This is a genomic window from Flavobacterium sp. TSSA_36 (genome assembly GCF_051547165.1).
In the GTDB taxonomy this organism is placed as follows: domain Bacteria; phylum Bacteroidota; class Bacteroidia; order Flavobacteriales; family Flavobacteriaceae; genus Flavobacterium.
Genome location: NZ_JBPTTP010000003.1, coordinates 346,027 through 576,712 on the forward strand (window position 1 = coordinate 346,027; position 230,686 = coordinate 576,712).

At 35.8% G+C, this 230,686-nt stretch carries 195 protein-coding genes (2 of these 195 running past the window's edge); 107 read left to right on the forward strand and 88 right to left on the reverse strand.

What is annotated here, in order from left to right; all coding sequences use genetic code 11:
- Positions 1–356, reverse strand: partial view of a proline--tRNA ligase gene (gene proS, locus ACSVH7_RS08155; protein ID WP_438066221.1) — the beginning only. It extends 1,123 nt beyond the left edge of the window; 356 of the gene's 1,479 nt are visible here — the first part of the coding sequence; it begins with the start codon at positions 354–356; its stop codon lies off the left edge, out of view.
- Between the two features lie 102 nt (positions 357–458).
- Between proS and ACSVH7_RS08160 the strand changes: the two genes are divergently transcribed.
- The 5 genes from ACSVH7_RS08160 to ACSVH7_RS08180 all read left to right on the forward strand — a co-directional run bounded on the left by ACSVH7_RS08160 (position 459) and on the right by ACSVH7_RS08180 (position 6,070).
- On the forward strand, positions 459–1,445 hold the full coding sequence (locus ACSVH7_RS08160; RefSeq protein ID WP_438066222.1) for a hypothetical protein: 987 nt from the start codon (positions 459–461) through the stop codon (positions 1,443–1,445).
- 45 nt (positions 1,446–1,490) lie between these two features.
- On the forward strand, positions 1,491–2,993 hold the full coding sequence (locus ACSVH7_RS08165; protein ID WP_438066223.1) for an OmpP1/FadL family transporter: 1,503 nt from the start codon (positions 1,491–1,493) through the stop codon (positions 2,991–2,993).
- Positions 2,994–3,342: 349 nt separating this feature from the next.
- Positions 3,343–4,656, forward strand: coding sequence for a 30S ribosomal protein S12 methylthiotransferase RimO (gene rimO, locus ACSVH7_RS08170; RefSeq protein WP_438066224.1), 1,314 nt, complete (start codon positions 3,343–3,345; stop codon positions 4,654–4,656).
- Between the two features lie 26 nt (positions 4,657–4,682).
- Positions 4,683–5,138: a hypothetical protein gene (locus ACSVH7_RS08175; protein WP_438066225.1), complete on the forward strand. Its 456-nt coding sequence runs from the start codon at positions 4,683–4,685 to the stop codon at positions 5,136–5,138.
- Between the two features lie 29 nt (positions 5,139–5,167).
- Positions 5,168–6,070, forward strand: a complete 903-nt coding sequence (locus ACSVH7_RS08180; RefSeq protein WP_438066226.1) for an N-acetylmuramoyl-L-alanine amidase — start codon at positions 5,168–5,170, stop codon at positions 6,068–6,070.
- Positions 6,071–6,132: 62 nt separating this feature from the next.
- Here the strand turns inward: ACSVH7_RS08180 and ACSVH7_RS08185 are convergent, their stop codons facing one another.
- Entirely contained in the window at positions 6,133–8,637 is a 2,505-nt protein-coding gene (locus ACSVH7_RS08185) for a mechanosensitive ion channel family protein (protein WP_438066227.1), read from the reverse strand.
- A gap of 314 nt (positions 8,638–8,951) precedes the next feature.
- On the opposite strand from ACSVH7_RS08185, the gene ACSVH7_RS08190 reads away from it, so the two are divergent.
- The 5 genes from ACSVH7_RS08190 (at position 8,952) to ACSVH7_RS08210 (ending at position 14,245) form a co-directional block, all read left to right on the forward strand.
- A complete protein-coding gene (locus tag ACSVH7_RS08190; protein ID WP_438066228.1) occupies positions 8,952–10,517 on the forward strand; it encodes a protein adenylyltransferase SelO in 1,566 nt (521 codons plus the stop codon).
- A 155-nt stretch (positions 10,518–10,672) separates the two neighbouring features.
- Positions 10,673–11,239, forward strand: coding sequence for an L-threonylcarbamoyladenylate synthase (locus tag ACSVH7_RS08195; protein WP_438066229.1), 567 nt, complete (start codon positions 10,673–10,675; stop codon positions 11,237–11,239).
- A 45-nt stretch (positions 11,240–11,284) separates the two neighbouring features.
- Complete coding sequence (locus ACSVH7_RS08200) at positions 11,285–11,659, forward strand: GxxExxY protein (RefSeq protein WP_438066409.1); 375 nt, start codon at positions 11,285–11,287, stop codon at positions 11,657–11,659.
- A 77-nt stretch (positions 11,660–11,736) separates the two neighbouring features.
- A complete protein-coding gene (locus tag ACSVH7_RS08205; RefSeq protein WP_438066230.1) occupies positions 11,737–13,158 on the forward strand; it encodes a CCA tRNA nucleotidyltransferase in 1,422 nt (473 codons plus the stop codon).
- A gap of 64 nt (positions 13,159–13,222) precedes the next feature.
- Entirely contained in the window at positions 13,223–14,245 is a 1,023-nt protein-coding gene (locus tag ACSVH7_RS08210; protein ID WP_438066231.1) for a COX15/CtaA family protein, read from the forward strand.
- 12 nt (positions 14,246–14,257) lie between these two features.
- Here the strand turns inward: ACSVH7_RS08210 and ACSVH7_RS08215 are convergent, their stop codons facing one another.
- Complete coding sequence (locus ACSVH7_RS08215; protein WP_438066232.1) at positions 14,258–14,716, reverse strand: hypothetical protein; 459 nt, start codon at positions 14,714–14,716, stop codon at positions 14,258–14,260.
- A gap of 325 nt (positions 14,717–15,041) precedes the next feature.
- On the opposite strand from ACSVH7_RS08215, the gene ACSVH7_RS08220 reads away from it, so the two are divergent.
- From ACSVH7_RS08220 to ACSVH7_RS08230, 3 genes are all read left to right on the forward strand, one after another.
- On the forward strand, positions 15,042–15,545 hold the full coding sequence (locus tag ACSVH7_RS08220) for a hypothetical protein (protein WP_438066233.1): 504 nt from the start codon (positions 15,042–15,044) through the stop codon (positions 15,543–15,545).
- A 130-nt stretch (positions 15,546–15,675) separates the two neighbouring features.
- A complete protein-coding gene (locus ACSVH7_RS08225; RefSeq protein WP_438066234.1) occupies positions 15,676–15,936 on the forward strand; it encodes a hypothetical protein in 261 nt (86 codons plus the stop codon).
- Positions 15,937–16,188: 252 nt separating this feature from the next.
- Positions 16,189–16,962, forward strand: coding sequence for a CDP-alcohol phosphatidyltransferase family protein (locus ACSVH7_RS08230; protein ID WP_438066235.1), 774 nt, complete (start codon positions 16,189–16,191; stop codon positions 16,960–16,962).
- Between the two features lie 94 nt (positions 16,963–17,056).
- On the opposite strand, the gene ACSVH7_RS08235 is transcribed toward ACSVH7_RS08230, so the two are convergent.
- The 8 genes from ACSVH7_RS08235 to ACSVH7_RS08270 form a co-directional block, all read right to left on the reverse strand.
- Positions 17,057–17,824, reverse strand: coding sequence for a LytR/AlgR family response regulator transcription factor (locus ACSVH7_RS08235; protein ID WP_438066236.1), 768 nt, complete (start codon positions 17,822–17,824; stop codon positions 17,057–17,059).
- 177 nt (positions 17,825–18,001) lie between these two features.
- Positions 18,002–18,352, reverse strand: a complete 351-nt coding sequence (locus ACSVH7_RS08240; RefSeq protein WP_315156026.1) for a 2TM domain-containing protein — start codon at positions 18,350–18,352, stop codon at positions 18,002–18,004.
- A gap of 172 nt (positions 18,353–18,524) precedes the next feature.
- A complete protein-coding gene (locus tag ACSVH7_RS08245) occupies positions 18,525–18,830 on the reverse strand; it encodes a 2TM domain-containing protein (RefSeq protein ID WP_438066237.1) in 306 nt (101 codons plus the stop codon).
- A gap of 2 nt (positions 18,831–18,832) precedes the next feature.
- On the reverse strand, positions 18,833–19,159 hold the full coding sequence (locus ACSVH7_RS08250) for a 2TM domain-containing protein (protein ID WP_315156030.1): 327 nt from the start codon (positions 19,157–19,159) through the stop codon (positions 18,833–18,835).
- 2 nt (positions 19,160–19,161) lie between these two features.
- Positions 19,162–20,517, reverse strand: a complete 1,356-nt coding sequence (locus ACSVH7_RS08255) for a histidine kinase (protein ID WP_438066238.1) — start codon at positions 20,515–20,517, stop codon at positions 19,162–19,164.
- A gap of 72 nt (positions 20,518–20,589) precedes the next feature.
- Positions 20,590–21,213 (reverse strand): hypothetical protein, encoded by a 624-nt coding sequence (locus tag ACSVH7_RS08260; RefSeq protein ID WP_438066239.1) that lies wholly within the window; start codon positions 21,211–21,213, stop codon positions 20,590–20,592.
- Positions 21,214–21,350: 137 nt separating this feature from the next.
- Entirely contained in the window at positions 21,351–21,755 is a 405-nt protein-coding gene (locus ACSVH7_RS08265; protein WP_024981122.1) for a DUF2141 domain-containing protein, read from the reverse strand.
- 484 nt (positions 21,756–22,239) lie between these two features.
- On the reverse strand, positions 22,240–24,426 hold the full coding sequence (locus tag ACSVH7_RS08270; protein WP_438066240.1) for a TonB-dependent receptor: 2,187 nt from the start codon (positions 24,424–24,426) through the stop codon (positions 22,240–22,242).
- A gap of 881 nt (positions 24,427–25,307) precedes the next feature.
- Between ACSVH7_RS08270 and ACSVH7_RS08275 the strand changes: the two genes are divergently transcribed.
- The 17 genes from ACSVH7_RS08275 to ACSVH7_RS08355 all read left to right on the forward strand — a co-directional run bounded on the left by ACSVH7_RS08275 (position 25,308) and on the right by ACSVH7_RS08355 (position 44,308).
- Positions 25,308–27,797, forward strand: coding sequence for a YbcC family protein (locus tag ACSVH7_RS08275; RefSeq protein WP_438066241.1), 2,490 nt, complete (start codon positions 25,308–25,310; stop codon positions 27,795–27,797).
- Between the two features lie 9 nt (positions 27,798–27,806).
- Positions 27,807–29,675 carry a proton-conducting transporter transmembrane domain-containing protein gene (locus ACSVH7_RS08280; protein ID WP_438066242.1) on the forward strand — a complete coding sequence of 623 codons (1,869 nt, stop codon included), beginning with the start codon at positions 27,807–27,809 and terminating at the stop codon, positions 29,673–29,675.
- A 27-nt stretch (positions 29,676–29,702) separates the two neighbouring features.
- The gene (locus ACSVH7_RS08285) at positions 29,703–31,304 is read left to right on the forward strand and encodes a SulP family inorganic anion transporter (protein WP_438066243.1); all 1,602 of its coding nucleotides are present in this window, start codon (positions 29,703–29,705) and stop codon (positions 31,302–31,304) included.
- Between the two features lie 116 nt (positions 31,305–31,420).
- Positions 31,421–32,185, forward strand: a complete 765-nt coding sequence (locus ACSVH7_RS08290) for a DUF2490 domain-containing protein (protein WP_438066244.1) — start codon at positions 31,421–31,423, stop codon at positions 32,183–32,185.
- An 81-nt stretch (positions 32,186–32,266) separates the two neighbouring features.
- Positions 32,267–32,662, forward strand: a complete 396-nt coding sequence (locus ACSVH7_RS08295) for a hypothetical protein (RefSeq protein ID WP_438066245.1) — start codon at positions 32,267–32,269, stop codon at positions 32,660–32,662.
- A gap of 156 nt (positions 32,663–32,818) precedes the next feature.
- Positions 32,819–33,997 (forward strand): hypothetical protein, encoded by a 1,179-nt coding sequence (locus ACSVH7_RS08300; protein WP_438066246.1) that lies wholly within the window; start codon positions 32,819–32,821, stop codon positions 33,995–33,997.
- Positions 33,998–34,190: 193 nt separating this feature from the next.
- Positions 34,191–34,730, forward strand: a complete 540-nt coding sequence (locus ACSVH7_RS08305) for an IS1096 element passenger TnpR family protein (protein WP_159686032.1) — start codon at positions 34,191–34,193, stop codon at positions 34,728–34,730.
- Positions 34,731–34,807: 77 nt separating this feature from the next.
- On the forward strand, positions 34,808–35,167 hold the full coding sequence (locus ACSVH7_RS08310; protein WP_438066247.1) for a four helix bundle protein: 360 nt from the start codon (positions 34,808–34,810) through the stop codon (positions 35,165–35,167).
- A gap of 46 nt (positions 35,168–35,213) precedes the next feature.
- The gene (locus ACSVH7_RS08315) at positions 35,214–36,272 is read left to right on the forward strand and encodes a nucleoid-associated protein (protein ID WP_438066248.1); all 1,059 of its coding nucleotides are present in this window, start codon (positions 35,214–35,216) and stop codon (positions 36,270–36,272) included.
- A gap of 292 nt (positions 36,273–36,564) precedes the next feature.
- A complete protein-coding gene (locus ACSVH7_RS08320) occupies positions 36,565–38,937 on the forward strand; it encodes a GAF domain-containing protein (RefSeq protein ID WP_438066249.1) in 2,373 nt (790 codons plus the stop codon).
- Positions 38,938–39,559: 622 nt separating this feature from the next.
- The gene (locus tag ACSVH7_RS08325; protein WP_438066250.1) at positions 39,560–40,027 is read left to right on the forward strand and encodes a hypothetical protein; all 468 of its coding nucleotides are present in this window, start codon (positions 39,560–39,562) and stop codon (positions 40,025–40,027) included.
- Positions 40,028–40,184: 157 nt separating this feature from the next.
- Positions 40,185–40,976, forward strand: coding sequence for an FRG domain-containing protein (locus ACSVH7_RS08330; protein ID WP_438066251.1), 792 nt, complete (start codon positions 40,185–40,187; stop codon positions 40,974–40,976).
- A 414-nt stretch (positions 40,977–41,390) separates the two neighbouring features.
- Positions 41,391–41,699, forward strand: coding sequence for a DUF3784 domain-containing protein (locus ACSVH7_RS08335; RefSeq protein WP_438066252.1), 309 nt, complete (start codon positions 41,391–41,393; stop codon positions 41,697–41,699).
- Between the two features lie 183 nt (positions 41,700–41,882).
- Entirely contained in the window at positions 41,883–42,176 is a 294-nt protein-coding gene (locus tag ACSVH7_RS08340; RefSeq protein WP_159686010.1) for a type II toxin-antitoxin system HigB family toxin, read from the forward strand.
- 5 nt (positions 42,177–42,181) lie between these two features.
- Positions 42,182–42,541, forward strand: a complete 360-nt coding sequence (locus ACSVH7_RS08345) for a helix-turn-helix domain-containing protein (RefSeq protein WP_438066253.1) — start codon at positions 42,182–42,184, stop codon at positions 42,539–42,541.
- A 265-nt stretch (positions 42,542–42,806) separates the two neighbouring features.
- On the forward strand, positions 42,807–43,502 hold the full coding sequence (locus tag ACSVH7_RS08350; protein ID WP_438066254.1) for a carboxypeptidase-like regulatory domain-containing protein: 696 nt from the start codon (positions 42,807–42,809) through the stop codon (positions 43,500–43,502).
- Positions 43,503–43,555: 53 nt separating this feature from the next.
- On the forward strand, positions 43,556–44,308 hold the full coding sequence (locus ACSVH7_RS08355; RefSeq protein ID WP_438066255.1) for a DUF1835 domain-containing protein: 753 nt from the start codon (positions 43,556–43,558) through the stop codon (positions 44,306–44,308).
- A gap of 53 nt (positions 44,309–44,361) precedes the next feature.
- On the opposite strand, the gene ACSVH7_RS08360 is transcribed toward ACSVH7_RS08355, so the two are convergent.
- Entirely contained in the window at positions 44,362–45,552 is a 1,191-nt protein-coding gene (locus ACSVH7_RS08360) for a Pycsar system effector family protein (protein ID WP_438066256.1), read from the reverse strand.
- A gap of 25 nt (positions 45,553–45,577) precedes the next feature.
- Between ACSVH7_RS08360 and ACSVH7_RS08365 the strand changes: the two genes are divergently transcribed.
- Positions 45,578–49,306 carry a metallophosphoesterase gene (locus ACSVH7_RS08365; protein ID WP_438066257.1) on the forward strand — a complete coding sequence of 1,243 codons (3,729 nt, stop codon included), beginning with the start codon at positions 45,578–45,580 and terminating at the stop codon, positions 49,304–49,306.
- On the opposite strand, the gene ACSVH7_RS08370 is transcribed toward ACSVH7_RS08365, so the two are convergent.
- Positions 49,289–50,167, reverse strand: a complete 879-nt coding sequence (locus tag ACSVH7_RS08370) for a hypothetical protein (RefSeq protein WP_438066258.1) — start codon at positions 50,165–50,167, stop codon at positions 49,289–49,291. The genes ACSVH7_RS08365 and ACSVH7_RS08370 overlap by 18 nt on opposite strands.
- Positions 50,168–50,528: 361 nt before the next feature.
- On the opposite strand from ACSVH7_RS08370, the gene ACSVH7_RS08375 reads away from it, so the two are divergent.
- The 6 genes from ACSVH7_RS08375 to ACSVH7_RS08400 all read left to right on the forward strand — a co-directional run bounded on the left by ACSVH7_RS08375 (position 50,529) and on the right by ACSVH7_RS08400 (position 56,371).
- Positions 50,529–50,915 (forward strand): RidA family protein, encoded by a 387-nt coding sequence (locus ACSVH7_RS08375; RefSeq protein WP_438066259.1) that lies wholly within the window; start codon positions 50,529–50,531, stop codon positions 50,913–50,915.
- Positions 50,916–50,975: 60 nt separating this feature from the next.
- Positions 50,976–52,241, forward strand: coding sequence for a chloride channel protein (locus tag ACSVH7_RS08380; protein WP_438066260.1), 1,266 nt, complete (start codon positions 50,976–50,978; stop codon positions 52,239–52,241).
- A 46-nt stretch (positions 52,242–52,287) separates the two neighbouring features.
- Positions 52,288–53,292 (forward strand): DHH family phosphoesterase, encoded by a 1,005-nt coding sequence (locus tag ACSVH7_RS08385; protein WP_438066261.1) that lies wholly within the window; start codon positions 52,288–52,290, stop codon positions 53,290–53,292.
- 4 nt (positions 53,293–53,296) lie between these two features.
- Positions 53,297–53,926 (forward strand): gliding motility-associated peptidyl-prolyl isomerase GldI, encoded by a 630-nt coding sequence (gene gldI / locus ACSVH7_RS08390; protein ID WP_438066262.1) that lies wholly within the window; start codon positions 53,297–53,299, stop codon positions 53,924–53,926.
- 24 nt (positions 53,927–53,950) lie between these two features.
- Entirely contained in the window at positions 53,951–55,057 is a 1,107-nt protein-coding gene (locus ACSVH7_RS08395; protein ID WP_438066263.1) for a peptidylprolyl isomerase, read from the forward strand.
- 99 nt (positions 55,058–55,156) lie between these two features.
- Positions 55,157–56,371: a peptidylprolyl isomerase gene (locus tag ACSVH7_RS08400; RefSeq protein ID WP_438066264.1), complete on the forward strand. Its 1,215-nt coding sequence runs from the start codon at positions 55,157–55,159 to the stop codon at positions 56,369–56,371.
- 71 nt (positions 56,372–56,442) lie between these two features.
- Here ACSVH7_RS08400 and ACSVH7_RS08405 read toward each other — a convergent pair whose 3' ends face one another.
- The 11 genes from ACSVH7_RS08405 to ACSVH7_RS08455 form a co-directional block, all read right to left on the reverse strand.
- Positions 56,443–56,883 (reverse strand): hypothetical protein, encoded by a 441-nt coding sequence (locus ACSVH7_RS08405; protein WP_438066265.1) that lies wholly within the window; start codon positions 56,881–56,883, stop codon positions 56,443–56,445.
- 389 nt (positions 56,884–57,272) lie between these two features.
- Positions 57,273–57,869 (reverse strand): GNAT family N-acetyltransferase, encoded by a 597-nt coding sequence (locus tag ACSVH7_RS08410; RefSeq protein ID WP_438066266.1) that lies wholly within the window; start codon positions 57,867–57,869, stop codon positions 57,273–57,275.
- Between the two features lie 402 nt (positions 57,870–58,271).
- The gene (locus ACSVH7_RS08415; protein ID WP_438066267.1) at positions 58,272–58,628 is read right to left on the reverse strand and encodes a hypothetical protein; all 357 of its coding nucleotides are present in this window, start codon (positions 58,626–58,628) and stop codon (positions 58,272–58,274) included.
- A gap of 296 nt (positions 58,629–58,924) precedes the next feature.
- A complete protein-coding gene (locus tag ACSVH7_RS08420; RefSeq protein WP_438066268.1) occupies positions 58,925–60,103 on the reverse strand; it encodes an AIR synthase related protein in 1,179 nt (392 codons plus the stop codon).
- 141 nt (positions 60,104–60,244) lie between these two features.
- Complete coding sequence (locus ACSVH7_RS08425) at positions 60,245–61,726, reverse strand: carboxypeptidase regulatory-like domain-containing protein (RefSeq protein ID WP_438066269.1); 1,482 nt, start codon at positions 61,724–61,726, stop codon at positions 60,245–60,247.
- Positions 61,727–61,773: 47 nt separating this feature from the next.
- Positions 61,774–63,138: a CsgG/HfaB family protein gene (locus ACSVH7_RS08430; protein WP_438066270.1), complete on the reverse strand. Its 1,365-nt coding sequence runs from the start codon at positions 63,136–63,138 to the stop codon at positions 61,774–61,776.
- Between the two features lie 3 nt (positions 63,139–63,141).
- A complete protein-coding gene (locus tag ACSVH7_RS08435) occupies positions 63,142–63,543 on the reverse strand; it encodes a curli production assembly/transport component CsgF (RefSeq protein WP_438066271.1) in 402 nt (133 codons plus the stop codon).
- Positions 63,544–63,555: 12 nt separating this feature from the next.
- Positions 63,556–64,287 carry a CsgE family curli-type amyloid fiber assembly protein gene (locus tag ACSVH7_RS08440; protein WP_438066272.1) on the reverse strand — a complete coding sequence of 244 codons (732 nt, stop codon included), beginning with the start codon at positions 64,285–64,287 and terminating at the stop codon, positions 63,556–63,558.
- 49 nt (positions 64,288–64,336) lie between these two features.
- Positions 64,337–64,852: a hypothetical protein gene (locus ACSVH7_RS08445; RefSeq protein WP_438066273.1), complete on the reverse strand. Its 516-nt coding sequence runs from the start codon at positions 64,850–64,852 to the stop codon at positions 64,337–64,339.
- 60 nt (positions 64,853–64,912) lie between these two features.
- On the reverse strand, positions 64,913–66,094 hold the full coding sequence (locus ACSVH7_RS08450) for a hypothetical protein (protein ID WP_438066274.1): 1,182 nt from the start codon (positions 66,092–66,094) through the stop codon (positions 64,913–64,915).
- A 342-nt stretch (positions 66,095–66,436) separates the two neighbouring features.
- The gene (locus ACSVH7_RS08455) at positions 66,437–68,626 is read right to left on the reverse strand and encodes a glutamine synthetase III family protein (protein WP_438066275.1); all 2,190 of its coding nucleotides are present in this window, start codon (positions 68,624–68,626) and stop codon (positions 66,437–66,439) included.
- A 299-nt stretch (positions 68,627–68,925) separates the two neighbouring features.
- On the opposite strand from ACSVH7_RS08455, the gene ACSVH7_RS08460 reads away from it, so the two are divergent.
- Positions 68,926–69,879: a TerC family protein gene (locus ACSVH7_RS08460; RefSeq protein ID WP_438066276.1), complete on the forward strand. Its 954-nt coding sequence runs from the start codon at positions 68,926–68,928 to the stop codon at positions 69,877–69,879.
- 56 nt (positions 69,880–69,935) lie between these two features.
- Here the strand turns inward: ACSVH7_RS08460 and ACSVH7_RS08465 are convergent, their stop codons facing one another.
- The 3 genes from ACSVH7_RS08465 to ACSVH7_RS08475 form a co-directional block, all read right to left on the reverse strand.
- Positions 69,936–70,433 carry a hypothetical protein gene (locus ACSVH7_RS08465; RefSeq protein ID WP_438066277.1) on the reverse strand — a complete coding sequence of 166 codons (498 nt, stop codon included), beginning with the start codon at positions 70,431–70,433 and terminating at the stop codon, positions 69,936–69,938.
- 75 nt (positions 70,434–70,508) lie between these two features.
- Entirely contained in the window at positions 70,509–71,357 is an 849-nt protein-coding gene (locus ACSVH7_RS08470; protein ID WP_438066278.1) for an alpha/beta hydrolase, read from the reverse strand.
- Positions 71,358–71,417: 60 nt separating this feature from the next.
- The gene (locus ACSVH7_RS08475) at positions 71,418–72,290 is read right to left on the reverse strand and encodes an AraC family transcriptional regulator (RefSeq protein ID WP_438066279.1); all 873 of its coding nucleotides are present in this window, start codon (positions 72,288–72,290) and stop codon (positions 71,418–71,420) included.
- A 188-nt stretch (positions 72,291–72,478) separates the two neighbouring features.
- Between ACSVH7_RS08475 and ACSVH7_RS08480 the strand changes: the two genes are divergently transcribed.
- Positions 72,479–72,874, forward strand: coding sequence for a FimB/Mfa2 family fimbrial subunit (locus ACSVH7_RS08480; RefSeq protein ID WP_438066280.1), 396 nt, complete (start codon positions 72,479–72,481; stop codon positions 72,872–72,874).
- A 288-nt stretch (positions 72,875–73,162) separates the two neighbouring features.
- Here ACSVH7_RS08480 and ACSVH7_RS08485 read toward each other — a convergent pair whose 3' ends face one another.
- From ACSVH7_RS08485 to ACSVH7_RS08585, 21 genes are all read right to left on the reverse strand, one after another.
- Positions 73,163–73,780, reverse strand: coding sequence for an acyloxyacyl hydrolase (locus ACSVH7_RS08485; RefSeq protein WP_438066281.1), 618 nt, complete (start codon positions 73,778–73,780; stop codon positions 73,163–73,165).
- 78 nt (positions 73,781–73,858) lie between these two features.
- Complete coding sequence (locus tag ACSVH7_RS08490; protein ID WP_438066282.1) at positions 73,859–75,964, reverse strand: prolyl oligopeptidase family serine peptidase; 2,106 nt, start codon at positions 75,962–75,964, stop codon at positions 73,859–73,861.
- A 95-nt stretch (positions 75,965–76,059) separates the two neighbouring features.
- A complete protein-coding gene (locus ACSVH7_RS08495) occupies positions 76,060–77,658 on the reverse strand; it encodes an OmpA family protein (protein WP_438066283.1) in 1,599 nt (532 codons plus the stop codon).
- Between the two features lie 113 nt (positions 77,659–77,771).
- Entirely contained in the window at positions 77,772–78,674 is a 903-nt protein-coding gene (locus ACSVH7_RS08500; RefSeq protein ID WP_438066284.1) for a PorP/SprF family type IX secretion system membrane protein, read from the reverse strand.
- Between the two features lie 66 nt (positions 78,675–78,740).
- On the reverse strand, positions 78,741–93,029 hold the full coding sequence (locus ACSVH7_RS08505) for a PKD domain-containing protein (protein WP_438066285.1): 14,289 nt from the start codon (positions 93,027–93,029) through the stop codon (positions 78,741–78,743).
- Positions 93,030–93,891: 862 nt separating this feature from the next.
- Positions 93,892–96,867, reverse strand: a complete 2,976-nt coding sequence (gene secDF, locus ACSVH7_RS08510; RefSeq protein ID WP_438066286.1) for a protein translocase subunit SecDF — start codon at positions 96,865–96,867, stop codon at positions 93,892–93,894.
- 229 nt (positions 96,868–97,096) lie between these two features.
- Positions 97,097–98,032, reverse strand: coding sequence for a malate dehydrogenase (gene mdh, locus ACSVH7_RS08515; RefSeq protein ID WP_438066287.1), 936 nt, complete (start codon positions 98,030–98,032; stop codon positions 97,097–97,099).
- Between the two features lie 55 nt (positions 98,033–98,087).
- Positions 98,088–100,031 (reverse strand): DNA topoisomerase (ATP-hydrolyzing) subunit B, encoded by a 1,944-nt coding sequence (gene gyrB / locus ACSVH7_RS08520; protein ID WP_438066288.1) that lies wholly within the window; start codon positions 100,029–100,031, stop codon positions 98,088–98,090.
- Between the two features lie 193 nt (positions 100,032–100,224).
- The gene (asnB, locus tag ACSVH7_RS08525; RefSeq protein WP_298294982.1) at positions 100,225–101,901 is read right to left on the reverse strand and encodes an asparagine synthase B; all 1,677 of its coding nucleotides are present in this window, start codon (positions 101,899–101,901) and stop codon (positions 100,225–100,227) included.
- A 421-nt stretch (positions 101,902–102,322) separates the two neighbouring features.
- Positions 102,323–103,948 (reverse strand): amidohydrolase, encoded by a 1,626-nt coding sequence (locus ACSVH7_RS08530; RefSeq protein ID WP_438066289.1) that lies wholly within the window; start codon positions 103,946–103,948, stop codon positions 102,323–102,325.
- A 515-nt stretch (positions 103,949–104,463) separates the two neighbouring features.
- A complete protein-coding gene (locus ACSVH7_RS08535) occupies positions 104,464–104,913 on the reverse strand; it encodes a hypothetical protein (RefSeq protein ID WP_438066290.1) in 450 nt (149 codons plus the stop codon).
- Between the two features lie 321 nt (positions 104,914–105,234).
- Positions 105,235–106,989 (reverse strand): TonB-dependent receptor, encoded by a 1,755-nt coding sequence (locus ACSVH7_RS08540; RefSeq protein ID WP_438066291.1) that lies wholly within the window; start codon positions 106,987–106,989, stop codon positions 105,235–105,237.
- Positions 106,990–107,034: 45 nt separating this feature from the next.
- Positions 107,035–107,898 carry a PhzF family phenazine biosynthesis protein gene (locus ACSVH7_RS08545; RefSeq protein WP_438066292.1) on the reverse strand — a complete coding sequence of 288 codons (864 nt, stop codon included), beginning with the start codon at positions 107,896–107,898 and terminating at the stop codon, positions 107,035–107,037.
- 64 nt (positions 107,899–107,962) lie between these two features.
- Positions 107,963–110,977, reverse strand: coding sequence for a tetratricopeptide repeat protein (locus ACSVH7_RS08550; RefSeq protein WP_438066293.1), 3,015 nt, complete (start codon positions 110,975–110,977; stop codon positions 107,963–107,965).
- Between the two features lie 453 nt (positions 110,978–111,430).
- A complete protein-coding gene (gene nudK, locus ACSVH7_RS08555) occupies positions 111,431–112,048 on the reverse strand; it encodes a GDP-mannose pyrophosphatase NudK (protein ID WP_438066294.1) in 618 nt (205 codons plus the stop codon).
- 6 nt (positions 112,049–112,054) lie between these two features.
- Positions 112,055–113,065: a cellulase family glycosylhydrolase gene (locus ACSVH7_RS08560; protein ID WP_438066295.1), complete on the reverse strand. Its 1,011-nt coding sequence runs from the start codon at positions 113,063–113,065 to the stop codon at positions 112,055–112,057.
- Positions 113,066–113,119: 54 nt separating this feature from the next.
- Entirely contained in the window at positions 113,120–114,391 is a 1,272-nt protein-coding gene (locus ACSVH7_RS08565; RefSeq protein WP_438066296.1) for an adenylosuccinate synthase, read from the reverse strand.
- 74 nt (positions 114,392–114,465) lie between these two features.
- Positions 114,466–114,924 carry a transcriptional repressor gene (locus ACSVH7_RS08570; RefSeq protein ID WP_315156212.1) on the reverse strand — a complete coding sequence of 153 codons (459 nt, stop codon included), beginning with the start codon at positions 114,922–114,924 and terminating at the stop codon, positions 114,466–114,468.
- 82 nt (positions 114,925–115,006) lie between these two features.
- Positions 115,007–117,229, reverse strand: a complete 2,223-nt coding sequence (locus ACSVH7_RS08575) for a RelA/SpoT family protein (RefSeq protein WP_438066297.1) — start codon at positions 117,227–117,229, stop codon at positions 115,007–115,009.
- 156 nt (positions 117,230–117,385) lie between these two features.
- Complete coding sequence (locus ACSVH7_RS08580; protein ID WP_438066298.1) at positions 117,386–118,936, reverse strand: serine hydrolase; 1,551 nt, start codon at positions 118,934–118,936, stop codon at positions 117,386–117,388.
- A 46-nt stretch (positions 118,937–118,982) separates the two neighbouring features.
- Positions 118,983–119,768 carry a TrmH family RNA methyltransferase gene (locus ACSVH7_RS08585; RefSeq protein WP_438066299.1) on the reverse strand — a complete coding sequence of 262 codons (786 nt, stop codon included), beginning with the start codon at positions 119,766–119,768 and terminating at the stop codon, positions 118,983–118,985.
- Positions 119,769–119,932: 164 nt separating this feature from the next.
- On the opposite strand from ACSVH7_RS08585, the gene ACSVH7_RS08590 reads away from it, so the two are divergent.
- From ACSVH7_RS08590 to ACSVH7_RS08605, 4 genes are read left to right on the forward strand one after another with little or no spacing between them, the layout of a single operon-like run.
- Positions 119,933–120,550: a trimeric intracellular cation channel family protein gene (locus ACSVH7_RS08590; RefSeq protein WP_438066300.1), complete on the forward strand. Its 618-nt coding sequence runs from the start codon at positions 119,933–119,935 to the stop codon at positions 120,548–120,550.
- Positions 120,551–120,565: 15 nt separating this feature from the next.
- Positions 120,566–121,513, forward strand: a complete 948-nt coding sequence (locus ACSVH7_RS08595) for a FemAB family protein (RefSeq protein WP_438066301.1) — start codon at positions 120,566–120,568, stop codon at positions 121,511–121,513.
- Positions 121,513–122,622, forward strand: coding sequence for a DegT/DnrJ/EryC1/StrS family aminotransferase (locus tag ACSVH7_RS08600; protein WP_438066302.1), 1,110 nt, complete (start codon positions 121,513–121,515; stop codon positions 122,620–122,622). The genes ACSVH7_RS08595 and ACSVH7_RS08600 overlap by 1 nt, the downstream gene beginning before the upstream one ends.
- 32 nt (positions 122,623–122,654) lie before the next feature.
- A complete protein-coding gene (locus ACSVH7_RS08605; RefSeq protein WP_438066303.1) occupies positions 122,655–123,926 on the forward strand; it encodes an O-antigen translocase in 1,272 nt (423 codons plus the stop codon).
- Here the strand turns inward: ACSVH7_RS08605 and ACSVH7_RS08610 are convergent.
- Positions 123,923–125,062 (reverse strand): glycosyltransferase family protein, encoded by a 1,140-nt coding sequence (locus tag ACSVH7_RS08610; RefSeq protein ID WP_438066304.1) that lies wholly within the window; start codon positions 125,060–125,062, stop codon positions 123,923–123,925. The two genes, ACSVH7_RS08605 and ACSVH7_RS08610, sit on opposite strands and share 4 nt — an antisense overlap.
- Before the next feature lie 44 nt (positions 125,063–125,106).
- Between ACSVH7_RS08610 and ACSVH7_RS08615 the strand changes: the two genes are divergently transcribed.
- From ACSVH7_RS08615 to ACSVH7_RS08625, 3 genes are read left to right on the forward strand one after another with little or no spacing between them, the layout of a single operon-like run.
- Positions 125,107–125,931 carry a glycosyltransferase family 2 protein gene (locus ACSVH7_RS08615; RefSeq protein ID WP_438066305.1) on the forward strand — a complete coding sequence of 275 codons (825 nt, stop codon included), beginning with the start codon at positions 125,107–125,109 and terminating at the stop codon, positions 125,929–125,931.
- Positions 125,928–126,335 carry a sugar 3,4-ketoisomerase gene (locus tag ACSVH7_RS08620; RefSeq protein ID WP_438066306.1) on the forward strand — a complete coding sequence of 136 codons (408 nt, stop codon included), beginning with the start codon at positions 125,928–125,930 and terminating at the stop codon, positions 126,333–126,335. The genes ACSVH7_RS08615 and ACSVH7_RS08620 overlap by 4 nt, the downstream gene beginning before the upstream one ends.
- Positions 126,332–127,426, forward strand: coding sequence for a glycosyltransferase family 4 protein (locus ACSVH7_RS08625; RefSeq protein WP_438066307.1), 1,095 nt, complete (start codon positions 126,332–126,334; stop codon positions 127,424–127,426). Before ACSVH7_RS08620 ends, ACSVH7_RS08625 begins: the two co-directional genes overlap by 4 nt.
- Here ACSVH7_RS08625 and ACSVH7_RS08630 read toward each other — a convergent pair.
- Positions 127,406–128,299, reverse strand: coding sequence for a glycosyltransferase family 2 protein (locus ACSVH7_RS08630; protein WP_438066308.1), 894 nt, complete (start codon positions 128,297–128,299; stop codon positions 127,406–127,408). The two genes, ACSVH7_RS08625 and ACSVH7_RS08630, sit on opposite strands and share 21 nt — an antisense overlap.
- Entirely contained in the window at positions 128,299–128,982 is a 684-nt protein-coding gene (locus ACSVH7_RS08635) for a cell division ATP-binding protein FtsE (protein WP_438066309.1), read from the reverse strand. The genes ACSVH7_RS08630 and ACSVH7_RS08635 overlap by 1 nt, the downstream gene beginning before the upstream one ends.
- Positions 128,983–129,340: 358 nt before the next feature.
- Here ACSVH7_RS08635 and ACSVH7_RS08640 point away from each other — a divergent pair, with 358 nt between their 5' ends.
- The 8 genes from ACSVH7_RS08640 to mtaB all read left to right on the forward strand — a co-directional run bounded on the left by ACSVH7_RS08640 (position 129,341) and on the right by mtaB (position 137,548).
- Positions 129,341–130,261, forward strand: a complete 921-nt coding sequence (locus ACSVH7_RS08640; protein ID WP_438066310.1) for an ABC transporter ATP-binding protein — start codon at positions 129,341–129,343, stop codon at positions 130,259–130,261.
- Between the two features lie 14 nt (positions 130,262–130,275).
- A complete protein-coding gene (locus ACSVH7_RS08645; RefSeq protein WP_438066311.1) occupies positions 130,276–131,592 on the forward strand; it encodes an ABC transporter permease in 1,317 nt (438 codons plus the stop codon).
- Between the two features lie 95 nt (positions 131,593–131,687).
- Complete coding sequence (locus tag ACSVH7_RS08650) at positions 131,688–132,851, forward strand: sigma-54 dependent transcriptional regulator (protein ID WP_315171681.1); 1,164 nt, start codon at positions 131,688–131,690, stop codon at positions 132,849–132,851.
- 83 nt (positions 132,852–132,934) lie between these two features.
- Entirely contained in the window at positions 132,935–133,582 is a 648-nt protein-coding gene (locus ACSVH7_RS08655) for a DEAD/DEAH box helicase (protein ID WP_438066312.1), read from the forward strand.
- Between the two features lie 116 nt (positions 133,583–133,698).
- Entirely contained in the window at positions 133,699–133,917 is a 219-nt protein-coding gene (locus tag ACSVH7_RS08660; protein ID WP_159682878.1) for a putative signal transducing protein, read from the forward strand.
- A 16-nt stretch (positions 133,918–133,933) separates the two neighbouring features.
- A complete protein-coding gene (locus tag ACSVH7_RS08665) occupies positions 133,934–134,725 on the forward strand; it encodes a Cof-type HAD-IIB family hydrolase (RefSeq protein WP_438066313.1) in 792 nt (263 codons plus the stop codon).
- A 170-nt stretch (positions 134,726–134,895) separates the two neighbouring features.
- A complete protein-coding gene (locus tag ACSVH7_RS08670) occupies positions 134,896–136,098 on the forward strand; it encodes an ATP-binding protein (protein WP_438066314.1) in 1,203 nt (400 codons plus the stop codon).
- A gap of 115 nt (positions 136,099–136,213) precedes the next feature.
- Positions 136,214–137,548: a tRNA (N(6)-L-threonylcarbamoyladenosine(37)-C(2))-methylthiotransferase MtaB gene (gene mtaB, locus ACSVH7_RS08675; protein ID WP_438066315.1), complete on the forward strand. Its 1,335-nt coding sequence runs from the start codon at positions 136,214–136,216 to the stop codon at positions 137,546–137,548.
- Positions 137,549–137,967: 419 nt separating this feature from the next.
- Here the strand turns inward: mtaB and ACSVH7_RS08680 are convergent, their stop codons facing one another.
- From ACSVH7_RS08680 to ACSVH7_RS08690, 3 genes are all read right to left on the reverse strand, one after another.
- Positions 137,968–138,477, reverse strand: a complete 510-nt coding sequence (locus ACSVH7_RS08680) for a hypothetical protein (RefSeq protein WP_438066316.1) — start codon at positions 138,475–138,477, stop codon at positions 137,968–137,970.
- An 11-nt stretch (positions 138,478–138,488) separates the two neighbouring features.
- Positions 138,489–139,205 (reverse strand): 3-ketoacyl-ACP reductase, encoded by a 717-nt coding sequence (locus ACSVH7_RS08685; RefSeq protein ID WP_438066317.1) that lies wholly within the window; start codon positions 139,203–139,205, stop codon positions 138,489–138,491.
- Between the two features lie 319 nt (positions 139,206–139,524).
- Positions 139,525–140,358: a DUF6929 family protein gene (locus ACSVH7_RS08690; protein ID WP_438066318.1), complete on the reverse strand. Its 834-nt coding sequence runs from the start codon at positions 140,356–140,358 to the stop codon at positions 139,525–139,527.
- A 307-nt stretch (positions 140,359–140,665) separates the two neighbouring features.
- Between ACSVH7_RS08690 and ACSVH7_RS08695 the strand changes: the two genes are divergently transcribed.
- From ACSVH7_RS08695 to ACSVH7_RS08715, 5 genes are all read left to right on the forward strand, one after another.
- Complete coding sequence (locus ACSVH7_RS08695) at positions 140,666–142,114, forward strand: hypothetical protein (protein ID WP_438066319.1); 1,449 nt, start codon at positions 140,666–140,668, stop codon at positions 142,112–142,114.
- Positions 142,115–142,374: 260 nt separating this feature from the next.
- Positions 142,375–144,144 carry a cytochrome-c peroxidase gene (locus ACSVH7_RS08700; RefSeq protein ID WP_438066320.1) on the forward strand — a complete coding sequence of 590 codons (1,770 nt, stop codon included), beginning with the start codon at positions 142,375–142,377 and terminating at the stop codon, positions 144,142–144,144.
- A gap of 113 nt (positions 144,145–144,257) precedes the next feature.
- Entirely contained in the window at positions 144,258–145,640 is a 1,383-nt protein-coding gene (locus ACSVH7_RS08705; protein WP_438066321.1) for an MATE family efflux transporter, read from the forward strand.
- Positions 145,641–145,711: 71 nt separating this feature from the next.
- A complete protein-coding gene (locus tag ACSVH7_RS08710) occupies positions 145,712–146,617 on the forward strand; it encodes a prohibitin family protein (protein ID WP_438066322.1) in 906 nt (301 codons plus the stop codon).
- A 144-nt stretch (positions 146,618–146,761) separates the two neighbouring features.
- Positions 146,762–146,992: a hypothetical protein gene (locus ACSVH7_RS08715; RefSeq protein WP_438066323.1), complete on the forward strand. Its 231-nt coding sequence runs from the start codon at positions 146,762–146,764 to the stop codon at positions 146,990–146,992.
- A 74-nt stretch (positions 146,993–147,066) separates the two neighbouring features.
- Here ACSVH7_RS08715 and ACSVH7_RS08720 read toward each other — a convergent pair whose 3' ends face one another.
- Together ACSVH7_RS08720 and meaB are read right to left on the reverse strand one after the other, a co-directional pair.
- The gene (locus ACSVH7_RS08720; RefSeq protein WP_438066324.1) at positions 147,067–148,995 is read right to left on the reverse strand and encodes an LTA synthase family protein; all 1,929 of its coding nucleotides are present in this window, start codon (positions 148,993–148,995) and stop codon (positions 147,067–147,069) included.
- Between the two features lie 61 nt (positions 148,996–149,056).
- On the reverse strand, positions 149,057–150,145 hold the full coding sequence (meaB, locus tag ACSVH7_RS08725; protein ID WP_438066325.1) for a methylmalonyl Co-A mutase-associated GTPase MeaB: 1,089 nt from the start codon (positions 150,143–150,145) through the stop codon (positions 149,057–149,059).
- 47 nt (positions 150,146–150,192) lie between these two features.
- On the opposite strand from meaB, the gene ACSVH7_RS08730 reads away from it, so the two are divergent.
- Both ACSVH7_RS08730 and ACSVH7_RS08735 read left to right on the forward strand, forming a co-directional pair.
- The gene (locus tag ACSVH7_RS08730; RefSeq protein ID WP_438066326.1) at positions 150,193–151,170 is read left to right on the forward strand and encodes an AEC family transporter; all 978 of its coding nucleotides are present in this window, start codon (positions 150,193–150,195) and stop codon (positions 151,168–151,170) included.
- 350 nt (positions 151,171–151,520) lie between these two features.
- Positions 151,521–151,946 carry a hypothetical protein gene (locus ACSVH7_RS08735; RefSeq protein ID WP_438066327.1) on the forward strand — a complete coding sequence of 142 codons (426 nt, stop codon included), beginning with the start codon at positions 151,521–151,523 and terminating at the stop codon, positions 151,944–151,946.
- Between the two features lie 137 nt (positions 151,947–152,083).
- On the opposite strand, the gene dnaJ is transcribed toward ACSVH7_RS08735, so the two are convergent.
- The 7 genes from dnaJ to ACSVH7_RS08770 all read right to left on the reverse strand — a co-directional run bounded on the left by dnaJ (position 152,084) and on the right by ACSVH7_RS08770 (position 158,226).
- Complete coding sequence (gene dnaJ / locus ACSVH7_RS08740) at positions 152,084–153,193, reverse strand: molecular chaperone DnaJ (protein ID WP_438066328.1); 1,110 nt, start codon at positions 153,191–153,193, stop codon at positions 152,084–152,086.
- A gap of 53 nt (positions 153,194–153,246) precedes the next feature.
- Positions 153,247–153,822 (reverse strand): nucleotide exchange factor GrpE, encoded by a 576-nt coding sequence (locus ACSVH7_RS08745; RefSeq protein ID WP_024981195.1) that lies wholly within the window; start codon positions 153,820–153,822, stop codon positions 153,247–153,249.
- A gap of 314 nt (positions 153,823–154,136) precedes the next feature.
- Positions 154,137–155,507, reverse strand: a complete 1,371-nt coding sequence (hisS, locus tag ACSVH7_RS08750) for a histidine--tRNA ligase (RefSeq protein WP_438066329.1) — start codon at positions 155,505–155,507, stop codon at positions 154,137–154,139.
- A 133-nt stretch (positions 155,508–155,640) separates the two neighbouring features.
- A complete protein-coding gene (gene hemG / locus ACSVH7_RS08755) occupies positions 155,641–156,186 on the reverse strand; it encodes a menaquinone-dependent protoporphyrinogen IX dehydrogenase (protein WP_438066330.1) in 546 nt (181 codons plus the stop codon).
- A gap of 62 nt (positions 156,187–156,248) precedes the next feature.
- Positions 156,249–157,136, reverse strand: coding sequence for a CorA family divalent cation transporter (locus ACSVH7_RS08760; RefSeq protein ID WP_438066331.1), 888 nt, complete (start codon positions 157,134–157,136; stop codon positions 156,249–156,251).
- A 119-nt stretch (positions 157,137–157,255) separates the two neighbouring features.
- Complete coding sequence (locus ACSVH7_RS08765) at positions 157,256–157,759, reverse strand: hypothetical protein (RefSeq protein WP_438066332.1); 504 nt, start codon at positions 157,757–157,759, stop codon at positions 157,256–157,258.
- A gap of 161 nt (positions 157,760–157,920) precedes the next feature.
- The gene (locus ACSVH7_RS08770) at positions 157,921–158,226 is read right to left on the reverse strand and encodes a helix-turn-helix domain-containing protein (RefSeq protein ID WP_438066333.1); all 306 of its coding nucleotides are present in this window, start codon (positions 158,224–158,226) and stop codon (positions 157,921–157,923) included.
- A gap of 394 nt (positions 158,227–158,620) precedes the next feature.
- On the opposite strand from ACSVH7_RS08770, the gene ACSVH7_RS08775 reads away from it, so the two are divergent.
- Entirely contained in the window at positions 158,621–159,865 is a 1,245-nt protein-coding gene (locus tag ACSVH7_RS08775; RefSeq protein ID WP_438066334.1) for an ABC transporter permease, read from the forward strand.
- 269 nt (positions 159,866–160,134) lie between these two features.
- On the opposite strand, the gene prmC is transcribed toward ACSVH7_RS08775, so the two are convergent.
- Both prmC and ACSVH7_RS08785 read right to left on the reverse strand, forming a co-directional pair.
- A complete protein-coding gene (gene prmC, locus ACSVH7_RS08780; RefSeq protein ID WP_438066335.1) occupies positions 160,135–160,989 on the reverse strand; it encodes a peptide chain release factor N(5)-glutamine methyltransferase in 855 nt (284 codons plus the stop codon).
- A 39-nt stretch (positions 160,990–161,028) separates the two neighbouring features.
- Positions 161,029–161,514: a GNAT family N-acetyltransferase gene (locus tag ACSVH7_RS08785; protein WP_438066336.1), complete on the reverse strand. Its 486-nt coding sequence runs from the start codon at positions 161,512–161,514 to the stop codon at positions 161,029–161,031.
- 309 nt (positions 161,515–161,823) lie between these two features.
- On the opposite strand from ACSVH7_RS08785, the gene ribD reads away from it, so the two are divergent.
- From ribD to ACSVH7_RS08800, 3 genes are read left to right on the forward strand one after another with little or no spacing between them, the layout of a single operon-like run.
- Complete coding sequence (gene ribD, locus ACSVH7_RS08790; protein WP_438066337.1) at positions 161,824–162,873, forward strand: bifunctional diaminohydroxyphosphoribosylaminopyrimidine deaminase/5-amino-6-(5-phosphoribosylamino)uracil reductase RibD; 1,050 nt, start codon at positions 161,824–161,826, stop codon at positions 162,871–162,873.
- The gene (locus tag ACSVH7_RS08795; RefSeq protein WP_438066338.1) at positions 162,866–163,477 is read left to right on the forward strand and encodes an HAD family hydrolase; all 612 of its coding nucleotides are present in this window, start codon (positions 162,866–162,868) and stop codon (positions 163,475–163,477) included. The genes ribD and ACSVH7_RS08795 overlap by 8 nt, the downstream gene beginning before the upstream one ends.
- A gap of 41 nt (positions 163,478–163,518) precedes the next feature.
- Positions 163,519–164,145: an IMPACT family protein gene (locus ACSVH7_RS08800; protein WP_438066339.1), complete on the forward strand. Its 627-nt coding sequence runs from the start codon at positions 163,519–163,521 to the stop codon at positions 164,143–164,145.
- A 30-nt stretch (positions 164,146–164,175) separates the two neighbouring features.
- On the opposite strand, the gene ACSVH7_RS08805 is transcribed toward ACSVH7_RS08800, so the two are convergent.
- Entirely contained in the window at positions 164,176–164,580 is a 405-nt protein-coding gene (locus ACSVH7_RS08805; protein ID WP_438066340.1) for an acyl-CoA thioesterase, read from the reverse strand.
- Between the two features lie 185 nt (positions 164,581–164,765).
- On the opposite strand from ACSVH7_RS08805, the gene dnaA reads away from it, so the two are divergent.
- The 8 genes from dnaA (at position 164,766) to scpA (ending at position 172,954) form a co-directional block, all read left to right on the forward strand.
- A complete protein-coding gene (gene dnaA, locus ACSVH7_RS08810) occupies positions 164,766–166,193 on the forward strand; it encodes a chromosomal replication initiator protein DnaA (protein ID WP_438066341.1) in 1,428 nt (475 codons plus the stop codon).
- A gap of 9 nt (positions 166,194–166,202) precedes the next feature.
- Entirely contained in the window at positions 166,203–166,670 is a 468-nt protein-coding gene (locus ACSVH7_RS08815; protein WP_438066342.1) for a low molecular weight protein-tyrosine-phosphatase, read from the forward strand.
- 150 nt (positions 166,671–166,820) lie between these two features.
- On the forward strand, positions 166,821–167,423 hold the full coding sequence (locus tag ACSVH7_RS08820) for a Uma2 family endonuclease (protein WP_438066343.1): 603 nt from the start codon (positions 166,821–166,823) through the stop codon (positions 167,421–167,423).
- Positions 167,424–168,146 (forward strand): SAM-dependent methyltransferase, encoded by a 723-nt coding sequence (locus ACSVH7_RS08825; protein WP_438066344.1) that lies wholly within the window; start codon positions 167,424–167,426, stop codon positions 168,144–168,146.
- Between the two features lie 301 nt (positions 168,147–168,447).
- Entirely contained in the window at positions 168,448–169,056 is a 609-nt protein-coding gene (gene udk / locus ACSVH7_RS08830; RefSeq protein WP_438066345.1) for a uridine kinase, read from the forward strand.
- A gap of 19 nt (positions 169,057–169,075) precedes the next feature.
- Complete coding sequence (locus ACSVH7_RS08835; RefSeq protein WP_438066346.1) at positions 169,076–169,393, forward strand: FtsB family cell division protein; 318 nt, start codon at positions 169,076–169,078, stop codon at positions 169,391–169,393.
- A 28-nt stretch (positions 169,394–169,421) separates the two neighbouring features.
- Positions 169,422–170,786, forward strand: a complete 1,365-nt coding sequence (locus tag ACSVH7_RS08840) for a methylmalonyl-CoA mutase subunit beta (RefSeq protein ID WP_438066347.1) — start codon at positions 169,422–169,424, stop codon at positions 170,784–170,786.
- Positions 170,787–170,827: 41 nt separating this feature from the next.
- Positions 170,828–172,954, forward strand: coding sequence for a methylmalonyl-CoA mutase (gene scpA, locus ACSVH7_RS08845; RefSeq protein WP_438066348.1), 2,127 nt, complete (start codon positions 170,828–170,830; stop codon positions 172,952–172,954).
- 484 nt (positions 172,955–173,438) lie between these two features.
- Here scpA and ACSVH7_RS08850 read toward each other — a convergent pair whose 3' ends face one another.
- The 5 genes from ACSVH7_RS08850 to dapF form a co-directional block, all read right to left on the reverse strand.
- Entirely contained in the window at positions 173,439–174,071 is a 633-nt protein-coding gene (locus ACSVH7_RS08850; RefSeq protein WP_438066349.1) for a peptidoglycan-binding protein LysM, read from the reverse strand.
- A gap of 97 nt (positions 174,072–174,168) precedes the next feature.
- Positions 174,169–175,047 (reverse strand): DUF2279 domain-containing protein, encoded by an 879-nt coding sequence (locus ACSVH7_RS08855; RefSeq protein WP_438066410.1) that lies wholly within the window; start codon positions 175,045–175,047, stop codon positions 174,169–174,171.
- Between the two features lie 20 nt (positions 175,048–175,067).
- A complete protein-coding gene (mltG, locus tag ACSVH7_RS08860) occupies positions 175,068–176,108 on the reverse strand; it encodes an endolytic transglycosylase MltG (protein WP_438066350.1) in 1,041 nt (346 codons plus the stop codon).
- A 10-nt stretch (positions 176,109–176,118) separates the two neighbouring features.
- The gene (locus ACSVH7_RS08865; RefSeq protein ID WP_438066351.1) at positions 176,119–176,655 is read right to left on the reverse strand and encodes a GNAT family N-acetyltransferase; all 537 of its coding nucleotides are present in this window, start codon (positions 176,653–176,655) and stop codon (positions 176,119–176,121) included.
- Positions 176,655–177,437: a diaminopimelate epimerase gene (gene dapF / locus ACSVH7_RS08870; RefSeq protein WP_438066352.1), complete on the reverse strand. Its 783-nt coding sequence runs from the start codon at positions 177,435–177,437 to the stop codon at positions 176,655–176,657. Before dapF ends, ACSVH7_RS08865 begins: the two co-directional genes overlap by 1 nt.
- A 134-nt stretch (positions 177,438–177,571) precedes the next feature.
- Here dapF and ACSVH7_RS08875 point away from each other — a divergent pair, with 134 nt between their 5' ends.
- Both ACSVH7_RS08875 and ACSVH7_RS08880 read left to right on the forward strand, forming a co-directional pair.
- A complete protein-coding gene (locus tag ACSVH7_RS08875) occupies positions 177,572–178,972 on the forward strand; it encodes a Do family serine endopeptidase (RefSeq protein ID WP_438066353.1) in 1,401 nt (466 codons plus the stop codon).
- Between the two features lie 155 nt (positions 178,973–179,127).
- Positions 179,128–180,576: a glyceraldehyde-3-phosphate dehydrogenase gene (locus tag ACSVH7_RS08880; protein ID WP_438066354.1), complete on the forward strand. Its 1,449-nt coding sequence runs from the start codon at positions 179,128–179,130 to the stop codon at positions 180,574–180,576.
- Between the two features lie 263 nt (positions 180,577–180,839).
- Here ACSVH7_RS08880 and ACSVH7_RS08885 read toward each other — a convergent pair whose 3' ends face one another.
- The gene (locus tag ACSVH7_RS08885) at positions 180,840–181,298 is read right to left on the reverse strand and encodes an Lrp/AsnC family transcriptional regulator (protein ID WP_438066355.1); all 459 of its coding nucleotides are present in this window, start codon (positions 181,296–181,298) and stop codon (positions 180,840–180,842) included.
- A gap of 199 nt (positions 181,299–181,497) precedes the next feature.
- On the opposite strand from ACSVH7_RS08885, the gene ald reads away from it, so the two are divergent.
- Positions 181,498–182,628, forward strand: coding sequence for an alanine dehydrogenase (ald, locus tag ACSVH7_RS08890; protein WP_438066356.1), 1,131 nt, complete (start codon positions 181,498–181,500; stop codon positions 182,626–182,628).
- Between the two features lie 755 nt (positions 182,629–183,383).
- On the opposite strand, the gene ACSVH7_RS08895 is transcribed toward ald, so the two are convergent.
- The 4 genes from ACSVH7_RS08895 to ACSVH7_RS08910 all read right to left on the reverse strand — a co-directional run bounded on the left by ACSVH7_RS08895 (position 183,384) and on the right by ACSVH7_RS08910 (position 186,921).
- The gene (locus tag ACSVH7_RS08895; protein WP_438066357.1) at positions 183,384–184,391 is read right to left on the reverse strand and encodes a 3-oxoacyl-ACP synthase III family protein; all 1,008 of its coding nucleotides are present in this window, start codon (positions 184,389–184,391) and stop codon (positions 183,384–183,386) included.
- 253 nt (positions 184,392–184,644) lie between these two features.
- A complete protein-coding gene (locus tag ACSVH7_RS08900; protein WP_438066358.1) occupies positions 184,645–185,589 on the reverse strand; it encodes an ABC transporter ATP-binding protein in 945 nt (314 codons plus the stop codon).
- A 131-nt stretch (positions 185,590–185,720) separates the two neighbouring features.
- A complete protein-coding gene (locus ACSVH7_RS08905; RefSeq protein ID WP_438066359.1) occupies positions 185,721–186,410 on the reverse strand; it encodes an OmpA family protein in 690 nt (229 codons plus the stop codon).
- 10 nt (positions 186,411–186,420) lie between these two features.
- Positions 186,421–186,921 carry a hypothetical protein gene (locus tag ACSVH7_RS08910; RefSeq protein ID WP_438066360.1) on the reverse strand — a complete coding sequence of 167 codons (501 nt, stop codon included), beginning with the start codon at positions 186,919–186,921 and terminating at the stop codon, positions 186,421–186,423.
- A gap of 184 nt (positions 186,922–187,105) precedes the next feature.
- Here ACSVH7_RS08910 and htpG point away from each other — a divergent pair, with 184 nt between their 5' ends.
- The 3 genes from htpG to ACSVH7_RS08925 all read left to right on the forward strand — a co-directional run bounded on the left by htpG (position 187,106) and on the right by ACSVH7_RS08925 (position 190,477).
- Positions 187,106–188,992 (forward strand): molecular chaperone HtpG, encoded by a 1,887-nt coding sequence (gene htpG, locus ACSVH7_RS08915; RefSeq protein WP_438066361.1) that lies wholly within the window; start codon positions 187,106–187,108, stop codon positions 188,990–188,992.
- A 112-nt stretch (positions 188,993–189,104) separates the two neighbouring features.
- Positions 189,105–189,938: a hypothetical protein gene (locus ACSVH7_RS08920; protein ID WP_438066362.1), complete on the forward strand. Its 834-nt coding sequence runs from the start codon at positions 189,105–189,107 to the stop codon at positions 189,936–189,938.
- A 107-nt stretch (positions 189,939–190,045) separates the two neighbouring features.
- Complete coding sequence (locus ACSVH7_RS08925; RefSeq protein ID WP_438066363.1) at positions 190,046–190,477, forward strand: DUF2721 domain-containing protein; 432 nt, start codon at positions 190,046–190,048, stop codon at positions 190,475–190,477.
- Here the strand turns inward: ACSVH7_RS08925 and ACSVH7_RS08930 are convergent.
- Genes ACSVH7_RS08930 through ACSVH7_RS08945 form a run of 4 tightly spaced genes read right to left on the reverse strand, consistent with a single transcriptional unit; the run spans position 190,450 to position 193,509 of the window.
- On the reverse strand, positions 190,450–191,412 hold the full coding sequence (locus ACSVH7_RS08930; protein ID WP_438066364.1) for a sodium-dependent bicarbonate transport family permease: 963 nt from the start codon (positions 191,410–191,412) through the stop codon (positions 190,450–190,452). The genes ACSVH7_RS08925 and ACSVH7_RS08930 overlap by 28 nt on opposite strands.
- A gap of 17 nt (positions 191,413–191,429) precedes the next feature.
- Positions 191,430–192,386: an L-threonylcarbamoyladenylate synthase gene (locus tag ACSVH7_RS08935; protein ID WP_438066365.1), complete on the reverse strand. Its 957-nt coding sequence runs from the start codon at positions 192,384–192,386 to the stop codon at positions 191,430–191,432.
- Positions 192,387–192,389: 3 nt separating this feature from the next.
- A complete protein-coding gene (locus ACSVH7_RS08940) occupies positions 192,390–193,247 on the reverse strand; it encodes a DUF6671 family protein (RefSeq protein ID WP_438066366.1) in 858 nt (285 codons plus the stop codon).
- Positions 193,225–193,509, reverse strand: a complete 285-nt coding sequence (locus ACSVH7_RS08945; RefSeq protein WP_438066367.1) for a hypothetical protein — start codon at positions 193,507–193,509, stop codon at positions 193,225–193,227. The genes ACSVH7_RS08940 and ACSVH7_RS08945 overlap by 23 nt, the downstream gene beginning before the upstream one ends.
- A 113-nt stretch (positions 193,510–193,622) precedes the next feature.
- Here ACSVH7_RS08945 and ACSVH7_RS08950 point away from each other — a divergent pair, with 113 nt between their 5' ends.
- The 9 genes from ACSVH7_RS08950 to ACSVH7_RS08990 all read left to right on the forward strand — a co-directional run bounded on the left by ACSVH7_RS08950 (position 193,623) and on the right by ACSVH7_RS08990 (position 201,522).
- Complete coding sequence (locus ACSVH7_RS08950; protein ID WP_438066368.1) at positions 193,623–194,546, forward strand: LysR family transcriptional regulator; 924 nt, start codon at positions 193,623–193,625, stop codon at positions 194,544–194,546.
- A gap of 182 nt (positions 194,547–194,728) precedes the next feature.
- Positions 194,729–195,622, forward strand: a complete 894-nt coding sequence (locus ACSVH7_RS08955) for an EamA family transporter (protein WP_438066369.1) — start codon at positions 194,729–194,731, stop codon at positions 195,620–195,622.
- A gap of 72 nt (positions 195,623–195,694) precedes the next feature.
- Positions 195,695–196,048, forward strand: a complete 354-nt coding sequence (locus tag ACSVH7_RS08960) for a DoxX family protein (protein ID WP_438066370.1) — start codon at positions 195,695–195,697, stop codon at positions 196,046–196,048.
- 53 nt (positions 196,049–196,101) lie between these two features.
- Positions 196,102–196,809, forward strand: a complete 708-nt coding sequence (aqpZ, locus tag ACSVH7_RS08965) for an aquaporin Z (protein WP_438066371.1) — start codon at positions 196,102–196,104, stop codon at positions 196,807–196,809.
- Between the two features lie 64 nt (positions 196,810–196,873).
- Complete coding sequence (locus ACSVH7_RS08970) at positions 196,874–197,476, forward strand: alpha-ketoglutarate-dependent dioxygenase AlkB family protein (RefSeq protein WP_438066372.1); 603 nt, start codon at positions 196,874–196,876, stop codon at positions 197,474–197,476.
- 13 nt (positions 197,477–197,489) lie between these two features.
- A complete protein-coding gene (locus tag ACSVH7_RS08975) occupies positions 197,490–198,317 on the forward strand; it encodes a sterol desaturase family protein (protein ID WP_438066373.1) in 828 nt (275 codons plus the stop codon).
- Between the two features lie 117 nt (positions 198,318–198,434).
- Complete coding sequence (locus ACSVH7_RS08980) at positions 198,435–198,713, forward strand: DUF2805 domain-containing protein (protein WP_438066374.1); 279 nt, start codon at positions 198,435–198,437, stop codon at positions 198,711–198,713.
- 105 nt (positions 198,714–198,818) lie between these two features.
- Positions 198,819–200,678 (forward strand): peptidase M61, encoded by a 1,860-nt coding sequence (locus ACSVH7_RS08985; RefSeq protein ID WP_438066375.1) that lies wholly within the window; start codon positions 198,819–198,821, stop codon positions 200,676–200,678.
- A gap of 121 nt (positions 200,679–200,799) precedes the next feature.
- Positions 200,800–201,522, forward strand: coding sequence for a DUF4369 domain-containing protein (locus ACSVH7_RS08990; protein ID WP_438066376.1), 723 nt, complete (start codon positions 200,800–200,802; stop codon positions 201,520–201,522).
- Positions 201,523–201,653: 131 nt separating this feature from the next.
- Here ACSVH7_RS08990 and carB read toward each other — a convergent pair whose 3' ends face one another.
- Positions 201,654–204,506: a carbamoyl-phosphate synthase large subunit gene (gene carB, locus ACSVH7_RS08995; RefSeq protein WP_438066377.1), complete on the reverse strand. Its 2,853-nt coding sequence runs from the start codon at positions 204,504–204,506 to the stop codon at positions 201,654–201,656.
- 123 nt (positions 204,507–204,629) lie between these two features.
- On the reverse strand, positions 204,630–204,791 hold the full coding sequence (gene rpmH / locus ACSVH7_RS09000; protein WP_008464848.1) for a 50S ribosomal protein L34: 162 nt from the start codon (positions 204,789–204,791) through the stop codon (positions 204,630–204,632).
- Between the two features lie 167 nt (positions 204,792–204,958).
- Here rpmH and ACSVH7_RS09005 point away from each other — a divergent pair, with 167 nt between their 5' ends.
- Complete coding sequence (locus ACSVH7_RS09005) at positions 204,959–205,474, forward strand: DUF2892 domain-containing protein (RefSeq protein ID WP_438066378.1); 516 nt, start codon at positions 204,959–204,961, stop codon at positions 205,472–205,474.
- Positions 205,475–205,529: 55 nt separating this feature from the next.
- On the opposite strand, the gene ACSVH7_RS09010 is transcribed toward ACSVH7_RS09005, so the two are convergent.
- The 4 genes from ACSVH7_RS09010 to ACSVH7_RS09025 all read right to left on the reverse strand — a co-directional run bounded on the left by ACSVH7_RS09010 (position 205,530) and on the right by ACSVH7_RS09025 (position 211,194).
- Complete coding sequence (locus ACSVH7_RS09010; RefSeq protein WP_438066379.1) at positions 205,530–206,195, reverse strand: alpha/beta fold hydrolase; 666 nt, start codon at positions 206,193–206,195, stop codon at positions 205,530–205,532.
- 245 nt (positions 206,196–206,440) lie between these two features.
- Positions 206,441–206,950 (reverse strand): hypothetical protein, encoded by a 510-nt coding sequence (locus ACSVH7_RS09015; RefSeq protein ID WP_438066380.1) that lies wholly within the window; start codon positions 206,948–206,950, stop codon positions 206,441–206,443.
- A gap of 261 nt (positions 206,951–207,211) precedes the next feature.
- Complete coding sequence (locus ACSVH7_RS09020) at positions 207,212–208,537, reverse strand: amidohydrolase family protein (RefSeq protein WP_438066381.1); 1,326 nt, start codon at positions 208,535–208,537, stop codon at positions 207,212–207,214.
- 533 nt (positions 208,538–209,070) lie between these two features.
- The gene (locus tag ACSVH7_RS09025) at positions 209,071–211,194 is read right to left on the reverse strand and encodes a M3 family metallopeptidase (protein WP_438066382.1); all 2,124 of its coding nucleotides are present in this window, start codon (positions 211,192–211,194) and stop codon (positions 209,071–209,073) included.
- 162 nt (positions 211,195–211,356) lie between these two features.
- On the opposite strand from ACSVH7_RS09025, the gene ACSVH7_RS09030 reads away from it, so the two are divergent.
- The 12 genes from ACSVH7_RS09030 (at position 211,357) to ACSVH7_RS09085 (ending at position 223,038) form a co-directional block, all read left to right on the forward strand.
- A complete protein-coding gene (locus tag ACSVH7_RS09030) occupies positions 211,357–211,827 on the forward strand; it encodes a DUF1569 domain-containing protein (RefSeq protein ID WP_438066383.1) in 471 nt (156 codons plus the stop codon).
- Between the two features lie 31 nt (positions 211,828–211,858).
- Complete coding sequence (locus ACSVH7_RS09035) at positions 211,859–212,506, forward strand: DNA/RNA non-specific endonuclease (protein ID WP_438066384.1); 648 nt, start codon at positions 211,859–211,861, stop codon at positions 212,504–212,506.
- Between the two features lie 31 nt (positions 212,507–212,537).
- A complete protein-coding gene (gene trmD, locus ACSVH7_RS09040; protein WP_064714047.1) occupies positions 212,538–213,215 on the forward strand; it encodes a tRNA (guanosine(37)-N1)-methyltransferase TrmD in 678 nt (225 codons plus the stop codon).
- Between the two features lie 186 nt (positions 213,216–213,401).
- Positions 213,402–213,752, forward strand: coding sequence for a 50S ribosomal protein L19 (gene rplS, locus ACSVH7_RS09045; RefSeq protein WP_064714046.1), 351 nt, complete (start codon positions 213,402–213,404; stop codon positions 213,750–213,752).
- Between the two features lie 264 nt (positions 213,753–214,016).
- Complete coding sequence (locus tag ACSVH7_RS09050) at positions 214,017–216,239, forward strand: NADP-dependent isocitrate dehydrogenase (protein ID WP_438066385.1); 2,223 nt, start codon at positions 214,017–214,019, stop codon at positions 216,237–216,239.
- A gap of 135 nt (positions 216,240–216,374) precedes the next feature.
- The gene (locus ACSVH7_RS09055) at positions 216,375–218,786 is read left to right on the forward strand and encodes a TonB-dependent receptor (protein WP_438066386.1); all 2,412 of its coding nucleotides are present in this window, start codon (positions 216,375–216,377) and stop codon (positions 218,784–218,786) included.
- A 5-nt stretch (positions 218,787–218,791) separates the two neighbouring features.
- On the forward strand, positions 218,792–219,613 hold the full coding sequence (locus tag ACSVH7_RS09060) for a DUF4249 domain-containing protein (protein WP_438066387.1): 822 nt from the start codon (positions 218,792–218,794) through the stop codon (positions 219,611–219,613).
- Between the two features lie 22 nt (positions 219,614–219,635).
- Complete coding sequence (locus tag ACSVH7_RS09065; RefSeq protein WP_438066388.1) at positions 219,636–220,082, forward strand: DinB family protein; 447 nt, start codon at positions 219,636–219,638, stop codon at positions 220,080–220,082.
- Between the two features lie 255 nt (positions 220,083–220,337).
- Positions 220,338–221,000, forward strand: a complete 663-nt coding sequence (locus tag ACSVH7_RS09070) for a thiamine diphosphokinase (RefSeq protein WP_438066389.1) — start codon at positions 220,338–220,340, stop codon at positions 220,998–221,000.
- A gap of 43 nt (positions 221,001–221,043) precedes the next feature.
- On the forward strand, positions 221,044–221,991 hold the full coding sequence (gene rlmF, locus ACSVH7_RS09075; RefSeq protein WP_438066390.1) for a 23S rRNA (adenine(1618)-N(6))-methyltransferase RlmF: 948 nt from the start codon (positions 221,044–221,046) through the stop codon (positions 221,989–221,991).
- A 29-nt stretch (positions 221,992–222,020) separates the two neighbouring features.
- Entirely contained in the window at positions 222,021–222,308 is a 288-nt protein-coding gene (locus ACSVH7_RS09080; protein WP_438066391.1) for a hypothetical protein, read from the forward strand.
- Positions 222,292–223,038: a zeta toxin family protein gene (locus tag ACSVH7_RS09085; protein ID WP_438066392.1), complete on the forward strand. Its 747-nt coding sequence runs from the start codon at positions 222,292–222,294 to the stop codon at positions 223,036–223,038. Before ACSVH7_RS09080 ends, ACSVH7_RS09085 begins: the two co-directional genes overlap by 17 nt.
- 137 nt (positions 223,039–223,175) lie before the next feature.
- Here ACSVH7_RS09085 and ACSVH7_RS09090 read toward each other — a convergent pair whose 3' ends face one another.
- Positions 223,176–223,952 (reverse strand): class I SAM-dependent methyltransferase, encoded by a 777-nt coding sequence (locus tag ACSVH7_RS09090; protein ID WP_438066393.1) that lies wholly within the window; start codon positions 223,950–223,952, stop codon positions 223,176–223,178.
- Positions 223,953–224,306: 354 nt separating this feature from the next.
- Between ACSVH7_RS09090 and uvrB the strand changes: the two genes are divergently transcribed.
- Positions 224,307–226,298, forward strand: a complete 1,992-nt coding sequence (gene uvrB / locus ACSVH7_RS09095) for an excinuclease ABC subunit UvrB (protein WP_438066394.1) — start codon at positions 224,307–224,309, stop codon at positions 226,296–226,298.
- Here uvrB and ACSVH7_RS09100 read toward each other — a convergent pair.
- Entirely contained in the window at positions 226,295–226,696 is a 402-nt protein-coding gene (locus ACSVH7_RS09100) for an excinuclease ABC subunit B (RefSeq protein ID WP_438066395.1), read from the reverse strand. The genes uvrB and ACSVH7_RS09100 overlap by 4 nt on opposite strands.
- A 56-nt stretch (positions 226,697–226,752) precedes the next feature.
- On the opposite strand from ACSVH7_RS09100, the gene ACSVH7_RS09105 reads away from it, so the two are divergent.
- The 5 genes from ACSVH7_RS09105 to ACSVH7_RS09125 form a co-directional block, all read left to right on the forward strand.
- On the forward strand, positions 226,753–227,565 hold the full coding sequence (locus ACSVH7_RS09105) for an alpha/beta hydrolase (RefSeq protein ID WP_438066396.1): 813 nt from the start codon (positions 226,753–226,755) through the stop codon (positions 227,563–227,565).
- A 30-nt stretch (positions 227,566–227,595) separates the two neighbouring features.
- A complete protein-coding gene (locus ACSVH7_RS09110; protein ID WP_438066397.1) occupies positions 227,596–228,606 on the forward strand; it encodes a dipeptide epimerase in 1,011 nt (336 codons plus the stop codon).
- Positions 228,607–228,611: 5 nt separating this feature from the next.
- The gene (locus ACSVH7_RS09115; RefSeq protein ID WP_438066398.1) at positions 228,612–229,640 is read left to right on the forward strand and encodes an aminotransferase class I/II-fold pyridoxal phosphate-dependent enzyme; all 1,029 of its coding nucleotides are present in this window, start codon (positions 228,612–228,614) and stop codon (positions 229,638–229,640) included.
- A 207-nt stretch (positions 229,641–229,847) separates the two neighbouring features.
- Positions 229,848–230,315, forward strand: coding sequence for a DUF1456 family protein (locus ACSVH7_RS09120; protein ID WP_438066399.1), 468 nt, complete (start codon positions 229,848–229,850; stop codon positions 230,313–230,315).
- A protein-coding gene (locus tag ACSVH7_RS09125; protein WP_438066400.1) for an oxidoreductase crosses the window boundary here: on the forward strand, positions 230,315–230,686 show its 5' portion. Its footprint extends 285 nt past the window's final position; 372 of the gene's 657 nt are visible here — the first part of the coding sequence; the start codon lies at positions 230,315–230,317; the stop codon falls past the right edge of the window. The genes ACSVH7_RS09120 and ACSVH7_RS09125 overlap by 1 nt, the downstream gene beginning before the upstream one ends.

A 230,686-nucleotide genomic window follows, 5' to 3' on the forward strand; every position in this document is an offset into this window, starting at 1 on the left:
AACTCCTCTTCTAATTTTGCATTTGGATCAACCATTAACTTTCCTGGTTTGTCTGGATCATTTTTTAATCGATAATGCGTAACAATAGCACATTCTTTTGCAAAACCTTCAGCATTTTTTTCTTCGGCCTCAAACATGCTTTTGGGCACAAACAAAGGAAAATAAGCATTTTGATGACCTGTTTCTTTAAACATGCGATCTAGCTCTGATTGCATTTTTTCCCAGATTGCATACCCATATGGCTTGATTACCATACAGCCTCTAACTCCTGAATTCTCTGCTAAATCCGCTTTTACAACCAGCTCATTATACCATTTTGAATAATCTTCTTCTCTTGTAGTAAGGTTCTTGCTCATATTTAATAGTTTGGCACAAATTTTGTTTTTAATATTTTTAACTTTTACGTTAGGCAAAACTAACTATTTTTGTATTGTTCAACAATAAAAAATCCCATAGATATGAAAACTACTCTTTTTTCACCAAGAAATACGTACCAATTACACTTTGTTGGATTTTTAATGTTACTTTTCACTTCCTGCGGATCTTATCAAAACAGTTCATATTATGAAAGTGATGGTGTTTACACCACAAATACCTCTCGTAATTACAATGCTACTCAAAATAATTCAGGAACTCAGTACCAAGAATATTTTAACTCCTTACAAAGTACCGATGGATCTTCGGAAATTTTTACTGATGTAGAGAGTTATAATAATGCTATTGCATTTAATGACAGTATTCAGGCACCAAATACAGGGTATGCCGGTTGGGGTAGCAATCCTCAATCTACCACTATTTATATTAACGATAACGGATGGAACAATTGGTATGGTCCTGGTTGGGGATGGGGCATGAATGGTTGGTATGGTGGTTGGGGATGGAATAACTGGTACGGCCCGAACTGGGGATGGAATATGGGCTGGGGCTGGAACAATTGGTACGGACCCAACTGGGGCTGGAACACAGGGTGGGGATATCCTGGAGGCAATTGGGCGTATCATAATAGATACACCGACTACAACTATAATTCGAGTAGAAGAAGCTCAGGCTATACTAACCGATCTTATTCTACTAATGGTAGTAACAATAGAATGAGTTCCAATTCTTTCAACAGAAATTATACTTCTAACGGAATTAGCAACCGAAGAGGTAGTACTGATTTTACCCGAAACAATACCTCAAACACTAATTATAGCAATTATTCTAACCGAAGAAATAGCACCTCAACTGCTAATCCTGGATACAACAATAATTCAAATTCCACTTACAACAGAAACAGTACCCGAAGTGAAAGCCGTAATTACAACAATTCTTCATCTAGCAGCAGAAGTAGTAATTATAGCCCGTCTCGAACTTATTCTCCAAGTTCCTCTAGCGGAACTATGCGCTCATCAGGTGGTGGTGGTAGAACTTCCAGCGGAGGTGGCAGAGGTGGCAGAGGATAACAGCTACAATAACAGTTCAATGTATTTTTTAAACAATTAAATAAAATGAAAAATAATCTTATTGTATTTGCTTTAGCTTTACTTACAGTTTCCAGTAATGCACAAGAAATCAGAGACGCTTTACGCTATTCCGTAGACAATCTTAATGGTACCGCAAGATATAGAGCCATGGGAGGCGCTTTTGGAGCCTTAGGAGCTGATCTTTCTGCCATTAATTCTAATCCTGCTGGTAGTTCTGTTTTCAACAATAATCAAGTTGGAGTAACGTTGACAAATTATGATACTAAAAATAATTCCAACTATTTTGGCACCAAAACAAGTGATTCTGAAAATAGTTTTGATATCAATCAAGCAGGTGCTGTTTTCGTATTCAAAAACCAGAATAGCAATTCAAACTGGACCAAAATTACTTTTGGAGTAAACTATGAAAACATTAACAATTTTGACAATTCACAATTTTCTGCAGGGGTAAATAGACAAAATTCAATTGGTAGTTATTTTGTAAATTATGCCAATGGCGTTCCATTGAGCACCCTTGAAAACGGAAATTATGGACAACTAAGCAATAAAGAACAACAAGCTTTTTTAGGCTACCAAGGCTACTTAATCAATCCTGTTTCAAATTCTACTACTAATACTGCTTACACTTCCAATGTGCGAGAAGGTGGCAATTATTATCAAGAAAATGCCATCTATTCTAATGGATACAACGGAAAACTATCCTTTAATTTTTCTACAGCTTACAAAGACAAACTTTATATCGGGGTGAATTTGAATTCTCATTTTTCAAATTATACACAATCTCAACGCTTCTATGAGGATAACGACAATAGCTTGACTACTGATGATCGTATTAATAGAATGCGTTTTAGTAACGATTTACACACTAATGCCACAGGTTTTTCATTTCAACTAGGCGCTATCGCAAAAATTACTGACGGTTTAAGAATGGGATTAACGTATGAATCACCTACTTGGCTTAGCTTAAGCGATGAATTTACTCAAAGACTAAGCTCGGTACGAAGTAATGTAACAGGTGAATTACCTGCCGATGTGATTGACCCAAGAATCACCAATTATTATGACCCTTACCGATTACAAACACCCGGCAAAATTACCGGAAGCGCAGCTTATGTATTTGGTAAAAAAGGGTTAATCAGTTTTGATTATGCGCTTAAAGACTATAGTGCTACCAAATTCAGACCATCAAATGACCCTTATTTTATGGACTTGAACCGTGAGATGAATACAACTTTAACAAGTACTTCTGAAATACGCATTGGTGCTGAATACCGAATTAAAGCATTAAGCATAAGAGCAGGATATCGTAGCGAAGAAAGTCCTTATAAAAACAAAACTACGATTGGCGATCTAACAAGTTATTCAGGTGGTTTTGGTTATAATTTTGGAGCAACAAAAGTGGATTTGAGTTATTCTTATAGCAAAAGAAATTACCAACAAGGCTTTTTCAATACTGGCCTAACAGACGCCGCTAGCATTGATACCCTAAATAACAACATTTCACTGACCTTGTTATTTGAATTGTAAATCGACCTCAATGGTATACGCGAAGCCTATTCTTTCAAGTTTAGGCTTCGTTTTTTTTATAAAATCATTCGTTATTCATAAGGCATTGTAAATTATTATTGTCCAACACAAAAGCTAAAATTCACATTTTTTAACCAAAAAACCTCAGAAATACATTTAAAAGCGATGACCTATTTCAATTTTAATAGATTTCTTTTACGGAATAAGGGTTTACTGAGACTTCATAATATTCAAAGGTTTTCATGAGTTCATAAAATAATACGAAAATTACCTTTTTTGTATTTCATAGAAATTGAACTAGAAAAAAAGCGTAATTTTGCCGATTCAAAGAAGAAAGGGGATAGAAATTATGAGAACAAAGTCGTCAAAAAAGAACAAGATCAATGTAATTACTTTAGGTTGTTCAAAAAATGTATATGATAGTGAAGTGTTAATGGGGCAACTTCGAGCAAGCGGAAAAGAGGTTACACATGAAGCAAAGGCAGCTGATGAAGGTAACATTATTGTAATAAATACTTGTGGATTTATTGATAACGCGAAAGCCGAATCAGTAAATATGATTTTGGAATATGCCGATAAAAAGGAAAAAGGATTAGTCGACAAAGTTTTTGTTACTGGGTGTCTTTCTGAAAGATATCGCCCCGATTTAGAAAAAGAAATTCCAAATGTAGATCAATATTTTGGCACCACAGAATTACCCGGTTTATTGAAGGCTTTGGGAGCAGATTACAAGCATGAATTATTAGGCGAACGCTTGACTACAACACCTAAAAATTATGCCTACTTAAAAATTTCGGAAGGTTGTGACAGACCTTGTAGTTTTTGTGCGATTCCGTTAATGAGAGGAAAAAATGTGTCTCAAACCATTGAAAAATTGGTTAAAGAAGCAGAAGGATTAGCCAAAGATGGCGTAAAAGAATTGATTTTGATTGCGCAAGACTTGACGTATTATGGTCTTGATTTATATAAAAAACGTGCCCTTGGCGATTTGCTAGAAGCGCTAGTAAAAGTGGAAGGTATTGAATGGATTCGTTTGCATTATGCATTTCCTACCGGATTCCCGATGGATGTATTGGAAATCATGAAAAGAGAGCCAAAAATTTGTAATTATATCGACATCCCGTTGCAGCATGTTTCAGACAAGTTGCTGAAATCAATGCGTCGCGGAACTACTCAAGCAAAAACCACACAATTATTAAAAGATTTTAGAGCAACGGTTCCCGGAATTGCTATTAGAACCACCCTAATTGTGGGATATCCAGGAGAAACTCAAGAAGATTTTGAAATATTGAAAAATTTTGTTCAAGAAATGAAATTTGACAGAATGGGTTGTTTTGCTTATTCTCATGAAGAAAATACGCATGCTTTTCTACTAGAAGATGATGTGCCTCAGGAAGTAAAACAAGATCGAGTGAATGAAATTATGGAATTACAATCCCAAATTTCATGGGACTTGAATCAAGAAAAAGTTGGCAAAACCTTTCAATGTATTATTGATCGCAAAGAAGGAGCACACTTTATTGGCAGAACAGAATTTGATAGCCCTGATGTAGATAATGAAGTTTTGATAGATGCAGCAAAACATTATTTGAAAACAGGTGAATTTGTAAGCATAAAAATTACCGAAGCTACAGAGTTCGACTTATATGGTGAACCGGTTTAATTATTATATTTGAAATAAAAAACAACATGAGAAAAGCAATATCTATACTTATTCTAACGCTAGGATTTTTATTCACTCAAAATAGCTCGGCACAATATTACAACAACGGTTACGGAAATAATGGCTATGGTAATGGTGGTAGAATGGGACAAATGAATCAAATGAGTCAGCTTCCAACACAACAAAGTGCTCCAAAACCGCCTTCAAACGAAGAAACTGCCAGTAAGGTAATTGACAATTTAAAAGCTGAATTAACCTTGGATGCACTTCAAGAAATTGCTGTAAAAAATATTTTAATAGAAAGTTTAAACGCACAGGGAATAATTATCAAAAAAGAAACTTCAAACGAAAGCAAAGGAGAAGATCTTAAAGTGATTTCCGAAAACACAGATCGTAAAATATTAGAACTATTAAACCCTGACCAAAAAGAACTTTATAAAAAAATCGTGAAAGACGGTTTCAAAAAAAAGAAAAAAAAATAAATTCAAATTAATTAACCAAAACCACAACCATGACTATTAAAAACTATTTGATTTTATTTTCTGCTGGAATATTCATATCTTCTTGTGGAACTAACCCTTATAAAGAAAGCAACAAAAAATACGAAGAGCAACTTAAAACACTTCAAAAAAAGTTAGCTGACAAAGAAAGTGTTGAATTAAAAACAATTAATACCAGCACTACACTTGACACTCTTTTTACTAAACAAATCAGTAAGTTAACAGATTCAATTTACAAAAAAGGACCTACTACCCTTGAAAATATCAAAACAGAATGGATAGGCACAGTCAACTTTAATTTACGTAAACCAAATTTTGTAATCATACATCATACTGCACAAGATTCATTACCACAAACAATCAAAACCTTTACTTTAGAGCGTACTCAAGTTAGCTCTCACTATGTAATAGGTGATGATGGAAAGGTAGTTCAAATGTTAAATGATTATTTAAGAGGTTGGCATGCCGGAAATGCAACTTGGGGAAGAAATAGTGATATCAATTCTGCTTCTATCGGCATAGAATTAGATAATAATGGCAAGGAACCATTTTCCGAAGCTCAAATTAATAGTTTGATTGCCTTATTAACAAAATTAAAGAAGGATTATAATATCCCAACTCAAAATTTTATAGGCCATTCTGATATTGCTCCTTCTAGAAAAGTAGATCCTAGTGCTTTATTTCCTTGGCAATTATTGTCAGAAAAAGGATTTGGCTATTGGCCAGAGGAAACACTTGAAAAAGCACCAACTGATTTTAATATTGAAATGGCTTTAAGAATTATTGGTTATGATACTAAAAATTTAAATGCTGCCATTAGTGCTTTCAAATTACATTACATCAAAACCGATCTCACTCCAATAATCGATCAAAAAACACTTGACGTAATCTATTCTATATATAAAAAACAATAAAAAAAAGGCTTTTTGAATTTGATCAAAAAGCCTTTTTTTCATGAGTTAAATTACTCTTTTTCTTATACAGCATCGCTATTTCCGGTTTGATTACTTCTAATGTGCAAATCTTGTTGTGGAAAAGGGATCTCAATTCCATTCGCTTTGAAAGCAACATCAATAGCAATAATGATATCATTTTTAACATCATTGCCAAAATTAAAATGAGGCACCCAAAATTTTATAGCAAAATCGATGGAGCTATCATTAAATTTTGTGAGCCAAACCATGGGTTCGGGATTTTTTAATACTAAATCATGAGCATTCAAAACCTTCTTTATAATAACTGTTACTTGTTCCAAATCAGAACCGTAAGCCACCCCTAAGTCCAGCTCAAATCGCCTGCGATTACTCCCCATAGTCCAGTTTACCAACTGATTACTTAACAAATCTCCATTAGGAATGATAACATCCGCCCCATCCCAAGTGGTGATAACACTACTGCGAATTCCAATGGATTTCATTTTCCCGGTTTGCCCACCTACCTCAACGATATCATTAAGGTTGATAGGTTTTTCAAAAGCGATGATCAACCCGCTAATTAAGTTATTAGTCAAATTTTGTAAACCAAAACCAATCCCCACACTCAGCGCACTAACCATTAAAGCAATCTTGTCCATGGGAATACCCGCCGATACAAATGCTATAATGACTCCAATTGTGATTAACGAAATACGAATTAATAGCAACCAACTCCCCAATCCATTACCGGTTGCTTCTTGTCCTTTGGGCTTGGTATCTGTAGCTAAAAGCGTTACGATTCTAGCGCTTAATCCTGAAAGAAAAATGATAAAAAAGAATGAAAAAACCGAATGAAAGGAAAATTTAAACTCACCAAATTGCTTTTCCTCAAAATAAGCGGCAGCTATTGGATCTATAAAATTTTGAAAATTATAGGTATTTCGACTTACTAAAATATACCAACCTACAAAAAACAAAAAGTAGACAAAAAGAGGCATTTTAAAGTCCGCTTGTTCATTTTGCTTTCGTTCAAAATCTTCTTGATGATATAATGACAAATGCTTCGAAAAATTAAAAGTATCGATACTTAAACCAAAAGACCAAATTAATTGGAATACAATCATGAGCGTAAAAAAACCATTTGTCATTAAAATTTTAGCTAAATTATAGCAATCATGTACCATATAATAGATGGCTAAGACTTGGAATATTAAAAAAATAACAAATGCAACTGTAAAACTTTTCTCTTTAAATTCCTTGTCACTTTTTCTACTATTAACCAAAACATAAAATCCAAATAGTATTCCAATGATACTCATTAATAGCACCAAATTTCCTTCTAAAGGAGTATACAATAGAATTAAATTATCCAAAATGGCTATAATATTTAATGCAAAAATTACCAACCATACTTTGAACCAATACCTACTCGTCGAACGAAAAGAAATAAGTGTAATTGCAATTCCGGAAATCAGCCACAACAAACCCGAAAATACAAAAGGAGGAGATGGCAAAAAGAATTGAAAAATAGAGATCATGATCAAAACCGAAGCGGCTAAAGGATAATTTAAAACATATCCAGGAAATTTTAAATTTTTATAGAGATTGGCCTGCTTGAATTTTTTCCGAATAAGTCGCAAATAAATAGTCAAAAAAGCTGTAAAGAAGAAAAATACAATCAAATTATCTACTTGGTTGGCTCCGTAAAAAACAAAAGACAAATACCCTTTATAGAGTGACTGAATAAGAGTCTGCTTAAAAGTAAAATCCTTGGATTCTGAATAAACAATATCAGGAAGCGCATTATTTATATTTTCACTGACTGCCTTTCTAACGTTGTTAACAAGTGCCAAATCTGTTTCTAAACTGTACTTAAAAACTTTGCCTTTAACTTCGAGTTTTTGAATACTATCAATGGCATTTTTCAAACTAGAATTAACCAATTTTAAATCATTGGCTATAAAAACCATACGTTGCACATAATTTTTCTTAGCAGCTTCTTTCACTGGAATTTCATATAAGATTTTATCCGCGGCTAAAGAATCCATTCTTCGTTGAATCTTACTCAAAGATTCATTGTTTAGTGAAATTTTCTCTAATTGAGAATTTGTTCTTTTTAGAATTTCTTTCAAAAGTAAGGAGGTAGCCGATAAATCTCTGGCAGATTGCATTTTACTCTCGTTAGTTACGATTCCCCTTGTGGTATTTTTTTTCAGTTTGACCAATAAGTCCAACTCTTTTGTAAAGCCTTTGTAATCAATACCTTCTTTCAATACCGCATTAGCTTTTTGAATCTGTTCGTTTAATAAATTAAAAGAATGGTTTTGTTTGTTCAGCAAGACATTAAACTCATAATTTTCTTTACTTTGCGTAAAGCTCTCCTTATTGAGTTGCTTCATTTGCTTATCGGTTTTTTTGATGTTTTGCAACAAAGTATCCAAAGTTTGGGGATCCGTGTTTTGAGCCAATAAATCAGATGTTAATCCCGAAAAAAACAGAATCAAGAAAAGGAAAATCAAAGTAAATCGCTTCCTTCTTTCAAATAAGAATAAATAGAATGTCAACATAGTTATTAAAGAATTAAGTGAAGTATAAGAAATTTATAAACATTGTGTAAAAACTAAACAATTCATGTAAAGAGAAAAACCTCCCGTTTTGGTTACTAAAATTATTAAAAAATAAGATTATAATTACCACAAAACAAACAATATCAATACTTTAGTTTAAATATCATAAAATAAATCTTCCTTTTCAAAAGTATTCCAAAAAAAAACCTCAGTTATCGTTAATTAGACCTCAAAAAGAAAGATATAAAAAATAGGTATTCTTACTTTTACGGTTTCATCCAATGAATAACTGTTAACTACTCGCAAACGCTGTAATGAACTTAAAACTAAATCCGCTATTTACAAAGGCACTTCCTTTTGATTCAAATCAAAATAATACACCAAGGCAAGTTTACAATGCTTGCTTTTCATCCGTATCTCCCAAAGTACCATCAAATCCATCACTAATTCACGTAGGTATAGATGTTGCGAAGCAAATTGGATTACAAGAAGAAGAGTTGAAAAGTGATGATTTCTTGGCCGTTTTCTCAGGAACAAAAATGTATCCCAACACACAACCTTTTGCCATGTGTTATGCGGGTCATCAATTTGGAAATTGGGCAGGACAATTAGGCGATGGAAGAGCTATTAATGTAATGGAAGTGACACACGAAGGAAAAAACTTTACACTACAATTAAAAGGTGCAGGACCAACCCCATATTCACGAACCGCAGACGGATTAGCTGTTTTACGTTCTTCCATTAGAGAATATTTGTGTGCCGAAGCCATGCAACATTTAGGAGTACCCACTACCCGTTCCCTTTCACTAGTTGTAACAGGAGACGAAGTTCTGAGAGACATTATGTACAACGGGAATCCAGCTTACGAAAAAGGAGCTATAGTTTGTAGAGTGGCTTCGAGTTTTATTCGATTTGGAAATTTTGAAATTTTTGCCGCCAGACAAGATCACACGAATCTGAAATTACTCGCTGATTTTACCATTCAACATCACTTCCCATCTATAAAAGAAACAGGAAAAGAAAAATACATCCATTTTTTTGAAGCAGTTTCTAAAAGTACTCTCGAAATGATTCTCAACTGGCAAAGAGTAGGTTTTGTTCATGGTGTAATGAATACTGATAATATGTCCATTCACGGCATTACTATTGACTATGGGCCTTATGGATGGCTAGAGGACTACAACCCAACCTGGACTCCAAATACAACAGACAATCAACACAAAAGATATCGATTTGAAAATCAACCTCAAATTGGCTTATGGAATTTGTATCAATTGGCCAATGCCTTATATCCATTAATCGAAGAAACGCAACCTCTGGAAGCAATTTTGGACGCTTACACCAAAGAGTATGACTCCAACTATCTACAAATGATGCAATCAAAATTGGGATTTCAAACAAAAAACGAAGATGACCGTAACATAATTCAAGAACTTATTGATTTGCTACAAGAAATAGAAACCGATATGACTATTTTCTTTAGAAACTTGAGTTTAGTGCTTAAAAATGATACCCCAGAAACTGCTTTAACAAAAATAGAATTCGCCTTTTATAATACTAATGATTGTAATGAAAATATTGCTTTAAGATGGCGCAATTGGTTCACTAAATACATTGATCGCCTTCAATTAGAAATCGTATCTGATGCGGAAAGAAGCAACGCTATGAATCAAGTTAATCCAAAATATGTGCTTCGCAACTATATGGCACAATTGTGTATTGATGCCGCAGAAAAAGGAGACTATACCATACTAAACGAATTATACGAACTTTTACAAAACCCATATCAAGAACAGCCAGAATATGAGAAATGGTACACCAAACGCCCCGATTGGGCAAAAGACAAAATTGGTTGTTCGATGTTAAGTTGTAGTTCTTAAAAAGTTTCAGAACTAGAACACTTTTTAGAACAATAGATAAAATTCATCTAGAATCCATTTCTGAACAAAGAAAAAAAACTTTTTTTTATACGCTATCAAAAATCAAATGGATAGTTTTGCATTTTATGGAACAAAGTCAAAATCATTAAAATAAAATGCAGATGAATCAAGAGATTATCAATGCTTTTGAAGTAATAAAAAACGGCGGTATCATTCTATATCCTACAGATACCGTTTGGGGTATAGGCTGTGATGCAACAAATCCTGAAGCCGTGGCTAAAATATATCAGCTCAAACGTAGAACCGAAAGCAAAAGTATGATTTGCTTGATGAATGGGGAAAAAATGATGTACAATGTATTCAAGGAGATTCCCGAAGTAGCTTGGCAAATTCTAGATTTATCCGAAAAGCCCACCACTTTAATACTAGATAATCCAAGAAATGTAGCCCCTAATTTAATTTCTGAAGACAAATCATTAGGTATTCGACTGATAAAAGAACCTTTTTGCTTTAAATTACTAGAACGTATGAAAAAGCCATTAGTGTCTACTTCTGCTAATATTTCTGGACAACCCACACCATTATCTTTCAAAGAAATTAGTCAAGAAATTATAAAAGGCGTAGACTATGTTGTAAATTTGCAGCACGAAAAAATCAACGGAAAACCTTCAACCATAATAAAACTCACGAATGATTCGCAGGTTAAAATCATTAGAAAGTAGGCTTAACAAGCCACGAATTCACAAATTCTAATTAAAAAAAAAATGATGACACAAATTATTCACAAAGAAGAAAGTTTTCAAATAATGGGAATTTTATTTGATGTCCATAATAATCTTGGTGGTGGTTTTTCTGAAATCGTATATAAAGATGCATTAGAATATGAATTTAATAAACATAACATTCCGTTTGAAAGAGAAAAAGAATATAGTGTGCACTACAAAGACATCATTTTAAAACATAAATTTTATGCTGATTTTGTGGTTTTTGATACAATTATAATAGAATTAAAGTCCTGTGAAAAAATAGATACTAAACACATTGCACAATGTATTAACTACTTAAAAGTTTCATCAAACAAACTAGCAATCTTAGTAAATTTTAACAATAAATCATTGGAATACAAAAGAATAGTTTTCTAACCCAAGAATAAATTTGTGCCATCATTCAAGAATAAAATAATTAATAGTAATTCGTGAATTCGTGGCAAATGCAATATATGAATTATAAATCAGCACTTAATAACACAATATTCGAAGTAATATCGAGAGCTTCCCAAGAACTAAACATAGAGAGTTATGTAATTGGCGGGTTTGTTAGGGATTTACTTTTACAAAGAGGCTCCAAAAAAGATATCGATGTGGTGGCCGTGGGCAGTGGTATCGAATTGGCCCTCAAAGTTTCGGAACTTTTACCTAAAAAACCAAAGGTACAAGTGTTCAAGACGTACGGCACCGCAATGCTCCGTTTTGAAGATACTGATATCGAATTTGTTGGCGCCAGAAAAGAATCCTACACCCACGATAGCCGAAATCCTATCGTAGAAAATGGAAGCTTACAAGATGATCAAAACCGCCGTGATTTTACCATAAACGCTTTGGCTTTGTCTTTGAATCCGTCTAACTATGGAGAACTCTTAGATCCCTTCGGTGGAATTTCGGATTTAGAAACTAAAACGATAAAAACGCCGCTTGACCCAGATATTACCTTCTCGGACGACCCCTTGAGGATGTTGAGAGGCATCCGTTTCGCTACGCAATTAGGTTTTGACATTCACCCAGAATCTTTGTCTTCGATTACCAAAAACGCAGCGCGAATAAAAATCATTTCAGGAGAACGTATTGTAGAAGAGTTAAACAAAATTCTCTTGACCGAAAAACCTTCTTTGGGCTTTTTATTGCTTTACAAAACAGGATTATTAGAATTGATTCTACCAGAGTTAACAGCTTTGAATCAAGTAGAAGAAATAGAAGGACACACCCATAAAAACAACTTTTATCATACCCTTGAAGTAGTCGATAACATTTGCCCTAACACCGAAGATGTTTGGTTGCGATGGGCGGCTTTATTGCACGATATTGGAAAAGCTCCTACCAAACGCTTCAACAAAAAACAAGGATGGACGTTTCACGGTCACGAGTTTTTGGGAGGTAAAATGGTTAAGAAAATCTTCGAAAGGTTACACATGCCGTTGAATCACAAAATGAAATTTGTACAAAAAATGGTTGTAATGAGTTCGAGACCAATTGTTTTGGCTCAGGACACAGTTACAGATTCAGCAGTACGTCGTTTGGTTTTTGATGCAGGAGAAGATGTAGAAAACTTAATGACGCTTTGTGAAGCAGATATAACTACTAAAAACCCAAATAAATTCAAAAAATACCATAGTAATTTTGAAATTGTTCGCAAAAAAATTGTTGAAGTAGAAAATCGAGATCATGTCCGTAACTTTCAACCTCCAATAAGTGGCGAAGAAATAATGGCTCTCTTCAATTTAAAACCTTCCAGAGAAATTGGCATCCTAAAAGAAGCCGTTAAAGAAGCTATTTTAGAAGGAGAAATACAAAATGAGTACCAAGCCGCTTATGAATTTATCTTAAAAAAAGGAGCCAAATTAGGCCTAAAGATTAACGATTGTTAGCCCTTTTTTTCGTTGCCAAACCCATAAATTTGCAATTAAATAATTGATTTTTATCACTAAAAAAATGACTAAATCTAATAAACCTGTTATCATTTGGCTGCTTTCTGGCTGCTTTCTTTTGTTTTTAATGGTTGTGGTTGGCGGAATTACCCGTTTGACTAATTCTGGACTCTCTATGACCGACTGGCATTTGATTACCGATACCTTTCCTCCTATGACTGAGGCGAAATGGAATCAAGCTTTTGAAGAATACAAAAAGTTTCCTGAGTATCAAAAAATCAACATACATAACGATTTTACCTTATCCGATTATAAGTTCATTTACTTCTGGGAATGGTTTCACCGTTTTATTGGTCGAATCATCGGGATGGTGTTTTTAATCCCTTTCTTTTATTTTTTAGCTAAAAAAAGATTAGACAAATCTACTATCAAAAAATGTATTGTTCTTTTGTGTATGGGAGGATTTCAAGGCTTTTTGGGTTGGTTTATGGTTAAAAGCGGATTAATCGACAATCCAGATGTGAGCCATTTTAGACTGGCGTTGCACCTTACTTTTGCTTTCATCACCTTCGCTTATACCCTTTGGGTGGCTTTGGATTTAATTTATCCTAACAAAGACAACTTTTATCCTCAATTGAGAACTATTGCTCGATTTGCCTTTGTGTTTTTGATAATTCAAATTATTTACGGTGGTTTTGTTGCCGGACTAAACGCTGGATTAATTCACAACCATTGGCCATTAATGAGCGATGGGCAATTCATTCACGACAGTGTATTTATCGAAAAAAACAGTTTTATTCTCAATTTAATTGAAGGAAAAAGCGGGGTACAATTCGTGCATCGTACAACCGCTTATCTTGTGGTGGCGTTAATGGTTCTATTGTATTTCAAAAGCAAAAAGTACACTTTGTCAATTGCTCAACAAAACGGTCTCAATGCGCTAGTAGTACTTGTGTTTGTACAATTTGCACTAGGCGTTTTGACTTTGTTATACAGCGTACCCCTTTGGTTAGGATTGGCACACCAAATCACAGCTTTCTTTTTATTGACAGCTATGACTTATACGTTGCACCGTTTCACTAAATAATTGGTTTGCTTTTTAGCAAACCAATTGTTTTGTTTCAAAATCAGGTAGCTGAACAGATGCTATCCATTGATCTTCCAATAAATTAGCCCAAGCATAAAAATAAAGTACCGTATCCGTCAAAACATTTCTATTCAAGTAGGACACCCCAATTTTAGCTAGAACTTCTGGATTAGATAAGTTTTCGAGCTGTCTCAAATCCGCTTTGGTAAAACCAAATTCCAACATTCTACCAATTATTAAATCCATTGGATACCCACTTGTTGAACAATAATCTATCACTTGTTCCGACCAATCGCCTCGTTTTTGCAAGGCATACCGTTGTATCTCTGCTCTACTAAATGAAGTAATGTTTTGCGCCAAATGTCCGCAATTACATCCTCCCATGTGTCCCCATTCGTAACGTCCACTATTTTGAATTTGTGCTGCCGTTTCACGAAGGGCATAAATTACTTTAAAATTAGGTGTTGCCATGATGTAAGCATTTAGAATTCTTTACTAAAGTACTAAAAAGCAGTAATTTTTATTTTTCTTTAACACAAACTAAACTATTGTTTAAGTTTAATAAAAATGCGTTTATTCATTTCAAACACATAAGTGCTATTTCTGTTAATTTTATTATTTAATAAAATCTATTTAACACAAAGACAACACATATTTTTTTATTGAAAAATTGTTTTTTTTTTAGTTTTGACAAAGTTATTCTTGCAATTATTTTTTTATTATCAAGTGCACGTGATAGTTAAGATTTGATTGAAAAATAATAACTAAATTTCATTAACAACCAAAATAAAAAAATATGATACAAAAGTATTTGTTTAAGGAAAAAAAAATATTGATGTTTTTAATAATTTGTGTGTTATTTCAATTTCAATCTTGTCAAAATGAGGAAAGTATAATTGATTCTAAGGGAGAAATATCATCAAAAATTATAGATGATCCTTTATTTAAAGAACTCGATCTAGCCTTTTACGAAGTCAATGTTAATTTGCTTACTTATCGTAATGAAAAAATTGACAAAGTAAAAATGTCAAAAATTAGAGAGGACGTTAAAAATAAAAAGATAAAATCATTTGATGACTATTTTTCGCAAAAGGAAAAAGCAGGAAGCAAAGATGCTAAAAAAAGGATGCTTGCTCAAATTAAGTTTAATATTTGCCAAGAAAAAATTTTTAAAAAGTATCCAGAATTAAAAAATAAAAAAATGGAATTTGCTTCTTTTTTTCTAAAAAACAGTAAACACAAAATTCCTACATCAGAAATAATTCAAGCGTATAAAAATAATACAAAAACAAATGAATAGTTTTTATAAGGCTTTAGTAGTGATAGCATTATTTGTAAATCAAAACGTTAGGTCACAAGGAGACTGTGACGGATGCTATATTCAATTTAGTTCAAATTGTAATTTTATAACATGGAGATATGTTGAGTCTATGGCTTGGGAATGTACACCAGTATTCGGTTCAGAAAATCATGCAGGATGGTCTGATTTATATGGCGCTATATTTAATGGATTGGTAGAAGAAGGTCTTGGGACAATTGTACAAGGAATCGATATGGCAGAAGATTATTGGAATTGTCTAAATCGTTTACAAGAGCAATATTATTCAGCTTTGGATTCTTTATCTTGGTCTTTAGACGCTTGTTTAAGACAGCAATATAATTGTGGTTACTTGCTAAATGATAAGTATTGATTATTTCAAAATAATTAATTCATAACTGAAATAATTTTTATACTATCTAAACCATACAGCAAAGTTTTCATTTTTTAGGAATTTAAGGGTTAACTTTTTGATTAAAGTTGCCCTTTTTTTTTTTTTTAGATAAAAGTCATAATGTACCATTTTCTTTAACACAAACTAAACTATTGTTTAGTCTTCTTTTCCGCTCAAATAAAACTACTTTTGCGCCTCGACTATATTGTCATTCTACTTTTACAGCTTATAATGTCTAAACTTGCAACTCAAGATAAGTTCTTCGATCTCTCTGATTATGGCCGTCCTTTTGGTAAATTTTTGGCCCAACAATTAAAAGAAACTCGGTTTACCCCTATTCACGTAACCTTACTTTTTGGTCTTTCTGGCTTAATTGCCATTTATTGCATACTCACCAATCATTACTTTTTGGCCGCTTTTTTCATTGTGTTAAAATCTGGAATTGATGCTGCAGATGGTGAATTAGCAAGACTAAAAAACAAGCCTTCATACGTTGGTAGATACCTCGATAGTGTCTTTGATATCATCCTAAATTTTATGATTTTTATGGCCATTTGTTGGGTCTCAAAAACGACATTTTGGTATGCGTTTGCCGCTTTTTTTGGTATCCAACTACAAGGAACTTTATACAATTATTACTACGTAATTTTGAGACATAAATCGGTAGGAGGAGATAATACTAGTAAAATTTTTGAGTACAAAACACCCAAAGCTTTGCCTGGAGAAACACAAAAATCAGTGACTCTTTTGTTCCGAATTTACACAATTGTTTATGGGCTTTTTGATAAAATAATTCACGCATTAGACCAAGAGGCATACAAAGTAAAAACGTTTCCAAATTGGTTTATGACCTTGTTATCCATTTATGGTTTAGGATTTCAACTCTTAGTAATTGCAGTAATGTTGCCGCTTCAATTGATTGAATATATAGCACCATTTTTTATTGCCTACACACTGATGATTTTTGTTCTTATCGCTATTAGAAAACGGTTTATTAGCGAATAAAAGCCTCATAGACAAATTCTATACATAACATATAAATAACTAATAACCAGTGATTTTAATTATTTTAATCTCAATTAAAAAATGAAGTCAATTTTTAACCAATCCAGTTTTTGAAATCGGCTACTTTTTCTCTACTTACAATCACCTCTTCTGCTTTATAAGTAGGCAAAATAATCTTTAAACGAGAGTTACTGTACACCACAATTTCTTTTATTGCTTTTAGCGGAATGATAAATTTTCGGCTGATTCTGTAAAAAGCAGCAGGGTCTAATTCTTGTTCCAAAACCTCTAAAGTGGTTTCCAGAAGATAATCTCTGTTATCAAAAGTGTGCAAATAGGTTCCCTTATTTTCGCTGTAAAAACATTCAATTTCATCTACCGAAATCACCTTCAAATGTTGTCCAATTTTTAACGTAAATCGCTTTTTGTAATTTTTCTCAAATGGGTTGGTCAGCATCTTTTTGATGGCTTCAAAATCTAAGGCAAGCGAAGCGTTTTCAGGTGCCTTTTCTGGTACTCGTGATTTGTATTTACTTACTGCGATTTCCAAATCATCTTCATCGATGGGTTTGAGTAAATAATCAATACTGTTGAGCTTAAAAGCACGCAAAGCATATTCGTCATAAGCGGTGGTAAAAATGATAGCGCTCTTAATTTCGACCGCTTCAAAAATGGCAAAAGACAAGCCATCGGATAATTGAATATCCAAAAAAATAAGGTCAGGATGTTGATGGTTCGAAAACCATTCGATAGCCTCTTCTACCGAGTGCAACAGCACTGTCACATTAATTTGTAGTTTTTCGAGTTTACGTTGCAACAAACGCGCTGCTGGTTTTTCGTCTTCGATGATTATAGTAGTCATTATTTGAAGTTAGAGGTTAGAAATTAGAAGGCGGAAATTAGAAGGCGGAAAGCAGAAAACCGAGAACTCAAAACTGATAACTGAAAACAGATAACTGAAAACAGATAACTGAGAACCGAGAACTGAAAACCGAGAACAGATAACTGAAAACAGATAACCGAAAACCGAAAACAGACATTACTTCCATTGTTGTTGTTTTTTATCTTCTTCTTTTAAAAACTCCTCTATTTTTCTTTTCTCCCAATCTTTGCCTAGGAACAAATCTTTTCCAAAAACAGAAGCTCCGTGTGCTACCAATCCAATGCCCCAAAAGAAGGCGGTGTTAAACGTTTGCCAATTCCAAAAATCAGTATCTCCATTTTGAAAATGTCTTGCTCTCAAAGCAATAAATCCGACATTGACTAAGATATAGACTAGTAGATGCACATAAAATCCTTTTATTTTTTTCACTCTTTTAAAAGCGATATCGTAACGCTCTTCTTGAGTGCTGTCTAAAAATGAATCGTATTGATTTTGCTTATTTTCCATCTTATTTCTGTTTAATTTTTTTTGACAATCCGTTACCTGTTTCAATAATAAAAATGGCACGCGGATGACGCAGATTTAAACGGGTTTTCATATATAAATCAGCGAAAATCCGCACCATCCGTGTTCCATAGTTGAATTGTTGGTACATATAAGCGGACAGCCATATAATTTTTTATTTCCAATCGTTTCTGGATTGTTTTTCTTTTTCCATAAACTCTTTGATTTTTTGCTCTTCCCATTCCTTGCCGAAAAAAGGCATCCAATTAAACACTTTCATCGCGTGAAAGAACACGCCTACACCCCAACCTAATAAAGGCCAAAAGAACCATAAATATCCCGGAGAAGTCACTAAATTGATAGCCGCTAAAAATATATTCACTACAATATAAGAGGTCAAATTTCCGTAAAATCCTTTTAAATCCTCTACTCTTTTTTTGGCTTGATAATATCTATCACCTTCTTGAAAATTCGTTTCCATAATTATTTCCAGATTTGTTTTTCGTTGTTCTTTTCGATCATTTTTTTAATTTGCTTTTCTTCCCAAGATTTACCCAAAATTACTTCGGTAAAAAACAATTGAATCGCTTGAATAGCAAAAAAAGTAGTCCAAATCGCCATTACAAAACCATTGATATAACGTATCGGAAAGAAGTTTAAAGGTACACCATAATACGTTTTCAAAACATAGATTACAACGCCTAGCATAAAAAATACCATATGAAAATAAAAATCTTTCAGCTTTTTAATTCTCTCTTTGGCCATTTGAACCAAAGCTTCTTGTTCTTGATTCGTATCTATTCGTTCCATCTTTATTTCCATTTTTGTTGTTCGTCTTCTTTTCTTAAAATCTCTTGAATTTTTCGTTCTTCCCAGCTAGAGCTGTAACCAAAAACCTTGAAACCATGCATAATCAAACCAAATCCCCAACCACCTGCAGAAAACCAAAACCAATGAAATTGCGGGACAAAAGTAAGATTCACATAAATTAAAATGGGGATCACTACACAATATGAAATCAGATTGCCATAAAATCCTTTTAATTCCTCTACCCTCTTTTTTGCGCGGTAGTACGCATTATTTTCTCTGTAATTTAATGTCGTTTCCATAACAGTTATTTGTTGGGTTAAAATGGGTATTTTAACGGTAAATGTTTGTTCGTTTTGTTCAATCAGTACTTTTCGTTTGGTAATGATTGCGTATCGGTTGATGATGTTTTGTAATCCAACACCTTGTCGGTCTTGTAATACTTCTTTCTTTTGATAATCATTCTGAATCACCAAATAATCATTTTCAATATAAATTCGGATATGCAAAGGTCTTTGCTCGCTTACCACATTATGTTTTACGGTATTTTCTAATAACAATTGCAGCGAAAGCGGCACTACTTTGGCCTCTGGATTTTGAACTTCGGCAGTAACTTCATAAAACAAGCTGTTCTCAAAGCGCATTTTCAGTAATTTCATATAAGTGCTAGCAAAACTCAATTCCTCGGCTACAGAAACCAATTCTTTGTCTTTTTGTTCCAACACATAGCGGTAAATTTTAGATAAAGAAGTGGTGAATCGTTGCGCATTATCTGGATTTTCCTCGATTAGCGAACTCAACACATTCAAACTATTGAAAAGAAAATGCGGATCAATTTGATTTTTTAAGGTTTCGAATTTGGCCGAAGCTGTTCCTGCAATAATCTTTTGTTCGAATACTTCTTTTTTAGAAGCTTGTTTCCAATTGAGCATAAAACTACGCGCATGCATAAAGGTCGAAACGCCCAAAGAAAGAATAATATAAAACATATGCACCCAAACCATTCTGTTGTTGAAAAACTCAGCAACCTCAAGTTTTTGAAACACTACGAAAGTCAAATAATCGATTCCTAAAACTACAGGAACGGTGTACAAAATAGTGCAAAAAATCCCAAAATACACTCTCAAATTCGTTTGCTCTAACCAATTCCATCGGCGATCCAAAATATCATTGATGAGTCCGTTTCCAAAACCAATTCCGTAAGAATATAGAGCACTAACTAAAAAAGTAGTGAGTAGGCTTTGAGGGCTAAAATCCCCTTGCAACAACGAAAAAACAAGCGTAAATACTAGTGTAATCTTCAAACAATCTATAAAGCCTTTCTTGATTCCTTCTAGTGTACTGTATTTTTGTTTTTCCATATTCTTTGACTTTTAGTTTTGGTTTTTCAACCCTTTCAGCGTTTTTGACTCCGAAAGGATTTGAAATTTATACTATTTTTTACAATTCTTTTGAGCTTCTTGAGCGCGATCTAATCCCCATTTTGGTGAGAAAGCTGTTTCTGGTTTAAAAGTAGCAAAAAGTCCAATAGCTTTATCAATTTGTGCACACATAGGTGTTGTATCTGTTCCCCAGAACTTCGCCCCACCAATTTCGAATTCGGCTTTACAAAATACCACTCTTGGATTTTCTGGGGCAATAGCCTGTGCTTTACCGTAGAGTTCCATTACTTTTCCAGATAACTTTTGTCCGTTGGTCATTGGGTCATAAGCAATCCAAGCGGTGTGAATCATAGCTTGCATTACTAATAACTCTGGATTGTTTTCGTTTTTGATTAATTCTACATCCAAAGCGTTTTGTGCTTTGGTTAGCAAAGCTGTTACTTCGTCTTTGCCTTTGGTTCTAAAAGCGGTTGTAGTATTTACTAAAGCCACATAATAGTTAGGTAACCAATTGTTTTTTTCGACTGCTGCAATTCTTTCGAATAAAGCGGCAGCTTCGGTGTTTTTGCCTTCTCCCCACAATTGGAACGCTTTTCCCATTCCTTGTTCGTATTGTCCTTGGGCAGCTAATAAACTGCAAATTAATAAAGCGGTGGCGGTTAAAACTTTGATCATAATTTCTATTTGTTTAGTTGTTAATTTCTTTTAAATGGTTGTTTGTTATTTTGATGATGTAAAAGTACTACTGATGTAACTGCTGTAAAATTGATTCTGACCGAACTGTCGTTTTTTGAGGATGAATTGTAAACCGGTTATACTTTCAATACGATGTGCTTGTTTTGTGTGGCTTGGAACTTAGCGTCTTTGTATTTTGGAGGCCCCATAAACCCTTTGGCATCGTTTGAAGCCGCGTAAGCTTCTTTTGGAATTCCCATAAAGTTGGTGTCTAATTTTCCGTTACTGTTTTCATCGTGAAAAACACTAATCGCATACTCGCCAGCAGGAAGGTTTTCAAAAGTGACCGTTGCTTTTGCGTTTTTGATTAAAGCGACATTGCCTTTGTAGACTTTTTTTAGAAAATGATTTTCGGAATTGTACAATCCGATTAGGACTTGACCTTTGTTGTTTTTTAGACCAACGATGTCTACTTTGATAGCGACTTGAGCGGTTGCCATTGCACTTATGGCTAAGAACAGGATAAGAACTGATGTTTTCATAGTTTATTTTTTTAAGATTGTTTATTATGCTGATGTAAAAGTAGTTTGTACCAATCGAAACTAAAATTGATTGTAACTGAACTGTTGTTTTTGGACGATGAATTGTATAAACACTTTTCTTACCAAAAACACCTAATCTTGCCTCTTAGCCCCGGGAGGAGCGGCATCCTTTGCTGACGGGGTTCGGCAGCAAAGATATAGCGGATCACGGGACGATGCCTGCTGGAAATGCCCTATGCTTACTGCTCCCAGCCTGACTTATAAACAAACCTTAGAGTCAAATTCAAAAACTTTATCTTTTCTTTTCTCTGCGTCTTTGCGTCTTTGCGAGGTCAATTTCACGCAAAGGCGCAGAGCCGCAAAGTTTATATTTAACGCTTTGATTTTTAGTACGAGTTACGGAAAGTCGTTAAACTATAAATTCTATGAATCTAGCCTGCACTGAGGTATAGAAGTGTGGTCAAAAATAATTTAATCCTACGAGTTATAAATTCTTTAACTGGTTGTCGTTTTTGTTGTCGCTGATGGTCCAAAAGAAACCTACAAAAAAGAAACTATCGGCCGTTGGCGTGATGGCTCTGCGGTTGTACACGCCCGCTGCATCTGGAGTATTGGCGTACTCGTAACCAAAGACATTTTGAGTTTGTAAAATATTGGACACAGAGAAATACAGGATTTTTTGTTGCGACACCAAGTACGCCCAATTGAAACTCAAATTATTGAAAGCTTTGGTTTTTCCGTTCATAAATTGGGTCTCGTTTGGATTGTTGTACGGACGACCTGTGGCAAAAGAATGAGTGAAACCGATTTGTGATTTCCAGTCGGTGATGAAATATTTGGTCACCAAAGACGCTGTATGGTCCGCCACAAAACTTGGGGTAACTTGTTTAGGGAAATTGCGATAATCCCGCTCCGTATCGATGTAAGAATAGGAAATCCAATATTCTAAATTCTTAATCGAGCTGCCGTCTCTCCAGAACAAATCAAGTCCTTTGGCGTAACCAGAACCATTATTATTGTATACCGAATTGTACATTGGCGTTGTGGTATTGAATTTTACCAAATTGCTGTAGTCTTTGTAATAGGCCTCGGCTCTAAAGGTTTGACGATCGTTGTTGTATTGAAAGTTTAAGATGTAATGCGAGGCTTTTTCGCTTTCGAATTGGTGCATTTTGGAATACTTGATAAAATCGACACTTGGCGCCTGAGTGAAATCGCCATAAGCGAAAGAAAACTGACTGGTTTTATTCAGTTTGTAAGCCAAGGAAACACGAGGAGCAACGGCGGTTTCGTCCAACAAATCGTTGTATGAAGCACGAACCCCTACTTTGGCAGCAAAGTTTTTGGTGAATAAAATATCGCCTTCGGCAAAAGCTGCTGCTATTGAGGAATTGTATCCGCTAGTACCTCCTATGCCTGAATTTGGCGTAAAATCTTCGTTGAAACGAGTACTAAAATAATCCGTTCCGAAAGCTAATTTAACGTGTTGCGAAATGCTTTTACGGAGTTTGAATTTAAGATGTGAGGCGTTTTCGTCATTGTTTAGTTTATCCAAATCTAATCCCAATTTGTTTTTAGAATAGCCGTAACTCAATCCTGTTGTTACTTGCCAATTGTTTCCAAAACCACCTTTGTAGGAAGTATTTAAGTAAAAGTTGTTATTGTTCAAATCGACTCTAACTTTGTTAGGCGAATTGACGCTTTCTTGATTCAAATCGAATTTGGAAGAATCAAAAGCAGCATATAGTTTTAGGATTCCTTTATTGAAATTGTAACGATATACGGTTTCGCCAGAAAGGGATTGAAAAGGATTGTTCCATTCGATATTTTGAGGCACCACTTTTTGATAGGGAGCCAAGTTGATGTAAGCGGCATTGACACTCAAAGAGCTTTTTTTCCATTTTTGTGTATTTCCAACACCCAAACCTACGGTCATTAACGAAATTTCGGTTTTGTTTTGATCGGGTTCATCTTGGGTATTCAATAACAAAACACTCGATAAAGCTTCGCCATACTCTGCAGAATAACCTCCAGTAGAAAAAGAGATACCGCTAAACAAAAACGGAGAAAAGCGTCCGCGAGTAGGCAAATTATTCGTGCTAGCGCCATAAGGCTGCGCCACTCGGATACCGTCGACAAAAGTTTGCGTTTCATTGGCCTCACCTCCACGAACGAATAAACGACCGTCTTCACCCACGTTTTGAGTACCCGGCAAAGTTTGTAGCGCAGCAATAATATTTCCCGCAGAACCCGCTGTGGTGACAATATCTAAAGGTTTCAACACCGAAACACGCGCTTTGTCTCCCGACTCTAAAGTTCCAGCCGTAATCACCACCGCGTCTAAGGTGTTGACATTCTCTTTGAGGGTTATCGTTTTGTCTTTGTAATTGGCCACATCTATAACGAGAGTTGCCGTTTCGTGTATCAAAGAGCTTATAATTAAGGTCGCATTTCCTTTGGCTGTGGTTTCGAATGAGAAAAGTCCTTTCTCATCGCTTGTGGCGCCATCATAAGTGCCTTCGATATAAATATTGGCGCTAACTACGGGCTTACCTTTGGGATCAATAACTTTTCCTGAAATGGTGTTTTGAGCAAGAGCCATACTACTCATCAAAACCAATAGGGCTACTAAAAAGAATTTGTGTGCGATTTTTTTGATACTTGTTTTCATTATGCTGTTTGTTTTTTGATGAAGCAAATATCTTTCGGGATTATCGATTCTCTAAAAAGTAATGACCGAATTGTAGAAAAACGAGGTTGAATTGTTCATACTAGAAAAAATAAAATCCATAATGATTTTGCAAAACAAAGCAAAAAAACAACTATTAATCAATCTTATATCAAAAACACACCTAATAATTCAATAATAAACTCCTAATTAAAATAACCATCTTCTATTTTTTTCCCAAGTTTTTAAGGAAATAACAAAAATTTAAAAAAGAACAATAGTCTTTCGTAAATGAGTTTCAATTTATTTAAGTTTGTGCCAAAATTGGATTTTATGCAAATGAGCAAAAAAAAATACACAAATGTAAATAGTAGCATTGCGCTACTATTTCTATTTGTATTTTTTCATTTCTTACTGTATTCAGCTTTTAGTAGCGTTCCAGTTTTTTCTTCTTCAAAATTAGAGAAAGAAAATCTTCTTCAAATCTCAACAAAAAGTGATCATTCAAAATATTCAAAAATAACTTTTCCTACCTCAGAAATGGAGGAGGATTTTGAATATAACGAGATTGAAATAGATCCATTTCTACACGCTACTATTGGTTTATTTAGTTTGAATTCTTTGAATAAAAAAACCAAAGCAATTCATTCTAAATTTCTAAACAACTATTTCTACAAAAAAAGCAGTTTGTTTCTACTGTTTTGCAATTTAAAATACCACTTGGTTTAGTACAAACATTGAAAATTATTTTCGATTATTTGTTTATTAACCCAACAAAATATTCTAACAACTTAATTAAGAATGTGTCACCCTTAAACAAAGGTTGACCTAAGAGTTTATCTTTTCCTACTAAGTTTAGAATACTTTAGAAATATTTTAAAAAAATGAAATCAACTTCGACCGTTTTTGATGAACATGAAGTACTTCATAGTCTTAAGCATTTTTTACCCGCACAAAACCCACTTAAGGATTTTGTTCACCACAATACTCTTCATGCTTTTCAGGAGAAAACATTCTTTGAAGCCTTAGAAGAATCCTCTAAAATTTTTGGGTATAAAACATACCTCTCTTTGTCTAGTTTTAGAGAACGATATGCCAAAAAAGAGATCAACAATGAAGTTCTGGAACAAGTCATCCGTTCAAAAAAAGGAGAAGAACAGCTTTCTACATGGAAACATAATCTCCTTGAAAAAAACTATGATGAATCTCTTTACCCAAGAATTGGCAGTTTACGTGCTACTTGGAAGAAAGAATATGCCATCAATCTAGAAAAATCAACTTATAGCATTTTATTCAAGGTTCTATGTGGCTATCTCGATCAAGGAATTGCTATTACCGCGTTCCCTATACTGAGGGATAGCTTCTTAGAGTCAATCAAGGAATTAGATAAAAACAGTTCAATAGGCATTCTTAAAACGAAACGCGCCAAAAATATGCTCCAAAGTGGAGCCTCTATTGAAGAGTTGCTCTATATCATTGTTGGTGATCCTATTTATTATGAGCACTATTTATTTGATCAACAGTTTAGTCATCCGGGTTGGAGTGGTATCGTTGCTACTATTGAAGGCAATCCAGCTTCATTATTAGACAAACGTTCTATTTCTTTAAAAGAGTTAATTCAGTTTGAATTGCTGCTTGAACTAGATAGTTTGGATCAAAAATTTAATTCCATTTGGTCTCCTCTAAGTTTCAAAATCAACCAAAAACCGGTTCCATTATTTGATGAAATAAAAAAAACAGAACTTTTTGAAACCTTATCGCTTTGGCAAGAGGCATTTGAGTGGACGTTTTATGACCAAGTTTTATCGGGAATCAAAACTGTTGAAAAAGAAACGGCAACAACAGCACCTTCGTTTCAAGGACTATTCTGTATGGATGATCGTGAGTGTTCCTTCAGAAGACATATCGAACATTTAGACAATTCAGCAATAACCTTTGGCACTCCTGCATTTTTTAATTTTGAGTTCTTTTATCAGCCTGTAAATGGGCAGTTTTTTACTAAACTTTGCCCTGCGCCAATGCAGCCAAAATACTTGATAAAAGAAGAAAAAAGAAAGAAAAAACAAGCTCGAGATTTACACTACCATAAACATTCGCATTCCTTAGTTTTTGGCTGGATCATCAGTCAAACTCTTGGTTTTTCGGCTGCTTTAAAATTGTTTTTGAATATTTGGAAACCAACTCTAACTCCAGCAACTAGCGCTTCGTTCAAACATTTGAATAAGAAATCAAAATTAATCATTGAACATAATGAGAGTTTTGAGAATGTAGACGATCTTCAGGTAGGTTTTACCGTTGAAGAGATGGCCAACCGTGTAGAAGGCTTATTAAAAAGTATTGGATTGGTAGCCAATTTTGCCCCGATTGTGTATATCGTTGGTCATGGCGCCACTAGTGTAAACAACACGCACTATGCCGGTTATGATTGTGGCGCTTGTTGCGGAAGACCAAGTTCTGTAAATGCAAAAGTAGCTTCCTTTGCCGCTAATCACCCTGAAGTTCGTGAGATATTAAAAAAATGTGGTATCATTATTCCTGATACAACACAATTTTTACCAGCTTTACATGACACCACAAGGGATGAAATCGCTTTTTATGATGAAGATACGCTAACCGTTAGCAATAAAGAATTACATCAACAAAACGAAATTACTTTTGCGAAAGCTTTATCCAGAAACGCAAAAGAACGTTCTCGCCGATTTGACACTATAGATTCTACACAAAGTCTAGAAAAAGTGCATGAAAAAATCAAAAGGCGTTCGGTTTCCCTTTTCGAACCTAGGCCTGAATTAAATCATGCCACCAATGCTATGTGTATAGTAGGTCGTAGAAGTTTGTCTAAGCACTTGTTTTTGGACAGACGTTCGTTTATGAATTCATACGACTATGAAGTGGATCCTACAGGGGATTACCTTGCTGGAATTCTTGGAGCTGTTGCCCCAGTTGGTGGAGGAATCAATTTAGAATATTACTTCTCTAAAGTAGACAATCAAAAATTAGGGGCTGGGAGCAAACTTCCACACAATGTCATGGGGTTAATTGGAGTGGCTAACGGAATAGACGGTGATCTTCGTTCGGGATTGCCTAGTCAAATGATTGAAGTCCATGACCCGATTCGTCTACTAATTATTGTGGAGCATTTTCCTGAAATGGCACAATATGCTATTTCAAAAAACCCTGCCACTTATGAATGGTTTAAAAATCAATGGGTTAAACTAATCGTAGTTAATCCAGAAACCCAAGAACTTTTCCATTTCATAGACGAAACCTTTGAGGCGTATACTCCTATTCAAAAAGAGAACGCAAGTATTCACGATGAGTTAATAGCGGCAGCAACTTCGCAAGAAAATTTGCCTATTTATATTCTAAAATAATTATCCCACATGAACGAGCTTTTACAATATTTTATAGTACTCCCTTTTTTAGGGTTTGTGGTGAGTTTATTGATTCCCGAGAAGAAAGAGTCCAGTATTTCATGGCTTTCCTTTGGCATTGTTTTTACACAACTCATTGGCTTGATCGTTTTTACCTTTTTTTGGGTACTTAACGGGAGTAAGACCTTAAATTTAGATGAACTAACGGTGGTAAAAACGAACAATTACACCTTCTTTATCGATTTTTATTTTGATAAAATTACTGCGGTTTACTTGGTAATTGGGGCATTATTAACCTCGATGATCTCCACCTATAGTCGTTATTATTTGCATCGTGAAAAAGGATACAAACGATTTTTCAATACCGTTCTTTTTTTCTTTTTTGGATATAACTTGGCGATATTGTCTGGGAATTTTGAAACCCTTTTTATTGGTTGGGAAATCATCGGAATTTCATCTTTCTTATTGATAGCTTTTTACAGGGAACGTTATTTACCTGTAAAAAATGCCTTTAAAGTATATTCTCTTTATCGTATTGGAGATGTTGGGTTACTTTTAGCGATGTGGGCCAGTCATCATCTTTTTCATGAAAACATCACATTTTTACAATTAAATGATTATGATTTTGTGAACCATCATTTGCAAAGTCATACTTTCATTGGTTTCTTTATAGCTTTGTGTTTGGCTGCGGCTGCGGCAGTAAAATCAGCTCAAATCCCATTCTCTAGTTGGTTACCAAGAGCCATGGAAGGTCCAACTCCTTCAAGCGCCATTTTTTATGGTTCGCTATCCGTACATCTAGGTATTTTTTTAATGCTAAGGACGTTTCCTTTTTGGGAGCATCAAACCATTGTTCGAATAGCAATTGGTCTCATGGGATTTGCCACAAGTATTATTGCGGCTATGATTGGAAAAGTGCAATCGAATGTAAAAAGCCAAATCGCTTATGGTTCGATTTCACAAATTGGACTTATTTTTATTGAAATCGCCTTAGGATTAGACAACTTAGCCTTACTCCATTTTACAGGAAATGCATTATTGCGTACCTATCAATTATTAGTCTCTCCATCTGTAGTCAGTTATTTAATACGAGAACAATTTTATAAATTTACTCCAACGGAAGAAAAAACAAGTCGTTGGTTTTCAAAGCGTTTCACTAATTCTTTATACCTATTGAGTCTTAAAGAGTTTAATGTAGAAAACATTCAAAGTGCCTTCTTATGGAGACCTTTAAGAGCTTTGGGTAAATCATTGGATTTTTTAAATCTAAAAAGAGTGTATCTTATATTTTTACCAGTATATATCTCAGGTTTAATTATCTATCTATTCCAAGAAACCATTCCAATAGAAATTATAAATAACATTCCTAACGTATTTGCATTTTTTGGTTTTGTGTTTGTTTTGAAATCTTTTTCAGAACGTAAATCGCCTTTCTTGGCTTGGACCTTAATCGTTTTGAGTCATTATTGGATTGCCATGGCGATACTTTTTAACGAAAAAGTAGCCGTTAGCGAACTCCTGTTGTACTTATCTGGGATCACAATTGCCGGAATTATTGGTTACATCGCTTTATTGCAACTCAAAAAATTAGAAACAAGAATTTTACTCAACCAATATTTAGGACACGCCTATGAGCATCCTACTTTTTCAATATTCTTTTTGATAGCCGCACTTGGGGTAACAGGATTTCCGATCACCACTACATTCATTGGAGAAGATCTTTTATTTAGCCACATTGAAAGTAATCAGTATTTGCTAGCATTTCTTATTTCATCCTGCTTTGTTGTTTCTGGAATAGCTGGAATACGCGTATATGCCCGTTTGTTTTTAGGCCCTCATATAAAAACCAATCACGAAGTATCTTATAAATCATCTTAAAAAAATAATCTACTAAAAAAATAAAAAATGTCATTAAAAAATAAACTAAAATTACCTGCAGACGGAATTGCAGGACTTAAAGAAAATTTCAAAACCGATGCTATTTCTGGTTTCATAGTATTTTTATTGGCCTTACCGCTAAGTTTAGGTATTGCCAAAGCCTCTGAATTTCCACCTATTATGGGGTTATTGACTGCCATTATTGGGGGATTATTGGTGAGTTTAATAATGGGATCCAAGCTAACCATTAAAGGGCCCGCGGCAGGTTTAATTGTAATTGTAGCCGGAGCAGTAGCCGAATTTGGTCAAGGAGATCCTGTTTTAGGATGGAAACTAGCTTTAGGCGCAATGGTTGTTGCTGGTATTATTCAAATTCTTTTTGGGGTTTTAAAATTAGGTAAACTAGCCGATTTTTTTCCGTTATCTGCCATCCATGGAATGCTAGCTGCCATTGGAATTATCATCATTGCCAAGCAATTACCTGTATTATTAAATGATGATCCCACTTTGGCAAAAGGAAAAGGGCCTTTAGAATTAATTGCAAATATTCCGAATTTTATTATGAATTTGGACCCAAAAGCTACAATGATTGGGGTTATCAGTTTAACAATAATGCTGGGCTGGCCATTTATCAAAAACAAAACGATAAAAATGATTCCTGCTCCTTTGGTAGTGCTTCTTTTTGCAATTCCGTGTGAATTGTTCATGCACTTCAAAGAAACCGAACCTGCTTATGCCTTAGTAAAAATTGGAAGTTTAGTAGATAACCTCCATGTGAATGTAAGCTTCGATGGTTTTAATCAAACCGGTTTATTCATTAAGTATGTAATCATGTTTGCATTGGTAGGAACGATTGAATCGTTACTTACGGTAAAGGCAATTGATTTGATGGATCCTTTCAAACGAAAATCCAATATGAATCAAGATTTGATTGCTGTAGGAATTGGGAATACCATTGCTGCTGTTTTTGGTGGAATGCCTATGATTTCTGAAGTGGCTCGTTCTTCTTCCAACGTAAACAATGGAGCAAAAACACGTTGGGCCAACTTTTTTCATGGTTTCTTTATCTTGATCTTTGTGCTTTTGGCAGCGCCTATTTTAGAGTTGATTCCAAATGCGGCTTTGGCAGCGATGTTGATTACAGTAGGAATTAAATTAACGCATCCAAGAGAGTTTATCCATACCTTAAATATTGGAAAAGAACAATTGGCTATTTTCTTAATCACTATTTTCTTTACTCTACATGAAGATTTACTGGTAGGAATTGCAGCAGGGATCGTATTAAAAATCTTCTTTCACTTAATTCATGGTGCTCCAATTAGTTCTATATTCAAAGCTACCGCTTTGGTTTCCTCAAACGGAGATGATTATCTAGTCGAGGTAGAAAAATCGGCTATTTTTAGTAACTTTTTGGGAATCAAAAGTAGATTAGACGCACTTCCTTCAGCAATGAATGTGACCATTGATTTTACAAAAACAAAACTAGTAGATCACTCGGTTATGGAAAACCTTCATCATTTTGAAAACGAATATGTGGCAAAAGGTGGAAAGGTAACCATACTTGGTTTAGATGATCATATCACTTTCTCTGATCACAAATTGTCTTCAAGAATGAAAGGTCAAAAATAATTGTATTAAGTCGTTTGATTTTAGTTAGGGTTGCGATTGTACTTCCCACAAGAAAATACTTGTGGGAGTACTATTCGCGTTCCTATATTCAAGAACATCTTCACTTTAAAAACAAAATGAAAAAAAAAGCAATATTCCCTATACTATTACTATTCCTTTTCTTGAATTTTACCGGAGCTTTCGCTCAAGTAAAATCGCAAAATAATGACATTTGGTTTCATTATTTTGGAAAAAACATGATTACCAAAAAGACCTCTGTTTCGTTTGAAGCCGTAATGCGCTATGCGAATGGCTTTAGCGAAAAACAACAATGGTTTATTCGTCCATCTGTAGATTACCAGTTTACCAAGAGATTTATGGGAAGCCTTGGTTACTCGCACTACAATACCTATTCTTATGGTAATCCCGCAATGAATAAAATTAGTATTCCTGAAAATCATGTTTGGATACAAGGTACTTACACTATTGTTTCAGGAGATTTTAAATTTGTAAATCGTTTAAGAGATGAATTTAGATATGTTGGCGTTGCGGTTGAACAAAAAGATCCCGTAGCAGGTCAAACGGAATATTCTATAGACCATTATGATTATAGAAACCGTCTTCGTTATCTTTTCTTAGCCAACTATAATTTGACCAAAAAAGACGGCAAAGTAAAACTCTTTACTTTTGTTGGTGATGAAGTTTTTATGAATATTGGTAGTAAGGCTGGAACTACCTTTTTAAATCAAAATAGAATTATTGGTGGTTTTGGTTACAATATCAATGCGCATCATCAAATTCAACTATCCTATATTCATCAACATATTTGGAATTATAAGAATACGATTCAAGAAGATAATCCAACCTTAAGAGTGTCTTACATTACCAATTTTAACTTATAATGGCTGTTATTTAAATTCGTTCTTTTTTTTCAACAACTAAAAAGTTGATACCTTTGAGCCAATAACTTTTAAACAATAACCATGAAATCTTTAAAATTCTTAGCTGTTTTATGCTTCTTCTTGGTGGTTTCCAATTTGTCTGCACAAACTACTTTTGAAAAATGGCCTGCTATCAAAACCTTCCACGGGGTAATGTCACAAACGTTTCATCCTGCAGAAGAAGGTGATTTGAATCCAATTAAAACGCGTTCTGAAGAAATGGTTCAAAAAGCAGAGGCGTTATCAACTGAGGCGATTCCTGCAGAATTCAAAACACCAGCTATTGCCGCTTCTGTTAAAAAATTACAAGCAGGTTCTAAAAGCCTAGACAAATTAATAAAAGCGAAAGGAACGGATAAAGAAGTTTTGGCAGCAATCACTTCATTGCACGACGTGTTTCACGAAATCGTAGGTTTGTGTTCTGAAGAAAAGCACTAAAAATATCGCAAATCAAATACTGAAAAGCTGTCTTTATCCGACAGCTTTTTTTTGTAGAAGAGAAAGAAAAAAAAAGACAAAAAAACTCTCAATATTTTGAAGTAAAATCATTATTTGATAGGAATAGATTGTTATTTTTGTGTTAAAACAATACATATGAAAAACATTCTATTTCTTACTTTCTTCATCAGTTTATCTGTTTTTGCTCAGAGCAATTTTGAATCAGGGTACATCATCAATAACAACAATACTAGAACAGTTTGTTCCATTAACAATTTGGATTGGTACAATAATCCCAACGAAATAAAGTACAAAACAACTGCAAATGAAGCCCCAAAGACGATAAAAATTAGCGACTTCAAAGAATTTAAAATTGAGAACTACCCAAAATACAAGCGATTTAATGTTAAAATAGATAGATCTACAAGCGACATCAATCAACTAAGTACGACTAAAGATCCTATTTTTATTGAAGAAACACTTTTTTTAAAAGTAATCGTTGAGGGAGACACCAACCTATACGAGTACCGCGATGGTAATCTATTGCGCTTTTTTTTCAGTAAAGGCAATCATGAAACTGCGGAACAACTTATATACAAGGAATACCTTCCGCAAGAATCTAATGGAGCTGCTGAAAACAACTTTTACAAGCAACAGTTACTAAACAATTTAGACTTTAAAAAAGTTTCTGTCAAAGAAATTAAAAAAGTAAAATATAACAAAACCGACCTACAAATTATAGTTCTAAAATCAAATGCAACTGAGGTGTCATCTTCTATACCTGAACTTAATGAACGAGATAAAACGATCTTAAATGTAAGAGCTATAGCTGGAGTACAATTTGCTAAGCTCTCCATGGACAATAACAGTAGTGCTTCGTATACCTTTAGCACAAAACCAATCCTTGCTATAGGTTTTGAAATCGAAAGTGTTTTTCCTTTTAATAAAAGAAAATGGTCAATTTTTGCAAGCCCAAACTTTCAATCCTATAAAGTGACTCAAAAAAACAACAGTAATCTAACCATGACTGCTGATTACAGTTTCATAGAATTCCCCGCCGGAATCCGCCATTATGTAGATGTAAATAATAAATCTAAACTGTTTTTCGATGCTGGAATTACCTTGTCATTAAAATTAAACGATGCCCTAAAATATTCAGGACAAGACTTAGAAGTAAGCAATGCGACAAATATTTTTATGGGAGCTGGCTACAAGTATGGAGATTTCAATATTGAACTTCGCTATAACTTTAACAGAGAGCTTTTACCGACTTATTTACAGTGGAAAGCAAAGTATGCATCAGTAGGCATTTTATTGGGCTACAAATTCATGTAAATTATAATAACACAGTAATACGTTACGCAATTGCTGCTAGAGATCAAAGGAATATACTAAAAAGCTGTCGAGATTCGATGGCTTTTTTTGTTTGCGCAGCTTTTGAAAATAAAATCTTTTCAACAAAATAAGATTGCAAAACCGTTTTACAAAATTTAATTTTACCTTTGACGTTTCAACAAAAACAAAAATTATGGTTTATAAATTTAGAGTTATTCTAGATGCCGAAGAAGACATTTTTAGAGACATAGCAATACTTTCTGACGATACTTTAGAAGATTTACACAACGCTATTTTTAATGCATTTGGCTTTGATGGTATGGAGGTAGCTTCCTTTTATACCTGTGATGAAACTTGGAATCAAGAAGATGAAATTCCTTTGTTTGATACGGGAGATGTTCCTGGCGAACAACGTACCATGAGCGATTACGCTTTATCGGATATCCTTGATGAAGCCAATACCAAAATTATCTATGTGTACGATTTCATCAACATGTGGACGTTCTTGGTTGAATTAGCCGCTATAGAAGAACCAGTTGCAGGTGGTACCTATCCAGAAACCTTATTCTCTCACGGTATTATGCCAGCAGAAGCCGGTGAAAAAAACTTTGAAGCCGATATGAATGATGACATCTACGGCGAATTCGAAGACGATCTTGACGAAGACGACCTAGACATGTTTAGTGGTGACGATAGCTTCGAAGACTACGGATTCGAGGAGAATTGGAACTAATTTTTTTGAGAAGCTAAGTTTCTAAGTCACTGAGAAGCTAAGAAACATAGAATTTCAGCGAATTATAAACTAGTAAAATGAGTGATTTTAGAAAAATTTTAGTGTGGCAAAAAGCCATGGCTTTAACTACAAAGATTTATAACAACTCTCAAAAATTTCCAAAAGAAGAGATTTTCGGTTTAACTTCTCAATTAAGACGATCTGCCATTTCAATTCCAAGTAATATTGCAGAAGGGATTGGTAGAGATAGTAAAAACGAACTCTTGAGGTTTCTTACTATTGCTATGGGATCTTTATTTGAATTGCAAACTCAACTGGAAATTGCAAAAAATATAAACTTTTTAAAAGAGGAAGAATTTAATAATATGTATGAGGATAGTAGAGAGATTGAAAGAATGTTGGTTGCATTCATAAAAAAAATAAAAGAAAGCAACTAAAATCTTAGCAACTTAGAAACTTAGTACCTCATCAACTCCAAAAAAAATGATCAACTTATTCAACACCCACATCGAAACGCTTTCCATACATCGTGTTGGAAACAAGAGTCGTAATGAAGCGATCTTCTTATCAGAACAACCTTTTAACCTCAACGATGAAATTGTTCCGTTGATTAAAGAATTCTTCTTAAAACCTTTTAGAGAAAAAGAAGAAAATTACTTTCAATTTGCACACGAAGTAGATTTGGATTACAACGACATGTTCAAATTTGCCTCTCAAATTTTTGATAATCCAGGCAGTTTGCACGAAGTTTCTAAACAAATCACACAACACTTGTTCGAGCAATCCAATCATCCGCACATCAAGAATGGCGAGGTGTATGTGGCGCACTTGACAAATGTTTCGATAGACAACAACATAGTAGACGCTATTGGTATTTTTAAAAGCGAAATCCAATCCGACTTTTTGCAATTTGAGGAAAAAGAAACGCACTTGGAGATGATTCTACAACACGGCGTGAGCTTAAACAAACTCGACAAAGGTTGTTTAATCTTTAACCACAAAAAAGAAGAAGGCTACAAAATATTGACGGTAGACAGCAATCGTTATGATGCACGCTACTGGTTGGAGCATTTCTTGTCTGTAGATGCTTTTGAGGACGAAAACTTCATCACCAAAAAGTATTTGAAATTTTGTCAAAACTTTGCCAAAGATGTTGTTTTTCCTGCCGAAGACAAAAAAGAAGAAGTGATGTTTATGAACCGCTCGGTGAATTATTTCGCTAAAAATGACCAATTTGAAGAATCGAATTTCTTGAACGAGGTTATTGATAATCCCGATTTGATTCCTGAATTCAAAAACTATAAAGTAGACAAAGGGGAGAAATACAGCATCGAAGATGTGACCTCCTTCCCTATTGCCAATGCTGCAGTTTCGGATGCAAGAAAATCCATCAAAAACGTGATTAATCTGGATACGCATATCCAAATCAAAATGGATTTTATCAATCCAGAAAGTGCCGAAAAATTTGTAGAAAAAGGCTGGGACGAAGAAAAACAAATGTATTACTACCTAGTATATTTCAACAAAGAAGAGAAAAACTAAAGTTGAAAAAAAACTTTTGTAACCACATAGATTCATAGATTATACTTGAGAAATAAAGAGAAAGAATAGAAATAGCACTATTTTTCACACATAGAAACACTATGTGAATAGTAAAACGTCTATGCTAGTTTTTTTTTAAAATTTTTCTATGCCTCTATGTGGTAAAATCATTTCTACAGACAGCAAATTATGTCGACATAACTTTATCCTCAATTGCTCTGCGCAGTTGAGGATTTTTTTTGAGCCATAGCACACAAAGATTGCGTAAATTTGCATTCTTAAGCCTAAGCAAATGAAAAGCATTACACTCAAAGAAAGTCCTTTCAAAACGCTCATTTCGTTTCATAAACTCATCGAATCTTTAGAAGAAATTGCGCAATCCGATGTGGATTACCGTTCCAACTATGCCAAAGCCTTACTCAAGGAAATCGAAGCTTTTCCTGAATTTAGAGACGGTATCGAGGATTTAAGCCTAATACAAGACAACGAAGCCTTAGTACGCAATTTACTCGCCGACTTGTTTCCTACCGCTTTAACCCACAACGAAATCAAAGCGGTGGCTATTCCTTTTCAAAATCTGACCTTCAATTATACCGAACGTTTCAAAAAAATACTTCAGCACCAAGGATTTTCTCCAGAATTCTCAATAAGAGATGTAGACGATGACCAATTGTATATTATGAATTGCGCCTTGATTCTGAATGAATTCTACGGTCAAAAAATCAACTTCAACCAACCTTTGTTTTTTGATATCCAAGACCAAAACGGTATTATGAATCATTATCGCATTTTGTACAATGCCGATTTTGTCGAAATCATTCCCACCGAGAAATCCTTGACTTTAACCCAAGAAGAGGTGCACGAATTGCTCGATAATTATGACAACATCGACCTTTGGAAAGCCAAATTCCCTAAAGAAAGCTGGATTCTCAAAGGCTTTGGAATTGTGTCTTTGTATGATGCCACCACCGAAAGCGCCATTTCGAATTTAAAAAGTAACCTTTTGAAGTCCGAAATCGAAAAGGGTGAATATGCTAATGAATTCGAAATAATTTTCCGTTCCGTATTTAAAATTCCTGAGTTAAGAGTGGGTTTCATTTTGTACGATCAAGAAGAAAATACCTTTGTCAAACCACCTTATTCTGATGCCACCTTATCGAGTTATTTGCTTTTTAACGTGCAAGAATTAAGTTGTTCCGACTCGCTGTTTGGCTGTTGTTTCGAAGAAGCTATCACAGAAAAAAAATCACTTATCATTGCAGATGTAGATCAATATTTACTGCAAACAGAAAATAAAGTCTTGTGCGAACATTTGCTTGCGCAAGGCATCAAAAGTGCTGTCTTTTCGCCTGTCATCAAAAACAATGTGTTGCTGGGTGTAATTGAGCTAGTAGCACCAACCGCCAGAGCACTGAATAGCCTGAATGCCGAAAAACTCGATTTAATTATTCCTTATTTAGTCGACACTATAGAACGTCACAATACCGATATTTTGCATCAGGTCGAAGCGGTGATTCAACGTGAGTATACCGCCATTCACCCAAGCGTGTATTGGAAATTCCGAAAAGAAGCGTACAAATACATTCAAACCAACAGTTTCAACAAAGAGTATATTTTCAAGGAAATTGTCTTCAAAGAAGTCTTTCCGCTCTATGGTCAAATCGATATCAAAGGCTCTTCCGTTCACCGTAACGAGGTCGTCAAAGAAGATTTGAAAAACCAATTAAAAACGTTGTTGGACATTTTTTCGAACCAAAAATCCAATCAGCATTTGTTGTTGCTCGAGCAACGCCAATTCGAATTGCAGTCGTTCTACAACGAACTCGACGCGCCACTCAAAGCCGACTCCGAGCAGCTGATTCAGAATTACATCGAAAACGAAATTCACCCCATTTTGAGAAACACCAAAATGGATTTTGATACCGAAAAAGTAGAAAACAGCTATTTTGCGAGTTTGGACCCCAAAACGGGATTGTTTTACCACGCCCGCAAAAAGTTCGATAACGCCATGTCGATTATCAACAAAAAACTGGCAGCCGTCCTCGACAAAAAACAAGTCGAAGCACAGCAAATTTACCCGCATTACTACGAACGCTTCAAAACCGATGGCGTAGAACACAACCTGTACATAGGCACCAGCATTGCGCCCACCCGAAGTTTCGACATGATGTATTTGCACAATTTACGCCTTTGGCAATTGCAAACCCTTTGCGAAATGGAGCTGGAACACCACCAACTCAAAGCCACTTTGCCGTACGAACTCGACGTCACCTCGCTGATTTTGGTCTTTAGTTCCCCGCTTTCGATTCGTTTTCGCATGGACGAAAAACGTTTTGATGTAGACGGCACCTACAATGCCCGTTACGAAGTAGTCAAAAAACGCATCGACAAAGCCCACATCAAAGGCACCCAAGAGCGCATCACCCAAAAAGAAAAAATCACCATAGTGTACTCGCACAACAACGAAGAGCAAGAGTACCTTAAATACATCAAGTACCTGCAATTCAAGAACATCCTTGAGCCCACCGTAGAGCAATTCGAAATCGAGGATTTACAAGGCGTTTCGGGTTTGCGCGCCCTACGCGTCAAGGTCAAAAACACCACCGAGAGCGACACTCCCACCAAAACCTATACCTACCAAGAACTACTCGACGAAATCAAGTAATTTCAGGCAACATAACGTTTCCCATTTTTATATTTTGGGCATGTCCCCCGCCAGACGTTTGGTTTTTTACCACACCCAAAGGTCAAGCGGGGGTCGGGCTGTCCGCTATATCTCTTGGGGCGAACCCCGCCCCAAGAGGATGCCGCTCCCATCCCTCATGCGAAGGTAGAAGTACGAAATTAGAAGTTAGAAGTTGAAAAAAGGAAATGGAAAGTAGCAAAAGAGAAGGGTATATTTCAGAAAATTTTTATATTTTTTGAAGGAAAAAGGATATATTTGGGGAAGGAAAAAGTCTGACTACAAGTAAACCTATCTGTCTAATTTAGAAATGATAGGTTTGATGCTTTAAGAACTGTGTGCAAGTCTAATGAAATATTAAAAAAACCAAAAACTTAACATTTAATTTAAATCGAATGAACGGAAAAAATTAACTATTTTACTTCTATTGCTTGGTGCTTTTCTACTTTTTCTTACCGTATTATTTTACCTACTAAAATTTGGAAGCGCAAATTTTTCTGACAACGCAAATGATTGGGTGAATTTTTCAAATTATTTTAGTGGAATTCTAAATCCAATTTTCACTTTATTAAACTTGGTCTTTTTTGCATATTTAAGCTTCAAATTGATAAAAATTGAAGATGAACGAAATAATTGGACATTACAAGAATTAGCAAGACCATATGGCAATTTACTTTTTGTAAATACATATGACAGTATTGAAATTAGTATTGATAATGTAGGACTAGGTCCACTAGTTTTGACAGATTTTAGAGTTTATAAAGACATCAATAAACCCTACATTGACTTTTATGATTTAGTTAATGACATTGCTGATGAAGAAAATGTGAATGAAGAAATTCTATTAAAAATAGATTCTTTTACACTTAATGCAGATAGTGGAGCTATTGCAAAAGATAAATCATTTTCTATCTTCAAATTATATTTTAATGATGATAATCATCAAGAAAATCGGAAACTTATAGAACTTATGCGAAAAAGATTGAATGAATATTCAATTTCGTTTACATATAAAGATATGTATGGAAAAGAAATTGAATGTATGACTGAAAAAATGCACTTTAAAGCCTAAATACAATAATAGCGTCTAACAAAAGCTATAGGTGATTTGTGGATTTGGTTAAATAAAAAAATTGTTTTGTACTTGGAAGTTTTTGCATGAAAATTAACATTATTTCAGACCCAAATCCCTTATAGAGCGAGAACATAGCAGTAATAATATCATAACTATGAGAATAACATCTTATCAACAATTATACAATGAAGTAATCACAAAAGTTCAATGGGCAAGATTTGGAAGAAACCATATGGAAAATTATCGTGGTCATGCTTTGAGAGAATATGAATTATTACCTGGTTTAGGAAGGTATAATTATGAAAACGAAGAGCTTAAAGCAAAAGAAAAATGCTTATATGAAAACTTTTTAAAACAAGTTGAGGATGGAGCAATTGATGCAGTTCGAAAACCTTTTAAAAATGGAGATTATTTTGAAATTAAAAATTACTGGTATTCATTATTCCAAGCCCAGCATTTAGGATTGAAAACAAGATTAATGGATTGGTCTATTGGTTGGGAAACTGCACTTATGTTTGCGGTTAACGAAGAAAAGCATCATGGAAGAGACGGAAGTTTTTGGATTTATTTCTGTCAAAGAGAAAATCTGTTTAATGTTGACAATATTGAAGAAATTACAGCTATAAATCCTTTAGAATTTAAAGGCGACGCAATGATTAATTCCCCTCTCTACATGTTTGACGAAATATTTGATATTATTGGAGAAAAAAGAATGGGACGCCAAAGTGGAAGATTTTGGGTGCAGTCAATAGAAAACAGTAAAATTCCATTAAATTTTCAACCTCAATTTGCTCCATACTTAAACGAAATTATAATTGATGGCAATAGTAAAGCTGCTATAAAGCAAGAATTAACAGAACGTGGAATTACATTAGATTGGCATTATTATCGTAATGATGAAAATATTAATATAGAAGTTAAAAAAATAAATGAGTCGTGCCTTTAAAAACCATTACTGCTAACACACGTAACTGTTGTGCAAACTACCTCCAAAAGTCTAGCTAATTAGTTAATCCAGCTCTGAAAATTTATCTATTATAAAGCAAAACTATAAACTCTGCTATACCAGAAGGAATAATTAGATTCAAAAAACGTAAAACAGAGAGAGTCTTATTATCGATACAATTAAGTTTCAATCAGAAAAACCTAAATTTGAATATTATTTTTTTAGTCTTAATACATATTAATTTTCGCAATTAACTTAGTAGTTAATTGGGCTACAAAGTTTATTGTGCTTTCATTGGTGGGAAATCCTTCTGGATATTCCCCGCTCTGCAAACATCTCCGACTTCGCAGTATTGTAGTTGTAAAAACTTATGCGTAATTTAACTAACCAAAATAGCACCTTAACTAGTAAAAAATGATTGGAATAGCCCTACTTTTTATAATTCTTGGCATCTTAATTAAATACGGAAAAATGTATTTTTTAATTGCTGGCTATAACACTATGTCAAAAGAAGAAAAAGAAAAAATTGACATCCAAGGAATTGCCACTTTATTTAGAAATGTGCTGTTTGGAATGGCTTTAACAATTACAATTGGGTATTTCGTTGCAAAAAGCTTTGAAAATTCAACTATTGAAAACATTGCTTTTTTTGCGGCAATTATAATCGGTGTACCTTATTTATTGATTGCCTCAAATTCAAAAAAGTATAAAATTCGTTCCTAAAGATTAGCTATTTTGGTACTCTCGCTCAGCAAATATATCCGACTTCGCATTATTGTAGTTTCATTTAGAACCCAAACCCGCTGTAGTACCAGAACGTTAGCGGTCATGAGCCGTTGCGAAAAAAAAGCTAAATAAATTCCCGTTTTGGGAACTTTTGTTATCTTTGTAAAAAATTAGAAACGTTTGAGAGTAATTGCCAAAAAAATATTGAGAGATTTTTGGGAATCCCATGCAGATTGTGAACAACAATTAATGGCATGGTTTCAAGAGGCAAGTAAAGCTGAATGGAAAAATCCAAATGAGATAAAGCAAGAATACCCAAGCGCAAGTATTTTGAATGATAATCGAGTTGTTTTCAACATAAAAGGGAACAATTATAGATTGATAGTCAAAATAAATTATGATTATCAAATGATTTGGATTCGTTTTATTGGGACACATTCAGAGTATGACAAAATTAACGCTAACGAAATTTAATAGCTATGGAAATTAAACCTATAAAAACAGTTAAAGATTATAATCAAGCACTTGAAAGACTTGAAATGATTTTTGACGCAAAAAATGGCACATCGGAAGGAGATGAACTTGAAGTACTTGGAATTTTGATTGACCAATACGAAAATGAGCACTTCACTATTGGTTTGCCAGACCCAATAGAAGCTATTAAATTCAGAATGGAACAGATGGGCTATAACCAAAATGATTTGGCAAACATTGTAGGCCTAAAAAGCCGTGCAAGCGAAATTCTAAATCGAAAAAGAAAGCTATCTCTTGAAATGATTAGAAAATTACACAAAGCGCTACATATTCCAACTGATGTTCTAATTCAAACTTATCAATAATCACGACTGCTAACACACGCAACTGTTTCGCAAACCGCCCCCCAAAGTCTAACTAATTCAGTACTCCAACTCTGAGAATTTATCCAACTTCGAAGCATTTTAGTTTCGCCTTGTAATCCATAAAATATCAAAAATCTCCTGACTTGTATCGTTTTTGTAAGGGATGGACTTTTGATTTTTCACTCATAACACCTTAAATTTTAAACACATAAACAAAAACTAAAAGACTTTTAGTAGCTTTACATATCACAAAAAAGATTTATTTATGAAAAATATCCTTTTTCCCCTTGTAACTATAGTCTCTGTCTTGCTTTTCTCTTGCAGCAACAACGATAATGAACCTACAACACCTACAAAAGCCGCTATTTCGGGTTTGGTCATTCTTTATGATGAAGGAACAACGCTTTTGGATAAATCGAATATGAATGTTAAGGTCGTTGGAACTACTCCTTTGATTCAAACTACTACTAACGCTGAGGGAAAATTTGTGCTTCCCGAAGTACCCTTTGGCACCTATACCCTAGAATACTCAAAAACGGGATTTGGTACTTTTAAAAAAATTGGAGTGGTACACGGAACCAACGGACAAGCCACCTTCATTAGCGACATTCCCTCCTTAGGACAACTGTCTACTACTACCGTAACGAACGTAACGGCTGCTGTTTTGAACAATCAAGTAAAGTTGTCCATTACAACAAACCCAGCAGGAAATACAGCCAACCGTCGCTATGTGCGTTTCTTTTTGTCCACAAATGCTCAAGTAAGTAACACCAATTACACTTATTTTTCTGCTGTTTTTGTGGCACAAATCAATCCTTTTGAAAAAACCATCACTCAAACCGAATTACTTTCAGCCGGTTTTGCATCCGGTCAACAAGTGTATGTGAGAGCCTACGGAGATTCCTTTTCGAACAATGCCTATGATGACCCAGCCATAAGTAAAGAATATTTCCAAATCTAAATGGTACTACTGTAGCCGCCACTTCATTTGTGGTTCCGTAAATTCACCAAGTAATGATAACCTATCATCTATTAAATGGAGACTGTTTGGCTGACCAACTGAGACAAACTAACATCAATCAAAACTTTATAATTTGCAGAGAATGTTTGATTGTAGGTCCTGTGGCTACCGATTCCCTTGATACCTTTTGGAACGTTCGAGCTCAATTTATTGCTGGTACTTATCAAGAATCGGCTGCAAAGTATTTTGATAAAACAGTCCATGAATTAAACAAACTCAACAACTTGCCGGAGCAGTCCGAAATTTGCCTTTGGTTTGAAAATGATTTATTTTGTCAGGTCAACATGTGGTTTGTGCTCTCCTTACTTTCCAAGTATCCCACTTTTAAAGTCTTCAGAGTATTTCCTATCATCACAAGCAAAGCGGATATATGGAAAGGTTTTGCCCAATCCTCTCCCGAAACACTAGAACAAGCCTATCATTCAAAAATTCAATTTTCACCTGATGACATCAAGTTGGGGGAAAAACTATGGTCTGCGTATCAAAATAATGACTTAGACAAACTTATTACATTAGCCAAAACTCCATCAGACTGTTTTGAGTATCTAGAAGAGGTTTCCCAAGCTCACAGTGACCGATTTCCATTAGACCAATCCTTAGGAAGACCCGAAAAAGTGATACAAGAAATACTTGACACACAATCAAGAGATTTTCAACTTGTTTTTTCGGAATTTGCAAAAAGAGAAGGAATTTATGGCTTTGGAGATATTCAAATTAAGAGCATGTATGACAGATTGATTCAATAGTGTTTACGCTATGAAACATTTTTTTACAAAAAGAATCATTTTCCCTACGAATATTACACGCCTGCCATTTTAAAAGCCACCACAAAAGCAATTACCGAAGCCACAATTCCAAACATAAAGAAATTATAAGCTACACGTAGCAAGCGGTATTTGCGCTCCAAGACAATGCCCAAAAAGTATAAGTCTTTGATCATAGTGTTGTAAATATAATCACGGTCTTTGATCATTTCGTTCATTGCCCATTGGTATTCGTCGAGAGGCATTTTATAAAAATTACCAAAAAACAAGAGGTTCACTTTTTGCTCTTCGATGTCTTTTCGAGAGAAAAAGCCTTTGGTTACTTTGGGACGCGTGGAAAGAATCGCAAAAATAATCGTCGTTACACTAGATACAATCATAAAAAAAGTCGGCATCATTAAATGCGCGTATTTTGGATTGTCCAACTTCGGAATAATCGTAGACAACGCAATAGAAATGATAATAGCATTTACGGATAACAAGATATTCGCCTTACTGTCGGCAATGCCACTCAAGCGGGTGTGATTACCAAGGGTGACTCTAAAAACCGTATCAATTCCACGATCGGGTTTGTCTGGCTTGTCTTCTTTGGGCGTATTGGCTTTCTTCTTCTCCTTTTTGCCTTTTTTATCTTCTTTGGTGTTAATAATTTTTTGCAAAGCGATACAGTTTTTATCTTTTAAAGGTTGCCAGTTTTCCTTGGCAAAATCGGTATAAAATTGATGATTGTTGACCATAAAATCAAAATTAACCAAAGCCCATTCTTTGTCGGTGTAGGTCACCTTTTCGGTTTTTTCCCATTCCTTACGGAGTTTTTCACAACTGAACAAATAGTCGGCTCCAAAAAGATGGTAGTAATCGGCATCTTTAATTATTTTTTCTAAAAGCGTCTGAGGGACATACGTTTTTTCGGTGGCCGCAATCAACTGACAGACTTGGGTAATAAATGCATTAGAAGCACCTTGCTCAGTCAAAAAAGTGGTAACCAAATCACAGCTACATAATTCATGGTTGCTACAACCTGTAATGAATCCGGTATCATGAAACCACGCGGCAATAAGTAAGGCCTCACGCTCTTCACCTTCAACTTTTTCTACTTGACATAAAGTAGTTACTGCTGCTACCACGCCTTTGGTATGCGTTAAATTATGATAGGTATATTCGCTAGAAAGGTTATCTTTGAGCAAAGAAGTGACAAAATCTTGAGCTTTAGAAATCAGGAACATAAACAAATTTTTATACGACTAAATTATGGAATTGTTTTGGGATTATCGTTTTAAAGCAATTAAAACTAGAATTACCCTTCTTATCTTGATACTATTGCTTCAATCCTGTGCCACACATCAGGCACAATTTGGAAAAGAAGCAGCAAAAACAAGGACTACTAACGGCATTGATACCACAAAAATTGCCCACACTTTTTATTTAATTGGCGATGCCGGCAATGCCGACTTACCACTACCCCAACAAACCCTTGAGCTCTTGAGTCAAAAGCTAGCTTCGGCACACAAAAATAGTACTTTATTGTTTTTGGGAGATAATATTTATCCCAAAGGAATGCCAAGCGACAAAGAACCTGAAACAAAGGCCTTGGCCGAAACCAAATTGAATACACAACTCGCTTTGGCTAAAAACTTCAAAGGGCAAACAGTATTCATTCCCGGAAATCACGATTGGTACAGCGGCATCAAGGGATTAGAGCGTCAAGCGCAATACATCACCACGAAATTAAATGATAAAAAAAGCTTTCTTCCACAAAAAAACTGTGCCATCGAAAGTGTAAAAATCAACAGTAATCTAACAATGATTGTGGTGGATAGCCAATGGTTCCTTGAAGATTGGAATCAACATCCTACCATCAATGAATTTTGTGACATCAAAACCAGAGAAGATTTTTTCGAAGAACTTGAAGACCTTTTAAACAAAAACAGGGATAAAAAAGTAGTGTTGGCCCTCCACCATCCTTTGCAAACAAATGGGTCGCACGGCGGGCAATTTTCGCTAGAAAAACAACTTTTCCCTTTGGAACAAAAAATTCCGTTGCCTATACTTGGGTCGGTTATCAATTTACTACGCAAAACATCAGGAATAAGTCCGCAAGACATTCAAAACAAGCAGTACACCATCCTGACCAAACGCATCAAAACCCTATTACAAGCCCACAATAATGTAGTAGTCGTTTCCGGTCACGACCATAATTTACAGTACATTGACCACGACAACATCAAACAAATCATAAGTGGTGCTGGCTCAAAATCTGAAGCTGCGAGAGCCATTTTTCCAAATGATTTCTCCTATGGCGGTAATGGTTACGCCACTCTTTCTGTTTACAAAAATGGTCGTATCACAGCTTCCTTTTTTGGAAATGAAAAAGGAAAAGAACAACTTTTATTCGAAACTACTCTTTTCGATTCGGATGAAAAAAGTGCTACTATGGCGCCAAAAGATTTCCCAAAAACCACTACTGCCTCAATTTACACCCAAAAGCAAACCCGAAAAAAAGGATTTTATAAGTTCCTTTTTGGTACGCATTACAGAAAAGTATACAGCACGAAAATTGCCGTTCCTACTGTCACTCTCGACACGCTTTATGGCGGTTTACAACCCAAAAGAGCGGGTGGTGGACATCAATCCAATTCCCTGCAATTGGTAGACAAAGACGGAAAAGAATACGTAATGCGCGCCTTAAAGAAAAGTGCCACTCGTTTTCTGCAAGCCGTAGCCTTCAAAGATCAATACGTGGTTACTGACTTTGAAGACACCTATGCCGAGGATTTTTTATTTGATTTTTACACGACATCACATCCTTATACGCCTTTTGCGGTGGGTAATCTTGCGGACAAAATTGGAGTCTATCACACCAATCCAAAATTGTTTTACATCCCGAAACACAATGCTTTGAAAGAATTCAATGCCAATTTTGGTAACGAATTGTATATGGTAGAAGAAAGACCAAGTGACAGCCAAGTCGACAATGACCTGTTTGACAATCCCAATAAAATCATTGCCACCGATGATTTGCTCAGTAATTTACACAAAGACGAAAAATACCAAGTCGATGAAAAAGCCTATATCAGAGCGCGATTGTTTGATATGCTCATTGGAGATTGGGACCGTCATAGAGATCAATGGCGCTGGAGTGCCTTCAAAGAGGGAAAAAATGTTATTTATAAACCGATTCCAAAAGACAGAGACCAAGCGTTTAGTAAGTACGATGGAGCGTTGCTTTCCTTATTAATGAATATGCCTGCGTTGCGCCATATGCAAACGTTCAACTCGTCTATTCGTAATGTAAAATGGCTCAATAGAGAGCCTTATCCATTGGATTTGGCGTTATTAAGAACTGCTACAAAGGAAGATTGGATTGAAGAGGCCCAATACATTCAAAACCATTTGTCTGATAAAGAAATAGAAGAAGGTTTTGCATCAATTCCAAATGAAATAAAAGGAAAAACGATCAACGACATCATTCAAAAATTGAAAGTCCGAATGCGAGACTTACCGAATTATGCCAAAGCATATTATGAAGTGCTTCAAAAAACGGTCGTAATCGTCGGGACGAACAAAAAAGAACAATTTTCTATTTCATTCCCTTCAAAAAACGAAGTTGAAGTGGTAGTCTCTCGTCTTAAAAAAGAAGGCCAAGAATGGTGGTATACCAAACGATTTGACGCAAAAACCACCAAAACAATTTGGATTTATGGCTTGGATGATGATGACGTTTTTGAAGTTAATGGAAAAAACAAGTCTGGAATTTTACTACGCCTTTTGGGTGGACAAAATAACGATAGTTATACCGTAACCCACGGCAAAAACATTATGGTTTATGATTTTAAATCGAAACCTAACACTTATAATTTAGATGGAAAAACCAAAAAAGTAATCACAGATGATTATGACACCCAGTATTACAATTATGAAAAACCCAAATACAATGCAGTTTCAGGACTTCCGTTTGGCGGGTACAATCCAGATGATGGCGTAAAATTGGGGTTGATTGCTAACTATACGGTGAATCGTTTTAAACAAAATCCTTTTACACAAAAACACATACTAAAAGCCAACTACTTTTTTGCCACTAGCGGTTTTGAACTTATTTACAACGCTCATTTTCCAAAGGCTTTGGGCAATTGGGATATTGATTTGGAATCGAAATATACCAGCCCTAATTTCACCATTAATTTCTTTGGTTATGGGAACGAAACCATCAACAACGACGAAACGTTTGGAATGGATTATAACCGTGTGCGTCTAAGAACATTATCCATAACTCCCTCTCTGAAAAAAATAGGAAGAATGGGGAGTGAATGGAACTTTGGAACAATTATAGAACGCATAACCGTTGAAGAAAGCACAAACCGTTTTATTAATACGCCTGGTGTGGTTAATCCAGAGGTTTTTGAAAGACAAAAATTTGCAGGTGCCAGTGCCTCCTATTCTTTTGAAAACTACGATTTGCCTGCTTTTCCAAGTATGGGATTTGGTTTTTCGATAAAAGGAACTTGGAAAATGAATTTAGAAGAGCTCAACCGAAACTTCACGGCTTTGGAAACCAAAATTAACCTCAACCATCGCTTAGATAAAAAAGGAAAACTAGTACTGGCTACAATTCTAAAATCAAAAATACTTTTTAATGACCATTACGAATTCTATCAAGGTGCCACATTAGGAGGAGATTATGATCTTAGAGGTTTTAGAAATGAACGTTTTTTAGGAAAACGTTCATTCTATCAAAGCAATGATCTGCGTTGGCAATTAGGGAAAATCAAAAAAAGCTTGTTGCCCCTTTCTTATGGTCTTCTTGGGGGATTCGATTATGGCCGTGTTTGGCTTCCCAATGAAAGTTCCAGCAAATGGCATCAAGCCTTTGGTGGTGGTCTTTGGTTAAACGGATTGAATGTGCTAACTGCTAGAATTACTTATTTCAAAAGTAGGGATGAAGAAGCAAGAATTTCTATAGGCTTAGGGTTTGGATTTTAATTGACGTAACGAAGTCAAATACATTTTTGATCTTCCTTTATGGCTAGCCTCATCAGCGATTAGTAGTTGATTATTGTCGATAAAAGCAATGGATTCTTTTTGTGAAAAATGTCCCAAACTAAAAAGGGTTTTCGTTCCATTTAGTACCGTCCCTCCTTTAAATCCTGACAACAAAAATATTTTGTCGTGGCAAAGCAGTACAATTTTGCTTTTATCAGGACTTAGTGCCGCTCCGGTGATTTGGCAACTGTTGTACGTGTTGCACGTTTTAATTTTTCCAATTAATTGCGCTTGCTGCACGCCAGCCGCATTTCTAATTTTATAGACTAACGAAGTACCGTCAAAATATTTGCTTCTGTTTTTGGTAAACAAATAAAAATAGCCTTGCCATTCAATAAATGCTTCGGTATCGAAAAGTAGCGCTGATTTTTTAGGAGGAAAATCTTTTTGCTCCGGAAACGAAAAGGAAATTTTATAGTCCGCTTTTACAGAAGATGCATTGAGTTTTGAAGATGCAATTTTGTAAATACACAAATCACGACGGGTATTGTCATTGTTCCCAAAATCGCCAATATACACATTGCCTTGCGCATCTTTGGTCAACTCTTCCCAATCAACATTGGAGGCATTGGAGATGGTGCACCTCTTTTTAAGTTCACCCGAATTCGCATCTAAACCAAAGAGCACGTTATCATTACCGCTATCTTCTAATCCCCAAATCATTTTGGTTTGAGGCATATATACCATTCCCGAAATTTCCTTTATTTTTTTGGGCAATTCAAATTGTACGGTCAAAACCCTGCTGTCACTTTGGCAAGCTAAACATACAATCCCCATCAAAACTATAATTCCCTTTTTCATGATTGAGCGTCTTTAAATAAGGTTCAAGATAAGAAAGGATTCGTATATAAAGAGTAGTGTTTTATTGTTTTTTCACCACTAAAGCCTAAAATTCATTTTTCCAAATCAATTTGGTTTTTATAATCATTGCAAATAAAAGCACTAAATACATTACAAGCAAAGAGTTTCACTTTTAACCTCAAAAATGAGTTTTTTATTTTACAGGATAGTGGTAGTTTTGTCCAACTAGTACTAAACTTCATGCAGCGTTGCATGAAAAAACCATCAATTATGAAATGAGCATGTCCGAAAATTGGTCGCAAAAACCAATGATGATATGCGAATTACATATGACCTTTTAAAAAACAATAAATAGCAACATATGAAAAGACAAAATATTTTGACTGGCTCTCCGTGGGAAGATAAAATGGGGTACTGCCGTGCGGTTCGCATTGGAAACATCATAGAAGTTTCGGGGACTGTAGCGATTGTGGATGGCGAAAAAGTAAAGGCAAATGATGCCTATGCGCAAACGCTGAACATACTCGAAAGGGTTGAAAAAGTTTTAGAAGATTTGAATGTGGGGATGAAAGATGTGATTCGAACTCGCATTTTTACTACCGATGTTAGCACTTTTGAGGATGTGGCGAGAGCACACTCCACTTTTTTTAAAGAGGTAAAACCTACAACTGGTTTTTATGGTATTAATCAATTGGTCGCGCCAGAATATTTGGTTGAAATTGAATTTACAGCAATTGCACCGGAATAACCTCTCATTATAATAAGGAATGTTTAGTTTTGTAACAAAATTAATGATTGCTTTTTATTTATGACTTTTCACACTATTAAATACAAAATGCTTACCTTATTACAATGGCTTACTATTGTACTATTGGTAGGCTTTTTTTCTGGGTCAGCCTCTGCCCTATTTTTACTAGCTTTAGAAAAAGTAACACAAATTAGAACGGCTAATTTCTGGATAATTGGCTTCTTGCCTTTGGGTGGATTTGCTATTGGATTGTTTTATCATTACTACGGAAAATCGGTGGTCAAGGGCAATAATTTAATTCTGGAAGAATACGACACACCGCAACAAACCATACCCTTCAGAATGGCGCCTTTGGTTTTGATTACTACCTTACTCACGCATCTTTTTGGAGGTTCTGCGGGACGCGAAGGTACAGCTGTACAAATGGGTGCTGCGATTGCCGACAGTATGAAACGCATTTTTGGAACCACAACTATTGATCGAAAGTCTTTATTGATAATGGGAATTAGTGCGGGTTTTGCTTCAGTTTTTGGGACTCCATTTGCGGGGGCCATATTTGCAATCGAAGTGGTTTACTTTAGTAAAATCAACCTCAAAAATTGCGTCCTTTCGTTTGCCGTGGCATTTACCGCTTATTTCACGGTTGAATTGTGGCCAGTAGCTCATACCCATTACAGTATTCCTGAAGTACCCGCACTGACTATCTCGCTGTTTTTTTGGACAATTTTGGCCAGTATCTTGTTTGGACTCGCAGCATTACTGTTTTCGCGTTCCACACACTTTTGGGGGAATTTATTTAGTAAAACGATTGCTTATGCACCTTTTCGACCTTTGGTAGGCGGTTGTGTTTTGGCTTTAGTAATTTTCATTTTTCATGTACAACCCTACATAGGTTTGGGTGTGCACGAAATTGTAACTGCATTCGAAACAGCAAAAGTCCCTTATGCTTTCTTGTTAAAAATTTTATTTACAGGTTTCACCTTGGGATGCGGATTTAAAGGAGGTGAAGTTACGCCGCTGTTTTTTGTAGGCGCAACTTTAGGCAGCGCTTTATCGACATTTGTACCAATGCCCATCGCACTTTTGGCTGGATTGGGTTTTGTAGCTGTATTTTCCGGAGCCACACATACACCCATTGCTTGTACGATCATGGGGATAGAACTTTTTGGTTTTGAAAGCGCCATATGCATCGCTTTGGCTTGCACCGTTGCCTACTTCTGCTCTGGTTCGGTAGGTATTTATAAATCGCAAATTGTAAAAGGACCAAAATATCACATATATCAAAAAATTAAAAATCAATTTCATCTTTTTAAATTCCCAAATTAACACACACTTTTTTTTCATTAGATAAAAAAATGTAATTTCGCAATCTATGAAATTACAAGACATTCAAGCCGTTCAAGCGCTTTTAGCTACACCTAAAAAAATTGCCATAATTCCACATCGCGGACCAGATGGTGATGCCATGGGCTCTACTCTGGCCTTATATCATTTTTTACTGAAACAGAATCATCAACCTATTGTGGTTGCACCCAATGAATTTCCGGATTTTCTGGCTTGGTTACCAGGTTCTGAAACCGTAAAAATATACGAGAAAGACAAGGACAATTGTACTGCCATTTTAAAAGATGCCGAACTCATTTTTACCCTAGACTTTAATGCTTTTCATCGTACCGGTGAGATGGAAACGGTTTTAGAACAACTTACCGTTCCTTTTATTATGATTGACCATCATCAAAAACCGGATGATTATGCTACTATCATGTATTCGGATACGCAATTTGGTTCAACATGTGAAATGATCTATAATTTTATTTCCTTTTTGGATCAAAAATCAAGTATCGATAAAACCATAGCTACTTGCATCTACACAGGTATTTTAACCGATTCGGGTTCTTTTCGTTTTCCAAAAACAACAGGAAACACGCATCGCATTGTGGCCGATTTGATTGATTTAGGAGTAGAAAATACTGTTATTCCAACTTTGCTTTTTGATAACAGCTCCTATAATCGTTTGCAACTATTGGGAAGAGCTTTGCAGAATATGCAATTGATTCCAGAGAAACAAACTTCTTATATTACCCTTACCCAAGCCGAATTGAATGAATTTCATTTTGTAAAAGGCGACACCGAAGGCATTGTCAATTATGGATTGAGCATCAAAGGAATTGTATTCTCGGCTATTTTTATTGAAAATCAAGAAGAAAAAATCATCAAAATCTCTTTCCGCTCTCAAGGTGATTTTGATGTCAATGAATTTGCTAGAAACCATTTTAATGGCGGAGGTCACATCAATGCAGCTGGAGGAAAATCTGAAGAATCGCTTAGTGCTACCGTAGCTAGATTTGAAGAATTGGTACATCAACTTAATCTATAATCGTATGAACAGTATAAAAAACAGTCTTTTAGTCGTTTTATTCGCTTGTTTTCTTTGGAGCTGCGAACAAAACCAAGAGGCCCGCAGACCGCTTTCGCAAGCTTCAGGAAGTTTTATGAAAAAATCGATAGAGCGCAATAAAAAACTGGTAGCTTCAGAGGAAGACCGAATTCAAGCGGTTATCAAAAAAAATGCTGGAATAGAATTCTTGGCCTCCAAAAAAGGCTATTGGTACCATTTTTCGAAAAGAAATATGCTAGATACTCTTACACCAAAAAAAGGAGATGTTGCTTTTTATGACTACGAAGTAAAAGATTTGAAAGGAAACATTATTTACACCAAAGAAGAAACACAACCTCAAACCTATTATGTAGACAAACAAAACATTATGATGGGGCTAAGAGATGGAATAAAACTGATGCATAAGAAAGAAACTTTTGTTTTCTTATTTCCATCACATATGGGCTACGGCTACCACGGTGACAATAAAAAAATCGGCACTAACATCCCATTATTGTGCACCGTAACTTTACGAAATTTTATGCCCGAAGCCGAACTAAAAAAACAAGAAATGCTAAAAGCCAAAGCTTTATTAAAACAACAAACGATTGCAAAAGATACCCTAAATCAATAAAAAACCTAAAATCAATTTATTAAAATGAAAAAAAGAATTGTTCTTGGATTACTAGCCTTAACGACTTTCTTCTCTTGTAAAAATGAAGAAAAAAACGATTTACCTGATGGTTTATACGCCAAAATTGAAACCAATAAAGGGGATATCATCTTACAACTTGCTTATGATAAAGCACCAATTACCGTAGCCAATTTTGTAACATTAGCCGAAGGAACCAATGAATTCATTACCAATCCCAATTTGAAAAATCGCCCGTATTATGATGGTTTAAAATTCCACCGCGTTATCGAAGATTTTATGATTCAAACTGGAGACCCTCTAGGAACAGGTTCTGGTGATGCAGGTTACAAATTCAAAGATGAATTTTGTGAGTTTAGATTTGACAAAGGTGGTGTTTTGGCAATGGCCAATAATGGACCAACAACCAATAGCAGTCAGTTTTTTATTACGCATTTAGAAACGCCTTGGTTAGACGGAAAGCACACTATTTTTGGTCAAGTGGTAGGCAAAGGAATGGAAGTAGTTAACCAAATCAAGCAAGGTGACTTTATGAAAAAAGTGACCATCATCCGAAATGGTGAAGCTGCCAAAAAATTCAATGCTGTAAAAACATTCCATGATTATTATATCGTTGAAGCTGAAAATCAGAAAAAATTACAAGCTGAATTAGACGCTTATAATGCACAATTCAAAACCGTTCAAGACCAAAAAGTAGCTGATTTCAAAGCCTTAAAAGCAAAAGCTACCAAAACCAATACAGGTTTAGAATACGTGATTACTCAAAAAAGTAATGGTAAAAAACCTACTGTTGGAACACCGGTTTATATTCACTATGCTGGATTTTTAGAAAACGGAACTTTATTTGATAGCAGTATCGAAAGCGTTTCAAAAACTTTCGGAAAATTTGATGCCACTCGTGCCGCTGCCAAACAATACCTGCCAATTCCTTTTGAGTATGGTAAAAAAGATGGTTTGATCCCCGGATTTATCGAAGGGATTGAAAAATTAAAATTTGGTGAAAAAGCAACTATTTTCATTCCATCTAATTTAGGTTATGGTGCTCAAGGTGTAGGACCAATTCCACCTAATGCTAACATTATTTTCGAAATTGAGTTATTAGAGAAAATGTAGTATCTAGTGATTAGTAATTAGTAATTAGCTATTACTAAGCACTATTTACAACAGCTAAGGACTAAGAACTAAGACTAATTAAAAAACCATCAAAAACAAATGAAATCAAAATTGTTTTTTTTATTATTCTTCGGAATAGTAAGCATCAATGCACAAGTAAAAAAAGTTGCTACTCCTTCTAAAAAACCAGTAGCTAAAACCGCTGTTAATTCAACAAAAGTAGCCCCTGGCGAAGGATTATTTGCTACCATCGAAACCAATAAAGGAACCATTGTTTTGGCGCTTGAGTTTCAAAAAACTCCGGTTACTGTAGCTAATTTTGTGAGTTTGGCAGAAGGAACTAACCCTTATGTCAACAAAGAAAAATTAAAAGGAAAACCATTTTATGACGGATTAAAATTCCACCGAGTAATCAAAGACTTTATGATTCAAGGTGGTGACCCGGAAGGTAATGGCTCTGGTGACCCAGGATACAAATTCAAAGACGAATTTACCGATTTAAAACACGACAAAGGCGGTATATTATCTATGGCGAATTCTGGTCCCGCTACCAACGGAAGCCAATTCTTTATTACACACAAAGACACGCCTTGGTTAAATGGAAAGCACACCGTTTTTGGTCATGTTACGGAAGGAATGAATGTAGTAAATGCCATTGAACAAAACGATGTAATTACCAAGGTTACCATTACCCGAAAAGGTGCATTGGCTAAAAAATTCAATGCAGCCAAAGTTTTCACAGACTATTATGCCAATAAAGCAGAGGATGCCAAAAAGCAAGCCGCTATTGATGCCGAAAATAAAGCCAAAAAAGCCGCTTTAGAAGCCGAAGCCAAAAAAGCCTATGAAACAAAATTTGGTCTTGTTATAAAAGCTAAAGCAGATTATATTTCCTCAGTTAGAGCATCGGGAACAAAAACACCTTCAGGATTAATCTATCAATTGATCCAAAAAGGAAATGATGTAAAACCTGTTGATGGATCGACCATTTACTTTCACTACGCAGGTTATTTTGAAGATGGAAACCTGTTTGACAGTAGCTACGAAGACGTAAACAAAGCTTACGGAAAATTCGATGCGAACCGCGCCGCTCAAAACGGCTACCAACCTTTTCCTTTCGTTGCTGGTAAAAAAGAAGGTATGATTCCGGGATTTATCGAAGCGTTAAGCTTGCTACATTTAGGAGAAAAAATGATTGCTATAATGCCATCTAATTTGTGCTATGGCGAAAGAGGTGCTGGCGGAGTAATTCCACCCAATGCTAATCTAGTATTCGAATTAGAAATAATGGATAAAAAACCAGAAACGAAGTAATTCTTTTTGGATCAAAATAAAAAACCGATAACAAGTAAAAGTTATCGGTTTTTTTTATGCTTTAGAAAAGCTTATTTCTTTCCAAATTTCCAGTCAAATTCGTCTTTTTGATTGATAATCGCACCAATCTCAAATTTTACCACTTCTTCAAATTCGGTTTGTAGAATAAACCAATTGTCTTCGTTAAAGTAATTTTCAAACGTATCAAATTCTTCCTGTGTGAATTTGGTTATTCCTTTTGCAGCCAACTCTTTTTTTACCGATGCAATTGGTTTATCAATAATCAAATTACCAAACAATTCTAATTTTGGACTCGAAGCCACGATATATCCTAATCTCAACTCTTCTTCTTGATAAAAAGTCAAACGCATTTTCAATTTGTTGTACACCAAAATCACGTTATCATCTTCGTCTTTGTAATTGCGGTCTGGCTTACCATAAATGGCGGTCACATCATTTTGTTTCATCCCGAACAAAAGCTGCTCAATCCCGCTTTTTAAATTTATTTTCATTAGAAGCTATTTATATTAAAAACTAAAGCGCAAAGGTATTTCCATTTTTTGGGATAACCACCCAATTCCAAAAAATAATACAGAAACATTATTTTTCATGACTGTCCGCCATGTGTGCCAGCAATGGAACGCGGATGACACGGATGGTACGGAATTTCGCTGATTTATATATAAAAATCCGTTTAAATCTGCGTCATCTGCGTACCATTTTTATTATTGGTACAAGTACCGGATTGTCAAATTATTTTATATCAGGAGCAGATACAAAAGGCTTTATCAGGCTGCATCGTCCCGCTTTCCGTTGCAATCTTATAGCCCGAACCCCGGGCCATAAGGATTTCCACTACAATCGGGGCTAAAGAGAAACATCGTGTCTTTTTGGAAAGAGATTACAATTGCTTTTCCAAATTCATTTTCACTTTATCGAACCACTCGTCCTTCAAAATACTCAAAATAATACTATCTCTTCGAACTTCTGACTCATAAGTTGGCATATGACTTCGCAAAATACCTTCCACCGTACAACCAATACTCTTCATAGCTGCAATACTGCGTTTGTTATTGGCATCGGCTCTAAATTCTACACGCTCCATACCTAAAGTCTCGAAAGCAAAGCGGAGTAACAAATATTTACAATGTTTGTTGAGCCGCGTTCCTCTAAAATCCTTTCCGTACCAAGTGTAACCCAATTGCAGCGTTTTGAATTCAAAATTGATATCATAAAAGCGAGTACTTCCTGCATATTTTCCCGATTGTTTGTCATAAACGATAAAAGGAAATTCTTTCTGCGTTTCCTTTGTCTTCAATGCCAATTGAATATACTTTTCGAGATTGTCCTGCCCATCGGCTTTTACTAACGAGAATTCCCAAGTTTCAGGTTCATGCAAAGAAATGGGCAATAAATGAGTAACATCATCCATTTCTAGCGGGCGTAATTGCACTCGGTCGTTTTCTAAAATAGCGTTGGAAAATAAATCAAAGTTCATGATCACAAATTTAGTCTTAAAGATAAAAAAATACTTGACTATACGTTACTTGTACCAATAATAAAAAGGAACGCGGATGACGCAGATTCAAACAGATCTTTTTTTATACAAATCATTGAAAATCAGTAAAAATCCGTGTCATCCGTGTTCCATTGTTGAAATGTGGTACACATAGCGGGCAATCATAAAAATTTAAACGTTTTAACTACCTTAAAAACCATAAAAAATAAACAAAACTATGTTGCGACCTACTTAGCCCAGATCGTAGTGGAAAGCCCGGAGCAAAAAAAATTGATTTTTATTGTTCTAAAAGAGCGACTGGAAGAAGCTCCTTTTAGAATATAGAAAAATCATTTTTTTTGTGAGGACTTGTAACGGAGTGCTGGAAATAGCTCCTAAAAATTATTCGTTGAACTCGTCGTAGCGAACGGGAATTTGTGGATCGTAAACGGGGCATTTGAACTCTTCGAGCGTGTCGGCCAATAGGTTCATCGTTTTCCCATCGGTGCCGTAGCAGTCGATTTGAATGCTTTGCGGTGTAGTTTTGACCTGAAATGCGCCTTTGCCTTTGGTGTTTTTCCAACTATTATCATCTATTTTTTCCCAAGTAGCGAACACACTATTCAACCGATTGAGAATAACCTCAACAGGTAAATCTTCTAACCCCTCAACGATTTCTTGTTCGACCAAGGCTTCGTAAACCAAATGATGATTGAGGTAAATACCCTCTTGATAGCGCCAAAAAAGTAGTTCGTACATAGGGGAAGGGGGTTTAGGGGTTAAAATAGTTTAAGGTTGTTTAAAATAGTTTAAGGTTGTTTAAAATAGTTTAAAATAGTTTAAAATAGTTTAAGGTTGTTTAAGGTTGTTTAAGTTGTTTAAGTTGTTTAAGTTGTTTAAAATAGTTTAAGGTTGCTTGAGGTTGTTTAAAATTGTTTAAATTAAAGTTGTTTTTAAAACGAATCGCTAGTTCCTTAAACAATTTTAAACTTTTAAACAATTTTAAACTTTTAAACAATTTTAAACTTTTAAACACTTTTAAACTTTTAAACAATTTAGTATTCGAAAGTACCGTATTCGCTGTTGATGGTTAGTTTTTTGGCATCCGAAGTTGCTACTCTACCTACAATTTTCGCATCGACATTAAACGATTTTGAAATCGAAATGATGTCCTGTGCAATAGCTTCTGGCACGTATAACTCCATTCGGTGTCCGCAATTGAATACTTGATACATTTCTTTCCAGTCGGTTTTGGACTGCTCTTGAATCAATTGAAATAAAGGTGGCACTGGGAATAAATTATCTTTTATGATGTGCAAATTATTGACAAAATGCAAGATTTTAGTTTGTGCTCCTCCGCTACAGTGTACCATTCCGTGTACTTCGTTTGAGGTATATTTATCTAAAATAGCCTTTATAATCGGCGCATAGGTTCTTGTTGGCGATAAGACCAATTTACCTGCATCGATTGGTGAGTTTTCTACTGCATCTGTCAATTTTACTTGACCAGAATAAATCAAGTCTGAAGGAACAGCGGCATCGAAACTCTCGGGATATTTGGCTGCTAAGTATTTCTCGAAAACGTCATGACGGGCAGAGGTTAGACCATTACTTCCCATTCCTCCGTTGTACCCTTTTTCATAAGTAGCTTGACCAAAAGATTCCAAACCTACAATAACGTCACCCGCTTGAATATTGGCATTGTCAATTACTTTGGAACGTTTCATACGAGCGGTTACGGTTGAATCTACAATGATGGTACGAACTAAATCGCCTACATCAGCCGTTTCTCCTCCTGTAGAATGAATAGTCACTCCAAAAGTAGCCAGTTCCTGAATTAATTCTTCAGTCCCATTAATAATGGCCGAAATAACTTCTGCAGGAATTAGATTTTTGTTTCTACCGATGGTGGAAGAAAGCAAAATATTATCGGTAGCGCCAACACATAATAAATCATCAATATTCATGATTAATGCATCTTGTGCAATGCCTTTCCAAACCGAGATATCCCCAGTTTCTTTCCAATACATATAGGCTAGTGAGGATTTTGTTCCAGCACCATCGGCATGCATAATCAAGCAATAATTAGGATCTTGGGTAAGGTAATCGGGTACAATTTTACAAAAAGCTTGCGGAAACAAACCTTTGTCTATATTTTTAATAGCATTATGCACATCTTCTTTGGATGCCGAAACACCACGTTGTGCATATCTTTTAGAAGTAGCTGAACTCATGAAATTAGTTTGTGTTGATGTGGTGCAAAGATAACCAGTTTTTTTAAATTCTTGGTTTAAACCAGAAGTTGGAACATAAAAAAACCGATAGATCCTAAAATCGTATCGGTTTTAAAAACAAAATTAAAAATGAAATGGTAATTATTTCCAATCAGGCATGGAAGCTCCTAAAAATAAGGTGGTCCTTGAATCTGAATCTGATAAATTAACTTTTTGAATATTTCTACTTGAAATTCCATCATTAGAAGTATTTACAAAAATTACTTCGGCTTGATTAGGTGAAAATCGCACCTCTAAATCGTTGAATCCTGGCAATTTTTTAGATAAAATTTCCTGTGTTGTTTTCGAACTCGTATTAAAAATAAATAATCTGGCATCTAAACTTCTATATTCTAGATTTTGGAAACCACTCACATCTCTTGAAAAAACAATACGACTATTATCAACGTTACTATCTAAACCACTGACTGCGCCACTTAGGTTTGAAATTACATTGTATAATAAAACCCCAGAACTAGATATCACATAAATTTCAACATCATAACCTAAATTATTATTTACTTTTAACACAATTGAACTACCATCTTGACTCCAAACACATTCGGAAATAAATTTACCATTTGGTGTTTGAAAAACAGACGTTAAACCCGTTCCATCACTGTTAATACGGTATAGTTTATCAAAATTTGGATAGATGATTTGATTACCTGAACTATTCCAACTAAAACCAACATGATCCATATTAAAACCTGCAACAGGTATTGAATTTGTCACTTTTTTCACAGCCGTACCATCCATATTCATGGTGTAAATATGATTTTGTGAGCCATCGGAACTCAAAAATGCAATTTTATTAGCTTGCAAATTTTTGCGAGGGCGGTAACTATTGAGCGAAGTAGAAGTTAACGGTAATTGATTACCAGCATCATCTGCCGCATAAATAACATTGTTTCCATTCACTTTTTTTACAAATAAAAATCTGCTATTGGGGAAACTAAGCGTTGTAAATGAAAAAACACTACTATTTACAGGTTTATTAATTCCATCAGAAACCGAAACTTGCCAAAAATATTTAGTGCTGTAGCTTAAATTAGCCAAATCAACACTGTTTGTTTTAAGATTGTCAAAGGTGATAATTTCGTCCGTAACGCCATTTCTTAGTGTAACGGTATAAGTTAATACATCAGCGTCCGGATCTTTTGACTCCCAAGTAAGTTTTGTCTTTATCGATTGATTGATTGCCAAATCTAAAGGCGTTTTTAATGTAGGTACTTCAGGTGCTTTATTACTTGATTTCGAAGTTTCTAATTCAAAAACCACTTGGGAAACTGCATTTATAGTAACATTTGTGGGTTCAAATTTCGCCAAAAAACCCTCCTTAAGAGCTTGAACTGAATACTCCCCTGTTGGAACATCTGCAATAACAAAATATCCGTCTTTATCTGTAAAAATAGTACTAGTTGCCGGACTAGTCGTAATCTTAACATTTTCGACAGGTTCAAATTTTACTTTATCTACCACCCGACCTTTAATAGTACCAATGCCAGAATCTTGAATTTGCTCTTCATTACAAGCTGCTAAAAAAGCAACCAAAACAACCAATATAAATTTTAAATATTTCATGTAAATTGAATTTCAAAAAGTGAATAACCAGGACTCAACTAGCGATTTTATTTTTTATTAATTTTTAATTTCCTAGGAAAATAATAAGTCATTCCTACACCAAATCGCCAATAATAATCATCCCTAATACCATTTGTTACATAATCGAGATTGTCTGTAAATGTCATATTATACTCTCCAAAAATCTTTACACCAAAATTGTTTGTAAACAAATATTCTAGACCGCCTCCAAATTGAATTTTTTGATGAACATTTTCAAATTTAGAGTTAAATCCCGTACCAGTTCCAATGTAAAATAGAGGACTTACAAAATTGTAGGGCAATGCTAAAAACTCTAAATTAGCATCTAATGTGGCATACCCTGCATCCAACTTGTTTTTATTCCCCAATTTAAAGACATTTCCTGAGGCACTAAAACTCAAATGTGGTGTAAAATAAAACTTAGCTGCTCCACGACCTAAGGGTCTTATTTCGGGATCGGCATAATCCCCATCCATTAAAGTTACGCCTCCGCCCATTTCTAGTCCAATTCGACCTCGTTTTTGGTTCCTTTCTTTGGCATATAATAATTCATCTTCAGCTATTTTTTTTTGATTTTCAAAGTTAATAATGAGGTCATCAATTACTTTCTTCGGAGCTTTAGATTCCCATAAATTATCTTTCAATCCTTCAATTACTATTGACTCCACTGCTTTTTCAATGGCCTCTGTTACGGCAAGCTGCATGGGTTCATTTCTTGTAAAACCCGTTTCTACTTCTAACAATCTTTTAACATTTACATATTTAAAAAGATTCGCATCTACAGATTGTGATAAAATTGTTTTTGAAATATAAACAGTATTTAAAATTTTACCGTTTGATGTTGACACCAGTCTTAAATATACAGTAACCCTGTCCTGCTTGTATCGAACTGACCCACCTGTACCAAAATATCTTGCTCCGAAACCACCAGTAAGTATATTGGAATCGTATGATATTATTCCTCCTTCAAGTAAAACTCCAGCAAATAACAAAGGCGTCAAAGTTTGTTTAGCATTAGGATTAAACTCTTCCCGAGTAGACCTGATAATATTACGCTCATTAAGTAAATTTCCTAAATTTTCTCTTTCAATTGGTGTAAACCACTTGGAATCTTCTAAGGCATTAATTAAAATAGAAGTGGCACCTTGAGTAACGGCAGTGCTAAATGAGCTTCCGTTCTCTGTAGGTTTGTATTGTCCTGTTTGATCTTTAAACTTATAAACCCCAACTACCACAGGCTCTTTGGGTGGAGGTAAATTTTTTAGATTGATAGTAGCTGTAGTGTTTTCTCCGAATGTTGCATTTTTTACCCCTACAGGTTGGTTTAAGTAGGCTTGGCAACTAGATAATAGAATAAATAATGAAAAGTAGGTCCATTTGAGGTGCTTCATAAATTAACTTTTAGGTATTAAAACAACAGTTTGCTCTCCTGTGGATGTGTTCAATATCTTGACAGATAATCCTTCAAGAGTAGTGGTAACATCAACGGCTAAATTTCCAAACACATAAGATCCTGGTTTCAAACCTTCATTACCAAATTGAAGATTTAAAGCCAAACTACTAATCCTACTAAGAATTTGACTGTTTAGATTCTCTTTAAATCGTTCTAATTCTGTTAATGTTTTATTGTTAGGATCTTTTTCTTTTAATTTATTTTGAGACTCTGCTGAGCTTAACAACCATTGATAATTAAAAGTGTCTCCTCCAAATGCGGGATTTATGGGTTTGTATACCATGTCTTGAGACAGCATGATGTTGCTAGCGAAAAGCGAAATAAGTAACAGATAAACTCTCATTCTTTAAATTAATTAATATTGTGTTATAAATTTTTCTTGTTTAGCTAAGTTTTTAAAATAAGTAAGCACTTCATCGGCAACATAAGCCGCCATTTCTTTCAAGAAATCTTCATCAGGTTGTGTAATGAATTCAGCTATGGAATTATCATCGACACTGACGATTATCCTACTTGTTCTCCCAAATGAAAGCTCTTCTTGTATTTTAACAATCTTTGTTGTTCTTATTTTTAAATTATTATAAGCGTTAAAAAAAAATTCATAAAATTCAGCACCAAACTTTGTTTTTGTATCATTAGATACAATTGCTATAGGCAAAATACCGTCTGGTTCTTTGTTAATCGGTTGATTTTCGGCAATTTTCTTCTGAAAAACAACACGATCTTTACCAACTAATTGTGTTTTTTCATCATAAATCAACAATAAGATGACAATTTCATCCGTATCGTTAAAGTTGACTTGCACTTTGGAAAGGTTGATTTTTTGATTCCTATTCAAGGTCACTCTACCCTCTTGCGTATTATTACTCGAGTTCTTAGTAATGGTATTCGTTTTGAAAACAGTGACTTTATAAGAGAAGCTTTTGTTATATGCCTCTAAATTCTCAAGAGTAGGTTCAATCATCAGCAGATTTTCAACAACTTTAAAGTATATTTTGGGTTTTATAGTCAAGTCATCAGCATTTTGTGCTATGCAAGGAGCAAGAAAAAAGAGAGTAACAAAAACAAGAAAAAAATGCTTTTTCATGATGAAATAATGTCCTTAAAATCCGTAAACGCTTGAAAAAAAAAACAGGTTATAAATTAATCACAGAAATAGTTCTGGCCGTACCAGTTTGTTGAATAGTCATATCTTTTGAAATAGAATTTAGACCCGTCGAAATAATATTTAAATTATTTCCTTTTTGTATAAATTGCTGATTAGCATCGATACCTCTATTGTTTCCATAATCGAATATCATATTATTATTTCCATTTTGTTCCATTTGAACCTTAACATTTTTGGCAACTTTATAAGAAAATATAGAATTATTTTGTCCTTCTTGAAGAATAACTGCTGAAAAAGAAGCTGGATTACTTTTTACTACATTTGCAGTATTCAAATTACCAATTTGTACAATAGACACTTCATTTTCAATTCTGTTTTGTTGAGATTGCGTTTCTTTGATTGATTTCACAAACAAGGAAACATTTTTTTGTGACGAGGACATTGCTAAATCCTCCGTGAAGGATTGTGAAAACAGCTTCCCATTAAAACCAAAAAAAAGTAGAACTACTAAATTGAGTTGTACTACACTTACGATTGTTCTCATCTGTAAATAGTATAAAAAGAGAGTTGTTACCAACTCTCTTTATTAGCTTATAAAATATTCTTAGTTTTGAGTAACTACACTTGTATTCGCGTTTCCATTTTGTAACACAGTACTCATATGGTTGCTACCTGTTTGCATCAAAGTAGAGGCATTAGAATCTCCTACTTGTAAAACATACTCTTTATTACCTGATCCATTTTGGGTTGATTTCAAAGTATTTTTATCTCCAAATTGGAATCCGTAAGATTCGTTTTTGCTACCAATTTGAACTTGGTTAGAACTGTTTTTGAAACCACCTTGAGAAGAATAAGCTATATTTTTATCTCCCTCTTGTGATTGTTCGGCTTGATTAAAACCATGATTTAATACTGGATGACCTCCTATTGGGTTTACTCCAACAAATGAAGCTGGAACATCTGAACCTAAAATACCACTAGGATATTGATTTCCTGTTGAACCTTGATCTACAGTTGCAGAATTGCTATCACCGTCTTGTGTTTGTTTTGCCCAATCATTGCCTAGTATTGAACCTCCTGTGATTCCATTATTTGCAATTTGATCTTGCCAAATTTTAGCATCATTTGAATCTCCCATTTGTGTTTGATAAGCTTTGTTATCTTTATTGCTTTGAGAAATGTACCCTTTGTTCCCAACACCATCTTGCATTTGATCTGCTAAGTTACCAACAGCTAAATAAGTAGCAGGATTGATTCCTTGAAAGATTTCGGCTTTGTTTTTATTGGTCCCTGCTGATGCTACGGCTGCAGAAGCGCTACTATTATTGGTTGAATACTGTTTTTGAGTAGCCGTATTCCCATTACCATTTTGTTGAACGGTTGCATAGTTATTGTCCAATCTTTGAGTTTGTGTTGATGTGTTACCATCCCCTTTTTGGCTAGAGTAGGCAAAATTATTTTCTGCAAAGCCTACGCCCTGATCAATTGTTGCACCGTTTCCATTACCATTTTGAACCACTTTAGCCTTGTTACCATCACCGTTTTGTTTGATGTCTGAAGTGTTTTTAGCTCCTGAAAGAGAAGAGGTTTGTTTCACCTCAGCATCGTTGTTTAAAGCTGTTGTAACAGTCCCCGTTGTTTTTTGGCTAATTTTGGACTCATTTTTTCCAGTTTGTGTAACATTTGCTAAATCGCTGTTTCCTGTTTGAGAAACATTACTTGTGTTCTGAGCATAACTCATACTCACTGCTAGCAATCCGAAGACGCTTAAAATTACTTTTTTCATGATAAATATATTTAATTGGTTATTAATACTATTTATGATGTAGGTTTCAAAAAAAAGTAATTTGGGCATTTACTTTTCTCCTAAAAAACAATTCAAATTTTGTTAAAAAATTAAGTCTTGTTTATTTTCGCTTTTCAAATATAGTATGGATTTGGCAGAAATTAAAAATATAAAAGACAGTATTTTAAGCATTTACACAACTTTTCGATAAAGTGCGAAACTAGTCCGACCAACTACAATTTGATGTAATAATTACGTAAGTATTTCATTAATAAAAATTTATTGTCGTTAAAAAAAAAGGAACCAAATTTTGGTTCCCTCTTTTTAGTGAATAGCTCTATACTATTTTGTAAATAACAATTCTCTATATTTTGTCAAAGTCCATAATTCATTATCAACAAGCAATTCAAGTTTATCGCAGTGATTACGAATTTCTTCAAAATAAGGCTTCACTTTATTGCAATACGCTTCAGCCATTTCTTGAGCGTCTGTCATGTTATTAGCCACTTTTCTTTCATTAGTCATTAAAGCAACTTTAGAGTTGATTCCTTCGATATGACCTGAAATTTGTTTGATCAATATTATTTGTTCTTTAGCCACATTTTCGAAATCCGAGCCAAAAATATCCTTCAATCCTTTTACATTTTCGATTAAAGTATTTTGATAACGAATCGCTGTTGGTATTACGTGGTTTTTAGAAATATCCCCTAACACACGTCCTTCAATTTGAATTTTCTTAGTGTATTCTTCCAATTCAATTTCATAACGGGCTTCCACTTCTACATGATTCATGATAGCCAACTCACTAAACAAATCTAGCGCTTTTTTTGACGCTCTTGCTTTTAATGCTTCAGGAGTAGTTTTAAAATTACTCAATCCGCGTTTTGCAGCTTCGTTAGCCCATGCTTCACTATAGCCATCTCCTTCGAAAAGTATTTTTTTAGATTGTTTGATGTACTCTCTTAACACATTAAAAATAGCATCATCTTTTTTCATGTCTTTAGCTTCGATCAAAGCATCCACTTCTACTTTAAAATCTTTTAATTGTTTCGCAACAATCGCATTCAAAGTAGTCATAGCGTTAGAACAATTTGCAGAAGATCCTACTGCTCTAAACTCAAATTTATTTCCAGTAAAGGCAAACGGAGAAGTTCTATTTCTATCGGTATTATCTAAAAGTACGTCTGGAATTTTCCCAACAACGTTCAATTTCAAGTCGGTTTTTTCTTCAGGAGATAATTTTCCAGCGGTTACACCTTCTAATTCTGCTAAAACTTTTGTTAATTGCTCCCCGATAAAAACTGAGATAATTGCAGGTGGCGCTTCATTCGCTCCTAACCTGTGATCATTACTTGCTGTAGCAATGGAAGCTCTTAATAATTCTTCATAATCATTTACTGCTTTAATAGTATTGATAAAGAATGTTAAGAATTGTAAGTTGCTCATTGGAGTTTTGCTTGGGCTTAACAAGTTTACTCCCGTATCTGTTGCTAATGACCAGTTATTATGTTTTCCAGAACCGTTAACCCCTTTGAATGGTTTTTCGTGCAACAAAACTTTAAAATCATGTCTTTCTGCCACTTTACCCATCACGTCCATTAGCAAACAGTTGTGATCTACTGCTAAATTTGTTTCTTCAAAAATTGGTGCTAACTCAAATTGATTTGGTGCTACCTCATTATGACGAGTTTTAACAGGAATTCCTAACAACATACACTCTTGTTCTAAGTCCCTCATATAAGTTAAAGCACGAGAAGGAATAGAACCAAAATAATGATCATCCAATTGTTGACCTTTTGCTGAAGTATGCCCCAACAAAGTTCTACCTGTCATCATCAAATCAGGGCGAGAATTAGCCAATGATTTATCAATTAAGAAATATTCTTGTTCCCACCCTAAAGTCGCAGTTACTTTTTTAACATTTTTATCAAAATATTTACATACCTCAGTAGCCGCTTCATCCATGGCAGATAATGCTCTTAACAATGGAATTTTATTATCTAAAGCTTCTCCAGTGTAGGAAATAAAAATAGTTGGTATACATAATGTGGTACCATAAATAAAGGCTGGTGAAGTTGGATCCCAAGCAGTATATCCTCTTGCTTCAAAAGTATTTCTTATACCTCCGTTTGGAAAACTTGAAGCATCTGGCTCTTGTTGAACCAATTGTGCTCCACCAAATTTCTCTACAGGATCACTTCCATCGTAAGAAGTTTCAAAAAAAGCATCATGTTTTTCGGCTGTTGTTCCAGTTAATGGCTGAAACCAGTGTGTGTAATGCGTTACACCTTTAGCCAAAGCCCATTCTTTCATTCCCATTGCAATATAATCTGCAATTTTTCTATCAATTTTAGTTCCGTGCAAAACAGCTCCTTTTACTGCTTTATAAGCGTCTGAAGTCAAATATTGCTTCATTGCTTTGTCATTAAACACATTGGAACCAAAAAGAGTTGATTTTCTATCGGTTTCTTCAAATTTAACTGGCTTTCTTGTAGATGCTTCTTTTAAAGCTTGAAAACGTAATGTAGACATAAAAAGATTATTTATTATTTATTAAACCCCTATTATTTAGTGCAAATATAAAATAATTATTAGTTCACAGAAATTTTACCTATGTATTTTATAGGGTACCTCACAAAAAATGATGATTTAATAATTTAATGATGTAAATCTATCAACTTCATAATTTACACCTAGTTTAATTGAGTATATTTAATTTTCAAATTAGGTATTGGTTTTAAAACTGATGAAAGAAAACCAGATTTTTTTAAAAAAAATTTCACTTCTATGAAGCTCTTGAACTACATTTGTATCCAATAAAACAATATTCTATGATAGTTTGGGGATTTTTCATTATTATGATTATGGGGATTTTAGCACTTGATTTAGGTGTTTTCAATAAAACGCCTCATATCATAAGTACTAAAGAAGCTAGCAAATGGACACTAATTTGGTTTACATTATCTATGCTTTTTTCTGGGGTCATCTATTGGTTGTATGCAAACGAATACATTGAAAACCCAACTGGCTTGAAACCAATGGTAGCAAGTATCAAATTTATTACAGGTTATCTAATTGAGTTATCCTTGAGTGTAGACAACATCTTTGTGATTGCTATCATTTTTGCTTCTTTCAAAATTCCCCAAAAATACCAACACAGGGTGCTGTTTTGGGGTATTTTGGGCGCCATACTATTTAGAGGATTGATGATATTCTTTGGAGTACTTATTATCAATAAATTTGCTTGGACCACCTATATTTTTGGAGCCTTCTTGCTATTTACAGCGATAAAAATGTTGTTTAGCGGCGAGGATGATGAATTTGAACCTAAAAATTCTTTTGTTTATAAATTTTTAGGCAAAATTATCCCCTTAACTTCTCAAACCGATAAAGAGCATTTTTTCATTAAAATCAAAGAAAAAAACCATGCCACTCCCCTTTTTGTCGCTTTAATTGTTATTGAGGTGATGGATGTTTTATTTGCTGTTGATAGTGTTCCGGCAATTTTAGCCATAACCTCAGATCCTTTTTTAGTATTTAGCAGTAATATTTTTGCCATTTTAGGATTGCGTTCCATGTACTTCTTTTTAGCTAATATGCTAGCTAAATTTAGCTATCTTGAATACAGCCTAATTGCTATTTTAAGTTTTGTCGGATTAAAAATGCTACTTCATGATTTTATTGAAATTCCTGAGTGGGCTTCTCTTAGTTTTATTGTCATCTCTCTTGTTACCGGTGTTTTCGTCTCCTTAAAACTTAACAAAGACAACGACATTACTGAGTAAAAAGCAATAAAAAAGCGGTGCTCTAGACACCGCTTTTTTATTGAGGTATGATTCATTTACAATTGAATTTGTTTCACTTGATTCTCTTTTACATTCAAAGCTTGTACTACCGAAAAATAATCCTCAGTTTTAATATTTTTTGAAAAAGCTGCCGGCACAATTACAATTCTGAACGTCTGATTATTTAAAAATTGAGGTGTTAAGGCAAGGTTGTAATTTCCTCCTGCGTAAATCGTAAAATCCTCTCTACTAAAATCAAAATCATAATCTAGTTCACCTTGTGCGGTGTATAATGTTCTAGGAATTGATTGCCAAATAGGCGTTGAACCGTTAATTGTTCCTGTTAACCTATAAATCAAAATAACATCAGATGGAAAAATTTGTGGGGTTAATTTTTGATAGATATTAAAACCATCAGTAGCATTATAGTCAAAATTGACATTTCTAAGCTCAAATACTTCTCCTATTGTATCAGCATCATAATTATTATCCGATTCACAACTTGAAAATGCCATCATACTAACAACAGCAAATAATGTAATTATTCTTTTCATTTTCGTTAATTTTTTAAGTTACTATTCAGTTTATTTCAAAAACCTTACCATTTTTTTCAAACGTAATGATATAATCTATTCTTTGGATAAAATTTTACTAAAATAATACACGTGATACGGTAACGCATTTTCCCAATAGCCCCATGTATGCGCCCCCGGACGTTCGGTATACTCGTGAGGCACTTTACTATATACTAATCTGCGATGCAGCTCTCTATTGGGTTCGATTAAAAAATCATCCACACCACAATCGAGTAGCAACGGTAATTTATTTGCCTTAAACAGGTCAATCATTCGAATCACAGAATAGGCTCGAAAAATTTCTGGATTATCACTTTGTGTTCCAAAAACCGTTTGCATTAACTGTTTTATTTTAGCTGACGCATCTCTATTTAGCATTACTTCCACATCCACAACACCACTCATGCTTCCCGCGGCACAAAATAACTCTGGATGTTTTAGTGATAAATAAAGCGCTCCATGCCCTCCCATTGACAAACCGGTGATTGCCCTAGCTCGTTTATCAGCAATTGTTCTGTACGTTTTATCTACTTTTTGTATTACTTCTTTCGTAATAAAAGTTTCAAACTGACTTTCTTTATTGATAGGACTATCTAAATAAAAACTAAAAGTTTCTCCTTCTGGCATTACGATAATTAAATCGTATTGATCTGAAAGGTCTTTTACTAGGTTTTTATTAGGTGTATTTCGTAACCAATCACTAAAATGTCCATAAGCTCCATGCAACAAATATAAAACAGGGTAGGCGGCTTTACTTTTAGAATATGAATTTGGAAGTACCACAGCGGCTTTATAATTTTTATGCATCGCTATACTTTCGATTTGAAGTGTATCTACTTTTGCAGCAAATACAGCATGTGTACCAAGAAAAACAAGAATAAAAACAACAATGAATCGATTCATAATATAAAAAAATTTTAAAGCAATTTACAAAACTAAAATGGTTACACCTCAAATATGCACTTATTTAAGAATAGTTTTTAATTCATTACGGTACTGCGAAGCACTTTTGCCAGTGTAGGCTTTAAATGATTTATTAAAATGACTGAAATTATTAAAGCCGCTTTCAAAACAAACCTCATTAATACTGATCGGTTTTTCGGCCAAGAGCTTAGAGGCATGCACTATTCTATACTCATTGACAAACGTGGTAAAAGTTTTGTTGGTGATTTTTTTGAAATATCTACAAAAAGAAGGCAATGTCATACTGACCAAATCAGCCACTTCAACTAAAAAAATGGGCTCTTGAAAATGATCTTTCACATAATTAAAAACCACATTAATTCTATCATTATCTTGTACTTGCAACTCCAATGAAAATCCGCCAGCATTTAAAACCAAACCCTCTGAGGAAGTGCTCATTTCATAAAGCACTTTCCATAACAATTGTAATCGTTCGAAAGGATTCAAAAAATTCATTCTCTCAATTTGCTTTCCTAATTTTGTCTTAGTCTCGCCAGTAAAAGCAATTCCAGCTTTAGCCTGCTGCAACATATTTGATAGAGGTAGCATTTCGGGAATATCAAAAAAATCCTGACCCAAAAATTCTGGCCTGAATTGAATAACCGTTTCTGATTTATTCCCAGTTTGAGCATTAGTAAACCCGCAATGAGGCAGATTACTTCCAATAAGAATAAGATCCCCATCCGTAAAATACGAAAGGTGACTTCCTATCTGCCGCTTACCTGAGCCTCCGCGTACATAGACAATCTCAATTTCCGGATGGTAATGCCACAAATGGGCTTTGCTATTCGCATTTTCATCAAATTGTAAAATTGTAAACGAACTTCCATATGAAGGAGCTATCACTTCTAAGGTTGCCTCCATTTTTTTCATAAAAAAGAAAATTTTAGATATCACTCAAAGTTATACAAATTACACTAAATTGCCAAAAATTCATAGATATCGTTTTCATAAATGATAAAATAACATATACATTAGAAAATATTGATTACTAGATAGTTTTAAAACATCTATAATTTAGCAAAATAAATAATGACTCTTCTAATTAAAAAATTTATACTATGAAAACAATGCAATACTTTAGTTTATTCGTGACTTTATTCATGACAAGTGTGGCAGCTTTTGCTACTGAAAAAGACTTTTTTCTAAATGTAAAAAACAGTCAAGGAAATGAAATTAGCTTTTCAATGAACGGAATTGAAAGTGCCGATATAGCCATATATGATCAAGAAAATAATTTGATTTTTTCTGAAAAAGCAAAAGGTCAAAATGGGATTATCAAAAATTATAATTTAGACGAATTGCCGATGGGTAACTATACTTTAGTGGTAAAAACAAATCTAAAAGAAGTAAAACATGACATTAAAGTAAAAAGCAATACGGCTGTTTTAAGCAAAAAAGCTTATTTAGAAGTTTACAAAAGCAGCTTTGATAACAATGCTATAGTTTCAAAATAACATCCTAAAAGAAATTTTTTTTTTTGAAAGCTGTCTCCTCAAGGCAGCTTTTTTTTATGCTTTCCCAATGAGTAACTACCTTTTTTAAAGCAATGTTGACATCTACTTTGCGAACAAAAAACATCAGCTAGAATTGAACTAATTTTAAGAACAAATTAAAAAGATTTTCTATACCTATTTTTTTCAAAATAATAGGTGGATAAAAAAAGGTAACTACCAATTAAGCCAATAATCACTACTTATTTTGAAAGCTAGTTCAAACAACCCTATTGTCAACCCATGATATTGTTATTGCTGGTGTATCGGAAAAATGACTCCCAATTCAATATTCTTTGTATTAAATCCAGCATTAGATTCCTTTAAACCAGCGTTAGAAGTATGGCGGAAACTAGGTCGTACATCCAATGCAAAATACTTAAAATCTAAAGTATAGCCTAGTGCTAGAATGTCACAAAAAGCAAATCCTTTTGACAAGCGTTCGGTTTCTGTATCCGTAAGCATTGGACTTATGCTTCCTAAAACATAAATGGCACTTCGTTTACTAATCTTTTTCTGAATTGTCATTCCAATATGTAAAACACCTTCATTAATGGTTTTTAATTGCATAAAAGCGTCTCGCTTGGCTTCATAATTTGGCGTTTCAGGTTTTACAAAATAAAAATTTAGCAATTGATGGGAAGCGCGATTGTATTCAGGGCCAAAGAAAAAAGTAAAATCAATTTTCTTGTACGTCCGCAATTTTTTATAAAACAGCATTTTATAACTGGAATTGGTATAGGTGTAATCGGTGTTTTTAATGGCATTTCCTGTTCCATATGAAAAACCTATTTTCCAACTATCCTTATTCGATTGACACCATATAAGATTACTACCAAGGAGGAATAAAAAAGAAATAAATAATCGCATGTACTTGATGGGTTTAAATAAAAAAGCATTCCTATGAATCTAGGAATGCTTTCAAAAGTAAACTAAAAAATTGTATTATTAAGGAAGGGACTTAAATCCCATATTGAACAAAGTAAATGCCTGAATATCGGCAGCTTCTTCAATTGTCTTAGAAACTGGTTTTCCAGCACCATGTCCAGCATTGGTCTCAATCCGAATTAAAACAGGATTACTTCCTGTTTGTTTTTCTTGCAATTCGGCCGCAAACTTAAAACTATGAGCTGGTACTACTCTATCATCATGATCTCCCGTGGTTACTAATGTAGCTGGATATTTTACCCCAGATTTAACATTATGCACTGGCGAGTACCCTTTTAAATAGGCAAACATTTCATTGGAATCTTCAGCTGTACCATAGTCGTACGCCCAACCTGCACCAGCAGTAAATGTATGGTACCGCAACATGTCCAAAACACCAACCGCAGGAAGTGCTACCTTCATTAAGTCGGGTCTTTGTGTCATCACAGCGCCAACTAATAACCCGCCGTTAGAACCACCGCGAATGGCTAAAAAATCTGATGAAGTATATTTTTGAGCGATTAAATACTCCCCGGCTGCAATGAAATCATCAAATACATTTTGTTTTTGCATTTTGGTTCCTGCATCGTGCCATTTTTTACCGTATTCTCCGCCTCCACGCATATTGGCAACGGCATAAATTCCGCCCATTTCTAACCAAACCGCATTGGCAATGCTAAAACTTGGTGTTAAACTCACATTAAATCCACCATAACCGTACAAAATGGTTGGATTCTTTCCGTTCAATTGTAATCCCTTCTTATGTGTGATAATCATTGGTACTTTGGTTCCGTCTTTTGAAGTAAAAAATACTTGTTTAGACTCATAATTTTCGGAAACAAAATCAACTTTAGGCTTAACATAAACAGACGACTTACCACTTTCTGGAAAGAAGGTATATGTTGTACCTGGAGTAACATAGTTGGTAAATGAGAAATACAACTCTCTATCTTTGGCTTTGCCCCCAAAACCGGAAGCAGTTCCAACACCTGGTAAAGCGATAGTTCGGATTAATTTTCCTTTATAATCAAATTGTTTTACAACAGAAATAGCATCTTTCATATAATTAGCAAAAATATACCCTGAACCCCTCGATGGATTCAATACTTGCTCAGTTTCTGGAATCAAATCTTTCCAATTTTCAACACCTGGATTTGCAACATCAACAGTAACAATTCTTTTGTTAGGCGCTTTCAAATTGGTGACTATAAAGAGGGTTGTACCCACATTATCCAAAACGTCAACATCATACTCAAATCCTTTATGAATGGCCACAATAGGACTATTTGGAACAGATAAATCTTTTAGGTACAATTCATTTCCTGAAGTAGAATTGGCCGCAGAGATAAACAAATAACGATTATCATCCGATACATAGCCACCAACATATCTGCGTTTTTCTTGATCACCAAATACTATAAAATCCTCGGCTTGTTTCGTTCCAAGCTTGTGAAAGTATAAACGGTGTTGGTCTGTTTTAGCCGAAAGTTCACTTCCTTTAGGTTTTTCATAACTGGAATAAAAAATCCCTTCATTCCCTTTCCAAGATAAACCACTAAATTTTACATCGACTAAAGGTTCACCAATACTCTGTTTAGTTTTAGCATCGATAAAAATTACTTTTCTCCAATCACTTCCCGCTTCAGATATCGAATAAGCTACCAAAGAACCATCTTTAGAAAAACTTACACCATCCAATGAAGTCGTAGCGTCTTTAGAAAAAGTATTCGGATCCAAAAATAACTCTTCTGTCCCTTTAGCGTCTTTTCTATACATAACCGATTGATTTTGCAATCCATTATTTTTATAATAGTAGGTATAGTCTCCTTCTTTAAAAGGCGCTGATACTTTTTCGTAATTCCAAAGTTTTTCCATACGAGCTTTAATCGTATTTCGAAATGGAATAGCTGCTAAATAATCAAAGGTAACTTTGTTTTGCTCTTTTACCCATTCGCCAGTCTCGGCTGAACGGTCATCTTCTAACCAACGATATGGATCAGGAACATTTGTACCAAAATATACATCAATTTTATCTGTTTTGTTTGTTTTGGGGTACTGAATTTTTGATTGAGCTGAGCCAAGCAATGCGCTAGAGATAACCATAATTGTAACAATATTTTTTTTCATAGTAGTAAATGTTGAATGTAAGCCGAATTCAACAAAGCTATGAAATAAAAACCGGTTATTTGAACCCCTAAAAAAGAAAAAAAGAAAGTAATTTTTTACTTTTGTTTATTCAAAACTTCGGGATTGACAATTACAAACTCAGTTCTTCTATTCTCCTGATGTTCTTCAGAAGTGCAATTGATACCATTACTACAAGTATTTACTAATTCAGTCTCACCAAATCCCTTGGCTGTGATTCTTGAAACATCAATACCTTGACTTACAATCCAGTTTTTAGAAGAGATAGCTCTTTTGTTAGACAATGTGAGATTATACGCATCACTTCCTCTACTATCTGTATGAGAACCCAAACTAATTTTCACTTTCGGATATTTCTTCATTACGGACACTACTTTTTGAAGTTCAATTTGAGCATCAGGTCTGATGTAAAATTTATCCAAATCAAAATATATAGGATTTATTTTAATCATTAACTTGCCACGAACTAATGCGAATTCATCAGAGGTTAAAAATAAATCAAGCCCTAACTCTAAGTCCGTCTTATTGTTAGTGACTATGATTTTTTCATCAACAGTATAATTTTCTTTTTTTCCGGTAATTTTATAGGAGGCATCACAATCAAGAGTAAAATTAAAAACAGCCCTTTCATCTGCAACAATACTATCTAACTTGATTCCTTTACTATCAAATAAAGTGACAAGAGCTCCGGGCAACAGTTGTTGCGTATCTTTATCTTTTACGACCCCTTTAACAATTTGCTTGCATTTTAAAACAATTGGATTACTGATTTCCTCGAAATAATAGATATCATCATCACCTTTTCCTCCATCTCTGTTTGAAGAAAAATAGCCTGTTTTTTCATTATTCTTGAATACAAGTGCAAAATCATCTTTACTACTATTCAAAGGTAGCCCAAGATTTGAAGCTTTCTCTACTCCAATTTTATTTTTGATTTTAGTAAAATAAATGTCTAACCCTCCAAAATTTTCTTGCATTCCATCAGACGAAAAATACAAAATATCATCATGATCAATGTATGGAAACATTTCGCTTTTAACCGTATTCACATTTGGCCCTAAGTTAAAAGGCTCTCCATAGGTACCATTCTTATTAATATCCACTCCCCAAATATCAGTTAGTCCATAGGTCCCAGGTCTATTTGATGTAAAAAACAATTGTGTGTCTGTTGCGTTTAACGAAGGATGTCCACAATCAAAATAATCACTATTAAAAGGTAATTTAACAATGTTGGTCCAATTTCCTACACTATCAATATCCGCTTTGTACAATTGGATTAACACCCAACCTTTAGCATCTTTTTTGATTCTATTATTAGTATAATTATCTCTAGAAAAATAGACTGTTTTCATATCTTTAGTGAAAGAGACATTCGATTCATGCATTTTGCTGTTTACTTCCTTTGAAAAAAATTCTGAATTAATGAATTCACCCGATGGAGTAATCATGGCCTTATATAAATCTAGATAAGGTTGGTTGTTTGTGCTCCATTTCCTGTTTCTTGATCCTTTTACTTTTTTAGATGAAGCATAAATAGCTTCTGTAGTACCATAAAACGTTACGCCAAAATCAGAATATTTTGTATTCGCTTCAATGTTTTTAATTGTATAATTTTTATTTTGAGAATAAGTAGAATAAAATAAAAGAAGTATCAAAATGCTTGCTAACTTTTTCATAAATAGATTTTTTTGAATAAATACAATGAGATCTAATTCCATATCCAATCAATTATACTGGATTTTATTTTCTTACAAAATCAACGATAGTTTACTTATGTTTTAGTGTCACCTTAAAAAAATCGAGGGCTTTTAACTTTCTTTTTATTCAAATCAAACAAAAGAATAATCTCGTGCGATCCCGAGTTAAACTGCCCAAAATTGGTTGTTGTATAATCATAAGCATAGCCAATTCTGATGTCTTGATTAACATAGAATCCAACCATTGCACTTATGGAATCATCTAAACGCACAGATAAGCCTAATTCTACTTTTTGAACTAAAAGATTCATAGACAAATCCACAGAGAGTGGAGCTCCTGGAGCCGCTTTAATCATTGCAGAAGGTTTTAATTTTAAGTTTTCATCCAAATCAAAAACATACCCTGAGGTAAGAAAATAATGTGTTTTTTCTGAAGCCGTTGAAACAATTCCGTTTTTCTTATCCAGATATCTAGTTTCAATAAAGTTAGGCACTGATAATCCCGCATAAAAATGGTCATTATAATACAAGATACCTACTCCAAAATTAGGAGCCGTCATATTTATCGGTACATTTAGAGGGTCTTGATCAATCGTAGTAAACTCCCTTACATTCAAAAAAGTAGCTCCTGCTTTGATTCCAAAAACTAATTTATCTTCTTGAGATAAATGTAATGTATATGAAAAATCAGCGTAGACATTGTCTTCTTTTACAGGGCCTATTTGATCATGAATTACAGAAAATCCTATCCCAACATTTTTACCAACAGGCCCATGGATTGAAAAAGTGGCTGTTTTGGGTGCACCATCCACTCCTACCCATTGGGTTCGTCCTAAAAGGCCAATACTTGTACCCCCTCTTGAACCCGCATAAGCTGGATTTAAAATATTCATATTGTACATGTATTGCGTGTATTGAGGATCTTGCTGGGCATACATGGTATTTGCCCACAAAATGAAAATAAAGAATCGAATAAGCAAATTATTTTTTTTCATATCATTGATTTAAAAATTACAAGAAGGAGAGGCTTAGAAACACCCCTCCTATTTCCTATTGTTTTTTTATTTTTTCAAATAAACCCAACCTGTTTGCGGTTTTCTTTCATTATTATTAAAATAAATAGTGTAAAAATAAGTGCCTGCAGGGAGTAATTCTTTAGAGAAATTCCATCGCCCTGTTGAATAACCATCCCACCATAATGGGGTTGAAAACTTATCGCCGTTGTGTTTGTATTGGTACACAATGTTGCCATATCTATTGACAATTTCCATACTGAAGTTAGGATAAAGAACCTGTAAATGCTCTATTTCAAAAACATCATTGATTCCGTCACCATTAGGAGTAAATCCTTCTGCTAAGACTAAAGCTACTTCTGGCTCTAGTGTTACACTCGCTTGGTCATCTTCCTGAGGGATATTGTTTTTGGGAGTAGAATCTGTATCCAATTCATTGGCAGCAACCACTTCGGCACTATTTGTGAAAACTCCCACTGGATTAACAAAGGCTTTTATTTTTAGTGTTTGAACTCCATTAATTCCTATGTTGCCCACTTTCCAAATTCCGGTAGTCGCCTCATAAGTTCCTAGAGTTGAAAGCGCACTTATGAATTTAAATCCATTAGGTAGCACGTCCTTGACTTCAACTCCTGTGGCTTTACTAGGCCCTCTATTAGTAAGGGTAATGGTGAATTCAACTTCACTTTCTGCCTTTGGTTTCAAATTATCAACTGTTTTAGTCAATTCTAAATCAACTACTGCAATTGGAGTGGTTCCGATACAACTCTTATTATTACTTGCATTGCTATCTGTTTGTTGCAATGATTTGATAGTTGCACAATTCAAATAATCACCAGATTCTTTCACAATCACATCGATGATTAATATTTCTGTTTCCCCGTTTAGGATTTTATTGATTTTCCAATCTCCAGTTAAGTAGTCATATACTCCTTTTGTTGAACTATAATTGGTAAATGTATAGCCGGACGGGAGCAAATCTGAAACAATAATATTTGTGGCATCAATAGTTCCATTATTTGTCAATTGAATTTCAAAAGAAATTTCTGAGTTGACTTTTGGAGATGTGTTATTGGTAAGAATTGTTTTAACAATTGCCAAATCAACCGTTTGATTAGGCGGAGCCGAAGCGCAAGCATAATCATCTTCGGTAGCGATACTATTGCCTGGAGTCGAATCAATATCGGGTTCGTTGGCTTTGGTAATTTCAGCACAATTGTTGTAATTACCACTTGCTAAAACTTTGGCATCTACTAATAAGATAGCAGGATTTCCTACTTCTACAAAACCTACTTTCCATAATCCAGTTATTGGATCATAAGTGCCAATTGTGGAACTGTAGGTTACAAATTTATACCCTGAAGGAATCAGGTCGACTACCTCAACTCCAGTTGCTTTCGTTGGCCCACCATTCAAGACTCTGACTTCAAAAGTAATTACATCACCAACAGAAGGATTGGTTATATTTCCAACAATTGCTTTGGTTAAACTTAAATCGATGTTTGCCGTAGGAAAAATTGAAACACTACCCCTATTGTTGCTGAGATTAGAGTCTGATTGATCTGCTTTAACAGCGCTTGTGGTGTTTGTAATCGTAGTGTCGTAGGTACCAAAATTTACTTTTGCTTGTAGTGTCAGCGTTGCGCTTTCCCCATTTGCTAAATTTCCAATAGTCCATAATCCCGATCCGTTGTTATAAACTCCTGCAGAAACTTGGTCGTCCACATAAGTAACGCCAACTGGTAATTTATCAATTAAACTGACATTAGTGGCATTGCTTGCCCCATTATTTACTACTTTAATGGTGTAAGTGATGACATCAGCTTCATTTGGTCTAGTATTGTTAACCGTTTTGGTTACCGCCAAGTCTAAACTTGTAACCGTTATTGACTCAGTAGCATCGTCAACGGTAGCGTTTGTGTCAAATTGATCTTGCGTATTCGAAACCGTATTTATCAAAACATTCCCACCTTGATCAGCAGCAACTAAGGCTTTTATTTCTATGGATCCTTTTTCTCCAGGTTGAAGGGTACCTATAGTCCAATTCGGTGTGTTCCAAACCCCAATTCCGGGTGTTGCCGCAACTAATTGTAATCCAACAGACAACTGGTCTTTAACCACTAAATTAGTAACTAAAGTCGTACTTTTATTTGTAACCGTAACGGTGTAGGTCACAATATCTCCAACATTTGGTGTTGCATTATTGACCACTTTTGTCAAAATTATATCGGCTCCATTTTTGACATTGATTGTTTCGATTAAATCATCTCCTAAACTTGAAGGATCTGACTGATTCCCTTTGGCTGCTGTTGTTTTGTTTATAATAGTTTTACCGGCGGAGCCTGAATTTATGGTGACATCAATATTTAGTGTTTTTGTAGCACCATTAGCCAGATTCCCTACTGTCCAAATTCCGGAACCGTAATTATAATCAGCTCCTTGATTATTGGATACATAAGCTATTCCTAAAGGTAAAATATCTACTAGAGAAACGCCTGTGGCATCGCTTGGTCCATTGTTAGTGACCTTTATGCTGTAGGTAATGGTTTCTCCTTCACTAGGATTTGGATTACTAACTGTTTTCTCCGTGATTAGATTCGCACACGTAACAATAATAGGTTCCGTTAAATCATCTCCAACTGTCGTAGGATCCAATTGATCAGCAACTGCAGCTGTTGTAGTATTAATTATCGGAGATTGAGTAATTGTCCCAACGGCTGTGACTTTAGCATTAATTACTAAAATTGCAGAAGATTGATTGTTCAAATTACCTATAGTCCATTGTCCTCCTGAGTAGGTATTTACTGTACCGCCTGTAGCAATATGAGATACATAAGATGTCCCTGCAGGTAAATTATCTTGCAAAATTACATTGGTAGCTAGACTTGGTCCCTTATTTACCACTGAAATTGTGTATTGAACAATGTCTCCAAAATTTGGTGTTGGATTATCAACGGTTTTCGTAGTGATTAAATCAGTAACACCTACGGGTGAAATGGTTACATCTGATTGATCTATCTCGCCAGGCGTATGGTTTCCGTGAATAATTCCATTTGGATCTAATTGATCCACTTTGGTTATTTCAGCCACATTGGTGTAGTTTCCGCTTGCATTAATTCTTGCAAATACAGTTAATGTTGCACTTGAAGCATTGGAAAGATTTCCTAGATTCCATAAACCATTGGCTTCATTGTAAACCCCGTTACTTGCGGTAGCCGTTATAAAAGCATAACCACTTGGCAATTTGTCTACGATACTTATTCCTGTGGCATCACTAGGTCCATTGTTTCTTGCCGAGATTAAAAATTCAATGACATCGCCTGATTTATAAGGTGCCGCGGTAACAATTGATTTGGTTACTACCAAAGAAGACAATCCATTTAGAGTATCTGTATCGGTTTGTGCATTATTACTAGGATTAGGGTCCGCCACATTAGTGGAACTAGCACTCGCCGCATTAACAATTGCACCCGTAAAATCACTTGGCACAGCAATAGTTACCGTATAAGTAACTTGTTCTCCAACTGCCATTGTGGCTATGGTAGCGTTACTTGAAGTCAAATCGCCTGTTCCAGTAGCGTTAGAAAGGGCTACATTTCCTGTAGCAACAGCTCGCCAAGTGGCAGCTGCTTGCAAGATTGGATCGGTAATATCATCGAGAACTACTACATTGGTTGCACTAGCTGGTCCATTGTTTTTTACAGTAATCGTATAAACATTGTTAGTTCCGGGAATATATTTCTCTTTATTATCAGTTTTGGTCACAATCAAATCCGCTTGAGGAATCATTCTGATCGTAATTAAACTGGCATTGGAACGATTTCCTTCATCGTCTTTTACTGTATAGCTGATTGGGGTTGGATCAGTGATGAATCCTGGATTTGGAGTAAATATTACTTTTCCATTGACTAAATCCACATTCCAAGTACCTTCACCTGGAATGGAGAAACTGGTAAGATCTCCCGAGGCATCAAAAGTACTATTTGTTGCATTACCTGGATTTACTAAACTCACCGTTGTTAATGCGATTAGATCCCCGGTAATATCATTAGCCGTTACAGTAACAACTACAGGTACATTAATTGGATTTCCAACTGATAAATCGGCCGAAGTTACTGGAGCATAATCAAAAGTAATAGTCGCTAGATTAGAAATATTATTTTCATTATCGCGAATAGTATAGCGAATTATTGGAGGATCTAATTGAAATCCAATTTCAGGGATAAATGTTACATTGCCATTTACATCAGCAATATACCGACCTACACCTGAAACTGCAACTTCTTTGGGCGAAATTTGAATTCCTCCTAGTATACTAGTGGCGTCTAATGTTATGGAAGTTACATCTACCAAATCACCAGTAGTGTCATTTGCTGCCACGTTAATTGTTATGGATGTGCCCACTACACCTGCGATACTGTTTTTATCATTTTGCGCCACAGGGACATAGTCAATAGTTACTAATGCAGTATTAGACACATTACCATCATTATCCTTAACCGTATACAAAACAGGAGTAGGATCTAAATGAAAAGTTGACAAAGGAATAAAACTTATAGCGCCAGTGGTAGGGTCAACACTCCATTTTCCTTCGTTTGGAACATCAAAACTTGTGATTTCTCCATTTGAATCAATAACTACTGTGGTTGCGCCTGAAGGCTTGATTAAACTGATAGTGGTAGCCACGACTACTCCGTCAGGATCCGCATCAGGACCTGAGCCGTTTGTTGCCAAAGGATTTACCGTAACGATACTATTGATCGGATTTCCTATACTCAAATCGTTTATTGCTACAGGCGCAACAATATCATAATCAACTGTAACAGTAGCAATATCGCTCAAGCCAGTTGCAATCTCTATCAGTTTGTAAACCAACGGTGTCGGATCAGCAGTGAAGCCTGGAGAAGGAGTAAATACTATTTCTCCCGTTAGTGGATTGTAATTCCAAACACCTTCACCAGGAACATTTAATGAGATTTCAATACCCGGTGTATTTGGATTCAAATCTATTATAGAATTAATTGAGGTAGGAAGAATAACTCCATCTCGAAGCCTATTATTCACTGATAAGTTTATTGCAGAGGAAGGTAAATTAGTTCGATTACCTCTAATAGTATAATTAACAGCATCTGGTGGCATACTAATTTCTACAGACTCAATCAAATCATCACCAACAATTGTAGGATCTAATTGGTTTCCCACTGCAGCTGTGGTTCTATTAGTGATAGTAGTACCTTTAGTACCTACATTAACTTTAACGGTAACTTCAAGTTCAACTGAATTATTTACCGCTAAATTTCCAATACTCCAATTGCCTGTTACTTGATTGTAAATGGTTCCCGGACTTGCTGTATGACTAATATACGTTAACCCAAAAGGAACTATATCTGTTAATTGAACACCAGTTGCATCTGTAGGCCCATTGTTGTTCGTCACAATAATTCTATACTTGATAGTGTCTTCTTCATTCGGATTAGAAGAGGAAATTCCTCTAACCAACACACTTGCCGCCGTTTTTACAGTGACTAAATTGGCCTCATTTACGGGAGTCACCACCACTTCACTTTGATCATTTTCAAAATTATTGTTGTTTCTAGGTATTGAATTTGGGTCATACTGATCAGACCCTGTTACCTCAGCTATATTATTATAATTTCCAGAACCTAAAACTTTTGCGGTTAGTGTCATCGTGGCCGAAGCTCCGCTTGAAAGAGTTCCCACTGTCCAACTACCAGTAGCTACATTGTATGTTGCAGCTACCGGTGGTGCAGCACTTACAAAACTATACCCAGAAGGTAACAAATCTGTAACAACTACATTAGTGGCAGCACTAGGACCGCTATTCGTTACAGTTATTGAGAATACCGCATTAGTTCCCACATTGGGCGAGGCATTAGCAATTGTTTTTATCAAACTCAAATCTGCAATCGGCCTTGGTGTTGTGGTTACTGAATTGGTATTATCTGCTGGCGTTTTTTCATTTTCAAAACTACTTACCGATGCCGTATTGGTATAAGTACCTGTAGGATTTACCATAGCAGTTATCGTTATTGAAATTCTAGCATTTTGGGCTAAATTTCCAATGTTCCAGAGTCCTGTGAGCTTGTTATAACTTGCTGATCCTGTATCACTGATCCAGGTATAGCCACTTGGCAACAAATCATTGGCACTAACTTGTGTCGCATTACTTGGCCCATTATTCACAACTTCCAGCGTAAAATCAACTAATGATCCTACATCAGGAGTAGCATTATTTACTCGTTTGGTCATCACAAGATCAACTAGTGAAATAGGACTAAAATTCACAAATGAAAAATCGTCTCCTGCGCCGTCATTTGGCGTAGAATCGGGATCAATTTGATTGCTTGTCGCTACTTGAGCTGCGTTTAAATAAGAACCATTTTTCAAAACCTTAGCAGTAATCAGTAAGGTTTCTGTTGAGGAAGCAGCAACAGCTTTTGTAATCGCCCATTCTCCTGTGATATGATTATACAGACCTGTAGTGGGTGATGCACTGACAAATTCATATCCTGAGGGTAATAGATCTGAAATAGTTACTCCAGTGGCATCGCTTGGCCCACTATTAGCTACTTGAATAGTAAAGACTACATTATTTCCAACATCTGTTGAAGGAACATTTATAGTTTTCACAACAGACAAATCTGCTTTTTGAACTGGAAAAACAGTAACATCGTGTTGATCATTTTCTATAGGATCATTATTACCTGGGGTGGAATTACTATCAACTTCATTCGCTCCAGTTACTTCCGCAATATTATGATAATTACCGGTAGGCAACACAATAGCTCTTACTGTTAACGTAGCACTAGCTCCACTTGTCAAAGTTCCCACAGTCCAGGAACCTGTAAGATTATTGTAGGAGCCTGCAGCTGTAGTAGCACTACTAAAGCTAAAACCTGTAGGCAACTTATCTGTCACAACAATTGCTGTGGCACTACTTGGCCCAGCATTGGCAACTGTTACTGTAAAAATAACGGTATTTCCCACAGCAGGAGTACTATTATCCACTGTTTTATTAACACTAAGATCAATTAAAGGACTTCTAGAGGTAGTGACTGCATCTTGATCGTCCTCAGATAAAGTATTATTGTTAGGGGTAGAATCAATGTCGGTTTCATTAGCTTGCGTTACTTCGGCCACATTAGTATAATTCCCGGTAGGATTTACAGTTGCTGAAATTATTAAGCTTTGATTACTTCCTGTGAATATGGAGCCAATTGTCCAAAGACCTGTGCCATTCACATAGGAGCCACTACTTGGAGTAGCACTCACAAAAGTATAACCACTGGGCAACAAATCTTTTACGATTACACCAGTGGCGTCACTAGGTCCTGCATTAGATACTGTAACTGTAAATACCACAGTAGTACCCACAGGAGGTGCTACATTATTTACACTTTTTCGCAATGACAGATCAATTAAAGCGTTGGGTGTAAGGGTAATTGTTGAATAATCATCGCCTGCTCCATCGTTCGGGGTTGAATCTGGATCAGTTTGATTACTTGCGGTGACTTGGGCAGTATTTTTATACTCATCTGTTGCGCCTGTGAATGCATTTACTTTAGCAAAAACATCTAAATACTCTGTCTTTCCGCTCAATACACTGCCTGACGGCGTCCAATTTCCGGATGTTGCATCATAATTCCCTGACGTTGAAGCATAGTTCAGAAAAGTAAAACCTACTGGTAAGAGGTCTTTAACTGTAACCGAAGTTGCAGCACTTGGTCCAGAATTAGTTAATGCGATCGTGAATTTGACGGTATCTCCTGCTCTTGGACTGGTAAAATCTACTGTTTTGATTAGTGACAAATCGGCAATTTCTACAGGAGTTATCGCAACTTGTTGTTGGTCATCTTCTGTCAAATTATTGTTACCTGGTGTAGAATCCGGATCGGATTGATTAGAGAAAACAACTTCTGCTACATTTCTGTAATCTCCAGTAGCATTAATTCTAGCTACAACACTTAATACTTTTGAAGCACCACTATTTATAGTTCCAACATCCCATGATCCGGTAGCTAAAGTATATGTTGTTCCAGTACTAGTATGACTTATGTAAGTATATCCGGAAGGAAGAAAATCTGTAACATTAACTGCTGTTGCGGCACTTGGACCGGCATTACTAACTGTAATTGTAAACGTAACATTAGATCCAACCAAATAAGGTCCTGCACTAATCGTTTTTGTCAAACTCAGGTCTGATTTTTCAACAGGAATTAAGGTTACATCATCTTGATCGTCTTCAGATAAAATGTTATTGTTGGGTGCTGAATCTGAATCGCTTTCATTAGCAGCAGTTACTTCAGCTACATTAGTATATGTCCCCGTTGGATTAACAGTTGCATTTATAACTAAACTTTGAGTGCTTCCAGAATTAATTGAACCTACTGACCAATTCCCTGTTCCATTTACGTAGCTTCCAGCAGTTGCATTGGCACTCACAAAAGTAAAGCCATTTGGTAATAAATCTTTTACCACAACTCCTGTAGCAATACTAGGACCGGAATTGGAAAGCAAAACTGTAAATACAACATTGGAACCCACTGCTGGCGTACTGTTATTCACTGTTTTGGTCAAAGCTAAATCAACCAATGCGCTAGGTGTCAGCGTAATTGTTGAAAAATCATCACCTGTTCCATCATTAGGCACCGAATCTGGATCTGTTTGATTGCTTGCGGTGACTTGTGCATTATTTCGATATTCGTTAGAAGCTCCTGAAGCCGCTTTTACTCTTACAAAAATATCCAAATACTCTGTTTTACCATTCAAAACATTACCTGAAAGTACCCAGTTTCCATTAGTTGCATTATAATTCCCTGAAGTGGCAGTATAGCTTAAAAAAGTGTAACCTACTGGCAAAAGATCATTAACAATCACAGCAGTGGCTGCACTTGGGCCAGAATTAGTTAATGCGAGCGTGAATTTTACGGTATCTCCAGCCCTTGGACTAGCTACATCGACTGTTTTGACTAATGATAAATCAGCTATTTGAACGGGAGAGATGACAACTTGTTGTTGATCGTCTTCTGCAAGATTATTATTTCCAGGTGTAGAATCTGGATCAAATTGATTTGAAAAAACTACTTCCGCCATGTTTCTATAGTCACCAGAGTCATTTATTTTAGCTATGATACTTAACACTCTTGAAGCGCCACTATTAATTGTTCCCACATTCCATGCTCCGGTCGCTGTATTATATGTTGTACCTGCACTAGTATGACTTACATAGGTATATCCTGTGGGAAGATAGTCTGCAACATTAACCGAAGTTGCAGCACTAGGCCCCGCATTGCTAACCGTTACAGTAAAGGTAACATTATCACCTACCCTATAAGGACCTCCACTAATTGTTTTGGTCAAACTCAAATCTGATTTTTCAACTGGCACCACCGTTACATCGTCTTGATCATCTTCCGACAAGACATTATTATTAGGAGTTGAATTAGAATCTGATTGTGTAGCGGCCGTAACTTCAGCAACGTTAGTATAATTTCCTGTTAGATTTACGGTTGCATTAACAACTAAGCTTTGTGTACTTCCTGAGTTAATGGTGCCTACCGTCCAATCGCCTGTTCCATTTACATAACTTCCGGTGGTTGCTGTGGCGCTTACAAAAGTAAATCCATTCGGTAATAAATCTTTAACTATGACTCCTGTTGCATTACTCGGGCCTGCGTTGGATAACGAAATAGTAAATGCAACATTGCTACCCACCATCGGGGTACTATTATTGACAGATTTAGTTAAGGATAAATTTATTCTAGGAATGGGAGTAAGGGTAACCGAGCTTTGATCATTTTCCGAAGCAACATTATTGTTTGGCGTTGAATTGGGATCAATTTGATTACTTGCGGTAACTTGGGCCGTATTTCTAAATTCATTTGCAGCACCTGTAATCACGTTTACTCTAGCATTATAGGTCAAATTTAATGTAGCTCCATTTGCGATAGAAAGTCCTGACCAATTTATTGCATTTCCACCTGAGTTGAATACCCCAGAATTAGAAACGGTGCCTGTAATTAAAGAATATCCTATTGGAAGGTTGTCTATAACACCAACACCTGTAGCATCACGATTTCCATTATTTCTTACAGCTACGGTAAACGTAACAATATCGCCTACAACTGGAGTATTTACACTAGCCGATTTTTCTAAACTCAAATCTGTTTGTCCAATTAAAGTAATCACTACAGTATCTGAATCAATGGTACACGATCCATTTGAAACACTATATTTAAAAACATAAGTTCCAGGAACTCCGCCTGCTATTTGGGTTGTGGGACTATTAACATCAAGTATTACAGGGGTGTTGGGCCCTGATACTAGTGTCCAAGTACCTGTATTGGGTGCAGGATTGGTAGCCGCCATTGTTAAAGTACTATATTCACCTAAGGTTTGATCAGGCCCAGCATTTACAATAGCAACTGCAGGGTTGATAGTCACCGTTACCGTATCTTCTAAACTACAGCCTCCTCCATTTGAACTAGTCCATTTAAATACATAAACTCCATTTACAAGTCCTGAAATTGAAGAACTAGCACTAAATCTATTAGAAAAAATACCTGTATTAGGACCTGAAACTTGCGACCAGGTTCCAACTCCTGGATTAACTGGGTTAGCATTCATAACTACTGTAGTAGCATTACATAAACTTTGATCAGGCCCAGCATTGGCAGGAGTTGGAGGCACCCCTGTAAATGTAATTGAAACCGTATCAACACTTGGAGTACAAACAGGCCCGTTTCTAACCGTCCAAGTAAAAACATAAACGCCTATCGGTAATAGATAGGGATTAGCTATCGTTAAGGTGGATTTTGGATTATTAGGACTATCTATAATAACGCCTCCGCTAGAAGGATCAGTAGTTAGCGCCCAAGTACCAATTCCTGTGGTGGGTGCGGTAGCATTTAATTGTGTAGCAAGCTGACATTCATTTTGATCCGGTCCAGCATTAGCAGTACTTGGAGCAGCATAAGCATTTATTCTTACTACATCACTCAAATTTGAACAAGACCCATTACTTGCTGTCCATTTAAATATGTAAATCCCTTCAGTCAATCCAGTAACAGTAGTAGTATTCGAAGTAACACTAGTGATATTTCCACCTGATGGCCCTGTTACTTTACTCCAAGTTCCGGTGCCGCTTGTAATAGAATTTCCCGCCATGGTAATAGAATTTCCTAAAGACAAGCAAACATCCTGATCCGATCCTGCAGCTGGAGTGGTGGGTAATGCGCTATTAGTTACAGTCATGGAATCAGAGGTAGCACCACATCCCCCTGAATTCAAACTTGAAATATCATATTGAAAAGTATAATTCGTTCCAGGAGTAATAGTAGCTCTTGCCGTAGATGATGATATTGGTGTAACCGTCGCTCCATTTGAAGTTGTCTCGCTCCAAGTACCAATACTCCCTTCAGTACCCTGTAAGATAATTTCTGTAGCATTACAAAGCGTTTGATCGGGACCCGCATTGGCAGGCGCATTGACTGTAATCGTTAAATTGGACTCCGACCTAGAACAAGCCGCCCCATTAATACTAGTCCATTTTAGAAAATAGGTCCCAGTAACTAATCCAGAAAGACCGCTGGTTGGACTATTGATATTAGAAAATGATGGTACGTTGGGTCCGGAAACCACTTGCCACGTCCCAACCCCTTCACTAATGATGTTCCCGTTTAATATGGCTGAAGTACCACAAACAGTTAACGTATTTGAAGTCACATTAGCCGCAGTAGGAGGATAACTCACGCTAAAACTAATTTCATCTGAGGCCGAATCACAATTCCCTCTACTTACTACCCATCTAAAAACATAATTCCCTTGAGCTAAATTACTAAAAACCGCCTGTGGACTGTTAATATCACTAACTGTCCAAGAACTATTTCCTGAAACCTGCACCCATTTTCCTACCAAACTCGTACTTGGTGTATTGGCGTTCATAGTAACACTATTCCCTAAACCGTTTGTACACACGTTTTGGTCAGGTCCAGCTGATGCTATTGGAGAACTTGCAACAGTAATAACTACAGTGTCTGTAAAGTCAACGCAAGTAGGATCTGACGAAGTTGTCCATTTGAATACATAGATACCATCCGTCAAACCAGTTATTTGTGAATTAGGAAAAGTTGGGTCTGTAATTGTTGCGCTGGGTCCAGATTCTTTTGTCCATAATCCTGAACCTGATGAAAGTGCAGTAGCTGCCAAATTAGTGGTAGTAGTACCTGAAGCCAAACACTGATCGCTACCAGCAATTGCGGGTGAAGGAGAAAAAGTTGAAGTAGTATTAATTACCACATCACTTGAAGCAGGTGTACAATTAACAGCTGCACTAGTTACCGTCCATCGTAAAGTATAAGTGCTTCCTACTAGCATTCCTGTAACATAGGTTTTAGGATCATTTGCGTTAACTATAGTAACTGCAGGATTTGCATCAATTTGAGTCCATAATCCCGTTTGACCATTAATTAATGGCAAAGCATCCAATTTGTAACTCCCTGAACATACCGTCACTGGAGTAGCACCTGCATTTGAAGTTGGTGGCTGCGAAACTGTAATAGAAGTTTCACTAAATGTATCCACGGCATTTACACCACCATAAATATTCCAACGAAAAACATACACTCCTGATATTAAACCATTAACAATTGGATTATAATATGTAATATCATCAAAGACTGCCGTATTAGGACCGCTAACTTGTGACCAATAGCCCGTCAATCCGGGAGTCGTCATTAACGCAGGATTATTGCCCGACAATTGTGTCTGGGTTACTCCACACAATAAAGCAACAGAAGTTCCAGCATTAGAAACTTCAGGACTTCTTGAAACAATAACATTGATATCGGCAAAAGAATCTGAACATCCAGTTGCAAAACTTCCGTTGGTATATCTCCTTACTCTAAAAGTATAGGTTCCTGGTTTGCTTAAATTAGAAAAATTAAAATTTCCACTTGAAAAGCTAAAAGAAGGACTAACTCCTGAAGGACCATTAATAAAGGTAGCTTCATCAGCATTACCTCCAGTAGTGCTCATTGTTACACTTCCTGACCCAATATTTACTGGTAATGCATAGGTAGTAACACCACCATTTAAAACTACTGCTGTGGGATTAATAAAATAATTAACCGTAAAGGTAGACTGTGAACTACAATTTGGATTAACTGCACTATTACCTTTAATTTTATAAGTAAATGAATAACTTGCAGTTGTATTAAAATTCAAGCCTGTAATTTGAGTGGTGGGACTGTTTGGAGAAACAATAGTCGCACTAGAAGTGGTAGTCCATTCTACCGTTTCACCGGCATACAGAGGAGTATTTCCTTGCAAAATTGTTGAAGTAACACTATTATCACAAAACGTCTGTGAATTATTGATTCCAGAAGCTGTGGTAACATCCTGAGTAGCGGGGGGTACCCTAATAGTAACAGTATCGGAACCAAGAGCGCAGGGTCCTTGAACAGACCATCTAAAAACATAAGTACCTGCCCGTAAACCCGTAACAGAACTATTAGCACTATTGACATTTGCAATACTAGGAACAGAGGGACCAGATACTAAAGACCAAGTTCCAATTTGAGAACCAGTACCATTCCCACCTATCGACGCATTCAAATTAGTAGATTGAGTAACCGTATAACATTCAGATAAAGTTTGATCCACACCAGCATTTGCAACTACTTCACCTCCATAATTTGTAATATTTACAGTAGAGGAAGAGGAACAGTTTGCCGAACTTATCGTCCATACTAGCGAACTAGTTCCAGCTGCATTTGCAGAAGTGGTAATTGTTGAACTTGGAGAATTAGGGGAATTAATAGTAACGCCAGCGTTATTGGCTCCACTAATACTCCACAATCCAGTCTCTCCAGCATTCAACGGAGAATTTGCAGTTAATGTATAAGTACCAGGGCATCCCTGTACTGCGACACCCGCATTTGCAATAGTAATTGGACTTACCGTAATAGTTACCTCTTGAAAGGTGGTGCCAAGCGTACAAGTTCCTGTTAAACGAAATCTATACGAATTACCACCAACAGCTCCTAAAACAGTAGTTACAGCTGAATTAGGATTTTGTATAACAACCGACGGACCTGCAACTTGAGTCCAAACTATACTTATCAGATCATTTCCACCACCAGAACCTCCTAATAGTACAAGAGGGCTGTTCGCACAAATAGTTCTAGGTATACCTGCATTAACAGTACAGTTTTGAGCATTCGTTCTAAAAATTGTAAACAAAAAGAAAAGAAAAAAATAAAAAAATGAGATTCCAAATTTATTATTTCTGAAGGCTAAAGAGTTGTTTTTTTTCATAAATACAAGTATTATACAACAAAAAATTATTTACTACTTAACTATATTAATAAGCACTTAAAATTTATTTTGAAAAACTTGTAAAATAATTAACCTTAACCCATCACTTTACAAGTAAAAATGAAAGCAAAAACGTAAAACTAAAAAGATAATTAGGGTACTCTTTACAACTAAAAAAATCTCTAACAAAAAATATTATTGAGAAAACACATTAGGTTAAAATAGGATGAGACAGATCTGCTTCAATCCAAATTCAAAAAAAAAAGAACAAATACATTAAATCACAATTAAAAAGTAGAAAAATACATTTCCGATTTAATCTGTAATAAAAACAGAAAATATTTACATAAAATGCTACAAATAGCACTTAAGAGGAAAAAAATAACCTTATGTCGTTGATTTTTAAGTATTTAAAGTTATGGAAATAAATACCTTATCCTAACAAAATCAAAAAATATTAACAAATATTTAGTAATTACTTTAATAATTGTTGAAGTAATACGGGGTAAAATAAAAGACAAAATAGAAAAATAACGTAATTTATAGTACAATTTACTCTTATTAATTATATTAATAAGAATAATTATACTATAAAACTTAATATTATGTAAAAAAAAAACTATTATCACATAAATCTTTCGAAAATCTCTTTAGAAAAAATTGTCCATAAAAAATACCATTTTCAAAAGATGAAAAAACACAGTATATTAAAAATTCCAACAACAAACAATAGATTATGCAATGATACAGTGTAACTTAGTATCTCTTTTAATACAAGATTTAAAAAAATGCCCTTTCATAAAAGCAAAAAAAAGGATGCATCTTTCGATGCATCCTTTCAAATGAAATGAAAAACTAATCCTTAGTTTTCGTTATGTCTTTCTTCAATTGTTTTTTTCTCAGCTATAGAAATAGTATCTACCAATACTGGTGTAGCGATAAATAATGAAGAATAAGTACCTACAATGATACCTACTAACATTGCAAATATAAATCCTCTAATAGATTCTCCACCAAAAACAAACATAATCAATAATACAACAATCATCGTTAAAGAAGTATTGATCGTTCTCGACATTGTAGAGTTAATCGAATTATTTACGATTTCAGCAAAATTACCTTTTGTTTTACCATCTAAGAATTCACGAACTCTATCAAATACAATTACGGTATCATTCATGGAATACCCAATCACAGTTAAGATCGCTGCTATAAAATGTTGATCAATTTCCATACCGAATGGCATGAATTTATAGCATAATGAATAGATTCCTAATACAAAGATAACGTCATGCGCTACCGCAGCAAGCGCTCCTAAACTATATTGCCATTTTCTGAAACTGATTACCAAATACAATCCCACAATAAGCATTGCGCCTAAAACTGCCCAATAAGCATTCGTTTTAATATCTTCTGCAACTGTTGGTCCGACTTTTGAAGCCATAACTACACCCACTTTCTTACCATCATAAGCATTCACAAACTTTTCGTAAGTTACATCAGCTGAGAAATGTTTCTTTAAGCTTTCATACAACATCTTATTTACTTCTTCATCTGCTTCACTGCCATGTTCTTCAACTTTATATTTTGTCGTGATTTTTAATTGGTTGTCATTACCAAAAACCTTAGCCTCAGCACTACCAAAAACCTTGGTCAATTCTTCTTTAATTTCCTCTGCATTCACTGATTTTTCAAATCGCACTTGGAATGTTCTTCCACCAACGAAATCAACACCCTGATCAAAACCATTTGTTGCAATAGAGATAATAGAAACGATAGTTACAATTGCTGAAAACGCATAAGACCATTTTTTAATTCCTAAGAAATTAAAGTGGAAATTGGTGAAAAAGTTTTTAGAGAAATTAGTTACGAATGATAAATCATTTTTACCTGCTATATTTCTATCAATGAATATTCTAGCAATAAAAATTGAAGTAAATAAAGAAGTTACAATACCAATTAACAATGTTGTGGCAAAACCTTTAATTGGTCCTGATCCAAATATAAATAATACTGCACCCGTTAAAATATGTGTTACGTTGGCATCAACAATGGAACGCATCGCTCCTTTCCAGCTGTAAGAAGCAATTACCGCCTCATTTAATGTTTTCCCAGAACGCAATTCTTCTTTAGCTCTTTCGTAGATAATAATATTAGCATCAACGGCAGTACCCATTGTTAAAACGATACCAGCAATACCAGGCAACGTAAGCACAGCGCCTAGACTTGCTAAAATTCCAAACAAGAACAATAAGTTGACTGCTAAAGCGATATTTGCATACCAACCGGCTTTACCATAATACACCATCATCCAAAGAGATACTAATAATAATCCAACAATAGCAGAAGTGGTACCATTATCAATTGCTTCTTGACCTAAAGATGGTCCAACTACCTCTGACTGCACAATATCAGCTGCTGCAGGTAATTTACCAGCTCTTAAAACATTAGCTAAATCTTTAGTTTCTGTGATATCAAAATTACCAGAGATTTCTGATCTACCACCAGAGATAGGTCCACTTGAAACTCCCGGTGCAGAATACACCACATTGTCTAAAACGATAGCGATATATCCTTTTGTAGTATAAGCTCTACCCGTTAATTCTTCCCATTCTTTTGCTCCTTTTGAATTCATCTGCATAGATACTGCAGGTTTACCCATTTGATCAAAAGTATCCATAGCGTCAGTTACCACACCACCAGCCATTGAAGGCGCATCATTTCTGTTTCCTTTTAAAGCATACAATTCAACGGCATCGATTTTTTTATCTTTGGCTTTAGCATCAGTAATTGAAGTAGGTTTTCCCCACACAAACTTAGCGTAACGTTGATCGCCAGATAATAAAATTTTAATGTCTGCTCTTTTTAAATATCCATTGATAACAGCTGTATCTTTTGGAGAAAACATTCCTAAAACAGGTCCACCACCTTGAGCAATAATTTTATCAAATAATGGATTTTTTCCTACCTTACTAGCTGTAGAGTCCTTTTCATCGGTCAGCAAAGCGCTTAAAGTATCTTTTACTACTTTATTGGTTGCTACTTTTGCTACTTCTGTTTTCTTCAAAACATCATTAGCAGCTACTAAGAAATTTCCAATTTCCTCAATTTTATAAGTTTCCCAGAATTGTAATTCAGCTTTACCTTGTAACAATCTTTTGATTCTATCAACATCTTTAGCACCAGGTAACTCTACAAGAATTCTTCCTGACTCACCCAATTTTTGGATGTTCGGTTGTGTAACTCCAAATTTGTCAATACGCTCTCTTAATACACCAAAAGCACTTTCAACAGATTCGTTTACTTTTCTTTTGATTACTTTTTGAACTTGAGCATCGGTCATTTGAAAATCTACACCACCTTCACCTTGCAAACTTCTGTTAGCAAAAATTTCTGGAGAAGCTAATTTTGTAGTTCCTTTGGCATTCGCTTCGAAAGCTTCAAAAAAGGCGTCTAAATAGGTTTGATTTCCTTTTTGATTAACTGTTGCATCCGCCAATGCTTTGTTAAAAACCGGATTTTTAGAATTATTAGATAATCCTTTCAAAATATCTTTTACAGAAATTTGAAGAATTACATTGATTCCTCCTTCTAAGTCAAGACCTTTATTTATTTGTTTGTCTTTTACTTCATTATAGGTAAAATCAGTAAACCCAAGATTGAATACTTTTTCTTTCCCTATGGAATCTAAATATTTTACTTCTTTGTCAGCGTTGCCACCAGCAAATGATTTTGCATCACTTTGGATCTTATCCGAAACAAATGTGAATGAAAGTTGGTAAATACTTACCAATGCAAATAGAATTGCGAAAAATTTAATTAGTCCTTTATTCTGCATTACTACTAAAAATTAATTATTTTTTTAATACTCTTTTTGTTTTAAACCTCAATAAAATAAGCGGTGACTTCGTTTTTTTTAAAACAAAAAAATCAATCGTGCATTATATCATTTTTTTTAAACCGAGCAAATATATCATTAACGGAATGATAAACCAATTTTTTTACACATTAATCTCAAAAAAAAAAACTGCAAAAGTGCAGTCTTTTTTTTAGAAAATTGTATGTATTTATACTAATACAGCTTTCAAATCAGCATTCATTGCTCTTACAGCTTCAGCACTTTTCGCAAAAGCAGCTTTTTCAGCATCATTCAAGTTAATATCAAGTATTTGCTCTACCCCATTTTTACCGATAATACATGGAACTCCAATGCAAATATCATTTTGTCCATACTCTCCTTCTAAGAAAACAGAACAAGCGATCATTTTCTTTTGGTCGTTCAAAATACTATCCACTAAATACGCCACTGAAGCACCTGGAGCATACCAAGCTGAAGTTCCCAACAATCCTGTCAACGTTGCTCCTCCAACCATTGTATCTGCAGCTACTTTATCTAATACTTCTTGAGAAGCAAATTGCGATACTGGAATTCCGTTATAAGATGCTAGACGTGTTAAAGGAATCATAGTCGTATCTCCATGACCTCCGATAACCATTGCTGAAATATCATTAGAAGGCACGTCTAATGCTTTTGATAAATAATATCTAAAACGAGAGCTATCCAAAGCACCTCCCATTCCGATAATTCTGTTTTTTGGTAAACCTGTTGCTTTTAAAGCTAAATAGGTCATAGTATCCATAGGGTTTGAAACCACAACTACTATACAATTTGGGGAATGAGCCAAAACATTCTCAGCTACTGTTTTTACAATACCTGCATTGATTCCAATTAACTCTTCACGAGTCATTCCAGGTTTTCTTGGAATTCCCGAAGTTATCACCACCACATCACTGTTGGCTGTTTTAGAATAATCATTAGTACTTCCTGATACTTTAGTGTTAAATCCTGTATTAGTAGCACATTGAGAAATATCCATAGCTTTACCTTCTGCAAAACCTTCTCTAATATCTAATAATACTACTTCACTTGCAATTCCTCTGTAAGCAATTACATCTGCGCAGGTTGCTCCCACATTTCCTGCTCCAACAATGGTAACTTTCATTTTAATTTTGTTTTATTTATGTATAAAAATTGATTCTTATAATCAATCCCCTAATTTACGCATCTATTTTGGCATACACCGCATTTTTTTCAATAAATTCTCTACGTGGTGGCACTTCATCTCCCATCAGCATTGAAAACACGCGATCGGCCTCTACCAAACTATCGATATTCACTTGGCGCAAGGTTCTAAAATTCGGATCCATAGTGGTCTCCCATAATTGTTCCGCATTCATTTCTCCAAGACCTTTGTATCGTTGAATACCGGCACTTCCTCCCATTCTTTCATTGGCTTGATCACGCTGAACGTCATTCCAAGCATACTCCTTTTTATTTCCTTTTTTAACCAAATACAATGGTGGTGCTGCAATATACACGTGTCCTTCTTCAATTAATTCTTTCATAAAACGGAAGAAGAATGTCAAAATTAAGGTAGAAATGTGACTACCATCAACATCGGCATCACACATAATAATTACTTTATGGTAACGAAGCTTTGAAATATTCAAGGCTTTACTATCTTCTTCAGTTCCAACAGTAACCCCAAGAGCTGTAAAAATATTTCGAATTTCTTCGTTTTCAAAAACTTTGTGATGCATAGCTTTCTCCACGTTCAAAATTTTACCTCTCAAAGGCAAAATAGCTTGAAACGCACGATCACGACCTTGTTTTGCAGTTCCACCTGCCGAATCTCCCTCGACAAGGTATACTTCGCATCTAGCAGGATCTTGTTCTGAACAATCGGATAATTTACCTGGTAAACCTCCACCGCCCATCACGGTTTTACGTTGTACCATTTCACGAGCTTTCTTAGCTGCGTGACGGGCTTGAGCCGCTAAAATTACTTTTTGGATAATGATACGAGCATCATTTGGATTTTCTTCCAAATAATTCTCTAACATTTCCCCTACCGCCTGACTTACAGGAGAAACTACTTCTCTATTTCCTAATTTGGTTTTTGTTTGTCCTTCAAATTGAGGCTCTGCTACTTTTACAGAAATAATTGCAGTTAACCCCTCACGGAAATCATCTCCCGTAATTTCGAACTTCAATTTTTCTAACATTCCAGAGGCATCAGCGTATTTCTTAAGCGTTCTTGTCAAACCACTTCTAAAACCTTGCAAATGCGTTCCTCCTTCATGTGTGTTGATATTATTTACATAAGAAAAAATATTTTCGGAATAACTTGTATTGTATATCAAAGCTACTTCAACAGGAATTTCTCCTTTTTCGTGATCCATAGAAATCACGTGTCCGATAATTGGCTCACGGTTTCCATCTAAATAACGAATATATTCTTTTAATCCTTCGGTAGAATGAAATACTTCTCCTAAGAAATTACCCTCTTTATCAACTTCTCTCTTATCTGTAAATGTGATTGAAATGCCTTTATTTAAAAAAGACAATTCACGCATACGCGCAGAAAGTGTGTCATAAGAATACTCGATTGTTTGGGTAAATATAGTTGGGTCAGGGTAAAAAGTTACAATTGTACCCCTTTTGGTCGTTTCCCCAATTTGTTTTACTGGATATAATGCCTTACCTCTTTCGTATTCTTGCTCATATACTTTACCATCACTACTATGAACGGTTGCTCTCAAGTGAGAAGATAAGGCATTCACACAAGAAACCCCAACACCGTGTAAACCTCCGGAAACTTTATAAGAGTCTTTATCAAACTTTCCTCCAGCTCCAATTTTGGTCATTACCACCTCAAGGGCTGAAACGCCTTCTTTTTTATGAATCCCAACTGGAATTCCACGACCGTTATCTTCAACTGTTATAGAACCATCTTCATTGATAGCTACACTAATGGTATCGCAATGACCTCCCATTGCTTCATCGATAGAGTTATCTACCACTTCATAAACTAAATGATGCAAACCACGGACACCTACATCTCCAATATACATTGATGGACGCATTCTTACGTGCTCCATTCCTTCTAATGCCTGAATACTGTCTGCTGAATAATTGTTCTTATTGATTTCTTCGCTCATATATATTTATTCTAAAAATGTATTTTTTGTATAACACGCAAATATACAAAAGCCGAAAGGAATTTAGCTCAAAAAAGGCTTTTTAAGCGCTCAAGTTATCAACATTTATGGGTTTATATCCCAATAAAAAAAACACGCCCTAAAAAGAGCGTGTTTGCAATAGTACAACTAATAATCTAATTCAAATAATAAACTATGCTTTAACATAGGCATCATCGTGCACATTGGCCACGGCTCTACCTGATGGATCATTCATATTTTTAAAAGCTTCATCCCATTCTAAAGCAATTTTTGTACTACAAGCCACACTTGCTTCTTGTGGCACACACAAAGCTGCAGCATCACTTGGGAAATGTTCTGCAAAAATGGAACGGTAGTAATATTCTTCTTTTGATGTTGGTGTTTGCAACGGGAATTTATATTTGGCATTCGCCAATTGTTCGTCAGTTACTTCTTCAGCTACAACTGCTTTCAAAGTATCGATCCAGCTATACCCTACCCCGTCACTGAATTGTTCTTTTTGTCTCCAAGCAACACTTTCAGGCAACATATCCTCAAAAGCCTTACGAACTACCCATTTTTCCATTGGGTGTTCTTTGTTGATCATTTTATCTTGAGGATTGATACGCATAGCTACGTCCATAAATTCTTTGTCCAAAAATGGCACACGTCCTTCAATTCCCCAAGCCGCTAAACTTTTGTTCGCTCTCAAACAATCGTACATATGCAGTTTACCTAATTTACGAACGTTCTCTTCATGAAATTCTCGAGCATTCGGTGCTTTATGGAAATACAAATAGCCTCCAAATAACTCATCAGCTCCTTCGCCAGACAATACCATTTTAATTCCCATTGATTTAATGACTCTCGCCATTAACCACATAGGAGTTGACGCTCTTACAGTAGTCACATCATACGTTTCTAGGTTATAAATCACATCACGAACAGCATCCAATCCTTCTTGAATGGTGAATTTAATTTCGTGGTGAATTGTTCCAATATGTTCTGCCACTTTTTGAGCAGCGGCTAAATCTGGAGAACCTTCTAATCCAACAGAAAACGAGTGCAATTGTGGGTACCAAGCATCTACTTGATCGTCTGACTCAATACGTTTTTGAGCGTATTTTTTGGCTACAGCCGAAGTAATTGAAGAATCCAAACCTCCTGAAAGTAATACTCCATAAGGCACATCACTCATTAACTGTCTGTGAACCGCAGCTTCTAAAGCTTCTTTGATTGCAGGAATACTAGTTTCATTATCTTTTACCGCTTCATAATCCGTCCAATCTCTTTTATACCATTGTACAAACTCACCATCTTTACTTGACAAATAATGTCCTGGAGGAAACAACTCAATTTTGGTACAATAACCTTCTAATGCTTTCAATTCAGAAGCTACGTAAAAAGTACCGTGTTGATCCCAACCTATATATAAAGGAATAATTCCCATATGATCACGAGCTACGAAGTACTCGTCTTTTTCAACATCATAAATAGCAAATCCGAAGATTCCATTCATTTCGTCAATAAAATCAACTCCTTTTTCTTTGTATAAAGCCAAAATTACTTCGCAATCACTTTCGGTCTTAAATTGATATTTACCATCAAACTGTTTGCGCAAATCGCGGTGGTTATAAATTTCGCCATTGGCAGCCAAAATTAAATTGCCATCTTCGCTTAACAATGGTTGTTTCCCTGAAGCAGGATCTACAATAGCCAAACGTTCGTGAGATAAAATCGCTTTTTCATTACTAAAGATGCCACTCCAATCTGGTCCACGGTGGCGGATAATTTTAGACATTTCTAAGACTTGAGGTCTTAGGCTTTCTGATTTCTGTTTTAGGTCAAAGGCACATACAATTCCGCACATAGCTATATTTTTTATTCTGATTATTTAATTTGATGAAGCAAAGATGCTACAACAGATATAAACAGAAAACACAAAATCGATTTTTAGTTATAAATTATAACTAAAAATCGATTTTTAAATAAAATATGAAACATAAAACCGATTCAAAAAGAAGAAACGCTTAAAATCTGTAAATCGAGAGCGCTATCTAATGCCAAACACTATTTCATTATAGCCAATCCTATTTTTGTCATATCGAACGCAGTCGAGATATTACAAGGGTTCTCGAGTGAGCTACCATTGACGTTTTTGTTTAAGAAGGGTTTCAACTGCGCTCAACCTGACAATGCAAATGTCATTTTATATTGCTTTTTTTAGAAGAAAAATAAACCTCGAACTGACAAAATGAACTATTAAAAATAAGTTATTGCTATAATGACGATTATTTTTGTTTCGCTCCTTTAACAAAAGTATTGGATGGCTTCATCTTAACCACCTGACTAGCTTCTACTTGCATCAAATCGGCATCAAAAACCACAAAATCCGCCCATTTGCCCACTTCCAAACTTCCTTTTTCCTTTTCTTCAAAATTTGAATAAGCTGCCCAAAGTGTCATTCCTTTTAAGGTTTCTTCGCGAGACAAAGCATTTTCTATTTGGAAACCATTTTTTGGAAATCCTTTTACATCTTGCCGTGCCACCGAAGCGTGAAACGTAAGCATAGGATTGACTTCCTCCACAGGGAAATCTGTTCCTAGAGCTATTGTACCTGCTTTTTGGAGGAGCTTTTTATACGCATAAGCATTTTTCAAACGCTCTTTCCCTAAGCGATCTCCCGCCCAATACATATCGGAAGTGGCGTGTGTAGGCTGAACGGAAGGAATGATTCCGAGTTTAAAATAATCAAAATCAGATTCCTGAATTACTTGTGCGTGTTCAATTTTCCAACGGCGGTCTTTTTTGCCCGTCAATACTTCTTTGTAGATTTTAAGCAAAACGGTATTGGCCGAATCTCCAATAGCGTGCGTATTGAGCTGAAAAGGCGAATTGGCAATTTGTTGCGCTACTGCTTTCAATTGAGGCACTGGAGACAACAAAGCTCCAAATTGTTTGGGACTATCCGAATACGGTTTGTGCATACAAGCGCCTCTAGAACCCAAAGCGCCATCGCCATACATTTTGAACGAACGCACATTCAATTGGTTGGTTTTGTAGATTCCTTTTTTGAAATACAAATCCATATTTTTTTGATTGGCCGTAATCATCGCATAGACGTTGATTTTCATTTTTCCCGCTTGTTGCAAACTGTCTATCAAATGAATAATATCAGGGTCTAATCCTGCGTCGTTTACTGTTGTTAAACCATAATCAAACATTACTTTTTCGGCATCCAAAAGCGCGGCGATTTGGGTTTTTCGGCTGGGTTTTGGGATGATTTTAAACACCAATTCCATAGGATTGTCAATCAGAATTCCTGTTGGCTCACCATTTTGAAGTTCAATTTGTCCGCCTTGCGCTTTTGTTTTGGCGGTAATTCCTGCCATTTGCAGCACTTTGGAATTGACCACAATGGCGTGTCCGTCAATGCGGTTGAGCACCACAGGAATGTTTGGAAAAGCGGCATCGAGTGCTGCTTTGGATGGAAATTTCTTCACCGCCCAATCGTTTTGGTCCCAGCCATTACCAACAATAAATGTTGGATTTTTTGCTTTTTGAAAAGCTTTCAGGCGTGTAATTATTTCTTCGAAGCTTTTCGTACCTCTTAAATCTACTTCTTGTAAGGTTAGTCCATACCCATAAAAATGACAATGCGCATCTATTAATCCAGGATAGATAAATTTTCCTTTGAAATCTAAAATAGTCTTGGAAGTATATTTTTTTAGAAGCGAGTCCGTATTACCGATGGCTAGAATTTTTCCATCCTTAATTGCCATAGCAGAAGCTTTTTCAAAGGCAGCGTTTACGGTATAAATGGTGGCATTGGTCACAAGCGTATCCACTTCTGTCTGTGTGTTAGACGTACAAGAAATCAGGAATAGGGATACAAAAAACAGAGCAATTGATTTCATATATGTAAATTTTGTTTTTTAGAGGTCATATATGGTATCGCTTTTTACTTATCAGTGTTTGTTTTCAACAAACTTGTTGTTAGTGGCGATTTCATATTTTTGAGATTGGGTTTGGTCTTGCTAAGATAAGAAAAAGTAAAGTTTAAAATGCTTTTACCTTCCTTTCCAAAAAACCATCAATATCTCTGATTTCCTGAGAAACAACAAATCATACGACTTTATAGATACGAAAAGTCTTTAGCCGAAATTACAGTCCATTTTTGGCTAAAGCCTAATACCAAACTCATTTTAAAGAACGGGCTAAAGCCCATTCCTATTCAACATTTGCAAAAAAATAACCGAACTCGAGCTTCAACAACTCTTCCAATTCTTTCCAAAAAATCAACATAATCGCTGCTAGCCCCGGGAGGAGCGGCATCCTTTGCTGCCGGGGTTCGGCAGCAAAGATATAGCGGATCACGGGACGATGTTACCAAGAAAACCTTTTGCTTCCCGCTCCTACTCTAACTTGTAAATTACAAAATTTCTTGAATCGTATATTTGGTGGTGTTGATTTCGAATTCGAAACCTATTTTGTTGCCCATTAATTTGCTGCCCAAAGGCGATTGTGGCGAAAGCGCGATAATGTTAGTGCCTTCGATTGTGATTTTGGGCAAGGCCAAACTGAGGTACAGGTAAATACCGTTGGCTACGACTAAACTACCCGCGATTATGGTTTCAGCTACGATGGTAGGATCGATTTTGTCTAAGACGGCTTTTTGAGCCAAGACTTCTTGTAGTTTGTGATTGAATTTTTCTTGTTCAATATGCATCATCGAAAGTGCGGTTTCGTGCTTGTCGCCCGCTGATCCTTTGGCATCATTTTTTGAATCTTCGGTCAATGCGGCGATCATATCGCGAAACGCATCGATTCGGTCTTGCACTAATTGTAGGTAGTAGGTGTGTATTTTTTGTTTGAATGTCATTTTTATTTACCGCTAAGGCGCTATGCCGCTATGAAATTATTATTTATAAAAAATTGAATCTTTATGGTCTTCTCTTTACTTCCTAAATATTTTACCGCTAAGGCGCTATGCCGCTAAGAAATTATTATTTATAAAAAATTGAATCTTTGTGGCATTCTCTTTACTTCCTAAATATTTTACCGCTAAGGCACTATGCCGCTAAGAAATTATTATTTATAAAAAATTGAATCTTTATGGTCTTCTCTTTACTTCCTAAATATTTTACCGCTTACGCTATGTTACTGGATTTTTTTTGCGCCATCGCGTCATTGCGGTATATCATTAAAAATCGAATTTATAACTCGCTCCCGCTACGATTTGGAATCCTTGAACGGGAAGATTGAGCCATTTTTGATAGGCTTGGTTGGCGATATTGTTGGCTCTTAAAAACGCAGTAATGCGTTCGTTGTATTTGTAGCCCACATGCAAATTAGCGTCAAAATAGGAAGGCAAAGTTATGTTTGCAGAGTTGGTTACCAAATCGGTATTGAATTGATTTTCTTTTCGTTCGCCTACAAAAAACACTTTGGCTCCTGCGAACCATTTATCGGTAATAACAACATCCATGGTTGCATTGATTTTCATATTGGGTAAATTCCATGCTTCGGCTTGAGTATCGGTAGTGTAGGTATTTAGGGTGGCGTTGATTCCGAATGTGACATTTTTAGAAAAATCGGCTTTTAATTCGCCATAAAGACTGATCGTTTTTACATCGTCATACACAATTCCCAAGGAGTTCCCGAAAGCATAGGGTTGGTTAGTTTTGGACTCCGTAAAATTATTGGATTTGAATAATGCTTTATTACCTTCATTCAAATAGGATGCGCTTACGTTATAACTCACCGCATTGGCTAATTTACCCTTTAGTCCTGCAAAAAGAGCGTATTTAGAATCGGTTGGTTGTATCCACAAAGTTGGAGATAGAAAGGGATTTTCAGCAACGAAATCCAAATAGGTATTTTGTTTTAAATTCCCATCGGCTCCAAGATAAAAGATCATTAAATCGCCCACTACTTTGTAGGAAGCTTTGAAATTTGGGTAAAAATAGAATTTACTTTTGCTGGCTTGATTGTCTAGACTATAAAACAAACTCGCTCCTATTTGCAAAGTCCAATCGTCTTCCTTGATTTCAAAACGAGGGGCTAAACCAAAATTTAAAAAACTATATTTTACAGTTTCAAGATTGGTTTTTAAGTAATTATTTTCGAAGCTTCCGCCTACATAATCAAAAACCACATCGGTATGAATGGCAGCATTCATCAACTCAATTTCGAAGGAAGGCTTACCTAAAAAACGATTTTCAGAAGAACCAAACGCATCACTAAAATGATGAAATTTAACATCGGTTTCACTAAACATACTATCTTCAAAATTGAGTGTCCCGCCCAATGTAATGGTACTGTATTTTTGTTCAGGACGGATCCCGTTAATTAAATCGTTACGTTGCGAATCAGTTAAAGTACTTCCAAAACCGGTTGGTAATCCGTACCAATTGTAGGTTTGACTCTGAAAACCGGCTTCTGCTTTCCATGAAATATCGGACTGATTACTCCCGTAAAACAAATCTAGTTTTGTATCATAAAAATGGTCATCCAATTGCACTTCGTCGATGCCTCCTTGAGAGGAATGGTGCTGAAAGCGTCCGCCCACAAAATCCGAAGTATTTAGTTTTTTGTTTACAAAAAGTTCCCCGTTAAGCGTGCCATAATTTCCAATTCCCAAAGCAGCATAATTTTCGAATAATTTAAGGGCTTTGCTTTTTTCAACAGTTGCTGCCACTCCTTTGCTAGGGGTAAACGTAGAGGCTACAGGAAAAGGCAAAACGGTATATTTTACTGCTTCTTTTTTGGTATTTCCCTTTTCGTCCAAAAGGGGCGTTTCTTTAATTTTGAAAGCATCCAAAACTGTAGGCGAAAAAGATTTGACCACATTTACTTCTTCTGCAGTTATCGTTTCGTTCTTTTTTTGAGCCAACGACAACTGAAGTGACAACAACAACAGTGAATGAAGGATTATAGTTTGGTATTTAATTTTCATTTTTTTCTACTTATTTAAGGGTATGCGCTTTCTAGCTGATGTTTGTTATACTTCCCATTCTCCTTTGGCAACAAACTGCGCTTTTCCTCCAATTTTAATATCAAATTGATTGTCGGTTACTTTCCCTTTAAAATAAATCTGAGAAGGACGCCCAATATAATCCCCTTGATAGTTGATTATTTCCAATTCCGGTTGGTGATATTTTAATAAAAATGCTTGCAAACAAGAACTAGCACTTCCTGTAGCGGCGTCTTCTATCAACTGATTGTTCTCGATGCATAACATTCGGCTAAACAACTTCGAACCTTCTAAATAATAGAAATATAAGCCCCGATGCGAGGTCTTGCAATTCTTTTTTAACCAATTGTCTGTTTTGTCTTTGTCCAAAACCAATTGTTCTAGCGCTCTTTTACTACTCAACCCCACCAACACAAAGGCACTTCCGGTAGTAACTTCTTGAATAGGAAATTGATTTTCAAAATCTTCTTTATTCAAATTACTAAATCCTGAGAATTCTTCTTTTGAAAAGATATCCCAAAATTTGGGCTGTGCCGCTTGTAACCAAATCAACTCTTCCGTTTTTTGAATGGTAATTGGCCCAATCGGGACATTCAGTTGAATGTTTTCGGGTGAATTTTCAAACACTTTATGCATTAAAACCCACGAAGTCCCAATAATTGGATGTCCTGCAAATTGCATTTCATGTGCAGGAGTAAAAATTTTAACCTCAGCGCTATTTTTGGCAACCTCTAGCCTAGTAATAAAAGTACTTTCGGCAAAATTCATTTCGCGGGCTATCTTTTGCATTTGAGCTGCACTCAAGTTTTCGGCCTCTAAAAAAACAGCCAACTGATTTCCTGCATACTTTGTGTCGGTAAAAACATCGACTATATAAAATGGTAAAGTCATAATTTGTATAAGGTATTTTTGTTACGATGAATAGTAAGCCAGTCTTACAACTGCAAAGTTTTATCTATTTAATAATCGAAGCATTAGTCTTAGCTTCTTCTATTTTAATTTTATTCAATTCTGTTTGCGCTGTAGTCACCACATCTTTGTACTCGGTGAAATTTTTGATGACACTTTCTAAAATGTAAGTCGCCTGAAAACTGTCTTTCAACCCATAAAAATTACTAGCCATCACTACCAAACCTTTGGCCCCCAAATAGCGATAACTCGAATAGTTTTTGGCTAGTTTTTGAACCACTTCGTTTGAAGCTTCAAATTTTCCGTCTTTATTTTTGAAAAACGCCTCATAATAAAGGGCTTCCGCGGCTAATTCACCTTTGGCTATGGGCAACAATTTGGCATAACTCAATTTGGCTTTAGCCTCGTCTCCTACTTGAATTGCACTTCGAGCCACTATAATTTGGGCATCGCTTTTGACCATTTCTTCGGTTTTGGGTTCGGCCAATACTTTTTCGGCATAGACCACGGCTTTACTGTAGTCTTTAGTTTCGTAATACAATTTCATCAGATTGGCCATGGCAAAAATTTTGTTTTGAGCCACATCCGATTCGGTTTCTAAACGCAATAAAATAAGAATTGCCTGTTCCGCCCTTTTATCTTTCAGATGAATTTGTGCCAAACGAACCAATGATTGCTCCGTATATTCAGAACGCGATTGTTGTACAACAAAATCATAATAGGGTATTGATTTCCCGGTCGCACCTTCGTTGTAATGCGCTTGTGCCAACTGAAAATTAGCTTTTAAAGTATGGATACCATTAGGAAAAGAAGTCAGATATCCACTCCAACCTGCAATAGCCTGTTTAGTATTCCCTTGTTCCCATTGTTTTTCGGCCGCTTCGTAACTGTCATTATCTAATGCTACATCGGTAACCGATACAAAAGACAACGTACGTACCCAAGTTGCATACTCATTCACTTTACCACTATCCACATAAATCAATCGAGCCGAAGCCACCGCCTCTAAAGCTTCAGGTGTTTTAGGAAAATCAGCGGCAATCTTTTTGAATTTGGCCAAAGCCAAATCATCTTTATCGTCATTGTAATATACTAATCCTTGTCGTAGTAAGGCTTTTGAAGTAAACGATCCGTCAGGAAATTCGGAAATCAATTGATTGTAAGTTTTGAGTGCCAATTCCTCTTTCTTGTCAGCCACATACGTGTTTCCTAGTTCAAACAAAGCATCATCACGATAGACAGAACTAGCAAAACGGTCTAAAAACGCCGTCAATTCTGCAATTTTCTTATCGTTTTTACCCAAAAACCCGTAACAAAGTGCTTTTTGAAAATAGGCATAATCCGCATCTACGCTTTTCAATTCGATCGCTTTGACATAATTATCAATGGCGGGCCAATATTTTGAACCTACAAATTTACAATCCGCCAAACGCAAATGAGCATCTGCCAAACGCTTTTTGTCCTCTTTACTGTCTTCTATTTGCTTCTGAAAATAAGTCGCTGCTTGCTCATATTCTTTCAATTTAAAATTCGCATACCCTAAATTGTAGTTACTGTTTTTGAATTCGGGTGTAGTTGCGGCACTAGGCAAACTTACAAATTGCTTGAAACCCGCTAAGGCTGAAGCATAATCCTCTAAAACAAAATCCGATTCGGCTTTCCAAAACGTGGCACGAGCGGTTATTACAGCGTCCTTAGACTCGTTTATAGCTCGATTAAAAAGCTTATTGGCCGAGGTATAATCACCAGCTGTAACTGCTTCGATTCCGCTATAGAACAACACTTTTTGATACACTACTTTATTCTCTGCTGCTTTATTTCTTTCTAATAAAACGAGGGCTTCTTTGTAATTTTTAGAGGAGATGTAGGAATCAATCAACAATTTTTCCACCTCACTCCCATTCGCGTTTCGAGGATATTTTTCTAAAAAAGCTATCAAAATCGAGGGGACACTTTGGTAGGAATTACCCATTTCATAACTCAATTTGGCGTAATTCAAACTAGCATCTTCTTGAAGTTCGGCATTGAAATCCATTTCAGAAGCATTCTTAAAAGCATGCAATGCCTGCGTTTTTTGTCCCAAATCCAAATACGATTCACCCAAATGATAATAAGCATTTTGAGCCACAAAATCGTTTCCTTCAATGATTTTATTAAACTGAGCAATGGCGTTTTCGTATTGTTTTTGCTGATAATACGCATAGCCCAATTGATAAAAATCAGTATTGTTCCATTTCCCTTTTTTCCCCTTATATTCAGACAAATACGGAATGGATTTTTCGTAGTTTTTGAGGTTAAAATAACTTTCTCCTATAATTTTATTCAATTCCGACAACTCCATTTCATTCGATTTTGGGATTGCTTTTATCCCTAAATCAATCGCTTTTTGGAAATTACCCAACTTAAAATTCATGTCCGCTTGAAAATACGACAACTTCTCTTTGTATTTTTCTTCGCCCGAAACGGCATCAAAATATTTCGTTGCTGCTTTGTAATCATCGCCTTCATAAGCCATAAAACCCAAATAATATTTGGCCTGAGCGCCATATTCCTTAGAATTCGAAACAAGATTCAAGTATTTTGTAGCCTCATTTTTCTTTTTAGCTTGATAAAAACAATACCCTTTTTGAAAACGAAACTGATCCAATTCCTTTGGAGTCAATTGACTTTCTTCTACCTTATCTAACCAAAACAATGCTTTGGGGAAATTATTTTTTTCAAAATAAAAAGCGGCAACATCAGCATAGGCCTGATTGCGTTTGGTACTGGTAGGATAACTGTTTACGAAATGTTCTACTAATTGATCTGCATTCGACTGTTGGGTTCGAATGGCACAATTGGCAATATAATAGGCACAATCTCCCTGAATATCTTCCTGATTTGTGTTTTCAGCAACTTGTTCAAAAATAACTTTTGCTGCAGCAAACTGCTGTTCATTATACAATAAAAATGCAGTAGTAAAATCCTTTAAATCATGAGTGTATACTGTAGATTTTTGAGCAGAAACTAAAGAAAAAGTAAGTAGTAATGGCAAGAGAAAAAGCCTGTAAAATAGTTGCATTTTGCTTGTTTTTTAATGATTCAAATATATCATATTATCCCTTTAGTAACGACTCACTCTAACATTTTATTATCAATCCATCTGCATTTACTATTTTTAAGGAACAGTAAAAAAAGTCTTTATTGAACCTATCGTCCTACTCTTCGCTCCGTATTTTTTTAAGATTAAAAATCTAAAATAAATTTCTGATTGCAAAAAGGAAGCATTCCGCTTTGAGCCATGTCGCTACGTGAAAGAAAAGACACGCGATTTTGTTAGTCCAACAAAGGAGGAATCACACAAGCAGTTCATAACATGCGATTCTTCGTTCCTCTGGTGACAAAAAAAATGCATAACCTAAAGACATTGTCCCAAAAAGAAAAAAAAGTAATACTTCACCCAAATTCGTATCCGTCCAAAAAGTTTAGGTGTTGAAAAGTAACTATTAAAAACCGATTTTTTAAAAATCAGTTTTTAATAAAGAGGATCATCAGCTAGTCTAGTAGCATTGGGTATAAGTTGGTTAATCTTCGCATACTGCAATAACATGATAGTTTTGGCATCTTTAATCTCTCCCGTCTCAATCATCAAATAGGCTTGGTCAAACGGAATTTCTATAACATCAATTTCCTCGTGTTCATGAACTAAACCGCCTCCTTCGCTAACTTTCATTGACACATCGAATTCGCCAACAAAAAAGTGCAAAATTTCAGTGACTGCTCCTGGAGACATATAGGCCTCAAAAAGTTTACGCACTGTAGTCAACCGATAGCCCGTTTCTTCTTCAATTTCGCGAATAATACAAGCCTCCGGATTATCATCATCCAAAACTCCAGCACATGCCTCTAGTAACATTCCGCTTTTATTGCCGTTCAAATAAGTGGGTAGTCGAAACTGTTTAGTAAGTATTACAGTACCTTTTCTGGTGTTGTACAATAATACTGCAGCTCCATTACCCCGATCATAGACCTCGCGGTATTGTGTATCCCAAGAGCCATCTTTTTTCTGATAATCCACCGTTACTTTGTTTAAAGTATACCAATTATCGGAGAGGATCTCAGTTTTTTGAATTTGATATTTCGGATTTGACATAGCTTATTAAGGTTTTCTAGTTCTATTGGTTACCTCTTTGAAGGTTGTTCCCCAATTATTATTATTGTTATCATTTACTGATCCAATTTCGGTCAATAAAGCATCTTTATCATTGGCCTCTTTTTTCCAAACCCAAGCGCAAACGGATAGTCCTTTTTCATAAACAAGATCCAGAAAAGGCTTTGGATTCATTAAAACTCCTGCATTCATAGGGGCAGTTTCTCCTATAATTATCGGAATATTTTTATTTCTCAATTGATTCAAACGATTTTCAACAGCACTATTGCTGTCCAAAAGCCATTTTTCATACGCATGAATATCAAACAAGATATTGGATTTTCCATTAAGAAATTCATTGCCCTTATTTAATAATACACTTTCGTCTTGCCCTTGTTCGGCACAAGGCACTACGACAATGTTTTGATTTCCGGTAGACCGAATTATTGCTACTAATTCATTCATATCTTGTAGCCAAACTTGGTCGGTATAGCCATCAGTTCTGTCGTATCGGTAAGGCTCATTCCATACTTCAATCCAAACATCGGGCTGGTCTTTTAGGTAAGTAGCCCATTCTTTTAATCGGGTCTTGTATTCCTGCCACCAATTGGTCTGCTGCGGGCTTTTTCCAGTAAATGCGGTGTTTGGCGTGCCATCCCAACCAAAAGCACATATAATGGTGACTCTTTTATTGGCTCTATTATCTGCAATGATATTTTCGAGTGAATATAGATACGCTCCCGTGGCATCTTTTATTGGGCTACCAGTTAGTGGTGTCTCCTTTGTATTGCCTATAAATTCTCGAATGATGTCTATTTTCCAAGCATTCATGTCTGTGCTTCCTACTCCAAATACATGAAAAGCATTTACGCCAATAAGTTGTATTGGATACCGGTTCAAAAGAAGTTTGGCTCCAGCAATACTGTATTTTGTAGTGCTGTTTATGGGAGTTTCTATCTCATCTTTTTTACAAGAAAAAGCAATAAGAACCAGAAGTAGTATTAATTTTTTTTTCTTCATATTGCAAAATAGAGTTGGAATAAAAAACGCTCTGAAATCTCAGAGCGTTCGTTTTTATTTTAAAATCGTTTGCTTTCTGTCTGGCCCAACAGAAACTATTTTGATAGGTACTTCTACTTCTTTTTCTATAAATTCAATGTATTCTTTCAATTCTTTTGGTAATTCCTCATAAGTAGTCATTCCAGTCAAATCTTGTGCCCATCCTTTGAATTCTTGGTAAACAGGAGTTACATTTTCAGGCTCAATATTGTATGGGAAATGGGCAATTTCTTGTCCTTTGTATTGATATGCAGTACATACTTTTAAAGTTTCAAAACCAGAAAGTACATCACCCTTCATCATCATCAATTGGGTAACACCGTTTACTTGAACGGCATATTTTAATGCTACTAAATCCAACCAGCCACAACGTCTTTGTCTTCCAGTTACGGATCCAAATTCATTACCTATTTTAGCCATTGTTGCACCAACTTCGTCAAACAATTCAGTAGGGAATGGTCCACTTCCTACACGTGTTACATACGCTTTGAAAATTCCGTATACTTCTTTGATTTTATTCGGAGCAATACCTAAACCTGTACAAGCGCCAGCTGCTGTAGTATTAGATGAAGTTACAAATGGATAAGTCCCAAAATCAACATCCAACAATGAACCTTGTGCGCCTTCACACAAAATAGATTTTCCAGCTTTTTGAGCTTGATGTAAATATTCTTCACTATCAATAAAATCTAATTTTTTTAATTCTTCGATAGCTTCAAAAAATTCTGCTTCCATTTCAGCCAAATTATATTGAATGGCTACATCATAGAATTTGATCATTTCCTCATGTTTGTCAGCTAAAGCTCTATAACGATCTGCGAAATCTTCTAATTCAATATCCCCTACTCGAAGTCCGTTTCTACCGGTTTTGTCCATATATGTTGGACCAATTCCTTTTAAGGTAGAACCGATTTTTGCCTTTCCTTTTGATGCTTCAGATGCAGCATCTAGTAGACGGTGTGTTGGTAAAATTAAATGAGCTTTTCTAGAAATAATTAATTTACTTTTGATGTCTAGATTAAATTTTTGTAAACCTTCAATTTCTTTTTGAAAAACCACAGGATCAATCACTACACCATTACCTATAATATTAACCGAGTTTTTATGAAAAATTCCAGAAGGTATCGTTCTTAAAACATGTTTGATTCCATCGAATTCAAGTGTGTGCCCCGCATTTGGTCCTCCTTGAAAACGTGCAATAATATCATAATTTGAAGTAAGAACGTCAACAATTTTTCCTTTTCCTTCATCTCCCCATTGTAATCCTAATAATAAATCTACGGTCATTATCTGTATTATTTGTTGTTAATTAAATGTAATTGGACAACGGTTAAGTTGTCCAATTTTTTATGTTTTAAAAATTATTCTGTTTTCTTTTTGTTGCCATATAAATATAGCGAATGATTGGTGATTTCAATATCAAAAATTTCTTCGATGGTTTTTTTGATAGTTTGTATTCTTGGGTCACAAAACTCGATTACTTCACCCGTATCGGTCATGATGATGTGATCGTGTTGTTTGTCAAAATACGATTTTTCGTAATGCGCTTGATTTTGTCCAAACTGATGTTTACGTACCAAGGCACAATCCAAAAGCAATTCAATCGTATTGTATAAGGTAGCTCTACTCACACGGTAGTTTTTGTTTTTCATTTTGATGTACAAATTCTCTATGTCAAAATGTTCTTCACTATCGTAAATTTCTTGAAGGATCGCGTAGCGTTCAGGCGTTTTTCGATGTCCTTTATTTTCAAGATAGAGTGTAAAAACGTTTTTTACAATTTCTTGATTTTTATTGTTTTCTGTAGAAATGAGTGTCATATCTGGCAAAGATAAATTATTTTGTTTAAAGATTAAAGAGCCTAGTTTTAAAGTTGTGAATTAATTAGTGCTCCAAAGGATTTTATGTATTGTAAACCCGAGTTACATTTTCAATTCCATCAATTTTTTTAATATTATTGATCATTTTCTTTAAAATGGTATTGTTTTGAACGATTACTGCAATTTGTCCTTGAAACAATCCGGCATTTGTACTCAAAGAAATACTTTGAATATTTACATGCATATTATTTGAAATCACTTTGGTCAATTGATTGGTCAAACCTAAAACATCCATTCCTGTAATATTCAACAGGGCTTTAAATTCTTCTTGAGACGAATCAATCCATTTAGCAATCATAATACGATAAGCATAATTAGATTGCATGCCAATTGCGTTGGGACAATCTTTTTTATGCACTTTGATCCCTTCGTTAATCGTCACAAAACCAAATACATCATCTCCAGGAATCGGTGTACAACAAGGGGCTAGTTTGTAGTCTAGCTTATCGTGTTCTGTACCAAATACGAGTAAATCGTAGTTGTTGTTAATTTCTGGTTTGTGTATGTCATTATCGGCAGTATTTTTTTGATTTCTTTTTATTTTATTTTTAAAGAAATTAATGATGGTATTGCTTTTTTGTGCAGCAAAATCCTTTAGTTGTTGATTCTCGATAGCGCCAATACCCACTCTATAATACAAGTCTAAGCTAGTTTTGAGTTTGAAAAAATTAACCAGTTCGTTGGTCACCGATTCATTTAAATTAATTTTTAAATGTTTGAGTTTTCGAGTGAGGATTTCTTTCCCCTCTTCCCCAATTTTCTTAGTGTTTTCGTTAAGAACATTCTTAATTTTAGTTTTAGCTCTTGAAGTGGTAACATAGTCGAGCCAGTTAGCGGTTGGTTTTTGATATTGTGAAGTGATTACATCAACTTGGTCACCACTTTTGAGTTCATGGTTTAAGGGAACGAGCTTTCCGTTTACGCGTGTTCCTCTCGTTTTGATACCTAATTCCGAATGAATACTGAAGGCAAAATCCAAGGAAGTTGCGCCTTTAGGCAGGGATTTAATTTCTCCTTTGGGGGTGAAGACAAAAATTTCTTTAGAATACAAATTCATTTTGAAGTCTTCTACAAAATCAACAGCATTGGTTTCTGAATTTTCTAGGGCTTCTCTAAGAAGATTGAGCCAAACATCTAAACCGCTTTCTTCAGTGGCGCCGTTTTTGTATTTGTAATGTGCGGCATAGCCTTTTTCGGCTATTTCATCCATGCGTTCGCTTCTAACTTGTACTTCTACCCATCGTCCTTTTGGCCCCATAACCGTGATGTGTAGCGCTTCATAACCGGTAGATTTTGGAGAAGAAATCCAATCGCGTAAACGACTTGGACTCGGTCTGTAAAAATCCGTAACGATAGAATAAATTTTCCAAGCAAAGAATTTTTCTTCATTTGGCTCTGCCTTATAAACGATTCGCAAGGCAAATTTATCATAGACTTCATCAAAACTTACGTTTTGAGCCTTCATTTTTCTTCGAATCGAATAAATAGATTTAGGTCTTCCTTTGATAATATATTCAATCCCTTCTTGATCTAAAGAGTTTTTCAGTACATCTGAGATATCTTTGATATAAGCATCTTGTTCTTCTTTGGTTTCTTTGATTTTGCTTACAATTTCGTTGTAAATTTCAGGTTCTGTGTATTTTAATCCTAAATCTTCTAGTTTTATTTTGATATTGTATAAGCCCAATCGGTGAGCCAAAGGTGCATAAATGTATAAAGTTTCAGAGGCTATTTTGGTTTGCTTGTCCTCACGCATCGAATCCATGGTTTGCATGTTGTGCAATCGATCAGCAAGTTTGATTAGAATTACGCGAACATCATCGTTCAAGGTCAGGATCATTTTTCTGAAATTCTCCGCTTGCAGCGAAGCATTTAAATCTTTTTGAACTAAAGATATTTTGGTAAGTCCCTCGACCAATTGTGCTACTTTTGGATTAAAAAGTTTTTCAATATCTTCAACGGTCACTGGGGTGTCTTCCACCACATCATGAAGTAATGCTGCAGCTATAGATGTGGCACCCAAACCAATTTCTGAAGCCACAATTTTGGCCACAGCTATAGGGTGAAAAATATAAGCTTCCCCTGATTTTCGTCGTTGGTCTTTGTGAGCATCCACAGCTACATCAAAAGCTTTTCGAATTAGCTTTTTGTCGGTAGGTGTTAAAGTTTGGTAACTAATGCGCAACAATTCTTTGTATTCTTGCGCAATCGCTTTGTTTTCTTTCTCTATTTCTAATTCTGTCATAACGGCATGGTTCAATTTCTAAAACTAAGCAATAAATCCCATTTTTGCAAGGCGAAATTGACTAATAAAGTTTATTTAAAAGCTTTTAAAAGTAACTTGTCCGATAAAAAAAGTACAATCATTTTTATCGGACAAAAATAAAATATTTGATGGGGACTAATTGACTCTTTTGAAGTCTAAGTCTTGGAAATCATAACTAAAATCGGTTAAGTCTGAAATTGGTTTCATTTTGATGCCAATCGTTTTTCCTGAAGCATCATTTTCTAGAAATAAATGGGCATCAGCATTGAAAAAGGCATTGTTCCATTTTACTACCAGATTGCCAGATTTATAAAAGAAAACTTCGCCAGCTAATTGTGGAGAGCGTTTCGATTGAAAATAAATTTTTCCTTTCTTTTCTGAAAGTTCAATGGTACCAAACCAATTGTCTTTGTAAGTTCCAACAATAGATTTCCAATCGGTTTTTACTTTGTCTTTTTTATTTTTGGCTACAGTAGTCCAAACTTCTTCGGTCACTTTGTCGGCAGTAGCAACATTGGCTTTGATGCGATTATGATACAGCGTTACATAATCTTGAGCAGGAATACCTAAATAGCTATCCTTAATCGTATTGGTTATCGCTGTAAAAGCTGCCCCTTCTTGTTGATTGGTCAGAACAATTATCCCTAATTGTAGCTCTGGAAGTAGTGTTACTTGAGTGACATTGCCTTCTAAACCTCCGGTATGCGAAACTTGTTTGAATCCTTTAACATCATTCAAAAACCAGCCCAATCCGTAACCATTGAAGTGAGTGTTGTAAGGTGGGCGAGTGGCTGCTGGAATGATGGTTTGCAATTGCCACATTTCATTTTGCTGCGCTTCAGAGAATAAAGTTTTATTTTCTGGTCCGTATTTTCCTTTGTTGAGTTGCAAAAGCACCCATTTACTCAAGTCATTTACGCTAGAATAAATACCTGCCGCTCCATCAAAAAGTTGATTGGTATAAGGCTTGATTACTTTTAATTGACCGTTTACAGGAACGTGTGGAGCAATGACGTTTGTAGTATCTTTTAACCTTTTGTAGGAGGCTACACTATTGTTCATTTCTAGAGGTTTCATCATGCGTTGCTCTACAAAATCAGCCCAACTCAATTGACTTACTTTGTGAACAATCTCACCGGCGACGATGTACAAGAGATTGTCATAATCAAATTTCGTTCTAAATCCAGAAACCGGTTTTAAGTACTGCAAATTTTCGATGATATCTTTTGAAGTGAAATCGCTTCCGTCAGGCCAAATCATTAAATCGCCCGCACCAAGTCCTAATCCACTTCGATGCGTTACTAAATCTCGAATGGTAAATTCGTTGGTAACATAGTCATTGTACATTTTGAAATTGGGCAAATACTGAATTACTTTATCGTCCCATTGTAGCTTTCCTTCCTCAACCAGCATGGCTAATGAGGCTGTGGTAAAGGCTTTACTGTTGGAAGCAATCCCAAATAAGGTGTTGCCATCTACTTTTTCTTTGGTCAAAATAGATTTTACGCCATATCCTTTGGAGTGGATTATTTTGCCATCTTTCACTACTGCCACGGCAATCCCAGGTACATTAAAGGTTTGAATGGCTTTCTCGGTTACTTGATCGATTTGCTCTGGGGTAATTTGAGCAAAAGCTGCGAAACTACTAGCTAATAGCAGTAATAGGGAGAAATACTTTTTTTTCATTTTTGGTTATTTGTGGTATTTTAATTCAATATATAAAATCTAATATTTAAAACCCTCTTTGTCTTTTGGCTTCGAAAATCAAAATAGCTGCGGCAACCGAAACGTTCATCGAATCAATTTCGCCTTGCATCGGGATGATAATATTTTGTGTGGCCGCATCGCGCCATTCTTGAGTCAATCCTGTAGCTTCTGTTCCCACTACCAAAGCTGTTGGAGTGGTATAATTTTCAAGATGATAGCTATTGGAGTTTTGTAAAGTAGCGCAATAAAAATGGATGTTTCTTTCGTTCAAAAAGGCAATAATTTCCGCAGTACTGCCCGTGGCGATTTGGTTGGTAAACAAGCAACCGACACTCGAACGAACGATGTTTGGGTTATACAAATCACTTTTTGGGTTGGCAATGATTACGGCATCCAAATTTGCAGCGTCTGCGGTTCGCAGCAATGCCCCAATATTGCCAGGTTTTTCAGGAGCTTCTGCCACCAGAATCAAAGGATTTTCGGAGAGCTTCAAATCCGATAATAAAGTCGATTTGGTTTTGGCTACAGCCAAGACACCTTCAGTAGAATCTCTGTAAGCTAGTTTTTCATAAACGGCCGAAGTAATTTCTATTAGTTCAGCATTTGGAGCCAATTGTTTGGTTTGGCTTTCTGAACAAATTTCGGGAACAAATAATAAGGTTTCAATTTCGTAGCCTCCTTTTATAGCAATGCTTATTTCTCGTTGTCCTTCAATCAAGAAAGTGCCGGTTTGTTTGCGAGCTTTGGCTTTTTCCTGTAATAAAGCCAAGGATTTGATATACGGATTCTGTATGGAAGTAATTTGTTTCAAGCTTTTTTTAAGACAAAGATACATATTGTGGGCGTTTTGAGTAAAATTAGTAGTTAAGAAAATTATTCAAAACATTTCCATTTGAATTCTGCATCGTTTTATAAGTATATTTCTTTACTTTTGATACGTTTTTTGTCATTTATAGCCACTAATAAAGATCACACATGACATTTTTTGACGCACTAGACTTAATTGGAACCTTGGCTTTTGCCATATCAGGAGCATTAACAGCACTTCACAAAAAAATGGACCCTTTTGGCGTTTTAATAATTGCTTTTGTTACGGCCGTCGGAGGAGGCACCTTACGCGATGTTTTGATAGGCAGGACACCGGTGGGTTGGATGCAGGATTTAAATTACCTATACATTATTACTTTAGGTTTTATTTTGGTGGTGGTTTTTAGAGGAAAAATTCATCAATTTAAGCTATCGATGTTGCTTTCTGACACGATAGGTTTGGGTGTTTTTACTTTAATTGGCATCCAAAAAGGACTCGATTATGGTGTTCATCCTTTTATATGCGTATCGTTAGGTACCATGACTGCTTGTTTTGGAGGAGTAATCCGGGATGTGTTATGTGTTGAAATTCCGATTATTTTCAGAAAAGAAATTTATGCAACAATATGCATTTTGGGAGGATTTGTTTTCTTTTTACTCAAAAAATGGGAATTTGCAGATGAATTAGTGTACCTTATCACTTCTTTGGTTATTATTCTTGTTCGTTTACTCGCTGTAAAGTTTAAATGGTCATTGCCTACCCTAGACTTAAATACTCATCCCTAATTGTAGATTGCTATAGTGAAAAAATTTATCATCAAAAAGTATCAAAAAAGTGATTATGATCTTTGGAATTCCTTTGTGACTAGTGCTCCTAATGCTACTTTTTTGTTTTATCGACACTTTATGGAGTATCACGAAGAGCGATTTGATGATTTTTCATTACTAGTATTTGAAAAAACAAAATTGATAGCTATTTTACCAGCCAATAGAAAAGAAAATAGTGTGTACTCGCATCAAGGATTGACCTACGGAGGCTTAGTGTATGCTTCTAAACTGAAAATAGAGAATGTAGCAAACATTCTTGATGTATTGCTAGCATATCTTAAAAGCATGCGAGTGACTTATTTTTATCTTCATCCAATTCCTTCTTTTTATCTCAAAAAAGGCAATGCCGCCATTGATTTTTTTTTGATTAAAAAAGGAGGTATTTTGTATCGAAAAGAAATGAATTTGGTGGTCAATTTAAACCAAATTTTTTCAATTTCTAAAAGTAAATTAAAGCATTACAGAAGAACTGAATTATTGGGGTTACGGATAGTTGAAGAAACAAACTTTCAGCCCTTTTGGGAAAAAATTTTAGAACCAAGATTGTTAGAGAAATATGAAGCGAATCCTGTGCACAGTTTAGCAGAGATTCAAATGCTTCATGAGAAATTTCCAGATAAAATCAGACAATTTTCCGCTTATTTGGAAGATAAAATTGTTGCTGGAATTACCCTTTTCGAATTTGAAAATGGCGTAAAATCACAATATGGAGCTACCTCAAAAACTGGGGAAAAATACCGCGCTTTAGATTTTCTTTTCATCGAATTGATAGGTGTTTTTCAAAAAAAAGGGAAACATTTTTTTGACATGGGAATTGTGAATGACTCAGGAGAAATGGGCTTTCATAGTGGTCTATTACAGCAAAAAGAAGAATTGGGTTGCACCGTATGGAGTCAAGATTTTTATAAAATCAGTTTGTAATGATACGATTTCTAGACTTAAAAAAAATAAACGAACGGTATGAAAAGGCATTTCAAGATACATTGAAATCGGTTTTAGAGAGTGGCTGGTATATTCTAGGCAATGAAGTCGTAACGTTCGAAAATAATTTTGCCAACTATTGTAAAGCCCAACACTGTGTAGGAGTAGGCAATGGTTTGGATGCTTTGATTTTAATATTTAAAGGCTATATTGCATTAGGAAAATTGCAAAAAGGGGATGAAGTTATTGTACCAGCCAATACTTATATTGCAAGCATTTTAGCTATTCTCACTGCTGATTTGGTTCCTGTTTTAGTAGAACCAAGATTAGAAACCTACAACATTAATCCTGATTTGATTCCAACAAAAATAACCTCAAAAACCAAAGCTATTTTGGCGGTTCATTTGTATGGTCAGTTAGCAGAAATGGAGCAAGTTAATGCTATTGCCACTGAACATAATTTGATTGTTGTAGAAGATGCGGCTCAGGCTCACGGTATAGAAAGAAATTCCAATTTTGAAATTCCAAATTCCAAAACCGAACTATGGGCTCGTGCCTACAGTTTTTATCCGAGTAAGAATTTAGGCGCTTTAGGTGATGGTGGTGCGGTTGTCACCAATAATGCTCAATTGGCAAAAGTGATACAATCCCTACGTAATTATGGCTCCGAGTCTAAATATCAGAATGAGTTTATCGGTATTAATTCTAGATTGGACGAAATTCAAGCCGCTTTTTTGAACCTGAAATTGGCTAATTTAGATGTAGATAACGAAAAGCGAAGAAGTATTGCCAAACGCTATTTGACCGAAATTAAAAACGATAAAATCATCTTGCCATTTTGGGATTTTTCAAAAAATCATGTTTTCCATTTGTTTGTGATTCGAACTTCAAGAAGGGCTGAATTAAAAGTCTATTTACAACAACACGGCATTGAAACAGCTATTCATTATCCCATTCCACCGCACAAGCAAAAGGCTTTAGAAAATATGAATGCGCTTTCGTTTCCTATCACTGAGAAAATGCATGAGGAAATTTTGAGTATTCCACTACATCCAGCTCTTGAGGACGAAGAAGTTAGTGCTATTATTAAAGCCTTAAATGAATACTAATTTCTGATTTTACCCATTTTAACAATAAGTATTTGAAGTTTTTTAAAGAAAATAATCTATTCAAGGTGCTGAGTGTGAATTCACTTTCGGTAGGAACTACTTTTGTATTGGGATTTATCTCGAACAAAGTGGTCGCTGTTTTCTTAGGGCCTTCCGGAATGGCTGTACTAGGTAATTTTAGAAACTTAGTTGCGATGTTAAAATCCGTTGCAACGCTTGGTATTAGTACATCACTGGTAAAATTAGTGGCTGAAAACAAAGAAAATAAGACTGCACTTTCGGAATTGTATGTTACTTTTCTATCCGTTTTTTTTATTATTTCTTCTTTATTAGCCATTGGGGTTTTTTGTTTTGCGGAGGGTATTGCGCTGCTTTTGTTTCATTCCAACCAATGGACTACTCCCATTCGCGTAGTAGGTTTGTCTTTGCCGTTGGTATTGCTTACTACATTTTGGTTAGCCATTTATAATGGTTTGGAACAGTTCAAAACTATTGTTTTAATACAATTGGTCTCTTCTGTTATGGTTTTTATAGTAACAATAAGTTTAATTTATTTTCATTCCATTGATGGGGCGATTTGGGCGATTGCTTTAAGTGAACTACTTATGGTGCTTGCTACTTTTGTTTTTGTCGTAAAAGACAAACGCTTTTTTCAATTTAATTTTCGGTTTTTAATAAAAAAAGAATACGTAACGGCAATTCAAAAGTTTTCGGCAATGGCGTTGCTTACAGCTATTATTGCACCGCTTACCTTACTTTTGATACGGAATGCGATTACAACAAACTACTCTTTGACCGAAGCTGGATATTGGGAAGCTACCACCAAACTATCTAGTTTTTATATGCTTTTTTTTACCTCTGGATTGTCATTGTATTATATGCCAAAATTAGCGTCATTATCAACAGATGATGCTTTTAAGCAAGAAGTAAAAGTGTACTTTTCGTCTTTTGTTCCTTTGTTTTTGGTAATGCTTTTGGTTTTGTTTTTTGCCAAAGAATGGATTTTGAAGTGGGTATTTACCCCTGAATTTTTGAAATTACAATCGGTATTGATTTGGCAATTTTTAGGCGATTTTTTTAAAATACTAACTTTAGCTTTTGGGTATCAAATTTTGGTCAAAGCCCGACTCAAAGTTTATTTTTTTCTTGAAATAACTTTTAATCTAAGCTATTTACTACTATCAGTGTGTTGGATAAAAACTGGGGGATATGAAGGAGCGATTCAAGCGTATTGCTGTGCGAGTGCTTTAGGTTTTATCTTAGTTTTACTAGTGTTTAGAAAGCTGTTTTTACCTAAGATTTAAAGCTTCCAAGAGGCTAGGTATTTTTGGGCGATTTTTACATAATGATGTTCTTTTTCTATGAATGCTCTTGCTCGTTTTCCTATTTCCTTTATTTTGCTTGGGTTTTCAATCAGATAGGATAATTGTTGAACTAGGTAATCTTTGTCTGGTAAGGCGTGAATAGCTACATTTTCATTTAATCCATAATAATTCGTAAACGCCTCGCTAGCACCTGTAAAAACTACTTTTCCTTTTGCCATAGCTTCTAAAGCGTTATAGCCTTGGTCCATAGCGAAAATCTGGTCGAGTACAATATTAGCTTGTTGGTACAACTTAATATACGTTTCGTACGGTTGGTTTTCGCAAATAGAGATACGAACTTTGTTACCGTATTTTTTCTCAATTTCAGTCAATGCTTCTTCAAAATAGCGAATCCCTTTTTTAATGTAACTACCTCGATTAATACCTAAGAAAATCACAACGGGTTCAAGATTGCTTATGGCTTCAAAAGAAATCTTTTCACAATTGACTGGATTAGGAATCATGGGCGCATCGAATCCCATGCGTTCCATCGGAATTTTATAATCCATATCGGAAGTCGTCATCGATTGACAATTTTGTGCTAACCATTCGAAGGTTTTTCTGTAAGATGGTTTCGTGTATTTTAAAGGGTAATAGAAATGATTTTTGAGTGTAGCATCTTCAAAAAATGGTGTCAAAATAGAGTAGGGCAATTCTTTTTTTAGCAAATAATCGATGATTGGAGTTTCGTCACCGCAAATGAGTAAACTTCGACTTTTTACATTTTGAAACAACTTGCGATATAGCCATCTCGAAACCCAAGGAAAAGTGGCTAATGCATCTGAGTTGATGAGTTGCACATGGTCAAATTTATCAAGTTTTGGAAGTAAAAGATAAAAACGAATCGCGTGTTCTATCTGTTCAATTTCAAATCGAGTTAAACTGTAAATAAGATTTCTTGCTTTCTTAAAAAACCAATTGCTATTGGTAATTTGGGCTCGAAACGAATAATCGGAAGGGAAGTTCTTGAAAGCATCACCCGAGGCTGCAAGTTCGACTTCATGACCCAATGCCACCAAGCCTTCTTTTAAAGAATTGTGTAACCTGCTGTATTCGCCAATCAAAAGTATTTTCATTTACAAACCCTATTTTTCTATATTTGTGTAAATGTAAGAACAAATTGAATATTCGTTATACAAAAGAGGCTATTGAAATTATAATTGCAACGATGAATAGGGATTCGTTGGATTTTTTGATTCCGATGTTTCCTTTTGCTCATTTTGCTGATTTTTCAATTTTAATCGTCAATCAAACCCATGAAAATGCTATTTTGACCTCCGATTTTCCTACTGTCAAAGTCATTAATTCGTTTGAAATAGGATTGTCTAATAGTAGAAATCTCGGATTGAAAAATTCCCAAGGAGAAATTTTAATTTTGGCAGATGACGATGAAATATTTGAACCTGATTTTATAGAAACAATCAGTAATGCCTACGAACTTTTTCCTGATGCTGCAGTAATTAGTTTTCAGATTGAAAACGAAAATAGGAAGTTGTTTAAAAAGTATCCAAAAAAGAGTCAAAAGTTTTTACAACCATTGACTTTGTTCTCTGTGATGTCCATTGAAATAACGATAAATAAAGCCATTTTGGACGCATCAGGAATCGAGTTTGATGCTCATTTTGGATTGGGAGCAACCTTTGAAATGGGTGAAGAAGCCATTTTTTTGATGGATTTGTACCGTCAACAACAGCAAAATTCATTTGTTCCCAAAGTAATTGCTGCCCATAAAACCCAAACGACTACTGATAAAGTAGATTTTTTACAACGATATTACATTCAAGGCGCTTTTTTGAAACGTGTGGGGATGAAAAATTGGATTTTTCGCGTTTTACAAAAAGTGTTTTATGATGTTAAGCAGAAAAAAATTAGGCTAAAAGAAACACCCAAAGCCATTCAATTTGCGTTTAATGGGCGCAAAAAATATTTAGAACTTACCCAATGAAAACTACTCTTAAAGACCTAAAAACGATTGCAATTCCAGTGGTAGAAGACACCCGTGGGAATTTAGGATTCATTCAAAATGACATCCTAACTTTCGATTTTAAGCGAGTGTATTACTTGTTTGATGTGCCTAGTAGTGCTTTTAGGGGTGGACACGCTCATATTGAACAACAAGAAGTCTTGATTGCTCTCAGCGGAAGCTTTGAGGTAGTTTTGGATGACGGTTTTGAGAAAAAAACAATTTTGCTCAATAAACCTTCGCTGGGATTACTAATTCCGACAGGGATTTGGAGAGAATTACAGAATTTTTCTTCGGGTGCGGTATGCTTGGTTTTGGCATCGGATGTTTTTGAAGAATCGGATTATATTCGAGACTATTCACAATTTTTGGAAACTAAAAAATGAAATTACTGTATTTAGTTCCTTCGGTCAATCAAGCGGGTGGGGTAGCAAAAGTGCTGGCTACCAAAACCGACTATTTCATTCAAAATTTTGAGTACGAAGTGCATATTATGACGCAAAATAAAGGGTATGAGCATCCTTTTTTTGAATTTAATGCGCAAATTGTTTGGCATGATATTGAACGAAAAGGTTATTTTTTGAGTGCGATTTATACCTACAAAAAGCAACTGCAAACAATTATATCACAAGTGCAACCCGATAGTATTATTGTTGCTGATAATGGATTGAAAGGCTACTTGGTTCCTTTTTTAATTGGTAAGAACTCACCTGTGATTTTTGAATGTCATGGTTCAAAGTATTTAAATGAAAGACCATTTACATTTCCTTTTTTGTCTCGATTATGGTTTCGAATAGGGGTTTCTGTTAAAAAATGGGGTGCTAAAACTTTTGATGCTTTTGTGGTATTGAATAGAGAAAGTTCCCAAGAATGGAATACTAAAAATAGTATGATTATTGCTAATCCATTGTCTTTTAAATCAGAAGAACTAGCTGCGTTAGATGTTAAAAAAGTACTAGCTGTTAGCCGTAATTCTTACGAAAAAGGACTCGATAGATTATTGGAGATTTGGTCTTTAGTATTTCAAAAGCATCCTGATTGGAAATTGGATATTTATGGAACGCTTTCTCCTGAAGAAAATCTGATTCCTTTGGCAAATACTTTAGGAATTGCCTCTTCCGTTCGTTTTTATCCTCCTGTTTTGGAAGTTGCTACGCTATATGCAAACGCTTCGGTGTTGGTGATGACTTCTCGTTCTGAAGGATTGGGTTTGGTGCTACTTGAGGCTATGGCTTCGGGTTTGCCTTGTGTGGCGTACGATTGTCCAGTTGGTCCAAGGTCAATTATAACGGATGGTGTAAATGGTTTTTTGGTTGAGGATGGCAATGCAACTGCTTTTGCGGAGAAATTAGCCCTGCTTTTAGAGGATAAAGATTTAAGAGAAAAGATGGGAGCTAGCGCACGGCAAAGTGTTTCGAAGTATGATTTGGATGCGATTATGTTGCAGTGGAAGACCTTATTTAAGCGTTTGCAATAGGCAAAGATAACCCAACTTGTACCAGTCAAAAAGCAGCAACGAAGGATTGTCAGACAATAGATTTTTTGTAGTGATTGTTTTGGTTTGTTGAAACATCCAAGCTATAAATTGTATCAAATGTAGTTTTTTGACCCATAAAAATGTCGCTATTATTTTACTTTCATTGGGCTTTATTGTTTTCGTTTGAATCAATAGGGATAAGTTTTTTAGTGCGATTTCTGTTTTTGCCAAAAACTGAGCGGAGGTTTCCAAATTAAGATGAAAAGTAGGATTGTCGATATGAAAAACGGTAATGTTTTGTTGTCCTAAATTCGATAGAAAAGACAAGTCTTCATACCCATAATCACTTACCGATTCAGGAAATGGATGGCGTAGTGCGATTTCTTTTCGTATAACTAAATTAGAAGTAAGTGCGCGACTGTTAGGTTTTTTATTCCTGAATTCACATGATAAAGCTTCTCTTTTTTGACCATATACCCAGCGTAACAATTGTGGGGTGTGAGGCTTTTTGGGATGATATATAATGCCTCCAAAGACCAAATTCGACATTGGTTTTTGTATAAACGAAAGGTAGTTTTTGATAAAAAATGAATCTCTAGGAAACGTATCACAATCTAAAAGCAGTAACCAATCGAATTGGGCTTTTTGAATCAGTGAATTTCGATTGTTTCCTCTGCCTAAATTGACTGCATTTTGTAAAAATGTACAATACGATAATTGTTCAATAACACAATTTTCTTCGATAAATGAAGAAGAACAATCGTCTTGGCAAAGGATTTCGAATGGTATTCCGGCGGCAATACATTGTTTGTGTACTTCCAAACCTAATGGAAATACCGCGTAATTGTATACCGGAATAAGAATAGAAAGCATTATACCGTGCGCTGCACTACTTCGAAAATCTTAGAATCTTCGCATTTTAATGTTTTGGAAGGATATTTTAACAACAAGGCATAATCGTGAGTAGCCATGATGATTGTTTTTCCATTGGCATTGATTTTCTTGAGCAATTCTAGTACTTCGGCACTGGTTTGAGGGTCTAAATTCCCCGTAGGTTCATCTGCCAAAATGAATTCGGGATCGTTAAGTAATGCTCTTGCGATAGCTACTCTTTGCTGCTCCCCTCCTGAAATTTGATGTGGCATTTTGTTCCCAAAATCTTGCATACCAACTTTAGTGAGTACCTCTTCGATTTTAGAATTCATTTCGTTTAAATCTGTCCAACCTGTTGCTTTGAGTACAAACAGCATATTGTCGTTAATGCTACGATCTGGTAGGAGTTTAAAATCTTGAAAAACGATTCCGATTTTACGTCTCAAAAAGGGTATTTCATCTTCTTTTAGACTCTCAAGATTAAACTCTACAATATGTCCTGTACCTTCTATTAAGGGTAAATCGCCGTACAGTGTTTTGAGTAAACTACTTTTCCCTGAGCCTGTTTTCCCAATAATATAAAGAAATTCGCCATGATTTACTTCTAAATTCACATCTGTTAAAATGGTTCTTCCTTCTTGATATATGGTAACGTTGTGTAAAGCTAATACGGTTTGTGACATGATTGCAGTGATTTATTGCGTAAAAGTAAGAAGTTAGCCTTTGGATTCAAAATAAATTTGATGATTTGGTTGAAAAAGCACCCCAGTGATTTCAAATGTTTCCACAAGAGCACTTTTGTAGGCCCCGATCGCTATGAAATTCCTTGTGATCTAGGCTTCGGAACACAAGAATATACGCGAAAGCGACAAGACAGCCGATTGAAATATCCAATTGCACTGCACTCAAAAACGAATAGCGTTTTCTAGTTTTAAGCTTTAGCTAGTGGCGTTTTTATTGTTCAAAAAAGCCGCATTTTCTGTAACAATTGGGCGTTGTTGACTACTAATTACCTATTTTTGCAATTCTAAAAATCAAGCTATGAGTAGTATTCTCGAGGTAAAAAATGTAGTGAAGCAATATGGCAATTATGTAGCCCTTAATTCCGTTTCGCTTTCGATACCCAAAGGCAGTATTTATGGTTTATTAGGACCTAATGGTGCCGGAAAAACCTCTTTAATTCGTATCATCAATCAGATTACGTTGCCCGATAGTGGTGAAGTGCTTTTGGATGGCGAAAAATTGCAACCCCATCATATACAACAAATCGGCTATCTACCCGAAGAGAGAGGTTTGTACAAATCGATGAAAGTGGGCGAGCAGTGTTTGTATTTGGCGCAACTGAAAGGGCTTTCTAAAAAAGAAGCTAAAATTCAGTTGGACTATTGGTTTGAGAAATTAGACATCAAAGGCTGGTGGAACAAGAAAATCGAGGAGTTGTCCAAAGGAATGGCACAAAAGATTCAGTTTGTAGTGTGTGTGTTGCACCAACCCAAATTGTTGATTTTTGATGAGCCGTTTTCTGGTTTTGACCCTGTGAATGCCAATATTATTAAAGATGAAATTTTAGGATTAAAGGAAAAAGGTACGACTATCATTTTCTCAACCCATAGAATGGAAAGTGTAGAGGAATTGTGTGACCATATCGCTTTGATTCATAAATCGAACAAACTCATTGAGGGCAAATTGGAAGAAGTAAAACGCCAATACCGCTCTAATAGTTTTGAAGTGGGTATATTGACGGATAATGTCGAAGGCTTGATGTATGATTTGACACAGAAGTTTACCGTGGGTCCAGCCAATTTCAAGTCTTTGAATCAAGAATTGAAATTAGAAATTCAGCTAGGTACAGGCACACCGAACGAATTGTTGAAAGTCCTTACGCAACGTGGTCAAGTGACGCATTTTGTGGAAAAAATTCCAAGTGTGAACGACATCTTTATTAAAACTGTAACCGAGTAAATTCTATAAAAATAATGAGCAAATTATCCCTTATCATAAAAAGAGAATTTATTGCCAAAGTACGCAACAAATCATTTATTGTAATGACTTTTTTGAGTCCGTTATTATTTGTTGGAATTGCTGTTTTTGTTAGCTATTTGGCGTCTATGAAAGCCGATACTAAGCAAATTGCGATTCACGACGAAACGGGTTTGTTTGTTGCCGATTTTATGGCTAAAAATAAAAAAGATAGCGAATACCAGTATTTGGATTTGTCGGTTTTGGACGTAAAAGCCCTTAAGGATAGCATTACACAAGAGCGTTTTGAAGGCGTGTTGCAAATTCCTAAAACGGCATCTATTGCCGAGTTGGATAAGAAGATTCAATTCATATCCAATGATAGTCCAAGTATTACTTTTATTGAGGAAGTTCAGGACATTTTGGATAAAAAAATCACCCAACTTAATTTTCAATCCGCAAAATTGGATACTCTGGCGATACATAAAGCACAGTCCAATATCAACATCAGTTTGAGTAAAGCCTCGGGTGAGGAAAGTTTGAAAGGATTGAATGAAATTAAAATTGCCATTGGTGGTGCCTTTGGGTATTTGATTATGATGTTTATCGTGATTTATGGCAATATGGTGATGCGAAGCGTAATCGAAGAAAAAACCAATCGTATCATCGAAATCATTATTTCCTCGGTAAAACCTTTTCAGTTGATGATGGGTAAAATCATTGGAACTTCACTGGCAGGTATTCTTCAGTTTTTAATTTGGGCTATTATTGGTTTTGCGTTACTGTTTGGAGCGTCCTTATTTTTTGGAGTCGATTTAGGGCCTACTTCTAAAGTTCCGCCCGAAGTAATGCAAGCAGCGCAACACGAAATAACAAGTACTGCCCAATTGTATATAGCCGAATTATGGAATCTTCCTATTGGGACTTTGCTGACTTGTTTTGTGATTTATTTCATTGGAGGGTACTTTTTGTACAGTTCCTTTTATGCCGCAATTGGTGCCGCTGTTGACAACGAAACCGATTCGCAACAGTTTTTGTTGCCGATTATTATGCCTTTGATTTTGGGCGTTTACATCGGATTTTTTACGGTAATCAATGACCCTCACGGCACGGTAGCCACCATTTTTTCGATTGTGCCTTTGACTTCACCTATTGTAATGCTAATGCGCATTCCTTTTGGCGTACCTTTGTGGCAAATTTTGCTTTCGATGGTACTTTTATTCGGAACGTTTTTGTTGGTGGTTTGGTTTGCTTCCAAAATTTATCGCGTAGGTATTTTGATGTACGGTAAAAAACCAAGTTGGAAAGAATTGTATAAGTGGTTGAAATATTAAATGAAGAGGCTGAGAGGCTAAGTTGATGAGTCGCTAAGACCTTTTATTCAACTTAGAATCTTAGCGACTCAGTGTCTAAGCAACTTTAAAAAAAAATGAGTAAAATATTAATTATAGAAGACGAAGCGGCGATTCGTAGAGTTTTGGTCAAAATTCTTTCAGAAGAGAATGATACTTATCAGGTAGACGAAGCTGAAGACGGTGCTGTAGGTTTAGAGAAAATAAAAAATACCGATTATGATTTGGTGCTTTGTGATATCAAAATGCCAAAATTAGACGGGGTCGAAGTATTAGAAGCTGTCAAAAAAATCAAACCTGAGATTCCAATGGTGATGATTTCAGGACACGGCGATATGGAAACGGCCATCAATACGATGCGTTTGGGAGCTTTTGATTACATCTCAAAACCACCCGATTTGAACCGATTGTTGAATACGGTTCGCAATGCCTTAGACCGAAAAAAATTAGTAGTTGAGAATAAAATTCTAAAGAAAAAAGTTAGCAAAAACTACGAAATGATTGGCGAGAGCGAAGCCATTAATCATATCAAAATGATGATTGATAAAGTAGCCCCTACCGAAGCTAGGGTGTTAATCACAGGACCTAACGGAACTGGAAAAGAATTAGTAGCCCATCAATTGCACGAGAAAAGCGAACGTGCAAGTTTTCCTTTAATCGAAGTGAACTGTGCTGCTATTCCGTCAGAATTGATAGAAAGTGAGTTGTTTGGACACGTAAAAGGTGCTTTTACATCAGCCGTAAAAGATCGTGCAGGCAAGTTTGAAGCAGCGGATAAAGGCACTATTTTCTTGGATGAAATTGGCGATATGAGTCTTTCGGCTCAAGCCAAAGTGTTGCGTGCTTTACAAGAAAGTATGATTACGAGAGTGGGAGCAGACAAAGACATTAAAGTGGATGTTCGTGTAGTTGCTGCAACTAACAAAGATTTGAAACAAGAGATTGCCGAAGGTCGTTTTAGAGAAGATTTGTACCACCGTTTGGCCGTTATTTTGATTAAAGTTCCTGCTTTGAATGAACGTCGCACCGATATTCCGATGTTGGTTACACATTTTGCAGAGAAAATTGCTTCAGAACAAGGCAATGCTGTGAAAAAATTCTCGGAAGCTGCGATTAGCTTACTGCAAGAATACGATTGGACAGGAAACATACGAGAATTACGCAATGTAGTGGAACGCTTGATAATTCTGGGAGGAAGTGAAATATCTGAAACGGATGTGAAGTTATTTGCATCAAAATAAATGTAAAGATTGAAAAATGTAATGATTATTAAATGCAATAAATCTTTTAATTTTTCAAGATTTCAAATTTTCAATAAGGACAAATGAAACTAAAAAAAATAAACGAGAATCTTCAAAAGGCATTGATTGAAAATGGTTTGGTAGAAGCCAATGCTATGCAACAGGAGACTTTTTCTACGCTAAAAAGCGGAGCAGATTGTTTGATTGTTGCGCCGAAAGGAAGCGGAAAAACAACGACTATTGTAATCAATGTAATTCAGCGTTTGGCGGGTTCCAATGAAGAATCTCCAAGAGCACTTATCGTAGTAGAAGACAAAGCTAAGGTATTGGCAATGGAAGAGCTTTTTGATAAATACAATCAGTATACCAAGTTAGAAGTATACGGTGTTCACGATAAAGGCGATATGGACTATGACAAAAATTACATATCCACAGGTATCGATGTTCTGATTGGGACACCTAATCGTTTGAGTGAAATGTTTTCTTCTGCAGGTTACAATGTGAATCGCTTAAAAATGTTCATCATTGATGACACCGACCCTATTTTGAAATTGCGTCACGAAACCAAAATTATGCGTATTTCAAATAGTATCACCAAAACGCAACGCATCGTTTTTACTGAGCAATTAACAGATAGAGTTGATATTTTGATTGAAAAAATGCTAATCGAGCCTTTTGAATTTGATTTCGAAGAAGAAGAAGAGGAAGAGGACGATGAAGAAGAAATTTAGAGAGTAGATTTTTGAAGTTAGATTTTGAAAAGATAATAAACATTAAAATCGTTGCGCTTCTTTGCGTAATTCCTTGCGGACTTTGCGGTTAAGTTCAACAACAAACATAAAACAGTATGGGATTAATGAAAGTGTTTTCAGGCAGTGAAATATTAGCACTAGCCTTACAAGAAAAATTAGAAACAGCGGGAATCGATACCGTAAAAAAAGACAATATTCAATCGGCTCGTTTGGGTGGATTTGGTGGTTCCGATTTGGCCATTGAAATTTTTATTCAAGAAACAGATTTTGCGAAGGCGAATCCAGTTATCGAGGATTTTAGAATGAGTATTTAAATTGTTTCCATAAGTTATGAAATACAAAATGCTGGTTTTAGATATGGATGACACGCTGTTGACAGACAATCATACCATTTCTAAAGAGAATCGAGCCATGATTGCTATGGCGCAGGCAAAGGGTGTTGAAGTGGTTTTGGCATCAGGAAGACCTACGCCAGCGATGACACATTATGCAAAAGACTTGCAAAATAGTTATATGATTTCGTTCAATGGTGCTGTAGTTACCGATTTAAAAAACGATACGGTAATTTTTGAACAATCATTGACCAAAGCGCAAATTCATGCGCTACATGATTATAGTTTGAAGTCAAAAACGCATATCATTACGTACATTAATGATACAATTATAAGCGAAACCCACTCTGAATTTATCGAAGTAGAGCGAAGCATAACAGGTATGCCGCACGAACTAGTTCCTGATTTTAAGGCTGCTGTAACTTCTAATGCAGTAAAATGTATTCTACTCGAAGATCCTTCTTATTTGAAAACGGTAGAAAGCGATTTGAAACAAGCAATGCCTGATTTAAGCGTTTCTATGTCGAAACCTTTCTTTTTGGAAGTTGCACCTAATGGTATCGACAAAGCGGCAAGTATTCAATTTTTGGCCAAAAAATTAGACATTGACCAAAGCGAAATTATTGCAGTAGGCAATGCAGGAAACGATTTGACAATGATTCAATATGCGGGATTAGGCGTTTGGGTGGATAATGTAACTCCCGAATTGAGAGGTTTTGGAGATGTTATTGTAGCTTCGAATAATAATCATGGAGTGGCTGAAGTGATTGAACGCTATATCCTAATTTAACGAAAAACACTTTTTGTATTTGCTGTAAATTACTGTTATTAAGTAGTTTATTTATTATACCATGTAAATTATCCGATAATTTACATGGTATACAATTAAAATTATCGGATAATTTTAAAAAAAATATTAAAATTATCCGATAATTTATGTTTTGTACTTATTTTTGTGATATGATACAAAGAAAAAAGTATAGTATAATTGCCAAACATCTTCCTAAAAAAGAGTTCACCATTCTTATTGGTGCTAGGCAAATAGGGAAATCCACACTGTTGAAACAATTGTTTGAGGATTTAAACCAAAAAGGGGAAATTGTTTATTTTTTGAATTTAGATCGAAAAGAAATCTTAAACGAACTCAACGAAAGTCCTGAAAATTTGTTCAAAATTTGCCCGTTAGAAGAAAATAGAAAAGTTATTGTCTTCATCGATGAAATTCAATACCTTAACGATGCCACTACTTTTATAAAATTGCTTTTTGATGAGTATGCTGACCGTTTAAAAATTGTAGCTACAGGCAGTTCTGCATTTTACATAGACAAGCAGTTTAATGATTCGCTTGTAGGAAGAAAAAAAATTTTTCAAATGGGGACCCTTGATTTTGAAGAGTTTTTGCTTTTTAAAGGCAGGAATGATTTGGTTGCAGAAGTCTTGAAACTCAAAAACAGGAAGAAAGTAAAATCTATTCAAGAAAATATTCTTTGGGGGTATATGGATGAATTTATAAATTATGGAGGGTATCCTGCTGTTGTTTTGGAAAATGAGATTGATCAAAAATTAGAAGTACTCAAGGATATTCGAGATTCTTATATTAAACGAGACATCCTTGAGTCAGGAATCACAGATGAAACTAAGTTTTATCGAATGCTGATGCTTTTGGCTAGTCAATCAGGGAGTTTATTGAACGTAAACGAAATTTCAAATACATTACGAATGAACAATGCTACAGTTGAAAATTATTTGTATGTACTGCAAAAATGCTTTCACATTACTGTAGTAAAGCCGTTTTACAATAACTTACGTAAAGAATTGACAAAAATGCCTAAAGTTTACCTCAACGATTTAGGACTACGTAACGTATTGATTAATTATTTTTCGCCTATAGCACAAAGAGCCGATAAAGGTATAGTTTTGGAAAATTTATCATTCCGATTGCTTACCGAAAGATTCGATCAAGACCAAATAAAATATTGGCGCACTGCAGATGGAAATGAAGTCGATTTTGTGATAGAAACCTCTTATCTAAAAGGTATTGCTATTGAAGTAAAATTTAGTGAACATGAAGTAAAACAAAGCAAATACAATAAATTCTGTCAAAATTACCCCGATTTTCCTTTGGAATTTTGGTGGTGGAAAAAAACGGAGTTATTCTTTTAGTAGTACTTGCTAGAAAGTAATAATTATCAAACTGCTTCATTTTTAATTCTTAGAATTTATATGTAAATTTGCACCCTCAATTTTTTGACAACGATTTCATTGATTGAGCTATCTTATGGAAAATAAAAAACGAGTTGCCTTCTATACACTGGGTTGTAAACTGAACTTTTCAGAAACGTCAACCATAGCGAGAAATCTTCAAGAAGAAGGCTTTGAAAGAGTGGATTTTGAAGAAGTTGCGGATATGTATGTTATCAATACGTGTTCTGTTACAGAAAATGCAGACAAACAATTCAAGCAAGTCGTGCGTAAAGCGATGAAGCTAAACGACAAAGCTTTTGTGGCCGCCGTGGGTTGTTATGCACAATTAAAACCAGAGGAACTCGCCGATGTTGACGGTGTAGATTTGGTTCTAGGTGCCACAGAAAAATTCAAATTAGCAGATTATATTAACGATTTATCCAAAAATGATTTTGGTCAAGTGCATTCTTGCGAAATCGCCGAAGCCGATTTTTATGTAGGCAGTTATTCTATTGGCGATAGAACAAGAGCCTTTTTGAAAGTACAAGACGGTTGCGACTACAAATGTACCTATTGTACGATTCCATTAGCGAGAGGAATTTCAAGAAGTGATGCTTTAGAAAATGTATTGCAAAATGCTGCTGAAATTTCAAAACAAGGGATTAAAGAAATAGTGCTTACGGGCGTAAATATTGGCGATTACGGAAAAGGAGAGTTCGGGAATAAAAAACACGAGCATACCTTCCTTGATTTGGTAAAAGCACTTGACGAAGTGGAGGGTATTGAACGCCTACGTATTTCGTCTATCGAACCTAATTTGTTGAAAAACGAAACCATTGATTTTGTTTCCAAAAGCCGAACCTTTGTCCCACATTTTCATATTCCTTTGCAATCAGGGAGTAATGAAATTTTGGGCAAAATGAAGCGTCGTTACCAACGTGAAGTGTATGCCGAAAGAGTAGCCAATATTCGTCAAGTAATGCCACACGCTTGTATTGGTGTGGATGTAATCGTAGGTTTTCCAGGCGAAACTGATGATCATTTCTTGGAAACCTATCATTTTTTGAACGATTTGGATATTTCTTATTTACACGTTTTCACCTATTCAGAACGAGATAATACGGAGGCGATTGTAATGGATGGCGTAGTTCCAAATAACGTTAGGGCCAAACGAAGTAAAATGTTACGCGGTTTATCTGTTAAGAAACGTCGTGCGTTTTACGAAAGTCAATTGGGTACCCAAAGAACGGTTTTATTCGAGAGTGAAAATAAAGAAGGATACATTCACGGTTTTACCGAAAATTATGTAAAAGTGAAAACCCCTTGGGACCCTGCCTTAGTGAATACGTTACACGAGGTGCAATTGACCCGAATTGACGAAGACGGAAGTGTCCGTATGGAATTTACCAATCAATTGTCGACTATATAATTTATTATGACTGTCCGTAACTCATACCAACAGTCTAAATAATGACAATATACTTTGCGTCTCTGCGCCTTTGCGTGAAATTGGGCTCGCAAAGTCGCGAAGACGCAAAGATCAGAAAGGATGATATTTGTGAAAAACATTCAACAACTAATTTATTCTGTGAAATGGTACTAGTCACGGATAGTCATATAATTTATTTCAAAAAAACAGAAAAGCCCTTGATCGTAAGGGCTTTTCTTGTTTTAACCCAGATTCCGCATTAGAAATCTACTACAACTAAATTCTTCTTCAAAACCAAGAACTTACTCCCATTTTTAAATTCAAAATACAAAAGTATTCCTTCTTCAAAAATAGTCCGTGAGCTCTTGCTTTTATCGAATAATTCAGTTTCGCTACGAAGTCTAATGCGGATTCCGGGTTTAATTATCTTCGTCTTGAATGACTAATTGAATGGAGTTGATATAGTCGGTGTCAAATTCTATAGTTCTTATCTTTTCAGGCTTAAAACTTAATTCACCACCAAATTCACCTACTGTATCTAAGAAATCAAGGATAAGTTCATCTTTACTCAAAGCAATAAGTTTACCCAAGTAAGCAGTGCGTGTTGACTTTTTGGCAATCTGAAAAACACCATAATTTTCATCCAAAAAAGCAACAATCGAAGCTAAATCTTGAATGGGAATAATTTTGTCAGTAGTTGTTTTCTCCCCTTTTAATCGGATTACTTTTTCGGTAAACTCATGATCTTCATCTCTGTGTATCGTTTTTACTTTTTTGTGTTTAAGCAGCATAAATCCATCCAAAATGAAATCAACTGGATTTTTGCGCAATAAAATCCACTCTTCGGAATAATCGATAAGAAAGCCAGTAAAGACCTCTTTTAAATCTTCAAATTCTATCGAAATTAATTGTCCTAAATATTTTTTCATAGCTAATAAAATTAAGGATTAGTAGACCAAATGCTACTATTTTTAATAAAAACGCGACGGTTTAATTTAAGCTGTGCGATCAGTAATTCGGCAATATCTTCTGCTTGCATTACTTTGTCAGGATTACCATCCGTAAGATTCAACTCTTTAGCCATATCAGTAGCCACGGTACTTGGTGTTAAAGCTGTAACTCGAATATTGTGTTTGCGCATTTCTTGCATTAATGAATCCGTAAGACCCAAAAGGGCAAATTTGGAAGCGCTATAAGCACTTGTCAAAGCATTCCCATTCAATCCCGCAGTAGATGAAATATTGATAATGTCACCTGTTTGTTGCTCGATCATGTTGGGCAAAACCGCACGAGTCACATAATATACCCCCATCAAATTCACCTGAATAATGCGCTCCCATTCCGTAGGTTCTAACTCCAAAAACTTCCCGAAAGCTGCAATTCCAGCATTATTAACAAGAATATCAATAGTTTTAAACTTGTCGACAGCTTGAGCTATGGCCAAATTAACCGAATTCATATCGGCTACATCGGCCGTTAAAGCTAAAACTTTCACACCATAGGAGCTGATTTCTTTGGCTACTTCATCAATATCAGTTTGGGTTCTAGCGATTACAATCACATTGACACCTTCTTGGGCTAGCGCAATCGCTACCGCTCTTCCTATCCCCTTTCCTGCTCCTGTAATTATTGCATTTTTATTTTTCAAGTCAGTCATCTTTTTTTAAATTATAGGTTAAAATAAGCGTTGTTTCCCTCAAAAATAAGAATTTTAAATCCCAAAAAAGTAGTCTTTTGTAATCTTAATTATAGTTTAACATCCCTTCTATTTTGATTAAGTCCTCCGGAAAAATTCAAAGAGTGACGATGAGGCTATTTACCAAAATGGTGGCCCACTGTCCTTCCTTTCTTTTTTCTACAGCTGAAAAGTTTTTTAGAATGCTGTCAAAGCAAAAAAAAAAAAAAACGATATCCGCTCCCATCGGGACCAAAGGATATCATTAGGATTTTTTAGTAACCATCAAAACGATAGTATTTTATTTTTTAGGAAGTACCAATTTATAAATATTCGTTTCTAACACCTCCGAGTCTTTGTCTTCGCATAACAAAAACTCCAAGGTTTTGTCTGAATTTTGATAGAGAGTAAGGCCTTCAAATTTATGGGTATCGCTTATTTTTTGCGTAAATTCTAGTTTCATTGTTTCTACATCAATTACCCCAATCAAACTTCCTTTTACTTCTCCATCATTATACGTCGATTGTGTGTCTTCGGCAGTAGCCAAAAAATAAATTTTAGTATCCACCAAAACGGCATCGGTAAAACTGCTACGCACGCCATTAATTTTGGGCAACTTATACTCGTTGCTAATCATATTAAATTCGTTGATTAGATTTTTACCATAAATCGTAAAAATCACATTCTTGCCCTTTTTTCCGTTCCCCCGATTAAAAAGTAGCCATTCTTTTCCAGTATAAATAGCCCCTTCAAGATTAAAATCATCGGCTTTAATTTGACCAAAGCTTTGCATCACGCCATACAAATCTGTCAAATCGTTGGTTTTAATCTCTTTTTCGGTTGTATTGATTTCTACCATTTTGTTGCGTTTCGGAGTAGAACCGGAACCAAAAACATACAATTTGTCATCAAAACTCGTTATGGCTTCAAAATCGGGTTTGTCTTTTTTGGCAATATTTGCGCTGGCGTTTTCAATAATAGCGTGTTGCTGTAAGTCTTTGGCTTCCATATTGTATTCGTACAAATAGCCACTGTTATCACCAATAACATATAAGGAAGGCGATTTGTAAATAAGACCAGAAGCAGCACCAATTCCTATGATTTGAAATAAAAGTTCGAGTGTGAATTTTTCCATTGTAACTATACTATTAGCAATTAAACGCTTTTGAAATAAAAAAGCGGGAATTAACAAACCACTAAAGTAGTTATTTATGAGGCAAAAAATCCGCTTTCGCGCCATTAAATAGCAATTTTCACTTAAAATTTAGTGGTTTATTTGGGGCAATTCCTGATGAGTATACTCATTTTTTTTCAGTATTGATGTAAAATTTAGATTAAAATACAAAATAAAATCTTACATAATAATGACTTTACATTAATATTAGTTTGACAATGAATTCATATTCAGGTACTTATTTTGCCTGTATAAAAAACTTAAATCAATGAAAAAATTAATCTTACCACTATTGTGTGTTTTCTCATTAGTTTCATGTGAGAACGAATCCAATGACACCAAAGAAACAACAGCTGTTGTTTTAAAAGACCAATCAGTTACCCCTGTTTTGTTAAAAAAAATGACAGGTTTTGAGAGTTTGGAATTGTTTTCACTAATCTCATCGGATGATGAATTGGCAGCAAGTCCAAAATTTGTTTTTGGAGGCTCGGCTGATGGTTCGGGTCTTCTTAAAAACGACGATGGGAGTTTTACATTTCTGGTGAATCATGAGGACAATTTCTCGGTTTCTAGAATTACCCTAGATCAAACATTTAAACCAGTAAAAGGAGAATACCTATTAAATTCTAATGGAGGAACTTGGAGATTATGCGGTGCCACTATGGCTACTGTTGCAGAACACGGTTTTGGACCTTTGTACTTAACTTGTGGTGAATCAGGAGAGGAATCTCGTACTCATGCAATAAATCCTTATGCTGATGCAGGGATGGCGGCTGTTTCTAGAGAGTTAAGTGCTTTTGGCCGTTTAAGTGCAGAGAATGCCTTGCCTTTAAGCTCAAAAGCCTATGCTGGTAAAACAGTAGTAGTAATTGGTGATGATGATTCGGGAACCAACGGGGGGCAAGTTTTTATGTATGTTGCCAATAAAGTGGGCGACTTAGCTGATGGATCATTGTATATGATGAAACGTCAAGACGATAATCAAAGAGAAAAAGATATGGTGGTTAACCAAAAATATCCTGTTTCATTTGTGAAAATTGAGAACCATACTACACTTACAGGTGCAGCAATCAATGCTTCGGTAAATACTTTAAAAGGTATCAAATTTGGCAGAGTAGAAGATTTGGATTACCGAAAAGGAAGTGCTGAAGGTGCTCGAGAAATCTATTTCAACGTGACGGGTCAAAATACTACAGGAAATAATGCTGATGCTTCTAGAACCAAATACGGTCGTGTCTATAAATTAAATTTAGACGCTACAAATCCATTGACAGGAAATTTAGAAGTACTTTTAGATGGAGATGATCGCAACGGCATCGCAGGTAAATTTCAAAATCCAGACAACATTTGTGTGACGAAAAACTATATTTATGTGCAAGAAGATGCCAACGGATATGGTGACGAAACTCACGATGGTTACATTTATCAATACGATATTGCTAAAAAGCAATTAAAAGTAGTTTTTGAATTAGACCACCGTCGTACGGCTACTGATGCTGCCAAATATAACGTAGGAGGAACTTCAAAATTTGGAGATTGGGAATATGGTGCTATGATTGATGTATCTGAGCAATTGGGCATCGATGACACCTTTTTGTTGAGCGTTCAACCGCACTCTTGGAGAGGAACAAAATACAAAGGTGTTGATGGCGGTACAAATCGTCCAAACGAAGATCAAGCGAGTCAAATTGTATTAATCAAAGGATTAGCTAGATAACATAACTTTTATTACCCACAACCACGAAGGCATTCTTGTCTTCGTGGTTTTTATTTTTTATTTTTTAAAGTAATTATGAAATGAGCCTAACCGGAAATTGGTCGCAAAAACCAATGATGATATGCGAATTACATATGACCGATAAAAAACAATAAATAGCAACATATGAAATCGCCATTAACGACAAGTTTGCGCAAGCAAACACAAATAAATAAAAAGGCGATACCATATATGACCGCTAAAAAATAAATTTTACATATATGAAAAAAATCATTGTTATATTCTTCTCATTTGCCTTGTTTTCTTGCCAACCCGCTGAGGAAAATCATCAAAAAGTTGCCGCTAATTTTGAAATAAACATAAAGCAGTTGAAAGTCGAAGTTGAACATTTAAAAGAATTGGTGCAATCCGATACGAATACAAAAAACATTCAATTTCAATTTTTGAAAGCTCATAGTAGTTACAAAAAAGTAGAATGGCTGACCGAGTATTATTTTCCAGCTGTAGCAAAGGCCATCAACGGACCAGCATTACCTGAGTTTGAGGAAAACGATGGAAAAACTTTGCCTCCAGAAGGCTTTCAAGTCATTGAAGAATATTTTTTTCCAAAATACAATCCGTCAACAAAAGCTGAAGTATTGACAGAAATAGGTATTTTGAATGCCAATTTAAATCGATTAGAAAAAATAGCGCAAACCAATGAATTGACAGATGCTTCGATCTTTGACGCGTTGCGACTATCGGTGTTTAGAATGATAACTCTCGGAATTACAGGCTTTGATTCCCCTGTCGCGCTACATTCACTCCCAGAAGCAAAAGTAGTTTTAGAGAGCATAGCGGAAAATGTAACTTTTTATAAAAACACTTTGGATGCTAAGTCATTTCAAGCGCTTTCAGCTACTCTTTCGCAAGGAACAAAATACCTAGAAACGCATACCAACTTCAATGCTTTTGATAGAGCATATTTTATAAAAAAGATAGCCAACCCATTGAGTAAAAAGTTATATCAATGTCAAAAAAGTGCTTCGATTCCGTTTGTAAAAGAGACCAGAGCTCTAAAAACTACAGCGCAAACGCTCTTTGATAAAGAGGCTTTTGATATAGAAGCTTTCAATGGTTTTCCTGATTATAAAACCACTCCAGAAAAAATTGCCTTAGGAAAAAGATTGTTCAATGACCCTATTTTGTCTGGCAACAATTCGCGTTCTTGCGCTTCTTGTCACCATTCTGATATTGCTTTTACAGATGGTTTAGAGCAAACCATTTCCTTAGATGGTAAAACCAAAGTAAAGCGAAATACGCCCACTTTGATGAACATCGCTTTCCAACGTGCTTTCTTTTATGATTCTAAAGTAAGTTATCTCGAAGACCAAGCCGTGGCTGTCATTACAAACGAAATCGAAATGCACGGTTCTCTTGAAAAATCAGTGAAAGCCTTGCAAAAAGATAAAAAGTATGTAGCCGAATTCAAAAAAGCATTTCCTAAAAATGAGATTAACGAATTCGGAATCAAAAATGCTTTGGCTTCCTACGTTCGTTCTTTGAGCAATTATAATTCAAAGTTTGATGCATATATGCGTGATGAAGTCGAATATTCGACAGATGAAAAAGCAGGTTTTAATCTATTTGCTGGCAAAGCTAAATGTGCTACTTGCCATTTTATTCCTTTAACCAACGGGACAGTCCCACCTAATTTTATGAAAACAGAAAGCGAAATTTTAGGAGTACCCAATAGGCATAACTATTTAGATGCCGATTTAGGAAAATATGAATTGACCCAAGCCGAAATTCATAGAAATTCATTTAAAACACCCATCATCAGAAATATTGAGTTAACGGCTCCGTATATGCATAATGGTGTTTTTAAAACTTTAGAAGAAGTTATTGATTTTTATAACAAAGGTGGTGGAATTGGCCTTGGATTTAAAATGCCCAATCAAACCTTGCCAGAAGATCAATTACTGCTTTCGGATACAGAAAAGAAGCAGTTAATTGCTTTTATGAAAACTCTTACTGATAAAAAAAAATAATTCTTAGAACCACAGTGTACTAGCGCTAATTTTAAGTTTAGCTTTTTTATAACCCTTTTCTTTAACAAAAATTGGTTCCTTCTGATTACCTTTGCCGACTTAAAAAATCAGCAATGCACTTTTCTCAATACACCAAAGAATTTTCAACTAATATTAGATTAGCCTATCCTGTCGTTTTAGGAATGTTAGGACATACAATGATTGGGGTAGTTGATAATTATATGGTGGGATCTTTAGGATCTACTGAATTGGCAGCTGTATCTTTAGGAAATAGTTTTGTCTTTTTAGCACTTTCTTTGGGCATTGGTTTTTCTACAGCTATAACCCCTCTGGTGGCCGAAGCGCATGCTGAGAAAAATAATGAAAAAATCAGAGCTACTTTTCATCATGGCTTATTTTTATGTACCATTCTAGGATTGGTATTGTTTGGATTGACCATCTTATCGAAACATTTGATGTATTTAATGGATCAACCAGCAGAGGTAGTAGCGCTAGCAGGACCCTATATTGATTGGATTTCTTTTTCATTAGTGCCGTTAGTTATTTATCAAGGTTATAAACAATTTTCCGACGGATTATCACAAACGAAATATGCGATGTATGCGATTTTTTTAGCGGTGGTTTTAAATATATTTTTCAATTATTTATTAATCCATGGTATTTGGATTTTTCCCAAATTAGGCATTATAGGAGCTGCTTTAGGAACAGTCCTTTCCAGGGTCGTTATGGTAATTTTCATGCATTACATAATAAAGCATAACGCCATCATGAAAGAATATTTTAATGGCTTTAGTTTTAAAGAAATCAAAAAATCAATTTTGACCAAAATCATTAATTTGGGAGTCCCTTCTTCTATGCAAATGATGTTTGAAGTCACTTTGTTTACAGCAGCAATTTGGCTTTCGGGGACTTTAGGAAAAAACAGTCAAGCAGCCAATCAAATTGCTTTAACCTTAGCTTCGTCAACGTTTATGGTGGCTATGGGACTTAATGTAACGGCCATGATTCGAGTAGGTCATACCAAAGGAATGGCTGATTTTAAGGAACTAATTGTAGTAGCAAGATCTATTTTTATACTTACCATTATTTTAGAAACCTTTTTTGCATTACTTTTTATAGTTTTTCATAACTATTTACCTTATTTATTTTTGAATACTGCTGATGTTACCCAGGCTGTTGATAATCAAGAAATCGTGTTACTTACGGCCAAATTGTTAATAGTAGCCGCCATTTTTCAAATATCAGATGGTGTACAAGTTGTAGTTTTAGGTGCTTTAAGAGGTCTTCAAGATGTTAAAATCCCCATGTACATAACTTTTGTAGCCTACTGGGTGGTTGGATTTCCTATTTCAATTTATTTAGGAAAATTTACCACACTAGGTGCTGTAGGAATCTGGATTGGTTTATTAGCCGGATTAACTGCTGCCGCGGTGTTTTTGTATATCCGATTTTCTAAATTGACCAAAAAATTGGTGCTTTTGAATTCACCCAAATAAAATTTTTCTTATAAATGTAACTTCTGTTTTATTTCCTCGTATAATAAGCATATCAACTAAAACCAAAAAAAATGATAGTATTTATTATTCTCGGAATAATTTTGTTAGTCGTTAGTTTTACTTTAAATGACAGCGCTAATCCTTTATCTAAATTTTCTAATCTTTTAAAAATTATTGGTATCCTACTACTGCTAATCGGAGTTTTTTCTTCGATGTTCAAGCAAATTGATGCGGGTAAAGTAGGCGTAAAATCGCTTTACGGTAGCGTACAACCCGATGTTTTAGAAAGTGGCCTTCACGTAGTTAATCCACTTTTGGATATTACGGTTTTTGATGTACAAACACAAAACTATACCATGTCAGCCGTTCATAATGAAGGGGCACTAGAAGGTGATGACGCCATCAGAGTTTTATCCAATGACGGATTGGAAGTAGTCATAGACTTGACGGTTTTGTATCGTGTAATCCCAAATGAAGCGCCCAAAATTTTGAAAGGAATTGGAGAAAGCTACACCGATAAAATTGTACGTCCAGTAACCAGAACCCGTATTCGTGACAACGCTGTTTATTATGATGCAGTGGCACTTTATTCGACTAAAAGAAATGAATTTCAACAACGAATTTTCAAAAGTATTGAAGCTGATTTTAAAGCTAGAGGATTGGTGTTAGAACAATTGTTGATTCGAAATATCAATTTGCCAGAATCTGTAAAGAAAACCATCGAAAGTAAAATTAATGCCGAGCAAGATGCTCAAAAAATGACTTTTGTTTTGCAAAAAGAAAAACAAGAAGCGGAACGTAAAAGGGTGGAAGCACAAGGTATTGCAGATTATCAACGCATTATTTCTTTAGGACTTACCGACAAACAATTGCAATACGAACAAATCAAAGCGCAAAAAGAAATCGCTACTTCACCCAACACCAAAATTATTTTTATGGGAAAAGGTAGCGCACCTGTGATTCTTTCTGACAAATAGTTTTTTGAGGTTAATCGGTTATTTGATTAAACGGTTAATCGTTCGTTAGAACTGAATGCTTAAATTTGTAAAAAGTTATACACTTTGAATAGCTTCGAAGTAAAATAGAGTCAATAGACAACGAACAATAAACAACAAACAAAAATGGAATTACCAAAATTTTTACTAGGCGACAATACTGATTTTCCAGACGATATCTTTATCATTCATATGGATTATCCTCGATTTATCATTAATCTTAAAGATGATGAAGTAGAATTCATGGAAGAGGCAGAGGATTTAGACGAAGCCGAATTGAACGCCGAAATGGAAGGCTTAATCGAACAAGCGAATGCTTTTTATGACCGCGAGATAGCACGATTCGAAGAGGAATAAGTTGGAATTAATCTCATAATAGAAAAAAGGGTAGTGTGAAATTGTTCAACACTACCCTTTTTTGGTTACTCATTTTATTTTTGGATAGAATATTTGCTCTTTTTGTACAAATACGAAGCCGTAATCACATGACTCAACGCATCTTTTGCCAGTTCTTTGTTGAGAGGTACTGGAGTAAAAATAGTGTCTTTTGAAACTTTAAATTGCAAAGGTTCTTTGTTGGGTTGCATAATAACCACTTGGTCTTCCACTCGGAAGGCATTCACATCGTGAAATTGCATTATCGCTCTTCCTTGGGTTGTAGCTGGCAAACGGAATAGATTTCGACCCGGCATTGGTGTGATAACATTCATTCCAATTTTGCTCAATATGGTAGGTTGGATGTCAATTTGGCTACACAATTTTTCATATCTCGCATTTTTTGCAATGTTGGGACCAATCAACAAAGCGGGTATATGAAATTTATGAATAGGCACTAAATGTTTTCCGTAAGTTCTAGTGTTGTGGTCGGCAATGACCAAGAAAATGGTGTTTTTGTAATAGGCCTCTTTTTTGGCTAATGCAAAAAACTTCCCAATAGCATAATCGGCATATTTCATCGCATTATGTACGGTGTTTTTAGGCTTTTCGTACAACTGAATTCTGCCATCAGGAAACTCAAATGGTTCGTGATTCGAAGAGGAGAAAACGAGTGATACAAAGGGCTTGTCTTTTAGTGTTTTGAAATACTCATTGGCTTTGACCATTACATCTTCATCAGACCAACCCCAAGTGCCGTGAAAAGCACTAGTTTTAGGGTCGTATTGCGGTTCGTAAATGATGGTACTAAAGCCGTTTCCATTAAAAAAAGCGCCCATATTATCAAAGTTGGCCATTCCGCCATAAATAAAACTGGTGTCATATCCTTTTGCTTTCAATAAACTAGCAATGGTATAAAAGTCTTTTTGAGAGTTATTCAGTTTGACCACACTTTCTGATGGAGAAGGCAGAAAACCAGTGACAACGGCTTCAATCCCGCGTACACTTCTAGTGCCTGTCGAGTACATATTGGTAAACAGCGTTCCTTCTTTGGTCAATTTATCAAATTCTGGTGTTAGAGGCAACCCACCCAAACTTCCCACATATTCGGCGCCTAAGCTTTCTTCCAAAATAATGACAATATTGTAAGGCTTTTGTAGAATCGTATCCGATTCACTTTTGTGAAGTAATGGAAAATTGGCATCGACAAAATCTTCTGGTTTTGCATCCATATATTTTTTTACGCGAGGAATAGCTTCTTCGGGTTTCATTTTTCCGTACATCTTATCGGAGTTCCCTTCATTTTTTAAGGAATATACAGCAAAACCAAGCGTGTAAAAGGAGTTCAATCCCAAACAATTCGTTAATTGGTCGGTAGAGAAAATGGCGTTGCTAGCATTAATCGGTCTTTTGGAAGTCAAACTAGAACGCGCACCAAAAAACAACAAAAAGGCGACCAAGGGAAACAAGAGTAATTTGGTTTTGTAAGATGTATTTCCAACTCCAAAAAGCTGTTTTCTAAACCGAATTACTGTATAAACGAATGCCGATAAAAAAACGATGGTAGCCAAAATAGAAGGCAAATAGCCCTTGTATAACATTCCAATCACTTCTTTTGGGTAAATCAAATACTCAATAAAAAGTTGGTTAGGACGTGTGTCGTATTGTACGATGAAATTTGGTGTTGCCAATTCAAAGAACAGCAATAAACTGAGAAAAAAGATAAAGTAAACCGTCAAAAAAGATTGAATTTTGAGTACCCATTTTTCTGGAAAAAGGCTAATCAATACGGCTGGAAGTAGCGAAATATAACACAGTAATATCAAGTCCATTCGCAGACCGATAGGAAAAAGATACCCGTAATTTTCGGTAGCAACCACACGTTCTTTAAAAAGAAAAAATAAAACGATTCGGCTCAGTGTAGTGATGCATAAACCAAGTAACAAAAAGGTTACAATTGGTCGTAAGTGGGCTATTTTTTTCAAGAGAAATTAAAATTTAGTATCGCAAAAATAAGACAAATCCTAATGGCTAATGAGTCAATTGTTACTTTTTAAAGTAAGTATCCAAAATATCCTGTGCAGCAGCAAATGGCGAGAGAGTATTATGCGCTACCGCTTCTTTATTTTTTTCTAGTAGCGGAACTATTTCTGGATGATTATAAAAATGGTTTTTCAAATACTCATTGATGGTTTCGAGCATCCAATACTGGTTTTGTGCGGCTCTTTTTTCAAAAAAATACTGATTGCTTTGTGTGGTTTCTATGTAGCTCAAAATGGTTTCCCAAATTTCCGGAATGCCTTCTTTTGTTATAGCACTGCAAGTAGTTGTAGTAGGCGTCCAACCCGATTTTTTGGCTGGAAAAAGATGTAAAGCACGGTTGAATTCCACTTTTGCCAAATTTGATTTTCGATTATTGTCGCCATCCGCTTTGTTGATGACTATCGCATCGGCCATTTCCATAATGCCTCGTTTGATGCCTTGTAGTTCATCGCCAGCTCCGGCAATTTTTAGTAATAAAAAAAAGTCGACCATACTGTGCACCGCAGTTTCGCTTTGGCCAACACCTACCGTTTCAATAATAATGGTATCGAAACCAAAAGCTTCGCACAAGGTGATGGTCTCTCTAGTTTTTCGCGCCACACCGCCCAAGGTTTCCCCAGATGCCGAAGGTCGAATAAAAGCATTTTTATCTTTCACCAATTCTTCCATTCGGGTTTTATCGCCCAAAATACTTCCGTGCGAAATGGTACTGCTAGGGTCGACGGCGAGAACTGCCACTTTTCTGCCTAAACTCGTTAAGTGTTTTCCAAAGGCTTCTATAAAAGTGCTTTTGCCAACTCCAGGCACTCCTGTAATGCCAATTCTAACGGATTCTTTTACGTGCGGCAAACACGAATTGATGACTTCGTTGGCTTGACTCAAATGCCTCGGATTGGTGCTTTCTACTAGTGTAATGGCACGGCTCAAAGCAGTAATGTTACCAACCAAAATTCCTTCAACTAATTCCGCAGGAGTAGGCGTTTTTTTCCGAAACGATTGAATGCTGTTAGCCGCTACAATACTAACACTTTCGGGTGAAGCAATACCCGGAATTTCGTGAAGCGCTGATTTTTTTTGATTCGTATTGGCCAAGATGAAATTGTTTTGAGAGTAAAATTAATTAAAACTTATGGCTTTGCATGAATATTAAAAATTATTTTAATTGTATTTTTGAAACACTATTTCTCTTACATTTAAGTATCGTCACTCACATGATTAATTTTGTCATCATCATTGTTTTTTTGGCTCTTGGTATTTTTTTACAACGAATACCTTCAATCCCTAAAACTACACCTAAAAAACTGAACTGGATAGTCCTCCAAATTTGTCTTCCTGCCTTAGCCTTATATTATATCCCAAAGGTACAATGGAGCAAAGAGCTCTTATTCCCAATTCTCGTCGCTTGGATTATTTTTATTGCCTCATGGATTCTCTTTGCCCTATTGGGTAAGCAATTTGGATGGTCCAAAAAACTCACGGGTTGCCTAATCATTTGTAGCGGTCTAAGTAATACCTCATTCATCGGTTTCCCAATAATTACCGCTTTATACGGCGATAGTGGCATGAAAACTGCCATTCTTGTAGATCAACCGGGGTCGTTTGTAGTACTATCTACTTTAGGGGTTTTGGTCGCCACTTTATACTCAAAAGCAGAAACCAACGGCGTACAAATTATTAGAAAAATTCTTCTTTTTCCTCCCTTCCTCACCTTTGTAGTAGCGTGTTTAATGAATGTTTTCGACTTCGATGTACTGCCTTTTCTTCAGCAAGGACTCAAATTTATTGGTGGTTTTGTAACACCTTTGGCACTTCTTTCGGTTGGTTTACAATTAAAATTCGAACGCAATAGTAAACATTGGTTATTTTTAAGATTGGGACTTTTATATAAACTACTGCTCGCTCCCGCCATTATTTATGTGTTGTATGTTCTAATTCTAAAGCAAAAGTCGGAAGTCATTGAGGTCGCCCTACTAGAATCCGCCATGTCTCCAATGATTACCGCCAGTATCCTCGCTTCAAGCCACGGTTTAAAACCAAAATTATGCAGCATGATGATCGGTTTTGGGATTCCAATTTCTTTTTTCACCTTGCTTTTTTGGTACCTGATCATCCATTAATGTGTCAGGAGTGAATCATTCGGCTATTTTAGTACTACTTTAGAATTTCCAGCACTACAATTTTCCAAAATATTTCTTCAATTTGAATACTTACGTGATTCAAAAGAAAGACCTCGCAGGAAACACTACAACACAACTCTTCGTAAACTTCCCGACCTGCAAGGTTTTCAGAATCTTGTAGGCCTGACTACAAATAAACACTTGTAAAATTTGCGAATTTGCGGTGCCACAGTCTTTTAGGGATATCTCCCAATTTCAATAAATCATACTATAAACATCAAGTAAACCAAATCTTTTTGTAGATAAAATTGTATATATTTGAATTAAACATCTTATTAATAAACATTACGATGAAAAAAACAACACTTTTCTTTTTACTCTTGCTTACCTTCGGCCTACAAGGACAAAACTTAACTAAAAAACAGTTAAATAAACTAGAAACTTTTGGGATAACAACGAAAGCTCTAGATTACAATAACGAAATCATTCAAGCTAACCTTAAATTAATTCTTTTAAAAGACAAGAAAAGAAAAACGAATTTAGTTACCGGAATTGTTTTTTCTTCATTGGCAATCGCAACAACAGCTTTTGGCGCAAAAATAATAGATAACTCCAAAAATGATCAGGAGGGAGTGGGACAAGCCATAGGCAGTATGTTTGTAGCAGGTGGCATAATTGAATTGGGCATTTCTGTCCCTTTTTACATCTCTTCGCATAAAAGGAAAAAAGAGCGAGACAAACTCATAGCAATGTACCAAGATTCATCAAATCATTGACTTTATTATAACGTATTGTTGTACCTCATCTCCGAAATTAATAGGTAATACTACCTTTTCAACTGTTGACTTTTTACTAAAAAAAATCCCTATGCTACAAAAAACATAGGGATGAATATAAAATAAGATTAAAAAAATTAAGAAAACATATCTTTAACTTTTTCAAAGAATGATTTGTCTGATTTTTCAGGATGCGGCGTGAAATTATCATCGTTCAACGCATTTTCAAAGAATTGTTTTTGTTCTTTGTTTAATGTTTTTGGGGTCCAAACATTTACGTGAACTAATAAATCTCCACTTCCGTAACCATTGATACTTGGAATTCCTTTTCCTTTCAAACGCAATATTTTTCCTGATTGGATTCCTTCTTCTAATTTGATACGTACTTTTCCATTCACCGCTTCGATGTCTTTAGAAACACCTAAAACCGCTTCAGCAAAACTAATGTACAAATCGTAGTGTAAATTTTCACCTTCACGTTTTAAGAACTCGTGCTCTAACTCTTCGATAGCTACAATCAAATCGCCAGGAATACTATTTCCAGGAGCGTCGTTTCCTTTTCCTGAAACTTTTAGTTGCATCCCATCTACAACACCAGCTGGAATTTTGATAGAAACGGTTTCGTCTTCCAAAATCATTCCTTGTGCATCGGCATTGTTTGGTTTTTTATCCAAAATTTGTCCTGATCCACCACAAGACGGACAAGTAGAGGCCGATTGCATACGACCCAAAATAGTATTGGTCACACGCATCACTTGCCCTTGACCATTACAAGTAGAACATGTTTTATAAGAAACGCCAGGTGCTTGTACCTTACGTTTAACTTTTACTTTTTTCTCAACACCATTAGCAATTTCTTCCAATGTCAATTTGACCTTAATTCGCATATTGCTTCCTTTGGCACGACGAGCGCCTCCGCCTCCGCCTCCAAAACCACCAAAGCCACCTCCGAAAATATCTCCAAATTGACTAAAAATGTCATCCATATTCATTCCGCCATGACCACCACCATAACCACCAGCTCCATCAAAAGCTTGGTGACCGTATTGATCGTATTTGGCTTTCTTTTGCGGATCGCTTAACACTTCATAGGCTTCGGCAGCTAACTTGAATTGCTCCTCGGCTGCAGGATTGTCAGGATTTTTGTCAGGGTGAAATTCTATGGCTTTTTTTCGGTAAGCCTTTTTGATTTCAGCCTCCGAAGCACTCTTAGATATCCCTAATATTTCGTAAAAATCTTTTTTCATTTTTAAATTGTGCTATTATATTCAGCTACAAATGTGCTAACTTGAATGTTGATTTATTGTCCTATAACCACTTTTGGAAAACGAATAATTTTATCGCCTAATTTGTATCCTTTTTCCAAGACATCCACAATTTTTCCTTTTAAATCGTCAGATGGAGCCGGAATTTGCGTAATCGCTTCGGCAAAATCGGCATTAAAAGCGTCACCTGCATTTACATCCACTACTTCTAATCCTTTGGTCACCAAAGTACCTTTTAGTTTCTCGTGAATCAATTCAACTCCTTTAGTCAATAACTCATCTTCCGATTTATTGATTTCAACCATAGCACGATCAAAATCATCCAAAACAGGTAACAAAGCCAATAAAACTTCTTGATTAGCGGTTTTAAATAATTCGATTCGCTCTTTCGTAGTACGTCTTTTGTAATTTTCAAACTCAGCGAACAAACGCAAGAATTTATCTTTTTCTTTGGCCAAATCTTGTGCTAATTGTTCTTCAACACTTAATTCTTCAATGATTAGTTGCTCTCCATTTGCATTATTCTCTAACGTTGCATCATCTATTTCTTGATCGAACTCTGTATTTTCAGTAGTCATATTGCTTTTATTTTTAAAAAAATTTTTAAACATCTTTTTTGATTCTTTTCAACTATTGTCAAAAGTATTGCCAAATCTTTAAAAATGCCAAATTGTCATATTTCAAATTGGCACTAAACCTAGTAAAAAGGACTTAACTATTGTCATTTTATGTACTTCGTAGAAATTTAATATAATTTTAAGAACATCATGAATTTGTTTCCTTAAATTTGCCTATAATTTGTTAGAATAGTTGTTTTATAACACAAAAATCCATTTTTAGTTAATTATTAATTCAGCATTGTTATAATAAAAAAAGCTTCGTTTTTCATCAACGAAGCTTTTTTTTTTAAATTATAACCGTTTTCTTAGGCTAATTGTTCTTTCAACCCGTCATAATCTAATAACACCTGCTCACCTGTTACTAGGTTCTTCAAAGCAAATGTATTAGATTCTAATTCTTGTGTTCCAATAATAACCGCTAAAGGAATACCTCTTTTGTCGGCATATTGCAATTGTTTTCCCATTTTGACAGCATCTGGGTACAATTCTACTTTAATGCCTTCAGCTCTCAATTTCTGAATGGTTTGCATTGCAGCAAAAGCTTCGGTTTCACCGTAATTCACAAACAACGCTTTTGACGTAGCAGCAACCGTATCTGGAAACAATCCCAACTCTTCAATTACCAAATAAATACGGTCCAAGCCGAAAGAAATCCCCACACCACTCATATTTTTTAAACCAAAAATACCCGTTAAGTCGTCATATCTTCCGCCACCGCCAATAGAACCCATGGCAACGGTTTTAGGTGGAGCAATTTCAAAAATAGCTCCTGTATAATAATTCAATCCTCTTGCCAAAGTCACGTCTAAATCCAACTGTGCCGTAGCTAGTCCGAGTTGGGTCACTTTTTCGCAAATGAATTGTAATTCTTCAACACCTTTCATCCCTTCTACTGAGGCAGAAAGCAAGAGCGACAATTGATTAATTTTCTCAGCAATAGTTCCTGTAAAACTAAACAACCGTTGCACTTTGGCAATGGCTTCTTCAGAAATGCCTTTTTCAATCATTTCTTTCTTTACACCGTCTTCGCCGATTTTGTCCAGTTTATCCAATGCCACGGTAAAATCAATCAACTTATCCGAAGCGCCAATCACCTCAGCAATTCCAGATAAAATTTTACGATTATTGATTTTGATAGTTACACCTGTTAATCCCAAAGCTGTAAAAACGGTGTCATACAATTGTACCAACTCCACTTCTTGCCATAATGATTTGGAACCTACCACATCCGCATCGCACTGAAAAAACTCTCTGAAACGTCCTTTTTGTGGACGATCGGCGCGCCAAACGGGCTGAATTTGATAGCGTTTGAATGGAAACTCGATTTCACTTTGATGCTGTACCACGTAACGCGCAAAAGGAACGGTCAAATCATAACGCAAGGCTTTCTCAGAAATGCTCGCGGTCAATTTTAAACTGTCTTTGTTCTCTAAATGCGTCGCATTAGCTTTTGACAAATAATCGCCCGAATTCAAGATTTTAAAAATCAAGCGGTCGCCTTCTTCGCCATATTTTCCCATCAAAGTATCTGAGTTCTCGAAGGAAGGTGTTTCTATAGGTTGAAAGCCAAATTTTTCAAAATTGCTTTTTATCGTTTGAATAATGTACTGTCTTTTGGCCACTTCGGCTGGCGAAAAATCGCGCGTTCCTTTGGGTATACTGGGTTTTGAAGCCATTGTAAAATGAATTTTCAATTAGGTTTGCAAATATCTTACTTTTTAAAAGAATTTCCATTCAAAAAAAAAGAGTATTATGAGAATACTAATTGCTTTTTAAGAAAAATAAGCCAATACGACATTTGAAATTGGATTATAATTCCGAAAATGTTTTCACAAATTTGTCTACCTGCTCCCAATCAATGTATTCTATGACCGTATGAGGATCAGTAGGTCCTTTAGTGATCCACATAATCAATTGAATCATAATTCGGTCCCAAAATCCATAGTGTGGGTAATCTAATTTTCCAGCGATTACACCAACCAACTCAGGCTTCCAAGCTATTGTTTTCAAAAACTTAATCACATACGGATTCGTATCGGCTGCTCGTTTCTCTGGTTTACGAGCCACCAAATTCACAGAAATAAAAGCTGATTTTTTGGTATTTAGTACCGCTGCATCACCTTCAATCAAAGTGATTATTTTTGGATGATGTTTTCCGTATCGTATACTTGAAGCGATGATAATTTTGTCATAATCTTCTATGGCATGGTTAAAATCATCAATAGAAACAACATCTACCGCATGATTATTTTGAATTAGATTCTCTTGAATATAATGACAAATTCGTTTTGTCATCCCATCAACAGAGGCGTAAACTATAAGTATTGGAGGTATTATTTTATTTTTTTCGTCCATTTAGTCAGGTTTAATCTGAGTATCGTTATTGCATTAGTGCGCTTTTGAATGAATAGGTGCTATCAAAGAATGCGTTTTCTTTTGAACCAAAAATAGATGACCAACGCAATAACCACCATCACGCCCAAGGTCATAAAATAGCCCAAAGGCCATTGTAGTTCGGGCATATTTTCAAAGTTCATTCCGTAGATACCCGCAATAAAAGTTAAGGGTAAAAAGAAAGCCGAAAAGATGGTCAACAATTTCATCACATCATTGCTTTTTTGTGCGTTGACCGAAAGATAGGTATTCAGTAAATTGTTCGCATTTTCAAGTACTTCGTCATAATTGAGTAGCAAACTCAGCAGCTTGTCTTTGATGTCTTGCAAGGCGGTTTTGGAAGATTCACTCACTTCGAGTTGGTGAATGACATTTTGAAAAATTTGCAATAGTTTTTTGGTGATACGGGTTTGCGCTTTCAAGAAATACAGTTCTTCCAAGGATATTTTGGAATAGTCTTGCAGGAAAATCGTCTTTTCGATTTGAATGATTTTTTCGTCCAAGTCGTTCAAAGGTACTTGATAAGTTTCTACCATTTTGTGGATGAGATAAATCAAAATCTCCTCAGGCGTTTTGTGGTCTTTTTTTACGGTTTCCAAAAACGCAAACGGACTGCGATGAATCGTGATGATTTTGTGTCCGTTATAAAAAAAGGCGATTTTATGCGACAATTCATTGATGGTTGTTGCTTTACTGGCCATTCTCGGTGTAAAAGCCCTTAGAATTAAAAAATTATAATTGGGCTGCTTTTCAAATTTAGGCAAATGACCTCGCTCCAAACTATCTTTAATTTGAAAATAATCCAATTGGTATTCTTGGGCGATTTTATCTAGATTTTCTTTGTTGGGTTGGCAAATGTCTATCCAAACAAAGTTGTCGAATTGTGTTTTTGTGGGTGTTGGTGGTGTCATTTTATTTTGGTGTGAATTCAATCTACTTGAATTAAATAATCTAAAGTTTTAAGTATCCAATACAAAACCAACTTTCCATTAAGCCTAATGCCCAAATCCGTTGTAGCTGTTATGGGCTGCTAATTTTTTAGTTCAGGATCAGCACTGACTTTTCCAACAAAAGCTTTATCCCTATCTTTATCGAAATCTTCATTGCCAAAATCCAATTCTAGCCGAACAGCATTTCTTAGATCTACGATTATGTCAGGACTAACAGATTCAAACATTATTTTCTTAAGTAATTCTATAACTTTAGTATCTCTACAAGAACAAGCAAGGTCATTAAAACACTTTCTAACTTCTTCTGTTGTGACTTTTCCAGGTTTAATATCGCCATCTTTCACATTGGAATATTTGTAAGTACTCAATAAATTGTCAGCAATGTTCAATGCGTTAAAACAAGCTTCTCTTTTATGTTTCCACTGCTCTTGATTAATTAAATCCTTCTGCTTCAATTCAAACTCAAATTTCTTGAATGTCTTGTTGAATTTTGGCAAAAAAACAAATTGATAAAGCAACCCATTTATAAGTCCTGCAAATGTTATTGATAGCCCAATAATAGTAAAAATGTCTTTTAATTCCATTTGTCTGTTTTTTTTGTTGCCCATAACTTGTATGTAGTAGAAACAATTTTTTCAGCTACACAACGATAATAGGATAAAGAAGTGAAAGTTTGCTTTGTTTTCTTATCAAATATAATACTAATACCTTACAAAAATGTTCGAAAAAGGTTTATTTCGAATCCCTACAATTTAATTGATAGTTCCAAATGCCCGCCTAAACCTAGCTCAACAATTTTTTGTAGCGTTGAAAATCTAACTTCTTTAACATTGTTTTCAATCTTAGAGATATAGGATTTTGTAGTTCCTGCTTTTTCAGCAAGTTCTTCCTGTGTCAGACCTTTTTGAATCCTAGCTTCATAAATCATTGCGCCAATTTTAAAATTCTCATATCCAGCATTCAATTCGTCTCTTTCTGCAGTTCCAATTTTTCCGTAATGTTTGTCTTTGAACTGGTCAAGTGTTTTTAGATTATTATTTTTCGCTTTCATATTCGCTTATCCATAATATACAAATATACTTAAGTTGCCCTAAAGTGAAACTTTTTGTCAATTAAATTTAACCGCAAAGAGCGCAAAGCATTCCGCAAGGTTCGCAAAGTTGTAAAACAGATAAGTCATTACAGTTTTATTGTGAACCATATTAAGGGATGTAAGGGCATTTAAGTTTTGTTTTAAAGCTGTAAAATTTAACTGCAATGAGCGCAAAGCATTTCGCAAGGTTCGCAAAGTTGTAAAACATATAAGTCATTACAGTTTTATTTTGAACCATATAAAGAATGTAAGGGCATTTAAGTTTTGCTTTACATCCGAAGTGCTTGGTGAAATTTAGTGTTTTTTGAAAACCAAACTTGTAACAAAAATTGTATTTTCGTGACAAACTTATATGATGCTAAAATTATTCAAAGAAAATATTAAAATTGCGTTGGGTTCAATCAAAACGCAATTGCTGCGTACCATTCTTACGGTACTGATTATTGCTATTGGAATCACGGCTTTGGTGGGAATTTTGACCGTGGTGGCGGCCTTAGAAAATCAAATTTCGTCGGATTTTGCCTCGATGGGTGCCAATACTTTCAACATCAATCAATACGAAAATACGACGCGAAACCGTGGCGGCGGCGAACGAGAAATCATCAACCCGATTATCTCCTACCCAGATGCCGTGGCGTTTAGAAACAAATACAAATACCCTTTTACCGAGACTTCGATTTCGTTTACCGCAAGCTCGGCCGCCGAAGTGAAATACCTGAACACCAAAACAGACCCCGAAAACAAAATCGTGGGCGTAGACGAAATGTATGCGGTGAATTCGGGATTGGAATTTAGTGCGGGACGAAATTTTACGAGTTTTGACATAGCCAACAATGCCTTTGTGTGTATCGTTGGTTCGGATTTTGAGAAAGGACTTTTGAAGGACGTCAATCCTATTGACAAAGTCATTTCGATTCGCGGAGCCAAATTCAGAGTCATTGGCGTGCTCAAAGAAAAGGGTTCCACTTTTGGCAACAGTCAAGATTTGCGCGTGTTGATTCCTATTCAAGTAGCGCGTTCGCTCTTTAGTGCCCCGAACATCAATTACAGTTTGAGCGTAATGGTGGGCCGAAAAGAATTGTTGGATCAAGCCGTAGACAACGCCACTAGCGTAATGCGTCGCGTGCGAAAATTAAGCCCCGTAAAAGACAACAACTTTGGTGTAGTACGCAGCGATGATTTAATCAACCGTATTCTAGGCATCACTCAATATTTAGGTTTAGCAGCTTGGCTCATCGGAGTAATCACCATTTTTGGTTCCTCGATTGCTTTGATGAATATTATGATAGTTTCGGTAACCGAAAGAACCCGAGAAATTGGCGTTCGAAAAGCCTTAGGCGCCAAGAAATCGACCGTGGCGATTCAGTTTTTTATCGAAACCTTACTCATTGGTCAAATCGGCGGACTCGTCGGAATCTTTTTCGGAATCTTAATCGGTTTTGGTATCGCGAGCGCAATGGATTTTGCCTTCGTTATTCCGTGGGGCGCCATCTTAGCTGCTTTTGCTACTAGTTTTATGGTCGCCATTGTTTCTGGATTGTATCCCGCGATAAAAGCCTCCAAACTCGACCCAATTGAGGCATTGCGATATGAATAAATATTTGGGCGTGACCCCATAAAAAAAAGGGACCCACTCAGCAATCGTGCTAGTCGGTCCCCTTTTTTTATGCGGTCGGGCTATACGCGCTACTTCGGTAGCCAGCTGCTATCCCTCACGCAAAACCCTACTAAATCAAGACTTTTTTGTCATTCTGAGGAACGAAGAATCACATAATGTAAATAACTTATGTGATTTCTCCTTCGTCGAAATGACACTTAACAACATTGTGCTCCTGCGAAAATCAAAATATAGTTCAACAACTCCACTTACAAAGAAGCCAAAATCATCCTGTCGTTTCCGTAAATATCTTTTTTCAACTCGACGTTTTGAAAACCTAAATCTTTTAACAAATCAACCGTTTCTTTACCGAGATACTGATTGATTTCATAAAACAATTTCCCGTTTGGACGCAAACTTTTTAATGCTAACTCCCCAATTTTTCTATAAAAAATCAAAGCATCATCATCGGCTACAAACAAAGCCAAATGCGGCTCATATTCCAATACATTGTTCTTGATTTCCTGCTTTTCCAAATTCCGAACATAGGGTGGATTCGAAACAATGACATCATAGCTTTCCAACAAATTGGTGGTTTCTAAAATGTTTTGCAATATAAAATGCACTTCTACTCCGTTCAACTTTGCATTGCCCTTAGCGACTTCCAAAGCCTTTTCCGAAACATCAATAGCCGAAACTTTGGCCATTGGCAAGTGCCTTTTCAAACTAATCGGAATACAGCCACTTCCCGTTCCAATATCTAGAATGGAGAAATTATTTGTTGTTTCTATTTTGACACAATCTTGCAACATCCATTCGACCAACTCTTCGGTTTCGGGTCTTGGAATCAACACGTTTTCATTGACTTCAAAATCCAATCCGTAAAAACTGGTTTTTCCTAAAAGGTACTGTATCGGAATTTCTTTTTTTAAATCTTCTAAAATGCTATTCCAAACCACAAGTTCAGCCTCCGAAAAAGTCAAATCGGGTTGTAACGCTAAATCGATTCTTTTGAGTTGGTGCTTGGCTTCTAAAATCAAATAGAAAAAACTTTCGGCCTCGCCTTCCTCATAAATAGAAGAAAGTGCTTGAATAAAATGAGTTCTGTAAGCTCTTATTGTCATAATTTATAGTACTAAATATCGAATCAAATTAGAGAGGTATTACAAATCTTTCAGCATCCACACTGGACAGCTGCTATGCCCTGTATTACCCATAGCACTGCACAAATACTCAAAACCTGTTTTCTTATACAACTTTTGAGCGGAATGCATAAACGGCATCGTTTCGAGGTAACATTGCTCAAAACCAAACACTTTGGCAGCTTGCAAACAGGCAGCCATCATTTCGCTACCAATTCCTTTCCCCCGAGTGGCTGGCAAAAAGTACATTTTTTGCAATTCACAAATGGTTTCTTTTTCATTGGCCAAAGGCGCAATACCTGCACAACCAACTACTTCGCCTTCTTGCTCCACCACAAAATAAACAGAACGTGGCTTGCTGTATTCCTCAAACATCAAATCCAAATAAGGGTCTTCATAAGCGGTACCTACTTTTGGTATTTCCAATTCATCAAAAACAGCTCTAATTAGCTTTGCAATGTCGGGATTGTCTTTTTTTTCTATTTTTCTAATAGTCCAAGGTATCATATAGTGTATCTCTGAAGTTAGTAGGACAAAAATAGCATTGTTAATTGACAAATTAGCAAAACTAGTAAGGCATTCGCTTTTATAAATGCAGCCAAGAATTCACAAATTGCAGCTTGAATGCAATCTAAATTGGAATAAAATCACACAAATAATTGGCCTAAAGAATGTGTGATGTGTAAAAGGAGGAGCAAATTAAAATACTTTGAAATTTGTGCTTACTTACTGTAATTCGTGGCCATTACTCATAAAAGCGAACGTCTTACTCAAAGAAAACGAAATCGAACGCCCAAAAAATAGTACTTTTGCATAGTGAACACACATGAAACTTATATAAAACGTTGCATCGAACTAGCCAAAAATGGCTTAGGCACAACGTATCCTAACCCTATGGTGGGCAGCGTGATTGTAGCCAACGGAAAAATAATTGGCGAAGGTTGGCACAGAAAAGCCGGAGAACCTCACGCAGAAGTGCACGCCATTAATTCGGTAAAAGACAAATCGCAATTAAAAGACGCGACTATTTATGTAAGTCTTGAACCTTGCAGTCATTTTGGAAAAACACCACCTTGTGCAGACTTGATTGTTCGAAATAAAATTCCTAGAGTGGTAATAGGAACCGTTGATCCTAACCACCTGGTGGCTGGTAAAGGCATAGAACGTTTGAAAAAAGCTGGCATTGAAGTGACTGTTGGTGTACTCGAAAAAGAATGCCAAGAACTCAACAAACGCTTTTTTACATTTCACAACCAAAAACGCCCATACATTATCTTAAAATGGGCCGAAAGCCAAGATGGTTTCATCGCTCCATCACCAAAACCGAATCACGAACGCGCTCCGATTTGGATTACCAATCCCTACTCTCGACAGTTGGTGCACAAATGGCGTAGCGAAGAACAGGCAATTTTAGTGGGAACACAAACGGTGCTTGCCGACAATCCAAAATTAGACACTAGAGATTGGCACGGACAAAATCCAACTCGAGTAATTATTGACCGAGAAGGACGCCTACCTGAGGAAAGTTTTGTTTTGGACCAAAGTGTTCCGACACTGATTTTTACCTCAAAAAAACATAATGAAAACAAGGAGAATTGTACTTTTGAAATCCTAGATTTCAATCAAAACATTATACCACAACTCCTGCAAAGTTTATATGAGCACCGTCTTCAATCTGTTATTATTGAAGGAGGCACCACTACCATTCAGCATTTTATCGATTTGAATTTGTGGGATGAAGCACGGATTTTTATTGGAGCAATTTCTTTTCATTCTGGAACAAAAGCACCGATACTCCAAAAAAAGAATCCAAATAAGTCAACTATTGCAACTGACGAACTTTTAATACTTAGCAATCATGATTAATGCTATCATTTTTGATTTTGGAGATGTGTTTATCAATTTAGACAAACAAGCTACGCAAGACCAATTGCGACAATTAGGACTTACGGCTTGGCATCAAGAATTAGACGAACTGAATATTGCTTTTGAAAAAGGCGATTGTACACGAGAAGCTTTTTTAAACGGTTTTCAAAAACAAATTCCCAATGCGAGTCACGAAGAAATTCTGGCAGCTTGGAATGCGGTTTTACTAGATTTCCCTTTGTATCGTTTAGAATTTTTACAATTATTATCACAAAAATACCGTTTGTTTTTGTTGAGCAATACCGATGCGATTCATATTGACACGTTTGAGCAAAAAACAGGAAGTTCATTTTATGGCGCTTTTTACCAATGTTTTGAAAAAGTATATTTTTCTTTTGAAGTAGGCATGCGAAAACCCGATGCTGAAATTTACTTGCACGTTTTGCAACAAAATGAGTTATCTCCAAAACGAACCTTGTTTGTAGACGATAAAAAAGAAAACACTGATGCAGCAGCGGCGTTGGGACTTCATGTATGGAACTTGCAAGTAGGGAAAGAGGATGTTATCAATTTATTTGAAAAAGAAGTGTTCGACTCAATGTAACAATTATAGTCCACCCCTTTTAATACTAGGAATAAGTTAAAATGAAAGATACCTACGAAACCATTGCTGCACCAAATGAACCCATATTGTTCAAAGAAAAAGGCAGTAAGTTCTTTGGATATACCTACCCAATCACCAGCGACGACGCCGTAAAACCAATAATTGAACAACTCAAAAAAGAACACCCTCATGCGGTGCATTATTGCTATGCGTATCAATTAGGAACCGAAACCATCGCTTTTAGAGCGAACGATGATGGAGAACCGAGTAATACGGCAGGCATGCCAATTTATGGTCAAATTCAGTCTTTTGGACTTACGAACATTTTGATTGTAGTGGTTCGCATCTTTGGCGGTACCAAATTAGGTGTAGGCGGATTGATTGCAGCCTACAAAACCACTGCACAATTAGCCATAGAAGCTAGTGAAATTATAGAAAGAACCATAGATGTCCATTTCATAATTACTTTCGATTACAAGAACATGAACAAAGTCATGCGCGTTATTAAAGAAAAGCAACTTCAAATTGTAAATCAAGAAATGGAAATCGATGCGGAAACAAATTTACCAATTGGCAAAATGGAGTGTTGTATTCGAAAAAAAAATGCCGAAGTGGTATTCGACATTTTTGAAAACATGTTTGAGATTCAAATCGAAAAAAAAGCGTAAAATTGTGTTTTTCATCGATGATATTTGTCGTTAATCGATAGTCTTTAATAATTCTAAAATATAATCTGGAGGAGCCACTGGACGACCCGTTTTTAAAGAGACAAAAACCAGTACAAAATTGGCCGTTGTTAATAACTCTTGCGTTTCACTGTAAATCGCACACTCAAATTCTATCTTCACAGACGTCTGACTCTTGAAACGCGTGTGAATAGTCAATAAATCATCATAGCGTGCTGATTTTTTATAATTGATCGTCATAGAGACAATAGGTAATGCAAACCCATTTTCTTCCATCACTTTATAGGAAACTCCTTTATTTCTAAGCCATTCCACGCGTCCTATCTCAAAATAAGGCACATAATTTCCGTGATAAACAACTCCCATTTGATCCGTTTCTGAATAACGAACGCGTACTTGAACTTGATGCTCTTTCATTGATTTTTCTTAAAAAAAGATTAAAAAAACAGATGCCTTACGACATTTTTTTCTAAAATTATTGGTCATTAAATTTTTTTATACAAAAAATTATTCACACTTTTGTTAACCTGAAAATCGCGAAAAACAGTCACCGTTTTTTGCTTCAAACATCAATCTAAAGTTAAAATAATTTCGCCAAATCTATGAATAAAACTGCACAATCGGTATGGGAAAACTGTTTATCTTTTATAAAGGACAACATTCAAGAACAAGCCTACAAAACTTGGTTTGAACCAATAAAATCAGTTGAACTAACCGATAATGCTTTATATATTCAAGTACCTAGTAAATTTTTCTACGAATGGTTAGAAGAACATTATGTGAAATTATTAAAAGTAGCCCTTACCAAAGAACTAGGTAAGAATGCAAAATTGCTTTATAAAATCAAAATGGAGAACACGTATGGCAATAAGCAACCGTTTACAGAACAGTTGCCGAGTGCCAATCGTGTGGTCATGAAACCACAAGAAGTAGATGCTCCCATCAAAAATTTGAATCCTGAGCTAAAAAATCCTTTTGTAATTCCTGGTATTCGCAATTTAAAAATCGAATCGCAATTAAATCCTAACTATAGCTTTGACAATTTTCTAGAAGGAGATTCGAATCGTTTGGCGCGTTCTGCCGGTATGGCCGTTGCCAACAAACCTGGAGGCACTTCCTTCAATCCGTTATTGATTTTCGGAGGCGTTGGTTTAGGAAAAACGCACTTAGCTCACGCTATCGGTGTAGAAATAAAAGACAAATATCCTGAAAAAACGGTTTTATATATTTCAGCCGAGATTTTCACACAACAATATATCGACTCAGTAAAGAAAAACAACCGAAATGATTTCATCCACTTCTATCAATTGATCGATGTATTAATTATAGATGATGTACAGTTTTTATCTGGAAAATCAGGAACTCAGGATGTATTTTTCCATATCTTCAATTATTTGCACCAAAACGGTAAGCAGGTAATCTTGACTTCGGACAAAGCTCCTGTGGACATGCAAGATATTGAACAACGATTGTTGTCGCGTTTCAAATGGGGATTATCAGCCGAGCTACACCAACCTGATTATGAAACTAGAATTTCGATTCTTAAAAACATTTTGTATCGCGATGGTGTTGAAATTCCAGAGGAAATCATTGAATATGTAGCAAGAAATATCAAATCAAATGTACGAGAACTCGAGGGAGCTATCATTTCTTTGATTGCACAATCGTCTTTTAACAAAAAAGAAGTAACCATAGAGCTAGCCAAAAGCGTCGTTGAAAAATTTGTCAAAAATGTAAAAAGAGAAATCTCGATTGATTACATTCAAAAAATCGTTTCGGATTATTTCCAATTAGACATAGAAACCTTACAGTCAAAAACCAGAAAGCGCCACGTAGTTCAAGCCCGTCAACTAGCCATGTTTTTTGCTAAAAAGTTCACCAAAGCCTCATTAGCTAATATTGGTTCACAAATAGGAGACCGAGATCACGCTACTGTATTACACGCTTGTAAAACGGTAGACAATTTAGTATCGACAGACAAACAATTCAAGAAATATGTTGACGATATCAACTCAAAATTAACGCTATAAACGCGGATTATGCCTGTAAAGATTTTAATGGTTTGTTTAGGAAATATCTGCCGATCCCCTTTAGCAGAGGGCATTCTCAGCAACAAACTTCCAGCCGATAAATTCATTGTTGATTCTGCCGGAACGGGATCTTGGTACGTTGGTCACTCCCCTGACAAACGCTCAATAGCCGTTGCAGAACGCCATAATCTCTCTATTGCGCACCAAAAAGGAAGACAAATTAGCACAAAAGATTTTGACACCTTCGATTATATTTATGTGATGGATGCCTCCAATTACGATACTGTGATTGAAATGGCAAAAAACGACACCCATAAAAATAAAGTTCAAATGATATTGAACGAATTATTTCCAGGGGAAAATGTCGATGTACCTGATCCATACTACGGCTTAGCCAATGGTTTTGAAAATGTATATCAAATGCTAGACGAAGTTTGCGATGTGATTGCTACCAAAATCATTGAAAAACACTCCTGAATACAACAAGAATCATTGCATATTGGATAAATCATACTCTAACATCTTTATTGAGAATAAGTAAAAAAAATACCGCTGTTATTATTCCTCAATTACAAAAAATCACAAACAAGTTCAGATAGTTTTATAACTTTGTGAAAAACACAGCATATGTCAATAGTAAAAAATTTTTCAGACTTAGATTTGACAAAAACCTACACCTATTCCGATTATTTGCTATGGCAATTTTCAGAGCGAGTGGAGCTAATCAAAGGATTTATTCGTAAAATGAGTCCTGCCCCAAGCAGAAAGCATCAAACAATCTCACAGAACTTGAATTGGAAAATGTATGGCTTTTTCGAAAATCGTCCTTGCAGTGTTTTTGTAGCCCCTTTCGACGTAAGACTTCCGATTGCATCTTCAAAAAAAGACACTACTGTGGTACAACCCGATTTGTGCATTATTTGTGATGAAAACAAATTAGATGATAAAGGCTGCAACGGTGCACCAGATCTGATTGTAGAGATTTTATCTCCCAACAACAGCAAGCACGACGTAGATACCAAATTTAATTTATACCAAGAAAGTGGCGTAAAAGAATATTGGATAGTAGAGCCCGAAGAACGTTTTGTCTTAGTATACACGTTACAAAACGAAGAATACATCGGATCAAAACCTTTTTCTGAAGGGCAAATAATTAAAAGTCCACTGTTTTCAGAAATGCAAATTACAGTTGACGAGGTATTCAAAAGAATAAACAAAGAAAACCACTAAATGAAATCAACTCTTTCTCTAGGTAAACTATACTTAATCCCAACCACTATGGGCGATTGCGACCCTATGGATGTTTTGCCGCAAACCATCAAAAGAAGCATCGATTTTATTGACCACTACATCGTAGAAAACGAAAAAACGGCCAGAAAATCCATCAAAATAGTGCAACCCGAAAAAAAGCAATCCGAGTTGGTGCTTTTTACCCTAAACAAGCATACCGAAAACAAAGAACATTTGGCCATGATTCAACCCTTACTTGAGGGAAAAAACATGGGATTAATGAGCGAGGCCGGCTGCCCTGGCGTGGCCGATCCAGGAGCAGTCATTGTAAAAATCGCACACGACAAAGGCATACAAGTCATTCCATTGGTTGGCCCCTCCTCTATCCTGCTAGCCCTCATGGCTTCAGGAATGAACGGACAAAGCTTTACCTTCAACGGCTACTTACCTATCGAAAAAGAAGAGAAAAAATCGGCATTAAAGTTTTTAGAAAAATTATCTTTCGACAAAAACCAATCGCAAATTTTTATCGAAACCCCGTATCGCAACAACAAACTACTCGAAGATTTGATTCAAATCCTACATCCAGAAACCCATCTTTGCGTAGCGACCGATATCACTTTGCCCACCGAATACATCAAGACAAAAAAAATAGCCGCTTGGAAAAAAGAAAAAGTAGACTTACACAAGCGACCTACTATTTTTATTTTGCATAAAATGTAAATACAACAACAAAACGTCTATTGCTATTGTTACAAGTAGGAGCAGCAAAAACAGGCATTTTAGGAAACATCGTCCCGTGATCCGTTATATCTTTACTGCCGAACCCCGGCAGCAAAGGATACCACTCCTCCCGGGGCTAAAAGCCGAAAACCAGAATTCTTGCTATCAATCTAAAAGACCTCTATTGCTCTAGTTCACACGCAAGCCTTTCTGCAACAAGCCTTTAAAAATTGTCAGCAAAAACAAATCCGTATCTCTTTTAATTCTTATTTTTGCAACAAAATTTAAAAGTAAAGTTAGTATGCTCATCATTGGAATTGCTGGAGGAACAGGATGCGGAAAAACAACCGTAGTACATCAAATCATGAACGAACTGCCTGATGCCGAAGTTGGCATCATCTCACAAGATTCGTATTACAAAGAGAACAAAAACATGAGTTATGAGGAGCGTTCCAATATCAATTTTGATCATCCAAGAGCCATAGACTTTGAGCTTTTAGTCACTCATTTAAAAGAACTAAAACAAGGAAACAGCATCAATCAGCCAGTATATTCTTTCATCAAGCACAACAGAACTGACGACGTTATCATTACACATCCACGAAAAGTGATGATTGTAGAAGGCATTTTAATTTTTACCAATCCAGAACTAAGAGATTTGTTCGACATCAAAGTTTTTGTACATGCCGATTCTGATGAGCGATTAATTCGTAGATTACGCCGTGATATATCCGAAAGAGGTCGTGATATGGAAGAAGTATTGAGCCGCTACCAACATACTTTAAAACCTATGCACGAGCAATTTATAGAGCCCACAAAAGCCTATGCCGATATTATCATCCCTAACGACAAGTTTAATACTGTTGCCATTGACGTAGTTCGCGCTGTAATCAACCAACGGATTTTATAAAAAATAAAAACGTTTTCCCATGAAAAACCCATACAAAGACAAAAAATGGTTCAAGCTACTCGGTAACAAATACATCTGGGTTTCCTTATTTTTTATCGTTTGGATGACTTTTCTAGACAATTATTCATACTTTGACCATCAAATTCTCAACAAGGAAATGGATGAATTGCAAGAAAACAAAAAATACTATCAAGAAGAAATAAAAAAAGATAGTAAAAGCATTCAAGAACTGAATAATTCAGTTCAAATAGAAAAATTCGCACGTGAAAAATATTATATGAAGAAAGAGAACGAAGACATCTATATCATTGAATTTGAAGGCGACTCTATCCAATAAATCCCTCCCCAATCAAAAAAAAACAACAATGGCCCAACATTTATTTGAAGATTTCAATCCCATTTCGGCTAAACAATGGAAACAAAAAATTCAATACGAACTCAAAGGTGCCGATTATAACGAGACGGTGATATGGAATTCCCCAGAGGAAATAAAAGTAAAACCATTCTACGACAAAGAGGATTTAAAAGGTAATGTAGGTAGCAACACCCAAGCAACAGCGTTTACCATTTGTCAAAACATCTTTGTACACGACTTAGATAAATCTATAGAAAGAGCATTAGATACCATTCAGCGTGGTGCAACTAGCCTCCGATTTACAATTCCAAATGAAAGTATCGCAATAGAAAAATTACTTGTAGCACTTCCTTTAGCTACAACAACCCTATATTTTCATTTCCAATTTCTTTCAATCGATTTCGTAAAAAAAATCGATCAAATTGCCAAAGAAAAAGAAGCCCATATTTTTTGCTTATTGGACCCTATCGGACAATTAGCAAAAGATGGTAATTGGTTCTCCACTCCAGAAAAAGACAATTTCGAAACCCTCGAATTGCTTTTTAACACTACCCAAAATTGCTCTTTATTGAGTATCAATATGGGATTGTATCAAAATGCAGGAGCCACTATGGTTCAGGAAATCGCTTATGCTTTAGCTCACGCCAATGAATACTTCAACCATATTCCAAATTGTAAAAAAAGCGTGGTGTTTCAAGTCGCTGTAGGCAGCAACTACTTTTTTGAAATAGCAAAATTAAGAGCCATTCGGCAACTTTTTGAAATCGTATCCAATGCTTATGAATTGGATATCGATTGTCATATTCTAGCCACTCCTACTAAGAGAAACAAAACGATTTACGACTATAATGTGAATATGCTACGAACCACAACAGAATGCATGAGTGCCATTTTAGGAGGAGCTGATGCGGTGGCTAATTTGCCTTATGACGCCTTGTACCACAAAGACAATGAATTTGGAGATCGTATTGCTAGAAATCAATTGTTGATTTTGAAAAACGAATCGTATTTCGACAAAGTCAACAATCCAGCAGACGGAAGTTATTACATAGAAAGCATTACACAACAATTGGCAGAAAAAGCGCTTCAATTGTTTAAAGACATCGAGAAAAACGGTGGTTTCTTAAAACAATTGAAAGAAGGTACCGTCAAAAGAAAAATCCAAGAAAGCGCCGACAAGGAACAAGCTTTATTTGATGCTGGTAAAAAAATATTATTGGGAACCAACAAACACCCCAACCCAACCGATCGGATGAAAAACGATTTGGAATTGTTTCCTTTTGTAAAAATCAATCCACGAAAAACACTGATTACCCCGATAATTGAAAAACGTTTGGCCGAAAAAATCGAACAAGAGCGACTCGCCACAGAGTAAGCTTATTCCAACCAAAACGATTCTCTATTAACATTCGAGCTATGAAAAGAAAAGACCTTCAACATATTATCTTAGACCATTCCACAAAAAGTGCTAGTTTACCTAGTCACGAGCCTTTCCTAACAGCGGAAGGCATTACGATTCCGCCTACCTATTCTGAAAAAGATATTGAAACCTTAGAGCATTTGGACTTTGGGGCTGGTTTTGCACCCAATTTACGAGGTCCTTATGCGACCATGTATGTGCGTAGACCATGGACGATTCGCCAATATGCGGGCTTTTCTACTGCAGAAGAGAGCAATGCTTTCTACCGACGCAATTTAGCCGCGGGTCAAAAAGGATTGTCCATTGCTTTTGATCTTCCAACGCACAGAGGCTATGATTCTGATCACGAACGTGTGGTTGGAGACGTTGGAAAAGCGGGTGTAGCCATTGACACCGTGGAAGATATGAAGGTGTTATTTGACCAAATTCCACTACAAGAAATGTCGGTATCTATGACTATGAATGGGGCCGTTTTGCCTATCATGGCTTTTTATATTGTAGCAGCAGAAGAACAAGGAGTAGCTCCAGAACAACTTTCGGGAACGATACAAAATGACATTTTAAAGGAGTTTATGGTACGAAATACCTACATCTATCCTCCTACTCCTTCTATGAAAATCATTGCTGATATTTTTGAATTTACCAGCAAAAAAATGCCAAAATTTAACTCTATATCCATCTCTGGTTACCATATGCAAGAAGCGGGAGCTACCGCAGATATTGAGTTGGCTTACACCCTAGCCGATGGGTTAGAGTACATTCGAACGGGTTTAGCCACTGGAATGAAAATCGATGAATTTGCGCCAAGATTATCTTTTTTCTGGGCCATTGGCATGAATCATTTTATGGAAATTGCCAAAATGCGTGCGGGTAGAATGCTTTGGGCTAAACTGCTCAAAGAATTCAACCCTGCAGATGAAAAATCATTGGCCTTGAGAACGCATTGTCAAACTTCTGGCTGGAGCTTAACCGAACAAGATCCTTTTAATAACGTAGCACGAACCGTAGTCGAAGCGGCTGCCGCTGCTTTTGGAGGAACTCAATCACTACATACTAACGCACTAGATGAAGCCATAGCCTTGCCTACCGATTTCTCAGCGAGAATTGCAAGAAATACCCAAATCTATTTACAAGAAGAAACCCAAATTACCAAAACCGTAGACCCTTGGGGAGGCAGTTACTATGTAGAAAGTCTTACGAATGAAATTGCAGAAAAAGCTTGGCAATTGATTCAAGAAGTAGAAGCCTTGGGCGGAATGACCAAAGCCATTGAAGCCGGTATTCCAAAGTTAAGAATTGAAGAAGCTGCCGCTAGAAAACAAGCGCGAATCGACAGCGGACAAGATAGTATTGTAGGGGTCAATCAATACCGATTGGAAAAAGAAGACCCATTGCAAATTTTGGATGTAGACAACCAAATGGTTCGCAAACAACAATTGGCGCAATTGGAAAAAATCAAAGCCAACAGAGACTCTGAAAAAGTAAAAAACAGTCTCGAAAAATTGATTCATTGTGCCAAAACCAATGAAGGCAATTTATTAGAAATAGCCGTAGAAGCCGCAAGAAACCGAGCAACCCTTGGCGAAATAAGCGATGCCTTAGAAACGGTTTTTGGACGTTACAAAGCACAAATTAAATCCTTTAGTGGCGTGTATAGCAAAGAAATTAAAGACGATAAAAGTTTTGAAAAAGCCAAGCAACTAGCCGATGCTTTTGCCAAACAAGACGGAAGAAGACCCCGAATCATGATTGCCAAAATGGGGCAAGATGGACACGACCGTGGAGCCAAAGTAGTAGCCACAGGTTATGCCGATGTAGGTTTTGACGTAGACATTGGTCCGTTATTTCAAACACCAGAAGAAGCAGCCAAACAAGCCGTAGAAAACGATGTGCATATTCTTGGAGTCTCGTCCTTGGCGGCAGGTCACAAAACCTTAGTCCCACAAGTGATTGAAGAACTCAAAAAATACGGTCGCGAAGATATTATGGTCGTAGTAGGTGGCGTCATCCCGGTGCAAGATTACCAATTCCTTTTTGATGCTGGAGCCGTTGCTGTTTTTGGTCCTGGTACTAAAATTAGTGAGGCTGCGATTAGTATTTTGGAAATATTGATGGAGGAATAATAGTAAGCCAGGGCATTTGCTTTTAAAAATATCCACTACGAATTCACTACTGAATTACGAATTACTACTATTGCTGGAGTTCGTGACATTCAATTTCAGTTTTGATGACAATAAGTGTCAATTGGCGTAATTCTATCTAACACTTTTTTTAATCTTTGAAAATAAGCGAATCAGCGTTAAAAAAAGTTAGCCAAGCAGCGGTCAAAGTTTTTCCACTTTCTTGAAATTGGTGGCTATTTTTTTTTTAAAGCGAATGCTGTGCAGTAAGCCAATCTGATCTAATTTGTAGCATTGGCAATGAATCCAAGAAAGCAAAATCTTACCTCTTAGCCCCGATAGTAGTGAAAATCCTCTTGACTCGTGACCAAACGAGGCAAGAGATTGTAGCGAATAGCGGGACGATGCTTACTGAAAAAGCCCTTTTTTACTGCTCCTAAAAAAAAAGCTATGACCTGAATCATAGCTTTCTGTAAAATTGAAATAATTAAATGGAGTGTACTGTAGCATTAATGTCTGCTACAATATTCGAGGTGTCATAACCTCCAAATTTTTTTAGATAACTTCTTAGAGAAGTTCCATAAGCATCTTTGAAGAATCTTTTGCCATTGTATCTGAAAAATTTCTTAACCGAGCCTGCACCTGCTAAATGGGCTGCTGCCAATATACCGGACTCTGTAATCAAAATTCCATCAACAACACTTCCTTCGTGTTTTTCGATTACCGCTTCGAGAAGGTGTTTGTTTTTTGACAAAAGCGCTACAAATGCTTTTTCTTGTAATTCAGGGCTGTTTAGAAACTTTTTTGGACTTTTAACACCCACCGCTTTGAGTGTTTGTACTCCAAATTGATATTTACCTAAGTACCCTAGCGAGTTAACTTTTTTGTATTTACCTCGGGATTCTTTCTGAGCTACTGCTTCTTTGAAACCAATGAACTCATTTTTGGTAAAGGGAATGTCAAAAGTTAAAGAATCTTTTGAAGGAAAATCAGCAATTTTGATTTCCTTTTGCACCAATTGAACCTTGGGACTCAGGCTCTTTTTCTCTTTTTTAAAACTCAAGCTTGCATAGGTAACAATAGCTATCAAACTCAAGAAAAAATACCATTTCTTTATCATAAATTGATTTTCTTCACGCGCTGTCACCTTGTGAAATTACTGGCGCAAAGATACCACTAAAGAAAAAATCAATTGAAAATCAAGCTGTTAAAAAATGTTAAAAGTAAATTGAATGTGCTTTAAGCCCAATGGATGAGCTATATGACAAAGTTGGAGCAGGCACTTTCAAAGTGTTAAAAACGGAAAAAACAGTCTTTAAAAAGGAATTATTAGTCCGTATTTTCTGTAAATTAATATCAAGACTTAGGTAGAATTGTCGCTCTCGAGCATCGTTTGAATCCATTCCTTTCAACATGCCATCGGCGCCATAGCCCAAGGCGACATTCAACCATTTTGGCAATGAGGCATTGGAAAAAAAGGAATCCAAATTTACCGAAAGCCAATACGTTTGACCATTATAATCTTTGAGGAGCTGTTCTGAAAAACTACTTCCTAATTTATTGGGATTTTGACCAGCAAAGGCTGTTGTATGGAAAGAAAACTTAGGAGTAATACGTTGTTCTTTCCAAAGTAATTCTTGCGAGATATAGAGCCCAGTTCCTAAAGCATTGGCGATGATATCTCCTGAAGAAGCTCCCCACTCGGCTGAAAAACCATCCATAACCTCTACGGCAGAAAGGAAGACAAAACCCAAGGTGGCACCGTAAAGGAGTTGATCGCGCTTCTTAACACCGCTCCATTGCAGTGCTTCGGCACCAAAACGCCCTAAATGATAAGCAGAGTAAAAATGTCCGATTTTATCCATTTGCAACCACTCGGCATTGTCATTGATAAAATGAAAGTTGGATTTGGGATAATCTGCATACCAAAGTTGGTTCAGTCCCACCAAAGTAGCCCCGCCCAACACCGTTTCGGTAATGATAACAGCGTTTCTTCTTTGAATATTTAAAGAATCGGATGGGGTAAAAAAAGAGTTTGGAGCCTCTTGTGCAAAAAGCCCAAAAGTGCTCCAAAAAAAAAGTAGCAATCGAAACATAGTATTTCTAAAGGAGATAATTATCGTTTCACACCTTGATTGTTGATCCAATCTGAATACTTTTTGGCATTAATATTATGTTCTGGCAAGGTAGCAGCAAACTCATGGTAGCCAAAACGATCTACACTAGCACAAAAATAAATATAATTGTGTTTTTCAGGTGCCAAAACTGCTTCAAGTGCCGTAATATCAGGCATCGCGATGGGACCTGGAGGCAAACCAATATTTTTATAAGTATTGTAAGGAGAATTCAAAAACAAATCATTGTAAAACACGCGTTTGATGACTTGATTAAAATCATTGCTTTTCTTTTTCAAAGCAAAAATAACGGTAGGATCTGCTTGCAAAGGCATTTCTTGTTTCAAACGGTTTAAGTACACACCGGCAATTCGGGGTCTTTCGTCTTTTTTTACCGATTCTTTGTGAACGATAGAAGCTAAAATTGTAGCTGTAACAGGCGTTAATCCTTGTTGAGCGGCTTGTTGTATTCTTTTATCATTCCAAAAAGTGCGGTATTCTTTGATCATTTTATCACGGAATTTTTCGGCTGAAATATTCCAATATACTTCATAAGTATTGGCAATAAACATCACAAAAACATTATCTTCTGTAAAACCGTTTTCTTTAAGAAAAGTCGAATCTTTGAACGTTGTTAACAAAGACAAACTATCTGGCTCAATTTGGGAGCCTACACGACCTGCTAAGTTTTCAATGCGTTCTTGGTTATTGAAAGCTAATTTTACAGGATCATTGATTCGCATAGTTTTCACCAAATCATAGCTACTCATTCCTTTTTTGAGTAAAAATCGCCCTGACTTTACATTTTCTGGATAGCTCGTTTTACCTGCTACCAATTCAAAACGTTGCATGTCTTCAACATAAGGAGCAATGAGTTTTTTTACAGTCTCATACTCTGAACCTGTTGGCACGTAAACATATACTTCCTCATCACTAAATTTTGTATTGGCACTAAAGATTTGACGCATCAAAACAAAACCGTACACTAATAATACCGCAGCAATCACTACCGCTCCGATTGAAAGGATTTTTTTTAGGTTCAAAATAAAAATTTTAAAATTTATGATTAATTAATTGAAAAATAGCTTCGTCTTTGTAGGTTCCATTTACTAAAACCCAATCTTTCTTTACTCCGATTTTTTCGAAGCCAAATTTAGTAAAAAGAGCCACACTTGCCTTATTTTCGACACCAATATTTGCATAGAGTTGATGCAAATTCAAATCATAAAACGAAAAACGAATCAATAATTCAAGTGCTTCAGAACCAATTTGTTGATTTCTATTTCCTTCAGACTGAAGTACAATTCCAATTCCTGCTCTATTATTTTTGGGATCAAATTCAAACAAATCGATCAATCCAATGGCTGGAAAATCTTGATCTTTGCATATCGCTAAACGCAATTGCTTGGCTTCGTAGATGTCTTGTTGTGCATTTTCGAGATATTGTCGGATCAAAAATCTACTATAAGGCGTTTGCGTATTGCTCACTTCCCAGATGCTTTGGTCATTTTCCATGGCATACACAAATTCCAAATCGCTGGGCTCTAAAGCTCGTAAATAAATAGTCTTCCCTTGTAGCGTATTCCTCATTAAATTTGAATTTGACCTTTAAATACAAACTGAGCTGGACCTTTTAAGAACACATCGGTGTATTGATTTTCTAATTTCTCAAAGGATACCTCTAGTTGACCACCTTCTACATTTAAGCAAATTTTATTTGAGGTCGTAACCCCAGTGGCATGCATGGCAATTGCAACGGCTGTAACTCCTGTACCACAAGCCAAAGTCTCATCCTCCACCCCACGCTCATAAGTGCGAACCGCAAACGTATCTTCATTGATCTTTGATACAAAATTGACATTACTTCCTGCTTTGCCGTATAATCCTCCGTAACGAATAGCCGCTCCTTGTTCCTTAATATTATAATTTTTTAAATCTTCGACTATTTGAACATGATGTGGAGATCCAGTGTTTAAAAATACATATTCAGAGGTGAATTTAATTTCTGTGACATCAATCATTTGTAAAGAAACCAAACCATCAGGAGCAACGGTAGCATGGTGCAAACCATCAGTTGCCATAAAAGTGGTCTCGTTTTCAATTACCCGCAATTGTTTGGCAAAAGCCACTAAACATCGACCTCCATTTCCACACATCGAACTTTCGTTACCATCGGAATTGTAATAGACCATTTTGAAATCAGTATCCGTATCATTTTCTAACAAAATCAATCCGTCTGCTCCTACTCCAAATCGTCTGTCGCATAATTTTTCAATAAGTTCAGTGTTTTGTTTTGGAAAAAATAAAGATCGATTATCAATCATTACAAAGTCATTTCCAGTGCCTTGGTATTTATAAAATTCTAAAATCATGTATATTATTTTGAAATACAAAAATACAATTAATAATTATAGTTAAACACTGTTAAAGTACGTTAAACTCGTTTTTAGAAAATAATTTATGTACTAAATTTGTCTCTAAATAACTAATAAAACTACAATCTATTATGAAAAAAATCTCATCCTTATTACTAGTATCAGTCCTTAGTGGTGCCACTACCTTAGGTGGTTACAAACTTTTGTTTGATGACAACGGGTATTTTTCAAATAATAAAAAAGGTGTTGTAACTCTTGCTCAAGAAAATTACGGTCGAAATGTGGGACTTGCAGCAGAAGCAATAGATTTTACAGAAGCTGCTGAAAAAACTGTACACTCGGTAGTGCACGTAAAAAATGTATCCCGAAGAACGGTGAGCAACCCTATTTTGGAATATTTTTATGGTTACGGCGGCGGGCAACAACAAGAACAAGTAGGAACCGGTTCCGGAGTGATTATCTCTGAAGACGGGTACATCGTTACCAACAATCACGTGATTAAAGACGCTTCAGAAATTGAAATCACCCTCAATAACAAAAAAACCTACAAAGCAAAATTAATCGGTACCGACTCTAAAATGGATATCGCCTTGTTGAAAATTGCTGCCGATGAAAAATTGCCTTACACCATTTTTGCTAACTCAGATAACGTAAAAGTCGGAGAATGGGTTTTGGCTGTTGGTAATCCTTATAACTTAAACTCAACAGTAACTGCAGGGATTGTTTCTGCCAAAGCTAGAAACTTAGATGCACGAGGCATTCAATCCTTTATTCAAACGGATGCCGCGGTAAACCCAGGAAACTCAGGTGGTGCGTTGGTAAATGCTAGAGGAGAATTAATCGGAATCAACACCATGATTTCTTCTCCAACGGGAAGTTATGCTGGATATTCTTTTGCGGTACCTTCTAATAACGCTAGAAAAATCATTGAAGATTTAATGGAATTTGGGAACGTACAACGTGGGATTTTGGGAGTTGAAGGCGGTGAATTAAATAGTACCGCTTCTAAAGAATTAGGCGTAAAAGAAACACAAGGTTTTTACATCAATAAAGTAAGTAAAAATTCAGGTGCTGAAAAATCAGGATTACAAAAAGGAGATATTATCATAAAAATTGACAATCAAACCATTTCGACTTTTGCAGATTTATCCGGATACATAAATACCAAACGCCCAAATGACAAAGTGGTGGTCAGCTATATTCGTGAAGGCAAAAATAAAACCACCACAGTAACCTTAAGTAAAAACGAATATTTCAGTTCTGAATTCAAAGGTATTGAAGTTGAAAATATTGACGCTGCCGACAAAAAGAAATTCAAAATTGATTATGGGGTAAAAATCAAAGCCATTACTAACGAGCGTTACCTTCAATATGCCGAAGAATTACAAGGCAATATCATTTTGAGCATCGATAATGTGAAAGCTACCAATGTAGAAACAGTTTCTTCAATTATGAAAAACAAATCCGAACAACAAAGTGTTCGTATAGAAATGATCAACCGAAATGGTGAAATTTTCAGAATAATCATTTAAATAAAACAACACAACACCAATAGCCATCTTGTTTTATAACAGGGTGGCTATTTTTTTTATAAAAAAATCACAAAACAGCTTACGAAATCGATTGAAATAGGGTACTTTTGCGGAAAATTTAAAAAACACAACTTTATTTTTTACAAAATTCATTCATGAGTACAACACATTTATACGAAAAAGAAGTAAACATTCAAACCGAAAGAAGACGTTCGGGTGTAGAATTAATCAAAATTATTAGCGATTTATGGTATGATAAATCCATTGAATTGGTTTTATTCAGAAACCATTTGATTGACAGAAATGTGAGCGAAATTCTCAACTTGCACGAATACGCAGGGGAATTTGTTGGGAAACCCATTTCAATTTCTGATTCTGTAGAAATCGCAAGTGTCATTCTTTCTTTAGATTTACCTCCTTCTAAATTAGATATCGGAAAATTGACTTACGAATACGGTCTTTTGGACGAAAAATATCCAGATGCGAGACATTTCGTTATTGACAAATTAAAAGAAGCCAAATTCACCGAAGAAATCCAACCTAAAGATGTGGTTTTGTATGGTTTTGGTCGCATTGGCCGTTTATTGGCACGCGAGTTAATGTCTAAAACTGGAAAAGGAAATCAAATGCGTTTGAGAGCCATCGTTACTCGTGATAAAAACGATGCCACTAGCTTAGAAAAAAGAGCTTCATTATTGCGTTACGATTCTATTCATGGCGATTTTAATGGTTCTGTTATTGCCGATCCAGCGAACAATGCTTTGATCATCAATGGGACTACTGTTCACATGATTACTGCCAACACTCCAGAAGAAATTGATTATACGGCTTACCATATTCACAATGCTTTAGTAATCGACAATACCGGAGCATTCACCACTCAAGAAGCTTTGAGTCGTCACTTAACTTCAAAAGGAACCGATAAAGTATTACTCACGGCTCCTGGAAAAGGCATACCAAATATTGTACATGGTGTAAACCAAAACGAATACAATCCAGACGAAGTGTCTATTTTCTCTGCGGCTTCTTGTACCACCAATGCCATTACTCCTATTCTGAAAGCGATTGAAGATACTTTAGGAGTAGTTAAAGGACATTTAGAAACCATTCATGCCTACACCAACGATCAGAATTTAGTTGATAATATGCATAATAAATACCGTCGTGGTAGAGCTGCTGCCTTAAATATGGTCATTACCGAAACCGGTGCCGGAAGCGCTGTTGCCAAAGCCTTACCCTCACTAGAAGGAAAACTAACTTCGAATGCGATTCGCGTTCCCGTTCCAAATGGTTCTTTGGTAGTTTTGAACTTAGAAGTGGAATCTAAAACTTCTGTGAATGAGATCAACGAAATCATTAAGAAATATGCGCTAGAGGGCGAATTGGTTGAACAAATCAAGTATTCATTAAACAACGAATTGGTTTCTTCAGATATTGTGGGAACGACAGCTCCTTCCATCTATGATAGCAACGCGACTATTGTTTCTAAAGACGGAAAAAATATAGTATTGTACATTTGGTACGACAACGAATACGGCTACAGCCATCAAGTCATTCGTTTGGCCAAATACATTTCTAAAGTAAGACGTTATACTTACTATTAGTAGATAGTATTCATACTAATCCGTTGATTAAAATCAAACAATAAAAGAATTTAACCACATAGAAGATAATAGATTGTAATGAACATAAAAGAATGAATAGAAATAGCACTATTTTACACATAGTATAGCTATGTGAATAGTAAAACGTCTATTGTTCTCTTTTAAAAACTAAAACGCTATGATTCTCCTATGTGGTAAAAAAAAAACGGATAATGTTAATTATAATTCAACAAACCATCAAGAGGCAACTTTTGATGGTTTTTTTATAATGGAATCATCGTCGTACTTTTCACTTCAGAGATCACAAAAAAGCTATTAATTAAGGTAACCTCAGGCAACACCGATAATTTCTTCTGATGAAAATGATGGTAACTTTCCATATCAGGCAACACCACTTTGAGCAAATAATCAAAACTCCCCGAAATAAAATTACATTCCACAACCTCGGGCAAATTCCGAATCGCTTCATTAAATGCCTCCGAAATGTCAAAAGTTTGTTTCACTAACGTCACTTGACAATAGACCGTTAAGTGTTTTCCTAATTTTTTTTTGTTCAAAATCGAAACATACTTCTCTATAATTCCTTCTTTTTCAAGACGTTTCACTCTATCATGCACTGGAGTTAAAGACAAATTAATCTGATTCGCAATGTCTTTTAACGTCAAATGCGCGTTCGCTTGCAAAAGTCGTAAGATTTTTTTGTCGGTTTCATCGATAGTCATACCCTAGTTTTTATTTAGAAATCGGATTTTAAGATAAATTTTCTTTTACAACAGCAAAAAACGTTTTCGTAAAGAAATATTTAATGCAAAATTAACGAATAAAACTAATATTTTCTTATTTAATGATTTAAAGAACAAATATTTTCTTTTTGAATTACTTTTATCCCGTCAAATAAAACCACTTTTAAAACTGAATCTTATGATAATCGGAGTTCCAAAAGAAATCAAAAATAACGAAAACCGTGTAGCATTAACTCCTGCAGGGGCAGCCGAATTCAAAAAACAAGGGCACACTGTATATGTACAAACCAATGCTGGTAGCAACAGTGGTTTTGGGGATCAATCTTATATAGATGCAGGAGCATCCATTCTTCCAACTATCGAAGCAGTGTATGACATTGCCGAAATGATCATTAAAGTAAAAGAGCCAATCGCTTCTGAATATCCTTTGATTAAAAAAGACCAATTATTATTCACGTATTTCCACTTTGCTTCTTCTGAGCCATTAACACACGCCATGTTAGAGCGTGGAGCCGTTTGTTTGGCTTACGAAACCGTAGAAAAAGCAGATCGTAGTTTGCCTTTATTGGTACCAATGTCTGAAGTAGCGGGACGTATGTCTATCCAAGAAGGAGCTAAATATTTAGAAAAACCAATGAAAGGAAAAGGAATCCTTTTAGGTGGTGTACCAGGTGTTCCTCCAGCAAACGTAGTCGTTTTAGGGGGTGGAATCGTAGGAACACAAGCCGCTAGAATGGCCGCTGGTTTCGGAGCTAAAGTAACCATTATGGACGTAAGCTTACCACGTTTGAGATATTTATCTGATGTAATGCCAGCCAACGTAGTAACTCAAATGTCAAATCATTACAACATTTGCGAAGCGATCAAAACTGCCGATTTAGTAATTGGTGGAGTGTTGATTCCTGGAGCCAAAGCGCCTCACTTGATCACTCGCGATATGCTAAAATTAATGAGTCCTGGAACCGTTGTTGTTGACGTAGCTGTAGACCAAGGAGGTTGTATCGAAACTTGTAAACCAACGACTCACGAAGACCCAACGTTTATCATCGATGATATTGTTCACTATTGCGTGGCCAACATGCCAGGTGCGGTGCCTTACACTTCAACTCTAGCGTTGACCAATGCGACTTTGCCATACGCGATTCAATTGGCCAACAAAGGATGGAGAAAAGCCTGCGAAGAAAACAAAGAATTAAAATTAGGATTGAACGTAGCCAACGGAAAAGTAGTTTACCGTGGTGTTGCCGAAGCTTGGGATTTACCGTTACACGAAGTAGAAAGCGTTCTAGCCGAAGAAGCTGTTTGCTAATTCCATCTAACAACATTTTGATTAAAACATATAAGTCACCTAAGTTTTAGTTTAAATAGATAAAGTAAAATAGTCAGTTCATTGAAGTAGTTTAAGACCAATTTACAAAACCCTTGTAACTTATATTGTCTTTAACCATCTGCACAAACAAGCTACTTCACACAGCTTAAATGACTTATATATTTAAAAAAAATGTTTAACATACAAAATCCGTCTCGTTGCAAAACCAGACGGATTTTTTTATGCTTGTATTTTGGAGCGGAAAGAATAGGCACTTTTGTGAGCATCGTCCTGCTCTCCGCTCTATCTTTGCTTTTTTAAAGAAAAAAAGCAAAGGATGCCGCTGCGATCAGGGCTATAAGCTGAGAAATTACCTTTTTGCAAACATGGACAAAAAAAATTAGATTCCTTCTCAATCAATTCAAAACCCAGGCTGTAATTGCGCTTGGGACGAAAAAGAAAAAAGAATAAAAACGACTACAATACTAGAAAGACAAATACTTGATTTTGTATTGAAAGTTAGATAAAAGGATTATTATAAATTAGGTAAACTTATTTTAGGACGGGACATCGTTAAATTAAGTGTTTTTTTGTCATTCTGAGGAACGAAGAATCACATAATGCATGCAGTTGGTGTGATTCCTCCTCTGTCGGAATGACAAAAATGAAAAGTCTATTTCCTAAACTTATTTATATTTAAAAAAAAAGGCCTAGAATTCGCATTCTAGACCTTTACTATCTTACAAAAAATCAATTTACCACTTGATAATCGCACTCGCCCAAGTAAAACCGCTACCAAAAGCTGCAAGTACTACAGTGTCGCCGGACTTAATTTTTCCTTGTTCCCAAGCTTCAGTTAAAGCGATTGGAATAGAAGCTGCAGTTGTATTTCCGTATTTCTGGATATTATTAAAAACTTGATCGTCTGACAATTTGAATTTGTTTTGAATGAATTGCGAGATTCTCAAATTCGCTTGATGTGGAATCAACATATCAATATCTGAAACTTCTAGATTGTTGGCTTGCAATCCTTCGTTGATTACTTCCGCAAAACGAACCACAGCGTTTTTGAACACAAATTGTCCGTTCATGTGAGGAAAATAACTTTCGTCATTCGGATCGTTATCAGCCAAAATATCATTTACCCAACGGCCACCCATTCCAGGTGCAATAAGCGATAATTCCTCGGCATGTTGTCCTTCGGAATGTAAGTGCGTAGATAAAATCCCCTTGGTGAGATCTTCTTCTCTAGACAATACAGCTGCCCCTGCTCCATCGCCAAAAATAACAGAAACGCCTCTACCACGAGTGGTCATGTCTAAACCAGAAGAATGTACTTCGGAACCAATGACCAATACATTTTTATACATTCCCGTTTTGATGTATTGATCGGCTACTGACAATCCATACACAAAACCCGAACATTGATTACGAATATCAATAGCACCGACAGTTTTTAGTCCTAAGTCTCGCTGTACCAAAACACCTGGACCTGGAAAATAATAATCGGGACTTAGCGTTGCGAAAACAACAAAATCAATATCTTCTTTGGCAATACCCGCGCGCTCAATTGCAATTTTGGCTGCTTTTACACCCATCGTCGTGGTGGTGTCTTCCCCTTTTATGATGTGTCTACGCTCCTTAATTCCAGTGCGCTCCTGAATCCATTCATCATTGGTCTCCATTACTTTGGATAAATCATCATTAGTTACCACATTCGAAGGAACATAAAATCCTAATCCTGCTATTTTTGAGTGATACATACGTACTAATTTTATATTAAATTTTGATTGGCAAAATTAAACATCTTTTAAAAAGACAGCCCACAATTTACTCATTTTTTTGATATATTCATTTTTAACTAAAAAAAACAAATCAATTTCTTCTTTGGCATCTCTCTTTTGTAGTAAAAAAAAAGATTCACAGCTTTCTTTGAAACGATTGCTGGTCGTGAGAATCTTTTTAGCGGTAAACCAAAACAGTTAATAAAATATAATGATCCTAAAAAAGAGAAGCTTACAATATTTTCAAAAATACTTCTTGATTGACCTCCAAAGCGGATTCGTGTTCAAAGAAAATAGCTTTCCGGTCAAAAGCCGCTTTGACTAAGTAACGACTACCTTTGAAGTACGATTGCTTTACCACGGCGCGCATGGTCCCCACAGCAGATACCTTCAATTGATGTGGATACAACAATACTATCTCATCATCGCCATCAATCGGCATGAGTTGCGACAAACGCAATTCATTGACTTCTCCAAACAAAGAAGCTACGTATTTATTAATCGGATATTGATACACCTCCAAAGAGGGTGCTTTTTCCACAATTCGACCTTGTTGTAACACTATGGTTTCATCCGAAAAAGACAAAGCATCGGTACTATCATGAGTCGCAATGATACAGGTGATTCCTTTTTTCTTCAAATAGGCAAACAAGTTTCTGCGTAGGGCATTTTTCCTAAAATTATCAATATGACTAAAAGGTTCATCTAACAGCAAAACCTGTGGCTCAACCGCTAAAACTTTGGCTAAAGCGACTCGTTGCTGTTGTCCTCCACTCAAATCTTTAGCGCGAACTTTAGCATATTCCGTCATTTCCACCATTTCAAGCAGTTCTTGAATACGTAATTTTTTTAAAGGTAAAAATCCATTAGACAAAAATTTACCTACATTTTCTGCTACCGTTTCAAAAGGCATCAAATCAAAATCTTGAGCCAAATATTTCATGAAGGGCATACCGGGCACCAAGTTGTATTTGGGACCTAAAACTCGGGTTTGGTTAAAGAAAATTTTTCCTTCCTGTAAATCATATATCCCATAAATAAGTTTCAGCAAGGTACTTTTACCACACCCACTTTCTCCAATCAGCGCAATATTTTGCCCTTTTTCTACGGTAAAATCTACATTTTGAATGATCGCTTTATCAGTATAAGCGAAGGAAATATTTTGAACTTCGAGCATTAGTTATGATTTCAATTTAAAAAAAACAAAGATAGTGGCTTTGCAAAAAATAAGCCGTTGAAAAATACATTTTATCCAAAAAAAAGCTGCTACGATTGGTAACAGCTTTAAAATAATAACCAAACAAGAATTTATTTTCCGTTTTTAGTATCTTGAATCATTTTGTCATTGGCGGTGATCGCAAACTCCACTCTACGATTTTGAGCTTTTCCTTCGGGAGTATCGTTAGTTGCAATTGGATCAGCAATTCCAAATCCAGAAGTTTTAAAACGACTAGCCACCAATCCTTTTCCAATTAAATAATTTTTAACGGATTCCGCTCTTTTTTCAGAAAGCGTCAAATTGTATTCCGGTTTACCTGAGCTGTCAGTATAACCAAAAATTTGAATGTTAGTATCTCCATATTCTTGAAAAACTGGAATCAATTTATCCAAATTCGCTTGAGCTTGTGGCGTCAAACTTGATTTATTGGTATCAAATCGGACTGCATTTTCATTCAACGTCAAATGAATTCCTTCGCCTACACGTTGCACATCTGCCCCAGGTAAAGCCTGAGAAATTTCTCGAGCTTGCTTATCCATCTTATTTCCAATCAAAGCTCCAGTTCCTCCACCAACAGCAGCTCCAATGGCGGCTCCAAGAGCGGCATTGCCACCTTTACCTAGATTATTCCCAAGAATCCCTCCTATCAACGCACCCGCTGCTACACCAATACCAGCTCCTTTTTGGGTATTGTTTGCATTTTTGACAGAATTACAAGAAGTGAATAAACTGCTTCCTAAGAAAACAGTTAACAAAGCGAGTATACTAATCTTTTTCATAATAAAAATATTAATTGGTTTTAGTGAAATAATAAACGATATCTTTTTGCTGACCTGCAACATCTATTTTGTCAATCAATTCAAACGTAGTTTCGGTTGCATTAGCGATACGCAAAATATACCCCGCTTGCACTGTTTTAGACTTCACGCCTGCTTCTACAATTTTCAAAACAAACATCCCTTCTCTGTTAATACTCCAAACAATAGGAGAACCAAAAGCAGGACAACCAGGAGCAGTAAGTTCCATATTCCCTTTGTTGTTGTTCGAAATAAAACTCCAAGTACTTCCAATAAAACACTTGGAATCAGCAATATTAAACGAATTTACCTTAAAAAAATCGGAACCTGGATAAGCTACATCCGTAATTTGCCAATTTCCTTTTATGACTACTTGTGCTTTTTTATCCAATTTTGTCTCCGCAACGGGAACAGTTGGAGCTACAGCCGGGGCACTTGATTTACACGCAAAAAGCAAAAACATAAAACTGCCCATTAAAATACACTTTCTCATAGGTTTAACTAATTTAAAATTAATAGATTAACAAATATACAACTCAAAAAAATAGCTTTAACCCGAATACCTCTATTTTTTTCTAAAAATATATAGTTTACGACATTTTGTCATTTTTAATGCAAATGGTATTCTATTTGAACAGAGGAAAACATCAAATTAAACTTAAAACCATAGTACAATTATGACAACAGGTAAAATTAATGTTTCGGTTGAAAACATCTTTCCTCTAATCAAAAAGTTTTTATACAGTGACCACGAAATTTTCTTACGTGAGCTGATTTCAAATGGAACAGATGCTACTTTAAAATTAAAACACTTAACTAGCATTGGAGAAGCTAAGGTTGAATATGGCCACCCTATCATCGAAATTAAAGTCGACAAAGATGCGAAAAAAATCCATATTATCGATCAAGGTTTAGGGATGACTGCAGATGAAGTAGAAAAATACATCAACCAAGTTGCTTTTTCAGGTGCCGAGGAATTTCTTGACAAATATAAAGATTCGGCTAAAGACTCCGGAATTATTGGACACTTCGGATTAGGATTTTACTCCGCTTTTATGGTGGCTGAAAAAGTAGAAATCTTTACTAAATCGTACAAAGACGAGCCAGCAGCGCACTGGACTTGTGATGGTAGCCCTGAATTTTCATTAGAACCTTGTGACAAAACCGACCGCGGTACTGAAATCGTGTTGCACGTAGCCGAAGATTCTTTAGAATTTTTGGAAGAAAGCAAAATCAGAGAGTTGTTGAACAAATACAACAAGTTCATGCCGATTCCAATTAAATTTGGAACCAAAACTGAAACACTTCCTAAACCAGAAGATGCTCAAGAAGACTATACAGCAGAAACTATTGAAGTTGACAACATCATCAACAACCCAAATCCAGCTTGGACCAAACAACCCGTTGATTTAAAAGATGAAGATTACAAAAACTTCTATCGTGAATTGTACCCAATGCAGTTTGAAGAGCCGTTGTTTCATATTCACTTAAATGTTGACTATCCTTTCAACTTAACTGGAATCTTGTATTTCCCAAAATTAGGGGCTGATTTACAAATCCAAAAAGATAAAATTCAATTGTTCCAAAACCAAGTTTACGTAACCGATAACGTAGAAGGTATTGTTCCAGAATTCTTGATGATGCTTCGCGGAGTAGTAGATTCTCCAGACATTCCGTTGAACGTTTCGCGTTCTGGTTTGCAAGCCGACGGTGCCGTGAAGAAAATTTCAAACTACATCACTCGTAAAGTTGCGGATAAGTTGAAATCATTGTTCAACGAAAACAGAGCTGATTTTGAAACCAAATGGAATGACATCAAAATTGTATTAGAGTACGGAATGCTTTCTGAAGACAAATTCTATGAAAAAGCAGGAGCTTTCGTATTGTATCCAACAGTAGATGATAAATATTTCACCCTTGAGGAATTGAAAGAAGCCATCAAAGAAAACCAAACGGACAAAGAGGGTAAAACGGTGGTTTTATACGCCGGTAACAAAGAAGCACAACACTCTTACATTGAAATTGCCAAAGAAAAAGGGTATGAAGTATTGTTGTTAGATTCTCCAATCATTCCTCATTTGATTCAAAAATTAGAATCAGACAACAGCGGATTAACCTTTGTTCGTGTTGACTCTGACCACATTGACAACTTGATCAAAAAAGAAGAAACGGCTATTTCTAAACTTTCCACTGAAGAGCAAGAAAGCTTGAAAACAGTAGTAGAAACTATCGTTCCAAAACAGACTTATACAGTACAATTAGAAGCAATGGATAGTAGCGCTGCACCATTCATCATCACACAACCCGAATTCATGCGTCGTATGAAAGAAATGAGTCAAACCGGGGGTGGCGGAATGTTTGGAATGGGTAATTTCCCTGAAATGTACAACTTAGTAGTGAATACCAATTCAGATTTGGCTAGCAGTATTTTGAACAATCAAGATAAGGCCGTTCAAGAAAACTTGGTAAAACAAGCATTGGATTTAGCTAAATTGTCACAAAACTTACTAAAAGGAGAAGCCTTGACCGCTTTTGTAAAAAGAAGCTTTGAACTGATTAAATAATTCTATTGCTTCAAATAAAAAAAGGTCAGCAATTTATTTTGCTGACCTTTTTTTTGTGCTTCCAATTGATTTACTATTTTTGGCACACCTTAATCCTAAATCTCAACCTATTATGAAAAACTTAAAAACCACATTTTGTGCTTTGTTCAGCATGTCCGTGCTCTTCAATTCTTGTAGCAAAGACGAAGTAGTAAAAGCGACTGACACCAATTCAATTGTAGCATCTGCAACTATTGATGGAATTAACGAATTGGATTTCCAAACCGGCACCCAAGTAACCTTTGAAAATGCTTTATCAAAATCAACTCAGAAGTCATACGCAAACACTTTAGTGGGAGCTTGTGCGGCAATTTCAATTGATAACGTAAGCCCTACTATTTTTCCAAAAGTAATCACCGTCGATTTTGGAACGGGCTGCACAGTCAACAATATTACTCGCAAAGGCAAATTAAAAATAACACTATCGGGATTGGTTAGCACTCCCAAATCTACGATGAAGATTGAACGAGAAAATTATTTTGTAAATGGCATGAAAATAGAAGGTACTATTGTTTATGTAAATGAAACTACTACCCCAAATGTGCCACAATGGAGCCGAACGATAACTAACGGAAAGCTTACGCATGTAGACGGAACCATCTATTACAATTCTGGAACACATACAATTAAACAAACCGAAGGTGTCGCAACCCCATTACTTATTACAGACAACACCTATGAAATGGTTTCTGGCAACCATGAAGTTAGCACCGAAAATGGAACTAAAGTAACCCTAAGCGTAATCGAGCCATTAGTAAAAAAATACAGCTGTAGTTATATTTCTAAAGGAAAATTAAAAGTAAAAAGTACGTTGCTAAACGGAACGATTGATTATGGCAATGGCGATTGTGACAACAAATTAACCTTTACTCACGAAAATGGTTTGGTCTTTAATTTAACCCTCTAAGGCGTAAACTTATTTTTATAATTGAAAAAAAACTTCGTTTGAACAATACAAACGAAGTTTTTTTTTGTGATACTACCAAAGTTATCCGACCTTTGTAAAAAAAGACGATGACACTTCAAATCGAAACTCCAGCCCTTTTGTTTTCCGCAACATCTTTGATTTTATTGGCTTATACGAATCGGTTTTTAACTTTGGCCACCATCATTCGTGGATTAAAAAAAGCCTACAAAGAGAAGGAAAACAGTATGATTTTATTAGAACTCAAGAATCTAAACCTCCGTTTGACACTCATACGCTATATGCAAATGGCAGGAGTCATGAGTTTGTTTCTATCTGTTTTTGCCATGTTGCTTTTGTACCTTGACCAACAAACTGCTGGAATTTACATGTTTGGTTTTAGTCTTTTATCTTTGCTCATTTCATTAGGATTGTCCTTTTGGGAAATCAACATATCGGTGGATGCTTTGCGATTACATTTAAGCGATTTAACCCATAAAGAGAAAATCAAAGATTATCCTGCCATTACTATGGACAAATAAATAGGCATACCGAAAGTAATATTGAAGGGAAAAGTGACGGCCAATGCCATCGGCAAGAAAATACCAGGATTCGCTTTTGGAACCGCAATTTTCATAGCGGCAGGAACGGCAATGTAAGAAGCGCTTGAGGCTAACACCGCAAAAATAAATCGATTCCCAATATCTTCTGTAACCCATTGACTTAAGTAAGCAACCAAACTTCCATTGAATAAAGGGATGAGGATTGCAAAAAGAAAACTGAACCAGCCACTTTTAAAGAAATCGCCCAATTTCCTTCCACTAACAATTCCCATATCTAAAAGAAAAATGGCTAAAAATCCTTTAAAAATATCCGTAGTAAATGGTTTGATTCCCAAAGCCGCTTTGTCACTGGCCAGTAAACCTATAATCAAACTTCCGATGATCAAGAGTACACTTCCATTGGTAAAAGAATGTTTTACAATAGGACCTATTTGGCTGGGACTCTCTTTATCTTTGGTATACATTTGAATCAAAATCACTCCAACAATAATCGCAGGTGCTTCCATTAAAGCCATAACCGCAACCATATGGCCACTGAAATCAAGTGCTTGCATTTCTAAAAAAGAAATTGCAGTGACAAAAGTAACGGCACTTACCGAGCCATAAGCGGCGGCTATTGCACCTGAATTTTCAATACTGAATTTTCTTTTTAGTATAAAAAAAGTATAAAATGGGATAATTATTGACACACTCATTCCAAATAAAACGGCCCACAAAATTGCTAATGAAAAATCACTATGCGCCAATTCCTGACCTCCTTTGAAACCTATAGAGAATAGCAAATACAGGGAAATGAACTTGGATGTATTTTTAGGAATTTCTAAATCACTTTTGAGATATACCGCAATAATACCTAATAAAAAAAAGAGTAACGCTGGATTGGTAATGTTTTCGATTAATAAATCTAAATTCATATGGATGGTTTTAAAGTTTAAAGTACTGATGCTCTTTGCAATTTGTCATTGATTGCTATCCCTATGCCCGTATGAGGCGCTTTTTCTACAAGAATCACCTCTATGGGTTGCGAATCTAATGCATGCAGTGCTGCATACAATCGATTTGCAGCTTCGGCCAAGTTGCCTTGACTTGACAACACTTCTTGATGAACTATAGCCGGATTTTGATATCGTTTGCAAAAGGACATCACCCCCACTCGTTTGTCACTATAGTCCAAAAGTGACTTTGCCATATCTGATGTGAGAATGGTTGGGGTAGTCGGAGCATAATGTTTAGATAACATTCCCGGAGCTATCGGAGCCACATCATCTTTGGTAAACACTGATAGTTTTCCAACACTATTTTCAATAGCCTCAATGGGGATTGCTCCGGCACGATACAAAATGGGAGATTCACCGTCAAAACCTATGATGGTTGATTCAATCCCATTGATACAAGGCCCTCCATCGAGAACAAATAATGTTTTAGCATCAAAATAAGTGGCAACATGAGCGGCTGTGGTTGGACTTATGGATCCAAAAGGATTCGCACTTGGGGCCGCCAAAGGATAGTCCAACTGCTCCAAAAGAGCCAATGTAAGCGGATGATTGGGTACACGAACGGCGACCGTATCTTTTCCGGCAGTGATCAAATCTGAAATGTTTTTTTGTTTCTTTAACACTAAGGTTAAGGGGCCTGGCCAGAAAGCTTCGGCTAATACCCGCGCCTTTTCAGGAATTTCGATGGCCACTTTCTCTACTTCGCTGTAGGATTTCAAATGAACAATTAAAGGGTTATAATAAGGACGTTTCTTACGTTTGAAAATTTTTCGAATCGCAGTTTCGCTATAAATATTGCCGGCCAAACCATACACCGTTTCTGTAGGTATAGCAACATTCTCTGACTCATTTAAGATACGAACTGCTTTTTCAATATCTGGATTATTATTCATGATTTATGGATTACAATAATTACAAAAACCGGGGTCTTCTGTTTTCTTTTGATGAGGATACAAAACTTCTTTAGTAAATTCACATTTTCTGCAGCAATATACTAGACTCAATATGGAGTCCGTTGGGATGCCACACCATGAACAAGGTAACCCAGACTTAACGCTTTCTATTGAAAAGCCAGGACTTTGACAGGCTGGACACAAAGACTGTACCTGCTGTACTAAATGTTTGGTTGCTGTTCCAATAATTCCCATTCGGGTGGGATTATACAAAGCTCTCATGTCAGTCTCAACAAAAACAGTTTCATAGTTAGATTTCAAACGATGAAACGCCGCCAACAAAACTTCAGGCGAAGTTATTCCTTTAACCATTTCTTCAACGACACCTTGAGCGGGTCGAAGAATCAGACCATGGCTAGGAAATTGAACTTGTGAGGCAAAATCCCAAAGTGCGGCTTCTGAAGCAATGGAAATTCCAGAAAAATTAGTTGCAAAACTCACATGACGTCCGATAATTTCTAGCTGGTGTACTCGATCCATCAACACTACTATTTCGTCATCAGCGGACGCAAAATAAGCGGAAGGATGTGGTCCGAAAGATCCCTCAGAGGCAACCACTAGATCACAATCTGTAACTGCAATTGCCGTCAAACATTTTTGACGCGCAGCAGTTAATGCATCTGAAACTCTAGCTTGTTCACCAGAAAAGGTTCCAAAATCATCGGTATTAAAATCTTCAGGAACACGACAGATTACCCCTAGACTTTCTTCTAAAATGGGCGCCATTACTTGCTCTTTATGATGCATTGTTGCAATCACAAGCTGACGTCCTTCAAAACTATTTAATGCTGTGTAACTCAATGTTAATTTGGCTAGTAATTTTTAACTGTAATCCATTTTCCTCTGCTTTTTCTAGTAAATCCTGAATCCACAATTGTACTTGTTGCAATTCTTCAATTCTTTTTTGGGAGAATGCATCCTTTTTATTAAATCTGATTTCGTTACTAAAATGCTCTAAAGAATGGTAATTAATTTTATTATTAAGTAGAGGGAATAACACTTTAGCCGCTCCTACCGGAGTAAACTCCCCATCGATTAACTGAAATTGATATTTATTTTTCATAAAAAATGGTAGTTACATTAAAGTTGACATGATCATTCTTTCCACTGCAAAATTGGAGAATTCCATTTATTAATTTTTATTTATATTTGTAATAAACATCATAAAAATTATTTATGAATTATACACTCCATCAATTACACGTATTTCTGAGAGTTGCCCAATGTCAAAGCATCACAAAAGCGGCTGAAGAACTGCATTTAACACAACCCGCGGTTTCAATCCAACTTAAAAATTTTCAAGATCAATTTGAAATTCCACTAACAGAAATCATAGGTAGAAAACTTTATGTTACTGATTTTGGAAATGAAATTGCGGTAGCTGCTGAAAAAATCATCAACGAAGTGCACGCCATCAATTATAAAATGCAAGCCTTTCAGGGAAAACTAAGCGGAAGGCTTAAAATTTCAATCGTCTCTACAGGCAAATACATTATGCCCTATTTTCTGGCTGATTTCCTAAAACTGCATCCCGATGTAGAATTAATTTTGGATGTTACTAATAAATCAAAAGTCATTAAAAGTTTAGAAAAGAATGAAGTCGATTTTTCACTGGTTTCCATTTTGCCAGAAACGCTAAAAATCAACAGAATTGAGTTAATGTCCAACCAATTATTCTTAGTTTCAAATACTTCAACTGAATTTTCTGAAAAAATATATGAGAAAAACATACTTGAGAATATTCCAATTATTTTAAGAGAAAAAGGATCCGGTACTCGGCAAACGATGGAACAATTCATGCTTATCAATAATTTGAATGTAAAGAAAAAGCTCGAGCTAACCAGTAACGAAGCAGTCAAACAAGCGGTCATTGCCGGATTAGGTTGTTCCATTATGCCTCTAATCGGGATAAAAAATGAAATCTCAACTGGGAATCTTAAAATAATCCCTGTTCGCGGTTTACCTATTCAATCCACTTGGAATTTAATTTGGCAAAAAAACAAGAATTTTTCTCCAATCGCCAAGGCATATCTTGCGTTTTTAGAGGAATACAAGCAAGAAATAATCAAGAATAAGTTTGACTGGATTCAATCCTACTGATTTTGAAATAAGTCCAACCCAAATAGTACAATAGCAATCTGATCATAAAGAATTAAAAAGGGATAAATTAGTGTACTGCAGGTTAAAAACTCATAACTACAATTGAACTGATTATAACACAATTGTAACATTTTTTTTAAAAAAAATAGATTACCTTTGCCCGCTTTTTAAAAATTAAAAAAATGATAAAAAATCAAGTATTAAAAGGGGTTTTCTTAGTAGCCTTTGGCGCTTCTAGCTATGGTATGTTGGCTACTTTTGTAAAAATGGCTTATGATGAAGGCTATTCTACTCCTGAGGTAACCTCAGCACAATTTATACTAGGAATACTTGGCATGCTTATCATTAATTTTTTTCAAAAAAGAACGGCTACTACACCAATAGTTAAAGCTTCTTCAAAAAACATCATTCAATTAATTGCAGCAGGGACTTCACTAGGAATGACGAGTGTTTTCTACTATTTAGCCGTAAAATACATCCCGGTTTCTATTGCTATTGTGCTCTTGATGCAAACCGTTTGGATGGGGGTTGTGGTAGAAATGGCTTTGACTAAAAAACTTCCCACTCTAAAAAAAATGGTCGCTGTATGCATTGTTTTAACTGGGACCATATTAGCTACAAATGTTATGGAAACCTCCACTACCCTAGATTGGAGAGGGATGGTCTTAGGTCTTTTGGCAGCTTCTTCATTTACCGCTACCATGTTTACTGCCAATCATATTGCCAATCATATCTCCTCAGCACAACGTAGTTTGTACATGCTTCTAGGGGGCGCTATTATTGTATTTACATTTGGTTTTTTCACCCAAGTAGGTCCCTTTCAAATGGGAATATTCTTCAAATGGGGAATTGTTTTAGCACTTTTCGGGACGATTATCCCACCCTTATTAATGAATGCAGGCTTTCCATTAACCGGCATCGGATTGGGAAGTATTGTTTCAGCCATAGAATTACCCGTTTCCGTAACGATGGCTTACATGCTTTTAAATGAAAAAGTAAATGCTATCCAATGGGCTGGAATCCTTTTAATAATTTTAGCCATTGTCATCATGAATACGGCATCTTCAAAAAAATAAATTTCTCAAATTATTCACATTTTCATTATTTTATTGTTAATTTTTATCTAAATTCGTAACAAACAACTTGTTATGAATCTACCTTGGCATTTGTATGTGATGGCTTTGCTGTATTTTGTAGCAGGGATGAATCATTTTAGAACCCCAAGAGTATATCAAAAAATCATACCTCGGTATTTACCAAACCCAATTCTGCTGAATCAACTAAGTGGAGGAATTGAAATTATACTAAGCATAGCTTTAGTTATTCCAACAACTTCAACCTTTGCCGCTTGGGGCATCATTTTACTTTTACTAGCCGTTTTCCCTACACATATTTTTATGTTAACCACACCAGAAGCGAGCATGGGGCTTCCTAAATGGTTGTTGTACCTGCGCTTACCCTTACAATTTCTACTGATGTATTGGGCTTACAACTATACCTAACAAACAATTAAGAATTCATTACAAACTAGTAACCCTATAAAAACTAAATACTCATGAAAAAACTATTTGCAGAATTTTTTGGAACCTTTTGGCTTGTTTTTGGAGGATGTGGTAGCGCATTATTTGCTGCGGGAATTCCCAACTTAGGCATTGGCTTTGCTGGAGTTTCTCTAGCTTTTGGATTAACAGTACTAACAATGGCTTACGCCGTAGGTCACATTTCCGGAGGGCATTTCAATCCTGCGGTATCTTTCGGTTTATGGGCTGGCGGGCGTTTTTCTGCTAAAGATTTGGTTCCTTATATCATTGCTCAATGTGTAGGTGCTATCGCTGCGGCGGGAACACTATTTACGATTGCTTCTGGAAAAGTGGGCTTCATAATCGACAATACCAAAGCTGGAGCTTTTGCTTCAAATGGTTTTGGTGCTTTCTCTCCTGATGGCTACTCTATGCAAGCAGCATTTATCGCTGAATTTGTGCTAACCCTATTTTTTTTATTAGTCATTCTTGGAGCTACTGATAAATTTGCCAATGGTAAATTTGCAGGTGTAGCCATTGGTTTAGCACTGACTTTAATTCACTTAATCAGCATTCCAATTACAAATACTTCTGTCAATCCGGCTCGTTCGTTATCACAAGCAATTTTTGTGGGAGGAGAACCTTTGGGGCAAGTGTGGCTATTTTGGGTAGCTCCAATTTTAGGTGCAATTGCGGCAGGGTTTATCTATAAAAATCTACTACAAGACCACTCCGAGGCATAATATAATTTTTATCAAAAGAGAAAAAGAACCTCCTTCATGTTCTTTTTCTCTTTACTTTTACCCTATGAAATCTCTCTTTAACGCTGAGCCCATTGTTTTTGAAGTACCCGATGCCACAATTATTTATGCCCCCAATTTCTTTTCATCAGAAGAGGCCGATTTGCTTTTTACCGCTTTAGAAAAAGAAATTCCCTGGCAGCAAGACGATATTAAAGTCTATGGAAAAGTCCATAAACAACCGCGACTCACCGCTCTTTTTGGCCATGAAGAAAAACCATATTCTTACGCTAACATTAAAATGCATCCCCATAAATGGTCTCCCCTTTTATTACCCATTAAAGAAAAAGTAGAAAAAGCATCAGAAACCATTTTCTCTACCGTTCTACTCAATTATTATCGCGATGGCAAAGACAGCAACGGTTGGCATGCGGATAATGAAAAAGAATTAGGTACCAATCCTACCATTGCTTCGGTAAGTTTTGGAGCAGAAAGAATTTTTCAATTAAAACACAATCACATTCCACATCAAAAATTAAATATACCTTTAGCGCATGGAAGTTTATTGCTAATGAAAGGGACTACACAACATTTCTGGAAACATCAAATTCCAAAAACCACCAAAATAATAGGCCCCAGAATCAATCTTACTTTTAGAATTATCCATTAACCACCCACCTGATATGAATGAAATTATTACTTATTTTACAACAATTCCCCCAGCACACCGAAGTTTCATCTTAGTTGGAGGTATCACTGTTTTTTGGTTGATTGAAAATGCTTTCCCACTTTTTAATTTCAATTATAAAAAATGGCATCATGCTGGAATCAATATTTTTTTTACGCTAACTACCATAATTATCAACTTTAGTTTGGCCTATTTTTTACTAAAAACTGCCCAGTGGACCGTTGAAAAAAAATTCGGAATACTTGCATTACTCCCAGGAATACCGCTTTGGCTCTACACGATTATTGGATTGCTTTTGTTAGATTTAATTGGAGCATATTTAGTACACCTCATTGAACATCGTGCAAAAATATTGTGGCGTTTTCACCTCATCCATCATACCGATACCTGGATCGACACTACTACTGCCAACAGACATCATCCTGGCGAAAGCGTCATTCGTTTTGCCTTTACTTTATTAGGTGTTTTTATTGTAGGAAGTCCAATGTGGATGGTTTTTTTATACCAAACTCTCTCCGTGGTGGCTACACAATTCAATCATGCCAACATCGCATTGCCCCAAAAACTAGACACTTTTTTGAGCTATTTCATAGTATCTCCCGACATGCATAAGGTACATCATCATTATAAACTTCCTTATACGGATAGTAATTACGGGAATATTTTTTCGGTTTGGGATCGATTATTTGGTACATTCAAAACCTTATCACGAGAAGAAATAACATACGGAATTGATACGCATCAAGAGCCAAAAGAACACAATGTTGTTAAAAATTTATTAAACATCCCATTTCAAAAGCACCGGTCACCGGAAATAGAATAAGGATAAAAAAAATATAGCTATTTCAATTGAAGTAATTCTTTTTTTTATTAATATTGAAATATAGTTAGAGAACTATTTATTAATCATTAACACCTATTTTGAATTAATTTTCAAGTGATGAAAAAGAGTAACCGCAAAGAATTAAACTGGGAACAAACAGAAAAGCTTGTGACATTGGCCTTAGAAGAAAGAAACCCTTTTGAAATAATAAAAAAAGAATTTGGCCTTTCTGAAAAAGAAGTTTTAGAAATAATGAAAAAGAAAATGACCACTGAGAAATTCGAAATGTGGAAAAAGAAAGCTATCGCTACCAAGCCAAAACCAAAACCTCTAAAAATAGATGATTTTGACGAGGATTTAGACGGTAAATATTACATTAAAAACAAATTAGATTAAATCCTATACTTAACTCCTGAAACATCAGGAGTTTTTTTTTATACAAAACCCTCCAATCTTGTAACAATTACAGCCTTACACCGACTAATTCACAAAATTTTATTTATGAAAAAAATCTTAGCAACCTTAGCTTTTGCTTCGCTATTTCTTAGCTGTAAAACAGCTATTTCGCCTGCAACAAAAAACAATGCCGAAGTAAAAGTAAGCATCAATCTTACGGATGTAAAAGAAGACAAAGTTCAAGTTACCGTTTTCGCTCCAAAAACCAACCAAGATCAGGTCACCTATAGTATCCCAAAAATCATCCCTGGAACCTACTCTAATGACAATTATGGTCGCTTCATTGAGGAGCTAAAAGCCTATGATTCCAAAGGAAACTTACTTCCCATTACCAAGACAGACGACAACACTTGGTCCATTCAAACAGCCAAAAAATTAAGTAAAATCACCTATTTAGTCAATGACAGTTTTGATACCGAAAAAGGGAGTGATTTTGGTCAAGGCGATGTGTTTTCACCAGCCGGAACGAACATTGAGGCTGGAACTAATTTCATGGTAAATATGCATGGTTTTGTAGGCTATTTTCAAGATAAAAAAGAAGTACCTTATCGAGTAACCATCACCCATCCTGAAACACTTTGGGGCGCTACCTCAATGACTGACTTAGATGCAAAAAACACTACTGATGAATTTGTAGTGTCGCGTTATGGCGAATTGGTAGAAAATCCTGTAATGTATTCCAAACCAGATTACACTACTTTTAATGTAGATGGAATGGACATTACCATTGCTGTTTTTTCTCCTAATGGAAAAATAACCGCCGAAAGCATTACCCCTGAAATGAAAAAAATGATGATTGCTCAAAAAACATTTTTAGGAAAAATCAATGCGAATAAAAAATATACAGTCCTCTTGTACTTATCAAGCATGAAACCCAATGATGCTAAAGGTTTTGGAGCTTTAGAACATCCAACTTCTACCACAGTAGTAATGCCTGAAACCATTCCGCTACCTATGCTACAAGAACAAATGAAAGATGTAGTCTCTCATGAATTTTTTCATATTGTAACTCCACTGACTATTCACTCTAAAGAAATTCAATATTTTGATTACAACAATCCCAAAATGTCAGAACATTTATGGCTATATGAGGGCGTAACGGAATATTTTGCTAATTTATTCCAAATCAATCAAGGGCTAATTTCAGAAGAAGAGTTTTACACGCGTATCAATGAAAAAATAGCGCAAGCCAATAGCATGAACGACACCATGCCCTTTACAACCATGAGTGCCAACGTGCTTGAGGAGCCCTACAAAACCCAATACTTAAATGTCTATCAAAAAGGAGCACTTATCGGCATGTGTATCGACTTAATCATTCGTGAAAAATCAGAAGGAAAACGGGGTATACTAGATTTAATGCACCAACTTTCTTTAGAATACGGCGTAACCAAACCTTTCGAAGACAAAGAGTTATTTGAAAAAATCGTGAGTCTAACTTACCCCGAAGTCGGGGAATTCCTCACTACTTATGTATCGGGACCTACTCCAATTCCGTATGCTACTTTTTTATCGAAAGTGGGCGTAGGAACAAGCAAAACAAAAGTAGCTGAAAATGTTTTCGTAAAAGGACAAAATCCATACATCAATATCAATCCCCAAACGAGCGAAGTTTTTGTCTTGCCAAATATTGAATTGAATGCCTTTTTTACAAAATTAAAGCTGCAAGGAGGCGATGTTATTGTATCCATTAACAACGAACCTTTTACCAAAGACAATATCTTTGAAATCGTAACTAAAAGTCAAGAATGGAAAGAAAATGATCCCATCACTTTAAAAATTAAACGAAACGGAAAAGAAGAAATAATCAATGGAAACATAGCGCTTTCCTATGAAGAAAAAGAAACGTTTAGTGCACAAGACGCCTCGAAAAAAAATTTAAAAGAAGCTTGGTTAAAAGGATAAACCCTTTTTCTTAAGCGGAAAATCCCAATTTAGCAATAGATTGGGATTTTTTTATTTTAAAAGAAGAGTTAGTACAAGAATTCAACATTTTTCTTTATTTTGCGGCAAATTAAAAATCAAAATGAAAAAAACTATTTTAGCATGTATAGCCCTTGCTACCCTTATGGCGTGTTCTAAAAAAGAAACGACCACTGACCTACATTTAACCGGAAACATTGTTGGCCTGAAAGAAGGAACGCTGTATATCCAACGCTTAAAAGACACCACACTCATAACCGTTGATTCAATCAAAATAAATGGGGATTCAAAATTTGAAACCACCCTTCCCTTAGCCTCACCTGAAATGTTTTATTTATCATTAAATCGAGGTGTTTCCAATTCCTTAGATAATAATTTGATTTTCTTTGCTGAGCCAGGAAATATCAACATAGAAACTAATCTGGACCAATTTTCTTATGGTGCCAAAGTTACCGGTTCTGTAAATCATGATTTGTTTGAAGAGTTCAAAAAAATTAACAATCAATTTAAAGACGAAAACTTAACCATAATTGAACAAAAATTCAAAGCGACCAAATTCAATAATCTCAAAAAATTAGATAGCCTAATCATCAAGGAAGAATCTAACATCAAAAGAAGATATCTTTATGCTACTAATTTCGCTATCAATCATAAAGATCACGAAATTGCTCCCTACATTGCTTTATCAGAAATTTACGATATTAATATCAAATTTTTGGACACCATTCAAAAATCAATGACTCCAAAAGTAGCACAATCGATGTATGGAAAAAAATTGACTACGTTTGTCAATAACATAAAAAAGGAAGAAGGCGCTCAACAATAATAAAGTAAAAAGAAAAAGCAACACCCCAAAGCAATCCTTGTTTTGGGGTGTTTTTTTGTGGCAAATCCTTTGAAAAAATGTGCATAAAAAAAGCCCCTAAATCGGGGCTTTCTATATCGTAACTTCAAATTTTATTTACTCAAGTACATTTTTCTTCTAGAATACAATTCATAGAATTGGTCGTCTTTCAAGTCATCAATAAACAAAATGCTCTCTCCAGTAGATTTCATTTCTGGTCCTAACGCTTTGTTTACATTTTTAAACTTACTAAATGAGAAAACGGGTTGCTTGATGGCATATCCTTTTAACTGTGGATTGAAATCAAAATCAGTTACTTTCTTTTCTCCAAGCATCACCTTTGTAGCGTAATTCACGTAAGGCTCACCATAAGCTTTTGCAATGAATGGCACCGTTCTAGAAGCTCTAGGGTTCGCTTCGATGATGTAAACCATATCATCTTTTATCGCAAACTGAATATTGATCAATCCTACCGTTTTCAATGCCAAGGCAATTTTCTTAGTATGATCTTTAATTTGTTGCATTACAAATTCTCCCAAATTAAAAGGAGGCAAAGTAGCATTACTATCACCTGAGTGTACTCCACAAGGCTCAATGTGCTCCATAATTCCTATGATATACACATTTTCACCATCACAAATCGCATCCGCTTCAGCTTCAATAGCTCCTGCTAGGTAATGATCTAACAGTAATTTATTACCAGGAATAGACTTCAACAAGTTAATTACGTGTTCTTCTAATTCTTGTTTGTTGATTACGATTTTCATTCCTTGACCACCCAACACATAAGAGGGACGTATCAACAATGGGAAATCTAATTTATCCGCTAAAGCCGAAGCTTCATCAGCAGTTTCTGCAATTCCAAACTGAGGGAAAGGAATTTCTAATTCGGTCAAAAGATCAGAGAAACGTCCTCTATCTTCTGCTAAATCCAAAGCTTCAAAACTAGTTCCAATAATTTTTATACCATATTTAGATAGTTTTTCAGCTAATTTCAAAGCTGTTTGTCCACCTAACTGCACGATAACACCTTCTGGTTTTTCGTGCTTGATGATATCATAAATATGTTCCCAGAAAACAGGTTCAAAATACAATTTATCAGCCGTGTCAAAATCGGTAGAAACCGTTTCTGGATTGCAATTGATCATAATGGTTTCGTAACCACACTCTTTTGCTGCTAAAACACCATGTACACAAGAGTAATCAAATTCAATTCCTTGCCCAATTCGGTTCGGTCCAGACCCAAGAACGACAATTTTCTTTTTATCGGTTACTATACTTTCGTTATCAACATAACGCTCTCCATTGGCTTTTTGAATTTCGGCCTCAAAAGTTGAGTAGTAATATGGTGTTTGTGCTTTAAACTCAGCCGCACAAGTATCTACTAATTTGAATACACGGTTGATGTTCATTTTTTCTCTCAACTCATGCACTTGACTTTCCAAACAACCCATCATATGAGCAATTTGTCTGTCGGCAAATCCTTTTTGCTTAGCTTCGAGTAGCAATTCTCTTGACAAAGTATCTACTTTATAGTTAGAAATTTCTTTTTCTAAGCTATAAAGTTCTTCGTATTGTTTTAAGAACCACATATCGATTTTGGTAATTTCGTGAATACGACTCAACGGAATTCCCATCGCAATAGCATCATAAATTACGAAAACACGGTCCCAACTAGCAAACGTTAGTTTCTCGATAATTTGCTCGTAATTGGTATACCCTTTTCCGTCAGCACCTAATCCATTACGTTTGATTTCTAATGACTGAGTGGCTTTGTGTAATGCTTCTTGAAACGAACGTCCAATTCCCATTACCTCACCTACAGATTTCATTTGAAGTCCTAATGTTCTATCAGAACCTTCGAATTTATCAAAATTCCAACGCGGTATTTTTACAATTACATAGTCCAAAGTTGGCTCAAATAAAGCCGATGTAGATTTTGTAATTTGATTTTGTAATTCATCTAAATTGTAGCCTAAAGCTAGTTTTGATGCAATTTTAGCAATTGGATATCCCGTAGCTTTAGAAGCCAAAGCAGAAGAACGAGAAACACGAGGGTTAATCTCGATGGCAACAATATCCTCATTTTCATCAGGAGAAACCGCAAACTGTACGTTACAACCTCCAGCAAAATTTCCGATAGAACGCATCATTAAGATGGCCATATCACGCATTTTTTGGAAAGTCATGTCCGATAAAGTCATTGCTGGAGCAACTGTAATTGAGTCTCCCGTGTGGATTCCCATAGGATCCATGTTCTCGATGGAACAAATGATCACTACGTTGTCATTTTTATCTCTTAAAAGCTCCAACTCATATTCTTTCCAACCTAATAGCGCTTTATCAATCAATACTTCGTGAATTGGTGACATTTCTAAACCATAGGTTAGTTTTTCGTCAAATTCTTCTTTAGTATGCACAAAAGCAGCTCCAGTTCCGCCTAAGGTAAACGATGGACGAATTACTAACGGAAAACCAAACTCTTGAGCAATTTCTTTACCTTCTAAAAAAGAAGTAGCTGTTTTAGCAGGTGCCGTTGGGACATTTATTTTCTGAAGCAATTGCTTGAACTGCTCTCTATCTTCGGTAATATTGATGGCGTTCACATCAACGCCAATCATTCTTACATTAAAATCATTCCAGATTCCTTTTTCGTCTGCCTCTAAACAAAGATTCAAAGCTGTTTGTCCACCCATTGTTGGCAAAACCGCATCAATTTGCGGATGCTCTTTAAGAATTTCAATGATCGATTTTGTAGTTAAAGGCTTTAGATAAACGTGGTCCGCCATAGAAGGATCTGTCATAATCGTGGCAGGATTCGAGTTGATCAAAATTACTTCAATTCCCTCTTCTCGAATAGAACGTGCTGACTGTGACCCTGCGTAATCAAATTCACAAGCTTGCCCAATTACAATGGGACCAGAACCAATAATTAAAACGGATTTTATGGATGTGTCTTTTGGCATTTTATATAAATTGTGGAGTTATTGTACTTATTCCTAGTAAATTAATCTACGCAAGTCGCGTTTGGGTATAAAAAAAGGCGATACTAATAAAAAGTAACGCCTTATGTGATGTTTACGAACACATTATTTTTTGTGTCTAGGTTCGCTAGAAACAGTTAATTTATGTCTTCCTTTAGCTCTTCTACGCGCTAGAACCTTTCTTCCATTCGCAGACGCCATTCTGTCCATAAATCCGTGTTTATTTCTTCTTTTTCTTTTCGATGGTTGAAATGTTCTTTTGCTCATTGCTTTGTATCTTTAAAATAGTAATTTATATATCTAACTTGTTTTGGCTTGACCCTTATTCTAAAACCGAGTGCAAATATACAAAGACTTTTTTTTCTAGCAAGTAGTTTTATAAAAATATTTTTAATTCCTTTTACTATCTTTGCAATCTAAATTTAACCCCTATTATGTTTCACAGAAATATCAAACTGATCTTAGCCGCATTGCTCATTATTGCAGGCATTTGGCAATTTACTGAATCCAATATTGGGAATGGAATTTTCCTATTATTCCTTACAGCGATTCCAATTTTCCTTTATTACAAAAACGAATTTATCTTACTCGCTTTTCTAAAACTAAGAAAACAAGACTTTGTAGGCGCCCAAAAATGGTTGGCATACATCAAAAACCCTGAAACAGCTCTAGTACAAAAACAACAAGGATACTTCAATTATTTGCACGGGATTATGGTTTCTCAAACCAATATTAACCAAGCAGAAAAGTTTTTCAAAAAAGCAATTGAATTAGGGCTTTCCATGGATATGGACTTAGCCGTTGCTAAACTAAATCTGGCCGGTATCGCTTTGTCTAGAAGAAGGAAATTAGAAGCGACCAACTTATTAAATGAAGCCAAAAAACTGGACAAACAAAATATGTTGAAAGACCAAATTAAACTGATGAAAGATCAGATGAAAAAAATTTAATGATCCTCTGTAAAAACAGAAAGGCGATTGATTCTAAACAAGTCAATCGCCTTTTTTATTTTTTTCCATGTAGTATTATTTCTGGTAAATGTTCATTTAACCAACGGAATCGAAACAAAATCATGGCGTGATTTCCACCCGGCACTACAATGTAATTTGAAAGATACTTCACCGGAAAAACATCGTCCTGATCACCATGAATATGAATAACATTGGCATCTACCACCGTTCTTTCCCAAAGTATTATTTGCTCAATTGCCCAATCTAAATACCCAATATCGCGCACAGACAAGAATTTTTCATATAATTTGAGTCGGCTTTTGATTTTATCTCCAAAGGAAAACTTCGCCAAATTTTCAACATTTAAAATCAAACTCGTTGGAATTAATTTATAGGCTTTTGTGGTTTTTGCTACTTTCATTCGTCGCGGAAATTCCAAATTTGATTTCACACTCGAAATAATAATTACCCTAAATGGTTTCAAAAAAGTGGCCATTTCTTGCACTAAAATACCCCCAAAAGAAACTCCTATGAGTACTGGATTGGGGTGCTCAACTTTTAAGGACATTCGTCTTGCATAATTTACCAACGTTTCTTCTGGCAAAGGAATTTCCCACTCTAACAAAATGACTTCAAAAGTTTCTTTAGACAAATCAATTCGTTCAAAAATGGACGAACTTGCTGCTAAACCAGGCATGCAATAAACGGGAATTTTCTTCATTTTACAACAACAAAATCTAAATTGAATTACGAATATACCTGTTTTTATTTAGAGCTCTATTGGTTTTCGTGTGGAAGACAATATATTTTAACTAACAAGAAAATTTGTTTTTTGCATCTACTAAAATGCAGCTTAATTTTTAACCATTAAATTATTAAGGTAAATTAAGCCTCATAAATCTTACTTATTTTAATAAACTTAATGGTTTACCTTCTTCCGGTTGCCTTTTGATGGCAGGAATAATTTTATTTATTTTGGCTATTCACACAAAATCCAATGGAACCTTTTTTTTTATCCTTTTTTTTTATCCTTTCCTTGGCTTCCTCAGATATTGCGAGAGATGACTTTCGATGGAGAACCTTTATATATTCTTGTTTTCGGAAACGCATAGCACTCCAATCTTCATCAATAGCAACCATTCTAACGGTTTCAAAACCCAAATCTCCTAGAACAGTCCAGCCATTATCTCTATTGAATTCGCATTTGTATTTTTTGGAAGTCCCTTTTGGATAACAAAACCATAGCACTGCATCTCCATTTAACTTGGAATATATCGCATTTATAGCCGATGCTATTTCTTGCAATCGTGTCACAAAAAATAGAGCAAAATCTATCGTTACAATTTCTCGTTCTTCTGTATAAAAAATCGTTGCGTCCTTCATTAACTCCATTTCTGTTTGAAAAGAATCAGGTGCATTACCAATCAAAACGGCAGATTGATTTTTAAAATTTAATTTTTTAAACAAAGGAGTCATAGCATCAAGATTACAACTTGCAATTTATAAATTTAGATGACAATCACAAAGACTGCACTCAAAAAGCGTTTGCAAACTTTGTTATGTAAACAAAAACTCACAACCACAACCCGTTTGACTGACAATAAACTCAAAAAAAACAAAATGCGAAAATGAAGGAAATCAATTAGCACCACCCTACAACTTTTACTATTTACCTCATTTTTTTTGTCAGTGATCTCCATTAAAAACACAAACGATAGAAAACAAGAATAGCTACTACTATAATTGAGAAAGTTTGTTTTTATAAATCTTCCCGTCTTTCATTATCAAAACAAAGTTATTTTCATAATTTTCTAACACTTGAATTTCTTTCATTGGGTCACCTTTTACCACTAATAAATCCGCATAAGCCCCTTCTTCTATTACCCCCAGCTTTTTGGGATAGGGATTTCGAGGCCCACTCATCGCTAATAATTCAGCATTAGTTGATGTGGCCATTTTTAAAATTTCATAAGGAGTATACCATTTTAAAAGTTTTGTCAAATTAGTGGCTCTGCTAGCGGCGTGTTTAGGTTGAAAGAGACAATCGGTGCCAAAAGCGGTTTTTATGCCTAATTTTTTAGCTAATCCATAAGCGACTTCGGTTCCTTTCATCATTGTTTGTTGTTTGATTCGGTTAGGAGATCCTTCGGGGAAGGCACTTTCTCCTTCGTCAACAAAGGGCTGAAGGCTCAACCAAGTTTTTTTTTCTGCTACCATTTTTGCGGTGGCCTCATCTATAAGTTGGGCATGATCAATACAGCGCACACCTGCTCTCAAAGCCGTTTGAATGGCTCTTGGCGTGTAAGCATGAACGGTGACATAAGTCCCCCAATTTTCGGCGGCATCTACTGCTGCTTTCATTTCGGCTTCTGTATATTCTGAGACATCTAAGGGGTCATAATTTGAGGAAACACCACCACCCGCAGCTAATTTGATTTGAGTAGCTCCTAATCGAAGTTGTTCTCGTGTTCGTTTTAGTACTTCATCAGGACCGTCTGCCAGAATTCCAAAATTGAATCGCTCAGTAAAATCCAAATGTGCTGAAGCATCTCTTGGAACAGCATTCACCGACAGAAAATCGCCATGTCCGGCAGTTTGTGAAATCATAGCTCCCGAAGGATAGATTCGCGGTCCCACCATTAATCCACGATCAATGGCTTTTTGAAGTCCGAAAGCGGGTCCTGATAAATCTCTAAAAGTGGTAAATCCCTGCATTAAGTCTTTTTCTGCAGCTTTTACGGCATTGACGGTAATAAATTCGATGTCGTTATTTAACAACTCCATAATGGTCAGTGATTCCATCATAATATGCGTATGTGCATCAATAAGTCCAGGCATTAAAAACGCTCCTTTCCCATCAATTATCTCAGTGTTTTCGTTGGGAATTACTGCTATTGGACTGGACGAAATTTTGGAGATTAAATTGTCAACAATGAGTAAGTTTCCGCTGGTGACTTTTTCGTCTTTGCCATTAAATATGCGCACATTATTGATGACTATTGATTTTTGTGCTAACAAACTAGTGGCTATTATAGCAAAAAAGAGGGTTGCTACTGCTTTCATAGAATATATTTTTATGTTAATCGAATAAAGATACAAAAGAATATAATTGAAAATCAGCAAAATACAAACAACAAAGCATTAAATTCTAGCTTGTTTTTTTTTCCAAAATAGAACTATTGATCACTATCTAGCCCCGACAGAAGGGATAAACCTTGTGAGCCGGGGTTCGGCTTACAAGTTTAGGAATGATGGCGGGAACGATGCTGGCAAATAAAGCCTATTCATTCGCTCCTGATTCAAGTTTTCTCCACTAAACTACTATGAACTGCAAGGCTACAGCTTTGGTTTGACAGATTGAAAGTCTGAAAGTTGGACTATCATTTAACCGCAGATTACTTCGTCTATTCGATTCGCTCGGGTTGCAAATTATTATCATTAGTACTCTTTTAAAATCTGCGATTCTGCAGTGTGATTTTTTTAGGAGCTGAAGGGAGATGCACTGAAAGTGCGTAGTTTTAAACACTATTTGAAACTAATAAAAATGGCATTCTCGTACAAGAATGCCATGGATAGTATGATGGAATCTAACCCAATTATTTAGTCAATCCCGCATTTTTTAGATAGGGCTCAATCTTCATGTCGTGACCGATGAATTCTTTGAAAGCTTTATTCAAATCTACACTGTTCCCTACAGACAAAATGTATTTCACAAAACGATCGCAATTTTTTCGAGTCATTCCGCCATTGGCTTGAAACCAATCGTAAGCGTTATAATCTAAGGTTTTAGACCAAGTGTAAGCATAGTATCCTGCAGAATAACCACCTCCCCAAATGTGAGCAAAGTAAGGAGAATGATAGCGAGTAGGCACTTCATTCACTAACAAACCATATTTTTGCAAAGCTTCTTTTTCAAACACTAAAGTAGGTTTAAAATCCGACTCTTTTTCTACACTATGCCAAGCCATATCTAGTGTTGCGGCAGCCAACAATTCGGTTACCACATAGCCTTTATTGAAAGTATCTGCTTTTTTGATTTTATCAATCAACTCTTGTGGAATTGCTTGTTTGGTTTGGTAATGCACTGCGTAATTTTTCAAAACCGTTGGGTCTAAAGCAGCGTGTTCGTTGATTTGCGACGGAAACTCTACATAATCTCTCGGTACAGCCGTTCCAGAAAGTGTTACATATTTTTGGTTCGCAAACAATCCGTGTAAGGTGTGTCCAAACTCGTGAAATAATGTCGTTACATCATCAAAACTAATCAAAGATGGATTACCATTAACTGGTTTTGCAAAATTATACACATTGACAATGACTGGTTTTTGATTTAAATAATGCGATTGATTCACCAAATTACTCATCCAAGCGCCACCATTTTTATTGTCTCTCGCATAAAAATCCAAATAGTAAATCGCGATTGAAGTCCCTTTATCATTGAAAACCTCATACACTTTTACATCAGGATTGTACACTGGTAAATCATTTCTTTCTTTAAAAGTCAGCCCATACATTTGTTTTGCTGCAAAAAAGACTCCTTTTTCCAGCACTGACCCGATTTCAAAATACGGCTTGATTTGACTTTCGTCCAAATCGTACTTGGCTTTACGCACTTGCTCAGAGTAGAAATCCCAATCCCAAGGTTCTAATTTAAAACCTCCATTTTGCGCATCAATTAAGGCTTGAATATCTCTGGCTTCTTCATTGGCTTTGGCTACAGCTGGTTTTGCGATTTTGGCTAACAAATCCATTGCAGGCGCTGGAGTTTGTGCCATTTGGTCTTGCAATTTCCACTCGGCGAAACTCTTTTTACCCATCAATTGTGCTTTTTGCAAACGCAATTTGGCCATTTTTTCAAGGGTTTCACGAGTATCTCCTTCGTCTCCTTTTTCGGCGCGATACCAAGAAGCTTTGAAAACCTTCTCTCTAGACACACGATTGGTCAAACTCATCAAAACGGGTTGTTGCGTGGTATTGATAATCGCAATCATATATTTCCCGTCTTGTCCTGCTGCGGTGGCATTGGCTTTCGCAGCTGCAATTTCATCAGCACTCAAACCTGCCAAATCTGAAGCCGCATCAAAAAATACAGCAGCATTTTTACGAGCAGTTAATAATTTATTGCTGTATAAAGTACTCAAGGTAGCCAACTCCTCGTTGATCTTTTTCATTTTTTCTTTATCGGCTTCCGAAAGATTAGCTCCTGCTAATTCGAATTGTTGCAAGTAGTATTCGGTTAGTTTTTTATCTTCTCCCTTTAAACCAGACAATGGAATGCTTTTGATGCGGTTATACAATGTACTGTTCAAGTAAATTTTGTCGTTATGCGCCGAAAAAATTGGCGCATATTCTGCTTCAATCGCCTGAAGTGTTGGATTAGTGTTCGACCCCGAAAGATTATAAAAAACTCCTGTAGCTCTTCCTAAATCTACGCCACAAGTTTCTAGCGCTAAAACGGTATTCTCGAACGTAGGTTTTGCCGTATTATTCGTGATTTTCTCAATTTCGGCATCGTGTACTTTTAAACCATAGTCAAAAGCTGGTTTAAAATGTTCGTCTTTAATTTTATCAAAAGGTGGCGTTTGGTACTGTAAAGTACTGCGTTGCAAAAGAGGATTGTTCATAGGAGCAGTAGTGTTTTGGGCATTCACGTTCTCGACTAGCAGCGTACTGAACAACAAAAGACAGCCCGCACTAGCTATTTTTGAAAAAGAATTCATATTGAAAAATTTACAAATTATTAGGTTTTAAAAGTACTAAAAAAAACAGTATTGCAGACAAAAGTTCCTTTTATTGACAAAACATCAACCTTACACCAAAACACCTTAAAAGCAATTGACTGAATGTAAAACATCTAAATATTGTAAGCGAAAGACTTATATTTGTTACAACCTAATACCAAAGAACTTATGCCTTCTATTTACAGTACTTCCGATAATGCAATTTTAATCGAGAGAATTCAGAATTTAAGTGCCAATTCTACTCCGCTTTGGGGCAAGATGAGTGTAGATCAAATGTATGAACACTGTATTGCTGCCATAAATGTAGCGTTTGGAAAACAAGATTTAAAAATAAGTTTTCCTATGCGTTTGTTGGGACGATTATTGAAAAACAAAGCTTTTAACAGTGACTTTGGAAAAAATAGTCCCACGGCAAAAGAATTCCGTATCACTACCCATTCTGATTTTGAAAAAAGCCGAGCACAACTTATAGCTTGTGTTCAAGAATTCACTAAAGGAACTTCGGTCATCACAATAATGCATCATCCGTTTTGGGGAAAGATGAGTTTTGAGGATTGGGACAAACTGATGTACAGACACTTGGATCATCATTTGAGACAGTTTGGGGTATAATACCGATTCCTAACTCTAAAAAAATATTTACATGTCAATTATTCGGCACAATCATTTTTTTTTATCCTATTCAGAAGAACACGAACAAGCAGAGTGGGCCGCTTACTATCTTAGCACAAACAACCTGAGCAAACATGATTTTAAACGCCCCTATTTCAAGCAAGATCCACTGATAACAACGGATTCCGCTCATTGGAATAATTACAAAGACACCGGATTTGACAAAGGTCATCTAGTCCCTGCTGCTGACATGCGTTTTTCTGAAGAAGCTTACAAAGAAACCTTTTACACCTCGAATGTAGCACCACAAAATAGAGAATTCAATGCAGGAATCTGGAACCGTTTAGAACAAAAAATACGGTATTGGGCAGAGAAACACCAAGCTCTTTTCGTAGTAACCGGAGGTATTTTACACGATCATTTGAAAACAATTGGCGAAGAAGAAGTGGCTGTTCCCGACTATTTTTATAAAATACTTGTTAGAGTACAACAAGACACTTTGGTCATGATTTCGTTTTTAGTGCCCAATGAAAAATCAGACGCTGCATTATACCATTTTGCAACAACAATCGATAAAATAGAAGCAATTACAGGCATCCCTTTCAACGAAAAGATTACAGAAAAAGTAGAAGAAAAAATACAAAAAGAACTAACCTACAAGGAATGGAGCTTTATTTAATTTGTACCTTTGCGCGATATAAAATACTACAATGAGAATTGATATTATTACCGTTTTACCTGAATTATTGAGAAGTCCATTTGAGGCTTCGATTATGAAACGTGCTATCGACAAGGGGTTGGTCGAAGTGCATTTTCACAACTTGAGAGACTACACGACCAACAAACAAAAAAGTGTAGACGATTATCCTTTTGGTGGAGGCGCGGGTATGGTGATGACGGTACAACCTATTGATGCTTGCATCACGCATTTGAAGAGCGAGAGAACCTACGACGAGATCATTTATATGTCGCCTGACGGAGACACGCTGAACCAAAAAATGGCCAATACGATGTCGATGTATGAAAACATTATCATTTTGTGCGGCCATTATAAAGGAGTGGATCAGCGGGTAAGAGATCATTTTATTACCAAAGAAATTTCTATAGGCGATTATGTTTTGTCTGGAGGCGAATTGGGCGCTTTAGTTTTGTGCGATGCCTTGATTCGATTGATTCCAGGGGTTTTGAGTGACGAAACCTCAGCTTTGACCGATAGTTTTCAGGACGGCTTATTATCGGGTCCCATTTACACTCGCCCTGCCGATTACAAAGGCTGGAAAGTTCCTGACGTTTTGTTGAGTGGGCATTTTGCTAAGATTGACAAATGGAGAGAAGACATGGCTTATGAGCACACCAAAAACAGAAGACCGGATTTGTTGGAGGAATAAAACCCTAATAATCAACACTTAAATTCCAAATCCCAAAAATAAAAATCAATTTTATTTACCCATAAAAAAAATTGGAATTTGGATTTTAAATATTCTTTTTTTGTTTACATTTGCACCCACATTAGACCAACCTCTGGCGAGAACCGTGAATGTTGCTCTATTTTAAACCATAATTAAACATTTATCATGGCAGATTTATTGAAATTCGTTCAAGACGAGTTTGTTACAAGAAAAGATTTCCCTGAATTCGGAGCTGGAGACACTATCACAGTGTACTACGAAATTAAAGAGGGTGAAAAAACAAGAACTCAGTTTTTTAAAGGAGTAGTAATTCAAAGAAGAGGTTCAGGAAACACTGAAACTTTTACTATTCGTAAAATGTCAGGAGCTATTGGTGTTGAGCGTATCTTCCCAGTTAACTTACCTGCTTTACAAAAAGTTGAAATCAACAAAAAAGGTGCAGTTCGTAGAGCTAGAATTTTCTACTTTAGAGAACTTACTGGTAAGAAAGCAAAAATCAAAGACAAAAGAAGATAATCTTTTTTCTTTCAAATATAAAAGCCTCGAATTATCGAGGCTTTTTTTGTAGGTATAATTCAAAAAAAATAACAATTTACAATTTTAAACCCCATAAAAATATCGATTTCGTAATATCACAAGAAGGCCAACAAATATTATATTTTTCTAGCAAAATCAATAAGTTTTTAAAACCGATTTCCATATATTTGTCCGCCTTATTTTTTTGCACAATTCGCAAAGTAAGACTTACATCTAAGTGATTTCGATTAAAAAAATAGAAAAATGACACAAAAATCAAAAATTTTTTACACCCTTACAGATGAAGCGCCATTATTGGCAACTTATTCTTTTTTACCAATTGTTCAGGCATTTACTGCCACATCGGATATAGCAATTGAAACTAGAGATATTTCGCTGGCTGGAAGAATTTTAGCCAATTTTACAGAATTTTTAAAAGAAGAGCAAAAGACAAGTGATGCCTTACTAGAATTAGGCAAACTAGCCACTACTCCTGAAGCTAATATTATTAAATTGCCCAACGTTTCCGCCTCAGTCCCTCAATTAAAAACAGCTATCGCAGAATTACAAGCACACGGTTACGCCGTACCTGATTTTCCAGAAGATCCACAAACAGAAGAAGAGAAAAACATCAAGGCTAAATACGCCAAAGTGTTAGGCTCTGCTGTAAATCCAGTTTTACGTGAAGGCAACTCTGACCGAAGAGCACCAAAAGCAGTAAAAAATTACGCTAAAGCCAATCCACATGCTATGGGAGCTTGGTCTTCTGAGTCTAAAACACACGTGGCTTCAATGGAACAAGGTGATTTTTACGGAAGCGAGCAATCCGTTACCGTTAGCGAAGAAACTGATGTGAAAATTGAATTCGTAGGAACGGACGGAACTACAACAGTTCTTAAAGCAAGTACACCGTTGAAATCCGGAGAAATCATCGACAGTTCTGTAATGAATATTGCTGCTTTAAAAAGTTTTGTAGCCAAAACAATCGAAGAAGTAAAAGCACAAAACATCTTATTATCTGTTCACTTAAAAGCTACGATGATGAAGGTGTCTGACCCTATCATTTTTGGAGCCATAGTTGAAGTGTATTTTGCCGATGTTTTTGAAAAATATACAGCGCTTTTCAATGAATTAAATATTGATACTCGTAACGGCTTAGGTGACGTTTATGCAAAAATAGCTGGACATCCACAGCAAGCGGAAGTAGAAACTGCTATTGATGCCGCAATTGCGAATGGACCTGCTTTGGCAATGGTGAATTCAGACAAAGGAATCACCAACCTTCACGTTCCCTCAGATGTAATTGTAGATGCTTCTATGCCTGCAATGATTCGTACTTCTGGTCAAATGTGGAATAAAGAAGGAAAAGCACAAGATACTGTAGCCATCATTCCAGACCGTTGTTATGCTGGTGTATATACTGCAACCATTGATTTTTGTAAAAAACACGGTGCTTTTGTACCGACTACCATGGGAAGCGTACCGAATGTAGGTCTTATGGCTCAAAAAGCAGAAGAATATGGTTCACACGATAAAACCTTCCAAATTCAAGGAGAAGGAGTGGTTCGTGTAGTAACTTCAGAAGGAACGGTTGTAATGGAACAAAAAGTGGCTAAAAATGATATTTTCAGAATGTGCCAAGCCAAAGATGCTCCAATTCAAGACTGGGTAAAACTAGCTGTAAACAGAGCACGCTTATCAGCTACTCCAGCGGTTTTTTGGTTGGATAACAACAGAGCGCACGACAGCCAATTGATATTGAAAGTTGAAAAATATTTAAAAGATTACGATACGACAGGATTAGATATTCGCATTTTAAACCCTATCGAAGCGACTAATTTTACCTTAGAGCGCATCATTAAAGGATTAGATACCATTTCAGTAACTGGAAATGTATTGCGTGATTACTTAACCGATTTATTCCCAATCTTAGAAGTTGGAACTTCTGCCAAAATGCTTTCTATCGTTCCATTGATGAATGGTGGTGGTTTATTTGAAACCGGTGCAGGAGGTTCTGCTCCAAAACACGTAGAACAATTTATTGAAGAAGGTTACTTACGTTGGGATTCTCTTGGTGAATTCTTGGCTTTGGGCGCTTCATTAGAACATTTAGGACAAACCCTAAACAATGCAAAAGCGATTGTTTTAGCAGAAGCCTTGGATGTAGCCACAGAAAAATTCTTAGCCAACGACAAATCACCTTCGAGAAAAGTTGGTGGAATTGACAATAGAGGTTCTCATTTCTACTTAGCGATGTACTGGGCTGAAGCTTTGGCTGCTCAAGATAAAGATGCTGATTTAAAAGCAATTTTCTCGCCTATCGCAACTGAATTTATTGCTAATGAAGCACAAATTAACAGTGAACTAATTGGTGCTCAAGGAAAACCCCAAACTATCGGAGGATACTACCAACCGAATTCAGAGTTGACTAGTAAAGCCATGAGACCTAGTGAAACTTTCAACAATATCTTATCAAAAATTGTTTAAGGAGAAATTCTATTAAAATAAATCATACCAAAAGACAACTGCTTATCAGTTGTCTTTTTTTTAACCTTACATTAACACCTGTTATGTAGTAATTAAGCTAAAAAATAATCTACTTTGCAATATCAAATTACTACTATGAAAATCATTCACCTCTTGTTTTACTTGATTTTTTTTACTTTTATTAGTACTACTATCACTGCCCAAGTAAAAACCGACACAAATTCCAATTCAACAAAATTCACACTCAGTGGAACTATTTCCGACAAAAACAGTAACGAAACTTTAATAGGAGTTAACATTTTTTTTCCAGATTTAAAGATGGGAGTTACTTCTAATGAATACGGATTCTATTCGATTACCTTACCCAAAGGGAGACATACAATTCAAATTTCGTATTTGAGTTACACGACTCTTGAAGAGACTATCAACCTTGAGCAAAATACTAAATCCAATTGGCAGATTTCTCCAATTGATAATATCTTAGATGAAGTGGTAATTACCGATACCCGAACTCGAACAGAGATTAAAAAACCTGAAATGAGTGTCAATAAACTATCTATAGCAACCATCAAAAAGATGCCAGTGGTTTTAGGCGAAACAGATGTACTAAAATCTATTTTATTACTTCCAGGTGTTACGAATGCTGGAGAAGGAGCTTCGGGATTTAATGTTCGTGGGGGTGGTGCAGATCAAAACCTAATACTGCTGGATGAAGCTACCATTTTTAATTCGTCTCACGTTTTTGGTTTTTTTTCCGTTTTCAATCCTGATGCTATTAAAGATTTGAAATTATACAAGGGAGGAATTCCTTCCCGATTTGGAGGAAGAGCTTCTTCGGTTTTAGACATTTACCAAAAAGACGGAAATAGTAAAAAATTTCATATGAATGGTGGTATTGGTTTAATATCCAGTCGTCTTTTGGCTGAAGGACCATTAGTTAAAGACAAAGGTTCATTTTTGATCGGAGGCCGCGGATCGTATGCGCATTTGTTCTTGAAATTATCTCCTGAACAAAAGGACAATTCGGCTTATTTTTATGATTTGAATGCCAAATTAAATTACAAACTTACGGACAATGACAACTTATATTTTTCAGGTTATTTTGGCCGAGATGTTTTTAGTTTAAGCAAAAGCTTCACCAACATTTATGGCAACTCCACCTTAAATTTACGTTGGAATCATTTATATTCAGACAAATTATTTTCAAATCTGTCCTTGATTTATAGTGATTATTATTATGGATTGGATCTTGATTTTGTGGGATTCAAATGGGACTCAGGAATCAAAAACTACAATATCAAATATGATTTCAAAAATTATGTTGCTGAAGGATTCAAACTCAATTATGGTTTGAATGCTATTTATTATGACTTCAACCCAGGAACCATTATTCCATCCAATGAAAATTCAGGAATCAACTCAGATCAATTGGACAAGAAATATGCTTTTGAACCCGCTATTTACCTGAGTGCGGATCATGATATCACCAAAAACCTTAGCTTATCGTATGGATTACGCTATAGCTTATTTTACAGATTAGGACAATCCACTGTCAATATATATACCGATAACAATCCAGTCGTATTCAATGATCAACTGCAATTATATGAAAAAGCCACACCAATAAGTACCCAATATTATGGTAAAAATGACGTTATTCAAAGTTTTGACAATTTTGAACCCCGTTTTTCTGCGGCCTATCAATTGAATGATGACCAATCGATAAAAGCAAGTTACAATCGAATGGTACAGTATTTACAATTAGTTTCAAACACCTCCTCTCCAACTCCTTTGGATGTGTGGACCCCTAGCGACAATTTCATCAAACCACAAATAGCCGATCAAGTGGCATTGGGCTATTTTAGAAATTTCAATGAAGGAATGTACTCCATTGAAGTGGAAACCTATTACAAAAAAATCAAAAATCGGATTGACTATATTGACGGCGCAGAATTGATTGCTAACAAAGCTTTGGAACAAGTCATTCTCAATGGACAAATGAGAACCTACGGATTAGAAATTTTATTGAAGAAAAACGAAGGCAAACTCAATGGCTGGATTTCTTATACCCTTTCAAAATCCGAACAACAAACACCGGGAAGAAACGCTCTAGAAAGCGGCATTAACAACGGACAATGGTACAACTCTGTATATGACAAACTACACAATTTAGCCGTTACGAGTTCCTATACCTTAAATGAAAAATGGACTTTTGGCGCCAATTTTTCTTTACAAAGTGGGCAACCCGTAACCTATCCTGAAGGACAATATGAGTATGAAGATATCGTTGTTCCTAGCTACGGTTTGCGAAATGCCAATCGTTTACCTGCCTACCATCACTTAGACATTGCAGCGACATTAACCCCAAGAAAGAACAACAATCGTTCTTATAAATCAGAATGGGTTTTTAGTATTTATAATCTTTACAATCGGAGAAATGCGGCTTCTATTAATTTCCGACAAAATATAGATACAGGACTCAATGAAGCGGTTCGAACTTCAATCTTTGGAATGGTTCCGGCCGTTAGTTATAATTTTAAATTTTAAGCATCATGCAAAAGTTCTCTTTATTTTTAGCTTTTATACTTTCTGTTTTTTTGATAAGTTGTGAAGATGTGATCGATGTAAAACTGAATACGGCTCCTCCAAAATTAGTCATTCAAGCCACTATAAACTGGCAAAAAGGCACAAGCGGTAACCAACAAACCATTAAACTCACCACCACCACAGATTACTTCAGTGATACTGTTCCAACGGTCAGTGGGGCTACCGTAAGTGTTCGCAATAGCACAAATGTCATATTTAATTTTATAGAAAAACCAGATACTGGAGAATATATTTGTTCCAATTTTGTCCCTAAAATCAATGAGACATATACCTTGACCGTAGTAAATAAAGGACAAACGTACACCGCAACCGAAACCCTGCAACCAGTTGCTCCTATTACTAGGATAGAACAAAAAAATGACGGCGGTATTTCTGGTAAAGAAATTGAAATCAAATCTTTTTTCAATGATCCAGCAAACACCCCTAACTTCTATCTATATAAATTTAGCTATTCTAACAAAATCAAATCCGATTTGTATGTGGATCGAGATGAATTTTTTAATGGTAATGAATTTTTTAGTATTTCTCAAAACGATGATCTTAAAAAGGGAGATGTAGTCAAGATTATACATTATGGCATCTCTAAATCTTATTATAATTATATGAGTATTTTGGTAAGTATTGCTGGGAATAGCGGCGGTGGTCCTTTTCAATCTCCTCCTGCAACTGTTCGTGGAAATATTGTAAACACTAGCAACAAAGCGGATTACCCCTTAGGTTATTTTGCATTGAACGAAATTGACCTAAGAAATTATACCGTTGAATAATATTCATTTGAAACCAAAAAAAATGGTAATTGCATCCCTCAAAATACTTTTCAAAAGAGATTTAACAGCACTTATAAAAGAATTAAATACGTATCAAAACGAGAACGTCATTTGGGCAACAGACAAGCAAATTGCTAACTCAGCTGGTAATTTATGTTTACACCTCATCGGCAATCTAAATACTTACATTGGTGCTGAAATTGGTAAAACGGGGTATATTAGGGACAGAGCCTTAGAATTTTCTGCAAAAAACATTTCCAAATCAGAATTGATTCAAAAAATCGATGAAACCATAATTGTTGTTCATCAAGCGCTTGATCAACTATCAGAAGAAGATTTAGAAACAGAATATCCACTGCTAGTTTTGGACAAAAAGACCTCTTATGTTTTTTTCTTGGTGCATCTTGCTTCACATCTAGCCTATCATTTGGGACAAATTACCTACCACCGAAGATTACTAGATGTATAAACGATGGAACTAACTCATTAACTTTGTACATTTGTTTTTGAATAATCTTAAATGACTGTCCGTAACTCGTACTAAAAATCAAAGCGTTGAATATAAACTTTGCGGCACTGCGCCTTTGCGTGAAATTGACCTCGCAGAGACGCAAAGCCGCAGAGAAAAGAAAAGATAAAGTTTTTGAATAAATCGACATTACATTTATTCTGTAAAATGGCACAAGTAACGGATAGCTAATAATCTTAAATCCAAATCCAAAAAATGTCCTCACATCATATCGTTCGCGACGACCAAGAACCTGCTTTAATCATTGCCAATGGTGCCGCTTGTCAACCCGAATTATTGGGTCAATTATTAGAATGGTCCCCATTGGTTGTTGTGCTTGATTCTGCCATAGAACGCGTGATTTCTCTAGACATAAAAGTAGATGTGCTCTTGGGTGACTTTGATCGTGATTTTGATCCAGAGGTATACAAAACCAAACAATATCCGCTGGAAATTGTACACACACCCGATCAAAACAAAACCGATTTAGAAAAGGCATTAGACTATTTAATCGAGCGAGAAATTCCGGCTGTCAATATAGTTTGGGCTACCGGAAAAAGAGCCGATCATACCATAACCAATCTTACTAATATTGTTCGTTATCGCAATTTGATTAAAATTGTGATTTTAGATGATCATTCCAAGATTTTTCTTTTGCCCGAAAGATTTGAAAAATGGTATACTGCTGGCACCCCAATTTCTCTTATTCCTATTGGCGTTGTAAATGGGATTTATTCTCAAAATTTAGTCTATCCGTTAACGAATGACACTTTGACTATTGGATACAGAACTGGTAGCAGTAACGCGGTTGCCAATGACGGATTAGTCACAATTACCCATACAACTGGGGATTTATTATTGATGGAATGCATGGATTAATTTACAAAAAAGGAATCCGTATCTTTGCCACGAAATTTAAAAAATGAAACGCACCAAACTCCCTGAGAAAAAGACTTTACATCCTCATAATCCTCACCGCCAAGGGTATCATTTTGATACTTTGATTGAAATTCTTCCTGAATTGGGTTCATTTGTAGCGATCAATGAACATCAAATTCAAACCCTTGATTTTAGCAATCCTGATGCTGTCAAAGCCTTAAACAAAAGTTTGCTAATGGCAAATTATGACATTGCTTATTGGGATATCCCAGCAGGTTTTCTTTGCCCGCCCATCCCGGGACGCGTGGATTACATCCATTATTTGGCCGATTTACTAGCCGGCAGCAACAATGGAATTATTCCAAAGGGCGAAACTGTGCAAGGCTTAGATATTGGAATTGGCGCAAATTGTATTTACCCAATTTTAGGAAATGCTGCCTATGGATGGAGTTTTGTAGGCACAGATATCGATGAAAAAGCGATTCAAAATTGCAAAAAAATTATCGAGAAAAATCCAAAACTAATCGACGCCATTAGCTTACAATTACAAACAGAACCTCGTTTTATTTTCAAAAACATTATTGAGGCCGAAGATAAATTTGCATTTACCATTTGCAATCCTCCGTTTCATAACTCCAAAGAAGAAGCTACCAAAGTTGCCGTACGAAAGATTACTAATTTAGAAAACAAAAAACCTACCGCCCCTATTCTAAATTTTGGAGGACAAAATGCCGAGTTATGGTGTCCCGGTGGAGAGTTAGCTTTCATCACTCAAATGATTTATGAAAGCGCCAAATATCCTATGCAATGTTTATGGTACACCACCTTAGTTTCTAAACAAGCGAATTTGAATAGCTTGTATAAAACGCTAAATAAAGTACATGTCGCCAATGTCAAAACCATAGATATGGCACAAGGCCAAAAAACGAGCCGCATCTTAGCGTGGACTTTTTTGACGGAAAAACAACAAAAAGAATGGAAGTTTGAATAGGAATCAAATAGCAAATAAAAACTTTATATTTGTATATAATTAAAAAAGCAGTAATCATGTTACCTGAAAAGAAAGCTGAAAAAATAGTGTTTCGATCAAATGCTAAAGAAGTATCAAATTTAATAGTAGCAGGAAAAAAAGCAGCACTAAACGCAATAAGAGAAAACAAAGCGCTTGGATTAGCCTTTACCTATAACGAGGGTAATAAAGTTGTTTGCGAAAGTGCCAATGGAGAAATCCTTGAACTAAATACTAAACCTTTGAGATCCTCTATAAAAATAAAGAAAGGCACAATATTGTATGTCAAATCAAAGTAAAATAAGGCTTTTTGCTGGTCCAAATGGTTCTGGAAAAACATCTTTGTACACTATAATAAGTAAAACTTACCATTCTGGCATTTTCATAAATGCTGATGAAATAGAAAAAACATTACAAACAAAAGGTTTGATTGACCTAACCGATTTTGGTCTAAAAGTAACTTCAAAAGATCTAGAACAATACGCTCTTCTAGATGACAGCCAATCTTTATTTGCTAAAGCAAAACAAGAAAACTTTACTATAGATTTAATTATAGCCGAAAATTTCATTGTAAATAAACCCAAAAAAACAAACAGTTATGAAGCCGCTTTTGCAGCAGCCTTTATTCGTTTTTTACTCCTAAAAGAACAAAAATCATTTTCTTACGAAACTGTAATGAGTAATAGTTCTAAACTTAGAGAATTGCAAATAGCAAAAAATTCTGGTTTTAAAACTTATCTTTATTTTATTTGTACCGATGATTTCCATAAAAATATAGACCGAGTTAGAATTAGGGTTGCCAAAGGAGGTCATAATGTTGACGGAAGTAAAATCGAAAAAAGATACTTTAAAACTTTAGAAAACCTTTCAGATGCGATAAAAATAGTAGACAGAGCTTTTTTATTTGATAATTCTGGCAAAAAAATGGATTTACTTGCAGAAATTTACAAAGGGCAAGCTATAAAATTCCACACTTCAGACCTTCCCTTGTGGTTTGAGGAATATGTCTACAACAAATTTGAGTTGTAATTTTTTTCTTTAAAAAACACCACCACAATCGATATGGCACAAGGCCAAAAAACGAGCCGCATCTTGGCTTGGACTATTTTGACCGAAAAGCAACAAAAAGAATGGAAGTTTGAATAGGAATACTCGCTTTTTGACACTTACTTTTTTATCCTCACTTGCATGGCGTATTCATAGGTATCCAAATCTTTAAAAGCAAATTGCTGTTGGCCAACAAAAGGCATATAGGCATACAGTTTTTCTCTTGTAAAACGTTGAGACCAAAAACGTTCTTGAGTTGCTGTAAAACTGTCTTGAGGAGAAGTAATTATTGTCATCCCCATTTTTTGATAACTCAATTCTTGTTTCATTCTAGTGGCATCGTTGTCTTTATAACAAGCGCCCAAAACAATCTCCCCTTGAGGGGCTAACAAACGATAAGCCTGAGAAAAAATAGTGGTAAACTTAGAATTGATGGTTAAATCTAATTTTGAGGCCGCTCTTGAATAGCTCTTAAAATCAAAATCATCGGGATAAAAATTACCTGCAGTAAACCACGTGGTCATAATCAAATCATAGGTTTCCGTTAGTTGGTGTAAGGCTACAGCATCTAAATTTAAAAGTGTCACTTTATCATTTATACCTAAATCATTTACCATTTTTGACGCTAAATCCAAACATAAGACAGCATTATCAGTGCCAGTATAATGCGCCACATACTGCCATATTTCAGGAATATCATGTAGGTTTTGAATAATTCTACCGCTACCCACTCCGATATCTAAAATACGAATGGGGTGTTGTAAACGGTCTGCTAACTCGTAAATTACTTCTTTTAAAGCGACAAACTCTGCCCATTGTGCTTGAATCAAATAAGGAGAAAGATAGTTTTCATCAAAAGAATGAGCTACTGTATCTGGGTTATCGTACATATTCATAGTCAAAAAGGTTAATTTCAATTACGATGTAATTTAATAAAAAACAATTAAAAAGGGTTAAGCAAACACGAACTATTGATTCCAGAGAAACGATAATTACAATCCTATAATTAGTAGTTCAACTGCAAATGACAACAAAAATGCAAATTGTATCTCTCTAACCCCGATAGTAGCGGCATCCTTGCTTGCCGGGGTTCGGCAAGCAAGATATAGCGGATAGCGGGACTTTGCTGGGTAAAATGCCTTTTGCTTCGGTTCCTAAAAATAACCATCGAATGAAGACTCATAAATTAAGGATTAGCTGTATTTTTGTGAACTATCCTTTGTCTCATAATCAAGTTAGCACAGTTAAAAATGAAATTTCAAATTGTATCGGATTACAAACCTACCGGAGACCAACCCCAAGCTATTGAAAAATTAGCGCAAGGCATCGTTGCTGGCGATCCTTTTCAAACCCTGCTTGGTGTTACTGGCTCTGGAAAAACATTTACGGTTGCAAACGTCATTGAAGAAGTTCAAAAACCAACACTGATACTGGCGCACAACAAAACATTGGCCGCGCAGTTGTACTCGGAATTCAAACAGTTTTTCCCTAACAACGCGGTGGAATATTTTGTATCGTATTACGATTATTACCAGCCTGAGGCTTTTATGCCTGTTACGGGCGTTTTTATAGAAAAAGATTTGTCTATCAATGAAGAGTTAGAAAAAATGCGTTTGAGCACGACTTCCTCTTTATTATCTGGACGAAGAGATATTATAGTGGTCGCCTCGGTTTCTTGTATTTATGGTATTGGAAATCCGGTGGAGTTTCAAAAAAACGTAATCGCTGTGGAAGTCAACCAAATGATTTCAAGAACTAAATTGCTACACAGCTTAGTACAAAGTTTGTATTCTAGAACCGAAGCCGAATTTACCCCAGGAAATTTCAGAATTAAAGGTGATACGGTAGAAGTCTATCCGAGTTATGCTGATGATGCCTTCAGAATTCATTTTTTTGGTGATGAAATCGAAGAAATTGAGAGCTTTGATACCAAAACCGCTCAAGTCATTGAACGCTTTGAAAAATTGACCATTTATCCCGCCAATATGTTCGTGACCTCGCCAGATGTGCTACAAAATGCCATTTGGGAAATCCAGCAAGATTTAGTGAAACAAGTGGATTACTTCAAGGAAATAGGCAAACATTTAGAAGCCAAACGCCTCGAAGAACGCACCAACTTCGACCTAGAAATGATTCGAGAATTGGGCTATTGTTCTGGAATTGAAAATTATTCTCGTTACCTTGACGGAAGAGAAGCGGGCTCAAGGCCTTTTTGTTTATTGGATTATTTTCCGAATGATTTTTTATTAGTAGTCGATGAAAGCCACGTGACTTTGTCGCAAGTACATGCCATGTATGGTGGCGACCGTTCCAGAAAAGAAAACTTGGTAGAATACGGCTTTCGACTTCCCGCGGCTATGGACAATCGCCCTTTGAAATTTGAAGAATTTGAAGCCATGCAAAATCAAGTCATTTATGTCTCAGCGACACCTGCGGATTATGAACTGCAAAAATGTGATGGTGTTTATGTAGAGCAAATCATTCGCCCAACAGGTCTGCTAGACCCGATTATTGAAATCCGTCCAAGTTTGAATCAAATTGATGATTTAATCGAAGAAATACAAGTACGATGCGAATTAGACGAGCGTGTTTTGGTCACCACTTTAACCAAAAGAATGGCCGAAGAATTGGCCAAATATTTGACTAAAGTTTCCATTCGCTGCCGTTATATTCACTCCGATGTAGATACATTAGAACGTATCGAAATTATGCAAGATTTGAGAAAAGGCTTATTTGACGTATTGATTGGAGTCAATTTATTGAGAGAAGGATTGGATTTGCCTGAAGTGTCTTTGGTTGCTATTTTGGATGCCGACAAAGAAGGCTTTCTTAGAAGTCATCGCTCACTTACTCAAACCATTGGTCGTGCGGCAAGAAACTTAAACGGAAAAGCGATTATGTATGCTGATAAAATTACTGCAAGTATGCAAAAAACGATTGATGAAACCAATTATCGCCGTACCAAACAAATCAATTACAACACCCAACACAATAAAGTACCACAAGCTTTAGAGAAAAAAATAGACAGTGCCTTCATCAAAAATCCAATGGTGGAATACGAATTAGGACATACTATTGTAAAAGCAGCAGAACCTGAGACGGCTTATCTTTCAAAACCAGAATTAGAAAAATTAATCCGTGAAAAACGAAAAGCTATGGAGAAAGCCGCAAAAGATTTAGATTTTATGCAAGCTGCTAAGTTCCGCGATGAAATAAAAGCATTGCAAGAAAAACTCTCTTAATTGTGTTGTTCTTGGAACATTCCTAACAGTGCTTTAGCATCAATCATAGCATTGGGAGATTCCTGCATCATTTGCAAAACTCGTTTGGTAGCTCCTGGATTTAATCCCATATCAATGGCTATTTGGCGAATCGCAACGGACTCTTTTTCGTGCAAAACTCCATCACAATGCATAATCAGCGCCAATCTGTAAAACTGCTGAATACGCTGAAATTCTGACTTAACAGGCAAATGAGGTAACTCTTGATGAAACAAATCAGAATATTCTGCTCTGGTAAAACCCAATTCTTTGGCTACAATCCAAATAAAATCCAACTCGCGTTGATGTAATTTTCCGTCTACAATAGAAAAACTTATCATTTCTAAAAGTAAACTTCTTTTTTCTTCAAAACTATTCATCAATTTCTTATTTTTAGCTAAATTATTGTTTTTAAATGTATCCACAAAATTCAATTATGTCTAAAAAAACAATCCTATTTTTTTGCTTCTTTTTTCTTCTGGTGAAAGGATGGACACAAGAAACCACAGCTACTTCTCAAGTCAGTACTTTTAATATAGTATCACCCGAATTACAAACGACAAAAAAAATCTGGCTGTATTTACCCAAAAATTATAGCTCTTCCAAGAAGAAATATTCCGTGATTTATATGCCCGATGCCCAAAATTTATTTGATGCTAAAACTTCCTATAGTGGCGAATGGAATATTGACGAAAAACTAGACAGTCTAAGCGCACAAGTAATCGTAGTGGGAATTGAACACGGAAACGAAAAACGGTTGGAAGAGCTCACCCCCTATCCTCACGAAAAATACGGCGGCGGCAAGGCGAATCAATACTTAGATTTTATTGTCAACACCCTAAAACCAAGCATCGACAAAAAATACCGTACCAAAACCGACAAAACGCACACCCTCATAATTGGCAGCTCCTTGGGTGGACTTACCGCTTTTTACGCTACGCTAAAGTATCCAGAAGTTTTCGGCAAAGCAGGCGTTTTTTCTCCTGCCTTTTGGATTAATAGAAAGGACATTATCGCATTAACAGAACAAACTCAAAAGATAAAAGCAAAATACTATTTCCTCTGTGGAGATAAAGAAGGCGATGATGATAGTATGGTCAAAGACTTGAATACAATGGAAAACATTATCAATACCAAGCGTTGTTCCTGTAAACATTTGAATAAAAAGACCATAATAAAAGGCGGACAACACAACGAAAAATTATGGCGAGATGGTTTTGTAAAAGCCTTACTTTGGTTGGGCTACTAATCCTTTTTTAGAACAATAAAAATTTATGTTATGCAACTAATCCTTCGCGAATACAACCTAAAACTAAAACACACCTTCACCATTTCTAGAGAATCTATCGATTTTCAACCTTCACTAATTGTAGAATTGCAAAGCGAAGGCTACTCAGGATTTGGCGAAGCAACTTCCAACCCTTATTATCACACCACAGTTCCAATGATGCGTGCGGATTTGGAAAACATTCGTTCGTTGATAGAAAACACTACAACCGAAACTCCCGAAGAATTTTGGAACAAAGTACATCCTTATTTAAAAGAGGATATGTTTGCGCTTTGTGCTTTAGATATGGCGTACACTGATTTATATGCCCGAAAAAAAGGCAAAAAACTATACGAACTTTGGAATTTTACTACCGATAAAAATCCATTAACAGATTACACCATCGGTATTGCTTCTATTGAAAAAATGGTTGCCAAAATGAAAGAACTCCCTTGGCCTATCTATAAAATTAAATTAGGAACCCAAGAAGACATCGAAATTGTAACTGAATTACGAAAACACACAGACGCTATTTTCAGAATCGACGCAAACTGCGGTTGGGGCGTTGAAGAAACCATTTCGAATTCAGTAGCTTTAAAAAAACTCGGGGTGGAATTCTTAGAACAACCTATGAAAGCCGATAATTGGGAAGCACATAAAGAAGTTTACAAACACTCCGCTTTGCCCATCATTGCTGACGAAAGTTGTATTATCGAATCCGATGTAGCCAAATGCCACAACCATTTCCACGGTGTAAATGTCAAATTAGTAAAATGTGGCGGTCTTACTCCTGGCAAACGTATGCTGGAAGAAGCCAAAAAACTGGGGCTAAAAACTATGGTAGGCTGTATGACCGAATCTACAGTAGGCATCTCAGCTATAGCACATCTGCTACCGCTGCTAAATTATGTAGATATGGATGGAGCGCTACTATTAGATAAAGATATTGCCACAGGAGTAACCATTACTTACGGCAAAATTGATTACCCAGACGGAAACGGAACTGGAGTGACACTTTTATAATTCGTATGAAAGTCCATCAATTCCCCAATCGTGTAATCGAAATTAACCAAGAAACGTTCCTTTATTTTGGAGGAACGGCTTATCTTGGTTTACCAACTTTACCCGAATTTCAAGAAATTATTTTCAAAAATATCCAGCGTTGGGGGACCGCATACGGAAGTTCAAGAAACGCAAACGTTCAATTGAGTGCCTACGACACTGGCGAAATTCAACTTGCGCAATTCATTCAGGCCGATGCTGCAGTTACCGTATCATCAGGAATGCTAGCCGGCAAACTAACTATAGATTTTTTAAGCAAAAGCACCGATGTTTTTTACCATTTCCCAAATGCTCATCCTGCCATACAAAGAAAAGACAGCATCCCTTTGTTAACAGAAAACGAGTTGAATCCAAGAATTTTAGACAATAAAAAAGAAAAAATCACAATCGTTACAGATGCTGTTCCTTCATTTCAGACACAAGCCATAGACCTAAAAATTCTCGATAGCATTCCCTCTCACAAAGAAATCACTTTGGTTGTAGATGAATCACATTCTATCGGAATCCTAGGCAAAAACGGGTCAGGAGTTTATTCGAGTATCACAAATCCAAACATCAAACGCAAAATTTTAGTCGCCTCGCTTGGCAAAGCATTAGGACTCACAGGAGGCGTGATAGCGAGCGATTCAAATTTCATTCAAGAAATCAAAAATTATGACACCTTTGTCGCAGCCGCTGGAATGAATCCTGCCTATGTGCAAACCCTTGCCGAAACTGGGAACTTAGTGCAACAGCAACTTCAAAAATTACAGGACAACTTAAACTATATCGCTCAACATTTACAACCCAGCCCCAAAATCAATTTCACCACAAACTATCCTTCCATTTACTTAGATTGGAACAAGAGCTACGATATATTGTTGCAAAATAAAATCGTAATCACCCATTTTGATTATCCCTCAGACCAAAAAACCCTGAACCGAATCGTCATTTCGGCCAATCATCACAAAGAAGACCTTGACAAACTAGTTAAAGTTTTAAATTCCTTTTCATAGATTTTAGGAGCAGAAAAAAAAGGCTTTTATGCCATCATAGAACCCGTCATCCGCTATATCTTTGCTTTTTTAAAGGAAAAAAGCAAAGGATGCCGCTACTACCTGGGCTAAAGGGAAACATCTAGCCTCTTTGTAAATATCAAATTCAGACTCGAATATAACGTCTCTCTATTTTTAAACTGTACCTTTGTAAAAAATTAAAAGAATATGACCAACAACGATATTTTCAAAAAATTACGCGTAGCCTTAATGTTGCGTGACGACCAAATAGTAGAAATCCTAGAACTAGTAGATTTCAGAATCTCAAAATCAGAATTGGGTGCTTTCTTCCGTGACGAAAAACACGAAAATTACATGGAATGTGGCGATCAAGTATTGCGTAACTTTTTGAATGGATTGGTCATTCATTTACGAGGCACAAAAGAAAATCCAAAAAACCCAAACGACGTTTTAGCAAAACATCGCGCTGAAATTCCAAAAAAAGAGAGCGATTCTAAAAGACCTGAATTCAAACCAAAAGCAAAAGACACCGAAAAGTCAAGAGGTGATGAAAGTCCTTCCAAATCGAAGTCTGCTGCAAAAAAACCTAGCAAAAAACAATTCCCAAAAGGAAACAATAAAATACAAGTAGTAGAGAAAGTAAAGTTTAATTTTGGTAAGAATAAAAAATCATAATGAAAACGGCGCTAGTCATAGGAAGTACAGGACTTATAGGTTCCCAACTTGTGGATTTACTTTTAAAAAGTGAGCATTACGAAAAGGTAATTCTTTTTGTAAAAAGAGATTCCGGAAAATTACATCCCAAACTAGAGCAACACATCATCAACTTTGATGCACCCGAGACCTATCAACATTTGGTGAAAGGCGATGATCTATTTTGCACCATTGGTACCACCATCAAAAAAGCCGGAAGTCAATCCGCCTTTCGAAAAGTAGATTTCGAATATCCTATTGCATTTTCAAACATTGCAAAAACTAACAACATAAAACAATTCCTGATTGTTTCTTCTTTGGGTGCCAACAAAGACTCGAACAACTTCTATTTA

What these genes read in the sequence shown, in the direction of transcription:
- ACSVH7_RS08160 (WP_438066222.1), top strand. Translation starts at nt 459, where the DNA reads ATGAAAACTACTCTTTTTTCACCAAGAAATACGTACCAATTACACTTT.
- ACSVH7_RS08165 (WP_438066223.1), top strand. Translation starts at nt 1,491, where the DNA reads ATGAAAAATAATCTTATTGTATTTGCTTTAGCTTTACTTACAGTTTCC.
- rimO (WP_438066224.1), top strand. Translation starts at nt 3,343, where the DNA reads ATGAGAACAAAGTCGTCAAAAAAGAACAAGATCAATGTAATTACTTTA.
- ACSVH7_RS08175 (WP_438066225.1), top strand. Translation starts at nt 4,683, where the DNA reads ATGAGAAAAGCAATATCTATACTTATTCTAACGCTAGGATTTTTATTC.
- ACSVH7_RS08180 (WP_438066226.1), top strand. Translation starts at nt 5,168, where the DNA reads ATGACTATTAAAAACTATTTGATTTTATTTTCTGCTGGAATATTCATA.
- ACSVH7_RS08185 (WP_438066227.1), bottom strand. Translation starts at nt 8,637, where the DNA reads ATGTTGACATTCTATTTATTCTTATTTGAAAGAAGGAAGCGATTTACT.
- ACSVH7_RS08190 (WP_438066228.1), top strand. Translation starts at nt 8,952, where the DNA reads ATGAACTTAAAACTAAATCCGCTATTTACAAAGGCACTTCCTTTTGAT.
- ACSVH7_RS08195 (WP_438066229.1), top strand. Translation starts at nt 10,673, where the DNA reads ATGCAGATGAATCAAGAGATTATCAATGCTTTTGAAGTAATAAAAAAC.
- ACSVH7_RS08200 (WP_438066409.1), top strand. Translation starts at nt 11,285, where the DNA reads ATGACACAAATTATTCACAAAGAAGAAAGTTTTCAAATAATGGGAATT.
- ACSVH7_RS08205 (WP_438066230.1), top strand. Translation starts at nt 11,737, where the DNA reads ATGAATTATAAATCAGCACTTAATAACACAATATTCGAAGTAATATCG.
- ACSVH7_RS08210 (WP_438066231.1), top strand. Translation starts at nt 13,223, where the DNA reads ATGACTAAATCTAATAAACCTGTTATCATTTGGCTGCTTTCTGGCTGC.
- ACSVH7_RS08215 (WP_438066232.1), bottom strand. Translation starts at nt 14,716, where the DNA reads ATGGCAACACCTAATTTTAAAGTAATTTATGCCCTTCGTGAAACGGCA.
- ACSVH7_RS08220 (WP_438066233.1), top strand. Translation starts at nt 15,042, where the DNA reads ATGATACAAAAGTATTTGTTTAAGGAAAAAAAAATATTGATGTTTTTA.
- ACSVH7_RS08225 (WP_438066234.1), top strand. Translation starts at nt 15,676, where the DNA reads ATGGCTTGGGAATGTACACCAGTATTCGGTTCAGAAAATCATGCAGGA.
- ACSVH7_RS08230 (WP_438066235.1), top strand. Translation starts at nt 16,189, where the DNA reads ATGTCTAAACTTGCAACTCAAGATAAGTTCTTCGATCTCTCTGATTAT.
- ACSVH7_RS08235 (WP_438066236.1), bottom strand. Translation starts at nt 17,824, where the DNA reads ATGACTACTATAATCATCGAAGACGAAAAACCAGCAGCGCGTTTGTTG.
- ACSVH7_RS08240 (WP_315156026.1), bottom strand. Translation starts at nt 18,352, where the DNA reads ATGGAAAATAAGCAAAATCAATACGATTCATTTTTAGACAGCACTCAA.
- ACSVH7_RS08245 (WP_438066237.1), bottom strand. Translation starts at nt 18,830, where the DNA reads ATGGAAACGAATTTTCAAGAAGGTGATAGATATTATCAAGCCAAAAAA.
- ACSVH7_RS08250 (WP_315156030.1), bottom strand. Translation starts at nt 19,159, where the DNA reads ATGGAACGAATAGATACGAATCAAGAACAAGAAGCTTTGGTTCAAATG.
- ACSVH7_RS08255 (WP_438066238.1), bottom strand. Translation starts at nt 20,517, where the DNA reads ATGGAAAAACAAAAATACAGTACACTAGAAGGAATCAAGAAAGGCTTT.
- ACSVH7_RS08260 (WP_438066239.1), bottom strand. Translation starts at nt 21,213, where the DNA reads ATGATCAAAGTTTTAACCGCCACCGCTTTATTAATTTGCAGTTTATTA.
- ACSVH7_RS08265 (WP_024981122.1), bottom strand. Translation starts at nt 21,755, where the DNA reads ATGAAAACATCAGTTCTTATCCTGTTCTTAGCCATAAGTGCAATGGCA.
- ACSVH7_RS08270 (WP_438066240.1), bottom strand. Translation starts at nt 24,426, where the DNA reads ATGAAAACAAGTATCAAAAAAATCGCACACAAATTCTTTTTAGTAGCC.
- ACSVH7_RS08275 (WP_438066241.1), top strand. Translation starts at nt 25,308, where the DNA reads ATGAAATCAACTTCGACCGTTTTTGATGAACATGAAGTACTTCATAGT.
- ACSVH7_RS08280 (WP_438066242.1), top strand. Translation starts at nt 27,807, where the DNA reads ATGAACGAGCTTTTACAATATTTTATAGTACTCCCTTTTTTAGGGTTT.
- ACSVH7_RS08285 (WP_438066243.1), top strand. Translation starts at nt 29,703, where the DNA reads ATGTCATTAAAAAATAAACTAAAATTACCTGCAGACGGAATTGCAGGA.
- ACSVH7_RS08290 (WP_438066244.1), top strand. Translation starts at nt 31,421, where the DNA reads ATGAAAAAAAAAGCAATATTCCCTATACTATTACTATTCCTTTTCTTG.
- ACSVH7_RS08295 (WP_438066245.1), top strand. Translation starts at nt 32,267, where the DNA reads ATGAAATCTTTAAAATTCTTAGCTGTTTTATGCTTCTTCTTGGTGGTT.
- ACSVH7_RS08300 (WP_438066246.1), top strand. Translation starts at nt 32,819, where the DNA reads ATGAAAAACATTCTATTTCTTACTTTCTTCATCAGTTTATCTGTTTTT.
- ACSVH7_RS08305 (WP_159686032.1), top strand. Translation starts at nt 34,191, where the DNA reads ATGGTTTATAAATTTAGAGTTATTCTAGATGCCGAAGAAGACATTTTT.
- ACSVH7_RS08310 (WP_438066247.1), top strand. Translation starts at nt 34,808, where the DNA reads ATGAGTGATTTTAGAAAAATTTTAGTGTGGCAAAAAGCCATGGCTTTA.
- ACSVH7_RS08315 (WP_438066248.1), top strand. Translation starts at nt 35,214, where the DNA reads ATGATCAACTTATTCAACACCCACATCGAAACGCTTTCCATACATCGT.
- ACSVH7_RS08320 (WP_438066249.1), top strand. Translation starts at nt 36,565, where the DNA reads ATGAAAAGCATTACACTCAAAGAAAGTCCTTTCAAAACGCTCATTTCG.
- ACSVH7_RS08330 (WP_438066251.1), top strand. Translation starts at nt 40,185, where the DNA reads ATGAGAATAACATCTTATCAACAATTATACAATGAAGTAATCACAAAA.
- ACSVH7_RS08335 (WP_438066252.1), top strand. Translation starts at nt 41,391, where the DNA reads ATGATTGGAATAGCCCTACTTTTTATAATTCTTGGCATCTTAATTAAA.
- ACSVH7_RS08345 (WP_438066253.1), top strand. Translation starts at nt 42,182, where the DNA reads ATGGAAATTAAACCTATAAAAACAGTTAAAGATTATAATCAAGCACTT.
- ACSVH7_RS08350 (WP_438066254.1), top strand. Translation starts at nt 42,807, where the DNA reads ATGAAAAATATCCTTTTTCCCCTTGTAACTATAGTCTCTGTCTTGCTT.
- ACSVH7_RS08355 (WP_438066255.1), top strand. Translation starts at nt 43,556, where the DNA reads ATGATAACCTATCATCTATTAAATGGAGACTGTTTGGCTGACCAACTG.
- ACSVH7_RS08360 (WP_438066256.1), bottom strand. Translation starts at nt 45,552, where the DNA reads ATGTTCCTGATTTCTAAAGCTCAAGATTTTGTCACTTCTTTGCTCAAA.
- ACSVH7_RS08365 (WP_438066257.1), top strand. Translation starts at nt 45,578, where the DNA reads ATGGAATTGTTTTGGGATTATCGTTTTAAAGCAATTAAAACTAGAATT.
- ACSVH7_RS08370 (WP_438066258.1), bottom strand. Translation starts at nt 50,167, where the DNA reads ATGAAAAAGGGAATTATAGTTTTGATGGGGATTGTATGTTTAGCTTGC.
- ACSVH7_RS08375 (WP_438066259.1), top strand. Translation starts at nt 50,529, where the DNA reads ATGAAAAGACAAAATATTTTGACTGGCTCTCCGTGGGAAGATAAAATG.
- ACSVH7_RS08380 (WP_438066260.1), top strand. Translation starts at nt 50,976, where the DNA reads ATGACTTTTCACACTATTAAATACAAAATGCTTACCTTATTACAATGG.
- ACSVH7_RS08385 (WP_438066261.1), top strand. Translation starts at nt 52,288, where the DNA reads ATGAAATTACAAGACATTCAAGCCGTTCAAGCGCTTTTAGCTACACCT.
- gldI (WP_438066262.1), top strand. Translation starts at nt 53,297, where the DNA reads ATGAACAGTATAAAAAACAGTCTTTTAGTCGTTTTATTCGCTTGTTTT.
- ACSVH7_RS08395 (WP_438066263.1), top strand. Translation starts at nt 53,951, where the DNA reads ATGAAAAAAAGAATTGTTCTTGGATTACTAGCCTTAACGACTTTCTTC.
- ACSVH7_RS08400 (WP_438066264.1), top strand. Translation starts at nt 55,157, where the DNA reads ATGAAATCAAAATTGTTTTTTTTATTATTCTTCGGAATAGTAAGCATC.
- ACSVH7_RS08405 (WP_438066265.1), bottom strand. Translation starts at nt 56,883, where the DNA reads ATGAAAATAAATTTAAAAAGCGGGATTGAGCAGCTTTTGTTCGGGATG.
- ACSVH7_RS08410 (WP_438066266.1), bottom strand. Translation starts at nt 57,869, where the DNA reads ATGAACTTTGATTTATTTTCCAACGCTATTTTAGAAAACGACCGAGTG.
- ACSVH7_RS08415 (WP_438066267.1), bottom strand. Translation starts at nt 58,628, where the DNA reads ATGTACGAACTACTTTTTTGGCGCTATCAAGAGGGTATTTACCTCAAT.
- ACSVH7_RS08420 (WP_438066268.1), bottom strand. Translation starts at nt 60,103, where the DNA reads ATGAGTTCAGCTACTTCTAAAAGATATGCACAACGTGGTGTTTCGGCA.
- ACSVH7_RS08425 (WP_438066269.1), bottom strand. Translation starts at nt 61,726, where the DNA reads ATGAAATATTTAAAATTTATATTGGTTGTTTTGGTTGCTTTTTTAGCA.
- ACSVH7_RS08430 (WP_438066270.1), bottom strand. Translation starts at nt 63,138, where the DNA reads ATGAAGCACCTCAAATGGACCTACTTTTCATTATTTATTCTATTATCT.
- ACSVH7_RS08435 (WP_438066271.1), bottom strand. Translation starts at nt 63,543, where the DNA reads ATGAGAGTTTATCTGTTACTTATTTCGCTTTTCGCTAGCAACATCATG.
- ACSVH7_RS08440 (WP_438066272.1), bottom strand. Translation starts at nt 64,287, where the DNA reads ATGAAAAAGCATTTTTTTCTTGTTTTTGTTACTCTCTTTTTTCTTGCT.
- ACSVH7_RS08445 (WP_438066273.1), bottom strand. Translation starts at nt 64,852, where the DNA reads ATGAGAACAATCGTAAGTGTAGTACAACTCAATTTAGTAGTTCTACTT.
- ACSVH7_RS08450 (WP_438066274.1), bottom strand. Translation starts at nt 66,094, where the DNA reads ATGAAAAAAGTAATTTTAAGCGTCTTCGGATTGCTAGCAGTGAGTATG.
- ACSVH7_RS08455 (WP_438066275.1), bottom strand. Translation starts at nt 68,626, where the DNA reads ATGTCTACATTACGTTTTCAAGCTTTAAAAGAAGCATCTACAAGAAAG.
- ACSVH7_RS08460 (WP_438066276.1), top strand. Translation starts at nt 68,926, where the DNA reads ATGATAGTTTGGGGATTTTTCATTATTATGATTATGGGGATTTTAGCA.
- ACSVH7_RS08465 (WP_438066277.1), bottom strand. Translation starts at nt 70,433, where the DNA reads ATGAAAAGAATAATTACATTATTTGCTGTTGTTAGTATGATGGCATTT.
- ACSVH7_RS08470 (WP_438066278.1), bottom strand. Translation starts at nt 71,357, where the DNA reads ATGAATCGATTCATTGTTGTTTTTATTCTTGTTTTTCTTGGTACACAT.
- ACSVH7_RS08475 (WP_438066279.1), bottom strand. Translation starts at nt 72,290, where the DNA reads ATGAAAAAAATGGAGGCAACCTTAGAAGTGATAGCTCCTTCATATGGA.
- ACSVH7_RS08480 (WP_438066280.1), top strand. Translation starts at nt 72,479, where the DNA reads ATGAAAACAATGCAATACTTTAGTTTATTCGTGACTTTATTCATGACA.
- ACSVH7_RS08485 (WP_438066281.1), bottom strand. Translation starts at nt 73,780, where the DNA reads ATGCGATTATTTATTTCTTTTTTATTCCTCCTTGGTAGTAATCTTATA.
- ACSVH7_RS08490 (WP_438066282.1), bottom strand. Translation starts at nt 75,964, where the DNA reads ATGAAAAAAAATATTGTTACAATTATGGTTATCTCTAGCGCATTGCTT.
- ACSVH7_RS08495 (WP_438066283.1), bottom strand. Translation starts at nt 77,658, where the DNA reads ATGAAAAAGTTAGCAAGCATTTTGATACTTCTTTTATTTTATTCTACT.
- ACSVH7_RS08500 (WP_438066284.1), bottom strand. Translation starts at nt 78,674, where the DNA reads ATGAAAAAAAATAATTTGCTTATTCGATTCTTTATTTTCATTTTGTGG.
- ACSVH7_RS08505 (WP_438066285.1), bottom strand. Translation starts at nt 93,029, where the DNA reads ATGAAAAAAAACAACTCTTTAGCCTTCAGAAATAATAAATTTGGAATC.
- secDF (WP_438066286.1), bottom strand. Translation starts at nt 96,867, where the DNA reads ATGCAGAATAAAGGACTAATTAAATTTTTCGCAATTCTATTTGCATTG.
- mdh (WP_438066287.1), bottom strand. Translation starts at nt 98,032, where the DNA reads ATGAAAGTTACCATTGTTGGAGCAGGAAATGTGGGAGCAACCTGCGCA.
- gyrB (WP_438066288.1), bottom strand. Translation starts at nt 100,031, where the DNA reads ATGAGCGAAGAAATCAATAAGAACAATTATTCAGCAGACAGTATTCAG.
- asnB (WP_298294982.1), bottom strand. Translation starts at nt 101,901, where the DNA reads ATGTGCGGAATTGTATGTGCCTTTGACCTAAAACAGAAATCAGAAAGC.
- ACSVH7_RS08530 (WP_438066289.1), bottom strand. Translation starts at nt 103,948, where the DNA reads ATGAAATCAATTGCTCTGTTTTTTGTATCCCTATTCCTGATTTCTTGT.
- ACSVH7_RS08535 (WP_438066290.1), bottom strand. Translation starts at nt 104,913, where the DNA reads ATGACATTCAAACAAAAAATACACACCTACTACCTACAATTAGTGCAA.
- ACSVH7_RS08540 (WP_438066291.1), bottom strand. Translation starts at nt 106,989, where the DNA reads ATGAAAATTAAATACCAAACTATAATCCTTCATTCACTGTTGTTGTTG.
- ACSVH7_RS08545 (WP_438066292.1), bottom strand. Translation starts at nt 107,898, where the DNA reads ATGACTTTACCATTTTATATAGTCGATGTTTTTACCGACACAAAGTAT.
- ACSVH7_RS08550 (WP_438066293.1), bottom strand. Translation starts at nt 110,977, where the DNA reads ATGCAACTATTTTACAGGCTTTTTCTCTTGCCATTACTACTTACTTTT.
- nudK (WP_438066294.1), bottom strand. Translation starts at nt 112,048, where the DNA reads ATGTCAAATCCGAAATATCAAATTCAAAAAACTGAGATCCTCTCCGAT.
- ACSVH7_RS08560 (WP_438066295.1), bottom strand. Translation starts at nt 113,065, where the DNA reads ATGAAGAAAAAAAAATTAATACTACTTCTGGTTCTTATTGCTTTTTCT.
- ACSVH7_RS08565 (WP_438066296.1), bottom strand. Translation starts at nt 114,391, where the DNA reads ATGACCGTAGATTTATTATTAGGATTACAATGGGGAGATGAAGGAAAA.
- ACSVH7_RS08570 (WP_315156212.1), bottom strand. Translation starts at nt 114,924, where the DNA reads ATGACACTCATTTCTACAGAAAACAATAAAAATCAAGAAATTGTAAAA.
- ACSVH7_RS08575 (WP_438066297.1), bottom strand. Translation starts at nt 117,229, where the DNA reads ATGACAGAATTAGAAATAGAGAAAGAAAACAAAGCGATTGCGCAAGAA.
- ACSVH7_RS08580 (WP_438066298.1), bottom strand. Translation starts at nt 118,936, where the DNA reads ATGAAAAAAAAGTATTTCTCCCTATTACTGCTATTAGCTAGTAGTTTC.
- ACSVH7_RS08590 (WP_438066300.1), top strand. Translation starts at nt 119,933, where the DNA reads ATGACATTTTTTGACGCACTAGACTTAATTGGAACCTTGGCTTTTGCC.
- ACSVH7_RS08600 (WP_438066302.1), top strand. Translation starts at nt 121,513, where the DNA reads ATGATACGATTTCTAGACTTAAAAAAAATAAACGAACGGTATGAAAAG.
- ACSVH7_RS08610 (WP_438066304.1), bottom strand. Translation starts at nt 125,062, where the DNA reads ATGAAAATACTTTTGATTGGCGAATACAGCAGGTTACACAATTCTTTA.
- ACSVH7_RS08620 (WP_438066306.1), top strand. Translation starts at nt 125,928, where the DNA reads ATGAAAACTACTCTTAAAGACCTAAAAACGATTGCAATTCCAGTGGTA.
- ACSVH7_RS08625 (WP_438066307.1), top strand. Translation starts at nt 126,332, where the DNA reads ATGAAATTACTGTATTTAGTTCCTTCGGTCAATCAAGCGGGTGGGGTA.
- ACSVH7_RS08630 (WP_438066308.1), bottom strand. Translation starts at nt 128,299, where the DNA reads ATGCTTTCTATTCTTATTCCGGTATACAATTACGCGGTATTTCCATTA.
- ACSVH7_RS08635 (WP_438066309.1), bottom strand. Translation starts at nt 128,982, where the DNA reads ATGTCACAAACCGTATTAGCTTTACACAACGTTACCATATATCAAGAA.
- ACSVH7_RS08640 (WP_438066310.1), top strand. Translation starts at nt 129,341, where the DNA reads ATGAGTAGTATTCTCGAGGTAAAAAATGTAGTGAAGCAATATGGCAAT.
- ACSVH7_RS08645 (WP_438066311.1), top strand. Translation starts at nt 130,276, where the DNA reads ATGAGCAAATTATCCCTTATCATAAAAAGAGAATTTATTGCCAAAGTA.
- ACSVH7_RS08650 (WP_315171681.1), top strand. Translation starts at nt 131,688, where the DNA reads ATGAGTAAAATATTAATTATAGAAGACGAAGCGGCGATTCGTAGAGTT.
- ACSVH7_RS08655 (WP_438066312.1), top strand. Translation starts at nt 132,935, where the DNA reads ATGAAACTAAAAAAAATAAACGAGAATCTTCAAAAGGCATTGATTGAA.
- ACSVH7_RS08660 (WP_159682878.1), top strand. Translation starts at nt 133,699, where the DNA reads ATGGGATTAATGAAAGTGTTTTCAGGCAGTGAAATATTAGCACTAGCC.
- ACSVH7_RS08665 (WP_438066313.1), top strand. Translation starts at nt 133,934, where the DNA reads ATGAAATACAAAATGCTGGTTTTAGATATGGATGACACGCTGTTGACA.
- ACSVH7_RS08670 (WP_438066314.1), top strand. Translation starts at nt 134,896, where the DNA reads ATGATACAAAGAAAAAAGTATAGTATAATTGCCAAACATCTTCCTAAA.
- mtaB (WP_438066315.1), top strand. Translation starts at nt 136,214, where the DNA reads ATGGAAAATAAAAAACGAGTTGCCTTCTATACACTGGGTTGTAAACTG.
- ACSVH7_RS08680 (WP_438066316.1), bottom strand. Translation starts at nt 138,477, where the DNA reads ATGAAAAAATATTTAGGACAATTAATTTCGATAGAATTTGAAGATTTA.
- ACSVH7_RS08685 (WP_438066317.1), bottom strand. Translation starts at nt 139,205, where the DNA reads ATGACTGACTTGAAAAATAAAAATGCAATAATTACAGGAGCAGGAAAG.
- ACSVH7_RS08690 (WP_438066318.1), bottom strand. Translation starts at nt 140,358, where the DNA reads ATGGAAAAATTCACACTCGAACTTTTATTTCAAATCATAGGAATTGGT.
- ACSVH7_RS08695 (WP_438066319.1), top strand. Translation starts at nt 140,666, where the DNA reads ATGAAAAAATTAATCTTACCACTATTGTGTGTTTTCTCATTAGTTTCA.
- ACSVH7_RS08700 (WP_438066320.1), top strand. Translation starts at nt 142,375, where the DNA reads ATGAAAAAAATCATTGTTATATTCTTCTCATTTGCCTTGTTTTCTTGC.
- ACSVH7_RS08705 (WP_438066321.1), top strand. Translation starts at nt 144,258, where the DNA reads ATGCACTTTTCTCAATACACCAAAGAATTTTCAACTAATATTAGATTA.
- ACSVH7_RS08710 (WP_438066322.1), top strand. Translation starts at nt 145,712, where the DNA reads ATGATAGTATTTATTATTCTCGGAATAATTTTGTTAGTCGTTAGTTTT.
- ACSVH7_RS08715 (WP_438066323.1), top strand. Translation starts at nt 146,762, where the DNA reads ATGGAATTACCAAAATTTTTACTAGGCGACAATACTGATTTTCCAGAC.
- ACSVH7_RS08730 (WP_438066326.1), top strand. Translation starts at nt 150,193, where the DNA reads ATGAATATTAAAAATTATTTTAATTGTATTTTTGAAACACTATTTCTC.
- ACSVH7_RS08735 (WP_438066327.1), top strand. Translation starts at nt 151,521, where the DNA reads ATGAAAAAAACAACACTTTTCTTTTTACTCTTGCTTACCTTCGGCCTA.
- dnaJ (WP_438066328.1), bottom strand. Translation starts at nt 153,193, where the DNA reads ATGAAAAAAGATTTTTACGAAATATTAGGGATATCTAAGAGTGCTTCG.
- ACSVH7_RS08745 (WP_024981195.1), bottom strand. Translation starts at nt 153,822, where the DNA reads ATGTTTAAAAATTTTTTTAAAAATAAAAGCAATATGACTACTGAAAAT.
- hisS (WP_438066329.1), bottom strand. Translation starts at nt 155,507, where the DNA reads ATGGCTTCAAAACCCAGTATACCCAAAGGAACGCGCGATTTTTCGCCA.
- hemG (WP_438066330.1), bottom strand. Translation starts at nt 156,186, where the DNA reads ATGGACGAAAAAAATAAAATAATACCTCCAATACTTATAGTTTACGCC.
- ACSVH7_RS08760 (WP_438066331.1), bottom strand. Translation starts at nt 157,136, where the DNA reads ATGACACCACCAACACCCACAAAAACACAATTCGACAACTTTGTTTGG.
- ACSVH7_RS08765 (WP_438066332.1), bottom strand. Translation starts at nt 157,759, where the DNA reads ATGGAATTAAAAGACATTTTTACTATTATTGGGCTATCAATAACATTT.
- ACSVH7_RS08770 (WP_438066333.1), bottom strand. Translation starts at nt 158,226, where the DNA reads ATGAAAGCGAAAAATAATAATCTAAAAACACTTGACCAGTTCAAAGAC.
- ACSVH7_RS08775 (WP_438066334.1), top strand. Translation starts at nt 158,621, where the DNA reads ATGATGCTAAAATTATTCAAAGAAAATATTAAAATTGCGTTGGGTTCA.
- prmC (WP_438066335.1), bottom strand. Translation starts at nt 160,989, where the DNA reads ATGACAATAAGAGCTTACAGAACTCATTTTATTCAAGCACTTTCTTCT.
- ACSVH7_RS08785 (WP_438066336.1), bottom strand. Translation starts at nt 161,514, where the DNA reads ATGATACCTTGGACTATTAGAAAAATAGAAAAAAAAGACAATCCCGAC.
- ACSVH7_RS08795 (WP_438066338.1), top strand. Translation starts at nt 162,866, where the DNA reads ATGATTAATGCTATCATTTTTGATTTTGGAGATGTGTTTATCAATTTA.
- ACSVH7_RS08800 (WP_438066339.1), top strand. Translation starts at nt 163,519, where the DNA reads ATGAAAGATACCTACGAAACCATTGCTGCACCAAATGAACCCATATTG.
- ACSVH7_RS08805 (WP_438066340.1), bottom strand. Translation starts at nt 164,580, where the DNA reads ATGAAAGAGCATCAAGTTCAAGTACGCGTTCGTTATTCAGAAACGGAT.
- dnaA (WP_438066341.1), top strand. Translation starts at nt 164,766, where the DNA reads ATGAATAAAACTGCACAATCGGTATGGGAAAACTGTTTATCTTTTATA.
- ACSVH7_RS08815 (WP_438066342.1), top strand. Translation starts at nt 166,203, where the DNA reads ATGCCTGTAAAGATTTTAATGGTTTGTTTAGGAAATATCTGCCGATCC.
- ACSVH7_RS08820 (WP_438066343.1), top strand. Translation starts at nt 166,821, where the DNA reads ATGTCAATAGTAAAAAATTTTTCAGACTTAGATTTGACAAAAACCTAC.
- ACSVH7_RS08825 (WP_438066344.1), top strand. Translation starts at nt 167,424, where the DNA reads ATGAAATCAACTCTTTCTCTAGGTAAACTATACTTAATCCCAACCACT.
- udk (WP_438066345.1), top strand. Translation starts at nt 168,448, where the DNA reads ATGCTCATCATTGGAATTGCTGGAGGAACAGGATGCGGAAAAACAACC.
- ACSVH7_RS08835 (WP_438066346.1), top strand. Translation starts at nt 169,076, where the DNA reads ATGAAAAACCCATACAAAGACAAAAAATGGTTCAAGCTACTCGGTAAC.
- ACSVH7_RS08840 (WP_438066347.1), top strand. Translation starts at nt 169,422, where the DNA reads ATGGCCCAACATTTATTTGAAGATTTCAATCCCATTTCGGCTAAACAA.
- scpA (WP_438066348.1), top strand. Translation starts at nt 170,828, where the DNA reads ATGAAAAGAAAAGACCTTCAACATATTATCTTAGACCATTCCACAAAA.
- ACSVH7_RS08850 (WP_438066349.1), bottom strand. Translation starts at nt 174,071, where the DNA reads ATGATAAAGAAATGGTATTTTTTCTTGAGTTTGATAGCTATTGTTACC.
- ACSVH7_RS08855 (WP_438066410.1), bottom strand. Translation starts at nt 175,047, where the DNA reads ATGTTTCGATTGCTACTTTTTTTTTGGAGCACTTTTGGGCTTTTTGCA.
- ACSVH7_RS08865 (WP_438066351.1), bottom strand. Translation starts at nt 176,655, where the DNA reads ATGAGGAATACGCTACAAGGGAAGACTATTTATTTACGAGCTTTAGAG.
- dapF (WP_438066352.1), bottom strand. Translation starts at nt 177,437, where the DNA reads ATGATTTTAGAATTTTATAAATACCAAGGCACTGGAAATGACTTTGTA.
- ACSVH7_RS08875 (WP_438066353.1), top strand. Translation starts at nt 177,572, where the DNA reads ATGAAAAAAATCTCATCCTTATTACTAGTATCAGTCCTTAGTGGTGCC.
- ACSVH7_RS08880 (WP_438066354.1), top strand. Translation starts at nt 179,128, where the DNA reads ATGAGTACAACACATTTATACGAAAAAGAAGTAAACATTCAAACCGAA.
- ACSVH7_RS08885 (WP_438066355.1), bottom strand. Translation starts at nt 181,298, where the DNA reads ATGACTATCGATGAAACCGACAAAAAAATCTTACGACTTTTGCAAGCG.
- ald (WP_438066356.1), top strand. Translation starts at nt 181,498, where the DNA reads ATGATAATCGGAGTTCCAAAAGAAATCAAAAATAACGAAAACCGTGTA.
- ACSVH7_RS08895 (WP_438066357.1), bottom strand. Translation starts at nt 184,391, where the DNA reads ATGTATCACTCAAAAATAGCAGGATTAGGATTTTATGTTCCTTCGAAT.
- ACSVH7_RS08900 (WP_438066358.1), bottom strand. Translation starts at nt 185,589, where the DNA reads ATGCTCGAAGTTCAAAATATTTCCTTCGCTTATACTGATAAAGCGATC.
- ACSVH7_RS08905 (WP_438066359.1), bottom strand. Translation starts at nt 186,410, where the DNA reads ATGAAAAAGATTAGTATACTCGCTTTGTTAACTGTTTTCTTAGGAAGC.
- ACSVH7_RS08910 (WP_438066360.1), bottom strand. Translation starts at nt 186,921, where the DNA reads ATGAGAAAGTGTATTTTAATGGGCAGTTTTATGTTTTTGCTTTTTGCG.
- htpG (WP_438066361.1), top strand. Translation starts at nt 187,106, where the DNA reads ATGACAACAGGTAAAATTAATGTTTCGGTTGAAAACATCTTTCCTCTA.
- ACSVH7_RS08920 (WP_438066362.1), top strand. Translation starts at nt 189,105, where the DNA reads ATGAAAAACTTAAAAACCACATTTTGTGCTTTGTTCAGCATGTCCGTG.
- ACSVH7_RS08925 (WP_438066363.1), top strand. Translation starts at nt 190,046, where the DNA reads ATGACACTTCAAATCGAAACTCCAGCCCTTTTGTTTTCCGCAACATCT.
- ACSVH7_RS08930 (WP_438066364.1), bottom strand. Translation starts at nt 191,412, where the DNA reads ATGAATTTAGATTTATTAATCGAAAACATTACCAATCCAGCGTTACTC.
- ACSVH7_RS08935 (WP_438066365.1), bottom strand. Translation starts at nt 192,386, where the DNA reads ATGAATAATAATCCAGATATTGAAAAAGCAGTTCGTATCTTAAATGAG.
- ACSVH7_RS08945 (WP_438066367.1), bottom strand. Translation starts at nt 193,509, where the DNA reads ATGAAAAATAAATATCAATTTCAGTTAATCGATGGGGAGTTTACTCCG.
- ACSVH7_RS08950 (WP_438066368.1), top strand. Translation starts at nt 193,623, where the DNA reads ATGAATTATACACTCCATCAATTACACGTATTTCTGAGAGTTGCCCAA.
- ACSVH7_RS08955 (WP_438066369.1), top strand. Translation starts at nt 194,729, where the DNA reads ATGATAAAAAATCAAGTATTAAAAGGGGTTTTCTTAGTAGCCTTTGGC.
- ACSVH7_RS08960 (WP_438066370.1), top strand. Translation starts at nt 195,695, where the DNA reads ATGAATCTACCTTGGCATTTGTATGTGATGGCTTTGCTGTATTTTGTA.
- aqpZ (WP_438066371.1), top strand. Translation starts at nt 196,102, where the DNA reads ATGAAAAAACTATTTGCAGAATTTTTTGGAACCTTTTGGCTTGTTTTT.
- ACSVH7_RS08970 (WP_438066372.1), top strand. Translation starts at nt 196,874, where the DNA reads ATGAAATCTCTCTTTAACGCTGAGCCCATTGTTTTTGAAGTACCCGAT.
- ACSVH7_RS08975 (WP_438066373.1), top strand. Translation starts at nt 197,490, where the DNA reads ATGAATGAAATTATTACTTATTTTACAACAATTCCCCCAGCACACCGA.
- ACSVH7_RS08980 (WP_438066374.1), top strand. Translation starts at nt 198,435, where the DNA reads ATGAAAAAGAGTAACCGCAAAGAATTAAACTGGGAACAAACAGAAAAG.
- ACSVH7_RS08985 (WP_438066375.1), top strand. Translation starts at nt 198,819, where the DNA reads ATGAAAAAAATCTTAGCAACCTTAGCTTTTGCTTCGCTATTTCTTAGC.
- ACSVH7_RS08990 (WP_438066376.1), top strand. Translation starts at nt 200,800, where the DNA reads ATGAAAAAAACTATTTTAGCATGTATAGCCCTTGCTACCCTTATGGCG.
- carB (WP_438066377.1), bottom strand. Translation starts at nt 204,506, where the DNA reads ATGCCAAAAGACACATCCATAAAATCCGTTTTAATTATTGGTTCTGGT.
- rpmH (WP_008464848.1), bottom strand. Translation starts at nt 204,791, where the DNA reads ATGAGCAAAAGAACATTTCAACCATCGAAAAGAAAAAGAAGAAATAAA.
- ACSVH7_RS09005 (WP_438066378.1), top strand. Translation starts at nt 204,959, where the DNA reads ATGTTTCACAGAAATATCAAACTGATCTTAGCCGCATTGCTCATTATT.
- ACSVH7_RS09010 (WP_438066379.1), bottom strand. Translation starts at nt 206,195, where the DNA reads ATGAAGAAAATTCCCGTTTATTGCATGCCTGGTTTAGCAGCAAGTTCG.
- ACSVH7_RS09015 (WP_438066380.1), bottom strand. Translation starts at nt 206,950, where the DNA reads ATGACTCCTTTGTTTAAAAAATTAAATTTTAAAAATCAATCTGCCGTT.
- ACSVH7_RS09020 (WP_438066381.1), bottom strand. Translation starts at nt 208,537, where the DNA reads ATGAAAGCAGTAGCAACCCTCTTTTTTGCTATAATAGCCACTAGTTTG.
- ACSVH7_RS09025 (WP_438066382.1), bottom strand. Translation starts at nt 211,194, where the DNA reads ATGAATTCTTTTTCAAAAATAGCTAGTGCGGGCTGTCTTTTGTTGTTC.
- ACSVH7_RS09035 (WP_438066384.1), top strand. Translation starts at nt 211,859, where the DNA reads ATGTCAATTATTCGGCACAATCATTTTTTTTTATCCTATTCAGAAGAA.
- trmD (WP_064714047.1), top strand. Translation starts at nt 212,538, where the DNA reads ATGAGAATTGATATTATTACCGTTTTACCTGAATTATTGAGAAGTCCA.
- rplS (WP_064714046.1), top strand. Translation starts at nt 213,402, where the DNA reads ATGGCAGATTTATTGAAATTCGTTCAAGACGAGTTTGTTACAAGAAAA.
- ACSVH7_RS09050 (WP_438066385.1), top strand. Translation starts at nt 214,017, where the DNA reads ATGACACAAAAATCAAAAATTTTTTACACCCTTACAGATGAAGCGCCA.
- ACSVH7_RS09055 (WP_438066386.1), top strand. Translation starts at nt 216,375, where the DNA reads ATGAAAATCATTCACCTCTTGTTTTACTTGATTTTTTTTACTTTTATT.
- ACSVH7_RS09060 (WP_438066387.1), top strand. Translation starts at nt 218,792, where the DNA reads ATGCAAAAGTTCTCTTTATTTTTAGCTTTTATACTTTCTGTTTTTTTG.
- ACSVH7_RS09065 (WP_438066388.1), top strand. Translation starts at nt 219,636, where the DNA reads ATGGTAATTGCATCCCTCAAAATACTTTTCAAAAGAGATTTAACAGCA.
- ACSVH7_RS09070 (WP_438066389.1), top strand. Translation starts at nt 220,338, where the DNA reads ATGTCCTCACATCATATCGTTCGCGACGACCAAGAACCTGCTTTAATC.
- rlmF (WP_438066390.1), top strand. Translation starts at nt 221,044, where the DNA reads ATGAAACGCACCAAACTCCCTGAGAAAAAGACTTTACATCCTCATAAT.
- ACSVH7_RS09085 (WP_438066392.1), top strand. Translation starts at nt 222,292, where the DNA reads ATGTCAAATCAAAGTAAAATAAGGCTTTTTGCTGGTCCAAATGGTTCT.
- ACSVH7_RS09090 (WP_438066393.1), bottom strand. Translation starts at nt 223,952, where the DNA reads ATGAATATGTACGATAACCCAGATACAGTAGCTCATTCTTTTGATGAA.
- uvrB (WP_438066394.1), top strand. Translation starts at nt 224,307, where the DNA reads ATGAAATTTCAAATTGTATCGGATTACAAACCTACCGGAGACCAACCC.
- ACSVH7_RS09100 (WP_438066395.1), bottom strand. Translation starts at nt 226,696, where the DNA reads ATGAATAGTTTTGAAGAAAAAAGAAGTTTACTTTTAGAAATGATAAGT.
- ACSVH7_RS09105 (WP_438066396.1), top strand. Translation starts at nt 226,753, where the DNA reads ATGTCTAAAAAAACAATCCTATTTTTTTGCTTCTTTTTTCTTCTGGTG.
- ACSVH7_RS09110 (WP_438066397.1), top strand. Translation starts at nt 227,596, where the DNA reads ATGCAACTAATCCTTCGCGAATACAACCTAAAACTAAAACACACCTTC.
- ACSVH7_RS09115 (WP_438066398.1), top strand. Translation starts at nt 228,612, where the DNA reads ATGAAAGTCCATCAATTCCCCAATCGTGTAATCGAAATTAACCAAGAA.
- ACSVH7_RS09120 (WP_438066399.1), top strand. Translation starts at nt 229,848, where the DNA reads ATGACCAACAACGATATTTTCAAAAAATTACGCGTAGCCTTAATGTTG.